Consider the following 230686-nt stretch of genomic DNA (forward strand, 5'->3'; position numbering starts at 1 on the left):
CGACGGCCCCCTCCGCGTGGGAGAGGGCCGTCGGTCGGGGTGGATGACGGGACTCGAACCCGCGACAGCCAGGATCACAACCTGGTGCTCTACCAACTGAACTACATCCACCATCGGTCCCGGTCGCCCGGAACCAGGGTCACACTCTATCCGCACCGGCCGCACCAAGACCAATCGGTTCTCGGTGCGTCCGCCTCAGGCCTCGCCGAGGCCGCGGACGACCTGCTCGATCTGCGACGTGTCGGGTCCGGGAGGGGCGACGAACACCGTCTCCCGGTAGTACTTGAGCTCCCTGATCGACTCGCGGATGTCCGCCAGAGCGCGGTGGGCGAGGCCCTTCTCGGGCTGACCGAAATAGATCTTCGGGTACCAGCGCCGCGACAACTCCTTGATGGAGCTGACATCGATCATCCGGTAATGCAGGTAGCCGTCGAGCGTCGGCATGTCGCGGGCGATGAACCCGCGGTCGGTCGCGATCGAGTTGCCGGCGAGCGGCGCGGACCCCGAGGACGTCACGTGCTCCTTGATGTAGTCGAGGACCATCTTCTCTGCCTCGGCGAGCGTGATGGTCGACTGCCGGACCTCGGTGGTGAGTCCGGAATGGGAGTGCATCTTCTTGACGACGTCGGGCATCGCGTCCAGGTCGGCGTCGTCGGCGTGGATCACGACGTCCACGCCCTCACCGAGGATGGTGAGGTCGCTGTCGGTGACCAGCGCGGCGATCTCGATGAGTTTGTCCGAGTCGAGCCGCAGACCGGTCATCTCGCAGTCGATCCACACCAGTTTGTCCTGCACCCGACAACCTTAGCGGGCCGTTAGGGTTGGCCCCGGCCCAGTAGGCCGCACCAGCAGCGACGGGGGACGACGGGATGACGCAGGCAGACGGCTCGCAGCGTAGCGCGGCGCAGGAGATCGCGGCGGGCTACGCCGTCGACGGGGCGGCGCTGGAACTCGGCGCGGTGAGCGTCGACGGCGTCGTCGACGCCGGGGCGCAGGTGCGGATCCCGCTCGCGATGATGAACCGGCACGGTCTCGTCGCAGGGGCGACCGGCACCGGCAAGACCAAGACGTTGCAGGTCATCGCCGAGCAGCTCTCGACCGCAGGCGTGCCCGTCGTCATGGCCGACATCAAGGGCGACCTGTCGGGCCTGAGCCGCCCCGGCGAGCCGTCGGACCGGATCAGCAAGCGCGTCGCGGAGATCGGCGACGACTGGGCGCCGGCCGGCCATCCATGCGAGTTCGTGTCGCTCGGCACCGGTGGAGTCGGTGTGCCCATCCGCGCGACGGTGACGTCGTTCGGTCCGATCCTGCTCAGCAAGGTGTTGGGGCTCAACGACACCCAGGAGTCGACGCTGCGCCTGATCTTCCACTGGGCCGACACGCGAGGCCTCGCGCTGCTGGATCTCAAGGACCTCCGCGCGGTCATCGCCCACCTCACCGGCGACGAGGGCAAGGCCGACCTCGCGGAACTCGGCGGGGTCTCGAAGGCGACGGCCGGTGTCATCCTGCGGTCGCTGACGACGCTGGAGGCCGACGGCGGCGACACGTTCTTCGGCGAGACCGAGATCGAGCCCGCCGACCTGCTGCGGACCACACCCGACGGTGCAGGGATCATCACGCTGTTCGAACTCGGCGATCAGGCCGCGCGTCCGGCCCTGTTCTCGACCTTCCTGATGTGGATCCTCGCCGACCTCTTCGAGTTCCTCCCCGAGGTCGGCGACACCGACAAGCCGAAGCTGGTCTTCATCTTCGACGAGGCGCACCTGCTCTTCAGCGACTCGTCGAAGGCGTTCGTCGAGCAGGTCGAGCAGACGGTGAAGTTGATCCGCTCGAAGGGCGTCGGGGTGTTCTTCTGCTCGCAGCTGCCCACCGACATCCCCAACCAGGTGCTGTCGCAGCTGGGCGCACGCATCCAGCACGCCCTGCGGGCGTTCACCCCGGACGACCAGAAGGCGCTGTCGAAGACGGTCAAGACCTATCCGACGTCGACCGCCTACGACCTGGAGAAGGCGTTGACGTCGTTGGGGATCGGCGAGGCGATCGTGACCGTGCTGTCGGAGCGGGGCGCACCGACCCCGGTCGCCTGGACCGTCGTCCGTCCGCCGCGGTCGCTGATGGCGGGCATCGGGGCCGAGGCGATGACCGCTGCGGCGACGGCGAGTCCGCTGCACGCGAAGTACGCCGAGACCATCGACCGCGAATCGGCCTACGAGAAGCTGAACGCGAAAGTCCTCGCTCCCGCCGACACATCAGCCGCCCCGGAGGCGCCTCCCGTCCCGGCACCCGCATCGGAGGCCCCGAAGCCCGCCGGCAAGCCCGAACCCGGTGTGGTGCAGGAGATCCTGGGCAACCCCGCGGTGAAGAGCTTCATGCGTTCCGCCGGCAGTGCGCTGGGGCGCGAGATCACCCGGTCGCTGTTCGGCACCGGCCGCCGACGGTAGGCCTCAGCCGCCGAGTTTGCGGTAGAACCCGCCGACGATCGGCGCGACGATCGCGCGCGGGGTGTACCCGCCCGCCACCGACATCGCCTTCGACAGGGCTCCCGGCACGACGCGCATCTTGTTGCGGGCCAACGCGTCCAGGCTCAGTCGCGCGACGCCGGCACTGTCGTCCCAGAGGAAGCCGGGCACCATCTTGTCGACGATGCTGGCGTCCTCCGGCGACGGCTCCTCGGTGCGGACCGGCCCCGGCGCCAGCAGTGTGACGTTGACGCCGGCACCGGCGACCTCGCCGCGTACCGACTCGCTGAAGGTGTTCACGAACGCTTTCGACGCGGCGTAGGTCGCATTGTTCGGGATGGGCATGTTTCCCGCCGCGGACCCCACCATGAGGATGCCGCCGGACCCGCGCTTCACCATCTGCGGCAGGACGGCGAGCGTCAGATCGTGGACGGCGGTGACGTTGAGACGGACCTGCGCGCGTTCGTAGTCCGCGTCGAGGTCGACGAGGGCGCCGAATGTCGCGATGCCGGCGTTGTTGCAGAGCAGCGCGATCTCCCGGTCGGCGAACTCGGCGCACAGCACCTCGACGGCCGCGGGATCGGAGAGGTCACTCGGGCGGACCTCCACGTCGACGCCGTGCGCGGCACGGAGCTCACCCGCGGTCTTCTCGAGGATCTCGCCCCGGCGGGCGACGAGGATCAGCGAGTAACCGCGGCGCGCGAGTTCGCGGGCGAGTGCGTCGCCGATTCCGGACGACGCGCCCGTGACGACGGCGCGGTTGGACTGCGACGGTGCGGTCAGTGCCATGGCGCCGATCGTAACGGGGGCCTACAGCGCCGCGGCGACCTCGGTGCCCTGACGGATCGCGCGCTTCGCGTCGAGCTCGGCCGCGACGTCCGCCCCACCGATGACGTGCGTGGCGACACCCGCGACGGTCAACGGGTCGACGAGGTCGCGGACCGACTCCTGGCCGGCGCACACGACGACGGTGTCGACCTCGAGGACGCGGGGCCCCTTCTCGGAGTCGGGGAAGCTCAGGTGCACACCGTCGTCGTCGATGCGGTCGTAGCGGGCGCCGGAGATCTGCTCGACTCCCTTCATCTTGACCGTCGCGCGGTGCACCCAGCCGGTGGTCTTGCCCAGCGACTTGCCCTGCGATCCGGGCTTGCGTTGCACCAGGTACACCGTGCGGGCCGCCGCGGTGGGCCGGGGCTTCGTCACGAATCCGGGGGTGTCGAGGTCGTCGGTCACACCCCACTCCTGGTCCCATTCCTTCGCGTCGAGCGTGGGGGAGTCGGTGACGGTGAGGAACTCGGTCAGGTCGAATCCGATGCCACCGGCACCGATCACGGCGACGCGGTCGCCGATCTCACGGTCGCCGAGCACGGCCTCGGCGTAGGTCATCACCGACGGGTGGTCGATGCCGGGGATCTGCGGCACGCGCGGGGTCACACCGGTCGCGATGACCACGTCGTCGAACTTCTCCGAGACCAGGCGCTCCGCGTCGGCACGGGTGTCGAGATGCACGGCGACACCGAGGACCTCGAGACGGCGCGTGAAGTAGCGGATGGTCTCGGAGAACTCCTCCTTGCCGGGGATCCGCGCGGCGATGGCGAACTGGCCGCCGATGGCGGGGCCCGCGTCGAACAGTGTGACGCGGTGGCCGCGCTCGGCGGCGGAGACGGCCGCGGACAGACCCGCGGGTCCGGCACCGATCACCGCGACCCGACGAGCGGAACGCGTCGGGGAGAGGACCAGAGTGGTCTCGCGGCCGGCCTGCGGGTTGACCAGGCACGAGACCTTCTTGCCGACGAAGGCGTGGTCGAGGCAGGCCTGGTTGCAGCCGATGCATGTGTTGATCTCGTCGGCGCGCCCGGCCTGCGCCTTGGCCGGCAGGTGCGGGTCGGCCAGGAGCGGGCGGGCCATCGACACCGCATCCACACGACCGCGGCTCAGGACCTCCTCCGCCACCTCGGGGGTGTTGATGCGGTTGGACGCGATCAGCGGGATGGTCACCTCCTCGCGCAGACGCTCGGTGAAGCGCACGAACGCCGCCCGCGGCACCGACGTCGCGATGGTGGGCACCTTCGCCTCGTGCCACCCGATGTCGGAGTTGATGGCGCTCACGCCGTGCGCCTCGAGAGTTCTTGCGAGCAGGTCGATCTCGTCCCAGGTCTGCCCGCCCTCGACGAGGTCGGCGATCGACTGCCGCATGATGATCGGGTAGTCGGCGCCGACACGCGAGCGGATCTCGTCGACGATCGCGACGACGATGCGCTGCCGGTTCTCCGTCGAGCCGCCCCAGCGGTCGGTGCGTCGGTTGGTGCGCGGGCACAGGAAGGTGTTGAGCAGGTAGCCCTCGCCACCCATGATCTCGACGGCGTCGTAGCCGGCGTCACGGGCGAGGACCGCGGTGCGCCCGTAGGAGCGGATGACGTGGCGGATCATCGCGTCGGTCATCTTGATGGGGCGGAACGGGTGGATCGGCGACTTCTCCCATTCGACCGACCACTTGAACGGTGTGTACCCGTAGCGGCCCGCGTGCAGGATCTGCATCGCGATGTGTCCGCCCTCGGCGTGCACGGCCGCGGTGGCGCGACGGTGGCGGCGCGCGTCGAACCGGTTGGTGAGCTTGGCGCCGAACGGGAGCAGCAGACCGGTCCGTGTGGGCGCGATGCCGCCGGTGATGATGAGCCCGACACCGCCCCGGGCCCGCTCCGCGTAGTAGGCCGCGAGGCGCTTGCCGTCGAAGAACCGTTCCTCGAGCCCCGTGTGCATCGACCCCATGACGATGCGGTTGCGGATGGTCATCCCACCGATCGTCAACGGCTGGAACAGGTTCGGGTACGTGTCGGTCACGGTCATGCCTTCGCTGTCGTGGTGATGGGCTCGGGGGCGTCGGAGGAGATCTCGGCGTCGAGTGCGGTGATGACCTCGTCGCACCAGTCGACGAGCCCCTCCTCGACGCGGATGCCGCCCTGGAGGACGAGCCGCTGGTGCAGGCGGCGCCCCCGGGTGGCGGTCGAGGGGGTCAGATCGGTGTCGGCGAACCGGCGATACAGCGACAGCCGCTCCATGTGGGCGTCGCGGTGACGACGGAACTCGGCGACGAGATCGCGCAGATCGCCGTGTTCGGCCGCGCGGAGGCGGACGCTGAGTTCGTCACGCAGACGGGGGACCGGCGCGGGGTCGGAGACCCACGCGCGCAACGCGTCTCGACCCGCCGCGGACAGTGTGTAGACCTTCTTGTCCGGGCGGCCCTCCTGCGCCACGTCTTGCATGTCGACGAGTCCGTCGGTGTGCAGCTTCTTGAGGGTGCGATAGATCTGCTGGTGCGTCGCGGACCAGAAGTAGCCGATGGAGCGCTCGAACTGGCGGCTGATCTCGTAGCCCGTCCCGGGCCGCTCGGCGAGCGACACCATGATCGCGTGCTCGAGTGCCATGCCGGAAGGCTAATACGCACTCACGCACAGTGCAACTAGGTGCATATGCCCGCTCGCGGTCGGCTGCCTAGGCTGCCGGGCATGACGGATCCCGAGGTGCCCGGTCGCGACGAACCGCCCGTCGCCGCCGGCGAGGTGGAGACGCTGCGATCGTTCCTGGCCTTCCAACGCGCCACCTTCGCCTGGAAGTGCGAGGGACTCGACGCGCGTGGTCTCGCGACCACCGTGGCCGCGTCGTCCATGACGCTCGCCGGCATGCTCAAACACCTCGCCTTCGTCGAGACGCAGTGGGTGCTGTTCCGCCTCGTCGGCGAGCCGTGGCCGCAGCCGTGGGCCGATGTCGACTGGTCGGCCGATCCGGACTGGGACTGGGAGTCGGCCGCACAGGACAGTCCGGAGGAGCTCTGGGCCCTGTGGCGTCGATCGGTGGACGCCGCCGAGGCCGCGATCACCACCGCGCTGGCGGACGGCGGTCCCGAGCGGATCGCCCTCCGGCCGCGGGGTGACGGTGCTCTGGTCAGTGTGCGATGGCTGCTGGTGCACCTGATCGAGGAGTATGCGAGACACAACGGCCACGCCGACCTCATCCGCGAGGCGATCGACGGTCGCGTGGGGGAGTGACCATCGTTCGGCCGATGCCCGATATGCCCGTTGGCTCTAGGCTGGCCGTCATGCCGGAACTGCCCGACGATGCGGTCCGGGTCGGGAACCCGGAACGCGAACGCGCCATCGCGCACCTGAACGACGCGTTCTCGACCGGCTACCTCGACATCGCCGAGTTCGAGGAACGTTCCGAGCGGGTCTACTCCGCCCGCACCCGTTCCGATCTGCGTGCGGTTCTGGAGAACCTGCCGATCACGGGCGCGTTGTTCCCTGATGCGCCGGCCTCCGGCGTCGTCTCCGCGACACCTGCCCCCACGAGGCCGGTGGAGTGGGAGGCCAACTGGGACACGGTGCGGCGCAAAGGAGTCTGGGACGCGCCGTCGACTGTGCTCGTCACCGGGACCATGGGCACCGTCGACCTCGACTTCACCAATGCCGTCTTCCCCGGGCCGGTTGTCACCGTGCAGTTCCAGGTGTCGACCTCGACGCTGAAGGTCCGCGTCGGCCCCGACCACGAGGTGCGAACCGGCGGTCTCGTGCGCAGCGGCTGGTCGACCCTGAAGGACAAGGCGGGGGAGCCGACGCGCCCCGGAGGACCGGTCGTCGAGCTCGTCGGGTCGATGTCGGCGATGTCAGGCCTGACCCTCCGCAGGTCCCCTGCGTGAGGGTGGTGTGCCCCCGGCAGGACTCGAACCTGCGACCTAGGGATTAGAAGGCCCTTGCTCTATCCACCTGAGCTACGGAGGCGCGCGGCAAGTGTATCGGTGCGCTGTGGCGGTCCCGCTGTCGCGACACCGGTCGACTCCCGCGACCGCGATCGCAGTCGCGTGCGTCGATCGCCGTCGCGGGAGGGCCCGACGGGCGCGGATAAACTCGACGTCATGAGCGTTCTGGCACCTGACTCCCTCGACCTGCGCCGCAGCGCGGCCGGGGCCGTGGCGTGGGCAGTCGGGTGGGGGACCGTCGCCGTCGCGGTCATCGTGACCGCGGTGTCGGCCTCGACGGCCGTCGAGCTGCTGGGCATCCCCGACCCGGGATGGATCACGACGTACGGGATCGCGGCCGTGCAGGGCATCGGGGAGATCGCGGCCGCGATCGCCGTCGGGTCCGCGCTGTTCGCGGCGTTCTTCGTACCGCCGCAACGTGACGGTGTCCTCGACGTCGGCGGCTACCGCGCGATGCGGTGGACCGCTGTCTCGGCGCTCGTCTGGGCCGTCGCGTCCGTGGTGATGATCCCGCTCTCGCTCTCCAACGTGTCGGGACTCCCGCTGTCGGAGACGCTGTCGCCCGGCCGGTGGGCCGACGCCCTCGACCAGGTCGCCGACGCACGGTCGTGGATGTGGACGGCGATCTTCGCGGTCGTCGCGGCGATCGTGGCCCGGGTCGGGCTGCGCTGGTGGACCACGCTGGTCGCGCTGGCGATCGCGGTCCTGAGCCTCATGCCCCTCGCGCTGAGCGGGCACTCGTCGGCCGGCGGCGACCACGATCTCGCGACGAACAGCCTGATCCTGCACATCGTCGGCGCGTCGGTGTGGATGGGCGGGCTGTTCGCCGTGCTCGCCTACGCCCGGGGGAGCGGCGGGTACGCCGCCCTCGCGGTGCAACGTTTCTCGCGTGTCGCGCTGTGGTGCATCGTCGTCGTCGGCGTCAGCGGGGTCGTCAACGCGCTGATCCGTGTGCACCTCGACGAGCTGTTCAGCACCACCTACGGGCAGGTGATCGTGCTCAAGGTGCTCGCGTTGGTGGTCCTCGGTGGCCTCGGCGCGGTCCACCGACGACGGACCGTGTCGGCGCTGAGCGCCGACCCCGACGACCGCGGTGCCTTCATCCGCTTCGCGCTGGTGGAGCTGGGCGTGTTCGCCGCGACGTTCGGCCTCGCCGTCGGCCTCGCTCGGACGCCGCCGCCGGCCCGCGACACGTCGTCGATCTCGGTGCAGGCCGTCGAACTCGGCTACGACCTGCCGGGCAAGCCCACCCTCGAGACCATCGCCACGTTCTGGCGGCCGGATCTGATCCTCGGACTGGCCGCGATCGTCCTGGGCGTCACCTATCTGCGCGGGGTGGTCCGCCTCCGCCGACGCGGCGACGACTGGCCGGTCGGACGGACCATCTCGTTCACCCTGGGTGCGGTGTTGCTGCTGCTCACGACGTCATCCGGGCTCGGCGCATACTCCGCGGCCATGTTCAGCGTCCACATGATCGCCCACATGATGATGTCGATGCTGATCCCGGTGCTGATGGTGCTGGGCGGCCCGGTGACGCTGGCCCTGCGTGCCCTGTCCCCGGCGGGCGCGGACGCGCCGCCCGGACCGCGCGAGTGGATCCTGGCCGCGGTCCACAGCCCGGTGTCGCGGTTCCTGACGCACCCGATGGTCGCGTTCCTGCAGTTCGTCGGCAGCTTCTACGTCCTCTACTTCAGCGGGTTGCTCGACGCCGTCGCGACGTACCACGCGGCGCACATCCTGATGAACATCCACTTCCTGCTCAGCGGATACCTCTTCTATTGGGTGGTCATCGGCATCGACCCGTCCCCGCGGCAGGTGCAGCCCCTGATCAAGGTGGCCATGGTGTTCGCCGCGCTGCCGTTCCACGCGTTCTTCGGCGTGATCCTGATGTCGCAGAACACGGTGATCGCCCAGCAGTGGTTCCGTAGCCTGGCGCTGCCGTGGAACACCGACCTGCTGGCCGACCAGCGCACCGGCGGGGCCATCGCCTGGGCGGCCGGCGAGGTGCCGCTGGTGATCGTGCTAATCGCGCTGTTCATCCAGTGGACGCGTCACGACCAGCGCATCGCCCGACGCATCGACCGTCGTGCGGACCGCGACCACGACGCCGAACTGACCGAGTACAACGCCATGCTGGCCGGGCTTGCCGGACCGCCCAGGGCCGCCGGCGACACCCGCTCCGACGCCGAGCGCTGAGGTACCCGCGGCCCGTCCGGCGGGCGTGGCCCGACCGCTAAGGTTGGAGACGACCTCTGCCGCGTCGGCACCCCGCGTCGCCGACGGCACCGCGCCGGTCGCACCGACGACGGCAGACACTCGACCAACCGCGCGAGCACGACCACCGCGCACGGAAGGACACAGTCATGGCCGAATTCATCTACACCATGAAGAAGGTGCGGAAGGCGCACGGCGACAAGGTCATCCTCGACGACGTCACCATGTCGTTCTACCCCGGCGCCAAGATCGGCGTCGTCGGCCCCAACGGTGCCGGCAAGTCGTCGATCCTGAAGATCATGGCCGGCATCGACCAGCCGTCGAACGGTGAGGCATTCCTCGACCCGAACGCCACCGTGGGCATCCTCATGCAGGAGCCGGAGCTCGACGAGGCCAAGACGGTGCGCCAGAACGTCGAGGACGGCCTGGGCCAGGTCAAGAAGGATCTCGACCGCTTCAACGAGATCGCCGAGCAGCTCGCCACCGACTACTCCGACGAGCTCATGGAAGAGATGGGGCAGCTCCAGGAGAAGCTCGACCACGCCGACGCCTGGGACCTCGACTCCCAACTCGAACAGGCGATGGACGCGCTCCGCTGCCCGCCCGCCGACGAGCCGGTCACCCACCTGTCCGGTGGTGAGAAGCGTCGCGTCGCGCTGTGCCGCCTGCTGCTGTCGAGCCCCGATCTGCTGCTGCTCGACGAGCCGACCAACCACCTCGACGCCGAGAGCGTCCTGTGGCTCGAGCAGTTCCTCGCGAGCTACCCCGGCGCCGTCCTGGCCGTCACGCACGACCGGTACTTCCTCGACCACGTCGCCGGATGGATCTGTGAGGTCGACCGCGGCAAGCTGCACCCCTACGAGGGCAACTACTCGACCTACCTCGAGAAGAAGGCCGAGCGCCTGGAGGTGCAGGGCAAGAAGGACCAGAAGCTGCAGCGTCGCCTCAAGCAGGAGCTGGAGTGGGTGCGGTCGGGCTCGAAGGCACGGCAGACGAAGAACAAGGCGCGTCTGGCCCGCTACGACGAGATGGCGGCCGAGGCCGACAAGATGCGCAAGCTCGACTTCGAGGAGATCCAGATCCCGACGCCGCCGCGCCTGGGCGACGTCGTGGTCGACGTGAAGAACCTCGACAAGGGCTTCGACGGCCGCGTCCTCATCAAGGACCTGTCGTTCACGTTGCCGCGCAACGGGATCGTCGGTGTGATCGGCCCCAACGGTGTCGGCAAGACCACGCTGTTCAAGACCATCGTCGGTCTCGAGGAGCCGGATTCGGGCACGGTGCGCGTCGGCGACACGGTCAAGCTGAGCTACGTCGACCAGAACCGCGCGAACATCGACCCGAAGAAGAACGTGTGGGAGGTCGTCTCCGACGGTCTCGACTACATCGAGGTCGGCCAGAACGAGATGCCGTCGCGCGCGTACGTGAGCGCATTCGGTTTCAAGGGGCCCGACCAGCAGAAGAAGGCCGAGGTCCTCTCCGGTGGTGAGCGCAACCGCCTGAACCTCGCGCTGACCCTCAAGGAGGGCGGCAACCTGATCCTGCTCGACGAGCCCACCAACGACCTCGACGTCGAGACCCTCGGGTCGCTGGAGAACGCGCTCGACTCGTTCCCCGGCTGCGCCGTGGTGATCTCGCACGACCGCTGGTTCCTCGACCGGACCTGCACCCACATCCTTGCGTGGGAGGGCAACGTGTCCGAAGGACAGTGGTTCTGGTTCGAGGGCAACTTCGAGGGCTACGAGAAGAACAAGGTCGAGCGTCTCGGACCCGACGCGGCCCGTCCGCACGCCGTCACCCACCGCAAGCTGACGCGGGACTGATCGCGTGAGCCGCGCGGCGGGGTCGTCGGTGGTCTCACCCGCGGACGTCGCGCGCAGCTACGACGCGCGCGCACCGCGGCGGGCGGAGTCGTCGACCCGGTTCGACGCGGACCGCGTCCGTGTCCACCTCGCGGTGGCGCAGACGCGGTCGCCCGGACAGGTCGTGGTCGACACGGCCGAGATCCCCGGAGGGGGACTCGCCGTGCTCGCGGTCGTCGACGACCAGCCGCTGCTCGTCGAGGCCGCGGTCGGCGCCGTCGAACGTGCCGGGTTCACCGTCGACCGCGTCGATCACCCCATCCTGCGGGTGGACCGCGACGACTCCGGCGTCGTCACCGGCGTGGCCACGGACGACGGATCGATCGAGGCCCCCGGGATGCGGGAGTCGTGGATCTGCCTCGAGGTCCACGGCGCCGGTCCGGACGACGCCGACGACCTGCGCAGCGCGGTCGACGCGGTGATCGCCCGCGTGGTCGCCGTGCACGCGGACTCCGCCGCGATGGGTGCGGCGATCGACGAGGCGGCGACCGCGCTCGAGGGCGAACATCGCGAGTTGCTGAGGTGGCTGCGCGACAGGAACTTCCAGCCGATCGGGATCGTGACGGCGGGACGCGACGACCAGGACTGGATGCGCGGCCTGGGCGTCTTCACCGACGACGCGCTGCCACGCCCGCCGTTCGTCGACGACGTCGGCGTCTCCGTCGGGCGCATGCACCTGCCCGCCGGCGTGCACCGCACCGCGTACCCGACGGTCGTGGACATCGTCGCGCCGGCAGCGAGGGTGGCCGTCGTCGGGGTGTTCTCCACCGCAGGTGTCACCGCGGACGTGACCACCGTCCCCGTCGTGCGAGAGGTGGTGGCCGCCACCCTGCGCCACGCCGGGACCGACGCCGACTCCTACTCCGGCGCGACGATGATCGAGCTGCTGCAGAACCACCCCCGCACCGACCTGTTCTCCGCGGATCCCGAGATCCTCGCGCATGAGCTCGACGACGCACTGGAGGCGGTGACCGCCCGCGAGGTGCGGGTGTTCCTGCGGGCCGACCCGCGATCGGCGATCGTGTCCGCCCAGATCCACCTGCCGCGCGACCGCTACACGACCCGCCTACGCGCGACGATGCAGGAGCACCTCGCGCAGCGGATCGGTGGTCACGACGCCGAGTACTCGGCCCGCATCACCGACGCACCGCTCGCAGCGATCCATGTGCTCATGCGGACCGAGGTCGTCGCGGGCGTCGAACCCGCCCCACCGGGGACCGTCACCGATCTCGACGGCGACCTGCGGTCCGCGATTCAGTCCGACCTCGCGGACGCCGCTCGCAGCTGGGACGAACAACTGTGCGCGACAGCCACATCCGGCGACGCCGAGCTCGACGAGTCCACCGCCGCGGCCTACGCGGCCGTCCTGTCACAGGCGTACAAGGACCAGCGCGACCCGTACACGGCGCTGGCCGACGCCGCGGTGCTCTCGTCGCTCGAGCCGGGTGGGTTCGACGTCCGACTGGCCCGCCACGCCGACATCGCACACCGCTGGACCTTCGACCTGTACCTGTGCGGTCGGTCGGCGTCGTTGACCGCGGTACTGCCCATGATCCAGAGCCTGGGCGTCGAGGTGCTCGACGAACAGCCGCTTGCGGTGACCCGCCCGGACGGGATCGACTGCTGGATCTACGAGTTCACGCTGCAGCCCGCCGGCGGGATCACCGTGTCGGCGAACGTCGCGGACGACCTCGGTCACCGGTTCACCGACGCGTTCTCCCACCTGTGGTCGGGGATCGCCGAGGTCGACGAGTTCAACGAGCTGGTGATCCGGACGCGCCTGGACTGGCGGTCGATCGTCATGCTGCGCGCGTACGCGAACTACCTCCGTCAGTGCGGATTCGCCTACAGCACACGACGGATCGCGTCGGTCCTCGGCGACCACGCGCAGCTGGCCGAGGCGCTCATCGACGTCGTCGAGACGTCGTTCCATCCCGTTCGCGCCGACGAGCAGGCACGGGACGCCGCGCTGGAGCTGGTGGAACGGCTGTCGGGTGACGTGATGAGCCTCGACTCCGACCGGATCGTGTCCGCCTTCGTCGACCTCGTCCGCGCGACCGTGCGCACCAACTTCTTCACCGAGGGCGTGCTGCGACGCTCGTTGGCGATCAAGCTGCTCCCGGACCAGATCCCGCAGGCGCCGCAGCCACGCCCACACCGTGAGATCTACGTCTACTCACCGCGGGTCGAAGGCGTGCACCTGCGATTCGGCGCCGTGGCCCGCGGCGGGATCCGGTGGTCGGACCGTAGCGAGGACTTCCGAACCGAGATCCTCGGGCTGGTGAAGGCGCAGGCGGTGAAGAACGCCGTCATCGTCCCGGTCGGCGCCAAGGGCGGGTTCGTCGTCCGCCGGCCGCCCGTCCCGACCGGTGACGCAGGCACCGAACGCGAGGCGACCCGTGCCGCCGGCGTGGCCTGCTACCGCGAGTTCATCTCCGCGCTGCTCGACCTCACCGACGACGTCGCACCCGACGGGAGTGTCCGGCCCGCACCGGGACTCGTCCGTCGCGACGGGGACGACACCTACCTCGTGGTCGCGGCCGACAAGGGGACCGCCGCGTTCTCCGACATCGCGAACGAGGTGGCCGCCGACCACGGGTTCTGGTTGGGCGACGCGTTCGCCTCCGGTGGGTCGGTGGGCTACGACCACAAGGCGATGGGCATCACCGCTCGCGGCGCGTGGGAGTCGGTCCGACGGCACTTCCTCGAACTCGACCTCGACGTCGACACCGACGACTTCACCGTCGTCGGTGTCGGGGACATGAGCGGTGACGTGTTCGGCAACGGCATGCTGCTCTCTGAACACATCGGGCTCGTCGCCGCCTTCGACCACCGCCACGTCTTCGTCGACCCGACACCCGACCGGGCGGCGGCCACGGAGCAGCGGCGACGGCTGTTCGCGATGCCGCGCTCGTCCTGGGCCGACTACGACACCGACACCATCTCCGAGGGCGGGGGCGTGTGGTCGCGCGAGACGAAGTCCATCCCGGTGAGTCCGCAGATGCGTGCCGCGCTCGGCATCGACGACGGCGTGACCGCGCTCAGCCCGCCCGAGCTCATCACCGCGATCCTCTGTGCCCCGGTTGATCTGCTGTGGAACGGGGGCATCGGGACGTACGTGAAGGCGTCGACCGAGAGCCACGCCGACGTCGGCGACAAGGCGAACGACGCGATCCGTGTCGATGCGCCGCAGGTGCGGGCGCGGGTGATCGGGGAGGGCGGCAACCTCGGCGTCACCGAGCGCGGTCGCGTCGAGTTCGACCTGCACGGCGGACGGATCAACAGCGACGCCCTGGACAACTCCGCGGGTGTCGACTGCTCCGACCACGAGGTCAACATCAAGATCCTGCTCGACGCCGCCGTCGCCGCGGGCGACCTCGACGGGTCCGAACGGAACACGCTGCTCGCGTCGATGACCGACGAGGTCGCGCGACTGGTGTTGAGCGACAACATCGCCCAGAACACCGCGCTGGGCATCGCACGGTCGCAGAGTGCGGCCATGGCCGAGGTACACGTCCGGCTGCTGCGGCACCTGGCACGTGACCACGGCGTCGACCTCGAACTCGAGGTGCTCCCGACCGCACGCAGCCTGGCCCGTCGCGGGCCCGACCGTGACCGCGTCGGGCTGACCTCACCGGAGCTCGCCACCACGATGGCGCACGTGAAGCTCGCGGTGAAGTCCGAACTGCTGCAGGGCGATCTGCCCGACAACGACGTGTTCGAGCAGCGACTCGTCCGCTACTTCCCGATGCCGCTGCGGGATCGGTTCGCCGACGGGATCCGTCGGCATCGACTGCGTCGGGAGATCGTCTCCACCACGCTCGTCAACGACGTCGTCGACTGCGCGGGGCCCGAGCACGTCTTCTCTCTGACGGAGGGTTCGGGGGCGTCGGAGACCGACGCCGTGCGGGCGTTCGTGGTGGCGTCGGAGATCTTCCGCCTCGACGAGCTCTGGGAGGACATCGTCGGTGCCCAGGCACCCGCCGTGGCCGTCGACGCGATGGTGATCCGCTGGCGTCGTCTGCTGTTCCGGGCGTCGCGGTGGCTGCTGGCGACGCGTCCGCAGCCGTTGGCGGTGTCCGCGGAGGTCACCCGCTACGCGCAGCGCGTGACGGACCTCCTCCCGCTGGTCGACGGGTGGCTCGAGGACCGGTCGCGACGCGAGGTCGACACCGTGCGGGCCGAACTCGCCGATGCCGGCGTCACCGGCAGCGTCCTCGAGGCGGCCGCGGGGTGCCTGCACCGGTTCTGCCTGCTCGACATCGTCGACGCCGCCGAGATCGCCGACCGCGACGAGCGGGAGGTCGGCGAACTGTACTTCGCGGTGATGGAGTACCTCGGCGTGGAGCAACTGCTCACGGCCGTGTCCGGTCTCGACTCGGGCGACCGCTGGCAGTCGTTGGCGCGCCTCGCCCTGCGCGACGACCTCTTCGCCGTGATGCGGTCCATCACGCTCACCGTGCTGGAGCTCGGCGAGCCCGACGAGAGCGCGACCGAGAAGATCGAAGAGTGGCGGATGCACACCGCCACCCGGTTGACGCGAGCGCAGGCGACGCTGGAGGAGATCGACGCCTCCGGCCACCACGACCTCGCGACGCTGTCGGTGGCGGCGCGGGCGCTACGGAGCATGATCCGATGAGCGCGCCGGGGTTCACCGCCGCGGTTCCGGTCCGCTGGTCGGACATGGACGTGTTCGCCCACGTCAACCACGCGCGGATGGTGACGCTGCTCGAGGAGGCGCGTATCCCGTGGCTGTTCGAGCCGGGTCGGCCGACGCGGGAGATGCGTCTGGGGTGTCTCGTGGCCGATCTACACGTCCGCTACCAGGGACAGATCCGTCACGAGGACACGCCGCTTCAGGTCACGATGTTCACCACCGCGGTCCGTGCGGTGGACTTCACCGTCGGCTACGAGGTCCGACGCCGCGACGAGGAGTCGACCGTCAAGCCCGCCGTCGTCGCCGCGACACAGTTGGTCGCGTTCGATGTCGACGCTCAGGCGCCTCGCCGCATGGACGACGCGGAGAAGGAGTACCTGCGGGGATTCCTCCGGCCCGACGCGAAGGTCCCCGGAGGTCGGGGTCGATGATCGACCTGCCCGACCTCGCCGACCGATATGACCTGTCGGCGTTCGTGTCTCGCGCCCGAGTGCTCGACGACACGGCCGTCATCCGCATCCGCCGACGACCCGACGGGGCTGTCGGGGTGTGGGTGCGCACCCCGTTCGACGTCCTCGCGACCCGATCTGTGCGGATCGGTGTCGACGACCCGGACATCGTCGTCGACGTGTCGACACTGCAGACCGCGCTGCGCACGCCGTCGGCGCCGCAGTCACCGCTCGACGGCCCGGCGGGACCCGCCCGGATCGATCCCGGGTTCTCGATCCCGAGCGCCTGGGAGGGCGGGGCACTGCCGCCCGACACCGGGTTCGTCCACGTCGACGACGTCCCCGCGCGGACCGTCGTCGGGCTGTCACGCGACGGCGCCGAGGTGGCCCGCACCGAGGGCGGGCCGCAGGGTCCGCCGCCGTCGCTCCTGGATCAGACCGTGCTCGACGTGAGCGGCGCGGGGTCGGGGTCCGGCGGCGTCGAGGTGCCGATGCGGGCGGTGTTCGCGGTGACCGCCATGGGGTTCGTCATCGACGGTGCGGGCCGGATGGTGACCGCGACGACCCCCCTTCACGCGATCGACGCCGACGAGCCCGTCCGAGTTCGGGCCACGTCGACGTGGGCACGTCTGGACGCGCGCTTCGGATCGGTCTGCTTCCGCCGCGCGCCGTCGATCGCGCTCACCCCGATCTGACCCCGCCGACCGGGCCGAAACTCCCCGCCGACCGGGCCGAAACACCCCGCCGAGCGTGCAGAAGATCCCGCCGAGCGTGCGGAAGATCCCGCCCATCGTGCGGCTGATCGTGTCGCCTGTGCGGGCGACACCCACCCGCCGTCAGTACTGCACGTTCGACGGGATCGACTGCACGGTCGGCGTCGTCTGTGTGCACGGTCGAGGGCGAGTTGTGGCCCACTCGGCGAGCTGTATCGGCCCACTCGGCGAGCAGTTTCTGCCCGGTCGGCGGGATCTGCTGCACGGTCGGCGGTGTGAGGCGGTTGCCTTCGGGGTCAGGTCGGACGCGGGTGTCCTCAGACGAGCCAGGCAGCGGCGTTGGCGGGCAGGCGGCCGTCGACGAGCGGCGCGCTGGAGAGCAGCACCTCGCCGCCGGGCAGCCCGACGGGGCCGTCGGTGGTGTTCAGCGCGCAGACCAGCCGACCTTCCGCTCGACGGAAGGCCAGGCATCCGGGAGGCGCGCCGTACCACTCGACCTCCTCGCCGGCGAACTCCGGCCGGGTGCGCCGCAGTTCGATGGCGAGACGGTGCAGCGACAACGTCGAGTCGACGTCCTCGAGCTGGGCCTCCGCGGTGAGCCCGCCCCACCCCTCGGGCATGGGCAGCCAGGTGTCAGGCGATTCGCTGAACCCGTACGGCGGCGTGTCACCGCTCCACGGCACGGGGATCCGGCAGCCGTCACGGCCCCGGTTGGTGTGTCCCGACCGCTCCCAGACGGGATCCTGCAGCGCCGAGTCGGGCAGGTCGACGTTGGGCATCCCCAGCTCGGAGCCGTTGTAGAGGAACACCGCGCCCGGCAGTGCGAGCTCGACGAGCACCATCGCCCGCGCGCGATCCCGCCCGACCGCCTCGGTCGTCCCCTCGGCGTAGCGGCTGACCTCGCGCTCGACGTCGTGGTTGGACAGCGTCCAGGTGGGCACGCCCCGCACGGAGTCGACCGCCTCGAGTGAGTTCTCGATCGCGTCGCGCACCGAGTCGGCCGTGAACTCGGCCTCGGCGAGACGGAAGTTGAAACCGAGATGCAGCTCGTCGGGACGGACGTACTCGGCGAACCGCGTGTTGTCGCGCACCCAGATCTCGCCGACGGTGACGGCGTCGGGGTACTCGTCCATTACGGCACGGATACGCCGGTGGATCGAGTGGACCCCCGGGTTGTTGAACCGCGGGTCGTCGTCGTCGTTGATGAGCAGGCCGGTCTGGAGTTCCTCCGGCATGTCGGGCAGACCCGGCGGCTTGGCCATCCCGTGCGCGACGTCGATGCGGAACCCGTCGACGCCGCGGTCCAGCCAGAACCGCAGCGTGGTGGCGAGATCCTCGAAGACCTCGTCGTTCTCCCAGTTCAGGTCGGGTTGTTCGGCGGCGAAGATGTGCAGGTACCACTGGCCGGGGGTGCCGTCGGGTTCGGTGACCCGCGTCCAGGCCGGCCCACCGAAGATGCTCGGCCAGTTGTTGGGCGGCTCGTCGCCGTTCTCCCCGCGCCCGTCGCGGAAGATGTAGCGCTCCCGTTCGCGACTGCCGGGGGCGGCTGCGAGCGCCTCGACGAACCAGGGGTGTCGGTCGCTGGTGTGGTTGGGCACCAGGTCCATCGTGACCTTGATGTCGCGCGCGTGGGCCTCCTCGATCAGGGCGTCGAGGGCAGCGATCCCACCGAACAGCGGGTCGATGTCGCGGGGGTCGGAGACGTCGTAGCCGTGGTCTGCCATGGGGGAGCGCATGACCGGGCTGATCCACAGGGCGTCGACGCCCAGCAGTTCGAGGTAACCGAGCTTGTCCACCACGCCCGGCAGATCGCCGACACCGTCACCGTCGCTGTCGGAGAAGGAACGCGGATAGATCTGATAGAAGACCGCATCCGACCACCACGCGGCGGTCGTGTCGGGGCTGTCCGGGGATCCGCCGGTGGCGGAGGCATCCGGTGACTGGTCGTTCACGACGCCCATCTTGCCTCACCTGTCGCAATCGGCCGGGTGTCCGCACCTGTTCGGCGTGGTGTCACTCACAGCATGCCCCGCGGGATGTCGTGCGCCTCATCGTCTGTGCGCGTTACGTTTTGGCGCCCTTCGTGGACGCCCGAGATCAGAGTGGGCTGTTCACCATCGACTGTGCCGCCATCTCCATGTAGTCGACGAGGGCTCGGCGGTGCTCGGCGTCGAGGCGGTCGTCCCCGATCGACGCGATCGCGGTGTGCATGCAGCGCAGCCAGGCGTCCCGTTCCATCACGCCGATGCGGAACGGCTGGTGCCGCATCCGCAGGCGCGGGTGGCCGCGTTCGTCGGAGTAGGTGCGCGGACCTCCCCAGTACTGCTCGAGGAACATCCGCAGCCGCCGCTCGGCTCCCTCCAGGTCGTTCTCGGGGTACAGCGGGCGGAGGATCTCGTCGCGGGACACCTCGGCGTAGAAGCGCCGGGTGAGGTCGGCGAAGGTGTCGGCCCCGCCGACCGCGTCGTAGAACGTCTCGCTGGCCTCTGTCACCCCACCAGTGTCCCGCATCGGCTCCCCGGCGCGGTCGTCGGCCACGTCGCCCGACGGCCACCGGTAGGTCACCGGACGGACACCCGCCGTCACCGTCCCGACAGCGTGTCCCCGCACATAAAGCGATGCGCAGGGGCGTCGAACGTGGTGCACTGGTGCGGGCGAGGGCATCGTCACCCTCGGACGCTCGGAGGACGGATGGCGCGCACGCGGTCGCAGCAGTCGGAGGTCGTGACCCCCCTCGTCGGCCCCGCACGCCATCAGACCGAGACCGTCTCCACCCCCGACGCCCCGCAGCGGGCCGACGTCGGTCGCGGGGGCGCGGTCTGGGGGAAGCACCGGGTCCTGCTGCTCAACGCCACCTACGAGCCGTTGACCGCGATATCCATCCGTCGCGCCGTCGTCCTGGTGCTGCGTGAACGGGCCGACGTCGTCCACACCGACGAGCGCGGCCCGCACATCCACTCCGCCGACGTCTCGATGCCGGTGCCGTCGGTGATCCGCCTGCGGACCTACGTCCGGGTGCCGTACCGCGCCAAGATCCCGATGACCCGCGCCGCGCTCATGCACCGCGACCGATTCCGCTGCGGGTACTGCGGCGCCAAGGCCGACACGATCGACCATGTCGTCCCCCGCAGCCGGGGCGGTGCCCACAACTGGGAGAACTGCGTCGCGTGCTGCGCCTCGTGCAACCACAAGAAGGCCGACCGGCTGCTCTCGGAACTGGGCTGGACCCTCCGCACCGCGCTCACGCCACCCAAGGGACGCCATTGGCGCCTGCTGGCGACGGTCAAGGAGATCGACCCGTCGTGGTCGCAGTACATCGACGCCGGCGCCGCCTGACCGGACCGTCGGTGGCGTCCGGCTCGGCCAACGACACGGCGTCGTACCCGGCTGGGCCACGGGGTCGCGGTTCGGATAAGTTCTCTCCGAACACTCCCGGAGAAGGGTCTCGAGGCTGATGGAAGATCTCATCATCGCAATCGGGCTGCCCGTGACGATCATCTGCATCATCGCGGTCATCCTGTGCGTCCTGTCCATGGCGTGGGCCTTCGGGTCGGGGCACAAGCCCGCCGTCCGCTACACCCTGGACAAGGAGTGGGACCGCGAGCCGCTGCTGTTCAGCGCGGTCGACGTCGCGCCGGTCGCCCCGCCGGCGCATCACGAGCCGTCCACCGACGAGCTGACCGGAGGTTCCGCACATGGCAAGTGGTGACATCAAGCCGGTCGTGACCGATCCCGACGCGCTGCCGCTGGGCCACGTCGTCACCACCAGCGGTCGCATCTCGGCGGCCCGCACCCCCGGGTCCGTCGCGGAGACGCCGCCGTTCGCGCGTGACGAACTCGTCGCGCTCGACGAGGCCCTGTCGAACGCCACGGAACTCGCGAACGTGCGGTTCTCGATCTACATCGGCGACCTCGGCGGCGACCCGGTGAACAAGGCGGGGGAGATCCTGCCGCAGGTGCCCGAGCCCGAGCACGCCGCCCTGGTCGCGGTCTCACCCAACACCAAGGACGTCGTCGTCCTGTCGGGCCGCGAGGTCTCGGACCGCATCAACGACCGTGTCGCCCAGCTCGGTGTCACCGCCGCGATCGCCGGGTTCCGCGAGAACGACCTCATCGACGGGCTGATCGCCGCCCTGCGTGTCATGGCGACGGCGGTCGCCCGGTCCTGACTCATCTCTGACACGCCACCGGCGCCCGACCACATGGTCGGGCGCCGGTCGCGTTCACGTCTGTCTCACCGGTCGGCGCGACGGATCCGCAGTGACCGCGCGACGGTGTCGCGGCCCTCGAGGACGAGCCGGCGCAGCGCGGGCGGGTGATCACCCGCGAGGAACTCGTCGGCCCGTGCCAGTGCGTCGTCGTCGATGGCCCACTGCGGGTAGAGCCCGACGACCACGCTCTGCGCGACCTCGCTGGAACGGCGTCGCCACACGTCGCCGACCGCCGCGAAGTACTTCTCGACGTAAGGCTCCAGCAGGTGCTCCTGGCCGGGTCGGGCGAAGCCCGCGATGACCGCGCGGCCCACCGTGTTCGACAGGGAGTCGTCCTCGACGACCCGCTGCCACGCGTGCTCCTTCGCCTCGGCGAGAGGCCGTGCCGCACGGGCGGTCTCCGCCTTCCGGGCGCCGGCCGCGGTGTTGTCCCGACGGGCCTCCTCGTCGATGACGGGGGTGCTCGCGGGATCGCTGTCCACCGCGCCCGCAGTGGAGAGCGCAGTGACGATCGACCAGCGCAGGTCGGTGTCGACGACGAGGCCCGGCAGCCCCACCGTCTGCGGGTCGTCGCCGTCGAGCAGTGCGCGCAGCACCTCGACGACGTCGTCGGTGACGAGGCCGCCCAGAAGAGCGCCGACGAAGGCCAACTGGTGGTCCGAGGCGGGCTCGGCCGCGCGGGCGAGTTCGAGCATGCGTCCGGCGAACGACGGCCACCCCGTCTGCACCGCCCACTCCGGGTCCGCGTAGCGGTCGACGGCTGTCTGCGCCTGCATCAGCACGCGCTGCAGCACCGCGATCTCCGTCTCGGCCCCGACTCCGCGCAGCACCAGGTCCACGAAGTCGCGCGGTCGCATCTGGGCGTCACGGGTGCGCTCCCACGCGGCGGACCACACCAGGGTGCGTGGCAGCGACTCGGTGATGTCGGCGATCCGATCGGTGGCGACCCGCCAGGAGTCGTCGTCGAAACCGATGGTGCAGTAGGTCAGGTCGTCGTCGTTGAGCAGGACCATCGCGCCGCGGGCGACGCCGACGAGGGCGGGCACATCCGTGCGTTCGCCCTCGACGTCGAGCTCGACACGGTGGGTGCGGACCAGCTTCCCGTCCTCGTCGTCGTAGACGCCGATCGCGAAGCGGTGCATCCGCGTCTCGCCCGCGCCCGGCTCGGCACCTGTCTGCACCACGGTGAACGATTTGAACGCGCCGTCGTCGTCGACGGTGAACTCCGGTCGCAGACCGTTGATCCCGGTGGTGCGCAGCCACTGGTCGCCCCAGTCCGACAGGTCGCGGCCCGACGACCGCTCCAACGCGCCGACGAGGTCGGTGAACGTGGCGTTGCCGAACCGGTGCGCGGTGAAGTAGTCACGCAGCCCGGCCAGGAAGTCCTCGAGCCCGACGTAGGCGACGAGCTGCTTGAGGACGGAAGCGCCCTTGGCGTAGGTGATCCCGTCGAAGTTGACCTCCACCGCGGCGATGTCGGGGATGTCGGCCGCGACCGGATGGGTGGAGGGGAGCTGGTCCTGGCGGTACGCCCACGACTTGTCGACGGTGGCGAACGTGGTCCACGCGCTGGCGTACTCGGTCGCCTCGGCCTGGCAGAGCACCGACGCGAACGTGGCGAAGGACTCGTTGAGCCACAGGTCATCCCACCACCGCATGGTGACCAGGTCGCCGAACCACATGTGGGCCATCTCGTGCAGCACGGTCTCGGCGCGGCGCTCGTAGAGGGCCTTGGTCACCTTCGACCGGAACACGTAGTCCTCGAGATAGGTGACGGCGCCGGCGTTCTCCATCGCGCCGGCGTTGAACTCCGGGACGAACAGCTGGTCGTACTTGCCGAACGGGTAGGGCGTCCCGAAGTTGCGGTGGTAGAACGCGAATCCCTGCTTGGTCTCGGTGAACAGGCGCTCGGGGTCCATGTGGTCGGCGAGGGAGGCGCGGCAGTAGACGCCGAGCGGGATGGTGACGTCGTCGTCGGAGTAGACGTCCTCCCACCGCGCGTACGGGCCGGCGACGAGTGCGACGAGGTACGTGCTGAGGGGCTCGGTCGGTCGGAAGCGGTGCACACCGGGTTCCGCGGCGAGGGTCTCGTCCTCGGCCGCGTTCGAGATCACCTGCCAGTCCTGCGGCGCGGTGACGGTGAGGGCGAAGGTGGACTTGAGATCCGGCTGGTCGAAGCAGGCGAACATGCGCTTGGCGTCGGCGGTCTCGAACTGCGAGTACAGGTACACCGCGTCGTCGGACGGGTCGACGAACCGGTGCAGGCCCTCACCGGTGTTCGAGTAGAGGCACTGCGCGACCACGGTGAGCTCGTTCTGCTCGGCGAGGTCGGGGAGCGTGATCCCATCCTCGGCCGAGTAGTCGGAGACGTCGAGCGACGACCCGTTGAGGGTCGCCGAGGTGATGCTGTCCGCGACTATGTCGACGAAGGTCGACGCCCCGGCGGTGGCGTCGAACGTGATCGTCGAGGTCGACGTGAACGTCCGCTCACCCGGTGCGCCGGAGCCGTCGGTGAGGTCGAGATCGACGGTGTAGCCGGTCACGGTGACCGTCTGGGCGCGCTCGACGGCGGCGTCGCGGGTGAGATTGGGTGCGGTCACGTCAGATCCCCTTCGAGCGGTCGGTGGTGGTTCACACTTACCCCATCACCGGCGTCGACGAGCGGGGGGCACCGTGGGGAATGCCGACGGCCGACTCCGGTTGTATCCCCATGGACCTGTAGGACCCGCGACGGCGCACCCGGTGCGCAGACGAGGAGACACCATGACCGCCACCGACACCGCCCCGTCCACGACGGGCGAGTCGACGCGTGACCGCGTCGACTTCTGGCTCGACCCGCTGTGCCCCTGGTGCTGGATCACCTCGCGCTGGATCCTCGAGGTCGAGAAGGTCCGCGACATCGACGTCGCCTTCCACATCATGAGCCTGGCCGTCCTCAACGAGGGCAAGGACATCCCCGCCGAGTACGCCGAGAAGCTCAAGGACGCGTGGCGGCCCGTGCGTGTACTGCAGGCCGCGGTGGAGGCGCACGGCCACGAGGTGCTCGACCCGCTGTACACCGCGATGGGCACCCAGATCCACAACCGCGGTGTCTCCGATTTCGACGCCGCCATCGCGGCGTCGCTCGCCGACGCCGGACTGCCCACGGACCTCGCGTCGGCCGCGGACTCCGACCAGTACGACGAGGCGATCCGCACGAGCCACCACGAGGGCATGGACAAGGTCGGCGACGACGTCGGCACACCGACCATCCACATCAACGGCCTGGCCTTCTTCGGGCCGGTGCTCTCGCGGATCCCGCGCGGCGAGGACGCCGGGAAGGTGTGGGACGGGGCTGTGGCCCTGGCGAGCTACCCGCACTTCTTCGAGCTCAAGCGCAGCCGCGACGAGGACCCGCAGTTCGACTGAGCCGGTGCCGCCCGGCGGGCCGCTGACCAGGCGGTCGCGGTCCGCGGGGCACCTGTCATGCTGGTCGCCATGCGCGTCTACCTGGGTGCCGACCACGCCGGCTTCGACCTGAAGAACACCATCGCCGACCACCTGCGCTCGAACGGCCACGACGTGGTCGACTGCGGCGCACACGTGTTCGACGCGGCCGACGACTACCCGGCCTTCTGCATCGCCGCCGCGCAGCGCACCGTCGCCGACCCGGGCAGCCTCGGGATCGTCCTCGGTGGCAGCGGCAACGGTGAGCAGATCGCCGCGAACAAGGTCCCCGGCGCCCGGTGCGCGCTGGCGTGGAGCGTCGAGACGGCGCAGCTCGCCCGGCAGCACAACAACGCTCAGCTCATGGGGATCGGCGGTCGGATGCACACGAGCGAGGAGGCGCTGGCCATCGTCGACGCGTTCCTCGCCACGCCGTGGTCGGAGGAGCCGCGTCACCAGCGCCGCATCGACATCCTGGCCGAGTACGAGACCACCCACGAAGCCCCCGCGATCCCCGAGAGCTGATCGGCGGCGGGGGAGAGGAGGACCGATGCCCGAGGGGCACACCGTCCACCGTCTCGCCCGCCTGCACACCCGGCGATTCCGCAACACGCCTGTGCGGGTGTCGAGCCCGCAGGGCCGGTTCGTCGCCGAGGCGGAACGTCTCGACGGTCAGACATTCGCCCGCGCGCAGGCGTGGGGCAAACACCTGATCCACGAATACGCCTCCGGCGACATGGTGCACGTCCACCTCGGCCTCTACGGGAAGTTCAGCGACGTGCCCGCGCCGATGGACCCACCCGTCGGGCAGGTCCGGATGCGTATCGAGAGCGACACGCGCGGAGTCGATCTGCGCGGACCCACCGCCTGCGAGTACTTCACCCCGGCCGATCTGGACGCCCTCGTCGCGCGCCTGGGTCCCGACCCGCTGCGGTCGGATGCCGACCCGGACCGCGCCTACGCGCGCATCCACCGATCCAAGCGCGCCCTGGGGTCCATGCTCATGGACCAGAAGGTGATCGCGGGCGTCGGCAACGTCTACCGCGCAGAGGTGCTGTTCCGGCACAGCGTGCATCCGATGCGTCCCGGCACCGACGTCGACGAATCCGTCTGGCAGGACATGTGGGACGACATCGTCGACCTCATGGCCGTCGGGGTCCGCAAGGGCAAGATCATCACCATCCGCCCGCAGGACGACCACGGCCCCCGCGGTCTCCGGGGCCGGCCGCGCAGCTACGTCTACCGGCGTCGCGGCGAACCGTGCCGCATCTGCGGGACCACCATCCTCGCCGAGGTGATGGAGGGCCGGAACCTGTTCTGGTGCCCCACCTGCCAGCCCGACTGACGCAGCGCTCACCGGTTCGCCAGGGTGTTCTTGACGTTCTCTCACGTTCGGCGCGCACCATGGTGGTCATGAAGAGGATCACGCTCCTCGTGGTGGGCGGCACAGGCGAGGCGACACCCGCCGACCCGACGGTGCCGGTGCGCGGCCTGCTGCGGTGTGTCGTCGACGACCTCGATCCGCGCTTCGACGCCCGATGGGTCGCGTACCCCGCGAGTTATGGACCCGTGCCCGTGCCCGACGGGCCGAGTTTCGCCGACAGCGTCGCCGCCGGCGTCGCGTCGTTGCGGGGTGCAGTCGAGGACATCGACGGTCCATGGGCGGTCATCGGCTACTCGCAGGGGTGCGTCGTGATCCGAGAGATGCTCGCCGACAATCCTTCTCGGATCCCTGAGGCGATCGGTCTGGTGGCCGATCCCCACCAGCCGGCGGGATGCGTCCGCGGATGCGACGGCTACGGTGTCGCGGGACCGGGCAGACCGCTGCCCGACGTCCCGACCATGTGGATCGGCGACCGTGACGACGTCATCTGCAACGCCAGTCCGGACTCCCTCGTCCGCGACATCGCCGATCTCACACGCACGCTGACGACGACCCACCCCGGTGCCTGGGTGACGATGATGCTGCGCGCGGTTCGGACCGGCGCCCTCCAGAACGCCCGCGCGACGTCGTTCCGACCGACCCAGTGGCGTCGCGACGTCAGGCGACTCGCGGTCGCGGCCCGCGAGATCCGCGGCTACCTGCCCGGCACGCTGCGGATCGGGCCGGTCGCGATGCGCAACCCGACGGGGGGCCGGCACGTCGCCTACGCCACCGACCGCAGCGACGACGACGCCGCCCTCACCGGCTGCGCCGCCCTCGCCGCCTGGCTGCAGGTCGTCGCGACCGCGCACCTCGGCCCGGTCGCCGTCGACACGGCCCCCACGTTTCCGCCGATGTCATCTGCCCGACACGCGGATCCGGCCGTGCTGGGCGACACTGGGTAGGTCGCCGACCGGCGGCGATCCCCACCCAGCAGTGGAGCGTGCCGGTGGAGCACTACGACCTCGTCGTCATCGGATCTGGCCCGGCGGGCCAGAAGGCGGCCATCGCGGCGGCCAAACTCGGCAAGCGTGCGGCGGTGGTGGAGCGCCGCGACATGGTCGGTGGCGTGTGCACCAACACGGGCACCGTTCCGTCGAAGACAATGCGCGAGGCCGTGATGTACCTGACCGGCCTCAACCAGCGGGAGCTCTACGGCCAGTCCTACCGACTGAAGTCCGACATCACCGTCTCGGACCTCTCCGCCCGGACACATCACGTCATCGGCAAGGAGATCGACGTCGTCCAGAGCCAGCTCGCGCGCAACCGCGTCGCGCTGCTCATCGGGAGCGCGTCGTTCGTCGACGACCACCAGATCGCGGTCGCCGGACCCGACGGTGACCTGAAGACGGTGACCGCCGACCACGTCGTGATCGCCGTCGGCACCCGCCCCGCACGCCCCTCGACGGTCGACTTCGACGGCGCGACCATCGTCGACTCGGACCAGATCCTGGGGATGGACCATGTGCCGCAGTCGATGGTGGTGGTCGGTGCCGGTGTCATCGGCATCGAGTACGCCTCGATGTTCGCCGCGCTCGGCACCAAGGTGACGGTCGTCGAGAAGCGCCACACGATGCTCGACTTCTGTGACCGGGAGATCATCGAGGCGCTGCAGTACCAACTCCGCGAGCGGGGTGTCACGTTCCGGTTCTCCGAGTCGGTGCAGACCGTCGAGAGGCACGCCGCCGGGACGCTGACCATCCTCGAGTCGGGCAAGAAGATCCCCGCCGACACCGTCCTCTACTCCGCCGGGCGGCAGGGGGTCACCGACGAGTTGAACGTCGTCGCAGCGGGTCTCGAGTCCGACCCGCGTGGCCGACTGGCGGTCGACGAGCACTACCGCACGTCGGTCGACCACATCTACGCCGTCGGCGACGTCATCGGGTTCCCGGCCCTGGCCGCCACGTCGATGGAGCAGGGCCGCCGCGCGGCGTACCACGCGTTCGGCGAGCCCGTCGGGAACGGGACGTCGATTCAACCGATCGGCATCTACTCGATCCCCGAGGTGTCCTACGTCGGCCGGACCGAGGAGGAGCTGACCGAGGACACGGTGCCGTTCGAGGTCGGGGTGGCGCGGTATCGCGAGCTCGCGCGAGGAGCGATCATGGGCGACTCGTACGGCATGCTGAAACTCCTCGTCCACGCCCACGACCGCACGTTGCTCGGCGTCCACGTGTTCGGCAGCAACGCAGCGGAACTCGTCCACATCGGCCAGACCGTCATGGGGTGCGGCGGCACGGTCGACTACCTCGTCGACGCGGTGTTCAACTACCCGACATTGGCCGAGGGCTACAAGGTCGCGGCGCTCGACGCGGTGAACAAGATGCGCGCCATCTCCCGGGTGACCGGCTCCGCCGAGACGCACGAACTGGGCGTCTGACGACACATCCCCCGCCGGCCGGTGGCCGACGGGGGATGTGGGAGTACTCGCGCCTGGGTCAGCTGCCCTGCACGTACTGTCCACCGACGGTGCCGCGGACCACGATCGGCGTCCCCTCGGGGAAGTTCTCGTAGGCCCACTTGCCGTTCTCGGTGCTCACGTTGATGCAGCCGTGGCTGACGTTGGTCTTGCCCTGCTGGGCCACCGACCACGGGGCGGCGTGCAGGAAGATGCCGTCCCAGCTCATGCGGATCGCGTACTCGACGTAGGTGCGGTAGCCACCGGGGGAGTCGACCGGGACGCCGTACGTGGACGAGTCCATGTACATGTCGCGGTACTTCTCCTTCGTGTAGTACACGCCGTTAGGGGTCGGGTGCGCGTTGGAGCCCATCGAGATCGGGATGTCCTTGCGCGCGATCTTGCCGTTGTGCCACACGGTCAACGTGTGCGTGGCGTCGTCGGCGAGCGCGACCCAACCGGTCTTCGTCGCGACGGGCGGAGCCGGGTCGGCCGGGGCCGGTGCGGGCTCGGTGCTCGGCGGCGCAGCCGGGGCGGGTGCCGGCGCCGTCGACGACGGCGGCAGGAAGGGCTTGAGGAAGTCGGGCGCGGGCACACCGGGCAGGCCCGGGATGGTCGGCGGCGGCGACGCGGGAACGGCCCCGGCTGTCGCGGGGATCGCGAACAGCGCGATGGCGGCACCGGCGACGACCGTCACGAGACGGGTGCGGGCGGTACCCCGGCGGGAGTTCGAGGGAGTCGGCACGAGTTCGGACCTGACCTTCGGTGTCGGTGCCCTGTGGGCATGAACGGTGGCGGCTGGTGAGTGCGATTTCTGCGCGAGACCCCCGCCGCGCATCGCCATCGTCGCATGAGTGATCCCTCTGTCCAAGACGGACACCCGTCCCGTTGTGACCTGTGCCAACTCGTGTGACTGGTGAGACGCGTGGGGTCTCGTGACACGTGCCGAGCAGCGCGAGTGGCGGTGCAGGACGCAGATTCGGTCCACGGTGACGCGCACGGTAGAGTCGCCGCTGCACGCGACGCCGGACGGCGATCCCGCCCGTCGTGGTGTGCGCGCGGGTGTAGCTCAATGGTAGAGCCCCAGTCTTCCAAACTGGCCACGCGGGTTCGATTCCCGTCACCCGCTCCACCGCTCCCGTCGCGGAGTGGCGGTGGCGTCGTCACCGAGACCGGGATGTGGCGCAGCTTGGTAGCGCATCCGCTTTGGGAGCGGAGGGTCGCAGGTTCAAATCCTGTCATCCCGACAGGGCCGCCGGCGGCCGCCTGCATGGAGGCTGCCCGCAGCCGCTGACAGAGGGTCGCCCCGACAACCGCCGGCGTACGACCCACCACCGACCCGGTCCCACAGCAAGGAGTCACAGTCGTGAAGAGCACCGTCGAGCAGCTGAGCCCGACGCGGGTGAAACTCAACGTCGAGGTCCCGTTCGAAGAACTCGAGGGTGACTTCGCCCGCGCCTACAAGTCGCTCGCGCAGCAGATCCGTATCCCCGGCTTCCGCCCGGGCAAGGCCCCGGCCAAGCTCATCGAGGCCCGCGTCGGCCGCGACTCGGTGCTCGCCCAGGTCGTGAACGACGCCCTGCCGGCCAAGTACTCGCAGGCCGTCGCCGAGACCGAGACCAACCCGATCGGCCAGCCGGAGATCGACCTCGCCGAGCTCGAGTACGGCAAGTCGATCACCTTCACCGCCGAGGTCGACGTCCGCCCGGAGATCACCCTCCCTGACTATTCGACGATCACCGTCGAGGTCGAGCCGACCGAGGTCGACGACGCCGCCGTCGACGAGCAGTTCGAGGCCCTGCGCGCCCGCTTCGGCACCCTCATCGGTGTCGAGCGTCCGGCGAAGGACGGCGATTTCGTCTCCATCGACCTCGCGGCCACCGTGAACGGCGAGCCGGTCGAGGAGGCGTCCACCACGGGCCTGTCCCACGAGGTGGGGTCCGGTCAGCTCATCGACGGTCTCGACGAGGCCCTCGCCGGCATGTCCGCAGGCGAGGACAAGACCTTCACCACCACGCTCGTCGCGGGCGAGCACAACGGTGAGGAGGCCGACGTCACCGTCACCCTGAACTCGGTCAAGGAGCGCGAGCTGCCCGAGGCCGACGACGAGTTCGCCCAGATGGCCAGCGAGTTCGACACCGTCGACGAACTGCGCGCCGACCTGCGGGAGCGCGTGGGCCGGTCGAAGCGGGCCGAGCAGGCGACCACCGTGCGCGACAAGGTGCTGGAGAAGCTGCTCGAGTCGGTCGACATCCCCGTGCCGGAGAAGGTCGTCGAGGCCGAGGCCGACGGACAGATGCACCAGGTGATCCACGCCTTCGACCACGACGACGCGAAGGTCGACGAGTTCCTCTCCGCGCAGGGCACCTCCCGCGAGGAGTGGGAAGCCGAGGCGCGTTCGGCGGCCGAGACGTCGGTGAAGACCCAGCTCCTGCTCGACGCGATCGCCGAGCAGCAGGAGACCACCGTCGGCCAGGACGAGCTCACGCAGCAGATCATCTTCCAGGCGCAGCGCTACGGCATGCAGCCGCAGGAGTTCATCCAGCAGCTGCAGCAGGCCGATCAGCTCGGCGCCATCTACGCCGACATCCGTCGCAGCAAGGCCCTCGCCGGGATCGTCGGCGAGGCGACCGTCACCGACACCACCGGTGCCGCGGTCGACACGTCCGAGTTCTTCGGCACGGGCGACGCCGAGGACGCGGCCGAGACGTCGGGTGACGACGACTGAGTCGTCCTCCACGCGGAGATCGCTCCGCTGTCAGCGAATGCGGGTGGCACCGGGGACCGGTGGCCACCCGCATTCGTTAGTGTCGGTGGAGCACCCGAGCAGCGGACCCGACACGTGGTCCGCGCACCAGTCCCGGAGAAAGTAGGAAGCGTGACCGACCCGAAGAACCTCCTCACCGCGACGGGTTCGCCGATCACCGCGAGCTCCGGCGTCGCGGGCCTGAACCTCAGCGACTCGGTTTTCGAGCGCCTGCTGCGCGAGCGGATCATCTTCCTCGGCACCCAGGTCGACGACGACATCGCCAACCGCCTCTGCGCCCAGATCCTCCTGCTCTCGGCGGAGGACAGCACCAAGGACATCAGCCTCTACATCAACTCGCCGGGCGGGTCGGTCACCGCCGGCATGGCCATCTTCGACACGATGCAGCTCGCGCAGTGCGACGTGGCGACCTACGCGATGGGCATGGCCGCGTCGATGGGCCAGTTCCTGCTCGCCGCCGGCGCGAAGGGCAAGCGTCACGCGCTGCCGCACGCGCGGATCATGATGCACCAGCCGTCGGCCGGCATCGGTGGCACCGCGGCCGACATCGCGATCCAGGCCGAGCAGTTCGCCCTGACCAAGAAGGAGATGAACCGGCTCAACGCCGAGTTCACCGGTCAGCCGTTGGAGAAGATCGAGGCCGACGCCGACCGCGACAAGTGGTTCACCGCGGATGCGGCCAAGGAGTACGGGTTCGTCGATCACGTCATCACCCGCCCCTGACCGTCCGCCACGTAGGCCCATCGACACGCCGCGTCGCGGCACCACGAGCTTTTCGGAGAGAGAGCCCATGACCATGTTCGGTTCGTCCAGCCAGACCCCGTCGGGTCTCGCGCCCGCGGGCGCGCAGAGCCGGTACATCCTGCCGTCGTTCATCGAGCACACGCCCAACGGTGTGCGGGAGTACAACCCGTACGCCAAGCTCTTCGAGGAGCGCATCGTGTTCCTCGGGACCCCGATCGACGAGACCGTCGCGAACGACATCATGGCGCAGCTGCTGGTGCTGGAGTCACAGGATCCCGACCGCGACATCATCATGTACGTGAACTCGCCCGGCGGCAGCGTGCCGGCGATGCTCGCCATCTACGACACGATGCAGTACGTCCACTGCGACATCGCGACGGTGTGCCTGGGTGAGGCCGCGTCGGCCGCCGCGATCCTCCTGGCCGGAGGCACTCCGGGCAAGCGCGCCGCGCTGCCCAACGCGACCGTGCTGATCCACCAGCCGCGGACCGGTGGCGCCTACCAGGGTCAGGTCTCCGACCTCGAGATCCAGGCCGCCGAGATCGAGCGCATCCGCCGTCGACTCGACGACATCCTCGCCGGTCACACCGGACAGGACTCGGACAAGATCCGCCGCGACACCGACCGCGACAACATCCTGACCGCGGCTCAGGCCAAGGAGTACGGGATCATCGACGAGGTCTTCGAGTACCGGAAGAAGTCGGCTCGCTCGAGCTGACGTGACGGCGACACGCCCGGGGGCAGGGATGCGCCGGGCGTGCTCGCACAGGGGCGATCCTGTACGTCCGGGCCCGCGGGTCCGAACGCACTGGTCGTGACACCACGGACGGCGCACCGCGGCACCACCGCACCAGGCGCGCCGCGGGTCGGGACACAGGTCCCGACATCGTGGTTATCGGTCGAAGTTCGGAGCACCCACGGGTACGGTCGGGAATACTGACCACCGGGTCGGTCCGCCCGTCGTGAGGCTCTCGCGGCGGTGCACGAGGAAGAGGTACAGCACACGATGGCGCGAATCGGTGACGGCGGCGACCTGCTGAAGTGCTCGTTCTGCGGGAAGAGTCAGAAGCAGGTCAAGAAGCTCATCGCGGGTCCGGGTGTGTACATCTGCGACGAGTGCATCGACCTGTGCAACGAGATCATCGAGGAAGAACTCGCGGAGTCGAGCGAGGTGAAGCTCGACGAGCTGCCGAAGCCCTCGGAGATCCGCGACTTCCTCGAGAACTACGTCATCGGCCAGGACACCGCCAAGCGGACCCTCGCGGTGGCCGTCTACAACCACTACAAGCGGATCCAAGCGGGCGACCGCAAGGACGTCCGCGGCGGTGAGGCCGTCGAGCTGGCGAAGTCCAACATCCTCATGTTGGGGCCCACCGGGTGCGGCAAGACCTATCTCGCGCAGACGCTGGCCAAGATGCTCAACGTCCCGTTCGCGATCGCCGACGCCACCGCTCTCACCGAGGCCGGGTACGTGGGCGAGGACGTGGAGAACATCCTTCTCAAGCTCATCCAGGCCGCGGACTACGACGTGAAGCGCGCCGAGACCGGGATCATCTACATCGACGAGGTCGACAAGATCGCCCGCAAGAGCGAGAACCCGTCGATCACGCGCGACGTCAGCGGCGAGGGTGTCCAGCAGGCGCTGCTGAAGATCCTCGAGGGCACGCAGGCGTCGGTGCCGCCGCAGGGCGGTCGCAAGCACCCGCACCAGGAGTTCATCCAGATCGATACGACCAACGTGTTGTTCATCGTCGCGGGCGCGTTCGCCGGCCTCGAGCGCATCGTGTCCGATCGGATCGGCAAGCGTGGCATCGGGTTCGGCACCGAGGTCGCGAAGAAGAACGACGAGGAGATGACCGACGCCTTCGCCGAGGTCATGCCCGAGGACCTGATCAAGTTCGGTCTGATCCCGGAGTTCATCGGCCGTCTGCCGGTGGTCGCGTCGGTGACGAACCTCGACAAGGAGTCGCTGGTCTCGATCCTGTCGACCCCGAAGAACGCACTCGTCAAGCAGTACGTGCGTCTCTTCGAGATGGACGGCGTGGAGCTCGAGTTCAGCAGCGACGCTCTCGAGGCCGTCGCCGACCAGGCCATCCACCGTGGGACCGGCGCCCGTGGTCTGCGCGCCATCATGGAGGAGGTCCTCCTCCCGGTGATGTACGACATCCCCAGCCGCGACGACGTCGCCAAGGTGGTCGTGACCGGGGAGACGGTGCGGGACAACGTCCTCCCGACGATCGTCCCGCGCAAGCCGCGCCGCGACGAGCGTCGTGACAAGACCGCCTGACCCTCAGACCACGCGGTCCCCACCGGCGTAGACGTTCATCGACTCGCCGCGCAGGAAACCGACCACGGTCATGCCGAGCTCCTGGCCGAGCGACACCGCCAACGACGACGGCGCCGACACGGCCGCGATGATCGGGACGCCGGCCATGCCGGCCTTCTGCACCAGCTCGAACGAGACCCGACTCGACACCATCAGCACCGTGTCGCGCAGCGGCAGCAGGTTCTCGCGCACCGCCCACCCGATCACCTTGTCGACGGCGTTGTGTCGGCCGACGTCCTCCCGGGCGACGAGCATGGTGCCATCGGTGCGGAAGAGGGCGGCTCCGTGGATGCCGCCGGTCGTCGCGAACGTGGTCTGCGCGGCGCGCAACGCGTCCGGCAGCGCGGCCAGGACATCGATGCCGACGCGGCAGTCGTCGGTGCTCAGGTCCCACGGGATCGCGGTGCGGATGCGGTCGATCTCACCGGTACCGCACACCCCACACGCCGACGTCGTCGCGAACGACCGGGGGGTCACCGGGCGCGCGTCGGTCGTCGCGATGTCGAGCACGTTGTAGGTGTTGCGACCCTGGTCGTCGACGCCGTCGCAGTAGCGCACCGACGCGATCTCGTCAGCGCCCGAGATGAGGCCCTCGGCGAGCAGGAAACCGTGGACCAGGTCGACGTCGGCGCCCGGCGTCCGCATCGTGACGGTCAACGGCGTCCCACCGACCCGCATCTCGAGCGGTTCCTCGACGGCGAGGGTGTCGGCCCGTGTCGACTCGCCCGTCGGGCGGATACGCCTCACGCGGGCGCGGGTGGTGACGCGCCCCATCAGGCCGCGACGAGCCGCACGGTGATGCCCTTCGACACCGGGGTGTTCGACTTCGCGGCGACGAAGTCCAGCGGGACCAGCGGGTTGGTCTCCGGGTAGTACGCGGCGGCGTTGCCGGGTGGGGTGGGGTAGGAGACGACGACGAAGTCGTCGACCCGTCGCTCCTCGACTCCGTTGTCCGTCTCGAACTCGGAGATGATCGAGACCCGTTGTCCGGCAGCCAGACCCATGGCCTCGATGTCCGACGGGTTGACCATGACCACGCGCCGGTTGCCCTTGATCCCGCGATAACGGTCGTCGTGGCCGTAGATCGTGGTGTTGTACTGGTCGTGACTGCGCAGCGTCTGCATGATCAGCCGTCCGGGCGGCGTCGGCAACCACACCAGCTCGTTGGTCGTGATCTGCGCCCGACCGGACTCGGTGGGGAACTCGCGCGCGTCGCGCGGCGGGTGCGGCAGCAGGAAACCGTCGGGCTGGCGTACGCGGGTGTTGAAGTCCTCGCACCCCGGGACGATCCGCGACACGTGGTCGCGGATGCGGTCGTAGTCGTCGGCGAGGCCGAGCCAGTCGACGGCGTGGTCGGCGCCGAACATGACGTGCGCCAGTTCGCAGACGATGCCGACCTCACTGCGCATCTGATCGCTCGACGGACGCAGCGACCCGCGGGACAGGTGCACCGACCCCATGGAGTCCTCGACCGACACCTGCTGCTTCCTCCCGCCGCGGATGTCGCGATCGGTACGGCCGAGTGTCGGCAGGATCAGATGTGTGGTGCCACCGGTCAGATGTGAGGCGTTCAGCTTGGTGCTCACCTGCACCGTGAGGCGACACTTCTCCAGCGCCGCGCGCGTCGCGGCGGTGTCCGGTGTGGCGGAGAGGAAGTTGCCCCCCATCGACATGAAGACGTCGACCTTGCCGTCCCGCATGGCGCGGATGGAGTCCACGACGTCCCAGCCGTGGTCGCGGGGGCTGACGATGCCCATCTCGGCGTCGAGGGCGGACAGGAACGACTCGGGCATCTGCTCCCAGATGCCCATCGTGCGGTCGCCCTGCACGTTCGAGTGGCCGCGCACCGGGCAGACGCCGGCGCCGGGCTTGCCGATCATCCCGCGCAGCAGCAGCGCGTTCGACACCTCCTCGATGGTCGCCACCGCGTGCTTGTGCTGTGTGAGACCCATCGCCCAGCAGACGATGGTGCGCTCGGAGCGCTCCCACAGCTCGGCGAGCTTCTCCAGCTGCGCCATCGTGAGACCGGTCGCCTCGAGCACCTCGTCGAGGTCGGTCAGCTCGACAGCGGCGAGGTACTCGTCCAGGCCGTCGCAGTACTCGGTGAGGAAGTCGTGATCGAACACCGTTCCCGGCGAACGCTTCTCGTCGCGGAGCAGCAGGGCGGCCAGTCCACGGAACAGGGCCATGTCCCCGCCGAGGCGGACCTGGAGGAACTCGTCGGCGATGTCGGTGCCGTCGGACAGGATGTCGCCGACGCGCTGCGGGTCGCGGAAGCGCATGAGCCCGGCCTCGGGCATCGGGTTGACCGCGACGATCGTCGCGCCGTTGCGCTTGGCGTCACCCAGGATCGACAGCATCCGGGGATGGTTCGTCCCCGGGTTCTGCCCGGCGATGACGATGAGGTCGGCGTTCTCGATGTCGAGGACGGTGACCGACCCCTTGCCGATGCCGATCGTGGTCGACAGGGCGTGACCGGACGACTCGTGGCACATGTTCGAGCAGTCGGGCAGGTTGTTGGTGCCCATCGACCGCGCGAACAGCTGGTAGACGAACGCGGCCTCGTTGCTGGTCCGGCCCGAGGTGTAGAACACGGCGCGGTCGGGATCGTCGAGACCGGAGAGTTCGTCGGCGATCACGCGGTAGGCGGAGTCCCAGTCGATGGGCTCGTAGTGCGTCGCGCCCTCGCGCAGTATCACCGGGTGCGTGATGCGTCCCTGCTGCGACAGCCAGTACTCGCTGCGCTCGCGCAGCGCCTCGACGGGGTGCGCGGCGAAGAACTCCGGCGTGACGGTGCGTCGCGTCGCCTCCTCCGCCACCGCCTTGGCGCCGTTCTCGCAGAACTCCGCCGGCTTGCGCCCGCCGGGCTTCTCCGGCCACGCGCAACCGGGGCAGTCGAAACCGTGGCGCTGGTTGAGCTCCAGGAACGTCTTGGCCGTCCGGAACGGGCCCATCTGGGTGAAGCCGCGCTGCATGGAGACGGCGACCGCGGGGATGCCGGCGGCGTAGGTCTTGACGTCGTGGACCGACGTCTCCTCCGGTTCGGCGACCGTGGTCTCGGGGGCGGCGGGGCGGGGCGGGGTGGCCGGGGGGTAGCCGTCCCCGGGGATGTCCTGCCGGGAACCGGTTGTCGTCATGTTCCCCATAGTGGCCCCGCGGGCGGGCCCCGTCACGCGATACTCGACCGATGTCGCAACCACTGGCCGGGATCGTGCTCGCGGGAGGCGCCTCGCGCCGGATGGGGGAGGACAAGGCGGCCCTCGACCTGGGCGGACAACCGATGCTCACGCGCATCGTGACCGAACTGCGACGACGATGCGATCCGATCACGGTTGTCGCGGCGACGGCCTCGCCCGCGTACGCCGCCTTCGGCGACGAGCCCGGACTGCGCTGGGTCACCGACGAGGACCCGGGCACCGGACCCCTCGGGGCTCTCGCCGCGGGACTCACCGACGCGGCGGGCAACGGTGTGCCCGTCGTCTTCGTCTGCGCCACCGACATGCCGCTGCTGCGGGCGGAACTCGTCGACGAGCTCGTCGCCGGACTCGGTCCCGACGACGAGGCGGTGATCGCCGAGGACGCCACCCGCCAGCACCCGCTCGCCGCGGTCTACCGGTCATCCTGCGCCGCGCGCCTCGCCGAACTGGTCGCCGGAGGCGAACGCCGCCTGCTCGCCGCACTCGACGGGATGACCGTGCACCGGGTCGGCGTCAGCGACCCGACGTGGCTGACGAACGTCAACGCTCCCGAGGACGTGCACCGGCTGCGCAGGGACAAGATCGCCATTCCCTAGACTCGAACGGTGAGTTCGAGCCCCGAGACCGCCCCGAGGACCCCCGACGGATCCACGCTGCCCGCGAGCTGGGAGCCCGGTGCGCACGAGGCGCGCATCTACGACGGCTGGGTGGACAGCGGCGCCTTCACCGCCGACCCCGACAGCGGCAAGCCTCCGTTCTCCATCGTCATCCCCCCGCCGAACGTCAACGGGTCGCTGCACATGGGCCATGCGTTCGAACACGTCCTCATGGACGCGCTGAGCCGTCGCCGTCGCATGCAGGGCTACGAGGTGCTGTGGCTGCCCGGCATGGACCACGCCGCGATCGCCATGCAGGCGATGGTCGAGAAGCGGCTGTCCGCCGAGGGCACCGACCGCCACACGTTGGGACGTGAACGCTTCCTGGCCCGCGTGTGGGAGGCCAAGGAGGAGATCAGCGGCGACATCGGCGCGCAGATGCGCCGTCTCGGCGACGGTGTCGACTGGTCGCGCGAGCGCTTCACCATGGACGACGGGCTGTCGCGCGCGGTGCACACCGTGTTCAAGCGCATGTACGACGACGGCCTCATCTATCGCGCGGAACGACTCGTCAACTGGTCGCCGGTGTTGCAGACGGCCATCAGCGACATCGAGGTGTCCTACAGCGACATCGAGGGTGAGCTCGTCAGCTTCCGGTACGGGTCGACCGGCGACGCACAGCCGCACATCGTCGTCGCCACGACACGTCTGGAGACGATGCTCGGCGACACCGCCATCGCGGTGCACCCCGACGACGACCGCTACCGCGACCTCGTCGGCACCGAGCTGCCGCACCCCTTCCTCGAGCGCACCGTGCCGGTGATCGCCGACGAACACGTCGACCCCGAGTTCGGCACGGGCGCAGTGAAGATCACGCCCGCCCACGACCCGAACGACTTCGCGATCGGTCAGCGTCACGGGCTGCCGATGCCGACGATCATGGATGCCACGGGCCGGATCGCCGACACCGGAACACGTTTCGACGGTCTCGACCGGTTCGAGGCACGGGTCGCGGTGCGCGAGGCGCTCGCCGAGCAGGGCCGGATCGTCAAGGAGGTCCGCCCCTACGTCCACAGCGTCGGTCACTCCGAGCGCAGCGGAGAGCCCATCGAGCCGCGCCTGAGCATGCAGTGGTGGGTGCGGGTCGAGTCGCTGGCGAAGGCGGCCGGCGACGCGGTGCGCGACGGTTCGACGCAGATCCATCCGGCGTCGATGGAGTCCCGCTGGTTCGCCTGGGTCGACGACATGCACGACTGGTGCATCTCCCGGCAGCTGTGGTGGGGCCACCGCATCCCCATCTGGTACGGCCCCGACGGCGACGTGGTGTGCGTCGGCCCCGACGAGCAACCGCCGGTCGGCTACGAGCAGGATCCCGACGTCCTCGACACGTGGTTCTCCTCGGGCCTGTGGCCGTTCTCCACCCTCGGCTGGCCCGACGACTCCACCGACCTGCGGACGTTCTATCCGACCAGTGTCCTGGTCACCGGCTACGACATCCTGTTCTTCTGGGTGGCCCGGATGATGATGTTCGGCACCTACGTCGGGAAGTCACTGGACTTCGACGCCCCCGTCCCGTTCCATCACCTGTTCCTCCACGGACTCGTCCGCGACGAGCACGGCCGCAAGATGTCGAAGTCGAAGGGCAACGGCATCGACCCGCTCGACTGGGTGGACCGCTACGGTGCCGACGCGCTGCGGTTCACGCTGGCGCGCGGCGCACGCCCCGGGGCGGACCTCTCGGTGGGTGAGACCAACGCCCAGGACAGCCGCAACTTCGCGACGAAGCTGTTCAACGCGACCCGCTTCGCGCTCATGAACGGCGCTCGCGTGGGCGAGATCCCGTCCGACGCCGACCTCACCGACGCCGACCGGTGGATCCTCCGTCGCCTCGACGAGGTGCTCGCCGAGGCGGACGCCGGGTTCGAGTCCTACGAGTTCTCCCGGGCCTGCGAGGCGCTCTACCACTTCGCCTGGGACGAGTTCTGCGACTGGTACCTCGAGCTGTCGAAGGTGCAGGTGTCCGGCGACGCCGCGCAGACCACCGCGCTGGTCCTCGGCCGTGTCCTGGACTCCCTGCTGCGTGCCCTGCACCCGGTGATGCCGTTCGTCACCGAGGTGCTGTGGACCGCGCTGACCGGGCACGAGACGGTGACCCTCGCGGCCTGGCCGCAGCCCACCGGTGCCCGCGACGACGCCGATTCGGCTGCCACCGAACGCATCTCGGCGGTCCAGCACCTGATCACGGAGATCCGACGGTTCCGCAGCGACCAGGGTCTGCCGCCGGGCAAGCGCGTCCCGGCCGACATCGACGGACTCGACGCGGCGGGGCTCGCGACGCTCGCGCCCTATGTCGACACCCTCGCCCGACTCGACGCCAAGGGTGACGACTTCTCGGCGACGGCGACCCTCGAGGTGCGTGTCGGCGCGCAGACCGTCCGCGTCGCGGTCGACACCTCCGGCACCGTGGACGTCGAGGCCGAGAAGCGTCGTCTGGCCAAGGATCTCGCGGCCGCGGAGAAGGAGCGGGACCAGACGAGCGGGAAGCTCGGCAACGAACAGTTCCTCGCCAAGGCGCCCGATCACGTCGTCGCCCGCATCCGCGAACGCAACGAGCTGGCGCTCGCCGAGATCGACCGTCTCGGTGCGGCGTTGGCGGCGATGGGCGGCTCGTGACCGAGCCGTCGGGCGTCCCGGGCGTGCCGACCCCCGAGGACCTGGCCGAGTTCGCCGAGGTCGAGAACGAACTCGACACGCGGTGGCCGGAATCCCGTATCGAGCCGTCGCTCGACCGGATCGCCGCGTTGATGGACCTGCTGGGCTCCCCGCAGCGCGGCTATGCGTCGATCCACATCGCCGGGACGAACGGCAAGACGTCGGTCACGCGGATGATCGATGCGCTGCTGACCGCGCTGCACCGGCGGACTGGCCGGATCACCAGCCCGCATCTGCAGCTGGCGACCGAGCGCATCGCGGTCGACGGACGACCCATCACCCCGCGGCAGTACGTCGACGCGTTCCGTGACCTCGAGCCCTACGTGACGATGGTCGACGACTCGTCGGTGGGTGCGGGCGGTCCCCGGATGAGCAAGTTCGAGGTGCTGACCGCCATGGCCTACGCCGTGTTCGCGGAGGCGCCCGTCGACGTCGCGGTGGTCGAGACCGGGATGGGCGGCACCTGGGACGCCACCAACGTCATCGAGCCGTCGGTCGCGGTGATCACGCCGATCGCGATGGACCACGCCGACTACCTCGGCGACACGCTCACGAAGGTCGCGGGGGAGAAGGCGGGCATCATCAAACCCGCCGTCGACGACATCGTCCCGGTCGACCCGATCGCCGTCCTCGCCACCCAGGAACCGGAGGCGGCCGCCGTGCTCATGGCGCGCGTCGCCGAGACCGACGTGGTGGTCGCCCGACAGGACTCGGAGTTCCGGGTGCTCGAGCGGCGGACCGCGGTCGGCGGGCAGATGGTCACGCTGCAGGGTCTCGGCGGCGTGTACGACGAGGTGTTCCTCCCGCTGCACGGTGCGCACCAGGCCGCGAACGCGGTGCTCGCGCTCGCGGCGGTCGAGGCGTTCTTCGGCGCCGGCGCCGACCGGCAGCTCGACATCGACGCCGTGCGTGCGGGTTTCGCTGCCGTCACCGTCCCCGGTCGGCTCGAGCGTGTGCGCAGCGCGCCGGCGGTGTTCCTCGACGCGGCCCACAATCCGCACGGCGCGGCGGCCCTCGCGCGCGGCCTCACCGAGGAGTTCGACTTCCGCCGTCTCGTCGGCGTCGTCGGCGTGATGGGCGACAAGGACGTCCTCGGGATGCTGACCGCCCTGGAGCCCGTTCTCGACGAGGTGATCGTCACGAACAACGGCTCACCGCGCGCGCTCGACGCCGACACCCTGGGTGATCTCGCGGCGACCGTCTTCGGTGAGGATCGCGTCCAGGTGCGCGAGTTCCTCCCCGACGCCGTCGAGGCCGCGGTCATCGCCGCCGAGGAGGTCGACGACGACTCCGACGCGGGGCTGTCGGGGGTCGGCGTGGTGATCACCGGTTCGGTGGTCACAGCGGGCGCAGCCCGCACCCTTTTCGGGAAGGACCCGGCATGAGCGAGCCGACTCCCCGCTTCTCGCCGCCCGCCAACGATCCCTGGCGCGGCCTGCGCGGTGTCATGGCGGGGACGCTGATCCTCGAGGCGATCGTCGTGTTGCTCGCCCTGCCGATCGTCGCCAAGGTGGGCGGCGGTCTCACCGCCGTGTCCACCACCTATCTGCTCGTCGTGACCGTCGCGATGATCCTCGGCTCCGGACTGCAGGGCCGCTCGTGGGCACTCGGCTACGACCTCCTGCTGCAGGTGGTGCTCGTCGCGGGGTTCGCAGTGCACTGGTCGATCGGGGCCGTCGGGATCGTCTTCGGCCTGGTGTGGCTCTACATCCTCTACATCAAGCGCGACGTCGCGAAGCGGATGGCGCAGGGGCGACTGTTCGGCCAGGAGCCTCTCGACGGCGACGGACCGGTGGCGCGGCCAGACGTGTCCGATTCGTGACCTCCCGGACCGCTCGCGGGAGATGACGGCACCGTCCCCGCCTGACACGATCACGGACGACCCCGCACACCCGAGCACCCGGGGTCGTCGGACGACCGAGAGGACACCCCACCCCATGCAGTCGGCGCGCACCATCACCGCCCTCGTCCGCACCGCCGGAGTCGCCGCGGCAGTCTCCGGGATCATCGCGGCCGGACTCGGATCCGGGGTGGCCGGCGCTCAGGACGAGGTGGTCGTCGTCCCGCCGGGCCCGCCGGTGCCCGTGTCGTCGCAGGAGTACTCCTACCTCGCCACGCACGACCTCACGGTGCGTGCGAACTCGATCGACCTCGCCCGCTTCATCGCCGACATCCCGGTCCCCGCTCAGTACCGCGCGGCGAACCTCGCCCTGGCGGCGCGGTTCGACGCGACCGTCGACGAGGCTCTGACATCGCCCGGCGGCTGCGTGCAGGTCGTGGTCGACCCACGGGCTAAGGACGGGAACCTGTTCAACTACGGGTTCTTCCCCGTCGAAGGGCAGTACTGCGACTGAGTCGCGGCGCGTGCACCTCTGCCCGCTAGGGTGTCGCCGTGACTGAACGGACTCTGGTTCTCATCAAGCCCGACGGCGTCGCCCGCGGACTCGTCGGCGAGATCATCTCCCGCATCGAGCGCAAGGGCCTGCGCATCGTGGCCCTCGACCTGCGCACCGCGACCGACGAGGTCGCCCGCGGCCACTACGCCGAACACGAGGACAAGCCGTTCTTCGGCTCACTGCTCGAGTTCATCACCTCCGGCCCGCTGGTGGCCGCAGTGGTGGAGGGCCCCCGGGCCATCGCGGCGTTCCGTCAGCTCGCCGGCGGCACCGATCCCGTCGAGAAGGCGGCCACCGGCAGCATCCGCGCCGACCTCGCCCTCGAGACGCAGAACAACCTGGTCCACGGTTCCGATTCGCCGGAGTCCGCACAGCGCGAGATCGCGCTCTGGTTCCCCGGCCTGAGCTGACACCACCCGTCCGCCGCACGCGGCCCGCCCGGAGATGTCTCCCGGCGGGCCGTGTCGTATCTCGGGCATGCGTCGAGGCGTGTGACGCGTGTGGGATACTCGCAGTGTCGCCGACGACACATCGTCGACCGACGCACGGTGATCAGCCCAGTTCACCGCGGACCATCGGGCACCGCGGCATCCGCCGCTCACACCGCAGGTGTGGCACCGAGGGTCGGCAGGTCTGGCTTCGCCACACCAGGTGTCGCACGGAGACCGGAGAAACCCCCGGCCGCCTGCGACGCGAGACCATACAAACTCGGGCGCCCCCGCGGCGCACCGACACACAGGAGAACCCTCGCGCGGCCGCGTCCGACGATGCGCCCGAGGGTCGAGGAGAACACGTGGCCGACACAGGCACGCCGGACGATCGCAACGACGCGTCACCGGCGCAGGACTTCCCGCACAAGATGAGGGTGCACGCCCTCGCCCGCATGATCGGACTGACCAGTCGCGAGGTGCTCGCGCACCTCGCCGACCTGGGCATCAGCGCCCGCAGCCCGCAGTCGAGCATCGACCGCAGCGCCGCCGTCGCGGTCCGCGACGCCCATGCCGCGTCGTCGGACAGCCCGGCTGCCGACGCCGCGACAGACACCCCGGCGACCGCCGCGGTGGAGGACTCCCCCCAGGCCGACGGCCCGTCCGGATCGGATGCGCCGACCGCGACAGCCGACCCCGCGCCGTCCTTGTTCTCCGCGGTCGCCTCCGAGGAGACCGCGCCCGCGGCACCGGCCGCCGACCCCGGTGTGTCACCGCTCTTCCTCCCGCCACCCGACCCCGACGAGGTGCGTCGCACCCGTCGCCGTCGGCCCGCCAAGGCGGAGTCGACGGAGGCCGACACCGGCGATGCCGCGCCCGCCGCGGACGACGCGCCGAGCGCCGGTGACGCCGGGGACGACCAGCCGAAGCGTGGCGGATCGACTGAGGACGCCACCGCCGACGAGTCGTCGACTGCCGGCGACTCGACCGACGCCGACAGCGACGACGACACCGGCTCGGGCGGGAACCGGCGTCGCCGCCGCGGCCGCCGGGGACGGGGTCGCGGACGCGGCGACCAGAACGACGGTGACGGCTCGACCGACTCGTCGGACGACACCGAGGGCGACGCCACCCGGGGCGGCGACCGGCCGTCGAAGGACGCCGAATCGACCTCGGCGGGCACCGATCGGCCGTCGACCGGGGACGAGGAGTCGACGAAGGACGCCTCGGCCGACAAGGACTCCGACGAGTCGTCGGATGCGGGTTCGGACGACGACACCGACGACGACAACGGCTCGGGCACCCGCAGGCGGCGCCGTCGCCGTCGCCGTAAGGGCGGAGCGGACTCCGACGACAGCGCGGGCGACGACGATCCGCCGAACACCGTCGTCCACGAGCGCGAGCCGCGGAACAAGTCCCGCGCCCGCGATCGCGACGAGGTGCAGGGCATCTCCGGTTCGACACGACTGGAGGCCAAGCGGCAGCGCCGTCGCGACGGGCGCGACGCCGGTCGTCGTCGGCCCCCGATCCTCACCGAGTCCGAGTTCCTGGCCCGCCGCGAAGCGGTGGACCGCGTCATGGTGGTACGGGAACGCTCGGCGAACACGACGCTCACCGGCGACGGGGCCGACGGCGCCGCCGCGACCGAGGACTACACGCAGGTCGCGGTCCTCGAGGACGGCGTCCTCGTGGAGCACTTCGTCACCACCTCGACCTCGTCGTCGATGGTCGGCAACATCTTCCTGGGTCGCGTGCAGAACGTGCTGCCCGGCATGGAGGCGGCGTTCGTCGACATCGGTCGGGGACGCAACGGCGTGCTGTACGCCGGCGAGGTCAACTGGGACGCCGCGGGCCTCGACGGCGGCAGCCGCAAGATCGAGCAGGCGCTCAAGCCCGGCGACCCCGTCGTCGTCCAGGTCAGCAAGGACCCCGTCGGGCACAAGGGCGCCCGCCTGACCACACAGATCTCGCTGGCCGGCCGGTACCTGGTCTACGTCCCCGGTGGGTCGTCGACCGGGATCTCACGCAAGCTGCCCGACACCGAACGCAAGCGACTCAAGCAGATCCTGAGCAAGGTCGTCCCCGCGGACGCCGGCGTCATCATCCGCACCGCGTCCGAGGGTGTCAGCGAGGAGGATCTCGCGGGCGACATCGAACGGCTCAAGGCGCAGTGGGAGAGCATCGAGGCCGCCGCGGACTCCGCGACCGGCAAGGGCGGCAAGGGCTCCGGCTCGTCGGCGCCGAAGGTGCTGTACTCCGAGCCGGACCTGCTCGTGAAGGTCGTGCGCGACCTGTTCAACGAGGACTTCTCCCGACTCGTCATCGACGGTGACGGCGCGTGGGATCAGGTCCACGGATACGTGCAGTCGGTCGCGCCGGACCTGCTCGACCGGGTGGCCCGGTTCGAGAAACCGCACGCCGACGCCCCCGACGCGTTCACCGTGCACCGCATCGACGAGCAGCTCACCAAGGCACTAGAGCGCAAGGTGTGGCTGCCCTCGGGCGGCACGCTCATCATCGAGCACACCGAGGCGATGACCGTCGTCGACGTGAACACCGGCAAGTTCACAGGATCCGGGGGCAACCTCGAGGAGACGGTGACCCGCAACAACCTCGAGGCGGCCGAGGAGATCGTCCGGCAGATGCGTCTGCGGGACATCGGCGGCATGATCGTCGTCGACTTCATCGACATGGTGCTCGAGTCCAACCGCGACCTCGTGCTGCGCCGCCTCACCGAGGCACTGTCCCGGGACCGCACCCGCCACCAGGTGTCCGAGGTGACGTCGCTGGGCCTGGTGCAGATGACCCGCAAGCGCCTGGGAACCGGGTTGTTGGAGGCCTTCTCCTCGACGTGTACCTGCTGCAACGGGCGCGGGATCGTCGTCCACGCGAACCCGGTCGAGGTGTCCGGCGCCGGCGGTGGCGGGGGCGACGACTCCGGCAAGGAGTCCGGCGGCAAGCGCTCACGCCGCTCGGGACGCAAGAAGTCCGACGGCGGGTCCTCCGACCAGGGCGAGGCGAAGAAGGTCAACCCGGCCGAGCACCCGCTCTTCCGCGCGATGGCCGGTCAGGGGACCGACGAGTCCCCGGCCGACGAGATTGGGCCCGACGCTCCCGCGGCGGACGTGACGGTGGAGGACCCTGCGTCGCAGGTCTCCGACGCCGCGGCGGCCACCGTCGTCGAGACGCCGGCGGAGTCGACAGCCTCCGAGGTCACCACCTCCGAGCCGGTCGTCGAGGCCACCGCCGCTGCGTCCGTCGACGACGGCACTGCCGCGGTGGAGACCTCCGCGTCGGACACCGCCACCGAGGCCCCTCGGCGGCGCCGTCGGGCCGCACGCCGTCCGGCGGCCGCGCCCGTCGGGGGATCGGAGCCGGTGTCGGGCACCGCGGACACCCTCGCTGTGGAGACCTCGCACACGCCGACCACCACGGTGGCCGCGCAGCAGGCCGACGCGCCCGTCGTGGCGGTCCGTCGGACCGCCCGCCGCCGGGCCGCGGGCCGTCCCGCCGGGCCGCCCGTGGAGGAGTGAGCGGGGTCCGCGGGAACGGGTCCGACCGCGGTTTGACCCGGTCGTCGCCACTCCCGTAACCTCGACAGGTCGCCTCGACGCGAGTCGGACAGTGCTGTGCGGATCCTGCCGCCGTCGCACGCCGCGCGCCCGAGGCATCACCGACTCGTCGGCGTCGCGCGGGAACGCGCACCACCCGGCGAGGACGTACCCCGACATGCACGAATGCCGGCGCGCACCCGCGCGGGCGCACGACAACGACAGTGAGAAGGTGTTCGCGATGGCAACGTACGCGATCGTCAAGACCGGCGGTAAGCAGTACAAGGTCGCCGAGGGTGATCTGGTCAAGGTCGAGAAGATCGACGGCGCCGTCGGCGACACCGTCTCTCTCCCCGTGGCCCTCCTCGTCGACGGCGCGTCGCTCACCACCGACGCCGCTGCGCTCGCGAAGGCGTCGGTCACCGGCGAGGTCGTCGAGCACGTCAAGGGCCCGAAGATCCGGATCCACAAGTTCAAGAACAAGACCGGCTACCACAAGCGCCAGGGCCACCGTCAGCGTCTGACGGTGCTCAAGGTCACCGGCGTCAAGTAAGCCACCCGAACCCCGACGTCTCGAGAGGACCGACGACATGGCACACAAGAAGGGCGCGTCCAGCTCGCGCAACGGTCGTGATTCCAACGCCCAGCGCCTCGGCGTGAAGCGGTTCGGCGGCCAGCAGGTCAACGCCGGCGAGATCCTGGTCCGCCAGCGCGGCACCCACTTCCACCCGGGCGTCAACGTCGGTCGCGGCGGCGACGACACCCTGTTCGCCCTGGAGACCGGTGAGGTGGCCTTCGGCACCAAGCGCGGTCGCAAGACCGTCAACATCGTCCCGGCGCCCGCGCAGGTCTGACCGCGCGGCGTCACACGGCGCACGTCCACCAGGGGCGGGCAGGTCATCGAGACCCTGCCCGCCCCTGGTTTTTTCCCGAACACCTCAACCCTCGACACCACCGACCGGACAGGACCACCCAGCATGTCGCGATTCGTCGACCGCGTGACCATCCACGCCGCGGCGGGCAACGGCGGCCACGGGTGCTCGTCGGTCCACCGCGAGAAGTTCAAACCGCTCGGCGGGCCCGACGGCGGCAACGGGGGCAACGGCGGTGACGTCGTCCTCCGGGTCGACGCGCAGGTGCACACGCTGCTCGACTTCCACTTCCGGCCCCACGCGCGGGGACAGAACGGCAGACCCGGTGCCGGGTCGAACCGCGACGGCGGCCACGGCGAGTCGCTGGTCCTGCCCGTCCCGGACGGCACCGTCGTCCTCGACGAGCACGGCCGGATCCTCGCCGACCTCGTCGGCGCGGGCGCGGAGTTCGTGGCGGCGCAGGGCGGCCGCGGCGGGCTGGGCAACGCTGCGCTGGCGTCGAAGGCGCGCAAGGCCCCGGGCTTCGCGCTGCTGGGCGAGGAGGGGGAGACCCGCGAACTCGTCCTCGAACTCAAGTCCGTCGCCGACGTCGGTCTGGTCGGCTTCCCCTCGGCCGGCAAGTCGTCGCTCGTCTCCGTGCTGTCGGCCGCCAAGCCCAAGATCGCCGACTACCCCTTCACCACCCTCGCGCCGAACCTCGGTGTCGTCACCGCCGGCGCCCGCGTGTTCACCATCGCCGACGTGCCCGGTCTGATCCCCGGTGCGTCCCAGGGACGTGGGCTCGGCCTCGACTTCCTGCGCCACCTCGAGCGGTGCGCGGTGCTCGCCCACGTGGTGGACTGCGCGACCCTCGAACCCGGCCGGGACCCCATCTCCGACATCGACGCGCTGGAGGCGGAACTCGCGGCCTACACGCCCGCCCTGTCGGCCGACCACGGGTTGCAGGACCTCGCCGACCGTCCGCGCGTCGTCATCCTCAACAAGATCGACGTCCCGGAGGCGGCCGAACTGGCCGAGCTGGTGACACCCGACCTCGAGGAGCGGGGCTGGCCGGTGATCACGATCTCCGCGGTGGGCCATGTCGGCCTCGACCGCCTGCGATTCTCGTTGGCGGAGAAGGTCGCCGAGCACCGTGCGGCCACGCCGGCGGCCGTGGCCCGACGGCCCGTCATCCGGCCGGTCGCCGTCGACGAGGCCGGGTTCTCCGTCGTCCCCGACCCGGCGACGCCGGGCGGCTTCATCGTCCGCGGCACCCGCCCGGAGCGGTGGATCAAGCAGACCGCCTTCGACAACGACGAGGCCGTCGGATACCTGGCCGATCGTCTCAACGGGCTCGGTGTGGAGGACGAACTGGTCCGCCGGGGCGCGGAGCCCGGTGCGCCGGTCACCATCGGCGACGTGACCTTCGACTGGGAGCCCACGCTGCCCAGCGGTGACGCCGTCCCGATCACCGGGCGCGGCACCGACATCCGCCTCGACCGCACCGACCGCGTCGGGGCCGCCGACCGCAAGGTCGCGCGCAAGGCGCGCCGTCACCACAACGACGACGTGTTCGACGACGTCGGGGACATCGATGGAGACGACTGACGCCCGCACACACGGTGATCCGGTGACCTCGGCCGTCCGGCGCGAGATCGCCGGGGCCCGCAGCATCGTCGTCAAGATCGGGTCGTCGGCGCTCACGGACCTGCACGCCGGGCTCGCCCTCGACCGCCTCGACCGTCTCGCCGACGCCCTCGAGGCACGGATGGCCGCCGGCACCCATGTCATCGTCGTGTCCTCCGGGGCCATCGGTGCCGGGCTAGCGCCGCTGGGTCTGCGGCGCCGCCCGACGGATCTGGCGACCAAGCAGGCAGCGGCCAGTGTGGGGCAGCTCGCCCTGGCCCACGCCTGGGGGACCTCGTTCGCGCGACACGGGCGCACCGTCGGGCAGGTCCTGCTGACCGCACACGACATCTCGCGCCGGTCGCATCACGCGAACGCGCAGCGCACCCTGGACCGATTGCGCTCCCTCGGTGCGGTCGCGGTGGTCAACGAGAACGACACCGTCGCCACCGACGAGATCCGGTTCGGCGACAACGACCGTCTCGCCGCGTTGGTCGCCCACCTCGCGGGCGCGCAGGCGCTGCTGCTGCTCTCCGACGTCGACGGTCTCTACGACGGCGATCCCCGCAAGGGCGGTGCGACGCTCATCCGGGAGGTCGGTGGTCCGGAGGATCTCGACGGCGTCGTCGCGGGGTCCGGGGGAGCACTCGGCACCGGGGGCATGGCCTCCAAGCTGTCCGCGGCCCGGCTCGCCGCCGACGCGGGTGTCCCGGTGTTGCTCGCCGCGGCCGAGAACGCCTCGGCCGCACTGGGTCCCGCAGACGTGGGGACGGCCTTCGCCGCCCGACCGGCACGGATGAGCGCGCGGCGCTTCTGGGTGCGGCACGCCGCCGAGACCCGTGGGCGCCTCACCGTCGACGACGGTGCCGCCGCCGCGATCGCGCGCCGGGCCTCGCTCCTGCCGGCCGGCGTCGTGGCCGTCGGGGGGACGTTCGCGGCCGGTGACGTGGTGGAGATCGTCGACGCCGCCGGAGCGCTGCGAGCCCGTGGTGTGACGGCGTACGACGCGGACGAGGTCCAGCAGATGGTCGGTCGGTCGACCTCGTCGCTGCCCGAGGGGTTACGACGCGCGGTGGTGCACGCCGACGACCTCGTCGCCGCGCGCTGACGCAGTCGGTGCGCCGTCAGCCGCCACACGGGCGACGAGACGCTCCAGCACGTCGGCGCAGCGGTGGTCGATCTTGAGCGTGGCGCAGTCGTCGCCGCGGGTGGCCCCGCGGTTGACGATGACCACGGGGATGCCGCGTCGTCGCGCGTGGCGGACGAACCGCAGCCCGGACATCACCGTGAGACTCGACCCGAGCACGAGCAGCGCGTCGGCCGCGTCGACCATGGCGTAGGCCTGGGTGACGACCGGCCGCGGCACGCTCTCCCCGAAGTAGACGATCGCCGGCTTGAGGGCTCCACCGCAGGCGGGGCAGTCGATCATCTGGAAATCGCGCGTGTCGTCGACGGCGACGTCGGCGTCGGGGGCGACGTCGAGCGCTCCGCGGGACCGCACGCGAGCGGTGAAGTCGACGTTGAGGGGGTCGAGGACGCCCGCGAGCCGGTGTCGGGAGATCTGCCAGCCGCAGTCCAGGCAGCAGACGCGTCCGTAGCAGCCGTGGAGTTCGAGCACGGGGCGGGATCCGGCCTTGGTGTGCAGCATGTCGATGTTCTGCGTGATGACCCCGCGCACCAGACCGTGATGCTGCAGCGCGGCGACGGCACGGTGACCGGCGTTCGGGGTCGCGGCGTCGAGATGGCGCCACCCGAGGTGGTTGCGCGCCCAGTAGTGGCGACGGAACTCGGCCGAGGCGAGGAACGCGTCGATCGTCATCGGCGTGCGGGGAGCCGCGCCGGGGCTGCGGTAGTCCGGGATGCCGGAGTCGGTGGAGATCCCGGCACCGGTCAGCACCACGGTCGACCGTCCTGCGAGGAGGTCGTGGGCCTGCGCGACGCGGGCGTCGAGGTCCTCGTCGACCGGTGTCGGGTCACCCGGGGTCCAGGCGACCTGCAGGCGTGTACGCATCGTCACCCAGCGTACCGACGGGCCCCGTCGCGATCCGCCGTTGCGATCATGTAAGCCGAACAGAGGGTTTGTTATCGAAAATGATCTGTTCGACCGTCCGGGATGGTGTGCTGTGGGTGGGACGGGGAAAGTTCCACGAGAAGAGTTCTGTGCGCAAGACGAGGTGTGCGACCGTGGCCGCGTATCGATCCGGTGATCGGACGTGGTGGGTCGGGCGGGTGGACCCCGCTGTACTGGGCGATGCGGCCCGCGAGAACGAGGCACTCGACGAGGACTGGCGGCGACGAGGTGTGCCCGTCTCGGTCGCGGACACGCGCCCCCCGCTGGTCGTGATCGACGACCCGCGCGGCATGTTCCGCCGCGGATGTTCGACGAACTCCCACTTCGACGAGCATGACCGGACCCACACCGACCCACACGCGGACTGCGCGCACGGGCGGGCGGCGGATCACATCGTGGCCGTGATGCGGACCGGTCCGGACGTCACCAGCGACTCCCCGGACGAACCGTCGACAGGAGTTCGTCGCCGGCGCGGAATCGGCGCAGGTTCTCGGCGATCCACGGCGCCAGGGTTCGCGTCAGCCCCGACGACGGGTTCGCGACGTGCGGGGTCACGATGATCCCGGGTTCGTGCAGGATCGGGTCGTCGGGTGTCGGGGGTTCGGGATCGGTCACGTCGAGCGCGGCTCCGGCGATCGCCCCGGACCGCACCGCGTCGAGCAGGGCGGCCTGATCGACGAGCGTCCCGCGGGCCACGTTGACCACCCAGGCATGCGACGGCAGGGCGGCGAGCGCGTCGGCGTCGACGATGTGCCGCGTCTGCGCCGTCGACGGTGCCGCGATCACGACGTGGTCCACCTGTGACCACACCTCGGCGACTCGGTCGGCGGGTACTGTCCGCTCCGCCCCGTCGACCGGACGTCCGGAGTGGTTCACCGCGATGACCTGGGCGCCACAGGCACGCAATCGGGGGATGAGTGAGCGACCGATCCCACCGGCACCCACGATGCCGACGGTTGATCCGTGCACCGAGCGCACCGCGGGGTCGATGGCGCCCTTGTCCCACCCGTCGCGTACGGCGACGGGGATGCGGCGCAGCCCGGCCAGCAGCAGTGCCAGCGCGTGTTCGGCCACGTTCTCCGCGTAGAAGCCGGACGCGTTGGTCCACTGCCGGCGGTCGTCGATGATCCCGGCGTCGATGAACGCCTCGATCCCCGCGAGTCGTAGAGCCACCCAGCGGACCGCGTCGGGCAGCGTAGGGAAGTCGTCGTTCCCACCCAGCCACACGAGCACTTCGGCGTCGTCGAGATCGACGAGCCGGCCACCGGCAGCGGTCACCGCGGCCGCGATGTGCTCGTCGACCTCGGGCGCGATCGCGACGGGGGTGTCGGTGCTCACGCCTGTGCCGCGATCAGTCGTCGACTGTCACCAGGGGGTAGACGCCGTTCTCGTCGTGCGTCTCGTTGCCGACGACCGGCGGGTTGAAGACGCAGTACATGCGCAGCTCGGTGTCCGCGAACACGGTGTGGCGGTCGTGCTTGTCCAGCAGGTACATCGTGCCCGGGGCGAGCGGGTACTCCTCGCCGGTCTCGCGGTCGAGCAGTCGCCCGGTGCCCGAGATCAACCACACGGCCTCGATGTGGTTCGCGTAGTGGAACTCGTTCTCCGTTCCCGGCTTGATCACGGTCTCGTGGTAGGAGAAGCCGACCTTGTCACCGCCGAGGATGATCCGCTTGGACCGCCAGTTGCCGTTCTCGGCGACGATGTCGCGGTCGGTGTCGGTGATCTCGTCGATGGTCCGGACGATCACGGGTGCTCCTGTCGTGTCGGGGATGGGGCGGGCGGGTCGTGCGGGTCGTGCGGGTCGCTCAGGAGACGACCTGTGCGGTCGCCTCGGCGAGGATCTCGAGGCCCTGGTCGAGCTCGTCGTCGGTGATGGTCAGCGGCGGGAGCAACTTGACGACTTGGTCCTGCGGGCCGGACGTCTCGGCGAGCAGGTGGCGGTCGAAGGCGAGCTGGCAGACCTTCCCGGCGTGCTCGGGGGTCTCGAAGACGAGTCCCTGCGCCATGCCGCGGCCACGGGTGGAGACACCCTCGTGCTCGTCGGCGAGACGGGCGAACACGTCGTGGATCTTCTGGCCGTTGCGCAGGACGTCCTTCTCCAGGGTGTCGTCGCTCCAGAAGTGGTCGACGGCGGTCTTGGCGGTGACGAACGCCGGGTTGTTGCCGCGGAACGTGCCGTTGTGCTCGGCAGGGCCCCAGATGTCGTGCTCGCGCTTGAACAGGGTGAGCGCCATGGGCAGGCCGTAGCCACCGATCGACTTCGACAGGGTCACGATGTCCGGGGTGATGCCGGCGATCTCGAACGAGAAGAACGGTCCGGTGCGGCCGACGCCCATCTGGACGTCGTCGACGATGAGCAGGATCCCGTGACGCTGACACAGGTCGGCCAGGCCGCGCAGCCACTCGGCACGGGCGACGTTCACGCCGCCCTCGCCCTGCACGGTCTCGACGATGACGCCGGCGGGCTTGTTGAAGCCGCTGCCCGAGTCGGTGAGGATCCGTTCCATCCAGCTGAAGTCCTCGACCGACCCGTCGAAGTAGTCGTCGAACGGCATCGGGGTGGTGTGCACCAGCGGGATGCCTGCGCCGGCGCGCTTCATCGAGTTGCCGGTCACCGACAGGGCGCCGAGCGTCATGCCGTGGAACCCGTTGGTGAAGTTCATGATCGCTTCACGGCCGGTCACCTTGCGGGCCAGTTTGAGCGCGGCCTCGACGGTGTTCGTACCGGTCGGGCCGGGGAACATGACCTTGTAGTCGAGACCGCGCGGCGTGAGGATCTTGTCGCTGAAGGTCTGCAGGAACTCGCCCTTGGCCACGGTCATCATGTCCAGGCCGTGGGTGATCCCGTCGCGCGACATGTACTCGAGGAGGGCCTCCTTGAGTACGGGGTGGTTGTGCCCGTAGTTGAGAGCGCCCGCGCCGGCGAAGAAGTCGAGGTATCGCGTCCCGTCGCGGTCGGTCAGCCACGATCCGGAGGCGGTGTCGAAGACGGCGGGCCAGCCGCGGCTGTAGCTGCGGACCTCGGACTCACGGTCGGCGAAGATGTCGTCGGGAAAGCTCATCGGGGTTCCTCACTCGGGGTTCGGGACTCGGGCATCTGAACTGATCGCGCATCCGCGGCATTCCCGGCGTCCCGCGGTACGGACCGGCGGCGGCTGCCGGCGCACGCGTGACGCGACGCGCGACGGTCGGCACGTCCGCGACGGCAGGAGCGGACGCGATCACCGGTGACGCCTCAGACGCGGGGCGCGATGGTGTAAAGGTCCTCGGGCTCGTGGGAGTCCGGGAAGTCCTCCGGCGCGAAGTAGTCGCGGCTGGTGATCGTCATGCCGCGCTTCTCGGCGAACGACGTGAACAACCGCTGGGATGCCTCGTTGTCGGGGCTGATGGTGGTCTGCATCCGCGAGATCGCATCCTCTTCGACACGATCCATCAGGGCGTTCAGCATGCGGCCGGCCAGGCCGAGACCGCGCTGGTCGGAGTCGACGGCGACCTGCCACACCATGACGGTGTCCGGGGCCTGCGGCCGGACGTAGCCGGTGACGAAACCGACCACGCGACCGTCCACCTCGGCGACGACGGACGTCCGTGCATAGTCCTGGCACCACAGCACATAGGCGTAGCTGGAGTTGAGATCGAGCACCTGGGAGTCGCGGGCGATCTCCCAGAGCCGCACCCCGTCGGAGACGTCGGGGAGGCGAAACGTGACTTCCGGTGTCGTGGTCAGTGTCGCGCCCATCTGTGCGGTGTGCATGGCATCAGCCAAGTTAACAACGGGTCACAGCGATGTCACCCGAGCCGACCGAGGCAGCGGCTGCGGACTCGGTAAAGGGGCAGTATATCGGGTCCGTGTGAAGCCTGTCACGATGCGCACCCGACGCCACCTGCGACGACGTGCCGACGACCGGCCACAATCGGGGCATGAGGATCATCGCGGGTGTCGCGGGCGGGCGGCCGGTGACCGCGCCACCGGCGGGCACGCGGCCCACCACCGACCGTGTTCGCGAGTCGGTGTTCGCGATGCTCGAGACCCGCCTGGACCTCGACGGCGCCCGGGTGTTGGACCTGTACGCGGGATCGGGTGCGCTGGCCCTGGAGGCGGTCTCCCGAGGGGCCGGACACGCGACCCTGGTCGACTCCGACGCGCGGGCGGTGGCAGTCATCCGCGCCAACGCGCGATCGGTGGGTGTCGGGACCGGCGTCGTGACGGTCGTGCGACGCCGCGTCGACGCCTTCCTCCAGTCCGCGCCGGCAGCGGCGTTCGACCTCGTCTTCTGCGACCCGCCCTACGACTTTCCCGCGGACGTGGTCGACGAGCACGCGGCGCGACTCGTCGCGAACGGATGGCTCGCCCCCCGCGCGACCGTCGTCGTCGAACGCTCCGCGCGATCGCCGGCGACCACCTGGCCCGACGGCCTCGAACCCGACGGCGACCGCCGTTACGGGGACACCCGCGTGGAGTTCGCGCTGCTAGCGTGATCGGCCATGACGACAGCGGTGTGTCCCGGTTCGTTCGATCCGATCACCAGCGGTCACCTGTTCGTCGTCGAACGGTGCGCCGAGCGGTTCGACGAGGTCGTCGTCCTGGTCACGGTCAACCCGTCGAAGAAGGGCATGTTCGGCGTCGACCGTCGGGTGTCGCTGATCGAGGAGTGCACCGCGCACCTGCCGGGCGTCCGTGTCGACTCGTGCGAGGGCCTGCTCGTCGACTACCTCGCCCAGCGTGGACTGTCCACCATGGTGAAGGGTCTCCGCGGGCCCGTCGACTTCCAGTACGAGACCCCGATGGCGCAGATGAACCGCGAGCTGGCCGGTGTGGAGACGTTGTTCCTCCTCGGCGACCCGCGCCACGCCCACGTGTCGAGTTCGCTGGTGAAGGAGATCGCCCGCCTGGGCGGTGACGTGTCGCCGTATGTCCCCGGACCCGTGGCCGAGGCCATCGCCGACGCGGTGCGCTGACACCCGACACGCCCCGCCGCCTCCCACGGAACTCCAGTCACAGACGGCACACTGTTCACACAGACACCACCCCTCCCATCGCGGGTGGTGCGTCGACAGCCCGGACGAAGTGAGGTAGCCGTGTACCGCGTGTTCGAAGCTCTGGACGAACTGGGCGCCATCGTCGAGGAGGCGCGCGGCGTCCCCATGACCGCCGGCTGCGTCGTCCCCCGGGGAGACGTGCTCGAGCTCCTCGACGACGTCAAGGACGCCATCCCGGCCGAACTCGACGACGCGCAGGACGTTCTCGACCAGCGCGACAAGCTCGTCGGCGACGCCCGCGAGCACGCCGACACCACCGTCGCCGAGGCCACGTCGCAGGCCGACGCGATGGTCTCGCACGCCCGTGCCGAGGCCGACCGCATCCTCTCCGAGGCCAAGTCGCACGCCGACCGCATGGTCGCCGAGGCGCAGGCGCACGCCACCGACCTGATGGCCGACGCGACCGAGGAGGCGAAGCGGACCGCCGCCGGCGCCGCCCGCGAGTTCGAGGCCGTCACCGGTCGCGCCCGCGCCGAGGCCGCACGCATGGTCGAGTCCGGCAACGCCTCGTACGAGAAGTCCGTTGCCGACGGCATCGCCGAGCAGCAGCGCCTGGTGTCCGAGACCGAGGTCGTGGCCGCCGCGAAGTCGGAGGCCGACCGCATCATCGACGCCGCCCACGCCGAGTCCGATCGTCTGCGCGGCGAGTGCGACGTCTACGTCGACAACAAGCTCGCCGACTTCGAGGAGGTCCTCACGACCACGATGCGGTCGGTGAGCCGCGGTCGTCAGCAGTTGCGCACCGGGGCCGGTGTCCACGACTACACCGACCACGCCGTCGACCTGCACGATCGCGAGTACCCGCACGGCGTCGCCGTCTGAGATGACCCCTCCCGTCGCGCCCGTGATGCCGGGCGTGTGACGGGTGGGATGACCTCGCGAATTCACGTATCGTTTCGCGCGTGTCCGACCAGCGAACCAGTTCGACGATGTCCCCCTTCGTCCTCGACATCCGGTCCCTCGGACGGCGCGCCGGGACGATGACCCAGGTGCACCGCACGGTGTCCTCCGACCACCCCATCGGGCTGGACCTCATCGGGATCCCGGCCGAGAGCGACATCGATCTCGACCTGAAGCTCGAGGCCGTCACCGAGGGAGTGCTCGTCACCGGGACGGTGAGCGGTGAGACCGCGGGACAGTGTGCGCGGTGCCTGGAGCCGCTCGGTGACACCGTCACCGTGTTCCTCACCGAGCTGTACGCCTACCCCGACAGCACGACCGACCAGACGTCGGACGCCGACGACGTCCACCGCATCGACGACGACCACATCGACCTCGAGCAGGCCGTGATCGACGCCATCGCGCTGGACCTGCCCATGACGCCGCTCTGCCGACCCGACTGCGCCGGCCTGTGTTCCGAGTGCGGTGTCCGGCTCGACGCCGCCGGGCCCGACCACGGCCACGAGGTGATCGACCCGCGCTGGGCGGCGCTCAAGGACATCGCGACGACGGCCGACGACGGCCCGTCGGACGACGGCTCGACGACGGCGGGGGACGGCTCCGGGAGTCCGCGATGACCGACGACGTGTCCGTCGTCGGCCGCTCCGCGACCAGGCCGGCGCTCCTCTCGGATCCCGCGCCGCTGCTCGACGCCCTCGGCGTCACCATCTCCCTCGACCTGTTGACGCTCGCTCTGACCCATCGCTCGTTCGCCTACGAGAACGGTGGCCTGCCCACCAACGAGCGTCTGGAGTTCCTCGGCGACTCGGTGCTCGGTGTCGTCGTCACCGAGCAGCTGTACCTCGACCACCCCGACCGCCCGGAGGGCGAACTCGCCAAGATCCGGGCGAGCGTGGTGAACATGTACGCCCTCGCCGACATCGCCCGCGGCCTGGGGGAGGGTGGCCTCGGTCGGCACATCCTCCTCGGACGCGGTGAGGAGATGACCGGCGGTCGGGACAAGGCGAGCATCCTCGCCGACGGCACGGAATCCGTCCTCGGCGCGGTCTACCTCGACCACGGCTTCGCCGTGGCGCGCACGGTGATCCGCGCGTTGTTCGCCGAGTCGCTGAGCCGTGCGGCGGTCGCCGGCGCGGGACTCGACTGGAAGACGTCCTTGCAGGAGCTGACGGCGGCGCGCGGTCTCGGTGTCCCGCAGTACCGCATCACCTCCACCGGACCCGATCACGACAAGGTCTTCTCGGCGGTCGCCGTCGTCGGCGGCGAGGGTCACGGGGAGGGGTCGGGGCGCACCAAGAAAGAGGCCGAGCAGAAGGCTGCCGCAGCGGCGTACGCCGCGCTCACCGCGAACGCGGGTGCGGCGTCGCAGGGCGCCGTGACGGGCGATTTCGCGACGCCTCCCGCCTGAGGTGCCCGAACTCCCCGAGGTCGAGGTCGTCCGGCGCGGTCTCGACGCGCACGTCGTCGGTCACGTCATCGAGTCGGTGGCGGTGGGCAACCCGCGATCGGTGCGGCGGCACGTCGGGGGCGCAACCGATCTCGCCGACGCGCTGTCCGGCACGCGCGTCGTCGCCGCGCGTCGTCGGGGCAAGTACCTGTGGCTCGACGTCGCGGACGCCTCGACCCCGACCGACGCGCCCGGTGACATGGCGGTGGTGGTCCATCTCGGGATGAGCGGGCAGATGCTCGTCACCGATCCCGACACCCCCGACCCGAAACATCTCCACATCCGCGTCGGTCTAGACGACGGTCGCGAACTGCGCTTCGTCGACCAGCGGACGTTCGGCGGCTGGTTCCTCGACGAGTTGGTCGCGCCGGCGGACGGCGGCACGGACACCGTCCCGGCCTCGATCGCGCACATCGCGCGCGACCCGTTCGACCCCGCCTTCGACCGCAAGCAGGTCGTCACGACGTGGCGTGGGAAGCACACCGAGATCAAACGGGCCCTGCTCGACCAGACCGTCGTCAGCGGCGTCGGCAACATCTACGCCGACGAGTCTCTGTGGCGCAGCAGGATCCACGGCGCCCGGATGACCGATGCGCTCGGCCCCCGGGTCCTCGGCCGTCTGCTCGACTCCGCGCGCGAGGTGATGGAACAGGCCCTCGCCGTGGGCGGTACGTCGTTCGACGCGTTGTACGTCAACGTCAACGGTGCCTCGGGCTACTTCGACCGGTCCCTGGACGCCTATGGCCGCGAGGGGCAGCCGTGTCACCGCTGCGGCACCCCGATCCGCCGCGAACAGTTCATGAACCGCAGTTCCTTCAGCTGCCCGCGCTGCCAGACGCGGCCCCGTGGGGCCTGACCCCGCTCACCCAGCTCGTTCGCTCTGCGAAGGATAGCGTGCGCGCCGTCTCACCGGCCGTGAAGATCTCGTCAAGACCCCAGGTCAGCGCGTCGAAAGGCCGTTAACGCGGGCGATCGGGCCACCCGGGCGCGGCAGCATCGCCGATGCGAGCCGCCCGACCCGGGTGGCGCTGTCTCCAGGAGTGACCGACGTGGCGGACCTCGCCTTCGTGGCAACGATCCTCGTGCTGTTCGCGCTGTGCGCACTGACGCTGCGGGCCGTGGCGTCCCGGGTGTCGCGATGACGCTCACCGGCACCATCACCGTCGCGGTGCTCGTCATCGCCGCGGCCCTGGTGCTCTATCTGGTCGCCGCCCTCGTGTTCCCGGAGAGGTTCTGACGCCGCCGTGAATCCCGCACTCGCCGCCACCCTCCAGATCGGGGTGGTGGTCCTGGTCCTCGCCCTGGCCTACGTGCCGCTGGGCGACTACATGGCCCGTGTCCTCACCTCACCCCGCCACCTCCGCGTGGAGCAGGCGCTGTATCGCGTCGTCCGCGTCGACGCATCGCGGCCGCAGACCTGGGTCGGTTACACCGCGGCCGTGCTCGGCTTCTCGCTCGTCGGCGTGCTGTTCCTCTACGCGCTGCAACGACTGCAGGCCGTCCTGCCGATGTCGGGCGGTCGCCCAGACGTGCCGAGTGCGATGGCCTTCAACACCGCCGTCTCCTTCGTCACCAACACCAACTGGCAGTCGTACAGCCCCGAGGCCGTGATGGGTAACCTCGTGCAGGCCGGCGGCCTCGCCGTGCAGAACTTCCTCTCCGCAGCCGTCGGCATCGCGGTCGCCGTCGCGCTCATCCGGGGGATCGTCGCGAAGACCGGTGGCGACGACATCGGGAACTTCTGGGTCGACCTCGTCCGCGCGACCCTGCGGATCCTGTTGCCGCTCTCCGTGCTGTTCGCGATCCTGTTCCTCACCCAGGGTGTGGTGCAGTCGTTCCACTCCGGCTTCGACTTCACCAACCTCGACGGGTCGCAGGGCCATGCTATGGTCGGGCCGTTCGCCTCCCAGGAGGCCATCAAGGAGCTCGGCACCAACGGCGGTGGCTCGCTGGCGACGAACTCCGCCCACCCGTTCGAGAACCCCACCCCGCTGAGCAACATCGCCCAGGTCATCGCGATCCTGCTCATCCCGATCTGCCTGACGCGTACCTACTCGACACTGGTGCGCGACCGCCGCCAGGGCCTCACGATCCTCGGCGTGATGGCGTCGCTGCTCGCCGTGATCTTCGCGATCACCGCGTATTTCGAGCAGCACACCACCGGTGTGGCAGCACGGGCAGCCGGCGCGATGATGGAGGGCAAGGAGCAGCGCTTCGGCATCCCCGGATCGGTGCTCTACGCCGTCGCCACCACCGGGACGTCGACCGGCGCGGTGAACTCCCAGCACGACAGCTTCTCCGCCGCCGGTGGTGGGGCACTGATCTGGAACATGCTGCTCGGCGAGGTCGCGCCCGGCGGCGTCGGAACCGGTCTCTACGGGATCCTCGTGCTCGCGGTGATCGCGGTGTTCGTCGGCGGACTGCTCGTGGGCCGCACACCCACGTTCCTGGGCAAGAAGATCGGGCAGCGCGAGATCACGATGGCCGCGCTCTCGATCCTGGTGATGCCGGCGCTCGTCCTCGTCGGCACGGGCATCACGATGACGCTGTCGTCGACGACCGGGTTCCAGGGCAACAGCGGTGACCCCGGGTCGCCGCAGTCGGTGCACGGCTACTCGGAGGTGTTGTACGCCTTCGCGTCCGCCGCGAACAACAACGGCAGCGCGTTCGGTGGCCTCACCGTCACCAGCGACTGGTTCCAGACGTCCCTGGCCGTCGCGATGCTGCTGGGCCGGTTCCTGCCCATCGTCTTCACCCTGGCGCTCGCCGGACTGCTCGCCCGGCAACGCCCCTCGCCGTCGTCGACGGCGACCCTGCCCACCCATGGACTCCTGTTCGGCGGACTGCTCTTCGGCACCGTGGTGCTCGTCGCCGGACTCACCTTCTTCCCGGCCCTCGCGCTGGGGCCGATCGCGGAGGCGATGCAGTGACCGTCACCGACATGCCCGAGACCGATTCGGCCCCGGCCGAACTGGTCGGTCGCGGGTCCTTCTCGCCGCGGTCGCTGGTGACCGCGCTCCCGGACGCCGTCCGGGCGCTGACCCCGCGCAAGCAGATCCGCAACCCGGTCATGTTCGTGGTGTTCGTCGGGTCGATCGTCACGACGATCCTGGCGATCGTGCGCCCGTCGGTGTTCGCGTGGGCCATCGCGTTCTGGCTGTGGTTCACCGTCGTGTTCGCCAACCTGGCGACCGCGGTGGCCGAGGGACGCGGCAAGGCGCAGGCCGAGAGCCTGCGGAAGGTCAAGCGCGACACGGTCGCCCGACGCCTCGAGTCCGACGGGTCGATCGTCGAGGTGTCCGGGTCGGACCTGACGATCGGCGATCGCATCGTCGTCGAGGCGGGGGAGACCATCGCCGGCGACGGCGACGTGATCGAAGGCATCGCGACCGTCGACGAGTCGGCCATCACCGGTGAGTCCGCACCGGTCGTCCGTGAATCCGGCGGCGACCGCTGCGCGGTGACCGGAGGCACCGTCGTGCTGTCCGACCGCATCGTCGTGCAGATCACCACCCGGCCGGGGGAGTCGTTCGTCGACCGCATGATCGCGCTCGTCGAGGGCGCGTCGCGGAAGAAGACGCCCAACGAGATCGCACTCGACATCCTGCTCGCCAGCCTGACGATCATCTTCCTGCTCGCCGTCGTGGCCATCGGTCCGGTGCAGCAGTACGGCGGGCAGACGCCGGATCCGATCAAGCTCATCGCCCTGCTGGTCTGCCTCATCCCGACCACCATCGGTGCGTTGCTGTCGTCCATCGGCATCGCCGGCATGGACCGCCTCGTCCAGCGCAACGTGCTGGCGATGTCGGGACGTGCCGTCGAGGCCGCGGGTGACATCGACACCCTGCTCATGGACAAGACCGGCACCATCACGTTCGGCAACCGCCGGGCCACGGCCGTCGCCCCGGCACCGGCGGTCACCGTGGACGAGATCGCGCTGGCCGCATGTCGATCGAGCCTCGGTGACGACACACCGGAGGGGCGCAGCATCGTCGATTTCTGCGCCGAGACGCACGGCGTCGACGTCGAGGCGATCCGTCCCGCGCCCGGTTCGGCGACGCTGGTGCCGTTCACCGCGCAGACACGCATGAGCGGGCTGGATCTCGCCGACGGCCTGGCGCTGCGCAAGGGCGCGGCCGACGCGGTGATCTCCTGGGCCCGGTCCACCGGGGCCACCGTCCCCGACGCGGTGTCCGAGCAGGTCGACGCGATCGCCACCGGCGGTGGGACACCGCTGGTGGTCGGCGAGCGTCGCGGTGAGGACCCGGTTCGGGTGCTCGGCGTGATCGCGCTGTCGGACGTCGTCAAACCCGGTATGGCGCAGCGGTTCGCGCAGTTGCGGGCGATGGGGATCCGTACGGTGATGGTCACCGGTGACAACCCCCGGACCGCGGCGGCGATCGCCGCGGAGGCCGGTGTCGACGACGTCATCTCCGAGGCGACGCCGGAGGACAAGCTCGAGGTCATCCGTGCCGAGCAGGCCTACGGCAAGCTCGTCGCGATGACCGGCGACGGCACCAACGACGCCCCGGCGCTGGCACAGGCCGACGTGGGTCTCGCGATGAACACCGGGACGTCGGCCGCGAAGGAGGCCGGCAACATGGTCGACCTCGACTCCGACCCCACCAAGCTCATCGACGTGGTGGCGATCGGCAAGCAGCTGCTCATCACCCGCGGTGCGTTGACGACGTTCTCGCTCGCCAACGACCTGGCCAAGTACTTCGCGATCCTGCCCGCCCTGTTCAGCGGCATCTACCCGCAGCTCGACGGGCTGAACATCATGCGGCTGCACTCGGCGCAGTCGGCGATCACCTCGGCGGTGGTGTTCAACGCGCTCATCATCATCGCGCTGATCCCGCTGTCGCTGCGGGGTGTGGCGTACCGGCCGTCGTCGGCCTCACGCCTGCTCGGTCGCAACCTGCTCGTGTACGGCGTCGGCGGTGTCATCTCGCCGTTCGTGGGGATCTGGCTCATCGATCTCGTCGTCCGATTCATCCCGGGAATGGGGTAGTGGTGCTCGTCCTCAAGCAGGTGCTCCGTCAGGCCCTGGTGGGCCTCGCGGTCCTCGTCGCACTCACCGTGGTCGTCGGGATCGCGTATCCCGCCGTCGTGTGGGGTGTCTCGCGCATCGCGCCCGGCGGTCCCGAGGGGTCCCGGGTGACCGACCGTGCCGGCTGCGAGGTCGGTTCCGCGCTGCTCGGCATCGACCCCCGCCCCGCGACGGGCGCTCCGGACCCGTACCTGCACGCCCGCGTCGTCGGCTCCGACGACGACCCGTTCGCGCCCGGCGACCCGTCGGCGTCGGCGGCGAGCCAGCAGGGACCGTCGAGTGCGAAGCTGGCCCGGTGGATCACCGAACGCCGGGCGACCATCGCCGCCCGCGAGGGTGTCGCCCCGAACCGTGTCCCGGTCGACGCGGTCACCGGGTCGGGCTCGGGCCTCGACCCCGACATCAGCCCGGCGTACGCCGCCATCCAGGTGCCGCGCATCGCACGGGTCACCGGGAAGTCGCAGGACCAGGTGCGCGCGGTGATCGCGGCCAACACCTCTGGCCGCCAGCTGGGCTTCCTCGGGCAACCGACCGTGAACGTGCTCGGCGTGAACCGGGGTCTCGGCCTCACCGCGGGCAGGTGCGGGTAGCGCGGCATGAGTGACACGGCGGAAGATCAGGCGGTGTCCGCACCGACCGCACCGCCCCGGGACGCCGAGCGTCGCGGGACGCTGCAGATCTTCCTCGGCTGCGCACCCGGCGTCGGGAAGACCTACGAGATGCTCGCCCAGGCCAAGACGCTGCTCGTCGAGGGCTCCGACGTCGTCGCGGCCATAGTCGAGACCCACGGGCGCAGCGCCACCGCGCAGATGGCCGACGGGATCGAGACGGTCCCCACCCGGCCGGTCGAGCACCGCGGCACCGTCCTGCACGAACTCGACGTCGACGCCGTCCTCGCGCGCCGACCCGACGTGGTGCTCGTCGACGAGTTGGCCCACAGCAACGCCCCGGGGATGCGGAACCCCAAGCGATGGGAGGACATCCGCGACCTCCTCGACGCCGGGATCGACGTGCTCTCGACGGTGAACATCCAGCACCTCGAGAGCCTCAACGACGTCGTCGCCGAGATCACCGGAGTGACGCAGCGCGAGACCGTGCCCGACGAGGTGGTCCGCGCGGCCGACTCGATAGAGCTCGTCGACATCGCCCCGGAGGCGCTGCGACGACGCCTCGCCGCGGGCAAGGTCTACAAGGGCGATCGCATCCAGGGTGCCCTGGTCAACTACTTTCGGCAGGGCAACCTCACCGCGCTGCGCGAGCTCGCGTTGCTCTGGCTCGCCGACCGCGTCGACGACTCGCTGGCCGACTATCGCGCCCAGAACGCCATCACCGCGACCTGGGAGACCCGGGAGCGCGTCGTGGTCGCCGTCACCGGCGGTGCTGAGTCGGCGACGCTGCTCAGACGCGCGAGCCGCATCGCGTCGCGGTCGAGCGCGGAGCTCATCGCGGTGCACGTCGTGCGGGGTGACGGACTCCTCGACCGCCTGTCGGGCGAGCTGCCCTCGCTGAAGGACCTCGCCGAGGGTGTCGGGGCGCGCATCCACACCGCCGTCGGCGACGACATCGCCGAGACACTGCTCGACTTCGCCCGCGGCGTGAACGCGACCCAGCTGGTGCTCGGGACCTCGCGCCGGTCGCGGTGGCAGCGGCTGGTCTCCGAGGGCACCGGCGCGGCCGTGGTGCGGATGTCGGGGAAGATCGACGTGCACATGGTCACCCACGATCAGGCGCCCCGCCGCAACCTGCTCGACATCCGGCAGAGCCGATTCCGTCGACCGCTGACGTGGGTGTTCGCGGTCCTCGTGCCGTCCGCGGCGGCGGTGGTCATGTACTTCGCCGACAAGTGGATGGGGTTCGCGACCGAGACGGCGGTCTTCTTCCTGGTGGTGCTGGCGATCTCGCTGCTCGGCGGCGTCGCCCCGGCGGCGCTCACCGCCATCGTCTCCGGCCTGCTGCTCAACTACTTCTTCACCGACCCCCGCTACAGCTTCACCATCGACAACACCGAGAACGCCTCGACGATCCTCGTGATGCTGGTGGTCGCGATCGCGGTGGCGGCTCTCGTGGACTCCGCCTCCCGGCGCCGCCGCGAGGCGTCCCGGGCGGCCGCGGAGGCGGAACTGCTGACGACCTTCGCCGGGGCCGTGCTCTCCGGGACCAGCCCGACCACCCTGTTGGAACTCGTGCGCGACACCTTCGGCCAGACGGCGGTCTCGGTGGTGCGTCTGGGTGGCTCGCTCCCGGTGGTCGAGAACGCGGTGGGGACCGATCCCGCGGCGCGGCCCGGGGACGCCGACACCGTGTGCACCGTCGCGTCGGGGGAGTACGCCATGCTACTGCGCGGACCCGCACCGACCGGCCGTGACCGTCGGGTGCTGACGGCGGTCGCCACGCAGGCGGCCGGCGTCGTCGAACGTCGTCGGCTCGCCGAGGCTGCGTCGGAGGCACGCGCGCTCGCCGAGACCGACAAGCTCCGGCGCGCGCTGCTCTCGGCCGTCAGCCACGACCTGCGGACCCCGCTCGCGGCGGTGAAGGCCGCGGCGTCGAGCCTGCGCAGCACCGACGTGTCGTTCTCGCCGGAGGACACCGCCGAACTCCTCGCCACCATCGAGGAGTCGACCGACCACCTCACCGCCATCGTGGGCAACCTCCTCGACTCGTCGCGTCTGGCCGCCGGCGTCGTGCGCCCGCAGATGCGGCACGTCTACCTCGGCGAGGTGGTCGGTCGTGTGCTCGTCGGGATGGCCAGCTACGCGACCACCGCCACCGAGCGGGTCCGGGTCGACGGCGGACACGTCCTGGTGTGGGCCGATCCCGTGCTGCTGGAACGGGTCCTGGCGAATCTCATCGACAACGCGCTGCGGCACTCCGGCGACGCGACGGTGACGGTGCGGGCCGAACCGGACGAGCCGATCGGCGACGTCGACGACACGACGACGAGCGCGTCGCGGCGGGTCCGGGTCCTCGTGGTCGACCACGGCATCGGCATCGACGAGGGTGACCGTGCGGCGGTGCTGGCGGCGTTCCACCGCCTCGGCGACCAGAACTCCAGTTCCGGTGTGGGGCTCGGGCTCTCGGTGGCGTCGGGGTTCACCGAGGCCATGGGCGGGCAGCTCGAGGTGGTCGAGACGCCGGGCGGTGGGTCGACGATGGTGGTGGACCTGCCCGCCGACGCGACCACAGACGTGACCGACGGGACCGCCGCGTCCCGCGAGCGAGAGGAAGCCCACGGTGTCGCAGCCTCCGGCACCTGAGCCCGTGCGCGTGCTCGTCGTCGACGACGAGCCGCAGATCCTGCGTGCCCTGCGGATCAATCTGCGGGCGAGGGGATTCGAGGTCACCACCGCGTCCACCGGCGCGGGTGCACTGCGCGCGGCGGCGCAGACCGACCCGCAGGTGGTGATCCTCGACCTCGGCCTGCCCGACATGGACGGCATGGCCGTGCTCTCCGGGCTGCGTGGCTGGACGACGGTGCCGGTGATCGTGCTCTCGGCGCGGGTGGACTCCGCCGACAAGGTCGACGCCCTCGACGCCGGCGCCGACGACTACGTCACGAAGCCGTTCGGCATGGAGGAGTTGCTGGCCCGGCTCCGGGCGGCGGTCCGTCGTGCCGAGGCACCCGCACCCGGGGTGGAGGTGCCCGTCGTCGACGCCGGGTCGTTCGTGGTGGATCTCACCGCGAAGATCGTCACGCGCGGCGGCGAACCCGTGCACCTGACGCCCACCGAGTGGGGTGTCCTGGAGATGCTGGTGCGCAACGAGGGGAAGCTCGTCGGACAGCGGGAGCTGTTGCACGAGGTGTGGGGTCCGTCCTACCACTCCCAGACCCACTATCTCCGTGTGTATCTCGCCGGCCTGCGGCGCAAGCTCGAACCCGATCCCACCCACCCGCGCCACCTGTTGACCGAGGCGGGCATGGGCTATCGGTTCGTCCGCTGACAGCGCAGCCGAGCGGTGTGAGTGGAATCCGCGCCGCGCGGGCCGTGTTGACTGCTGGCATGACCGCTGAGAACACCGCACCCGCCACCACCGAGCTCTGGGTGGAGCGGACCGGCACCCGCCGGTACGTCGGACACAGCTCGCGCGGGGCCTCCGTCGAGGTCGGTTCGGTCGACGTCGACGGCGTCTTCACCCCCGGCGAACTCCTGAAGATCGCCCTCGCCGCCTGCACCGGGATGAGCTCGGACGCCACGCTGGCCCGACGCCTCGGCGACGACTACGCCGCCACCGTCCGTGTGTCCGGCGACGCCGACCGAGACAACGAGGTCTACCCACGCCTGCACGAGTCGCTCGAACTCGACCTCTCCGACCTCGACGCCGCCGCCCTGGACCGGCTGCTGACCGTCGTGCGCCGGTCGGTCGACGCCAGCTGTACCGTCGGCCGGACGCTGAAGGCAGGCACCGCGGTCGACCTCGACATCCCCACACCGTGAGCGCCCCCGCAGGCGCGGTCCGGCTGACCGCCTGGGTCCACGGGCACGTCCAGGGCGTCGGGTTCCGGTGGTGGACACGCTCGCGGGCGTTGGAGCTCGGCCTCACCGGATACGCGGCCAACCAGGCGGACGGACGGGTGCTCGTCGCCGCGGAGGGCACGCCCGAGGCGACCGCACGGCTCCTCGAACTGCTGCGCGGCGGCGATACGCCCGGGCACGTCGACCTCGTCGTCGACGACACCGCCCCCGCGACGGGCGAGTTCAGCGGGTTCGTCGAGCGCTGACGAGAGCGGCCCGAGGCCGCGTCGCGTTCACCCGGTGGTCACCGAGGCGATTACCCTCTACCCCCGTGCACCTCAAGAGCCTGACGTTGAAGGGATTCAAGTCCTTCGCGTCGGCCACCACCCTGCGCTTCGAGCCGGGGATCACTTGTGTCGTCGGGCCGAACGGATCCGGCAAGTCGAACGTCGTCGACGCGCTCAGCTGGGTGATGGGGGAGCAGGGCGCGAAGGCGCTGCGCGGCGGGAAGATGGAGGACGTCATCTTCGCCGGCACGTCCGGCCGCGCACCCCTGGGCCGCGCCGAGGTCACCCTCACGATCGACAACGCCGACGGCGCGCTGCCCATCGACTACTCCGAGGTGTCGGTGACGCGGCGCATGTTCCGCGACGGCGCCGGCGAGTACGAGATCAACGGCAGCACCTGTCGTCTCATGGACGTGCAAGAGCTGCTCAGCGACTCCGGTATCGGCCGCGAGATGCACGTCATCGTCGGGCAGGGACGGCTCTCGGCGATCCTCGAGTCCCGCCCCGAGGACCGGCGCGCGTTCATCGAGGAGGCAGCCGGGGTCCTCAAGCACCGCAAGCGCAAAGAGAAGGCCGTCCGCAAGCTCGAGTCCATGCAGGCCAACCTGGCCCGGCTCACCGACCTCACCGACGAACTCCGCCGCCAGCTCAAACCGCTGGGTCGCCAGGCCGAGGTGGCGCGCCGCGCCGCCACCGTCCAGGCCGACCTGCGTGACGCGCGACTGCGCCTCGCCGCCGACGACCTCGTCACGCTGCGGGCATCCCGTGCCGACCGCGACGCCGTCGAGGCGCAGATCCGCGAACGCTCCGACGCCGTCGCCGCCGCGCTCGACGCCGCGACGGCCGAGATGACCGGCCACGAGGAGCAGGTCGCCGCGATCGCACCCGCCGCGCAGGCGGCCGCGTCGAGCTGGTTCCGTCTGTCGGCGCTCGCCGAACGCATCGACGCGACGCGACGGGTGGCCGCGGAGCGCTCGAGGCACCTCGCCGAGCCGGTCGTCGTCGAGGCGGGACGCGACCCCGACGAACTCGACGCCGCGGCCGAGGCTGCCGCGGAGGACGAGGCCATCCGCACCGAGGCCGTCGAGGAGGCGCAGACCACGCTGGAGTCCGCGCGCGCCGCGCTGCAGGCCGCGGAGTCCGTCGCGAGCGAGGCCGAGCGCGCCCACATGGCCGCCGTTCGCGCCGTCGCCGACCGCCGCGAGGGACTCGTGCGGCTGGAGGGTCAGGTGACGACCCTGGCCGCGCGCGTGGAGTCGGCCGAGGCCGAGGACACGCGCCTGTCGGAGGCGATCGTGGAGGCCGCGCAGCGCGCCGATGAGGCGCAGCGTGAGTTCGACGCCGTGCAGGCGCGGGTCCCCGAACTCGACGCGACGGAGAAGGGCCTCGACGAGCACCACGAGCGGACCGTCGCCGCACTCGACGCGGCGAACGCCCGTGTCACCGAACTGCAGGCCGCCGAACGCGCCGCCGAACAGCAGGTCGCGTCGCTGACCGCGCGCATCGACGCGCTGTCGACCGGTCTGAGCCGGCGCGACGGTGGCGCGTGGCTGCTGTCGGAGTCCGACGACGGGCTCCGGGGCGCCCTCGCCGACGTGCTGCGGATCGAGCCCGGCTACGAGACGGCTGTCGCCGCCGCGCTCGGACCCGCCGAGGACGCCGTCGCCGCGACCGATCACCGTGCGGCCCACACCGCGCTGCGTCGACTGAAGGATGCCGACGCGGGCCGGGCGGCGCTCGTCGTCGGCGGGCTCCCGCGGCACACGCCCGCCCGCACGATCACGCTGCCGGTCGGGGCGAGGTGGATCGCCGACCTCGTGCGCGCCCCCGACGACCTGCAAGGGGCGATGGACCTCGTCCTCGCCGCGACGGTGGTGGCCGACGACCTCGACGTCGCCACCCGGATCTCCCGCGACGCGGTCGACACCGGCGACCGTCTGCTCGTCGTCACCCGGGACGGCGACGTCGTGGGGCCCGGCTGGCTCAGCGGCGGCTCGGACCGGCGACCGTCGGCCCTGGAGCTGCAGGCCGAGATCGACTCCGCCGAGGCCGATCTCGTCATCTCCCGGCACCGGTGTGAGGAACTGTCCGCCGCGTTGTCGGGGGCTCTGGCCGAGCAGGAGGCCCGGCGGCGTGCCGCCGACGACGCGGTCACCGCGTTGCACGAGTCCGACGCCGCCGTCGGTGCGGTGTACGAGCAACTGGCCCGCCTCGGACAGGCCGTGCGTGCCGCACACGGCGAGGCCGAGCGCCTCTCGGTGCGACGCGCGGCGGTCGAGTCGAACCGCGCGACCGCCGTCGCCGAACTCGCCGAGATGGAGCGCCGTCTGCAGGCCGCGCGCGTCGACCCCGACGACCACGTCAGCGACACCGGTGCCGACGCCGAACGTGCGGCAGCGGCGGCCGCGGTCGCCGACGCCCGGGCGGAGGAGACCGACGCGCGACTGTCCCTGCGCACGGCCGAGGAGCGTCTCGCGTCGATCCGCGGCCGGGCCGACCAACTGCGCCGCTCGGCGGCCGCGGAACGCGAGTCCCGCGCCCGCGCCGAACGTCAGAACGCCGCGCGAGCGCGCGCCGCGGAGGTGGCCGCCGCGGTGGTCGCGGCCTGCGACGCGATCGACGGGCGGCTGCGCGGATCGGTGGCGACCGCCCAGGACATCCGCGACCGTCTCGAGTCGGCGCGCACGCAGCGGTCGACGCAGCTCGACGTCGCCCGGCGCCGCGTCGCGGAGCTCACCGCGGAGCTGGCCGGACTCCGCGAGGAACTCCACGCCGACGAGGTCGCCGGCGCGCAGCTGGCGCTGCGGGTGGAACAGCTCGAGGCGCAGATCATGGAGACGTGGTCCATCGGACCCGACGACCTCGTTGCCGAGTACGGGCCCGACGTGCCGCTGCCGCCCACCGCGCTCGAGATGGCCGAGTACGAGCAGGCGAAGGAGCGCGGCGAGATCGTCGTCGCCCCGTCACCCATGCCGTACGACCGGGCGTCGCAGGAACGACGGGCGAAGACCGCGCAGAAGGACCTGACCGCGCTGGGCAAGGTGAACCCGCTCGCGCTCGAGGAGTTCGCCGCGCTCGAGGAGCGCTACACCTTCCTCTCCACGCAGCTCGAGGACGTGCGCAGCGCCCGACGTGACCTCCTCGACGTCGTCGCCGACGTCGACGAGACGATCCTGCGCGTCTTCACCGAGGCCTACGCCGACGTGGAGCGCGAGTTCGTCGAGGTGTTCGCGACGCTGTTCCCCGGCGGCGAGGGCCGGTTGATCCTCACCGACCCGGGCGACATGCTCACCACCGGCATCGAGGTGGAGGCGCGGCCCCCGGGCAAGAAGGTCAAGCGCCTGTCGCTGCTGTCCGGTGGCGAGAAGTCGCTCACCGCGATCGCGATGCTGGTGGCGATCTTCCGGGCGCGCCCGTCGCCGTTCTACGTCATGGACGAGGTCGAGGCCGCACTCGACGACACGAACCTGCGGCGCCTGATCCGGTTGTTCGAGCAGCTCCGCGAACGGTCGCAGCTGATCGTCATCACCCATCAGAAGCCGACGATGGAGATCGCCGACGCGCTCTACGGCGTCAGCATGCAGGGCGACGGCATCACCACGGTGATCTCCCAGCGCCTGCGCGGCGTCGAGACGGGCGCCGCGGCCCGCTGACGCCGCCCACCCGTCGCGGTTGACACAATGATCCGGTGAGCACCGAACTGATCGTCGTCATCGCCGTCGCGGTCGTCGCGGTCCTGCTGATCGCCCTCGTCGTCGGTCTGGTGATCGGCCGTCGACGCCGTGTGTCGCTGCGCGAACCCGACACCGACACCACGCCGCGCGAGGTCGACCGGTCGGGCTCGTACCAGGCCGGCGGCGGGTTCTCGTTCACCCAGGGCGGCGACACGGCGACCGCCGACCCGCCCGTCCTGCCCGAACGCACCGACACCGACGGTCAGCCCCGCGTCGGGGACGACGCGTCGGTCCCGCGGGACGCGCCGAAGCGATCGTTCACCGAACTGTCCCTGCCGGACGTCGACGTCCCCGTCGACGACACCCCGCCCGTCACGCAACCGGTGCCGGAGACACCGCCGGTGGTGGAGCGTCCGTCGGCCCCCGACGAGGTCGTCGTCCCCGACGACGCGGCGACGCTCGACGAGCGGATCCCGCAGCGCGACGTCATCGAGCCGGTCGAGGGCCGCCTCACCCGCCTGCGCGGACGGCTCGCGCGGTCGCAGTCGACGCTCGGCAAGGGCGTCCTCGGGCTGCTCGGCGGTGGTGACCTCGACGAGGAGTCGTGGGAGGAGGTCGAGGACCTCCTGCTCTCGGCCGACCTCGGCTCGGCGACCACCACGGCCATCGTGGAGCGCCTGCGCACCGGGCTCGCCGAGTCGTCGGTGCGGACCGCAGCCGGGGCGCGTGAGGTGTTGCGCACCGTCCTCGTCGACGAGCTCCTGCCCGACATGGACCGGTCCATCCGCGCGCTGCCGCACGCCGGGACCCCGGCCGTGCTGCTCGTCGTCGGCGTGAACGGCACCGGCAAGACCACGACGGTCGGCAAGCTGGCGCGTGTGCTCGTCGCCGACGGCCGGCGGGTCCTGCTCGGCGCCGCGGACACGTTCCGCGCGGCCGCCGCCGACCAGTTGCAGACCTGGGGGGAGCGCGTCGGCGCGACCACCGTGCGCGGCAAGGAGGGCGCCGACCCGGCGTCGGTCGCCTTCGAGGCCGTCGCGAGCGGCGTCGCCGACGGCGTCGACGTGGTCGTCGTCGACACCGCCGGCCGATTGCACACCAAGACCGGACTCATGGACGAGCTCGGCAAGGTCAAGCGCGTGGTGGAGAAGAAGGCCACCGTCGACGAGGTGCTGCTGGTCCTCGACGCCACCACCGGTCAGAACGGACTCACCCAGGCCAAGGTGTTCGGAGACGTCGTCGACATCAGCGGCGTGGTGCTGACCAAGCTCGACGGCACCGCGAAGGGCGGCATCGTGTTCCGGGTGCAGCGCGAGCTCGGCGTGCCGGTGAAACTGGTCGGACTGGGGGAGGGCGCCGACGATCTGGCGCCGTTCGAGCCCGCCGCGTTCGTCGACGCGCTGCTCGGCTGACGTCGGCCGACCACAGCGTGCTTAGCCGCACAAACGTGTTCGTGACCTGCGGCGATACACGGACGAAATCTGCGCGGCCGTTCCGTTCACACTCGCGAAACATGGCATAGCCACCACCGAAACATGCGGATAGCAACCTCCATGCAGATCGAAGCCGGATGACCCGCCTCGGGACACCCGGTGTGACACGAGGAGGAATTGGTGGCTTACCCCGCAATGGGTGTCCCGGATGCCGGAGACACCGCCTGGATGCTCGCGAGCTCAGCGCTCGTGTTGCTGATGACCCCAGGTCTGGCGTTCTTCTACGGCGGCATGGTGCGCGCCAAGAACGTCCTCAACATGATCATGATGAGTGTCTCGTCCATGGGCATCGTCACCGTGTTGTGGGCGCTGTACGGCTTCTCCTTCGCCTTCGGTGAGGACAAGGGCGGCGTCATCGGTGACCCGGGCCAGTACCTCGGCCTCAAGGGCGTCATCAGCGGCAACGGCGCGGCGGCCGTCGCGGCGGACGCCGCGACCGGCACCGAGGCGTCCGACGCGGTGAACATCCCGCTGTTCGGCACCCTTCCGCTGTCGGTGTTCGTCATGTTCCAGCTGATGTTCGCCATCATCACCGTCGCGCTGGTCTCCGGTGCCGTCGCCGACCGCATGAAGTTCAGCGCGTGGGCGGCCTTCACCGTGCTGTGGTCGACGATCGTGTACTTCCCCGTCGCGCACTGGGTCTTCGCCTTCGACGGCTACACCGGTGAGCACGGTGGCTGGATCGCCAACAAGCTCAAGGCGATCGACTTCGCCGGCGGTACCGCGGTCCACATCAACGCCGGTGTCGCGGGCCTGGTGCTCGCGATCCTGCTCGGCAAGCGTCGCGGCTGGCCGACGACGCCGATGCGTCCGCACAACCTCCCGTTCGTCATGCTCGGCGCGGGTCTGCTGTGGTTCGGGTGGTACGGCTTCAACGCCGGCTCGGCGACCTCGTCGAACGGCACCGCCGGCACGACGTTCCTCACGACAACGGTCGCCACGGCCGCGGCGATGCTCGCCTGGCTCGTGGTCGAGGTCATCCGTGACGGCCACGCGACGTCGCTCGGTGGCGCTTCGGGTGTGGTCGCCGGTCTGGTCGCGATCACGCCGTCCTGTTCGTCGGTCAACGTGCTCGGTGCGCTCGTCATCGGCGTGGTCGCCGGCGCGATCTGTGCCCTCGCGGTCGGCCTGAAGTTCAAGCTCGGCTTCGACGACTCGCTCGACGTCGTGGGTGTCCACCTCGTCGGCGGTCTCATCGGCACCCTGCTGGTCGGCCTGGTCGCCACGCACCAGGCCCCGGCGGCGGTCGACGGCCTGTTCTACGGCGGCGGGTTCGACCAGCTGTGGCGTCAGGCGGTGGGTGCGTTCTCCGTGCTCGCCTACTCGGCGATCGGAACTGCCATAATCGGGCTGATCATCAAGTTCACCATCGGCCTGCGGATCGATCCCGAAGCGGAGGCCGAGGGAGCCGACGAGTCGCAGCACGCGGAGTCCGCGTACGACTTCGCGGCACTCGGTGGGAGCTCGGGAACCAGCGCGTTGAGCCAGAGCGGTCTCGCTCTCGGCAAGGAGGGATGAGCACGTGAAACTCGTCACAGCAATCGTCAAGCCGTTCACACTCGAGGACGTCAAGACCGGACTCGAGCAGGCCGGTGTGCTCGGCATGACCGTCAGCGAGGTCCAGGGCTACGGCCGACAGAAGGGCCACACCGAGGTCTACCGCGGCGCGGAGTACTCGGTCGACTTCGTCCCCAAGGTGCGGGTCGAGGTGGTCGTGGACGAGGCGGCGGTCGACAAGGTCGTCGACGTCATCGTCGAGGCCGCCCGTACCGGCAAGATCGGTGACGGCAAGGTGTGGGTCTCCCCGGTGGACTCGGTCGTGCGGGTCCGCACGGGCGAGCGCGGCGCAGACGCGCTGTAAGCGGCACAGACACCTGTGCCGTTCGTCACCTCCGGTGGCGCCGGATCCCACGGCGACGACACGACCGGCCCCGGCCCCGGCTCCACGCCGGGATCGGGGCCGGTCCCGTCCTCGGCCGCCGCGGATCTCGTCGCCGCCCGCCGACAACTCCTCGCCCACAGCGACGCCGCGCACCGCGACGACGCCGCCGGGCTCCGACAGGTGCTCGTCGACCTGCACGACTTCTGGCTCACCACGAAGGGCGCCGAACTCGGGATCCGCCCCGACAGCGGTTTCGCGATCGTCGCCGTCGGCGGACTGGGCCGCCAGGAGATGCTGCCGCACTCCGACCTCGACCTGATCCTGCTGCACGACGACATGGACCCCGCGCGGGTCGCCGAGGTCGCCGACGGCCTCTGGTACCCGCTGTGGGACGCCCACATCAAGCTCGACCACAGCGTGCGCACGGTCCCGCAGGCGCTGCAGGTCGCGTCGCAGGACATGAGTGCCGCACTGGGCCTGCTCGAGGCCCGGCACATCGCCGGCGACGAAGCGCTGTCGACGTTGTTGATCTCCGGCGTCCGACGACAGTGGCGCGCCGACATCCGCACCCGCTTCCCCCAGTTCGTCGAGGCCGCCCGCGACCGGTGGCGACGCAGCGGCGACATCGCGCATCGCGCCGAACCCGACCTGAAGAACGGGCGCGGCGGCCTGCGCGACGTGCAGATGCTGGGCGCGCTGGCTACCGCGCAGCTCACCGACGGGATGGGCACCCTCCGGCCCGACTCACCCGGCGCCGGCCTGCAGATCGCCTACGGGCGACTCCTCGACATCCGCACCGAACTCCACCGCATCGCCGGTCGACCGCGCGAACAGCTGCGGGCGCAGGACGCCGACGAGATCGGCGCCGCGCTGCGCATCGGCGACCGTTTCGACCTCGCCCGCGTCATCAGCGACAGCGCGCGCACCATCAGCTACTCCGTCGACGTCGGGTTGCGGACCGCGGGCAACGCCCTGCCGCGCCGCGGACTGGCGAAACTGCGCCGCTCCCCGGTGCGCCGTCCGCTCGACGAGGGCGTCGTCGAGCACGCCGGCGAGGTGGTGTTGGCGCGCAACGCGATCCCCAGCAAGGACCCGGGGCTGATCCTGCGGGTCGCGGCCGCCTCGGCCCGCACCGGTCTGCCGATCAGTGCCTCGACGCTCAACCGACTCGCCGACCACGCCCCCGAACTGCGGGAACCGTGGCCTTCCGAGGCTCTCAGCGACCTGCTGGTGCTGCTCGGTACGGGGCGGCACATGGTCGCTCCCATCGAGGCGCTGGACCGCACCGGCCTGTGGGGGAGGCTGCTGCCCGAATGGGGTGCGGTGCGCGACCTCCCGCCGCGGGACCCGATCCACACGTGGACGGTCGACCGGCATCTCGTCGAGACCGCGTCCTACGCGTCGTCGATGACCACCCGCGTGTCCCGGCCCGACCTGCTGGTGCTCGGCGCGCTGCTGCACGATCTCGGCAAGGGACGCGGCTCCGACCACTCGATCGTCGGCGCCGAGCTCGCCACCCAGATCGGCAACCGCTTCGGACTGTGGCCGCAGGACGTCGCGACGCTGTCGGAGATGGTGCGTCACCACCTCCTGCTGCCGGTGACGGCGACACGACGCGACCCCGACGACCCGGCCACGACGCAGTTCGTCGTCGACACCCTCGGTGGCGACCGCGTGCTGCTCGAGTTGCTCGCCGCGCTGGCCGAGGCCGATTCCCTCGCGACCGGACCCGGTGTCTGGGGTGACTGGAAGGCCTCGTTGATCTCCGAACTGGTCCGGCGCTGCCTGCGGGTCATGGACGGCGAGGAGCTGCATCGGCCGGAGCCGCTCACCGACGACCAGCGGGCCCGTGCCGAGGCCGGGGGAGTGCACGTCGACATCGCGGCGGTCCCCGGGTCGCACACGAGGGTCGTCACGGTCATCGCGCCCGACGGTCCGGGCCTGCTCTCGACGACCTCGGGGGTGTTGGCGCTCAACGGGTTGCGATGCCACACCGCGACGGTGCAGTCGCACGCGGGAAGTGTGGTCAACACGTTCCGGGTCATCCCCGCGTTCGGTGACCCACCGGATCCCGGTCTCCTCCGGCAGCAGGTGCTGCAGGCGACGGCGGGCACGCTCGACGTGATCCGCCGCCTCGACGCGCGGGAGGTCGAGTCGCCGATACCGGTCGCCTCGCCCCCCGAGGACGGCACCCCGGTGGCCGTCCCTGCGCTGTTCGCCATGGCCCCGCCCCGGGTGCTGTGGGTCGAACCGGACGCCGCGGTCGGGAGCGGCCCGGTCCTCGAACTGCGCGCCGCCGACCGCATCGGCCTGCTGTCACGGGTGTCTGCAGTGCTCGAGCGGCACGGCGTCGACATCGTCTGGGCGACGGTGGAGACCCTCGGCGGGACCGTCGTCGACACCTTCTGTGTGCGCCTGCCCGACGACTCGCCGCAGCGGCGGTCGGAGCTCGCGGCCGCGGTGATCGCGGTGGTGCCCCCGCCCGAACCACCCCGCGAGACCGAGGCCGGCCCGCCCACCGCCGAGAGTTCCCGCGGCGGGGTGCCCGGCGCCTGACGCCGCCACCGTCGGTCCGTCGAATACGCTGGTGGTCATGTTCGATTCCCTGTCCGACCGGTTGACCGGTGCCCTCAAGGACCTGCGCGGCAAGGGCAAGCTCTCCGACGCCGACATCGACCGGACCTGCCGGGAGATCCGGCTCGCCCTGCTCGACGCCGACGTCTCGCTGCAGGTGGTCCGCGGGTTCATCGCGCGGGTCAAGGAACGCGCCAAGGGGGCCGAGGTCTCGGGGGCGCTGAACCCGGCCCAGCAGATCGTCAAGATCGTCAACGAGGAACTCGTCGGGATCCTGGGCGGTGAGACCCGTCGCATCGCGTTCGCCAAGACCCCGCCCACGGTCATCATGCTCGCGGGTCTGCAGGGTGCCGGTAAGACGACCCTGGCGGGCAAGCTCTCGGCGTGGCTGATCAAGCAGGGGCACACCCCGCTCCTGGTCGCGTGTGACCTCCAGCGCCCCGGCGCGGTGAGCCAGCTGCAGATCGTCGGCGAGCGCGCGGGCACCCCGGTGTTCGCGCCGCATCCCGGGACCTCTGTCGGTGGCGAGGGTGAGCTCGGGGTCAGCGCCGCCGATCCGGTGGAGGTCGCGCGCGCCGGTGTCGCCGAGGCCCGCTCCAAGCAGCACGACATCGTCATCGTCGACACCGCCGGTCGTCTCGGCATCGACGAGGAACTGATGGCGCAGGCCAAGGGCATCCGCGACGCCGTCCAGCCCGACGAGGTGCTGTTCGTCGTCGACGCGATGATCGGTCAGGACGCGGTCACCACCGCCGAGGCGTTCGCCGAGGGTGTCGGTTTCACCGGTGTCGTCCTCACCAAACTCGACGGCGACGCCCGCGGCGGTGCCGCCCTGTCGATCCGCGAGATGACCGGTGCGCCGATCATGTTCGCGTCGTCGGGCGAGAAGCTCGAGGAGTTCGACACCTTCCACCCCGACCGCATGGCCAGCCGCATCCTGGGCATGGGCGACGTGCTCAGCCTCATCGAGCAGGCCGAGGAGCACTGGGACGCCACCCAGGCCGAGGCGGCCGCGGCGAAGATCACCCAGGGCGAGCTCACCCTCGAGGACTTCCTCGAGCAGATGCTCATGATCCGGAAGATGGGTCCGATCGGGAACCTGCTCGGCATGCTCCCCGGTGCGGGTCAGATGAAGGACGCGCTGAGCCAGGTCGACGACAAGCAGCTCGACCGTGTGCAGGCGATCATCCGCGGCATGACACCCGCCGAGCGGGACAACCCCAAGATCATCAACGCCTCCCGACGGCTGCGGATCGCCAACGGGTCCGGCGTCAGCGTCAGCGAGGTCAACCAGCTCGTCGACCGCTTCTACGACGCACGCAAGATGATGGCCCAGATGTCGGGACGCATGGGCATGCCCGGCGGCAACCGCCGCACCAACCGCAAGAAGGGCGGCAAGAAGGGGAAGAAGGGCGGCCGCGGTCCGACGCCGCCGAAGGTGCGCGGCGGCATGCCCGGCATGCCGGCGGGGTTCCCCGACCTGTCGAACATGCCGCCCGGTCTCGATCAGCTGCCCCCGGGTCTCGAGGGCATCGACCTGTCGAGCCTGCAGCCCAAGAAGCGCTGACGCCCCCGACATGACGCGTCCGTCCGCGCCTCCGCTGCACGTCCGCGGCCACGACGCGCTGACCGGTGAGCCGATCGAGCTGTGGACCGACGGCGAGGTGATACGCCACGATCCCGTGCCGGACGCGGTCACGATCGCCGACGACGCCTGGGTCCTGGCGGGCCTGGTCGACGCCCACAACCACGTCGGGATCGCCCCGGGTCTCGGGGTGACGATGAGTCAGGCGCGGGAGTTCGCGCTCGCCGACGCGCGCTCGGGGGCGCTGCTGATCCGCGAGGTCGGGTCCCCGGTCGACACCCACCCGCTCGATGCCGACCCGCGCTGCCCTCGGTTCCTGCGGGCGGGCAAGCACATCGCGCGCCCGAAGCGGTACCTGCGGGACTACGGCGTCGAACTCGACGACCCCGACAGCCTCGCCGACGAGGTCCGTCGCCAGGCCCGTGCCGGGGACGGGTGGGTCAAGCTCGTCGGTGACTGGATCGACCGCGAGGTGGGTGACCTCGCCCCGCTCTGGACCGACGACCAGGTCGCCGCGGCGGTCGCCGCCGCGCACGACGAGGGTGCGCGGATCACCGCCCACGTGTTCGGCACCGACGCCCTGCACGGCCTGATCGCCGCGGGCGTCGACTGCATCGAACACGGCACGGGCCTCACCGACGACCTCATCGCCGAGATGGCCCGCCGGCAGATCGCCCTCGTGCCGACCCTCATCCAGGTCGACAACTTCCCCGGCATCGCCGACTCCGCCGACCGATTCCCGACCTACGCGGCACACATGCGGGCGCTGCACGCCGACGCGCCCGGCGTGGTCGCCGCCGCGGTCGAGGCCGGCGTCCCGGTCTTCACCGGAACCGACGCCGGCGGGTTCGTCGAGCACGGCCGCATCGTCGACGAGATCGCCGCGCTCACCGGCGTCGGACTGTCGACCGAGCAGGTCCTCGCGGCGGCGACCGTCGAGGCACGCACCTGGCTGTCGGCGGGCGCTCTCGGCGACGGTGACCGCGCCGACCTGCTCGTCCTGCGGGCCGATCCCCGCGCCGAGCTCGACACCCTGCGCGCCCCCGCCGCGGTCGTCGTCGGCGGCGCCGTCCTGTAGCGGCCGGCCGCGCGCGATTTCGGGCGCGGGTGCGCCCTCTGGCACAATGGCGCGCTGGTACGTCGGATCCGGTCATGCGCCGCCCGACGGTCACGCCACATCAACCGCGAAACCGGGCCCACCACACCGGGTGGGTCGCTGAATCGCGCTGTGACCCACAGAAGAGAGACCTCACATGGCAGTCAAGATCAAGCTCACGCGCCTCGGCAAGATCCGCAACCCGCAGTACCGCGTCATCGTCGCCGACGCCCGCACCCGCCGCGACGGTCGCGCCATCGAGACGATCGGCAAGTACCACCCGAAGGAAGAGCCGAGCCTGATCGAGATCGACTCCGAGCGCGCGCAGTACTGGCTCGGCGTCGGCGCCCAGCCCACCGAGCCGGTGCAGGCGCTGCTGAAGATCACCGGTGACTGGCAGAAGTTCAAGGGCCTGCCGGGCGCCGAGGGCACCCTCAAGGTGAAGGAGCCCAAGCAGAGCAAGCTCGACCTGTTCAACGCCGCGCTCGCCTCCGCCGACAGCGAGCCCGCCGGCGAGGCCACGACACCGAAGAAGCGCGCACCGAAGAAGGCCGACACCGACGCCACCGCCGAGGAGACCCCGGCCACCGAGGCCGCCGAGTGAGTGCTGTCGTCGCCGACGCCGTCGAGCACCTGGTGCGCGGTATCGTCGCCAACCCCGACGACGTCCGGGTGGAGTACATCACCGGCCGTCGCGGTCGGATGGTCGAGGTGCACGTCAACCCCGAGGACCTCGGCAAGGTGATCGGGCGGGGTGGTCGCACCGCGACCGCCCTGCGGACCCTGGTCGGCGGGATCGGCGGTCGCGGCGTCCGCCTGGACATCGTCGACACCGACCGCTGACGCCCGCACCGTCGATGGATCTCGCGGTCGGGCGGATCGTGAAGTCGCACGGGGTGCGCGGTGAGGTCGTCGTCGACGTCCGCACCGACGACCCCGACGCCCGCTTCGCCCCCGACACCGTCCTGCGTGGCCGCTTGCCGCGCGGGGCGGGGGAGCGGACGTTCACCGTTGTGTCCGCCCGCGAGCACGGCGACCGTCTGCTCCTCCGTCTCGACGGCGTCGTGGACCGCAGCGGCGCGGACGACCTCCGCGGGGTGGTCCTCGTCGTGGACGCCGACTCCGTCACCTCCGGTGACGACCCCGACGAGTTCTACGACCACGAGATCATCGGTGTCCCCGTCCGCACGGTCGACGGGAACAACATCGGGACCCTCGCCGACGTGCTCCACCTGCCCGGCGGGGACACGCTGGTCGTCGCCGTGGGGGAGGGCGACGAGCGTCGCGAGGTGCTCGTGCCGTTCGTGGCCGACATCGTCCCCACCGTGAGCACCGCGCTCGTCGAGATCGACCCGCCCGACGGACTCCTCGACCTGTGACCGCGGCGACGGGGTCCACGGGGTCGGGTGACGACCCGCGTCTGCGGCTCGACGTCGTGTCGATCTTCCCCGACTACCTCGAACCGCTGCGGCTGTCGCTGCCGGGGCGCGCCGCCGAGCGCGGCATCGTCTCGCTCGCAGTCCACGACCTGCGGGACTGGACCCACGACGTCCACCGTGCCGTCGACGACGCGCCCTACGGCGGCGGTCCCGGGATGGTGATGAAACCCGAGGTGTGGGGTCCGTGCCTCGACGAGGTGTGCCCGGACGACGCGATCTTCGTCGTGCCCACGCCGGCGGGCGTCCCCTTCACCCAGGCCCTCGCCGAGGAGCTGTCCACCGCACACCACCTCGTGTTCGCCTGCGGACGCTACGAGGGCATCGACCAGCGCGTCGTCGACGACACCGCCCGCCGTGTCCGGGTTCTTGAACTGTCGATCGGCGACTACGTCCTCATCGGCGGCGAGGTGGCAACCATGGTGATGGTGGAGGCGATCGTCCGTCTCGTCGACGGCGTTCTCGGCAACGCCGAGTCCCACCGCCAGGACTCGTTCTCCGACGGCCTGCTCGAGGCGCCCGCCTACACCCGGCCCCAGACCTGGCGCGGGCTGTCGGTGCCCGATGTCCTGCGCGGCGGCGACCACGCCGCCATCACCGCGTGGCGCCGGGAGCAGTCGCTCGCCCGCACCCGGGAACGCCGTCCCGACCTGCTGCCGGACGAAGCGCCCACCGCGGACGGTCCCCGGGGATAATCTCGGCGGGTGCACCACTGGTACACCCACGACATCGTGGCGGGCGGCAAGCTGCCGCTGCTGTTGTTCTTCGCCGGCTTCGTCGGCGGTTTCGTCGCGACGCGGGTCAGCGTCCGCCTGATCCGCGCCGACGTGAAGTGGTGGTTCCGCAACGTCAGTGCAGGCCAGACGCACGTCCATCACATGGTCTTCGGGGTCGTGGTGTCGCTGGTCTCGGGTGTGTGGCTCATCGCGATCTCGATGACGGCGACGCAGGCGCAGCTGTCGTGGCTGGCCTGCGCGTTCGGTGTCGGCGCAGCCCTCATCCTCGACGAGTTCGCGCTGATCTTCTACCTGCGTGACGTCTACTGGGCCGAGGAGGGTCGCGCCTCGGTGGACGCCGTATTCGCGATGGTCGGTGCGACCGGCATGGCGCTGCTCGGCTTCCGACCGCTGGAGCTGATCAGCGTGTCCGACGCGTTCGACGACAGCTGGACCGAGACGCTCATCACCGTCGCCTTCGGCCTCGTCGGACTACTCGTCGCGGCGGTGGTGGTGGCCAAGGGCAAGCCGTGGACCGCGCTGATCGGGATCTTCGTGTTCCCGGTGCTGCTCGTCGGCGCGATCCGCCTGGCCGACCCGGGGTCGCCATGGTCGCGATGGCGATACACCTCCCGCCCCAAGCGGATGGACCGTGCCGTTCGGCGGGAACGTCGGCAACGTCGCCCGCTGGTGCGCGCCAAGATCTTCCTGCAGGACCTCATGGCCGGCAGCCCCGACGTCGCCCACGCGATCGAGGCCGCCGAGACCGAACTCGACCGCGTGGTGCAGCCCGCACCCGCGCCCGCCGGCGACGGTCCGCGCCCGTCGATGCTGCTGTCCCGGCCGTCCTGATCGGATTTCTCCGTGGGCGGGGTGCTCTGGCACAATGGTGCGGTTGCCGCTCGACGGTCGCATCACGGTGTCCGCGACACCTGCGCCACGAGAGGTAGACCACCGACTGGAGCATGAACCGGCGTCGGGGCGCACCGCTCGCGGTGCGCGCGCCGGGTCCTCTGTTCACGCCCTGTACGCAGATTGGAACCGACCGATGAACACCCTGGACTCCCTCGACCAGAAGTCGCTGCGCGACGACATCCCCGATTTCCGCCCCGGTGACACGCTCGACGTGCACGTGAAGGTCATCGAGGGGTCCAAGGAGCGCGTCCAGGTGTTCAAGGGCGTCGTGATCCGTCGCCAGGGCGGCGGCATCCGCGAGACGTTCACCGTCCGCAAGGTCTCCTTCGGCGTCGGTGTCGAGCGCACCTTCCCGGTGCACAGCCCCACCATCGCCAAGATCGACGTCGTCACCCGCGGTGACGTCCGTCGCGCCAAGCTCTACTACCTGCGCGATCTGCGCGGCAAGGCCGCCAAGATCAAGGAGAAGCGCTGACGCTGTCCCGTGTCGCCGCGACGCGTGCCGTCGCGGCGACCACAGCGCGTGCTCGACTAGGCTGACGCGGTGCCCGACACACCTCGCCACGGACGGCCCGATCAGGATCCCCCGCTCGACGACGAGTCGCGGTACGACCCGCAGGACGCGTCCGTCGACCCGGACCCCGACGAGAAGCCGTGGCGCACGACGACCCCGAAGCGTGAGGGTCGCGGTCGTTCCGCGTTGCGCGAAACCGCGATCATCATCATCAGCGTCCTGGTGCTCACCTGGGTGCTGCAGACCTTCATCGGTCGCCAGTACGTGATCCCGTCGGAGTCGATGGAGAACACCCTGCACGGGTGCAGCGGGTGCACCAACGACCGCATCGTCATCGACAAGCTCACCTACCGCTTCGACGACCCGAAGCCCGGCGACGTCGTCGTGTTCAAGGCGCCGACGGCATCCTGGGACGAGGGCTGGTCGTCGCCGCGGTCGAGCAACACCGTGGTGCGAGGTCTGCAGGATGCATTGTCCTGGTTCGGGTTCGCACCCCCGGACGAGAACGATCTCGTCAAGCGCGTCATCGCCACCGGCGGGCAGACGGTCCAGTGCCGCAACGCCGACGACAAGGGTGTGACGGTCAACGGCAAGCCGCTGACCGAGCCCTACATCGACAAGGCCCTGCAGAAGCAGGACGCCGGCATCAATCCCGGCCTCGACGCCGGGGGCACGGGGACGCTGTCGAGTTGTCTCGGACCGGATTTCGGGCCGATCACCGTGCCCCAGGGCAACCTGTGGGTGATGGGCGACAACCGTGGCAACTCCGCCGACTCGCGCTACCACATCACCGACGAGCTGCAGGGCACCGTCCCCATCTCCGATGTCCGAGGCAAGGTCCGTTTCATCATCTATCCGTTCTCCCGGATCGGTGGTGTCGGCTCCTTCGATCCGCAGCGGTGACCGGACCGTCGACGGGCGCCCGTTCGCGCCGCTGGCCACCGCGACCGCCCGTGCGGCGCGCGGCGAGTCTGCGCACCTACGAGTTCGCCCTCACCAACAGCGGCCTCGGACCGGTCGCCGGCGTCGACGAGGCGGGGCGGGGTGCGTGCGCCGGCCCACTCGTCGTCGCGGCGTGCATCCTCCGGCCCACCCAACCGGTCTCGCTGGCCGAGCTCGACGACTCGAAGAAGCACACCGCGGCGATGCGCGAGACCCTGTACCGCTCGGTGATGCGGCACGCCGTCGCGAGCAGCGTCGTGGTCATCGACGCCGCCGAGGTCGACCGGATCGGGATCCACGTCGCCAACATCGAGGGGATGCGGCGCGCGATCGCGACGTTGTCCGTCCGTCCCGGATACGTTCTCTCCGACGGCTTCCGGGTCCCCGGGTTGACGGTGCCGTCACTCCCGGTGATCGGTGGTGACGGGGCGGCGGCGTGCATCGCGGCGGCGAGCATCCTCGCCAAGGTCACCCGGGACCGGATCATGGTCGAGATGGACGCGGCCCTGCCGGGATACGAGTTCGCGGTCCACAAGGGGTACAGCACGGAGCTGCACATGTCCTGCCTCGACCGTCTCGGCCCGTCGCCCCAGCACCGCATGTCCTACCGCAACGTGGCGCAGCGGGCGACGTCCGGGCCGCACCCGCGATCGGCGCAGGACCGCACTGGTTAGGCTGAGCGCATGAGTGCGGAGGATCTCGAGAAGTACGAGACCGAGATGGAGCTGTCGCTGTACCGCGAGTACAAGGACGTGGTCGGTCAGTTCACCTACGTGGTCGAGACCGAGCGCCGCTTCTACCTCGCCAACACCGTCGAGATGGTGCCCCGCAACGCCGACGGCGAGGTCTATTTCGAGGTCCGCATGTCCGACGCCTGGGTGTGGGACATGTACCGTCCCGCGCGGTTCGTCAAGCAGGTCCGCGTCATCACGTTCAAGGACGTGAACATCGAGGAACTCGAGTCATCCGAACTCAGACTGCCGGAGGACGGGGACCTGCCGGGCTGAGCGTCCCGGTGGGCGTCCGCCGCAGCGCCAGGCACGCCGCCGCGAGCGCCGCGGCGGTTCCGGCGATGGTCCACAGCGTCGTGGTGAACGCGGCCAGGAACGCCCGCGCGGCTGCCTGACGGGCCGCGTCCCGGACCGCGGGTCCCGCCGCGGCCAGGATCTCCGCGCGCGGACCGGATCCGGCGTCTCGGGTCGAACATCCCGGAGGGGACACCTCGGGTCGTGGGGACGCCAACTGCCGACGCGCGCAGTCGGTGAACGACCCGACGACGAACGGGGCCACCTGGTTCGGCACGGACGTCGTGCGCAGCGCCGCGGTCAACTCGTCCGACGACTGCGAGGCGGCGGTGGGCGCCGCCGCCGCGAGCTGGGCGAAGAAGAACACCCCGACCACCGCGAGGCCGACCGACGCGCCGATCTGCTGCACCGTCGGGACCATCCCGGACGCCGAGCCGACGGTCTGCTCGGTGGTGCCCGAGACGATCGTCGCCTGCAACGGTGCGACGAACAGGCCCACTCCCACGCCCCCGAGCACCAGCGCCGGGATCAGCGGCGGCAGGTCGAGCGCGCCGGACGACGGATCGAGAAGGGCGGCCGTCCAGGCGACGGAGACGGCGAACACGGCCATCCCCAGCGCGAGGGTGCGCGCACCCAGGCGTGGCACGATCAGCGACGACCCCACCGACCCGACGGCGGCGCCGAGCGCGAACGGCAGCGTGATGAGGCCTGTCCGCAGTGCCGAATAGCCGAGACCGAACTGCGCGGTCACGGACATCGCGAAGAAGAACGCGCCGAACACGCCGAAGAACGCGATCGACAGGACGCACCCGACGGCGAAGGCACGGCTGCGGAACAGGTCGACCCGCAGGAGCGGCTCACCGCCACGCCCCAGCAGCGCGCGCTCGTGGACCACGAACGCCACCAGCAAGATCACCGCGGCGCCCATCGACGCCCACGTCCATGCCGGCCAGCCCTTCTCGCGGCCGACGGCGAGGGGATAGATGAGGGCGAACAAACCGGCCGCCGACAACGCCACCCCGCGTAGGTCGAGGGTGACGTCGCGGGCCGCGCGCATCACCGGCAGGCACCGCCACGCGACGACGCACGCGATGAGCCCGAAGGGCAGGTTGACCAGGAAGATGGCGCGCCACCCGAGACCGGCGACGTCGGCCGAGATGAGCGCACCGCCGACGATCGGCCCGCAGATCGCCGCGATGCCCGCGGTGGCGCCGTACACGCCGAACACCAGCGGGTGCCGTGTCCGCGGGAACATGGTCGCGATCACCGCGATCGTCTGCGCCGACGCGCACGCCGCGCTCACCCCCTGCACGCCGCGCAGCACGATGAGTTCCGCGGGCCCCGTGGCCGTCCCGCAGAGCACCGAGGCCAGGGTGAACGCTGCCAGGGCCGCGACGAACATGCGGTGTCGACCGACGCGCTCACCGAGACGTGACCCCGCCATCAGGGTGCAGGCGAAGGCCAGGGTGTAGACGGTGAGCACCAACAGCTGGTCGGACGACGTCGCCCCGAGGTCACGGGCCAGGTCGGGCAGGGCGATGTTGACGATGGTGGTGTCGACCATCTGCATGAACACCGCGATGAGACACGCCGCGAACGCTGCCCACGCCGCCGCCGGCCGCGGGTGCGCCGTCACGGCATCCGGGTGAGCGAGCGACGACGGGTCGGGTGCCGCGCGTGTCGGCGAGTCCGCCACGTCGGTCAGCGCGTCAGCGAGGCCAACGACGGGGAGTGGTCACCGGCGGTGGCGACGGACCGGAACATGTCCGAGAACCGCGCGACGTAGTGATCGATCGACTCGGCCGCGGTGGCGGTGTCCGGGTAGAGCAGCGTCATGACGGTGTAGTCCGGGAATCGGTTCACCCACAGGTACACCTCCTCCGACGATCCGCGGTTGCCGAACACGCCGCCGTTGATGTGGTCGAACATCTGCGCGCCGGGGAGCTTCCGGACGTCGATGAAGCTCACCATCGGCACGACCCAGCCGTCGGGGACGACGATGCCCGAGTCCTCGGGGATCAACTCGACCACCCGGTGCAGCGACACCTCCGACAGCGACTTCCCGGCGTCGAACGACTGTTGGGTCTGACCGACCAGGGATGCGAAGGTGCTGTCGTCGGCGAAGTCGGTCGTCACCGGGATGAGATTCGTGAACCACCCGACGGAGTTGAACTCTTCCGGCGTGGAGCGGGTGTTCTTCGGCGTGAACCCGAGGTACCGCGAGGCGCCGGTGATCTCGTGCGCCACCAACCCGGCGACCGTCAGGACGCCGGCGGTGAACCCGGCACCGTTGGCCTTGCAGGCGGCGTCGAAGCGGTCGGCGCCCGCACCGTCGAGGAGCTCGACGGTGAGGATGCGGCTGCGGGTGTAGCCGTCCTCGGCGATGCCGAGATCGAGCGGGAAGCGGGGGAGTCGCCCGCCGTTGGCCGACAGCAGGGACAACCAGCGGGCGACCCGCTCGTCGGCCAGGTCGAGTTCCGCACCGGCGACGCGTTCACGAACGCAGTAGTCGAGATAGCTGCCGGCCGCGGCCAGGGCGGGTGCGGAGTCGGAGATGGCGCTGCCGTACAGACCGATCAGGTCGACACAGGACAGCGCCTGGGAGACACCGTCGGAGTTGAGGTGGTCGACCGCGAAGTACACGGTGAAGTTGTCGTCGTGCTCGATCACGCCGACGGTGAAGCAATCCCAGTGGAACGGGCCCGGCGTCGTCTCCTGGACATGGGCCAGGATCGACGCGCTGTCGGCGAAATCACCGTGGTCGGTCGGGGCGAACTCGATGGCCTCCACATCCATCACGTGGCGGGTCACGGAGTCGTGGTCGTCGATCGAGAACCAGCTGCGGAACGTGTCGTGGCGTCGGAGGAAGCCGTTGACGGTCCGGGTCATCGCGTCGACGTCCAGCCGACCACCGATGTCGAAGGAGATGAGGCAGAGTCGGGAGAAGCGGAAGCCCGCGTTCTCGTTGCGCCGGGCGGCGCGCAGATAGGACTGCTGCTGGTACGACGGCGGCGCGGGGCTCGTCGGTGCCGCCGCGGCCGCGTCGATCGCGGCGGGTGTGGCGTGCCACGTCGTGACGCGGCCCGGCGCCGGTGTCCACTCGTCGATCAGTCCGAAGTTGATCACGGTCCATCCCCTCCGACGCAGGGTTCCCCGCGCCTCTCCCCGGCATCGGCCTCGCCACCTGGCGGGTCGGGTGTGCATCACGGCGTGTGCCGCCGACCCTCCCAGCCGATAGGGACAAAACGGCGAGACCTACTGTGTCGCAACAGGTGTTGAGGCGTGACCGCCCCCACACCTACGGGACGGTAACTCGGACACGTGAGCCCGGGCAACCAGCGAGCACCCTGCCACAAGCCGTGCTGTGACCTGCACAGTGCACACTGTGACCTGTATTACCGTCGGGTAGGGTCTGCTCCGCATCGCGGGCCTCGAGCGCCCGACGCGGCGCCGGAGTCCGTGTCACACCGAGAACTGCCGGCGAGTGACGAGGGGATGGGCGGGGTGGGTCGACGCACTGCGAGGCGACGTGTCGTGACGGTCGTCGTCGCGGCCGTGGCGCTGATGCTGATCGGGACGATCGCGGGGATCGCACCCGCGTCGGCCCAGCAGGCTGCCGCCATCGCGTCCGAGAAGCCCGGGGTGCGCGGGACGCTCGCGCTGACGGTGCAGTCGCCTGCGATGCGCGCGGCGATGCGCGTCGACGTGATCCCGCCGCGGGACCCGTCCGCGCCGCATCCGACCGTCTACCTCCTCAACGGGGCACAGGGCGGTCTCAACGGCAGCAGTTGGCTCGACCAGACCGACGTCGTCGACTTCTTCGCCGACAAGAACGCGACCGTGGTGATCCCCGTGGGCGGGCAGGCGAGCTATTTCGCCGACTGGCGTGCCGACGACCCCGTGCTGGGTCACCAGAAGTGGGCGACGTTCCTCACGAAGGAACTCTCGCCGCTGATGGACGCGCGGTTCGGGAGCGACGGCCGCAACGCCCTGGCGGGGATCTCGATGGCGGGGACGTCGGTGCTCCAGCTGGCGATCGAGGCGCCGGGCCTCTATCAGGCGGTCGGGTCGTACAGCGGGTGTGCGCAGACGTCCGATCTCGTCGGCCAGGCGTACGTCCGTCTCACCGTCGCCCGCGGCGGCGGCAACGCCGACAACATGTACGGACCCGTCGACGATCCGGCATGGGTGCGCAACGACCCCTACGTGAACGCGGAGAAACTGCGCGGCACGGCCCTGTACATCTCGGCGTCGACCGGTGCGCCCGGCCCCTACGACCGCATCGACGGTCCCGGGATCGACGGCAACGTCGCGGAACTGGTGTCGCGGATCGGGGTCGGCGCGGTCATCGAGAGTTCGGTACGGCGGTGCACGGTCGCGCTGCAGGCGAAGCTCGAACGTCTCCGCATCCCGGCGACGTTCTCGCTGCCACCGGCCGGGACCCACAGCTGGCCCTACTGGCAGGACAGCCTGCACCGGTCGTGGCCGCTGTTCGCCCGTGCGCTCGGGATGCCCTGACGCTCCCCAGTTACGCCCGCCTCCACAGAGATCGGGGTCGCGTGCCGTCGTCGGGCCCACCGCGACGGTCCCGGCCCCCAGAGTGGCCGACGTGGAGGACAGCGCGCGGCCACCGAGCCGACAACTGATCGGACGCCGGGGCGAGGACGCCGCGGCGGATCACCTGCGGCACCAGGGGTACTCGGTGCTGGAGCGGAACTGGCGGTGCCGGTGGGGCGAGCTCGACATCATCGCCTGCGACGGGTCGACCCTCGTCGTGGTCGAGGTGAAGACCCGCACCGGTGACCGCTTCGGCACGCCGGCCGAGGCGGTGACCCCGGCCAAGTACCGGAGGTTGCGTCGGCTGGCGGGCCTGTGGCTCGACGAGCAGTCGCGAGGCTTCGCGGCCGTCCGGTTCGACGTCGTCGCGGTCCTGTTGGACCTGCGCACCGACGCGCTCGCGCTGACCCACATCCGGGGCATCTCGTGAGCGGCCTCGGTCGGGCGCGCTCGGCCGCGGTGGTCGGGGTGTCGGGGACCCCCGTCGAGATCGAGGCGTTCGTGAACCAGGGCCTGCCGGCCGTGGCGCTGGTCGGTCTGGCCGACGCCTCCCTGCGGGAGGCGAAAGACCGTGTTCGCGCGGCGGTCAGCAACTCCGGGTGCAAGTGGCCCGACGGTCGCGTCGTGCTGAACCTCTCGCCGGCGACGATGCCCAAGAGCGGGTCGTCCTACGACCTCGCGATCGCGGTCGCGGTCCTCGCGGCCAGCGACGCGGTGCCCACCCCTCTGCTCGACGAATGCCTCCTCCTCGGGGAACTGGCCCTCGACGGTCGCATCCGTCCGGTACACGGCGTGCTGCCGTCCGTGATGGCCGCGGTCGCCGAGGGGCTCACCCGGGTCGTCGTGCCCCGGGGGAACGCCGCCGAGGCGGCGCTCGTACCCGGGGTCGAGGTCGGCGCGGCCGGGCACCTGCGGGAGGTGGTGGCGTGGCTGGCGGGCACGGCGGTTCTGGACACCGTCGGCGACACCCCACCGGCCGCGGCTCCCGCGACCGCCGACACGGTGGACATGGCCGACGTGGTCGGGCAGGAGGAGGCCCGCCACGCACTCGAGATCGCGGCCGCCGGTGGCCATCACGTGTTCATGAGCGGCCCGCCGGGAATCGGCAAGACGATGCTCGCGCGACGTCTACCGGGGATCCTCCCGCCTCTGACGGAGTCGGAGGCGCTGGAGGCCACGGTCATCCACTCCGTCGCGGGCACGCTGCCCGCGGGAGGCCCGTTGCTCGTCGAGCCGCCCTTCATCGCACCGCACCACTCGACCTCGCACACCGCGCTCGTCGGGGGTGGCACCGGGATGGCCCGTCCGGGCGCGGTGTCCCGCGCGCACCGCGGTGTGCTGTTCCTCGACGAGTGCGCCGAGATGGGGGTCAAGGCGCTCGAGTCGTTGCGGACCCCGTTGGAGGACGGGCAGACCCGCGTGTGGCGCCGCGACGGCGTCGCGACGCTGCCCGCGCGCTTCCTGCTGGTCCTCGCGGCGAACCCGTGTCCGTGCGCGCCGGCACAGGACGTCGACTGCGTGTGCACCGCGCAGGTGCGGCGCCGCTATCTCGGCAAACTGTCGGGGCCGCTCATGGACAGGGTCGACCTGCGGGTGCAGATGGACCCACCGGGAACCGCCGCCCTCACCGGCGGGGTCGGCGAGTCGAGTGCCGACATCCGCGCCAGGGTGGTCACCGCGCGCGAGACAGCGCGGGAGCGATGGGCCGAGCACGGTTGGGCCACGAACGCGGAGGTGCCGGGATCGGCACTGCGCACGCGATATGCGTTGCCGTCCACGGTGACCCGGCCGATCGGGCTCTACCTCCGGGACGGTCGGGTGACGGCACGAGGGGCCGACAGGGCGATCAGGTTGGCATGGACCCTGTGCGACCTGCGGGGTGGCGTCACCCCCTCGCAGGACGAGGTGGCGCAGGCGCTGATGTTCCGCGACCGGGAGCGCGTGTGAGCGCGCCGCCGTCCGGGTCGGACACCCGGCGGCTGCACGCGTGGGCCTACCTGTCGCGTGTGGCCGAGCCGCCCGCGGCGGGAATCGCCCGCCTCGTCGACGACATCGGGCTCGAGGACGCCGCGTCGGCGATCCGGTCCCGGACCGTCCCTCCGGCACATCGCGCCGTCCTGACGTCGACAGCCGCACGCTACGAGACGGACTGTGCCGCCGAGGATCTGCGCACCCTCGACCGGCTGGGCGGACGCCTGGTGACCCCGGACGACGAGGAGTGGCCAGGCTGGGCTCTGCACGCGTTGCAGACGGCGGACACCGCGGCGCGTGGCGGACCGCCGTTGGCGCTGTGGGTCCGAGGTCCCGCCCGCCTCGCCGATCTGGCCGATGCCGCCGTGGCGGTGGTGGGGTCCCGAGCGTCGACGGCCTACGGGACGCGGATGGCGTCGACCGTCGCCGCGGGCGCGGTCGAGCGAGGCCGGGCGGTGGTGTCCGGTGGGGCCTACGGCATCGACGGGGCCGCACATCGGCGCGCCCTCGCCGACGCCGGGACCACGGTGGCGGTCCTGGCGTGTGGACTCGACATCGACTACCCGACCGACCACGGCGCGCTGTTCGCGGAGATCGCCCGCACCGGTGCGGTGGTCAGCGAATACGCCCCGGGCACCACCGCGGCCCGCCACCGGTTCCTGGCACGCAACCGCCTCGTGGTGGCACTGTCCGCGGCCGTGGTGGTCGTGGAGGCGGGCCGGCGCAGCGGCGCGAACAACACGGCGGCGTGGGCGCGGATCGTGGGCCGACCGCTCGGGGCCGTACCCGGTCCCGCGACCTCCGCCATGTCGGTGGGATGTCACGCGTTGATCGCCGACGGCTACGCCCACCTCGTCGACAGCGCTGCAGCCGTCGAACGCCTCGTCGCCCCCGACGGTGGCGGGGTCCCCGAGAACCCGCGGACGGTCGTCGACGACCTGGACCCGGTCGTCGCGCGGGTCCGCGAGGCGATCCCCGCATCCGGTCGCGCGACCGTCGCGGAGATCGCGTTCTCGGCAGGCGTCGACACGGCGACCACGCGGTCCGCTCTGGCGACGCTCGACATGCACGGACTCGTCGACGGCGACGGGTCAGGGTGGGCCCTGGCCCGAGCGCGCCCCACACGCACCTCCGACGGTGGTGATCGTCGGCCTCGACTCTTCTGACACGTCGACCGCCCGACTTGCACGGTTAGCCTTACCTAACTTGCGGGTGTACTCTCTCGCCATGGCGAAGCGACTCAACACCATGCAGGTCCGTCGGACCGAATGGATCACCCCTCACATGGTGCGCGTGCACCTCGGCGGACCCGGGTTCGCCGACTTCGCGGCGACGGACGACACCGACGCCTACGTCAAGATCATCTTCGGCGCGCCCGGGGTCGACTACCCGGAACCGTTCGACCTCGACCGCATCCGGGCCGAGTTCGCCCCCGACGACCAGCCGGTTCTGCGGACGTACACGGTGCGGTCCATCGATCTCGCCCGCGAGGAGATCGCTGTCGACTTCGTCGTCCACGGGGACACCGGCGTCGCCGGGCCGTGGGCCGCCGGGGCGCAGCCGGGCGAGACGGTGCGTTTCCTCGGCCCGGGCAGCGGGTACCGTCCCGACCCCGAGGCGCCCTGGCACCTGCTCGCCTCCGACGAGGCGGGCCTCCCCGCGCTCGCGGCCGCGCTCGCCGCACTTCCGGACGACGCCACCGCGCAGGCCTTCATCGAGGTCGCCGGTCCCGAGGACGAGATCGCCCTCGACGCGCCGTCACGGGCCACGATCACCTGGGTGCACCGCGGGGCCGGGTCCGATGTCGCCGACGACGGCGTCGCCGGCGACAACGCACCGCTGGTGGAGGCGGTCCGTCGCGCACCGTGGCTGCCGGGGGAGCCGCAGGTGTTCATCCACGGCGAGGCTCAAGCCGTCATGCACAACCTCCGCCCGTACGTCCGCACGGAGCGGGGCGTCAGCGCCCGGCGCGCGTCGATCTCGGGCTACTGGCGTCGCGGCCGCACCGAGGAGGGCTTCCGCCAGTGGAAGGCCGACCTGCGCCGCGCCGAGGAAGCGGTCCCGGCGAGCTGAGTCGTAGCGGTGACGCCAGGCGTCGCTTCGGTCACGACGGGCGCGTCGGACGAGCCGTGAGAGCGCGCGCAGGCGAGGCTGGTGTCATGCACGACGCCGGACGGCTGGCCGACTTCGAGGCCCATCTGCGTCACGAGAAGGGGCACAGCGAGCACACCGTGCGCGCCTACTGCGCCGACGTGCGGTCACTCGTCGCGTTCGCCGGCTCGCGGGGTGTGGCGATCGGCGACGTCGACCTCGACCTGCTGCGGGCCTGGCTCGCGCAGTCGGCACGGCGGGATGCTGCGCGGACCACGATCGCGCGCCATGTCTCCTCGGCGAAGACGTTCTGCGCGTGGGCGGTTCGCGAGGGTGTCCTCGCGCGGGACCCCTCCCTGCGCCTGCAGGCCCCGCGCGCCCACCGCACGCTGCCGCCGGTGCTCACCGCCGACCAGGCCGCCGCGGTGGCGACACGCCCTGCCCCCGACGGTTCGCCGGTCGCGCTGCGCGACGCGGCGATCGTCGAGGTCCTGTACGCCACCGGGATCCGGGTCGGCGAGCTGTGCGGTCTCGACCTCGACGACGTCGACGACGGCCGGCGCGTCCTGCGGGTCATCGGCAAGGGGGACAAGGAGCGCAGTGTCCCCTTCGGTGCCCCCGCCGCCGAGGCCCTCGCGCGGTGGCGTCGGGACGGCCGTCCCGCGCTGGCGATCGCGGCGTCCGGGCGGGCGCTGTTCCTCGGTGCGCGGGGACGCCGACTCGACCAGCGTGCCGCCCGCCGCGTGGTGCACGAGGCCGTCGCGACGGTCGACGGTGCCCCCGACATCGGCCCGCACGGGCTGCGACACTCCGCGGCCACGCACCTGCTGGAGGGCGGCGCCGACCTGCGGGTGGTGCAGGAACTCCTCGGGCACTCCTCGTTGGCGACGACGCAGCTCTACACCCACGTCGGCGTCGACCGCCTCCGCGCGGTGCACCGCCAGGCCCATCCCCGCGCCTGACGCGTCATCCGTCCCGCGCGGAGCGCGTCAACTGCCATCCGTCGGCAGCAGCCGGACCCGGACGGCGCCGACCAGAGCCCGTGGGTCGAGGTAGGTCGCCGATCGGCCGGTCCCACGCCGCGCACCCCAGTGCAGACACGTCGCCGCGCAGCCCGCGTGGCCGGGCGCCAGGATCCCGATCGGTGACCCCCGTGCGACCACCGCGCCCGCGGTGACCGTCGGCTCGACCGGTTCGTAGGTGGTGACGATGCCGTCGGCGTGCAGGATCGAGACGACCTGCCTGTCCGCGACGGCACCGGCGAAGCGGACGGTCCCCGCCCCCGCGGCCAGCACCGCGCCCGCCCCGACGAGGTCGACCCCGCGGTGCCCGGCCAGCCATCGCTGGGCCGGTGGGTCGAAGCCGCGGACCACCTCCGGCCGGGGGAGCAGGGGCCAGCCGTACCCACCGGGGATCCGCGCGTGCGCGTCGCCGCCCACCACCACCGACACCACCACCGCGACCACGGCCACCCGCACCGCCACCGACATCCCCACCTCCATGGGACGCAGGTGCCGCCCGGACGGTTCCGTACGGATTTCGTCGGCCGGGCCGGGCGTGACTACACTGGCCGATGCACTCTGCCCCCGGGCGGGGTGACTTCGCACGCCCGGACACCGGTTGCGCACCTTCGCAGGCTCGCGCTCCCGACTCCACCGGCCAGGCGGTCCCGGATCCCACGCGGAACCGGGTTCTGACCGGCCCGGGCGTCAGGGTCGGCCGCATCCCGCGTCCGACGACCAACTGCACACGAGAGAAGACACGACATGGCTGTCGTCACAATGAAGCAGCTGCTGGACAGCGGCGCCCACTTCGGCCACCAGACACGACGGTGGAACCCGAAGATGAAGCGGTTCATCTTCACCGACCGCAACGGCATCTACATCATCGATCTGCAGCAGACGCTGACCTACATCGATCGCGCCTACGAGTTCGTCAAGGAGACGGTCGCCCACGGCGGCACCATCCTGTTCGTCGGCACCAAGAAGCAGGCCCAGGAGTCCATCGCCAGCGAGGCGACGCGCGTGGGCATGCCCTACGTCAACCAGCGCTGGCTCGGCGGCATGCTGACCAACTTCTCCACCGTCCACAAGCGTCTCCAGCGCCTCAAGGAGCTCGAGACCATGGAGCAGACCGGTGGGTTCGAGGGTCGCACCAAGAAGGAAATCCTCATGCTGACGCGTGAGATGACCAAGCTGGACCGCACCCTCGGCGGCATCCGCGACATGGGCAAGGTGCCGTCGGCCATCTGGGTGGTGGACACGAACAAGGAGCACATCGCCGTCGGCGAGGCGCGCAAGCTCAACATCCCGGTCATCGCCATCCTCGACACCAACTGCGATCCCGACCTCGTCGACTACCCGATCCCGGGCAACGACGACGCGATCCGCAGCGCGGCCCTGCTGACCCGCGTGGTCGCCTCGGCCGTCGCCGAGGGTGTCCAGGCCCGGGCCGGCCAGTCGGCGAACGCCGACGCCAAGCCCGAGGCCGGAGCCGGTGAGCCCCTCGCCGAGTGGGAGCAGGAGTTGCTGACCCAGGCGTCGGCCCCGACCGACGCCGCCGCTGCCGAGGCGATCGCGGCTCCCGCGGAGGCCCCCGCCGCCGAGGCGCCGACCGCGCAGGCCTGACAGCTCGACACACCGACACCACCACGGTGCCCGCCCCACCGAAGACATTCGGTGGGGCGGTCCCCGTCACACGAGAAGGAGGCTCGCCACCGATGGCGAACTACACCGCCGCCGACGTCAAGCGGCTCCGTGAGCTGACCGGCTCGGGGATGATGGACTGCAAGAACGCCCTGGCCAACAACGACGGTGACTTCGACAAGGCGGTCGAGGAACTGCGCATCAAGGGCGCCAAGGACGTCGGCAAGCGTGCCGAGCGGTCCACCGCCGAGGGTCTCGTCGCCGCACGTGACGGCGTCATGGTCGAGATCAACAGCGAGACCGACTTCGTCGCGAAGAACGCCGAGTTCCAGGAGCTCGCCGACAAGGTCGTCGACGCCGCCGTGGCGTCGAAGGCGACCGACCTCGACTCGTTGTCCTCCGCGCAGGTCGACGGCCAGACCGTCGCCGACGCCGTCGCCGCGCTGTCGGCGAAGATCGGCGAGAAGCTCGAGCTGCGTCGCGTCGTGTCCTACGACGGCAACGTCGCGAGCTACCTGCACAAGCGTGCCTCGGACCTGCCGCCGGCCGTCGGCGTGCTCGTCGAGTACACCGGCGACGGCCCCGAGGCCGCCGAGGCCGCCCGGGGCGCCGCGATGCAGGTCGCCGCGCTCAAGGCGAAGTACGCGACGCGCGAGGAGGTGCCCGCCGACGTCGTCGAGAACGAGCGGCGCATCGCCGAGCAGACCGCCCGCGAGGAGGGCAAGCCCGAGCAGGCGCTGCCCAAGATCGTCGAGGGTCGCGTCAACGGCTTCTACAAGGACGTCGTGCTGATCGACCAGCCGTCGGTGCAGGACTCGAAGAAGACCGTCAAGGCGCTGCTCGACGAGGCCGGTGTCACCATCACCCGCTTCGAGCGCTTCGAGGTCGGACAGGCCTGACCCGCGACACCTGACGCACGGACCCCGGGACCACCACGGTCCCGGGGTCCGTTCGCGTGCGGGGCATGGCGGGCGCATGTCACCACATAGGATTGTCCCCGGCGACCACCCGGCCCGTCGCCGAGCACACCGACATCGTGAGGAGCGGCGAGTGACCGACGGTTCTGCCCCGACAGCCGACACGGCACCCACCGCGCGACCGGGTTTCTCTCGCGTGGTGCTCAAGCTCGGCGGCGAGATGTTCGGGGGTGGGAAGGTCGGCCTCGACCCCGACGTGGTGTCCACGGTCGCCGCGCAGATCGCCGAGGTCGTGCGCACCGGCGTTCAGGTGGCGGTCGTCATCGGCGGCGGAAACTTCTTCCGCGGCGCCGAACTGCAGCAGCGGGGCCTCGAACGGTCCCGGTCGGACTACATGGGCATGCTCGGCACCGTCATGAACAGCCTTGCGCTGCAGGACTTCCTGGAGAAGCAGGGGATCGTCACGCGCGTGCAGACCGCCATCACGATGGGCCAGGTCGCCGAGCCCTACATCCCGCTGCGCGCGCAGCGGCACCTGGAGAAGGGGCGTGTCGTCATCTTCGGCGCCGGGATGGGCATGCCCTACTTCTCCACCGACACCACCGCCGCGCAGCGTGCGCTCGAGATCAAGGCCGAGGTGGTGTTGATGGCCAAGGCCGTCGACGGCGTCTACAGCGCCGACCCCCGCACCGATCCCGACGCCACGCTCTACAGCGAGATCAGCCATCGCGAGGTCATCGAGAAGGGGCTCGCCGTGGCCGACTCGACCGCGTTCAGCCTCTGCATGGACAACAAGATGCCGATGCTGGTCTTCAACCTGCTGCAGGAGGGCAACATCGCCCGCGCGGTGGCGGGTGAGAAGATCGGGACACTGGTCATGTGACGGTCGTGTCCGCACGTGACCGCACGACCGACACCATCGACGACCGACGACGAGGGGCGAGACCATGATCGACGAAGCACTCTTCGACGCCGAGGAGAAGATGGAGAAGGCCGTCGGCGTCGCCCGTGACGACATGGGGTCGGTGCGGACGGGGCGAGCGAACCCGTCGATGTTCAACCGGATCGTCATCGACTACTACGGCGCCATCACGCCGATCACGCAGCTGTCGTCGATCAACACCCCCGAGGCGCGCCTCGTCGTCATCAAGCCGTACGAGGCGTCGTCGCTCGGTGCGATCGAGACGGCCATCCGCAACTCCGACCTCGGCGTGAACCCCACCAACGACGGCTCGATCATCCGCGTGGCCGTCCCGCAGCTGACCGAGGAGCGCCGGCGGGAGCTGGTCAAGCAGGTCAAGTCCAAGGGTGAGGACGCCAAGATCTCCATCCGCAACGTGCGGCGCAAGGCCCTCGACGAGCTGAAGCGGATCCAGAAGGACGGCGAGGCCGGCGAGGACGAGGTGAACCGCGCGGAGAAGGACCTCGACAAGACGACGGCCGGGTACGTCGCGCAGGTCGACGATCTCGTCAAGAACAAAGAGAACGAACTGCTGGAGGTGTGAGCACCGGCGGCGAGGGCGTGAGGATGACCGAGAAGGCGGCGCAGCAGACGTCGGCGGCGGGTGAGGAGCCCGCCCCGAAGACGTCGCGCGCGGGGCGCAACCTGCCGGCGGCCTTCGCCGTCGGCGGGTCGTTGGGCGTCGGCGTCATCCTGGTTCTCGTCTTCGTCCCGCTGGTGTGGATCCCGGTCGTCGCGGTCTCGCTGGCCGTCGCGACCTGGGAGGTCGTCAAGCGGGTCCGGGACGGCGGATACGACGTCGGCCTCGTGCCGCTGCTGGTCGGTGGGCAGGCGATCATGTGGTCGGCCTGGCCCTGGGGCCCCACCGGCGCGCTCGTCGCGTTCGTGGCCACCGTCCTGGTCGCGATGGTGTGGAAGCTGCTGAGCGGCGGACGGACCCGGGCACCGGAGAACTACCTCCGTGACCTCGCGGTCACCGTTCTCGTGCTCGCGTGGCTGCCGCTGTTCGCCTCGTTCGCGATCGTGATGGTCACCCAGGACCACGGGTGGGCCCGCGTCCTCACCCTGATGATCGTGGTGGTCTGCTCCGACGTCGGCGGCTACACCGCCGGAGTGCTGGTCGGTCGGCACCCGATGGTCCCCGCGATCAGCCCGAAGAAGTCGTGGGAGGGGATGGTCGGATCCCTCGTCTTCGGCACCGTGGGGTCGGTGCTGCTCGCCGCGTTCCTGCTGGACGCGCACTGGTGGATCGGGCTCGCGCTCGGACCGGTGCTGGTGATCTGCGCGACCCTCGGTGACCTCGTCGAGTCCCAGGTCAAACGCGACCTGGGCATCAAGGACATGGGCACCCTGCTGCCCGGACACGGCGGCATCATGGACCGTCTCGACTCGATCCTGCCGTGCGCCTTCGTCGTGTGGGCGGTGCTGAGCGCCCTGCTGTAGGCCGCCCCGGCGAGGGGTCCCGCGCGGGGCGGCCCGGGGCGTCAGACCTTGCGGACCGCGCGGCGCACCTGGAACATCCGCGCACCGCCGACGACGGCGGTGATCAGAGCCCCGGCGATCGCCGCGATGAGCAGGCTCACACCCTGCGGCAGGTTCACCTGCCAGAAGAAGAGCTGGATCTCCTGCTTGTCGAGGTTCTGCACGATGAACACGAGCAGCAGGATCAGCACGATCGCCCCGACGATGATGCCGACCCACGCCGACTTCGTCCGGGTGTGCCGCACCTCGGCGAGTGCGTCTTTCACGGGGTCGCCGTGCTTGCCCGTGTCGCCGTGGGGTGGTGGGGGACCGTCGGTCGAGGAGAGCGGTTCGGGCTCCGAGGCGGAGGACTTCGGGTTCGTCATGGCAGACATCATCCCCCGCGTCCGGCCGCAGGGAGCGCCGTCGCGCCGGGACAGTGCCGAGATCGTGACCGGCGCCTGGGGAGGTGACGATTGGATTTCCGGGCGTGGGTGCGGGACCGTTGTGGACGTGTCCGGTCCTGTCCTGCCCCTGGTGTTCGACGCGCCGAAGCGTGGACGGCCGCCCCGACACCTGGCCGACCTCGACCGTGCGGGTCGGCGTGCGGCGGTGGAGGAGTTGGGACTGCCCGGTTTCCGCGCCGACCAACTCGCGCGGCAGTACTACGGACGGTTGTGCGCCGACCCCGCGGAGATGACCGACCTCCCGGCCGGCGTCCGGGACACCGTGGCGCAGTCGCTGTTCCCGACCCTCATGACGACGGTCCGCCACATCGCCTGTGACGACGGCACCACCCGCAAGACGCTGTGGCGGCTGCACGACGGGACGATGCTCGAGTCGGTCCTCATGGGCTATTCCGACCGCACCACGGTGTGTGTGTCGAGCCAGGCCGGCTGCGGTATGGCGTGTCCGTTCTGCGCGACCGGTCAGGGTGGTCTCGACCGCAACCTGTCCACGGCCGAGATCGTCGACCAGGTGCGCGCCGCGGCCCGCGCCGTGGCGGACGGCGAGCTCGCCGGTGCCCGCCGGCTGTCGAACGTGGTCTTCATGGGCATGGGCGAGCCGCTGGCGAACTACGCCCGTGTGCGCGACGCGGTCCACCGCATCACCGCGCCCGCGCCGGAGGGTCTCGGCATCTCCCAGCGGTCGGTGACGGTGTCCACCGTCGGTCTCGCCCCCGCCATCCGCCGGCTCGCCGACGAGAAGATGCAGGTCCGGCTGGCCGTGTCCCTGCACACCCCCGACGACGAGCTCCGCGACACCCTCGTCCCGGTGAACAACCGCTGGTCGGTCGAGGAGGTCCTCTCGGCGGCCCGCTACTACGCGGACGTCTCCGGGCGCCGGGTGTCGATCGAGTACGCCCTCATCCGCGACGTCAACGACCAGCCGTGGCGGGCGGATCTGCTCGCCAAGCGGCTCCGCCAGCACCTGGGCCACCTCGCGCACGTCAACGTGATCCCGCTGAACCCCACCCCGGGCAGCGAGTGGGATGCGGCGCCGAAAGCCGTCGAGCGCGAGTTCGTCCGCCGCGTCAACGACGGTGGCGTCGCCTGCACGGTCCGGGACACCCGCGGACAGGAGATCGCCGCCGCCTGCGGGCAGCTCGCCGCCGAGGGCTGACCCGTGCCGCCCGCCGATCCGCGCGCGCACGGCGTCGTCCCGCGCGTGCGCGACGTCGTCGTCGTGGGCGCGGGGTTCTCCGGGCTGATCGCCGCGCGCGACCTGTACCGGGCCGGTGTCGACGTGGTGGTGCTCGAGGCGTCCGACCGCTGCGGAGGGCGGACGCTGACGGTCACGACGACGCTGGGGTCGGCCGTCGACCTCGGCGGTCAGTGGATCGGTCACGACCACCACCGACTGCGCGCGCTCGCCGACGCCGTCGGCGCCCGACGGTTCACCATGCGCACCGGCGCCGTCCCCGCGATCGTCGCGGACGGTCGGCGACGGTCCGCCGCCGCACCCACGACGATCCTCGCGGTGCTGCTGATGGGGGCGGCGGAGATCGCCCGTCGACGTCGCCCGACCCCGCGATGGTCGGAAACCACGGTGCACGACCTGCTCGCGAGGGTGCCCGGCCGCACCCGTCGGCTGCTCGAGGTGACAGCCCTCGTGGCGTGGACCGCCGACCTGCGGCGGATGTCGGTGGCCACGGGGGCTCAGCTGATCGCGGGGCAGGGTGGCCTGCGGACGATGCTCGCCACCACCGGTGGAGCACAGGAGGAACTGCTCGTCGACGGGACGCGTGCACTCGTCGACGCCATCACCACCGAACTCGACACGGCGGTGCGGTTGGGTGCCGCGGTCACCGCCCTGCACCGTGACGACGACGGCGTCACCGTCGACGTCGGCGGTGATGTGCTGAGGGCTCGACACGTGGTCGTCGCGGTCCCGCCGCCGGTCGCCGCGCGCATCGCACACCGACCCGCGATGCCGACCGCCTGGCGAGCGGTGGCCGACGGCACGGAGATGGGAGCCGTCTACAAGGCGATCGCGGTGTACCCGACCCCGTTCTGGCGGAGGCAGGCGTCGGGGGAGGTGCTGGTCCTCGACCGGCCGGGGTGCGCCGTGTACGACACCTCGACACCGGAGGGCCCGGGCCACCTGTGTCTGCTGGTCGGCGGGCCGGAGGCCCGCGCCCTCGATGCGATGTCACCGTCCGGTCGGCGGGACCTGCTGCTGGGGCGCCTGGCAACCGTCCTCGGACCTGAGGTCGTCGACCCGGCCGACTGGCACGAGAAGTCGTGGCACACCGACCCGACCGTGGGTGGGGGATACAGCGCGGTGCCGGTCCTGGGCTCGGGCGCCGACCTGCCGCTGGACGCGGACCCGATCGGTCGCGTGCACCTCGCGGCCACGGAGACGGCCGCCGAGCACCCCGGCTACATCGAGGGTGCGATCGAGGCCGGGGAGCGGGCCGCGCGGGAGGTGCTGGCCGCGCTCAGGAGTTGAGGGTCAGTTCTTCCACTTGCCGCGCGACAGCACCAGGTCGCGGATGAGGATGAACCACATCACGGCGGTGATCGCGATGAGCCAGATGTCCTCGACGTGACCCTTGTGGTTGCCGATGATCATGGCGAGCAGGGCGAGACCGGAGATCCAGCCGCCGACCCGCATCGCCGTCTTCGACTCGCCGTGCCATCCGAAGCGGGCCGAGGGGGCGTCGGTCGGTTCCCGCCGCCAGCCGGTGTCGACGACCTCCAGCTCGTGCGAGTGCTTCTCGGTCTGGGCGATCTCGGTGTCGGCCACGGATCCTCCTGGCTGGGCGCACCGGCACGGGGCGCGGCGTCAACGATGGCGTGTAGTAGCGACCAGCATATCGGGGGGCACAATGACCGTCGTGGCATCACCCCCGCGCCCCGCGCCGCAGCAGGATCCCGACACCCGCACCCGGGTGGTGATCCTCGGGTCGACCGGGTCGATCGGGGTGCAGGCACTCGAGGTGGTGGCCGAGCACCCGGACCGCTTCGAGGTCGTCGCGCTGGCCGCCGGCGGTGCCGACCCGGGGGCGGTGGCCGACCAGATGGCGGCCGCGGGTGTGGCGTCGGACCGGGTCGCCATCGCCGACCCCGGCGCGGCCCGACGACTCGACGACCTGCTCGCCGACGGTCCGCTGGCCGCGGGCCCGGTGCGCTCCGGTGAGGACGCGCTCGTCGACCTCGTCGGGTCGGTCGACGCCGACGTCGTGCTCAACGGCGTCGTCGGGTCGCGGGGACTGCGTCCGACGCTGGCGGCGCTCGCGACCGGCGCCCGGCTCGCCCTGGCCAACAAGGAGTCCCTCGTCGCCGGGGGATCGCTGGTGCTCGCGGCGGCCTCGCCCGGGCAGATCGTCCCGGTCGACTCCGAGCACTCGGCCATCGCGCAGTGTCTGCGGGGCGGCTCCGCCGACGAGGTGGACCGGCTGGTGCTCACCGCGTCCGGTGGGCCCTTCCGCGGATGGGGTGCCGACGACGTCGCGACGGTGACCCCGGAACAGGCGGGCAAGCACCCGACCTGGTCGATGGGCCCGATGATCACGCTGAACTCGGCGACGCTGGTGAACAAGGCGCTCGAGGTCATCGAGGCGCACCTGCTGTTCGGCGTCCCCTACGACCGCATCGACGTGACCGTCCATCCGCAGTCGATCGTCCACTCGATGGTCACCTTCGTCGACGGCGCGACCATCGCCAAGGCGTCGCCACCGTCGATGAAACTCCCCATCGCGCTGGCCCTCGGCTGGCCCGATCGCGTCCCGGGGTCGTCGACGGCGTGTGACTTCTCCCTCGCCGCGCAGTGGACCTTCGAGCCGGTGGACTCCGCCGTGTTCCCGGCGATCGACGTCGCGCGTGCCGCCGGTACCCGCGGAGGGTCGCTGACCTGCGTGTTCAACGCGGCGAACGAGGTGGCCGCGCAGGCGTTCCTCGACGGCGCGATCGCCTTCCCACGGATCGTCGGCATCGTGTCCGACGTGCTCGATCGCGCCGACGAGTGGTCACGCGAACCGGGTACCGTGGACGACGTCCTCGCCGCCGACGCCTGGGCGCGTCGCAGCGCGGAGGACCTGGTGGCAGCGTCGTCACGCTGACCACGCCGCACACGGCGGCACATCGAGACGAGGAGGGCACGGGCAGGTGGGCTTCGTCATCGGCGTGATCGTGTTCGCGCTGGGGCTGCTGTTGTCCATCGCGTGGCACGAGTGCGGACACATGTGGGCCGCGCAGCGCACCGGGATGGTCGTGCGGCGGTACTTCATCGGGTTTGGTCCCACACTGTGGTCGACCCGTCGGAACGGTACCGAGTACGGCGTGAAGGCGATCCCGCTCGGCGGGTTCTGCGACATCGCCGGCATGACCACCTACGACGAGATCGCCCCTGAACACGCCGACCGCGCCATGTTCCGGCAGAAGGCGTGGAAGCGGCTGGTGGTGCTGGTCGCCGGGCCGGCGCAGAACTTCATCCTGGGCTTCGTGCTCATCGTGATCCTCGCCGTCGGGTGGGGGCTGCCGAACCTGAACCCGCCGCCCGCGCCCGCGAAGGTCGCCGAGACGTCGTGTGTCGCCCCCACCGTCGCCGGCGACGGGACCAGCGCCCCGTGCACCGGCACCGGCCCCGCGGCCTCCGCGGGACTCCTCCCGGGTGACCAGATCGTGTCGGTCAACGGCGCGAACGTCACGACGGCCGCTCAGATGACGCCGCTGGTGCGCTACTCGACAGGTCCGTTGGACCTGCAGGTGCGTCGTGACGGTGTGGTGCGCTCCGTCCAGGTGACGCCGCAGACGGTCACCTACGAGCCCGGCAAGGGCACCGGACTCGACCAGCCCCTGACGTTCCGCCAGATCGGCATCGCGTATCCGCAGCAGAACCACAAGGACTTCACGCTCGCGGGTGCCGTGCCCGGCGCGGTGGTCTTCACCGGCCAACTCGCCCACGCCACCTGGGACGCGTTGATCTCGTTGCCGCAGAAGGTCGGCGCCCTGTGGACGGCGGTGACCGGAGGCGAGCGCGCTCTCGACACCCCGGTCAGCGTCTACGGCGCCACCGTGCTCGGCGGCGACGCCGCGGAGGCCGGGCAGTGGCAGTCGTTGGTCCTGCTGCTGGTGAGCATCAACTTCTTCCTCGGCCTGTTCAACCTGGTGCCGCTGCTCCCGCTCGACGGCGGCCACATGGCCATCGTGGGATACGAGAAGCTGCGCAACGCGATCCGGCGTCGACTCGGCCTGTCACGCGCCGGGCCCGTCGACTACCTCAAGCTCATGCCCGCCACGTATGCGGTGCTCGCAGTGATGGGGTGCTACATGGTGCTCACCCTCACCGCCGACATCGTCAACCCCCTGAAAGTCTTCTAGAAGGTGACCAGATGAGTTCCGAATCCTCCGCTGTCCCGGTCGGTCTCGGGATGCCCGCACCGCCCCCGCCTGTCCTCGCCCCGCGACGGAAGACCCGCCAGATCATGGTCGGGTCGGTCGGGGTCGGCAGCGACCACCCCATCTCGGTGCAGTCGATGACGACCACCAAGACGCACGACATCAACGCGACGCTGCAGCAGATCGCGCAGCTCACCGCCTCGGGTTGTGACATCGTCCGCGTCGCCTGCCCTCGTCAGGAGGATGCCGACGCCCTCGCGACGATCGCGAAGAAGAGTCAGATCCCGGTCATCGCCGACATCCACTTCCAGCCGCGGTACATCTTCGCGGCGATCGAGGCCGGGTGCGCCGCGGTGCGTGTGAACCCCGGCAACATCAAGGAGTTCGACGGCCGGGTGAAGGACGTGGCGCTGGCGGCGAAGGACGCGGGCATCCCGATCCGGATCGGCGTGAACGCCGGATCCCTCGACCCGCGACTGCTCGCCAAGTACGGCCGTGCGACCCCCGAGGCGCTCGTCGAGTCGGCGCTGTGGGAGGCGAGCCTCTTCGAGGAGCACGGGTACGGCGACATCAAGATCTCGGTGAAGCACAACGACCCCGTCATCATGGTCGAGGCCTACCGGCAGCTGGCGGCCCAGAGCGACTACCCACTGCACCTCGGCGTCACCGAGGCCGGCCCGGCCTTCCAGGGCACGATCAAGTCCGCCGTGGCGTTCGGGTCGCTGCTGGCCGACGGCATCGGGGACACCATCCGCGTGTCCCTGTCGGCGCCGCCGGCCGAGGAGGTGAAGGTCGGCGACCAGATCCTGCAGTCGCTGAACCTGCGCCCCCGCAAGCTCGAGATCGTCTCGTGCCCGTCGTGCGGTCGCGCCCAGGTGGACGTCTACTCGCTCGCCGATCAGGTCACCGCCGGGCTCGAGGGGATGGACGTGCCGCTGCGCGTGGCGGTCATGGGATGCGTCGTGAACGGCCCCGGCGAGGCCCGAGACGCCGACCTCGGCGTCGCCTCCGGCAACGGCAAGGGGCAGATCTTCGTCAAGGGTGAGGTCATCAAGACCGTGCCCGAGGCACAGATCGTCGAGACCCTGATCGAGGAAGCGCTTCGCATCGCGGAGGAAACAGGGGACACTGGCGAAGGGACCACCAGCGGGTCGCCGGTCGTCAGCATCGGATAGGCGTCGGCAGCGGATCGCCGGGTCCCGTTCCCGCCCCGCCGTCCGGTGAGGACGGTCCCGCCGAACCCCGGGCAGGAGTGACGGTGCTGAAGCTCGTGGGCGACAAGCCACTGAATGCGCGTGACGCGCAGGCTGTCTCCCGCGCCCTCGAGACGGACCCGGTGGCGATGTGTATGGTCGCCGCCCGCGTCGAGGAACACGGGGTCGCGCCCCGGATGCTCGGCGGCGAACTGTGGACCGCGGGCGACCCCGAGACCTCACTGTGTTTCTCCGGCGCCAACCTCATCCCGTTGCTGGGCGAGGCCGCCGACATCGCGGGTTTCGCGGCGCGTGCGACGCGCTCACCCCGGCACTGTTCGTCCATCGTCGGCCGCGCCGAGTACGTGATGCCGTTCTGGGAGCACGCCCAGGAGCATTGGGGGCCGGCGCGTGAGATCCGCCGGCACCAACCGCTGCTGGCGATGTCGGGCCCTCCTTCGATCGCCCCGGATCCCCGCGTGCGCCGGGTACGCCTCGCCGAGATCGACGCCTACCTGCCCGCCGCGGTCGAGATGTTCCGCGGAGAGGTCGGCGTCGACCCGTGTGCCGGGGACGGCGGCCGGTCGTACCGTCGCCGGATCGCCGCCCTCATCTCCGCGGGCCGGGCGTTCGCCCGGTTCGAGGACGGCGAGGTGGTGTTCAAGGCGGAGATCGGGTCGATGTCGTCGCGGGTCGGGCAGATCCAAGGCGTGTGGGTCGCCGAGCACAAGCGCGGTCGCGGGCTCGGTGCCGCAGGGACCGCCGCGGTCGTCGCTGCGATCGCGGCGCAGGGCCGGGTGTCGAGCCTGTACGTCAACGACTTCAACTCGCCCGCCCGGCAGGTCTACCAGCGTGTGGGTCTCGCCGAGGTCGGCACTTTCGCGACGATCCTCGTCGACTGACCTGCTCTCATCCATTTCACAGGTCACCGCCCTGCGTGGCACCCGTGTACGCCGCCGCGGGCGCCCTAGCATCGCTCTCGCGATGGACAGACGAGGACACGGACCCCGGCGACGACGACTTCTCGTCGTGCTGGTGGCAGCCCTCGCCGCGATTCCGGTGGTCGTCGCGTGCGGTTCGGCCGACGACGGGCCGCGCGCCGCGGCGTCGTCGTTCCTGGCCGTCGTGGCCGCCCGCCAACTCGACGACGCCGCCGGCCGCACGGACTCGCCGGACACCGCACGCACCGACCTCGACGCCGCATGGAGCGGACTGCAGGCGACGGGCCTGCGGACCGAGGTCGGCCGCAGTCGCGTCGACGCGGACACCGCCACCGTCGACGTCCGCTGGTCGTGGGCCCTGCCGCGAGACCAGACCTGGTCCTACGACGCGCGCCTGGACATGGCCCGCGGGGACCGCGGCTGGCGCGTGCGATGGACCTCGACCGACCTGCACCCCGATCTCGGCGCGACGCAACGCATGGCGCTGCAGACGATCCAGGCCCCGGTCGGGTCGGTGAACGAGTCCGACGGGTCGTCGGTCCTCGTCCCCGGGTCGGTCTTCCGCGTCGGGCTCGACGCACAGCAGGCGGCGCAGACCGGCTCCGCCGCGGACTCCGCGTCGCAACTGGCCGACGTCCTCCGCCGGTTCGACCCGACCCTCGACCCGCAGGCGATCGCCGAGGAGTCCACCGCGACACCGGGTGTCTACGCCGTGTCGACGCTGCGTCGCGACCAGTACGACCAGGTGAGCGACCTGCTCGCGGCGATCCCCGGGGTGAGCGCCGCCGACCAGGCCGACCTCGTGCCCACCGACCCGACCTTCGCTCCCGCCCTCATGACCCAGATCAAGAAGCAGGTCGCGTCCGACCTCGACGGCAAGGCCGGCTGGCGGGTGGTGTCGCTCAACCCCAACGGCGCGACCGCCGGCGTCCTCGCCGAGGTCGACCCCGCGCCGGCGCCGTCCGTGGCGATCAGCCTGTCGCGGGAGGTGCAGACCGCCGCGCAGCGTGCCGTCGACGCCGCGTCGCGCTTCCAGACGATGATGGTCGTCGTCCAGCCGTCGACCGGACGTATCCTCGCCATCGCGCAGAACCCGTTGGCGGACAAGAACGGACCGCTGGCCACCATCGGCCAGTACCCGCCCGGCTCGACCTTCAAGATGGTGACCTCCGCCGCCGCGATCGGGACGGGACTGGCGAAGCCGTCGACGATGGTCGGGTGCCCCGGGACGGTGACGATCGGCCCACGCACCATCCCGAACTACGACGAGTTCGCGCTCGGAACCGTGCCCATGCAGACGGCGTTCGCCAAGTCCTGCAACACCACCTTCGCCAAGCTCGCCAGCGAGATGGGGCCGTCGGACCTCGCCGCGGCTGCCGCGAAGATGGGCATCGGACCGGACTACGACATCCCCGGGATCCCCGTCGACTCCGGCTCGGTGCCCATCGCGCCGGACCTGATCCAGCGCACCGAGGACGGGTTCGGACAGGGCAAGGTGCTCACCAGCCCGTTCGGCCTCGCCATGGTCGCGGCGACGGTCGCGCACGGGTCCACCCCGGTCCCGCAGCTGATCCTCGACCGCGCCACCACCGTCAGCGGACCGCACCCCGTGATCGACCCTGCCGTCATCGCGCAGTTGCGCCCGATGATGCGGCAGGTCGTCGTCGACGGCACCGCCGACCGGATCAAGGACCAGGGCGAGGTGTTCGGCAAGACCGGTGAGGCCGAGGTGACCGGCGGGTCGCACGCCTGGTTCGCCGGCTACCGCGGGGACCTGGCCTTCGCCACGCTCGTGGTGCTCGGCGCCAGCTCCGACAACGCCGTCGGCGTCACCCGGGACTTCTTCGAGGACCTCCCGTCGGACTTCCTCGCCGACCCCCGCTGAGCCCCGCCCACACCTCCCGAGCGCGCAAAACCGGCGCCGAGCGGGCGCGATAGGCTGGGCGACATGTCCGTCCGCACCGCCCTGGCGCCCGGCGAGATCTCGCCGACCCTGCCGGTCCCGTCGTCGATCCCGCGCCCCGAGTACGCCTGGCGCCCCACCGCGAACGAGGGCCACGAGCCCTGGGTGCAGACACCGGAGACCATCGAGAAGATGCGGGTGGCCGGCCGGATCGCCGCCGACGCGCTCGCCGAGGCCGGCAAGGCCGTCGCCCCGGGCGTGACGACCGATCAGCTCGACCGGATCGCCCACGAGTACATGGTCGACCACGGCGCGTACCCGTCGACCCTGGGTTACCGCGGGTTCCCGAAGTCGTGCTGCACGTCGCTGAACGAGGTGATCTGCCACGGGATCCCGGACTCGACGGTCATCCAGGACGGCGACATCGTCAACATCGACGTCACCGCCTACATCGACGGGGTCCACGGCGACACCAACGCCACGTTCCTCGCCGGCGACGTGAGCCAGGAGCATCGCGACCTCGTCGAGCGCACGTACACCGCGACCATGCGCGCCATCAAGGCGGTCCGCGCGGGGCGTGAGCTCAACGTGGTCGGCCGTGTCATCGAGTCCTACGCGAACCGCTTCGGCTACAGCGTCGTCCGTGACTTCACCGGTCACGGGATCGGGGAGACGTTCCACAACGGACTCGTGGTGCTGCACTACGACCAGCCCAACGTCGACACCGTGCTGGAACCGGGGATGGTCTTCACGATCGAGCCGATGATCAACCTCGGTGGGTTGCCGTACGAGATCTGGGACGACGGCTGGACCGTCGTCACGGGCGACCGGAAGTGGACCGCGCAGTTCGAGCACACGCTCGTGGTCACCGAGGACGGGGCGGAGATCCTCACCCTGCCGTCGGAGTAGGGCGGGTGCGGGGCGCGATCCTCGTCGGCGGCACCACCTCCGACGCGGGCAAGAGTCTCGTGGTCGCCGGCCTGTGTCGATCGTTCGCGCGGCGCGGGGTGTCGGTCGCGCCGTTCAAGGCGCAGAACATGTCGAACAACTCCGTCGTCACCGCCGACGGCGGCGAGATCGGCCGCGCGCAGGGGATGCAGGCGCAGGCGTGTGGTCTGGCCCCGTCGACCCGGTTCAACCCGGTGCTGCTCAAACCCGGCAGTGACCGACGGTCGGCGGTGGTCGTTCGCGGGCGGCCCGACGGGTGGATCGGTGCCGCCGACTACCACGAGCGTCGCGCCGCACTCGCCGACATCGTGCAGGACGAGTTGGCCTCTCTCCGTGATGATTTCGACGTCGTCGTCTGTGAGGGCGCCGGTTCGGTGGCCGAGATCAACCTGCGCGACACCGACATCGCCAACATGGGCCTCGCCCAGGCCGCCGACATCGGCGCGCTCGTCGTCGGTGACATCGACCGCGGGGGAGTGCTGGCGCATCTCCTCGGCACGATGGCCGCCCTCTCCGACGACGACCAGCGCCGCGTCGCGGGTTTCGTCGTCAACAAGTTCCGCGGCGCGCGATCGATCCTGCAACCCGGACTCGACTCCCTCGCCGAGCGCACCGGGCGACCGACTCTTGGTGTGCTGCCGTATCTCGACGACCTGTGGCTCGACGCCGAGGACTCGCTGTCGTCGCCGATCGGCCGCCCGGTCGGGCCGTCGACGCCCTCGCTGGGCCGCGACCGCCTGTCGGTCGCCGCGATCCGCCTGCCCCGGCTGTCGAACTCCACCGATCTCGAGGCGCTCGCGTGCGAGCCGGGTGTCGACGTCCGGTGGGTCGACGACATCGCCAGTGTCACCACCGCCGACCTGGCGTTGTTGCCCGGCACTCGCGCCACCGTCGACGACCTGGCCTGGCTGCGCTCCCGCGGGCTCGACCACGCGCTGCGGGAGCGCGCACGGACGCGACGACCGATCGTCGGGATCTGCGGCGGGTATCAGATGCTGGGCGAGACGATCGTCGACGGCGTCGAGTCCCGACAGGCCGGGGGTGGCGCGCGCGTCGTCGACGGTCTCGGCATCCTCGACCTCACGGTGCGGTTCGAGGCCGAGAAGACCGTCCGCCCGGTGACCGGCACCTGGGGCGACCACCGGGTGCAGGGCTATGAGATCCACCACGGTCGGGTGGTCGACAACGGCCACCGACCGCTGCTCGTCGACGACGACCACGGACCGGAGGGCAGCGTCGGCGACGCCGTGTGGGGCACCCACTGGCACGGACTGCTCGCCAACGACGCCGCACGACGCGCCCTGCTCGTCGAGGTCGCGACGGCGGCGGAGCGCGCCGACTTCCGTGTCGCGCCCGACACCGACGTCGAGGCGGCGCGGGTGTCGCAGCTCGACCGGCTCGCCGACGCCGTGGACGAACACCTCGACATGGCCGCGGTCGAGGCGATCATCACCGACGGCCCACCGGCGACGGCGTCCGTGGTCCGCACCACCGTCGGACCGTCACCGACGTAGGCTCGTCGCGATGGACGTCCAGACGCAGACCGTCGCCGTCGGCGACCTCGAGTTCACCGTCCGTGTCGGCGGTCCGGCGACCGGACCGGCGGTGTTGCTGCTGCACGGATTCCCCAACGACGGAACGTGTTACGACGCCGTCGTCGCCCGCCTGCACGAATCCGGACTGCGGACGATCGTGCCCGATCAGCGCGGCTACTCGCCCGGCGCGCGACCGGCCGAGGTGGACGCCTACAGGATCGGTGAACTCGTCTCCGACGCGGTGGGGATCCTCGACGCGGTCGGTGTGCACTACGCGCTCGCCGTCGGCCACGACTGGGGTGCGTTGGTCGCCTGGCACCTGGCCGGCAAGCACCCTGACCGGCTCACCGGCCTCGTTGTCGCGAGCGTCGGCCACCCGTCGGCGATCGCCGCGTCGCTCGCCGAGGACGACGACCAGCGGCAGCGGTCCTCCTACATCCCCGGCTTCATCGACCCCTCCGCCGAGGACCGGCTCCTCGCCGACGACGGCGCGACCCTGCGCGGTCTGGTACCCGACGACTCGGTGCTGCCGCTGCTCGAGCGCTCCGCGCTGACCGGTGCGTTGAACTGGTACCGCGCGAACTTCACCGGCGACATCGCCGGCAACCTCGCGTGCCCGCCGATCGAGGTGCCCACCACGATGGTGTGGAGCGACGGAGACCCCGCACTCGGGCGTGGCCAGGCCGAGGCGAGCGGCCGCTACGTGTACTCCGACTACCGCTTCTCCGAACTGCATGGCGTCGACCACTGGGTTCCGCAGAACGCGGCCCCATCCCTGGCCAGCGAGATCGCCCTGCGGTCGTCCACATGGTGAGTCGCCCGGAGCCGCGGTGACTGCCTCGGACACCCGCGTCGTCGCGACCCCGGCCGGGAGGTTCCGCGCGGGTGTCGCCGACGGCGTCGTGCACGCCGCGGGGATCCGCTACGCGCACGCGCGACGGTTCGCGCCGTCCGAACCGGTGTCCGTGCCCGACGAGGTCGTCGACGCGACCCGGCCGGGACCCGCCTGCCCGCAGATCGTCTCCCGGCTCGAGTCGGTCACCGGGCCGGTCGCCGACGAGCTCGAGCAGTCAGAGGACTGCCTCGTGCTGTCGGTGTTCGCGCCCGACGGCGCGCCGGAGGGATCGCTGCCGGTGCTGGTGTGGATCCACGGCGGTGCGTACGTGTCGGGCGGTGGGGAAGCGGCCGTGCACGACTTCTCCGCGATGGTCGCCGAGCAGGGGGTGGTGGTCGTCAGCGTCACCTACCGGCTCGGGATCCTCGGCTGGCTGCCCATCGAGGGCGTGGCGCCCGCGAACCTCGGCCTCGGTGACATGCTCGCGGCACTGCGATGGGTGCGGGCGTCCGTCGCGGGGTTCGGGGGCGACCCGGGGCGGATCGTCGCGATGGGTCATTCGGCCGGCGCCGACGCCATCCACGCACTGATGGCCGTCGCCGAGACCGCCGACCTGCTGGCGGGTGTCGTGCTGCAGAGCGGGCCGTTCGAGATGCGGTCCGAGGTCGAGGCGATGACCACCGACATGTCGCGTGCGGCGGCCGCGGCGCTCGGCGAGGACCCTGGATCGCTGTCGGTCGACGACGTGCTGCAGGCCCACGTCGCCGCGCTGGCCGCGGCGCAGGGGTACCGCGGTGCCGGGGTGGCCTACGGGCCCCTGTACGGCCACGATCCCCTGCCGGGGATCGACGAGGCCGCCCGACAACGGGCGGCGGTGGCGCCGACGATCCCGCTGCTCGTCGGGTGGGCCGCCGACGACGGCTCGCCGTACGTCGATCTGGTCCCGCCACTCGCCCGCCTCGCCGGCCTGCCCGTGGTGGGGCGAGCGGCGCGGGCGGTCATCGTCCGCGGGATCACGCGCCGCGTCTTCTCTGCTCCGGCCCGTCGCGTCGCCGCTGCGCAGCGACGCGCCGGCGGCCGGGCCCAGACCTACCGGTTCGCCTGGCGCGCCGAGGGATTCGTCGAGGGCGCGTGCCACAGCGTCGAGTTGCCGTTCCTGATGGGGTCACCCGACGCGTGGTCGCGCGCGCCCATGCTGGGAGCAGGCGGAGGCGCGGCACTGGCCGAGCACGGGCCGCCGATGCGTCGGCGCTGGGCCGAGTTCGCCCGTGAGGGACTGTCACCCGACGCGCCGGACCACGTCGAACTGCCCTGACGTCCCGGACACCCGCGGGCCGCCGTGGATCGCGGCGGTCTCAGATGTCGAGGCCGAGCAGGGCGTTCTCGAGCACCTCGGGCATGGCCGGGTGGATCCAGTACTGGCCACGCGCCATCGTGTGCGCGTCGAGTCCGAACGACATCGCCTGGATGACCGGCTGGATCACCGTCGGGGCCTGCGGTCCGAGGATGTGACATCCGACGATGCGACCGGTCCCACGTTCGGCGATCACCTTGCACAGGCCGGTGGTGTCCTCCATGGCCCAGCCGTAGGCGACGTCGCCGTAGGCCTGCACCTTCACGGTGATGTCGAGTCCCTGATCGCGCGCCTGCGATTCGGTGAGCCCCACCGCGGCGATCTGTGGGTGGGTGAACACCGCCGACGGCACCACGTCGTGGGGGAAGGTGCCGAGGTCGTCGGCATCCCAACCGCGGTGCAGGTTGGCCTGCACCACCCGTGCCTCGGCGTTCGCGACGTGCTTGAGCTGATACGGCGAACTGACGTCGCCGAGGGTCCACACGTTCTCGGCGGCGGTGCGGCCGTGACTGTCGCACTCGACGCGTCCCGCGTCGTCCAGACCGACGCCGATGGTGTCGAGCGCGAGGCGGTCGCCGTTGGGTTTCCGGCCGGTCGCCACCAGGACCGCGTCACCGGTGACCGAGGACCCGTCGGAGAGTTCGAGGATCACCGCGCCCTCGTCACCGAGCCGGGCACGGGTGACCTCGACGCCGGTCCGCACGTCGTGGCGGTCGCGGGCGATCTCGGTGAACCTCTCCGCGACGTCCTGATCGTGGGCGCGCAGCAGGTGGTCGCCGCGGACGATCATGGTGACCTTCGTGCCGAGCGATCCGAAGACATGCGCCATCTCGGCGGCGATGTACCCGCCCCCGATCACCATGAGGTGCCGCGGGAGGTTCGCCAGGCGCATGACGTCGTCGTTGGTGTGGTACGGCACACCGGATTCCGCGATGGCGGGCGGGATGACCGGCCGCGACCCCGCCGCGATGACGACGTGACGCGCGACGACCTCGGTGCCGTCGTCGGCGACCAGGCGGTAGCCCTCGTCGGTGCGTCCGGCGAACCGGACGTGCGACCGCACGACGGTCACGTTGTCGCAGCGCTCCTCGCGGTACTCGAGGCCGCCCTGCGAGATCGGGTCGATCCGACCGAAGACACGGGTGACGATGTCGCGCCACCGGACGTCGTCGACGTGGGCGTCGATGCCGTACTGCGCCGCCTCGGCGACGGTGGTGGCCACCTCGCCGGCGTAGACGAACATCTTCGACGGGATGCACCCGACGTTGAGGCACGTGCCACCGAACACGCCCTGGTCGGCGATGACCACCGACCAGTCGTCGAAGGACTCGTCGACGATGGAGTTGCCACTGCCGGAACCGATCACGGCGAGGTCGACGACGGTCATGGATGCGCTCCTGAGGGGGTGGGGGACTGCGACCCGGCGTCCGGTGCGTGCACCGACCGCCGTTCCGAGAGGGTGGGTGTGGCCGAGGTGAGCCACCGTGAGAGCTCGGCGTACGCGGTGTCGCGGGCGGGGACCCGCGACAGGAAGACGTCGTGGCGCGCCCCGGGGATGGGTACGACGGTGACCCGGTTGCCCAGACACCCGCTCCACCGCGCGATCTGCTCGACGTCGAGGACGGCGTCGGCGGAGTCGATCTCCGTGCGGTACGGGCCGCCGAGGGCCGACCGGTCGGACCGCAGGACGAGCGAGGGCACCCCGACGTCGATGCCGCGGTGCAGCTCGGCGTGCCCGCGGCGGACGGCGGAGAGGAACCCGAACGTCACCGGGAAGCCACCGAGGGGCTTGAGGTCGAGGTCGTACTCCCACTCACCGTGCGCCGACGCGTGCAGGCTCTCGCCGTATCCACCCGGGAGCCGTTGCGGGACGGCCCGTGCCGGGGCGACACGGGCGACGGCGTGCGCGAGAACCGTTCCGTACGACCGCAGCCCGGGCGGGCCCTGCAGGTCGAACCAGGGACTGTTGAGGACCAGCCCGGTGACGCGGTCGTGCCGGACCGGGTCGGCACGACGCAGCCGGTCGAGCCACAGCGGGACGATGATGCCGCCCGTCGAGTGGGCCGCGAGGACGACGGCCGCACCGTCGGTCACCTCGTCGACGACGTCGAGCGCGGCGTTCAGCTCCGCGTCGTATGCGGCGAGATCGGTGATGTGGTGCGGGGTGTGACCCGGTCGCCGGGACCGACCGCACTTGCGCAGGTCGAGGGCGAAGAAGTCGAAACCGGCCGCGGCGAACGCCTCGGCGAGCGGGGCCTGGAAGAAGTAGTCGGTGAACCCGTGGACGTAGAGCACCGCGGCACGGGGGCCGCCGGTGTCGACGTCGCGACGGTGGCGGACGAGGGTCGCCACGATCGCGGCCTCTCCGTCCGGGTCGTCACCGAGGTCGACGGTGGTGCAGGTGAAGCCGTCGCCGAGGATGTCCGGGGACCACTCGAGGGGCGACGCGGCGGTCGGGGTGCGGTCGCTGCGGGGCACGTCGCCGACTGTAGACGCCGCCGGTCGAGGCCTCGTCGCAGGCGAGGTGCGTGACCCATCCCACCTGCGGGATGGGCCACACCGTCTTTGATCTGTGACGGGTCTCAGGTGGACAATGGGTTCACAACCGTCCCCGACCCGGGGGCGGGAGACGACCGGCATCGCCTGACGCGGGAAGAGCGCACGCGACGCAGCGGTTGGACTCGAGGACGCAGGGCGGCACGCTGAGGTGTCGCCCGCACACGGCGACAGGGGTATCCCATGGCTGGAGACACCGCAGACACGACGACCGACGTCGTCCTCATCGGGGCGGGCATCATGAGCGCGACCCTGGGTTCGCTCATCCGGCAGTTGCAGCCCGACTGGTCGATCGCCGTCTACGAGCGTCTCGACGCGGCCGCCGCCGAGAGCAGCGACCCCTGGAACAACGCGGGCACCGGCCACTCCGCCCTGTGCGAGCTGAACTACACGCCGCAGAACGCCGACGGTGAGGTGGACATCGCCAAGGCGCTGACCATCAACGAGCAGTTCCAGGTGTCGCGGCAGTTCTGGGCGCACTCCGTCGAGAAGGGCCTGCTGGACACCCCCGCGGAGTTCATCAACCCCATCCCGCACGTGAGCTTCTGCCACGGCGAGGACGGCGTCGACTACCTGCGCAAGCGGTACGACGCATTGGCCTCACAGCCGCTCTTCGCCGACATGGAGTACGTCGGCGACGACGCCGAGTTCGAGCGGCGCCTCCCGCTGATGTCGGCCGGTCGTGACTTCTCCGACCCGGTCGCGCTGAACTGGTACACCAACGGCACCGACGTCGACTTCGGTGCGCTCACCCAGAAGCTGCTCAACATCGTCGCCGAGGGCGGCACGGTGAACTTCGGTCACCAGGTCACGAACCTGTCGCAGCAGTCCGACAAGAGCTGGGTGGTGAAGGTGCAGAACCTGCGCACCAAGCGCAAGACGACCGTCCGCGCGAAGTTCGTCTTCGTCGGCGCGGGTGGCGGCGCGCTGCACCTGCTGCAGAAGTCGGGCATCCCCGAGGCACGCCAGTTCGGCGGGTTCCCCGTCTCCGGTGCGTTCTTCCGGTGCACCAACCCCGATCTCGTCGACGAGCACAAGGCCAAGGTGTACGGCCGGGCCGCGGTCGGCGCACCGCCGATGTCGGTGCCGCACCTCGACACCCGTGTCATCAACCACAAGCCGGGCCTGCTGTTCGGCCCGTACGCCGGGTGGTCGCCGAAGTTCCTCAAGGAGGGCAGCAACACCGACCTGCTCACCTCGGTGACGCCGTTCAACGCCTTTCCGATGGCCAGCATCGCGCCGAAGGAGTTCGGGCTGCTGAAGTACCTCATCAGCGAGCTCGCCGCCGGTCCCGCCGACCGCGTCGAGACCCTGCGCGAGTTCGTGCCGCGCGCCGTCGGTTCCGACTGGGAGCTGATCACGGCCGGCCAGCGCGTGCAGGTCATCCGCAAGAAGAGCGCGTTCAACGGTGCGCTGGAGTTCGGCACGGCGGTGGTCAACTCGGCCGACGGCACGATCGCCGGTCTGCTCGGCGCGTCGCCGGGCGCGTCGACGGCCGTCCCCGCGATGCTGGACGTGCTCGAGAAGTGCTTCCCGTCGCAGTTCGACGCGTGGAAGCCTCGTCTGACCGACATGATCCCGTCGTTCGGACGGAAGTTGAACTCCGAGCCGGACCTGTTCCGGGAGGTGTTCGACTGGAGTGGGCGCGTCCTGGGCCTCACCGACACCCCGGCCGACGACTCCGTGCGCCACGGTGATCGCGAGATGGCGGCGCCCACGGCCGTGTGACAGCCTTGGCACCCATGACCGCCACCGCGTCACTGCACCGCAGTTGGGCCCTCGACCTCGACACGACCACGCTGTACAAGATCCTGAAGTTGCGGGTCGACGTGTTCGTCGTCGAGCAGTCGTGCCCGTACGCGGAACTCGACGGTCGTGATCTGGCGCAGGAGACGCGTCACCTGTGGCTGGAGGAGGACGGACAGGTGGTCTGCACCCTGCGCCTGCTCGAGGAGCACGACGACGGCAAGTCGTTCCGCATCGGTCGGCTCTGCACCGAGCGCGCGCACCGCGGCCAGGGCCACACGACCCGTCTGCTGCGGACGGCGTTGGCCGAGGTCGGGTCCCACGCCTGTCGGATCGACGCGCAGACCTACCTCGTCGACATGTACGCGAAGCACGGCTTCGCCCCCGAGGGGCCGGAATACCTGCTCGACGGCATCCCGCACGTTCCCATGCGGCGCGGGGGCGGGAAGCCCTGGCAGCCGGCGTGAGTGCAGCCGACACGACTTCCCCCGCCCCCCATGACCGCGCGACCGGTTTCCCGTTCAGCGCTGTCGTCGGTCAAGACCGACTGAAACTCGCGCTGATCCTGTGCGCCGTGGCACCCGAGATCGGTGGCGTGCTGATCCGCGGCGAGAAGGGTACGGCGAAGTCGACCGTCGTCCGCGCGCTCGCGCCGCTGCTCCCGCCCGACGCGACCACCGGCCGCCCGGGACGCATGGTCGAGCTGCCGATCGGCGCCACCGACGACCGGGTCGTGGGATCGCTCGACGTCCAGCGGATCCTCAGCGAGGGCGAGACCGCGTTCACGCCGGGCCTCCTCGCCGACGCCGACGGCGGCGTGCTCTACATCGACGAGGTGAACCTGCTCGCCGACCACCTCGTCGACCTCCTCCTCGACGCCGCCGCGATGGGGCGGGTCACCGTCGAGCGCGACGCCGTGTCGCGGTCGTACGCGTCCCGCTTCGTGCTCGTCGGCACGATGAACCCCGAGGAGGGCGAGCTGCGCCCTCAACTGCTCGACCGGTTCGGGCTCGCGGTCGCCGTGGCGGCGTCCCGCGACGTGGACGACCGCGTCGAGGTGATCACCCGCCGGATGGACTTCGACGCCGACCCGGGCGCCTTCGCCGACCGGTGGCGCGCCGCGGACGAGACCGTCGCCGAGGCGATCTCCCGCGCCCGTCGCACGATCGGGGATGTGACGACGCCCCGCGCGGAGCTGCGACGCATCGCCGGCGCGTGCACCGCGCTCGGTGTCGACGGGCTCCGGGCCGACATCGTCGTCGCCCGCACCGCCCGTGCCCACGCCGCGTTGCGCGGGGCCGACGAGGTGGGCGCCGACGACGTCCGGGTCGCCCTCGAGCTCGCCGCCCCGCACCGTCGCCGCCGCGACCCCTTCGACGACGCCGACCTCTCCGACGACGACCTCGACGCGGCCCTGCAGGCCGGGGACGACGCGGCAGGGTCGACGCCACCGGATGTGACGCCGCCCGGCGGCGACACCGACGACGGCGGCACCGAGACGGTGTCGGGCGGCTCCGGCGCGGCGGGATCGTCGGCCGCGGCAGCCGAGGATCTGCCTCGGGACGACGGCCCCGACGACGACGGCCCCGACGACGACGGCCCACCGGAGGGACCCGGCAGCGGTGGCGACCCGGACGGACCCGGATCCCCGGGTCCCGGTCCGACCGCGGCGACCTCCGACACCGCATCGCCGCAGTCGCCGCAGCGGCCGGTGCGCTCCGGTGCGCTGCCCGTCGACACGGCGTCGGCGCCCCTCCGGCCGTCGGTGTCGCGATCCGTGCGGGCCCGAGGCGTGGGCGACGGTGATCCCGGGCGGCGATCGGCCGCATGGAGTCGTCGCGGCGCGACGGTCGGCCACCGCGTCTACGACGGCACCGGGGTGCACGTCACCGCCAGCGTTCTCACTGCCGTCGGCGACCCGGCGACGCGGTCCGCCCGCGCCCCCGGCGACCGGCTGCGGATCGCGCCCACGCATCTGCGATCGCCCGTGCGGATCGGACGCGAGGGGAACCTCGTGGTCTTCTGCGTCGACCTCTCCGGGTCCATGACGGCGCGACGCCGCCTCGACGCCGTCGGCACCGCATGTGCGTCGCTGCTGCGGGACACCTATCAACGCCGCGACCGTGTGGCGGTGGTCGCCGCGCGTGGTTCCGACGCCGAGGTGGTCGTTCCGCCCACACGCTCCGCCCACATCGCGGGCCGACGGCTCTCCGGTGCCCGCACGGGTGGTCGCACCCCGCTCGCCGAGGGGTTGCTGACGTCCCTGGCCGTCGTCGACCGGGCACGCCACACCGACCTGCGACGCCGCCCGCTGTTGGTCGTCGTCACCGACGGACGTGCCACCTCCGGCGCCGACGCACCCCGTCGCGCGTTCGACGCCGCGGGACGCGTCCGCGCCCGCGGCATCGACGCCGTCGTCGTCGACTGCGAGTCCGGTGTCGTCCGACTGGGGCTCGCCCGCACCCTGGCGGCCCACCTCGACGCGACATGGATGCCCCTGGCCGACATCACGGGCGACGCCGTCACCGGTATCGTCCGCTCGGCCGCCTGAGCGGCGAGAGGAGATCAGATGCCGCAGGGAGTCCCCGCGACCGTCCCCGACGACGGGCTCACCACCCGACAGCGCCGCAACACCGCGGTGCTGGCCGTCCACACCGGCGACGGCAAGGGCAAGTCGACAGCGGCGTTCGGGATGGCGATGCGCGCCTGGAACGCGGAGATGGACATCGGCGTCTTCCAGTTCGTCAAGAACGCGAAATGGAAGGTCGGCGAGGAGACCGCGATGCGCGCCCTGGGTGACCTGCACACCGCCACCGGCGCGGGTGGCGCGGTGGAGTGGCAGAAGATGGGGTCGGGCTGGTCGTGGATCCGCCGCGACGAGGGCGCCGAGGCCGACCACGCCGAGCAGGCGCGCGCCGGATGGACCGAGATCGCGCGCCGCATCGCCGAGGAGCGCCACGACTTCTACGTCCTCGACGAGTTCACCTACCCGCTCGGCTGGGGATGGATCGACGTCGACGAGGTGCTCGACGTCCTCACGACCCGCCCGGGCAAGCAGCACGTCGTTATCACCGGCCGCCGTGCGCCGGCCGCGCTCGTCGAGGCCGCCGACCTGGTCACCGAGATGGTCAAGACCAAGCACCCCATGGACACCGGCCGCAAGGGACAGAGGGGGATCGAGTGGTGAGCGCGCCCGGGGGAGCGGGGACACCCGCTGTCGTCATCGCCGCACCCGCGTCGGGCAGCGGGAAGACCACGGTCGCAACCGGTCTCATCGGCGCGCTCGCCGCGGCCGGACACCGGGTGGCCCCGTTCAAGGTCGGACCCGACTTCATCGACCCCGGATACCACGCCGTGGCGGCGAACCGTCCCGGACGCAACCTCGACCCGAACCTCGTCGGCGCCGAGCGGGTGCCCGCCCTGTTCGCCGCCGGGTGCGCCGACGCCGACATCGCGGTCGTCGAGGGCGTCATGGGCCTGTTCGACGGGCGCATCACCGACGAGCCCGAGGGGCCCGACGAGATCGCCCACGGGTCCACCGCACACGTCGCCGCCCTGCTCGGCGCGCCCGTCGTCGTCGTCGTCGACGCGGCCGGACACGGCCAGACGCTCGCCGCGATCCTGCACGGCCTGCGCGGTTTCGACCCGCGCGTCGACATCTGTGGGGTGGTCCTCAACCGCGTCGGCTCCGCGCGCCACGAGCAGGTGCTGCGAGCGGCGTGTGACCACGTCGGGCTCCCCGTCCTCGCGGTGCTGCGTCGTGCGCCCGAACTCGCCGTCCCTTCCCGGCATCTCGGCCTCATCCCGGCCGTCGAGCACGGCCACGCGGCCCGGCTCGCCGTCGAGGCGATGGCCGGACTGCTGACCGCGTCGGCCGACCTTCCCGCCATCGTCGCCGCCGCGCGCAGCCGGCGGATGCCGGACGCGGCGCCCTGGTCGGCGGCCGACGAGATCGCCGACGCCCGTGCGCGATCCGGGATCGTCGCACCCGAGCGTCCGATCACCGTCGCGGTGGCCGGGGGAGCGGCGTTCACCTTCGGCTACGCCGAGCACGCCGAGCTCCTCGCCGCCGCGGGCGCCGAGGTGTGCACCGTCGACCCCCTGCGCGACACCGATCTCCCGGTCGGGACGTCGGCGCTCGTGGTCGGCGGCGGGTTCCCCGAGGAACACGTCCACGAACTCGCCGCGAACCACGGACTGCTCGACGCGGTGCGCGCCCACGCCCGGGCCGGGCGACCGATCGCGGCGGAGTGCGCGGGCCTGCTGTACCTCGCTCGCGACCTCGACGGTCACCGCATGGCCGACGTCGTCGAGGTGTCCGGGCACTTCGGGCCGTCGTTGACCCTCGGCTACCGCGACGCCGTCGCACCGACCGACTCGGTGCTCCACGCCGCGGGTGACCGCGTCACCGGCCACGAGTTCCACCGCAGCACCGTCACGGCGATCGGCGACGTGGGCCCCGCATGGCGGTGGCGCCGCGGCGACGTCGCCGTCGCCGACGGGGTCGTGTCCGGTTCGGTGCACGCGTCGTACCTGCACACCCACCCCGCCGGCGTCCCCGGGTCGATCGCCCGGCTCGTCGCGCACGCGGCCGCCGTCGTCGACGCGCCGACGACGATCGCCCGATGACACCCCGCGACCCCGTCACCGGACCGCAGGGCGGTGACTCGCACTACCTCGTCGGCCTCGACCTCCGTGGACGCAAGGTCGTCCTCGTCGGCGGTGGTTCCGTGGTGTCGCGGCGACTGGGCACGCTCGCGGCCGCCGGTGCCGACATCCACGTGGTCGCGCTCGAGACGACGCCGACCGTCGAGTCGTTCCCCGGGATCACGGTCGAGACCCGCGCCTATCGTCACGGCGACCTCGAGGGCGCCTGGTACGCACTCGCCTGCACCGACGACGCCGAGGTGAACGCCTCGGTGGTGGCCGAGGCGGAGGAGCGTCGCATCTTCTGCGTCCGCGCCGACGACGCCAGCCAGGGCTCTGCGGCGACGCCCGCGACCGTGCACCATGCGCAGCTCTCCGTCGGGGTGTTGGCCTCCGGCGACCACCGGCGCTCGGCCCGCATCCGCGGCGAGATCGCCGACGGTCTGCTCGACGGCACCCTCGGCACCCCCAGTCGGGGATCGCACCCCGCCGGGGTGGCCCTCGTCGGCGGCGGACCCGGCGACCCGGATCTCATCACCGTGCGCGGTCGTCGCCTGTTGGCCGCGGCCGACGTCGTCGTCGCCGACCGCCTCGCGCCCCCGGCCCTGCTGGCCGAACTCGCCCCGTGGGTGCAGGTCATCGACGCGGCCAAGGTGCCCTACGGCCGCGCGATGAAGCAGGAGGCGATCAACGCCGCCCTCGTGGAGCACGCCTCGGCCGGCAAGTTCGTCGTGCGCCTCAAGGGCGGTGACCCGTACGTCTACGGGCGCGGCTACGAGGAGGTGGTCGCCTGTGTCGAGGCCGGCGTGCCGGTCACCGTCGTACCGGGGATCTCGAGCCCCATCGCCGCACCCGCCGCGGCCGGGATCCCCGTCACACACCGCGGGGTCGCCCACGAGATCGTCATCGTGTCCGGCCACATCCCGCCCGACCACCCCGACTCCCTCGTCGACTGGGACGCCCTCGGCAGGCTGAAGGGGACGATCGTGCTGATGATGGCCGTCGAACGCCTCGACGTGTTCGCCGACGCCCTCGTCGCCGGCGGTCGTGACCGTGCCACCCCGGTGTCGGTCATCGAGAACGGGTCCATGCCCGGACAACGCCGCCTCACCAGCGACCTCGGGTCGGTCGGAGCGGACGCGCGCGACGCCGGCGTGCGACCGCCGGCGATCGTCGTGATCGGCGAGGTCGCGGCGTTCGACGCGCTCACCGGCTCGCTCGGCCGCGTCTCGTCGTGAGGCGTGAGTCGGCCCACGCCGGCGGTCGGGGATTACGCCCGCGCGTGCCCGTTCGGTAGCGTCGAGAACCGTGTCCACCCTTTCCCCGACGTCAGCGGCCGCCGGCGGTGCGACCCGCGTCTTCGGGTGGCCCATCGTGGTCCTCGGCGGGATGCAGTTGCTGGTCGTGCTCGACGGCACCGTCGCAGCGCTCGCACTGCCCCGCATCCGTGACGCCCTCGACCTCACCGAGGGCGGCGCAAACTGGATCATCACCGCCTACGTCATCGCGTTCGGTGGACTCATGCTCCTCGGCGGTCGTCTCGGCGACACCTTCGGACGCAAGCGCATGTTCATCGCCGGCGTCGCCGCGTTCACGCTGACGTCGCTGCTCTGTGGACTCGCCTGGGACGAACCCAGCCTCGTGATAGGTCGCGCCCTGCAGGGGGCCGCCGCCGCGGTCGCCGCGCCGACGGCGATGGCGCTGGTCACCACCACCTACGCGCCCGGTCAGCCGCGCAGCAGGGCGTTCGCCGTCTGGGCCGCGATGAGTGCCGTCGGCTCCGTCGCCGGTCTCATCGCCGGCGGCGCGCTCACCGAGATCTCCTGGCGACTGGTGTTCCTCATCAACGTGCCGATCGGCGTGCTGATCGTCATCGGCGCGATCGCGGTGCTCGCGGAGTCGCAGGGCGACCGCCTGCCCCTCGACGTCCCCGGCGCCGTCTCGGCCACCCTCGGCGCGTCGCTGCTGGTGTTCGCGGTCAACGAGGGTCCGAACGGATGGGGTCGCCCGGTGGTGTGGATCCCGGCGCTGCTCGCCGTGATCGCGTGGGTGACGTTCGTCGTCGTCGAACGCCGCGCCGAACACCCGATCGTCCCGTTCAGCCTGTTCCGCAGTCTCAGCCGCGTCGCGGCGCTGGTGTCGATCCTGTTGGCGGGCGCGATCCTCATGTGCATGGCGGTCTACATCGCGCTGTTCCTGCAGGGCATCATCCGATACTCGCCGCTGCAGAGCGGAATGGCCGTCGTGCCGTTCGCCTTCGGGCTCGGGTTCGCCGCGCTGGTCGCGTCGAAGGCGGCGCAGTGGGTCCAGTGCCGGTGGCTCGTCATGGTGGGCGGGGTGTGCATCATCGGCGGCTGCCTGTGGGCTGCACACATCGCGACCGCGTCCCCCTCCTACTTCCCGGCGATCTTCCTGCCGGTGGTCGTCATCGGGTTCGGTGTCGGCGCGGCATCGGTGCCGCTGACGCTCGGCGCGGTCGCCGGCGTCGGTCCCAACGAGGTGGGTCCGATCACCGCGATGGTGCAGGTCGCGCAGAACCTCGGCGGTGGGATCGGCCTGGTCATCGTGGGTGCGTTCGTCACGTCACGCACCCTCGCGGAGGGCGGTGTGACCGGCCCCGTCGAGGACATGAACGCGCCGCAGCTCGACGCACTCGCGAGCGGCTACGGGCTGGCGTTCCTGTGCGCGGCGGGCATCGCCGTCGTCACCGGCATCGTGGTGTTCTTCATGCGGTTCACCCCGCAGGAGGTCGCCGAGGGCCAGCTCGCGCAGAAGGCCGCGAACGAGGGCGACCCGGTCGACGAGGTCGACGAGCCCGTCAGTCGGTGACCACCGTCAGCGCGGTCGGGGAGTCGATCTCCACGCGCTGACCGCCGTCGGTGATCACCGCCGCGAGCCCCTCGACGTCGCGGACGCTCCGTCGCGTCGTGACCAGGCTGCGGGCCACCAGCCCCTTGTGGTGCTTGTTGAAGTGGCTCACCACCGAGCGTGATCCGTCTGTCGCCTCGTGCACCACGTCGACGCGGACCGCGTCGGGGATCGGCCCGAGCGCACGGTAGCCACCCGACCGCAGGTCCACGACGACGTCCTCGTCGAGCGCGGTGAGTGCCGGCGCGAGCACCGGCTTCCATCGCGACGCCAGCGTGCTTATGCCGGGCAACTTCGATCCCGCCGACAGCCGGTACGCCGGGATCGGGTCGTCGGCGCGGACCACCCCGAACAGCGCCGACCCGACGGCCAGCCGTTCCGACGCCTTGCGCCGTCCAGCCCGGGTCAGACCGCGGTGGTCGAGGGCGTCGTAGAGGACACCGGTGTAGCGCTGGATCGCCGGACGCGTCGGGGAGGCGAAGAGCGCCGCGTTGCGGTCGATCTCGTCGAGTTGTGACCTGCCTATCCCGAGCGCGGCGACGCTCGCTTCGGTGTCGGCGGCCAGGGCGACGAGCGCGTCGGCGATCTCCCGCCGGACCGCGGTCAACTCGGGGAACGACAGCGCGTCGAGGTCGAGGGGTGCGCCGGACCCGCCGTCGGATTTGGTCTCGGAGGGCGGCAGCACGATGAGCACGAGGGCACACGCTAACAACCCCGCACGCGCGGGTGATCGGCGACGGCGGAGCCGTCCGTCGATGCGCTGCCCACTAGGCTTCCAGCGTGATCACCCGCATGTCGAGCCTGTTCCTGCGCACCCTCCGCGACGACCCGGCCGACGCCGAGGTCCCCAGCCACAAGCTCCTCGTGCGCGCCGGGTACGTCCGTCGGGTGGCGCCGGGCGTCTACAGCTGGCTGCCCCTGGGCCTGCGGGTGCTGCGACGCGTCGAGCAGATCGTCCGCGAGGAGATGGACGCCATCGGCGGCCAGGAGATCCTGCTGCCGGCACTCCTGCCCAAGGAGGCGTACGAGGCGACCGGACGCTGGACCGACTACGGCCCGAACATGTTCCGGCTCACCGACCGCAAGGGCGTGCAGATGGGTCTGGGACCCACGCACGAGGAGTTCTTCGCCCAGCTGGTGAAGAGCGAGTACTCGTCGTACAAGGACCTGCCGGTCACGCTGTACCAGATCCAGACCAAGTACCGCGACGAGGAACGGCCTCGCGCCGGGATCCTGCGCGGCCGCGAGTTCGTCATGAAGGACTCCTACAGCTTCGACCTCGACGACGCCGGCGCGAAGGCGTCCTACGCTGCGCACCGCGAGGCCTACCAGCGGATCTTCGCCCGGCTCGGCGTGCGCTACGTCATCGTCGCCGCGACGTCGGGGGCCATGGGAGGCAGTGCATCCGAGGAGTTCCTCGCCGAGAGCGAGGTGGGCGAGGACACCTTCGTGCGCTGCACGGAGTCCGGGTACGCCGCGAACGTCGAAGCCGTCGTCACACCGGCACCGCCCGCGCGGCCGATCGACGGCCTGCCCGAGGCGGTCGTGCACGACACGGCGAACACACCCACCATCGCGACTCTCGTCGACTGGGCGAACGGTGCCCTCGACCGCACCGTGACCGCCGCCGACACCCTCAAGAACGTCATGGTGAAGGTCACCGCACCGGGCGGCAGCCCCGAGATCGTGGGGATCGGTGTGCCCGGCGACCGCGAGGTCGACATGAAGCGTCTCGAGGCGTCGTTCGAGCCCGGCACGGTCGAGTTGCTCGAGGAGTCCGACTTCGCCGCGAACCCGTTCCTGGTGAAGGGCTATATCGGCCCGCGTGGCCTGCAGGCGAACGACGTGCGCTACCTCGTCGACCCCCGTGTCGTCGACGGCACCGCCTGGATCACCGGCGCCGACGAACCCGGCCGCCACGTCGTCGACCTCGTCGCCGGACGGGACTTCACCCCCGACGGCACGGTGGAGGCCGCCGAGGTCCGCGATGGCGACGCCTCGCCCGACGGGATGGGCACGCTCGTCAGTGCCCGCGGCATCGAGATCGGCCACATCTTCGCGCTGGGGCAGAAGTACACCGACGCGTTCGAGGTCGACGTCCTCGGCGAGAACGGCGCGCCCGTGCGGCTCATCCAGGGGTCCTACGGGATCGGCGTGTCCCGGATGGTCGCGGTCGTGGCCGAGCAGACCCACGACGACAAGGGCCTGAGCTGGCCCGCCGCGATCGCCCCGTTCGACGTGCACGTGGTCATCGCCAACGCGAAGGACACCACCCTCGTCGACGGCGCGCAGCAGGTGGCCGCGGCATTGGAGGCGTCGGGCCGCAGCGTGCTCCTCGACGACCGCAAGGCCTCACCGGGTGTGAAGTTCAAGGACGCGGAGCTGCTCGGGATGCCCGCGATCGTCGTCGTGGGACGCGGCTACGCGAACGGTCTGGTCGAGGTGCGCGACCGAGCATCCGGTGAGGTCTCCGAGGTCCCCGTCGGCGATCTCGTCGCGACCCTCGACGTCCGCCGCGGCTGATCGACCGGGGTCGTCAGGTCGCGGCCCCGGGGAGGGCGACGGTGGACGGCGACACCTGTAGCACGAGACGCCAGCGCGCGGCCCGCAGAGCCGCCGCCGACAACGCGTCCACCCCGACCCGACGGACCGCGTCGGCGTCGGCCTTCTCCAGCAGCACGCGGTAGGCGCGGGTGCAGTCCTCTTCCGCGGCGAGCATGGCGCGGACCGCGGAGACCGGGTCGGTGACGGCCACCGGCAGCACGTACCCGACCGCCGCCTCGGGCGCGGTGCCGCCCGCGCCGGTGATCAGCGAAGCGAGCTCGTCGCGCCGGGCCCGGTGGTCGGCGGTGTACTCGGCGACCGTGTCGCGGCGCGTGCTCGCCGCGTAGGCGACGGCGATCCCGTAGGCGAAGATCGCGGCGTTCTCCGTGTCGACGGCGGTGCCGAGGGCGTCGGTGGTGGCACTCATCCGAGCTGCACCTCCACGAGCGTCGTGAGCGACGCGGCGATCGAGCCGAGGAGTCCCGCCCGGTAACCGTCCGAGGTGACGGCGAGGTCGGCGGTGGCGGTGCGGGCGCCGGACAGTCGACCCCGCAGCGCGTCGACCGTCGTCACCACCGGTGTCGACGGCGCCGAGGGCGCCGCCGACGAGGTCGGTGACGCGCTCGGGACGAGGTCCGCGGACAGTCGGCTCACCTCGTCGGTGAGGGACCGCGCGTGCACGTCCCGGTCGTCGGCGATCACCCGCAGCGCGGCGGCGCGGTCGGGGGTCTGCGCGGCCAGCGCGCGGGCGGCGACGGCGTCCTCCCCGGCGGCGCGGGCCAGCGGTGCCAGCTGCTGCGCGGTCCGGGTCGCCGCGTCCGGTCCCGACGACGTCGAGCATCCCGCGAGTGCCGCGCCGGCCCCGAGGACCCCGACGACGGCCACACCGCGGACGAGGGCGTCGCGCCGGGTCAGCACCGGCGACACGGGCGTGGTCAGGGAGAGGGACGTCACGTCGGACGTCGAGCGCGGGGCCACGGTCGACCATCGTGCCAGGTGCGTCGCCCCGCCCGCGCGCCCCCGCGGGCGTGTCCGGGTCCCGCGCGGCGAGGAGCGGTCGCGGGCGGTCCGAGCACCCTCGCCGAGCAGGTAAACTCCCTCGGGCGCATCCCCTCCCGACACCGGACGTCCGGATCGGCGTGGGGGCGGCACGGCGAGGCGACAACTGCACACGAGGAGGCACCGGTCATGTCAGGCGACGGTCGGACGGAACGCGGCGCGCAGTCCCCGCCGACGGCGCGGGATCCCCGGTCGCAGGACGTCGGTGACGCCGTCGCCGTGGTCGTCGGGCCCGTCCTCGAGGCACACGGGCTCGATCTCGAGGGTGTCGAACTGTCCGGCAGCGGTGACGCCACCGTCGTCCGCGTGGTGGTCGACTCCGACACCGGCACCGACCTCGACGACCTCGCCGACGTGAGTCGGGAACTCTCCACCGCACTCGACGACACGGACCCCGACCCGCTCGGCGACCTGCACTACACCCTCGAGGTGACCTCCCGCGGCGTCGACCGTCCGCTCACCGCGCCCCGGCACTGGCGTCGCGCGCAGGGGCGCAAGGTCACCGCGACGGTGCGCACCGACGGCGGGGCGGACGAGCACGTCGCCGGTCGCGTCGGCCGGCTCGACGAGTCCGCGGGCTCCGTCGAACTCGTCGTCCCCGCCCGCCGGGGCACCTGGGACGTGCGCGCGCTGCCCCTCGCCGACATCACCTCGGCCGTCGTCGGCGTCGACTTCTCGTCACCCGGCCCGACCGAACTCGCACTCTGTGGACTCGACGGCGCGGATGCGCGCCGGGAAGGCAACCGATGAACATCGACATCGCCGCTCTGCGCATGATCGAGGCCGACAAGGGCATCCCGATCGACACCGTCATCACCGCGATCGAGACGGCCCTGATCACGGCCTACCGCCACACCGACGGGTTCGCGCCGCACGCGCGGATAGACGTCGACCGCAAGAGCGGCGAGGTCCGCGTCATGGCGCAGACGCTCGACGAGGACGGCACCGTGATCAGCGAGTGGGACGACACCCCCGAGGGGTTCGGTCGCATCGCCGCCACCACCGCCCGACAGGTCATCCTGCAGCGCCTGCGCGACGCCGAGAACGAGAAGAGCTTCGGCGAGTACGTCACCCACGAGGGCCAGATCGTCGGCGGCGTCGTGCAGCAGGACTCCCGGGCGAACGCTCGCGGCCTCGTCATCGTCCGCATCGGCAGCGAGGCCACCGGCGCCGAGGGAGTACTGCCACCCGCCGAGCAGGTGCCGGGTGAGACCTATCGCCACGGCGATCGCATCAAGTGCTACGTCGTCGGCGTCACCCGCGGCACCCGCGGCCCGCAGATCACGCTCAGCCGCACCCACCCGAACCTGGTCCGCAAGCTGTTCTCCCTGGAGGTGCCGGAGATCGGGGACGGGTCGGTCGAGATCGTCGCCGTCGCCCGCGAGGCGGGTCACCGCTCCAAGATCGCCGTGCACACCGGTGTCGCCGGACTGAACGCGAAGGGTGCCTGCATCGGTCCGATGGGCCAGCGCGTCCGCAACGTGATGAGCGAGCTGGCGGGGGAGAAGATCGACATCATCGACTACTCCACCGACCCGGCCGTCTTCGTCGGCAACGCCCTGTCGCCCTCCAAGGTGGTCTCGGTGACGGTCGTCGACCTCGCCGCCAAGGCGGCCCGCGTCGTCGTGCCCGACTACCAGTTGTCGCTCGCGATCGGCAAGGAGGGGCAGAACGCCCGCCTCGCCGCACGACTGACCGGCTGGCGCATCGACATCCGCTCGGATGCCGAGGATCGGCCTGTGGCCGCCGCGGACCAGCGCCCCGCGGAGGGCGCCGGCGCGAACGCGCCCTCGGTCGAGGGGTGACGACACGCGGGGAGCTGAGGTCGGTCGGACACATCGGATTTGCGACGGGCGGTAGACTGCTCGATGGTTGACAGAGCGCTGACGACCTCCGGCCCCGTGCGAACGTGTGTCGGCTGCCGTGAGCGCGCCGCGGTCACCGAACTCATTCGGTTCGCTGCGGTGGTGTCCGCTGATCCGACGACCGAGTCCGTCTCCCCGACGGTGACACTCGACCACGCGTCGGATCTCGCGGGACGAGGTGCCTGGCTCCATCCCGATCGCGGGTGTCTGCGGTCGGCGGTGCGGCGCAGGGTCTTCGCCCACGCACTGCGGACGCCCGACGTGCAGGTGGACGAGTCGGCTCTCGGAGACGGGATCGACGCGCTGCTGGCAGACCGCGAGGGACGACCGGCCACCGACGGTGGTCGGGGAGGGTCGAGGGCAACCAGCCCACGACAGGACAGGTAGCAGAAGACATGAGCACACCGTGAAGTTCCCACGATGAGCACGTTTCGGACGTAATCCGAGGCCGTAGCGGGCAGCCCGCTCGGCCTCACCAGTGAGGAGAGCAGTGGCAGGCAAGGCCCGCGTGCACGAGTTGGCCAAAGAACTCGGTGTCACCAGCAAGGAAGTACTCGCTCGCCTGAGCGATCAGGGCGAGTTCGTCAAATCGGCGTCGTCGACGGTGGAGGCCCCCGTCGCGCGTCGTCTCCGGGAGTCGTTCCCGTCCGCCGGCGGCAAGTCCGACGGTGCGGCCGCCAAGAACGGCGGCGGTTCCGCCGCGAGCGCACCGGCATCCGGCGCGCCCAAGCCCGGCGCGACCCCCGGCCCCAAGCCCGGTGCCCCCAAGCCGGCGGCACCGGCTCCGGCCGCACCCGCCGCACCGGCCCCGGCTGCGGCACAGGCCCCGGCTCCCGCCGCCCCGGCACCGTCGGCACCCGCCGCACCGCAGCCGAGCGCCCCGGCGCCGGCAGCGCAGGCACCGGCGGCCACCCCGCCGGCCGCCGGAGGCGCGTCCGCGCCCCCGCAGGCACCCGGCCCGCGACCGGCACGTCCCGGTCCCAAGCCCGGCCCGCGGACCCCGCGCGTCGGCAACAACCCGTTCTCGTCGACCCCGGCACCGCGTCCCGCGGCCCGTCCGGCGCCGGGCCAGCAGCCCGGCGGCGGTGCGCCCCGTCCGGGTGCCCGGCCCGCGGCCGGCCCCGGTGGACCGCGTCCCGCCCCCGGCCAGGGCGGACCCCGTCCGAGCCCCGGCAGCATGCCTCCCCGCCCGAACCCCGGCGCCATGCCGGCGCGCGCGGCACGTCCCGGCCCCGGCGGCGCCGCCGGTCGCGGACGTCCCGGTGGACCCGGTGGCGGGCGTCCCGGTGGCGGTGGCGGCGGTTACCGCGGTGGCGGTGCCCCGACGGCGTCGCCCGGCGGTCCCCCCGGTGGCTTCCGCGGTCGCGGAGGCGGCGGTGGCCGTGGTCGCGGCGGTGCCGCGGGCGCGTTCGGTCGTCCCGGTGGCGCCCCGCGTCGTGGTCGCAAGTCGAAGCGGGCGAAGCGCGCCGAATACGAATCGATGCAGGCACCCGCCGTCGGTGGCGTCCGTCTGCCCCGGGGCAACGGTGAGACGATCCGTCTCGCCCGCGGTGCGTCCCTGGTCGACTTCGCCGACAAGATCGACGCCAACCCGGCAGCCCTGGTGCAGGCGTTGTTCAACCTCGGCGAGATGGTCACCGCGACCGAGTCGGTCAACGACGAGACGCTGGAGCTGCTCGGCGGCGAGATGAACTACGTCGTCCAGGTCGTCAGCCCGGAGGACGAGGACCGCGAGCTGCTCGACAGCTTCGACCTCACCTACGGCGAGGACGAGGGCGGCGAGGAGGACCTCGAGCAGCGTCCGCCGGTGGTCACCGTCATGGGTCACGTCGACCACGGCAAGACCCGACTGCTGGACACGATCCGCAAGGCCAACGTCCGCGAGGCGGAGGCCGGTGGCATCACCCAGCACATCGGCGCCTACCAGGTCGACACCGATCTCAACGGTGAGCACCGCCTGATCACGTTCATCGACACCCCGGGTCACGAGGCGTTCACCGCCATGCGTGCCCGCGGTGCGAAGGCGACCGACATCGCGATCCTCGTGGTCGCAGCCGACGACGGCGTCATGCCGCAGACGGTGGAGGCGCTCAACCACGCGCAGGCGGCCGACGTGCCGATCGTCGTGGCGGTCAACAAGATCGACAAGGAGGGCGCCGACCCGGCCAAGATCCGCGGTCAGCTCACCGAGTACGGCCTGATCCCCGAGGAGTACGGCGGCGAGAGCATGTTCGTCGACATCTCGGCACGGGAGGGCACGAACATCGACGCCCTGCTCGAGGCCGTCCTGCTCACCGCGGACGCGTCGCTCGACCTGCGCGCCAACCCGGACATGGACGCCCAGGGTGTCGCCATCGAGGCGCATCTCGACCGCGGTCGCGGTCCGGTGGCGACCGTGCTGGTCCAGCGCGGCACGCTCAAGGTCGGCGACTCGATCGTCGCCGGTGACGCCTACGGTCGTGTCCGTCGCATGGTCGACGAGCACGGCGACGACGTCGCCGAGGCCACCCCGTCGCGCCCGGTGCAGGTCATCGGTTTCACGTCGGTGCCCGGCGCCGGCGACAACCTGCTCGTCGTCGACGAGGACCGCATCGCCCGGCAGATCGCGGACCGCCGCAACGCGCGCAAGCGCAACGCGATGGCCGCGCGCAGCCGCAAGCGCATCAGCCTCGACGACCTCGACGCCGCGCTGAAGGAGACGTCGCAGCTGAACCTGATCCTCAAGGGCGACAACTCCGGCACGGTGGAGGCCCTCGAGGAGGCGCTGCTCAACATCGACATCGGCGACGAGGTGCAGCTGCGCGTCATCGACCGCGGTGTCGGTGGCGTCACCGAGACCAACGTCAACCTGGCGACGGCCTCGGACGCGATCATCGTCGGGTTCAACGTCCGCGCGGAGGGCAAGGCCACCGAGCTGGCCAACCGCGAGGGTGTCGACATCCGGTACTACACGGTGATCTACCAGGCGATCGAGGAGATCGAGAACGCCCTCAAGGGCATGCTCAAGCCGATCTACGAAGAGGTCGAGCTCGGGCGTGCGGAGATCCGCGCGATCTTCCGGTCGTCGAAGGTCGGCAACATCGCCGGCTGCCTCGTCCAGTCGGGCATCATGCGGCGCAACGCCAAGGCCCGGCTCCTGCGCGACAACGTGGTGGTGGCCGACAACCTCACCATCTCGTCGCTCAAGCGGGAGAAGGACGACGCGACCGAGGTCCGCGAGGGGTACGAATGCGGTCTCACCCTGACGTACGGCGACATCAAGGTCGACGACGTCATCGAGACCTACGAGTTGCAGGAGAAGGCCCGCACGTAGCGGACCCGGGACACCCACGTCCCGACTGCGACAGAGGTTCACGCACCCGGCGCCCGGGCACCCGAGAGATCAGGTGTCCGGGCGTCGGGCTCCCCGGGCAGGGGTGAGGAAGGAGTGCCACCATGGCCGATCCGGCTCGCGCGCAGCGACTCGCCAAGCGCATCTCGTCGATCGTCGCGTCGGCGATCAGCGGGGAGATCAAGGACCCGCGGCTCGCGTACGTGACGATCACCGACACGACCGTCACCGCCGACCTGCACGACGCGACCGTCTACTACACGGTGATGGGCGCGTCGATCGACGCCGAACCCGACTACGACGCCGCGGCGGCCGGGCTGGCGCGCGCCACCGGCGTGCTGCGGTCCAAGGTGGGTGCGGGCACGGGCGTCCGGTTCACCCCGACCCTGCGGTTCGTGCTCGACACCGTGCCCGACACCGCTCGCGAGATGGAGGAGCTCGTCGCCCGTGCGCGGGCGCAGGACGAACTGGTGGCGCGACGCGCCGCCGAGGCGGTGCCCGCGGGCGATGCCGATCCCTATCGCAGCGATGACGACCGTTCGGATCACGACGACGATGACCCCGATGCGGGCGGGTCCCGGGTCTAGGATGGGCACCGGTCGTCGCCCCGTGATCGACGGACGGCGAGCGCGGCAGGGAGTGGAGGTGACGGTGGCGGAGGGCACCTCGGCATGCGGTCGCGTCGTGGACGCACTGCGAGGCGCGTCGGCGGTCACCCTCATCACCCACGTCCGTCCCGATGCCGACACCCTCGGCTCGGCACTGGCGCTTGCCGTGGCCCTCGACCGGACCGGCGTCGACGTCGAGGTCGGCGTCCCCGGGAGCCTGCCGGTGCCGGACGTGCTCACCCGACTGCCCGGCGCGAAACTGATCGCACCCACCTCGCAGATCGCGGGGCACCGGACCGCGGTCGCCCTCGACTGCGCGAGCGCCGGTCGCCTCGACGATCTCCGGGACGTCTTCACCGGGGCCGAGACCCGCATCGTCATCGACCACCACGCGTCGAACACCGGTTTCGGCGACGTGGACCTCATCGATCCCGAGGCCGACTGCACGGCCGAACTGGTGTTGGCCGTGGTCGACGAGCTCGGGGTCGACCTCGACGCCGACATCGCGACGTGTCTCTACGCCGGACTCGTCACCGACACCGGATCGTTCCGATGGGCCCGACCGGGATCGCACGCCATCGCCGCACGGCTCCTCGCGACCGGTGTGGACGGACCCTCGTGGACCCGCGCCCTGCTCGACACGCACCGGTTCGGGTGGCTGGCGATGGTCGCCGACGCGCTGCGATCGGCCGTGCTCGTCCCCGAGGCGTTCGGGGGCAGCGGGCTGGTCTATGCCTGCGTCGACCACACCTGGCGCGAGGCGATCGCCTGGGACGAGGCGGAGAGCGTCATCGACCTCGTCCGCACCGTCGGTGACGCGGACGTCGCCGTGGTGTTCAAGGAGTCCGATCCGGGCACCTGGACCGTGTCGATGCGGTCGCGGTCGGCGACAGACCTGGTCCCGATCGCCCGCGCCCACGGCGGCGGCGGGCACCCGCACGCGGCGGGATTCGGGTTCACCGGTCCCGTGGAGGACGTCGTCGCGTCCTTCCTCACCGCGTGAGCGGGTCGGACACCTCCTTCTCCTCCATCGGACGGCTGGCCCTCTCGGCGCTGGTCGTCCTCATCGCCGAACCGCTGTATCTCATGGAGGATCTCGCCGTCGTCGGGCGACTCGGGACAGAACCCCTGGCGGCACTCGGGGTCGGCACGGTGATCCTCGGCGTCGTCAGCACCCAGCTCACCTTCCTGTCCTACGGGACGACGGCACGCTCGGCCCGCTGGTTCGGCCGTGGTGACCGCGCCGCCGCCGTCGGTGAGGGCGTGTCGGCCTCGTGGCTCGCGGTGGCCGTGGGGCTGGTGATCGTCGCCGTGGTGGCGTCACTCGCCGGACCGATCGTGCGTCTCATCGCCTCCGACGGTGCCGTCGCCGACGAGGCGGCGGGGTGGGTGCGGATCGCCGTGTGCGGTGTGCCGCTGATCCTGCTGAGCATGGCCGGGAACGGCTGGATGCGCGGGGTCCGCGACACCCGCCGCCCGGTGGTCTACGTCGCGACCGGCCTCGGCCTGAGCGCCGTGCTCTGTCCGCTGCTGGTGCACGGACTGCTCGGCGCACCGCACCTCGGCCTGCACGGGAGCGCGGTGTCCAACGTCGTCGGGCAGTCGGTCGCCGGGCTGCTGTTCGCGGTGCGGCTGGTGCGGGAGACCCGCGCCGGGGGGTCGTCGATCTCCCCGTGGCCGGTCGGGTCCGTCATCCGTGCACAGCTGACCCTCGCGCGCGACCTCGTCGTGCGCAGCCTCTCGTTCCAGGTGTGCTTCCTGTCCGCGGCGGCGGTCGCCGCCCGGTTCGGCGTGGCGTCGCTGGCCGCCCACCAGGTGGTGCTGCAGCTGTGGAACTTCCTGTCGTTGCTGCTCGACGCGCTCGCCATCGCGGCGCAGGCGCTCGTCGGCGCGGCGCTCGGCGCCGGGACGGCCGTCGCCGCCCGCCTCGTCGCACGGCGCGTCACCGTCGTGTCGGTGGCGGTCGCCGTCGTCGCACTGTTGGTGCTGTCGGCTGCGCGGACCCCGATCGCGAACATCTTCACCGGCGATCCGGACGTCCTCGACGCGTCGGCCACCCCGTGGTGGTTCCTCGTCGGGATGCTGCCCGTCGCCGGCGTCGTCTTCGCCCTGGACGGGGTGCTCCTCGGATCGGGCGACGCCGCGTACCTGCGCACCACCACCGTCGGCAGCGCGCTCGTCGGGTTCCTGCCGTTGATCTGGGCGTCCCTGGCGTTCGACTGGGGGCTCGCCGGCATCTGGACGGGCCTGGCCGCGTTCATGGTCCTGCGCCTGGTCGCGGTCACCGCGCGCCTCGCCTCGGGCCGGTGGACGCGGATCGAGCTGTCCGGCGTCGGCCGATAACATCGATCGAATGGCCACTCTCTGGGCGATCAGCGATCTGCACGTCAGCCACCGCGGCAACGGCGAGATCCTCGACCGCATCGCGCCGGAGTCCTCCGACGACTGGCTCATCGTCGCCGGTGACGTCGCCGAACGCACCGACGACATCGCCGACACGCTGCGTCGCCTGACGATGCGCTTCCCCACCGTCGTCTGGGTACCCGGCAACCACGAGCTGTACACGACGGCGAAGGATCCGCTGCAGATCCACGGCGTCGCCCGCTACGACTACCTCGTGCAGGTGTGTCGCGACATGGGTGTGGTGACCCCGGAGGACATCTACCCGCTGTTCGACCCCGGTGACGGGACGCCACCCGTCCGTGTCGTGCCGATGTTCCTGTTGTACGACTACACCTTTCGGCCCCCCGGGACCACCACGGCGCTGGCGGCGTTGGCCGTCGCGCGGGAGAACAACGTGGTGGCGACCGACGAGTTCCTGCTCTCGCCGGAGCCCTACGGCACCCGCGACGCGTGGGGGCGTGCCCGGATCGCGGCCACCCGGACGCGCCTCGACGCGCTCGACCCGAGTGAGCGCACGATCCTGATCAACCACTGGCCGCTGCGGCGCGAACCCACCGATGCACTGATGTACCCCGAGTTCGCGCTGTGGTGCGGCAGCGAACTCACCGACGACTGGCACACGCGCTACAACGCGGCGTGCTGCGTCTACGGGCACCTGCACATACCGCGGACAACCTGGTACGACGACATCCGCTTCGAGGAGGTGTCGGTCGGCTACCCCCGGGAGTGGAAGCGTCGTGGGCTGCCCGAACCGCTCCTCCGGCGGATCGCGCCCGACGACGGCACCCGCCCCGAGGACCTCCCGGAGCACGGGGCTCGCTTCGACCTCCCGCCCGACTACGCCGAGCGGGCGAAGGAGTTCACCGACCGCGTCGCGCGGCAGCGGGAACTGCGGGCGCAGGCGCGCGCGGAGCGCGGGGAGGGGAGCCGATGATCGAGGACGTGGTCGGGCCCGGCGTCGTGGCCGCCGAGGCGTTCGAGGACCCTGCCGACGCCGCGCTGCTGCCGGGCGAGGAGTCGATCGTCGCCCGGGCGGTGGACAAGCGGCGCGCGGAGTTCACGACAGTCCGCACCCTCGCGCGGCGCGCGCTGTCGCATCTCGGGGAGGACCCGGTGCCCATCCTGCGCGGCGACAAGGGTGAGCCGTTGTGGCCGCGGGGGATCGTCGGCAGCCTCACCCACTGCGACGGCTACCGGGCCGCGGTCGTCGCGCACAAGCTGCGGGTCCGGTCGGTCGGCATCGACGCCGAGCCGCACGGGCCGCTGCCCGAGGGTGTCCTGGACCACGTGAGCATCGCCGAGGAGCGCGCCGTCCTGGCCGATCGCGACGACAGCCTGCACTGGGACCGGATCCTGTTCTGCGCCAAGGAGGCAACCTACAAGGCGTGGTTCCCGCTGACCGGCCGCTGGCTCGGTTTCGAGGACGCCTACATCACCGTCGAACGCTCCGACGAGTCGTCCGGGAGGTTCTCGTCGCGCCTGCTCGTCGACGGGTCGACCACCGACGGCGGTCCGCCGCTGGCGGGGTTCGAGGGCTCGTGGCGGGTCGCCGACGGCATCATCGTCACCTCGATCACGCTGTGAGCGGCACCGACAGGCGCGCGGACGCCGGGGCGGTCACCGCGGCCGGGCTCGTCCTCGTCGACAAGCCGTCGGGGATGACGAGCCACGACGTCGTCGCGCGGTGCCGAAAAGCGTTCTCCACCCGCAAGGTCGGGCACGCGGGCACCCTCGACCCGATGGCCACCGGTGTCCTCGTGATCGGCATCGAGCGGGCGACGAAGCTCCTGGGGCTGCTGTCGCTGACGACGAAGTCCTACACCGCGACCGTCCGGCTCGGTGCCGGGAGCGACACCGACGACGCCGACGGGACGCTCGGTGACCGCAGCGACGTCGCACACCTCGACCGCGACACGGTGACCGCGGCGACGCGAGACTTCGTCGGCGAGATCGACCAGGTCCCGGCGAGCGTCAGCGCGATCAAGGTCGACGGCCGGCGCGCGCATGCCCTCATGCGTGAGGGCGTCGAGGTCGAGCTCCCCTCACGACGGGTCACGGTGTCGCGGTTCGACGTCGTCGACACCCGTGTCGTCGACGGCTGGTTCGATGTCGACGTCGAGGTCGACTGCTCGTCGGGCACCTACATCCGTTCGCTCGCACGTGATCTCGGGTCGTCGCTCGACGTCGGTGGACACCTGACCGTCCTGCGCCGTACCGCGGTGGGACCCTTCACCATCGACCGTTCCGTCGCACTCGACGACCTGGAGGCGGACCCGCGGATGTCGCTGGCCATCGACGACGCGATCGCACTGGCCTTCCCGCACCGGACCATCGACGACGCCCAGGCCGAGTCGATCAGTCAGGGCCGCTGGCTCGAACCGGTCGGCATGTCGGGCGTGTACGCCGCGGTCACCGCGGACGGGCGGGTGATCGCCCTGCTGCAGGAGAAGGGCCGTCGCGCGGCGTCGGTGATGGTGGTGCGGCCTGCGACGCTGCGCTAACCGGCGTCGGTCTCCAGCCAGATCGCGCGGGTGGCTATGTCCCCGAGGTCGATCGGGTCGCCGTCGTCGACGCGCACCGCGACGGTGCCGGCGAACGGTCGCTGCTCGACGACCGCGATGTGCCGGTCGAGGGCGATGCCGACGGAGTCGAAGTAGCGCAGCATGGCCGGATCGGTGTCGGCGATACGGGCGACGTGACCGCCCGAGTCCGGTCCGAACTCGGCCAGCTGTCGCGCGGTGCTCTGGGGGACCTCCCCGTCGGCGGCGGGGATGGGGTCGCCGTGGGGGTCGCGTGTCGGGTGACCGAGTTTGGCGTCGAGGCGATCGATCATCCGGTCGGACATGGCGTGCTCGAGGACCTCGGCCTCGTCGTGCACCTCGTCCCAGCCGTACCCGAGCATGCGGACCAGGAACGCCTCGATGAGGCGGTGGCGTCGGACCATGAGCACCGCCGCGGCGCGGCCGCGGTCGGTGAGGGTGACCGCGCCGTAGCGGGCGTGGGACACCAGGTCCTGGTCGGCAAGCTTGCGCACCGCCTCCGACACCGTCGACGGGGACACGGCGAGCTTCTCGGCGAGGAGTTTGGTCGTCACCTTCGCCTCCGACCACTCCTGGGCCGTCCAGATGATCTTCAGGTAGTCCTGGGCGACGGTGGACAGCTCGGTGACGGGCACGGCGTCAGCCGGGCGGACTGCTGCGCCGCCGGAGTCTGTGCGGCCGTCGGTCGAGGACACGTCCTCGAGCCTATGACACGAGATGGACACACCTGGTGCACGCGACACGCTCGGAGTTCCCCGGCCCGGGGTCGGGCCGTAGGGTTGAGGTGTGCTGCGTTGGCGAGGGTTGGAGGACATCCCTGCGGGATGGGGCCGCTGCGTCGTCACCATCGGTGTGTTCGACGGGGTGCACCGCGGACACGCTCAGTTGATCGCCACGGCGACGGCGGCCGCGAAGAAGCGGGGTGTCCCGGCCGTGCTCATGACGTTCGACCCACACCCGGCCGAGGTCGTGCGTCCCGGCACGCATCCGCCGCAGCTGTCCACCCTGACCCGTCGGGCCGAGCTGGCCGAGGAACTCGGCATCGACGTCTTCTGCGTCATGCCGTTCACCCCGGTGCTGGCGGCCCAGTCGCCGAAGGACTTCGCCCACGAGGTCCTGGTGGAGGGCTTGCACGCGGCCGACGTGGTGGTCGGCTCCAACTTCACCTTCGGCCGGAAGGCCGCAGGGACAGTCGAGGTCCTCGCCGACCTCGGCCGCACGTTCGGCTTCGAGGTGCAGGCCGTCTCGTTGCTCGGGGAGGGGCCGGACGGCTCCTCGCGGCCGGCGGTGACGTTCTCCTCGACCTACATCCGCTCGTGCGTGGCCGCCGGTGACGTCGAGGCCGCCGCCGAGGCGCTCGGTCGGCCACACCGCGTCGAGGGCGTCGTCGTCCGCGGTGACGGCCGCGGCCGGGAGATGGGGTACCCGACGGCCAACGTCGCGCCGCCCATGTACTCCGCCATCCCCGCCGACGGCGTCTACGCCGCGTGGTTCACCGTCCTCGGCGCCGGTCCGGTGGTGGGTCAGGTGGAACCGGGGGAGAGCTACCAGTCCGCGGTGTCCGTCGGGTCGAACCCGACCTTCTCCGGTCGCACCCGGACCGTCGAGGCGTTCGTCCTCGACACCCACGCCGACCTGTACGGCCAGCACGTCGCGGTCGACTTCGTCCGCCGGATCCGCGGCATGGAGAAGTTCGACTCGATGGAGTCGCTCATCGTGCAGATGGACCGTGACGTCGAGGTCGCCCGCACCGCCCTCGCCCCCTGACGGGCCATGGTCGGTCGACGACCGGCGATTTGGGTGGCGGGTCCGCCCGCGGGTAGCGTGGTCCGTCGGTGTTGCTGCGGTCCGCGGCGGCGCACCGCCGACGCCGCCCCGGTGGGCGCGGTCGGGAGTTCACCCGCGCGGTACCGAATGGAAGAGGAACACCCATGGCTCTGACGACCGAGCAGAAGAAGAGCATCCTGGCCGAGTACGGCCTGCACGAGACCGACACCGGCTCACCCGAGGCCCAGATCGCGATGCTGACCAAGCGCATCAGCGACCTCACCGAGCACCTCAAGTTCCACAAGCACGACCACCACAGCCGCCGCGGCCTGCTGCTGCTGGTCGGCCGCCGTCGTCGCCTGCTCAAGTACATCGCCCAGGTCGACGTGCAGCGCTACCGTTCGCTCATCGAGCGCCTCGGCCTGCGCCGCTGACCTCACCGCCCCGCACGTCGCGGGGTGACGATGCACGGATCCTCGGGTCCCCGGTGGTAGTCTCGCCGGGGACCCGATCTCGTGAGGGGTTCGTCCGCGCGGTACACGTTCGGGCGATCGGTCTTCGGTAGTGGCTGCCGGAACGTCCGCGTTCCGGCTGCTTCGATCGACGGCCGTCGCCACGTGACCCACCCGGCCGCCGTCCGGTGCACGCGCACCGCGGCCACGGACATGACGTCCGCAGTGTCGCCGGGTTCTCCGCACCGCCGTCTCCTCGCACCCATCGGACCACGTCGTCTGCCGTCACGGCAGCGACGTCACCGCTGCGCGCCGCGCATCACGCCGCCGCGCGCACCTCGATCGAGAGGACCTCCTCCACCCATGACAGATGTGACCAGCGCCCCGGCCGACGACCTCGAGTACGACGACGAGATCACCGAGGCCACCGCCGTCATCGACAACGGCGAGTTCGGCACCCGCACCGTGCGCTTCGAGACCGGTCGTCTCGCCCAGCAGGCCGCCGGCGCGGTCGTCGCGTACCTCGACGACGAGAACATGCTGCTCTCGGCCACCAGCGCCGGGAAGCACCCCAAGGACCAGTTCGACTTCTTCCCCCTGACGATCGACGTCGAGGAGCGGATGTACGCCGCCGGGCGCATCCCCGGATCGTTCTTCCGCCGCGAGGGTCGCCCCTCGACCGACGCGATCCTGACCTGCCGTCTCATCGACCGGCCGCTGCGCCCGTCCTTCGTCGACGGTCTGCGCAACGAGATCCAGGTCGTCATCACCGTCCTGAGCCTGAACCCGAACGACCTCTACGACGTCGTCGCGATCAACGCCGCCTCGGCGTCGACGCAGCTCGCCGGTCTGCCGTTCTCCGGCCCCGTCGGCGGTGTGCGTGTCGCGCTCATCCCGACCGAGTCCAACCGCGCCGGCCAGTGGGTCGCGTTCCCGACCGTCGAGCAGCTCGAGGGCGCCGTGTTCGACATGGTCGTCGCCGGTCGGATCGTCGGTGACGACGTCGCGATCATGATGGTCGAGGCCGAGGCCACCGACAACGTCATCGAGCTCATCGAGGGCGGGGCCCAGGCCCCCACCGAGGCCATCGTGGCCGAGGGCCTCGAGGCCGCGAAGCCGTTCATCCGCTCGCTGTGCGAGGCGCAGAAGCAGCTCGCCGCGCAGGCCGCGAAGGCCACCGGCGAGTTCCCGCTGTTCCCCGCCTACCAGTCCGACGTCTACGACGCCGTCGAGGCCGCGGGCAAGGATCGTCTGTCCGAGATCCTGACCATCGCGGGCAAGACCGAGCGTGACGACAAGACCGACGAGCTCAAGGGCGACATCCTCACCTCGCTCGGCGAGCAGTTCGCCGGGCGCGAGAAGGAGATCGGCGCGGCGTACCGCTCGCTGACCAAGAAGCTCGTGCGTCAGCGCATCCTCACCGACCACTTCCGCATCGACGGCCGTGGCATCACCGACATCCGGTCGCTCTCGGCCGAGGTCGCACTCATCCCGCGTGCCCACGGCAGCGCGCTGTTCGAGCGTGGCGAGACCCAGATCATGGGCGTCACCACCCTCGACATGGTCAAGATGGCCCAGCAGATCGACTCGCTCGGGCCCGAGACGTCGAAGCGCTACATGCACCACTACAACTTCCCGCCGTACTCGACCGGTGAGACCGGTCGCGTCGGGTCGCCGAAGCGTCGCGAGATCGGCCACGGAGCGCTCGCCGAGCGTGCCCTCATGCCGGTGCTCCCCAGCGTCGACGAGTTCCCGTACGCCATCCGTCAGGTGTCCGAGGCACTGTCCTCGAACGGTTCGACCTCCATGGGGTCGGTCTGTGCGTCGACCATGTCGCTGCTCAACGCCGGTGTGCCGCTCAAGGCCCCGGTCGCCGGCATCGCCATGGGTCTCGTCTCCGACGAGGTCGACGGGGAGACCCGCTACGTCGCCCTCACCGACATCCTCGGTGCGGAGGACGCGTTCGGCGACATGGACTTCAAGGTCGCCGGGACCAAGGATTTCGTGACCGCCCTGCAGCTCGACACCAAGCTCGACGGCATCCCGTCGGCTGTGTTGGCCGGTGCGCTGAGCCAGGCCAAGGACGCCCGCACCACCATCCTCGAGGTGATGGCCGAGGCGATCGACGAGCCCGACGAGATGAGCCCCTTCGCTCCTCGCGTCACCACCGTGAAGGTCCCGGTCGACAAGATCGGCGAGCTGATCGGGCCCAAGGGCAAGAACATCAACGCCATCACCGAGGAGACCGGCGCCAACATCTCCATCGAGGACGACGGCACCGTCTTCGTCGGCGCCACCGACGGCCTCAAGGCGCAGGCGGCCATCGATCGCATCAACGCGATCGCCAACCCGCAGCTGCCCAAGGTCGGCGAGCGGTTCCTCGGAACCGTCGTCAAGACAACGGCTTTCGGCGCCTTCGTGTCGTTGCTGCCGGGTCGCGACGGCCTGGTCCACATCTCCAAGCTGGGCCAGGGCAAGCGCGTCAACAAGGTCGAGGACGTCGTGAACGTCGGCTCCAAGCTCCGCGTGGAGATCGCCGACATCGACGACCGCGGCAAGATCAGCCTGGTCCCCGTCGCCGACACCCCCGCCGAGGGCGTCGACACGACCGTGGCCGCCGGCTGACCCTGACCGCCACACATACCCCGCAGCCCACCGGCGGCGCTGTCTCGCGCAGCGTCCTCCCCGGTGGGCTGCGGGTCGTCACGGAGCAGGTGTCGGGTGTCCGATCGGTGTCGGTCGGTGTCTGGGTCGGGGTCGGATCCCGCGACGAGACACCGAATCTCGCCGGAGCCGCCCATTTCCTGGAACACCTCCTGTTCAAGCGGACCCCGACGAGGACCGCGGCGTCCATCGCGCGCGACCTCGACGCCGTCGGGGGAGAGCTGAACGCCTTCACCAGCAAGGAGCACACCTGCTTCTACGCGCACGTCCTCGACGAGCACGCGGCGCTGGCCGTGGACACGCTCGCCGACGTCGTCATCCGTGGTGAGTGCGCCGCAGCCGACGTCGAGGTGGAGCGCGAGGTGGTCCTCGAGGAGATGGCCATGCGCGACGACGACCACGAGGACCTGCTCGCCGACGCCTTCATGACCGCGGTCTTCGGGGACGCCCCGATCGGCCGTCCCGTGATCGGCACGCCGGAGGTCGTCGGATCGCTGTCCGCACCGCGTATCCGGGGTTTCCACACCCGTCGCTACACGCCCGACCGCATGGTGGTCGCGGTGGCGGGCAACATCACCCACCGTGAGGTGGTGTCGCTGGTCCGTCGCGCGTTCGGTCCGCATCTCGTCCCCGACACACCGACCGCGCCACCGCGCCGACGCGCCCGGCCCGCCCGGGTCGTCGGGACCACCCAGGTCGTCGACCGGGACAGCGAGCAGACCCATCTCATGATCGGCATGCCCACCGGCGGCGTGGACGATCCCGATCTGCCGGCGTTGTCGGTGCTCAACTCCGCGGTCGGGGGCGGGCTCAGTTCCCGTCTGTTCCAACAGATCCGGGAGGAGCGGGGTCTCGCGTACTCCGTGTACTCGGCCCTCGACACCTTCAGCGACGTCGGGACGTTCTCGGTGTACGCGGGTTGCAACCCCGACCGTGCCGGGGAGGTTGCCGACGTGATCACGCAGATCATCGGTGACATCGCCGTGAACGGCGTCGATCGTGACGAGGTCGCGCGTGCTCGAGGGTCGCTGCGGGGGTCGATGCTGCTCGGTCTCGAGGACACCGGCTCCCGGATGCACCGCCTCGGTCTCGGCGAGATCGACCACGGGAAGTACCGCACGGTCGCGTCGTCGTTGCGCCGCATCGAGGGTGTCCGGCCGGCTCATGTGTCCGCCGTCGCGCAGAAGGTGCTGTCACAGCGTCCGTCGGTCGCCGTCGTCGGCCCCTACCGCCGGGAACGGGACCTGCCGGCCTCGCTGCGCGCCCTCACCGCCTGAGCATCACCGGCCGGTCGCGCGGAGACGCCGACCGAGCTGGGCGAGCGCGATGGCGACGTACTCGCGGCTCGAGAAGACCTCTGTGGGCGCATCGCCGATGCGCCCACGTCGGTGCGTCGTCGACGTGGACGCGAAAGCGGCACCGACAGCGGGGAAGTGGGTGCTGTTGTCGGCGGCCACGTCCCTTGCCTCCACCCACACGCGCTCCCCGTCGACGCGATGGGGGAATCGGCGAACCCAGTGACGCCGGACGTCGGGGGGCAGCAGCGATTCGACGTGGTGCAGCATCGAGCTCCGGTTGTGGCCCACGCCGAGGAGCACGATCGTCGCGTCCAGCTCGACCAGCCGCGAGAACGGCGAGTTCTCGCCGAGGGCGAACGAGAGCGGCTGGTCCCGACAGATGGCGTCGGCGTCGGCGCCGACCGCGGCGACCGACGCCTGCGGGTGCGGACTGCGACGTCGGCCGGGCTCGGCGAGAACAGCTGTCGGGATGGCCCCGGTCTCAGTCGGTGTCGTGGCCGGGTCGTACAGGGGGACCTGATCGCGCGTTGCCCACACGTCCGGGTCGGTCGCCCCGACGATCCCGGACCGGCACGGATCGGTGATCGTGCCGCTGAAGGCCGGTGTGACGAGTGTGCCCCGGGGCCCGAGCGCAGTACGGAAAGCGTCGACCACGGTCGGCGCCCCGCCGTCCACCTGCCCGATGCTCGACAGCGAGCAGTGCACCAGCACCACGCCGCCGGACGTGACACCGAGTTCCGTCAGATCCTCGATGAGTGATGTGCGCGAGATGAGAGCCACGCAGCAAGGTTAGCCACGCTAACCGTAGACGGATGGTGTCAGGTGGTCGCGCGCGTCTTGTGTTCGGCCTCGGCCTCGGCCCATGCGGATCGGAGGCGACCGCCGGTGTGTTCGACGACGTTGCCGCGGATGGCGAACCAGCCGATGGCGAGTGCGGCGGCGATGATCGGGATGCCGACCACGACCACGTAGAAGTCGACGCGTCCGCCCGACGTGTCCAGCCATCCCGAGATGCCCAGTGCGACGATCACGCCCACGAGGAACACCAGTCCGAAGATCGACGTGTATGGGTATCCGGGTGCTTGGAAATTGCCCTTCGGGATGATGCCCTTGTTCACCAGGGATCTCAGTTTGAGCTGGCAGGCGAAGATCGTTCCCCAGGTGAACACGATGCCGATCGACGACGCCTCGAGCGCGATGTCGAAGGCACGTCCCGGCACCAGCAGGTTCAGGACGATGCCGAGCAGGTACACCACGGTGGTCATGGCGATCCCGGCCCACGGGACGCCGCCCTTGCTCATCTTGGTCGCGAAACCCGGCGCCTGCTTGCTCATGCCCAGGCTGCGCAGCACGCGGCCGGTCGAGAAGAGACCGGAGTTCAGGCTCGACATCGCCGCGACGATGAGGACCGCCTGGATGACGTCACCCATCCACCCGAACCCGAGCTTCTCGAAGACAGTCACGAACGGACTGGTGCCCGACGTGTACGACGTCGTCGGCAGCATCGCGCACAGGAGCAGGATCGAGCCGATGTAGAAGACGGCGATCCGGAAGATGACCGCGTTGACTGCGCGCGGCACCTCTTTGTCCGAGTCCTCCATCTCACCGGCGGCGACACCGACCATCTCGATGGACGCGTAGGCGAACACGACGCCGGACATCACCAGGATCGGTCCGTACCAGTTGTAGGCACCGCTGGTGGGCCAGAACCCGCCGGGGTTGTCCCAGAGGTTCGAGAAGCCCGCCTGGTGGTCGCCGACGTGCACCGCACCCAGAACCACCACGAGCCCGACGATGAGAAACAGCACGATCGCGCCGACCTTGAGGATGGACGCCCAGAACTCGAACTCACCGAACGCCTTGGCGCTCAGCAGGTTCACGCCCAACACCACCACGAGCGCGATCGTCGCCGACAGCCAGTTCGGGACCGATTCGAAGTTGTTGTGGACGTACACCCCGACGGCGGACAGTTCGGCGACACCGGTCAGCGCCCAGTTCAGCCAGTACATCCAACCGGTCACGTATGCGGCCTTCTCACCGAAGAACTCGCGCATGTACGAGACGAACGCGCCGCTGGTCGACCGGTGCAACACGAGCTCGCCGAGTGCTCGCATGAGGAAGTACGCCACGAGACCGGCGAACGCATAGCTGAACAGGAGGGCCGGACCGTTGGCGTTGAGGCGCGATGCGGACCCGAGGAAGAGTCCGGTGCCGATCGCACCGCCGATGGCGATCATCTGGACCTGACGTCGACCCAGCGACTGCTTGTAGCCCACCTGCTCCGCATCGAGATGCGCGGTGGGTGAGGACGTGTCCGAGGTCATGAGGTGTGAGTATGCGCACATCGCGTTTCGCCGGTGTTGCCGGGGCGAGCCTGCGATGTTGCCCTGACGGACATTTCGGCCAAGTCGGACAGTCGATCTCGGCGCGTCACGCAGGGCTGTGTGCCACGATCTGCGCATGACCGACTTCGCGGAGTTCCTCGGGCGCCATCCGCCGTTCGACGCGGTCCCGGCGGATCAGCTCGAGCGGCTCGCCGGGGCTGTCGAGCGACGGCGGTTCGCGGCGGGCGAGGTCATCGTCGACGGGTTCGCCGAACGGGTCACCGTGCTGACCGTCGTGGTGTCGGGCGAGGTGGGCCTGTGGAACCGTCGCGTCGACGCGCCGCACGGTCTGCCCGACGAGGATCCCGACGAGGTGCTCGGGGTGGGCGGGGTCTTCGGGTACCTGTCCCTGCTGACCCAGGAGCTGTCGGGACCGCGCGCGGTGGCCTTGCGTGACAGCACCGTCGCCACGCTCCCGAGCGACTCTGTGCAGGCCGTGTTCTCGACGATGGCCGGCGCGCGCTTCCTCGCCGGGCAGCTCCACACCCCTCGCAAGGTGGTCTCGACGCCGGTGCGCGGTGGCACCGTCGACGAGTTGATCCGCACGGCACCGGTCGTCGGGACACCCGAGATGTCCGTCGCCGACGCCGCGCGGACGATGACCGAGCGGGGTCGCGACCACATCGTGATCCCGGGCGTCGACGGCACGCTCGGCATCCTCACCGACGCCGACATCCGCTCCCGGCTGGTCGCGCACGGGCTGGCCGCGACCACCCCGGTCGCCCGGGTGATGACGCCCCGGGCGCGCAGCGTGGTCACCGGGACCCCCGCGACCGAGGGGTTGCTGCAGATCCTCGAGCACGACCTGAGCTGCCTGCCGGTCGTCGACCCGGCCGGTCGACTGCTCGGGGTCGTCGGTCCCGGTGATTTCGTCGCCGCACCCGGCGGCGCGACGGTCGCTCTCCGGACCCAGATCTCCCGCTCGGGGTCGGTGGCCGAGCTGTCCGAGCAGGCGCAGCGGGCACCGTGGGTGCTCGCCGACCTCGTGCGGCGCGGACAGCCCTCGCACGAGGTGACGGCGGTCCTGTCGCTGATCCACGACGCGACCGTGCGTCGCGCGCTCGAACTCGCGCTCGCGGAGGCGCCGGCCGTCGACGGGGATCGGCTGACGTGGCTGTCGTTGGGCTCCAACGCCCGTCGCGAGGCGGTGCTGAGTTCCGACGTCGACAGTGCGGTCGCCTTCGACGACGCTCTGGTCGACCCGGACGAGAACGCCGCCTATCGCAGGGTGTTCCGGCGCGTGGACGACATCCTGCGCGACTGCGGGCTCACCATCGACGACAACGGCGCCATCGCGTCGTCGGTGCTGTTCGCGCGGACCCACGCCCAGTGGCGGTCGGCGGCGGGCGAGTGGCTGCGGGCGCCGCTGGAGAACAAGGGCATGATCATGACCTCGCTGATGCTCGACGGTCGCCCGATCTGGGGCGACCGCGGGCTGTCGGAGGTGACGCGGGTCTTCTCCGACCTGCGGTCACACCCGTCGACGCTGCGCCTGCTGCTCGCGGAGTCGTTGTCGCACAAGGCGCGGATCCGGTCGACCAAGGACGTGCTCGCACGCCGCGGCGGGACGTTCGACATCAAGACCCATGCGCTGACGCCGCTGGTCAACATCGCGCGGTGGGCGGCGCTGTCGGTGGAGTCGACGGAACTCGACACCCGATCGCGGCTTCGGGCGGCCGCGGGCAGCCTGATGCTCACCGAGGACAACGCCCGCGTCCTCGTCGAGGTCTTCGACGTGCTGCAGAAGGTCCGGATCTCCTACCAGGTCGCGCAACTCGACCGCGCGGAACGCGTCGGCGACGTCATCACCATGCGCCGACTGTCACCGCTCGACCGCGGTCTCGTCGGACAGGCGGTGCGAGAGATCGCGGGCATCCAGCGGCGCATGACGAACGTGGCGCACTATGCGCCGCTGGTGCCTGAGGACTGAGCTCTCAGACGGTGGCGACCGGGAGGTCGAGTGCTTGGCCGACCGACGCCGCGTACAGCTTCCCCTCGTGCGTCGACAGGCCGTTCGCGAGACCGGGGTTCGCGGAACACGCTGCCTCCCAGCCCTTGTCGGCCAGCGCGATCACGTGGGGCAGGGTCGCGCCGGTGAGTGCCCAGGTGGACGTCCGCGCCACCGATCCGGGCATGTTCGCGACGCAGTAGAAGACCGAGTCGTGGACGGTGAACACCGGGTCGTCGTGGGTGGTGGGGTGCGAGTCCTCGAAGCAGCCGCCCTGGTCGATCGCGATGTCCACGAGCACTGAGCCGGGCTTCATCTGCGCCACGAGCGAGTTCGGCACCACGACAGGCGCTTTGGCTCCGGGGACGAGGACGGCTCCGATGACGAGGTCGGCGCGGACGACGGCCTCCTGCAGAGCGAGGGCCGTGCTGTAGCGGGTGTGGATCCGACCGCCGAAGCGGGCGTCGACGGCACGGAGCTTGGTGATGTCGAGATCGAAGACGGTGACCTGTGCGCCCATGCCCATCGCGATGGTGGCGGCGTGGACGCCGCTGACGCCGCCGCCGATCACGACGACCTCCGCGGGCTCCGTCCCGGGGACACCGCCCATGAGGACGCCACGCCCGCCGGCGGACCGCATCAGGTGGTAGGCGCCGACCTGCGGGGCGAGCCGTCCGGCCACCTCGCTCATCGGGGCCAGCAACGGCAGGCTGCCGTCGGGCGCGGTCACCGTCTCGTAGGCGATCGAGGTGATGCCCGACGACAGCAGGGCGTCGGTGCACGGACGGCTGGCCGCGAGGTGCAGGTAGGTGAACAGCGTCTGTCCCGCCCGCATCCGGTGGTACTCCTCGGCGATGGGCTCCTTGACCTTCAGGACGAGGTCGGACTGCTCCCAGACGGCGTCGGCGCCGGAGATGATCTGGGCGCCCGCCTCCTTGAAGTCGTTGTCGTGGATGGCCGAGCCCTCGCCCGCGCCGGCCTCGACGACGACCTCGTGGCCGCGGCGTGCCAACTCGGTGACGCCTGCGGGGGTGATGGCCACCCGGTACTCGTTGTTCTTCACCTCACGGGGGATACCCACGCGCATGGTCCGCCTCCTCCGACGTTGTCGTCGACCCGCACGACTCGGCGGATCCGTGTACATCAGCGTGAAGTCTGTTCGGAATGAGGGCAACAGAAGCGAAGAAGATTCTCTGTAAGGCCTCGGCAGCGCTGTTCATTCGGTATCGTGGGCGTTCGTGAGCACCTCACCGAACGATGTTCGGCCGTCCGGCCCGGTCGACCTCGACGACGTCGACCGCGCTCTGGTCCGTCTCCTACGCGCCGACGGGCGCATCGCCAACCGTGAGCTCGCCGAGCGCGTCGGCATCGCCCCCTCGACGTGTCACGGACGGGTCCGACGTCTCGTCGAACTCGGTGTCATCCGTGGCTTCTTCGCCGACATCGACCCGGCCGCCGTGGGCCGGACGTTGCGCGCGATGGTCGCCGTGAGTCTGCAGTCCGACGCACGCGGCCAGATCCGTCACTTCGTCGGGCAGATCCGCGGACGCGACGAGATCATCGACGTCTTCTTCCTGGCCGGCACCGATGACTATCTCCTGCACGTCGCCGTGCCGGACACCCAGGCGCTGCGCGACTTCGTGGAGGCCCTCAACTCGCGACCGGAGGTCGCCGGGACGACGACATCGCTGGTCTTCGAGCACGTCCGCGCCGCGGCGCCGGTGTTCTGACCGCTGACCTCAGATCCGGACCGCTCCCGCGACGCGGGCGTCCATCGCCTTGCGCAGACGGGTGAAGGGGCGAGGCATGTCGACGGCGACCACCGCGTCGGGGCGATCCGGGTCGCCGGCGACGGCGACGAACGCGTCGTCGTCGACGGACCCCTCCACCACGGTCGGATCGACGCCACGGGGCATGGTCCCGCAGATCTGGATCCGGTGGCCGTGCTGCTCGCTCCACACATACGGCGCGCGGGGGGCCGGTCGCGGATGTCCGGCGACGGCATGGGCGACCGCGCGCGCGGATTCGATGGCTGCCGACCAGTGCTGATGCGGCACAGCGTGTCCGGCGTCCGGGGCGGTGACGCGTGCGCAGTCACCCGCGGCCCACACTCCCGGCATCGAGGTGGCCCCGGCGGCGTCGGTGAGGAACCCGCCGTCGATTGCGATGGGTGAGTTCGCTGCCCAGTCGGTCTCGGCCACGGCACCGACGCCCACGACCACCACGTCGGCGGGGATCGTGGTGCCGTCGGCGAGACGTACCGCCCGGACCCGGCCGTCGACGGCCTCGAGGTCCGCGACTCCCGCGTCGACGACGACGTCGACACCGGCGCGACGATGCAGGTCGAGTGCCCACGCAGCCAGGCGCGGCCCGAGAGCGGCCGCGCCGGGATCGGCGGCGCGCTCGACGATGGTCACCCTGCGCCCCATGGCGGCCGCCGTCGACGCGATCTCCGCGCCGATGAACCCGGCTCCGATGACGACGAGGTCGCGCGCGTCATGCAGATCGTCGGCCAGTCGCCGGGCGTCGTCGAGGGTGCGCAGGGTGTGGACACCCGCGAGGACGTCACCCGGCAGTCGCCGGGCGCGAGCGCCCGTGGCGAGCACGACCGTGTCGGCGGGTATGTCGCCGTGGTCGGTGTGGATGACCGGCCCGGGGGCGAGGCCGGTCGCGGCGACGCCGAGCCGCCAGTCGAACTCGTCGGCCTCACCCGGTGTCAGGAGCGTCGCCCAACCGGGATCCGGTGCGATCGACTCGTCGCCGGCGGTGATGACCTCCTTCGACAGCGGCGGCCGGTCGTAGGGGAGCCACGGCTCGGCGCCGACGAGGATGATCGGCTCGGTCACCCCGAGTGACCGCAGGGTGCGTGCGACGGTGAGGCCGGCGAGGGACGCCCCGACGATCCCGATCACGCCGCGTCGGACGCGGCGTCGGCGCCGCCGACCCAGATGCTGACCAGGCCGTCGACCACCTGAACGGCATGGGTTGCGATCGGTCGCGTCGCCGGCGGACCCATCGCCGCACCGGTGCGCAGGTCGAAGCACGCCTCGTGCAGTGGACACTCGACCGCGCAGCCCTCGACCCACCCGGCCGAGAGCGAGGTGTCCTGGTGCGAGCAGGTGTCGTCCACGGCGAAGACGCCATCGTCGGTGCGGACGACCATGATCGGCGGCCGGTTCTCGAGATCCACCCGCACCGGGGTGTCGACGAGGAGATCGTCGAACGCGGCGACCGCGACGAAGGCGCCACACGCGTCGGTGTCCGTGGTTCGGGTGGTGAACTCGCTCAGCGTCATGCCGTCTCCCATCGTGTTGCGTTTCACGCAACGCTGCGCGTATTGCGCAACACTGTGGCAGCGGCGGACGAGCGCGTCAAGTGACGGTGGGGCGAGTCGCTCGATCTACAGTGACGAGGACATGACGAAACGCGACGTACCGCCCGCATCGGTCCAGTCGGTGGACCGGGCCCTCGAGGTCCTGGAGATCCTCGGCCGCGACGGGGAGGGCGGTGTCTCCGACATCGCCGACGCCCTCGGGGTCCACAAGTCGACCGTGTCGCGCCTGGTCTCGGTGCTCGAGTCCCGAGGCTTCGTCGAGCAGATCAGCGACCGTGGAAAGTATCGACTCGGCTTCACCGTGGTGCGGCTCGCGGGCGCCTCGATGTCCCGGCGGGACCTGGGTCGGGAGAGTCGCGACATCTGTGAACCGCTGGCCGACTCGGTCGGGGAGACCGTGAATCTCGCGGTCCTCGACTCCGATCGTGCGGTGAACGTCACCGAGGCCAACGGCGGCGCCGGGATCGCCCTGCGCACGTTCGTCGGCCAGAGCTGCCCCGCCCACGCCACCTCCAGCGGGAAGGTCCTGCTGGCGGGGTTGTCCGAGGGACGGCTGGCAGGCTTCCTCGACGGCACGCTGGAACAGTTCACCGACGCGACCATCGTGACCGGGGCCGCGTTGCGGGACGAGCTCGCGACCGTGCGCGCCCAGGGCTGGGCCGCGGCCCGCGACGAGCTCGAGGACGGCCTGACCGCGGTCGCCGCCCCCGTGCGGGATCACACCGGCGACGTCGTCGCGGCGCTGAGCATCTCCGGGCCGTCGTTCCGCATGGGTGGCGACCGCATCCCGGATCTGTCGCGACAGGCCATCACCGCGGCGGAGGCGGTCAGCATCCGCCTCGGACACACCGCCTGATCCGCGCGTCCGATTGACGTCGGGGCCCATGGGGCCCATCCTGTTGCGTGTCGAGCAACCTGTTGCGTGCTCGGCAACAGATCCAACACACACGGGCAGGTGGGTGATCCATGGGCGGCGTACAGCACGGTCCTCGCGTGGTGGTGATCGGCGCGGGCATCGTCGGCACCTCTCTCGCCGACGAACTCGTCGCGCGTGGTCTGACGCAGGTCACCGTCGTCGACCGAGGACCGCTCCCGGCCGCGGGTGGATCCAGCAGCCACGCGCCCGGGCTCGTGTTCGCCACGAACGCATCGCGGGCCCTGTCGGATCTCGCCGCGGCGACGGTCACCAAGTTCCGTGATCTCTCGACTCCGAATGCGCTGTGCTTCAACGCTGTCGGTGGACTCGAGATCGCGACCACCCCGGAGCGTCTCGCCGAACTGCACCGCAAGGCCGGGTGGGCCGCGTCGTGGGGAAGACACGCCGAAGTCGTCGACGTCACCGAGTGTGTCCGACTGCACCCGCTGCTGGACGCCGACGCCGTCCTGGGCGGTCTGCACACTCCCGACGACGGGCTCGCCGACGCGCTCACGTGTATCGCGGTACAGCGCCGGCGTGCGGAGGCCGGTGGTGCGCGGTTCCTGTCCGACACGCGTGTGGTGGACGTCCTGACCGCCGGTGACCGTGTGGTCGGGGTGCGGACCGACTCCGGGGTCCTCGACGCGGATGTGGTCGTGTCCTGCGGTGGGTTCTGGGGCGCCGAGCTCGGCGAGCTGGTCGGCCTCACCGTCCCGCTGGTGCCGATGGGGCACGAATACGTCACCACCACAGCGGTTCCCGCGTCGGCGCCCTTCGTCGACCGGCGCGACGGGCACGCCGCCGCCACGCTGCCGATCCTGCGCCACCAGGACGCCGACCTCTACTACCGCCAGCACGGCGACCGCATCGGCATCGGGTACTACGGCCACGACCCTGTCGTCGTCGACATGGACAACCTCTACGCCGACACCGCCGACGAGCCGATGCCCTCGATGCTCCCGTTCTCCGAGAACGGGTTCCGCACCGCATGGGACGAATCGCGTCGCGTGCTGCCCGGCCTGCGTGACGCGGCGATCGCCGACGGGTTCACCGGCATCTTCTCGTTCACCCCCGACGGCGGCCCCATGCTGGGTCCGCACCCCGGCCTCGACGGGTTCTGGGTCGCAGAGGCGATCTGGGTCACGCAGTCCGCCGGCGCCGCCGCGGCGATCGCCGACTGGGTGGTCACCGGCTCGCCCGGAATCGACGTGTCGGGGTGCGACGTCAACCGTTTCGCCCCCGCCGAACTGGACCGTGAGGCCGTCGTGGCGCGGTCGTCGCGGGCGTTCGTCGAGGTCTACGACGTCATCCATCCGCGTGCCCAGCCCGCCGACGCGCGGGACCTGCGCACGTCGGCCCTCCACGACGACCACGTCGGCCGTGGCGCGTCGTTCGGTGTCTCCCACGGCTGCGAACGGCCCCTGTGGTTCTCGACGAACGAGCCGCTCACGGACCGGTTCCCGGTCGGCACCCCGGACCTGCCCGAGTGGTACCGCCGCGGATGGTCGTCGATCGTCCTTGCCGAGGCGGTCGCCACCCGTGAGGTCGGCGGGATCTACGACATGAGTTCCCTGACGCGCGTGCAGATCACGGGCCCGGACGCCGTTGCGACCCTCGCGCCGCTGATCACCCGAGACCCCGATCGTCCGGTCGGGTCGGTGGTGTACGCGCTCATGCTCGACGACACCGGCGGCGTCCTCAGCGACGTCACCGTCGCGCGGGTCGCGGACGACCGACTCGTGGTCGGGGTGAATGGCCCGCTCGACGTGGCCCGGTTGACGAGCGCCGCGCGACGGGCGCGAGCAGCCGGTGCGTCTGTCGACGTCCGCGAGATCACCGACGAGACATGCTGTGTCGCCGTGTGGGGTCCGCGGGCGCTCGACATCGTCGCGCCGCTCACCGACCTGGATGTCACCCCGTCGGGCCTGCGGTACTACCGGTGCGCCGAGGCGTCGGTCGCCGGGGTGTCGGCGCTGCTCACCCGCGTGTCCTACGTCGGCGAGTTCGGCTGGGAGATCACGACGAGTGCGGCCGACGGACCGCGCCTCGCGGCCGCGCTGGGCGAGAACGCCGATCGCCACGGAGCGGTGTGGGCGGGTCGCGCCGCGATGGACTGCATGCGGATCGAGAAGGGCTACCGCTCGTGGGGGACCGACATGAGCCGCACCGACTCTCCGGACGAGGCGGGCGTGGCCTTCGCGGTGGCCAAGGACCACGAGTTCATCGGGCGCGCGGCGGTCGCCGAGCGGCCCGTCGTACGAGCACTGCACACGTTGATCGCCGACGACGCCGACACCGTGCTGCTCGGGTCGGAACCGGTGCGACACCGCGGGACGGACGTCGGGTACGTCACGTCGGCGGCGTGGTCGCCGACCGTCGGTGCCACCGTCGCCTACGCATGGGGCCCGCCCGATCTACGCCCGGGTGACGCCGTCACCGCCGAATGGTTCGGTGCGGAGCGATCGCTCCGGGTCGCTCCGTCCGTCACCGTCGACCCCGAGAACCTCCGAGTGAAAGGTGTGTACCGATGAGCCGCGAGCGTGTCGTCGTCGTCGGCCTCGGCGGTATGGGATCGGCCGCGGCCCACCATCTCGCCGCGCGCGGAGCCGACGTCGTCGGGCTGGAACGGTTTGAGCCCGCCCATGCCCGAGGATCCTCGCACGGCGGTTCCCGGATCATCCGGCAGGCCTATTTCGAGGACCCCGCCTACGTGCCGTTGCTGGTGCGCGCCTACGAGTTGTGGGAGCGGCTCGGCGCCGACAGTTCCCGTGAGGTGCACAGGATCACCGGTGGCATCTTCGCGGGTCCGGAGACGTCGACGACCGTCGCGGGGTCGCTGCGCGCCGCACAGGAGTACGGGCTGCGGCACGACGTCCTGACCGCCGACGAGATCGCCAGCCGTTTCCCGGGATTCGCACCCGCCGCCGACCAGATCGGCGTCCACGAGCACCTCGCCGGCTTCGCGCGTCCGGAAGAGACGGTCCGCGCCCACATCGACCTCGCGCAGCGTGCCGGCGCCGACCTCCGGTTCGGCGTCGAGGTGCTGGACTGGGCGGACACCGGCGACGCGGTACGGGTCACGACCGATCAGGGCCTCGTGTACGGCGATCGCCTGGTCGTCTGTCCGGGTGCCTGGGCGCCGGAGATGCTCGCGGACCTGCAGACCGGTATCCGCATCGAGCGTCAGGTCATGTACTGGTTCGACCTCGCGGCCGGCGCGCCGCCGATGGCCGACTCGCCCATCTACATCCACGAGACCGACGCCGGCGAGCAGATCTACGGCTTCCCCGCCATCGACGGTCCGGAGGGTGGCGTGAAGACCGCGTTCTTCCGCAAGGGCGTCGACTGCTCGCCGGACACGATCGACCGTGCCGTCCACCCCGAGGAGGCGCAGGCGATGCTGGATCGTGTCCGCGCGCTCATCCCCGGTGTCGGGTCGAGCGACGACGCGTCGCGGTCCATGCTGCATGCCGCCACCTGCATGTACTCGACGACGCCCGACCACGACTTCGTCATCGCCAACCATCCGCGGCACCCGCGGGTGGCGGTCGCGTGCGGATTCTCCGGACACGGGTTCAAGTTCGTCCCGGTGGTCGGGGAGATCCTCGCCGACCTGGTCCTCGAGGGGTCCACGCGCCACCCGATCGGCATCTTCGACCCGACCCGGCCCGCACTGGCCGGCCAGGCAGCAGGGGTGGGCATCGGATGACCGCGGACGTGAGCGTCACCCCCGAGACGACGGCTGCCGACACCCTGGTCCCGACTCTGCCGGGCTCGTCCTACACCGATCCCGCCGTGTTCGTGCGGGAGACCGAGCGCATCTTCGGTCGCCGATGGATGTGTGCGGTGCGCGTCGCCGACGTGGGGGCGACGGGCCGGTTCGAGACCGTCGAGATCGGCGGCGAGAGCATCCTCGTGGTCCGCGGCCGCGATCAGGTGCTGCGGGCATTTCTCAACGCGTGCCGGCACCGGGGCGCGCTGGTGTGCACCGAACCATCAGGCGCGGTGCGACGGAACCTGCAGTGCCCGTACCACGCCTGGACCTACGGCCTCGACGGCGCGTTGGTCGCGGCACCGAATCTCTCGAGTCTCGGTGACATCGACCGGACGCGGTACGGCCTGGTGCCCGTCGCCTCCCGGGAATGGCTCGGATACCTGTGGATCTGTCTCGACGAGACCCCGCCGTCGTTCGAGGACACCGTGATCGGGGCGGTCACAGACCGTCTGGGAGACCCGACGATGATCGACCGGTGGGACGTGCCGGGACTCGCACTGGCACACCGGGAGACCTACGAGGTGGCGTCCAACTGGAAGCTCATCGTCGAGAACTTCATGGAGTGCTACCACTGCGCCACCATCCACCCCGAGCTCACCGAGGTGCTGCCCGAGTTCGCCGACGGCCTCGCCGCCCAGTACTACGTCGGGCACGGAGCCGAGTTCGGTTCCGACGTCGACGGGTTCACCGTCGACGGTTCTGCGGGTGCTGACGCCCTGCCGTCTCTCGACCCCGAACACGACCGGCGGTACTACGCCATCACGATCAACCCGACGGTGTTCGTGAACCTCGTCCCGGACCACGTGATCGTCCACCGGATGTTCCCGCGCGCCGCCGACCGCACGACGGTGATCTGCGACTGGCTGTACGCCCCGGAGGTCGTCGAGTCCGGTCGTGACGTGTCCGCCGGCGTCGAACTGTTCCACCGCGTCAACCAGCAGGATTTCGACGCCTGCGAGCGGACCCAGCCCGGCATGTCGTCGCGTGCCTACCGGCACGGCGGCGTGCTGGTGCCGGCCGAGCACCACATCGCGCAATTTCACCATTGGGTGAGCGAGATGACCGACTAGGGGCAAAGATCAGTTCGTGGACGATCTGTACATCGACGGGGCATGGCGTGCAGCCGCATCGGGGCGCACACGGTCGGTGATCGACCCCGCCGACGGCAGCACCATCGTCGAGGTCGCAGAGGCGGATCCGTCCGACGTGCGCGACGCCATCGTCGCCGCCCGTCGCGCATTCGACGATTCACCGTGGCCTGCGACGCCCGTCGCCGAGCGGTCGGCGCTGTTGCGCCGCGTCGCCGACCTGCTGCAGCGCGACAAGGAGAGCCTGGCCGAGACCGAGACCCGCGACACCGGCAAGACGCTCGCCGAGAGCCGGATCGACATCGACGACGTCACCGCTGTCTTCCGCTACTACGCCGACCTCGTCTCCACCTCCGCCGACCGCGTCGTCGACGTGGGCGACCCGGCGGTGATCAGCCGGGTGGTCCACGAACCCATCGGGGTGTGCGTGCTCATCGCGCCGTGGAACTACCCGCTGCTGCAGATCTCCTGGAAGGTCGCGCCCGCCCTCGCCGCCGGGGCGACGATGGTGATGAAGCCCAGCGAGGTGACCCCGCTGACGACCATCGCGTTCACGCGGCTGCTCGTCGAGGCCGGGGTCCCGGCCGGGGTGGTCAACCTGGTGCTCGGCGCGGGGCGGGACCTGTCCGACGCGCTCAACGACGACCCCGACGTCGACCTGATCTCGTTCACCGGAGGTCTCGCGACCGGGCAGGTCATCGCGGCCACGGCGGCGAAACACGTCACCCGCGTGCTCGTCGAACTCGGCGGCAAGAACCCGCATGTCGTCTTCGCCGACGCCTGCGGCACCGACGAGCAGTTCGCCGCGACCGTCGACCAGGTGGTCACCGGTGTGTTCCTGCACTCCGGTCAGGTGTGTTCGGCCGGAACGCGACTCATCGTCGAGGAGAGCGTCGCCGACCGGCTCGTCGCCGCCGTCGCCGAGCGCGCCGAGCGGATCGTCGTCGGTCCCGGATCCGACCCGGACAGCCGCACAGGGCCGTTGGTCTCGCGACAGCAGCTCGACAAGATCGTCGACCACGTCGCGTCCGGCCGCGCCGAGGGCGCGCAGTTGGTGACCGGCGGTCGACGTCTCGACGATCCCGACCGCGACGACCCACGCCTCGCGGCGGGGTACTTCTACGCGCCCACGGTGTTCGACCACTGCGACCGCACCATGCGGATCGTCCAGGACGAGACGTTCGGGCCGATCCTCACCGTCGAACGGTTCACCACCGAGGCGGAGGCACTCGACCTCGCCAACGACACCCGATACGGCCTCGCGGGCGGTGTCCGCACGGCGGATCCCGCACGAGCGGAACGGTTCGCGCGCGGCATGCGCCACGGCACCGTGTGGATCAACGACTTCGGCTACTACACCCCGGCCGCGGAGTGGGGTGGGTACGGGCGGTCCGGCAACGGCCGCGAGCTGGGTCCGTCCGGACTGGCCGAATACCAGGAGACCAAACACATCTGGAACAACACCGCGGCACCGACGGCAGGATGGTTCGAGCCATGACACAGACCGCCCCCGACACCGGGATGGAGCATTTCGGGTACAAGGAGAGCCTCGACCGCAGCATCGGCAAGTTCGCCAGTTTCGCCGCCGGCGTCAGCTACATATCCATCCTCACCGGAACCTTCCAGCTCTTCTACTTCGGGTTCGGCACCGCTGGTGCGGCCTACCTGTGGAGCTGGCCGATCGTCTTCGTGGGGCAGCTGGCGGTGGCCCTGTGTTTCATGGAGTTGGCCGCGAAGTACCCGATCGCCGGATCGGTCTACAACTGGGCGAAGATCCTCGGCAGCAAGGTCGTCGGCTGGTTCTCGGGCTGGATGATGCTGACCGCCTCGATCGTGACGATGTCGGCGGTCGTGCTCGCGATCGACTCGACACTGCCGAAGATCTGGAGTGGGTTCCGCCTCGTCGGGTCCGACGACCTGTCCGTGGTGTCACCGTCGAACGCCGTCCTCCTCGGATCGATCCTGGTGCTCGTGACCACCGCCATCAACGCCTTCGGCGTCCGGTTGATGGCGCTCATCAACAGCACGGGCGTGTTCATCGAACTCATCGCGGCTGTGCTGATCGCGGTCATCCTCGCGTTCAACGTCCAGCGCACACCGGCGGTGTTCTTCTCGACCAACGGCTACGGCGCGGGGGAGAGCGGCGGCTGGTTGAGCGCCTTCCTCATCGCCTCGTTGGCGTCGGGATACGTGATGTACGGCTTCGACACCGCGTCGTCGCTCGGCGAGGAGACCGTCAACCCGCGCAAGACCGCGCCGTCGGCGATCCTGCGGGCGATCCTGGCGTCGTTCGTGATCGGCGGTGCGATCCTCGTGTTCGCGATCCTCGCCGCGCCCAACCTGTCCGACCCGGCGCTGGGCCAACAGGGTGGACTGCAACAGATCGTGCTCGACGTCATGTACGGGCCGGTCGGCAAGATCTTCCTCATCTGCATCGTGGTCGCCGTCTTCGTCTGCACACTCGCGGTCCACACCGCCGCCATCCGGCTCACGTTCGCCATGGCGCGTGACAACGCACTGCCGTTCGGGGAGTCGCTGGCGAAGGTGCACCCGAAGACGCAGACGCCGGTCATCCCGTCGGTGCTCATCGGGGTGCTGTCGATCCTCATCCTGGTCATCAACATCAATCAGCCGACCATCTTCCTGCTGCTGACCTCGGTGGCAATCATCATGATCTACATCGCGTACCTGTTGGTGACCGTCCCGTTGTTGCTCAAGCGTTTCGGCGGCCAGTGGCCTCCGGCGGACCTGAAGTCGGGTGGGTACTTCACCATGGGCCGCTGGGGCCTGCCGGTCAACATCCTCGCGGTGCTGTGGGGTGTCGGGATGGCGATCAACCTGGCCTGGCCGCGTACGGCCGTCTACGGCGCGCCCTGGTACAACACGTGGGCCGCGTTCATCTACATCGGCGTCATCGGCGGCGTCGGACTGATCTGGTACTTCGCCGTCGGCAGCCGCGGGATGGGGACCCTCCGGTCCCACGCGTCGGAGACGAAGGCCGATGCCGTTGCCGCCGAACCGTTCCCCGGACCCGAGGGAGTCTGACCGCATGGCCGACCCGTTGACCGACACCACCGTCACCGCAGGCGAGTTCGACTACGTCATCCTCGGCGGCGGAACCGCCGGATGCGTTCTGGCCGCCCGACTGTCCGAGGACCCGTCGGTGTCGGTGCTCCTCGTCGAGGCAGGCCCGAGCGACGTCGACGATCCCGCGGTCCTGATCCTCACCGACTGGATGCAGCTGCTGGACTCCGGCTACGACTGGGACTACCCGATCGAGCCGCAGGAGCGTGGCAACAGTTTCATGCGCCACGCCCGGGCGAAGGTGTTGGGCGGATGCTCGTCGCACAACTCGTGCATCGCGTTCTGGCCGCCCGCCGAGTACCTCGACGAGTGGGAGCAGATGGGTCTCACCGGGTGGGGTTCGGCCGCGGTGCACCCGCTGACGCGACGTCTCGAGAACAACGACGCCCCCGGCGATCACGGTCACGACGGGCCTGTTCGGCTCCGCGACGTCCCGCCGCTGGATCCCTGCGGGGCAGCCCTTCTCGAGGCCGCGGCCGCCGTCGGCCTGCCGACCGTCGGGTTCAACCGCGGCGAGACGGTCCGCAACGGCGCCGGATGGTTCCAGATCAACGCGGGGGAGGACGGCAAGCGCATGTCGACCTCACACGCGTACCTCCACCCCATCATGGGCCGTCGTCCGAACCTCGAGATCCGCACCGGCTGTTGGGTCCAGGAGATCGTGTTCGACGGCACCACCGCGACGGGCGCCCGCTACCAGCGTCCCGACCTCACCGGCTTCGACGTGGTCGGTGCACGCCGCGAGGTCATCGTGACCGCCGGCGCCATCGACACCCCGAAGCTGCTCATGCTGTCCGGTGTCGGTCCGGCGGAGCAGCTGCGCGAGTTCGGGATCGACGTGCGCGTCGACCTCCCCGGGGTCGGCGAGAACCTCGACGACCATGTCGAGGGTCTCGTGTTCTGGGAGGCGTCGCAGCCGATGGTCACCAGCTCCAGCCAGTGGTGGGAGATCGGCGTCTTCGCCACGACCGAGCCGGACCTGCCGCTGCCCGACGTGATGATGCACTACGGCAGCGTCCCGTTCGACATGAACACACTGCGGTGGGGATACCCCACCACCGACAACGGCTTCTGCCTGACGCCCAACGTCACCCAGGGCAAGTCGCGCGGGACGGTGAAGCTGCGCAGCCGAGACTTCCGCGACCGTGCGAGGGTCGACCCGCGGTACTTCACCGACCCCGACCACCACGACGAGCGGGTCATGACCGCCGGCATCCGGTTGGCGCGGGAGATCGCCGAGCAGGAAGCACTCAAGGGCTGGATCGCCAGAGAGCTGGCCCCGGGTCCTGACGCCGTGACCGACGACGACCTCGTCGACTACATGCACAAGACGCACAACACCGTCTATCACCCGGCGGCAACCGCGCGGATGGGCGTCGACGGCGACCCGATGGCCGTCCTCGACCCGCAGCTGCGGGTGCGGGGCACGCAGCGCCTGCGTGTCGTCGACGCGTCGGCCATGCCGAAGCTGCCCACGGTGAACCCGAACATCACGGTCATGACCATGGCCGAGAGGTGCGCCGACCTGATCCGCGGCGTCTGAAACGTCCCGCGTGGCCGTCGGCCGCCCGGCGTGGGGGATCATGGACCCATGAGTGAGCGGATCCGTGTCGGTGTGTTCGGCAGCGACGGCAAGGTGGGGCAGGCGATCGTCGACGCGGTCGAGGCGGCCGATGACCTCGACTTCACCGTCGGTGTCGACAAGGGTGACGACCGCTCCGCACTGGTCGAGTCGGGCACGCAGGTCGTCGTCGACTTCACCCATCCCTCGGTGGTGATGGACAACCTCGAGTTCCTCATCGGCAACGGCATCCACGCCGTCGTCGGCACCACCGGCTTCGACGACGATCGGCTCGCGCAGGTGCGGTCGTGGCTCGAGGCGTCGCCGGAGACCGGGGTGTTGATCGCGCCGAACTTCGCGATCGGCGCGGTGCTCTCGATGCGATTCGCCGCTGCGGCGGCGCGCTTCTACGACTCCGTCGAGGTGATCGAGCTCCACCATCCCCACAAGGCGGACGCGCCGTCGGGCACCGCATACCGCACCGCACGGTTGATCGCGCAGGCACGCGCGGACGCCGGCAGCAAGCCCATGCCCGACGCGACGTCGGATGAGCTCGACGGGGCCCGCGGCGCCGACGTCGAGGGTGTGCGCGTGCACTCGGTGCGCGTCGCCGGTCTCGTCGCCCACCAGGAGGTGCTGCTCGGCACACAGGGGGAGACGCTCACCATCCGCCACGACTCCATCGACCGGTCGTCGTTCGCACCCGGCGTGTTGCTGGGCGTGCGGGAGATCGGTGCGCGACCGGGTCTCACCGTCGGGCTCGACGACCTGCTGGACCTCTGACGCCCATGGCTCGCAGGGACTTCTACACACGCGACGCGCGACCGATCGTGGTCACGATCGCCCTGATCCTGGTGCTTCTCGCGGTCTACATCGTCCTGCTCGGCGTGCGTGGCGTGCAGCTGGTCGAGGACGGGGGAGTGGTCGGCGTCGGACTGGGCATCGGTGTGCTGATCCTCCCGCTGCTGGGTGTCTGGATGGCGGTCACGACGGTGCGGGCGGGCATCACGCACCAGCGGCTGGCACGCCGCGCGCGTGAGGAGGGCCGCGAGCTCGACGTGTCGGACCTCCCGCGCCGGCCGTCCGGTCGGATCGAGCGCGACGCCGCCGACGAGTTGTTCGCACAGGTGCGCACCGAGTGGGAGGCCGAGCCCGAGGACTGGCGCAACACCTACCGCATCGCCCGCGCGTACGATTTCGCCGGCGATCGCACACGCGCCCGGCAGATGATGAAACGTGCTGTGGAACAGGAGAAGACGGAGCGGCAGGGCTCGTCGTGAGTCGGCTGCTCATCGTCCACCACACCCCGTCGCCGCATTGTCAGGCGATGCTGGAGGCCGTCGTGTCCGGTGCGAGCGACCCGGAGATCGAGGGCGTCGAGGTGATCCGGCGCCCGGCACTGACCGTCTCGCCCGTGGAGATGCTCGAGGCCGACGGATATCTGCTCGGGACCCCGGCGAATCTCGGATACATCAGCGGCGCACTGAAACACGCTTTCGATGTGTCGTACTACCAGTTGCTGGACGCCACCCGCGGCCGCCCGTTCGGGCTGTACCTCCACGGCAACGAGGGGACCGAGGGCGCTGAACGCGCGGTCGAAACCATCACCACGGGCCTCGGATGGGCGCGTGTCGCCGAGACCGTGATCGTGTCCGGCGCACCGTCGAAGCCCGACACCGAGGCCTGCTGGGAGCTCGGCGCCACCGTCGCAGCGCAGCTGATGGGCTGAGCTTCCCCGCCGATTTCCACAGTTGATCGCGAGTCCACAGGCCTTGGATGGTGATCGAATCGCCGCCGGGCGTTGTCGGTGGACCTCGCTACAGTCGTACACATGTTCGACGACGTGCTCGGGGCGGCTGATCGCCTCGCTGATGCCGTGCGCGAGTGCGAGGTGCCCGCGGGTGATGACGCGTTGCTGGCGGGGGTGCGGGCGGCGGTGGCTGCGCGTAACGCCGCGGACGGGTTGCTGGCCCGGGTGACCGGGGAGATCGAATGCCGGGGCACCGCGAAGCGGCTCGGGTTCTCGGCGCGGGAACTGCTGCGGCGCAATGGGTGTGTGCCGGTGGTGACGTCGCGGGCGATCCGGCTCGGTAGAGCGATCGCGCACCTGCCCGCACTCGCCCGGCACCTACGGGACGGGTCGCTGTCAGCAGAGTTCGCCGACGCCGTCGCCCGCGGAGTACGCCACGTCGCGATACGCACACGGTCGCCGCTCGGCTCGGAGCTCGCGGTCGAGACCGAGGCGGCGTTGATCGGACACGCTCTCGCGGGCCGCTCGCCGGTCGAGATCGACGACCGGGCGCGGGCCATCGCACTCGCGCACGAACCCGCGGTCGACAACGGCGAGCCGGCGACGCCGGTCGCGGAGGACACCACGCTCAACGAGGTGTCCTGGGCGCAGCGTGACGACGGCCGACTGGCAGGGGCGTTCGACCTCGACGTTGTGACCGGGGAGCGGTTGATCTCCTGTCTCGACACCGCGTCCCGCCCGCGGCCGCTCCCCGACGGGACACCCGACCCGCGGTCGGCCGCACAGCGCCGAGCGGATGCGTTCGTGCAGGTCGTCGAGGCCGCATCCCGGGCGCTCGGAGCGGACGGTCTGGTGGGGTCGGCGAAGACCGAGATCCTGCTGACCGTGCCCGCCACCGTCGACGAGTGCTGCGGAATCACCCCGGCGGGGCCGGCGCATCTGCAGTGGATGGGCACCGTGACCGACGAGGCCGTCTCGCTGCTGTCCTGCGATGCCTCGGTCACCCGCATCGCAGTCGATGTCGACGCAGCCCCGGTCGACATCTCCCCGACGGCGCGGTTGTTCACCGGCCGCACCCGCAAGGCGATCGTGGCCCGCGATCAGTCGTGCGTCATGTGCGGCAACCCCGCCTCGTGGACCGACGTCCACCACATCGTCTTCCACTCCGACGGCGGACCCACAACATGCGACAACGGGTGCCTACTGTGCCGGACCTGTCACGTCGCGGTGCACCAGCACGGCTGGGACATCGAGATGGGCCCCGACCGCCACCCCTGGATCCGACCACCCGCCAAGGCCGACCCACGACGAGAACTGCAACCCGCCTACAACCGACGAACCTTGCGACTCGACCCGATCGCAGCCTGAGAGACAGCCACCTCCCGCACTTGACCACCGGTCAGGACCGCATCAGAACCTTGACAACTTCACAGTGTGACGGCGTGCCGCCCGGCAGCTCCCGTCGACGACGGCGACCTCTCGTAGGATGAGCGCGATGATCGCGACCCCGTACGAGGACCTGCTCCGCGACGTGCTCGAGACGGGCACGCCCAAGTCCGACCGCACCGGCACCGGGACGCGCAGCGTGTTCGGGCGCCAGCTCCGATACGACCTGTCGGAGGGCTTCCCGCTGATCACCACCAAGCGGGTGCACCTCAAATCGATCGTCTACGAACTGCTGTGGTTCCTCCGCGGTGACTCCAACGTGCAGTGGTTGCAAGACCACGGCGTAACCATCTGGGACGAGTGGGCCGACGCCAACGGCGAGCTCGGCCCGGTCTACGGCGTGCAATGGCGCAGCTGGCCGACACCGTCGGGCGACCACATCGACCAGATCTCCGCGGCGCTGGACCTCCTGCGCAGCAATCCGGACTCGCGCCGCAACATCGTCTCGGCGTGGAACGTCGGCGAGATCCCCCAGATGGCGCTCCCGCCCTGCCACGCGTTCTTCCAGTTCTACGTCGCCGACGGCAAGCTCTCCTGCCAGCTCTATCAGCGCTCGGCGGACCTGTTCCTCGGAGTGCCGTTCAACATCGCGTCCTACGCCTTGCTCACCCACATGATGGCGGCGCAGGCCGGCCTCGAGGTCGGCGACTTCGTGTGGACCGGAGGCGACTGCCACATCTACGACAACCATGTCGAGCAGGTCACCGAGCAACTGTCCCGTGACCCGTTCCCGTATCCGAGTCTGCGTCTCGCCCCCCGAGACTCGTTGTTCGACTACGGCTTCGACGACATCGAGGTCGTCGACTACAAGCACCACCCGGCCATCAAGGCGCCTGTCGCCGTATGACCGTCGCGCTGATCTGGGCGGCCGACCGCGCCGGCGCCATCGGCAGTGGCAACACCATCCCCTGGCACGTCCCCGAGGACCAGAAGCGCTTCCGCGAACTCACCACCGGCCACCCGGTGATCATGGGTCGCCGCACCTGGGACTCTCTGCCGCCGCGGTTCCGCCCCCTGCCGAACCGCCACAACATCGTCGTCACCCGCGACCACCGATGGTCGGCCGACGGAGCCACAGCGGTCACCGATCTCGAGGCCGCTCTCCGCGTGGGCCACGACGACGACGACACCGTGGTCGTGTCCGGTGGCGAGCAGATCTACGCGCTCGCCCTGCCGCACGCAGATGCCCTGTGGATCACCGACATCGACCTCACCATCGACGACCCGGACGCGTTCGCCCCGTCGGTTCCTTCCGACGACTGGGAGACCGTCACCGACCACGGCTGGCAGACCTCGACAACCGGGATCCGTTACCGCTACCGCGATCTCGCCCGCCGCCGGTGACGCCACCGGACCGCACCCTCGGTCTCGCCGCCGCGCGGCGTATCGCCCTGGGTGCACAGGGATTCGCCGACCGCCCACCCGCCGGTGACGTCACCCGACGACACCTGCGCCGTGTCGTCGACCGGCTCGGGGTGATCCAGATGGACTCGGTGAACGTCGCGGTCCGCGCCCACTACATGCCGCTGTTCAGCAGACTCGGCCCGTACGCGACCTCGGTGCTCGACGACGCGGCGTGGCGGTCGACGGCACGGCAGCCCCGCATCCTCACCGAGTACTGGGCGCACGAAGCCGCGCTGATCGACGTCGACGACTGGCCGCTCTTCGGCTGGCGCATGGCCGACTACCGCTTCGGCCGCTACTCCCGGACCACATCGGAGAGCCCGGCGCAGACGCGACTGCGCGCGGAGGTCCGCGCCGCCGTCGCCGACCTCGGACCGTCGACGGGCGGGATGCTCGAGGAGGCGCTGGGTCGCCGGCGTGAAGGTCCTCGCCGGGGCACCTGGTGGGACCGCAGCGAGGTCAAGTACACCTGCGAGGTGATGCTGGCGGCCGGCGAACTCGCCGCGGTCCGCGACGACACCTTCGCCCGCCACTACGACCTCGCCGAGCGGGTCGTGGGGGAGGAGAGGGTGGTCCGACACGTACCGCGCGACGAGGCCGTCGACACCCTGATGCGCCGCGCCGCCGGAGCGCTCGGCGTGGCCACCGAGACCGACCTGCGGGACTACTACCGGCTGCCTGTCACCGATGCCCGTCAGTCACTCGCCCGCCTGGTCGAGGCCGGGGACCTCGTGCCCGTCGGTGTCCGAGGATGGGACGCGCCCGCCTATCTCCACCCCGCGGCCCGCATGCCGCGACGCGTCACCGCGTCGGCGCTGCTCGCACCGTTCGACCCGCTCGTCTTCTTCCGGCCGCGGCTGGCCCGGCTCTTCGGGATGGACTACCGCATCGAGATCTACGTCCCTGAGCACAAGCGCGTCCACGGCTACTACGTCTTCCCCTACCTGTGGGACGAGACCATCGGCGCCCGTGTCGATCTCAAGCACGACCGCGCCGCGCGTGTGCTGCGCGTCCAGTCCGCCCACGCGGAGGAGGGCGTCGATCGCGGCGCACTCTCCGCGTCGCTCGCGGTCGACCTGCGGACGATGGCCGGGTGGCTCGGCGCGGACGACGTCGCCGTCGCCGACCGCGGTGACCTCGCGGGGGAGCTCACCCACGCCCTCCGCTGACGCTCCGTCAGATCTGTACCAGGTCGGGGCCCAGTTCCAGATGGTTCTCGCAGGCGTACCAGCTGTAACTCGCCAGGTGGGTCTTGCCCTCAGAGTCCTGATAGGTGACGCTGCCGAGCTCGCCGGGACAGCCGTGATCGAACGTGGGCTTCTGCGGAACCAGGACCGCTCCGACCGGGACGAAATGCGTGACCGCGCCCACGCTCTGCCGCAGGCGCTTTCGTAGCTCCGCCAGCGCGTCCGGATCCGGTGTCACCGGCTTTGGTGACAGCTCACCCGTGGTCGTGGTGTCTTTCTCGAGTGCCATGGCTTTGTCCTTGAGGCAGGCCGGATTCACGATGTCCGGATGGGCGACCGTACGTGGCTGGACGCCGTCGGAGCCCCGGCCTTGTGACCACTCACCCGACAAGCCATGTCGATTGTCACGGGGGAGATGCCGGTAGTTCGGCGCAGTAGTCAACGCGCGGGTGCGAGCAGCGCGGCGCGGAGCTGCGAGATCACCGTGGCGTCGAGTCCGAGCCCCCGACGGACGTATCCGTCCATCCCGCCGTAGCGGGCGTCGACGAGGTGCCAGGAGGTGTCGAGGAGTCCGCGGTTGACCCCGTCGACCGGGTCGGCCGCGGAGGTGTGGCGATAAGCGTTGCTGGCCAGGTAATCGGACTCGATGGTCGCCCGGCCCACGCCGAGGACGTCCAGCAGCACCGCGGACACCCACCCGGTCCGGTCCTTGCCGGCCGTGCAGTGCACGAGCACGCGGTGTCCCGCGGCGGTCGTGGCCGCGATGTCGCGCAGGGTGGCGGCGATCTGAGCCCGCGCCGTCGGATCCGTCACGAACGCGCGGTACGCCGACGGCAGATCGACGACGGTCGTGATCGGCGCCCGCCCCAGCACGTCGCGGACCTCGCCGGTCGCGCCCGGCACGTGCCGGTCCGGCTGCAGCGCGCGCTCGAACCCCGTCCGAAGGTCGACGACGAGGGTGACGTGACGCCGCTGCAACACCGCCACGTCGGCCGCCGTCAGTCGGGACAGGTTGTCGCTGCGGATGACCCGGTCGTCGACGACGTGGCCGTCGATGCCCGTGTAGCCCTGGAACGTCCGGGCGTTCGGCGCCCCGGCAAGGTGCAGCGACCGGTCGACGCCCTGGGTCGTCGGCGCCGCGTCGGCGGCGGCCGTCCCGAGGAGTCCCAGCATCAGCGCGAGTGTCGCGACGACGGCGGACTTCGCCGCACGAGCCGGGCGAGCGGACATGTGGCCTCCTGCCGTCGGGGTCCCGCGTCGAGTGTGCACCCGCCACCGCCTCCACCGCCCGCACAGGGCGGATGCCGGGTCTAAGGACGCGGCAGGGGACAATCGGTCCCGACAGGACGGTCGAGCGAGGAGTGTGCGGTGTCGGAGATGGTCGGGTTGCGCGTGCGGCTCGTGGCCCACAGCGCGTTCCTCCCCCCCGACGACGTGGACTGGGAGACCGACGCCGCCGACGGTGAGGCACTGGTCGAGTTCGCGGGCCGCGCCTGCTATCAGAGCTGGGACAAGCCCAACCCCCGCACCGCGACCAACGCCGGTTACCTCCGCCACATCCTGGAGGTCGGCCACCTGTCGCTGCTCGAGCACGCGACGGCGACGTTCTACATCACCGGCATCTCGCGGTCGTGCACACACGAACTCATCCGCCACCGCCACTTCTCCTACTCGCAGCTGTCGCAGCGGTTCGTCCCCGAACACGACAGCAACGTCGTCTGCCCGCCCGCGGTGGAGGGCGACCCCGAACTCGAGGCACTGTTCACCGCCGCCACCGACGCATCGCGCGCGGCCTACACCGAGCTGCTCGCTGCTCTCGAGGCGAAGTTCGCCGACGTCCCCAACGCGATCCTGCGTCGCAAGCAGGCGCGGCAGGCGGCACGGTCCGTGCTGCCGAACGCCACCGAGACGAAGATCGTCGTCACCGGCAACTACCGGGCGTGGCGGCACTTCGTCGGCATGCGCGCCACCGAGCACGCCGACGTCGAGATCCGTCACCTCGCCGTCGAGTGCCTGCGACACCTCACCGACCTCGCCCCCACCGTCTTCGGCGACTTCGAGATCGGCACCCTCGCCGACGGCACCGAGGTCGCGACCTCGCCCTACGTCGTCGACGCCTGAGGGCCCGGTCACGTCGGCGGACCCGCAGGTCGCCGCCCCCGCCGGCCGGGGTGGGCTGTTCGTGGGAGGCGGCCTGCGGGCGGTAGCCTTCTGCACCATGAACAGCGCCCCTGCCCAGCACGGGCTGCACCCGTTCGGAACGGTGGGTGTGGCGATGGTGACGCCGTTCCGGCCCGACGGGTCGCTCGACCTCCCGCGGGCCGTCGAGCTGGCCGAACACCTCGTCTCCCGCGGCGTCGACGGCCTCGTGGTGTCGGGCACGACCGGCGAGTCGCCCACCACCACCGTCGACGAGAAGCTCGACCTGCTGTCGGCGATCGTGGAGGCGGTCGGCGACCGCGCTCGCATCACCCAGGGCGCCGGCAGCTACGACACCGCCGAGAGCGTCCGCTTCGCGATCGAGGCGCACAAGCGCGGCGCCCATGGACTGCTCGTCGTGACGCCCTACTACTCGCGGCCCCCGCAGACCGGTCTGCTCGCGCACTTCACCGCCATCGCCGACTCGACCCCGCTGCCCGTGCTGCTCTACGACATCCCGCCGCGATCGGTGGTGCCCATCGAGCACCGCACGCTGCTCGAGTTGGCGCGCCACCCCAACATCGTGGGCGTCAAGGACGCCAAGGGCGACCTCAACTCCGCCGCTTCGCTCATCGCCGACGCAGGACTCGAGTACCTGTCCGGGGAGGACGCGCTGAACCTGCCGTGGCTCGCCGTCGGCGCCAGCGGATTCGTGTCCGTGATCGGCCATCTCGTGCCCGACCGTCTGCGTGACCTGCTCGACGCGGTCACCAAGGGCGACATGGTGACCGCCCGGGAGCTGAACATCTCGATGATCCCGCTCGTCAACGCGATGGGTCGCCTCGGCGGCGTCACGATGGTGAAAGCCGCCCTGCGGATCCTGGGCATCGACGTGGGGGATCCGCGCCTGCCGCAGGTGCCCGCCACCGGCCCGCAGATCGAGCAGCTCATCGCCGATCTCCGCGCGGCGCAGGTGCTGTCATGACCGACCCGACCGGCCGCGCACGCCGCAAGCGCGTCAGCCGCCCCTCCGGACCGCCCGCGCCCACCCCGGAGCCGGCTCCGGAACCGACGCCCGAGCCTGCGCGCGACGCGGAGCCCGCCGCGCGGGAGACCGCCCCGCAGGACAGCGCCCCGCAACAGTCTTCCCCGCAACAGTCTTCCCCGCAGCGGTCCGGCGGCAGGCGGGGGCAGAGGGGTGGCGGGTCGAAGGACAACGAACCGACCACATCTCGCGCACCGCGCGACACCGGCCCGCGCCGGGACCGACAGCCGCGTCCGGCGTCGGTCGAGCCCGCGAGGGACCGGTCGAAGCGTCCCGCCTCACAGCCCGTCGGCGACGCGATCGACAGGCTCGGCACGCCGCGCAAACTCCCGAAGTCGGGATTGCGGGTCGTCGCGCTGGGCGGCATCGGCGAGATCGGCCGCAACATGACCGTCTTCGAGTACGACGGCAAGCTGCTGATCGTCGACTGCGGTGTCCTCTTCCCCGAGGACCAGCAGCCCGGCGTCGACCTGATCCTCCCGGACTTCCGGTACATCGAGGACCGGATGGACGACGTCGAGGCGATCGTCCTGACTCACGGTCACGAGGACCACATCGGCGCCGTGCCGTTCCTGCTGCGGTTGCGCGGCGACATCCCGGTCGTCGGCTCGCGGTTCACCCTGGCGCTGTTGGCCGCCAAGTGTCGTGAGCACCGTCAGCGGCCGACGCTCGTGCAGATCGGCGAGGGTGACAGCACCATCCACGGCCCGTTCGAGTGCGAGTACTTCGCGGTGAACCACTCCATCCCCGACGCGATCGCTGTCGCGATCCGCACCCCCGCGGGGATGGTCCTGCACACCGGCGACATCAAGCTCGACCAGCTGCCGCTCGACGGTCGCCTCACCGACCTCGCCGGCTTCAGCCGCCTCGGCGACGAGGGTGTCGACCTGTTCCTCGTCGACTCCACCAACGCGGAGGTCCCCGGCTTCGTCACGCCCGAGCGTGAGATCGGCGGTGTCCTCGACACGGTGATCGGCAAGGCCCGCCACCGTGTCATCGTCGCGTCGTTCGCCAGCCACGTGCACCGCATCCAGCAGGTCGTCGACGTCGCCGCCGCCCACGACCGCCGCGTGTGCTTCGTGGGGCGGTCCATGGTGCGCAACATGCAGATCGCCCAGGATCTCGGGTACCTCTCCGTCCCGGAGGGTGTCGTCGTCGACATGGACACGGCCGCAACGCTTCCCGACCACCGCGTCGTCCTCGTGTCGACCGGGTCGCAGGGCGAACCGCTCTCGGCGCTGTCGCGGATGGCCCGCGGTGAACACCGCCAGATCAACATCCACGCCGACGACCTCGTCGTGCTCGCCTCGTCGCTCATCCCGGGCAACGAGAACTCGGTGTTCGCCGTCGTCAACGGGCTCGCGAAGCGCGGCGCGACGGTGGTGACCCAGGCCAGTGCCAAGGTCCACGTCTCCGGTCACGCGTCGGCGGGCGAGCTGCTCTACCTCTACAACGCCGTCCGGCCGCGCAACGCGATGCCGGTGCACGGCGAGTGGCGGCACCTGCGCGCCAACGCGGCCCTCGCCGAGGCGACGGGCGTCGACCCCGAGCGGGTCGTGCTCGCCGAGGACGGCGTCGTCGTCGACCTCGTCGACGGTGTGGCGTCGATCGTCGGACGTGTCCCGGTGGGGTACGTCTACGTCGACGGGCTCTCGGTCGGCGACGTGGGGGAGTCGACCCTGTCGGAACGACTGGTGCTCGGGGAGGGCGGTTTCATCGCCATCACCGTGGTCATCGACGCCGCCGACGGTCGCCTCGTCAGCACGCCGGAGGTGTCCGGCCGTGGCTTCTCCGACGACCCGGCCGCGCTGAAGGACGCCGCGACGCTCGTGGACTCGGCGCTGGCCGACCTCGCGGCAGAGCGGGTCACCGACACCCACCGCATCGCCCAGACCATCCGCCGCACCGTCGGTCGGTGGGTCGGCGACACCTATCGCCGTCGACCGATGATCATCCCGACGGTGCTCAGCGTCTCCGGCGGTGACCGGCGCCGCTGACCGCGGACCGGCTGACCCGATGGGTCGGGACGTGGGCCGATAGTCTCGGTCCATGAGCGCTGTCGCCGACGAACGGGCCGCCCTAGCGGCCACCTTCCGCGCTGCCGGCCCCGACGCGCCCACGCTGTGTACGGGCTGGACCACCCGGGATCTGCTGGCTCACCTCGTGATCCGCGAAGGCCGCCCCGACGCGTCGCCGGGCATCGTCGTGCCGCTGTTCGCCGGCTACACCGAACACGTCCAGAACTCGTACGCGCGCGGTGACTACTCCGCACTCGTCGACCGGTTCGCCGACGGGCCGCCGTGGTGGTCGCCCTTCCGGCTCGTCGAGGGCCTGGTCAACACCGGCGAGTTCTTCGTCCACCACGAGGACGTCCGGCGGGCGTCGCAAGGGTGGGAGCCGCGCACGCTGCCCCCGGCATTGCGCGAGGCGCTGCTGTCCGCCGTGAAGCGCGTCGGGAAACCAGCGTTGCGTGCGGTCCCGGCCCGGGTGACACTCGTCGACCCGGCGGCCGGTGAGCTCCTCGCCACCGGGAAGGGTCCGGCGGTCACCATCACCGGCGACGTCGCCGAACTGGTCTTCTTCTGCTTCGGGCGGGACGCCGTGCGCCTCGAGTTCGACGGCGCCGCCGATGTCGTCGACGCCGTGCGGGGCGCCTCGCGCGGGATCTGACGGCCGGCACATCACGAAACAGACACACCGGTCGTGTGACCGGTGAGGTGGACGGGGTCTCTGTGACGTATGCGGTTTATCCTGAGCGTCATGAGCCCCAAGTCGACGGCCCGTAGCTCCGCCGCGTCCGCGTCGCAGTCGAAGGCCGCCTCGGGACGCCGCACCACCGGCACCCGCCGATCCGGCACCGCGGCGAGTTCCACCGCCCGTGGCGGACGGTCGACGACATCGCGTTCTTCGTCCCGCGGGACCGGCACCCGGTCCACCACCCGCGCCGGCTCGAGTACGCGGGGCGGGGCCAAGACCACCTCGACCCGGTCCACCGCCTCCACACGCCGCAGTTCGACGGCCGTGGTCGACGAGCGCTTCGACGACGCGCCACCCCGGCGGTCGGCGGCCAAGGCCGTCGGTCGGGGAGTGGGCCGTGGTCTCGGCGCCGGCTGGATGGCCATGGCCCGCGGCGTCGGTTCACTGGCACGGGTGGGGTCGCACCCCACCGTCGAGGCCGACGTCGTCGACGCCGATCTGGACGTCGACGACGACCCGTTCGGTGACCCGGCAGACACGCCGAGCGCGACGGTCGCCGGCGCCGCACCGACCGACCACCGCCGTGACGGGTTCGCGCTCGGGCTGATCGCCGCCGCCATCCTGATCGGGGCGTCGGTGTGGCTCCACGCCGCGGGACCGATCGGCGCATTCGTCGACACGCTCGTCCGCGCCGTCGTCGGATCGGCCGCCGTCCTGGTCCCGCTCCTGGCGCTGGCCGCCGCGGTCGCCCTCATGCGCCGCGGACCCGCCCCGGCCGAACGGGGACGTCGGATCGGGGTCGCCCTGCTGCTCGGCCTCCCCCTGCTCGGCCTGTGGCACCTCGTCGCCGGTGCACCCATCGACTTCGACGGCCGCCTCCGTGCCGGTGGCTTCCTCGGCTTCGCCGCCGCCGGCCCGCTCACCACCGGGCTCACCGCGTGGGTGTCGGTCCCGATCCTCGTGCTGTGCATGGTGTTCGGCGTCCTGCTCGCCCTGCGGATGACGGTGCGCGAGGCCGTCACCCGCGCCGGTGATTACCTCGGCATCGGCCACGGACGTGCGTTCCACGACGACGACCTCGCGCCCGACGACTGGTACGACGACGACCTCGCGGACGCCGACGTCGACGGGTCACCGGTGTACGGGGACGATCCGTACGACAACTACCCGCCGGATCCGCCCGTCGCGCCGTACCGTCCCGTCACGGCGAGCGAGGCGCTCACCGAACCCGTCATCGACGACACCCCGGAGCCGCTGGCCGAGCAGGTCACCGAGGTGCTGCCCCGGCGTCGACGCGCCGCGCCGAAGAAGTCGGCCACGCCGCCCCCGGTGTCCCCGGCGCCCGCCGTGGCCGACACCGACGAACTCGTCGACCGGCCGGTGGAGGGCGACTACCGCCTCCCCCCGGCGTCGCTGCTCATCGACGGCGAACCGCCCCGCACGCGCAGCGCGTCGAACGACGACATGATCGACCGGATCACCGCGGTCCTCGAGCAGTTCAAGATCGACGCGGCCGTCACCGGTTTCACCCGCGGTCCGACGGTCACCCGGTACGAGGTCGAACTCGGACCCGGCGTGAAGGTGGAGAAGATCACGGCGCTGGCGCGCAACATCGCCTACGCCGCAGCCACCGACAACGTGCGGCTCCTCGCGCCGATCCCGGGCAAGTCGGCCGTGGGCATCGAGGTGCCGAACTCCGACCGCGAGATGGTGCGCCTGGCCGACGTCCTCAAGGCGCCGACGACCCGGAAGGACAAGCACCCCCTCGTCATCGGCCTCGGCAAGGACATCGAGGGCGACTTCGTCTCGGCGAACCTCGCGAAGATGCCGCACCTCCTGGTGGCGGGTTCCACCGGCTCGGGCAAGTCGAGCTTCGTGAACTCGATGCTCGTGTCGCTGCTCACGCGCGCCACGCCGGACGACGTCCGCATGATCCTCATCGACCCGAAGATGGTGGAACTCACGCCGTACGAGGGCATCCCGCACCTCATCACCCCGATCATCACGCAGCCGAAGAAGGCCGCGGCCGCGTTGGCGTGGCTCGTCGAGGAGATGGAACAGCGCTACCAGGACATGAAGGCGTCGCGGGTGCGCCACATCGACGACTTCAACAGCAAGGTGCGGTCGGGGGAGATCACCACGCCGCTCGGATCGCAGCGCGTCTACCGTCCCTACCCGTACATCCTCGCCATCGTCGACGAGCTCGCCGACCTGATGATGACCGCGCCGAAGGACGTCGAGGACGCGATCGTCCGCATCACCCAGAAGGCGCGTGCCGCGGGGATCCACCTCGTCCTCGCCACGCAGCGGCCGTCGGTCGACGTCGTCACCGGTCTGATCAAGACGAACGTGCCGTCCCGCCTGGCGTTCGCGACGTCGTCGCTGACCGACTCGCGCGTCATCCTGGATCAGCCCGGAGCGGAGAAGCTCATCGGCATGGGCGACGGCCTCTTCATCCCGATGGGCGCCAACCGACCCATCCGCATGCAGGGCGCGTTCATCACCGACGAGGAGATCGCCGCCGTCGTCGACTTCGCGAAGGAGCAGGCGGACCCCCAGTACGACGAGGGTGTCACCACCCAGAAGGCGAGCGACAGCAAGGACATCGACGCCGACATCGGCGGCGATCTGGACGACCTGCTGCAGGCGATCGAGCTCGTCGTGTCGAGTCAGTTCGGGTCGACGTCGATGCTGCAGCGCAAGCTGCGCGTCGGTTTCGCCAAGGCGGGTCGCCTGATGGACCTGATGGAGACCCGCGGCGTCGTGGGTCCCAGCGAGGGATCCAAGGCCCGGGAGGTGCTCGTCAAACCCGAGGACCTCGCGGGCGTGATGGCGTCGATCCAGGGCGGTGTCGCCGGGTCCGGCGACGACGAATGACCGGTTCGTCCGAAAGTCCCGTCCGCTGACCTGCGACGATGCACGCGTGACAAACCAAAGGTAAAGTAGTCTTTGCTTTCGAGGGGAGTATCCCTGTCGCGGCAGTCTCGTCAATACGTTCAGCGGTGTCACCGGTGCCGATCACCGGTGACCATCTCTGTTCCGGGATGTCGGCCCGATCGATGATCGGGTGGGAGAGACCTCTGGCGCCCATGCATGGAGAGCTGGAGGAATCCTGTCGTGAACGTGTCCCTGACCGTCTGGTTGGTCACCATCGTGGTGATCATCGGACTGTTCGTCTTCGACTTCTACGCCCACGTCCGCACACCACACGCACCGTCGCTCAAGGAGTCCGGTTCGTGGTCGGCGGTCTACATAGCGATCGCCCTGATCTTCGGCGGTTTCATCTGGTGGCAGTACGGCGGCACCTATGGCGGTGAGTACTACGCCGGCTTCATCACCGAGAAGGCGTTGTCCGTCGACAACCTGTTCGTCTTCGTCATCATCATGGCCAAGTTCGCGGTGCCCCGGGAGTACCAGCAGAAGGTGCTGCTGCTCGGCATCGTCATGGCGCTCGTGATGCGCGGCGCGTTCATCGCGGTCGGTGCTGCGGCGATCAACGCCTACAGCTGGGTCTTCTACCTGTTCGGCGCGTTCCTCATCTACACGGCGGTCAAGCTCGTCCGCGAGGCGGCGTCGCACGAGGAGGAGGACGACGAGGGCGACAGCGCCATCATGAAGTTCGTCAAGAAGTACCTGCGCACCACCGACGAGTACAACCGCGACAAGCTGTTCACCAAGGTCAACGGCAAGCGGCTGGCCACCCCGATGCTCATGGTGCTCATCGTCATCGGATTCACCGACGTGCTGTTCGCGCTCGACTCGATCCCCGCCATCTACGGGCTGACCACCGAGCCGTACATCGTGTTCACCGCGAACGCGTTCGCCCTGATGGGTCTGCGTCAGCTGTTCTTCCTCCTCGACGGACTGCTCGACAAGCTCGTGTACCTCTCGTGGGGCCTGTCGATCATCCTCGGCTTCATCGGCGTCAAGCTGGTGCTGCACGCGCTGCACGAAAACACCCTGCCGTTCATCAACGGCGGCGAGATGATCAAGGTCCCCGAGATCTCGACCGGCCTGTCGCTGAGCATCATCGTCGGCACCCTCGTGATCACCACCGTGGCGAGCCTGCTCAAGTCGCGCTCGGACGCCCGCAAGGGCGACGGGCCGAAGGACCCGCCGGTGACGAGTTCGCCCGCCCCGTCGGTGCGCGACGCCTGATCGGTTCCTGACCGCGGATGCTCGCGGCCCTCAGTCGAGGGTCGCGAGCATCCGCGTGTTGCCGAGCGTGTTCGGCTTGACGTAGCTGAGGTCGAGGAACTCCGCGACGCCCGCGTCGTAGGAGCGGCACATCTCCTCGTAGACCTCGGCGGTGACGGGGGTGCCGTCGATCTCGGTGAACCCGTGGCGGCCGAAGAAGTCGGTCTCGAACGTCAGCACGAACAACCGGGTCAACTGCAGGTCGCGTGCGCACGCCACCAAGCGCGCCACGATGCGATGACCGACACCGCGGCCGACGCAGCCGGTGTCCACGGCGACCGTGCGGATCTCGCCCAGGTCGGCCCACAGGACGTGCAACGCACCGCATCCGACGACGACGCCGTCGATCTCGGCCACCCAGAACTCCTGCACGGCCTCGTACAACGTCACGAGGTTCTTCTCCAGCAGGATCCGCCCCGCGTACATGTCGACGATCTCCTTGATCCGGGAGACATCGGAGGTGCGGGCGCGTCGGACGACGATGTCGCCGGCAGCGGGCGTGTGCGGACGCGGCTCGTCGTCTGCCATGCGCGACACAGTAATCGGTGACCTGCACGGTGACCGCGCCCGACCGGCCGATAGTCTCGTCGGCGTGGGTGACGCGCGACACGGGACCGTCTCGCGGTGGCGCCGTGTCCGGGTCGCATCGCACGCGGCCGGGTGGACGCGATGACCGAGCGCATGCGCAACTCGCTGCGTGCGAGGCCCGACGACCCGATCACCGACCCCGTCAGCGACGTCCCGGTCGTGAACCTGGCCAACGCATTGACCGTCTTCCGCATCGTCCTGGTGCCGGTGTTCCTGGTGACGCTCTTCGTCGACGGCGGTCACGACACCGTGTGGCGGATCGCGGCGTGGGTGGTCTTCGCCGTCGCCGCGGTCACCGACCAGGTCGACGGCCGCGTCGCGCGCAGTCGCGGGCTCGTCACCGACTTCGGCAAGATGGCCGACCCGATCGCGGACAAGGCGCTGATCGGCGCCGCGTTGGTCGGTCTGTCGATCCTCGGCGACCTGGCCTGGTGGGTCACCGTCGTCATCATCGTCCGCGAGCTCGGCGTCACCGGACTCCGCTTCTGGGTGCTGCGGCACGCGGTGATCCCCGCCAGCCGTGGCGGCAAGCTCAAGACCCTGCTGCAGGCCGTGGCGATCGGCCTCTACATCCTCCCGCTTCCCGGTCCGGTGCACTGGGCCGCGGTCGTCGTCATGGCCGCCGCCATCGTGATGACCATCCTGACCGGGCTCGACTACGTGTGGCAGGCGCTGCGCGTGCGGTCCGCGGGCCGTCGTCGGGATGCCGCGGCCGCGCGTCCGGCGTCGACGCGGCGGCCGGACTAGAGTCGGCCGGACCCGGGAACGCATCGGGTCACTCAGGCGTTCCACCCGGTGAGGATCCAGGAGGACCGCACATGGCAGCGTTGTTACGCGAGGCACTCGGCGACAGTCTCCGCCGCGTCCGCATCGAACAGGGTCGGACGCTGCGTCAGGTCTCCACCGACGCCCGTGTCAGCCTCGGGTACCTGTCGGAGATCGAGCGGGGCCAGAAGGAGGCGTCGAGCGAGTTGCTGGCGTCGATCTGCGGGGCCCTGCGGGTGGATCTCGGAGACGTCGTGAGCGATGCCGGTGCCGCGATGCGCCGGGTCGGCTCCGTCGACGCCCGCATCGACCCGGACACCAAGGTCGTCATTCCGGCGCCCAGCGATTCGGGGGCACTCACCGCCGCGTGAACGGCGGGACGCGTGGGGTCTGTGTGCGTCGTCGCGACTCCCGCTAGATTGGTGGGCACGATGCGGCGCGGGCCCGCGAGGGCCTGCCGACCGCGGCTCATCGAGGACAGGGGCACCCATGCCGAACCCATTCGTGAAGGCCTGGCGGTACATGATGGCCTACGGGAACGCCACGATCGACGAGAAGGCCGACCCGAAGATCCAGATCCAGCAGGCCATCGAGGACGCCCAGCGCCAGCACCAGGCGCTGTCGCAGCAGGCGGCCAACGTGATCGGCAACCAGCGCCAGCTCGAGATGAAGCTCAACCGGCAGCTCGAGGACGTGGAGAAGCTCAACGCGAACACCCGCCAGGCGCTGACCCTGGCCGACCAGGCGAGCGCTGCGGGTGACCAGGCCAAGGCCGCCGAGTACACCAACGCCGCCGAGGCGTTCGCCGCGCAGCTCGTCACCGCCGAGCAGAGCGTGGAGGACCTCAAGACCCTGCACGATCAGTCGCTGCAGGCCGCGGCCCAGGCGAAACAGGCCGTCGAGCAGAACTCGATGATGTTGCAGCAGAAGCTCGCCGAGCGGACCAAGCTGCTCTCGCAGCTCGAACAGGCGAAGATGCAGGAGCAGGTGTCGAACTCGCTGCAGCAGATGAGCGAGCTGTCCGCACCGGGCAACACCCCGAGCCTCGAGCAGGTGCGTGACAAGATCGAACGACGCTACGCGACCGCACTCGGGTCGGCGGAGTTGTCGCGCAACACCGTCGGCGGCCGCATGATGGAGGTGCAGCAGGCCTCGGTGCAGATGGCCGGCCACTCCCGCCTCGAGCAGATCCGCGCGAACATGAAGGGCGAGTTGCCGTCCGGATCCGGAGGCACCACCACCCCCGGCATCGAGGGCAACCGCACCGATCTCACCAAGGGTCCCGAGAACGCCTGACGGGTCCTCTGGGACGCCCTCGGGGGAGTCCCTGATCTTCCCCCCGGTTCCGGCGCGGACCGGTGACAGACGCGGTGTCCACACGTGACCCTGGGTGCACGGGCCGACGACCGACGTCGGCCGTGGACCTCGGAGGACATCTGATGTGGTGGAAGATCGCGCTCGCCGTGGTGGCCGTCTGGCTGCTGTTCGGACTCGTCGTCGCGCTGGTGAAGGGTGCCGCCGCCCTGGCGGTGGTGGCTCTCGTCGTCATCGGCGGCGTCACCGTCTACCGCTGGGCCACCCGCCCCTCCGACGCCGGCGCGAAGACAGGTGACACCATCGTCTGACGTCGGCCCGGTCGGTCGGCTCCGTCGGAAGGGGAGCGGGTGCGCGTCGCCGTGGTCGCGGGACCCGATGCGGGACATGCCATCCCGGCCATCGCCCTCGCTCGACGACTCGCCGCCGCAGGTGACGACGTGGTCGTGTTCACCGGGGAACCCTGGCAGCGGCGGTGGCACCGCCGCACCGCGGGTGACGAGCGCGTCTCCCTCGTCGTGCTCCCCGGGCTCGACCGCACCGGTGGCGACGACACCGACGCCGGCGCCCGCCTCAGCGTGCGCGCAGCGCAGATGGCCACCGATCTCCTCGGCCCACTGGCTGCACAGCACGTCGACCTCGTCGTCGGGGACGTCATCACCGTGTGTGGTGGCTGGGCTGCGGAGGCCCTCGGCCTCCCATGGGTCGAGCTGTCCCCGCACCCGCTCTACGAGCCCTCGCGTGCCCTGCCGCCCATCGGCAGCGGACTGGCTCCCGGGAACGGACTGCGCGGCCGCGCACGCGACGCCATCATGCGCACGCTCACCGCGCGGTCCCGGGCGGAGGGGGAGCGCCAGCGCGGCGCCGCCCGGACCGCGATCGGGCTGCCCGCCGACGCGCCTGGCCCCGCCGCCCGCCTGATCGCGACGCTGCCGGTCCTCGAGGTGCCCCGCCCGGACTGGCCCGCACATGCCCACCTCGTGGGACCGCTCCTCTGGGAGCCCACCGACACCGTGTTCACCCCGCCCGCCGGCGACGGTCCGCTCGTGGTCGTCGCCCCGTCGACCGCGGCCACCGGCGTCCCCGATCTCGGGCAGACCGTCCTGACCGCTCTGGATCCCGCGCTCACGGGTGTGCCGCTGCGCGTGGTCGTCTCCGCGTTGGACGTCGCCGTCGACACCCTCCCGTCGTGGGCCGTCGCCGGGACCGCGCGTCAGGACCGGGTGCTGGCCGAGGCGTCGCTGGTGGTCTGTGGAGGCGGGCACGGGATGCTCGCGAAGAGTCTCGCCGCGGGCGTCCCGGTGGTGGCCGTGCCCGGCGGCGGTGACCAGTGGGAGCTCGCGAACCGGGTCCGGCGCGCCGGCGTGGGCGCCTGTGTCCGACCGCCCGACGTCACGGCGGTCCGTGCAGCCTGCCTCGACGTCCTCGGCGACGCGCGCGTGGCGGCGGCGGCGCGCCAGGCCGCGGCCGGGGTCTATGACGTCGACGACCCGGTCGCGGTGTGCCACGCCGCGGCCGGTGCCTCCCGTCGCGACTAAACTCGGCACACGATGCGCCTCACCGAGTTCACCGAGCTGATGTACACCGAGTTCGGTTCCGTCGCCGCCGAGTCCATGCTCCGCGACCACGTGTTCGTCGAGTTCGACGGACGCACCGGCGCCCGCGCACTCGACGACGGCATCGACCCCAAGACGGTCTGGCAGGCCTACTGCCGCGAGTTCGACGTCCCGCGCGACCGCTGGTGACATCGCCCCGACACGCCGAGCGTGTCGGTACGGGCGTCGAACACGTGTTCGGGATAGTCTGACGTCGTTCGATCGCGTCAGCGCCGGCGGTCATCCACAGATGCCCACCGTCCACAGCCCCCGGCATCGACGAGACGTCGTTGTCGGAGGCAGGCCCTAGCGTGACGCGCATCGAGAACCACCGGCTCGCCGACGGGCCGCACGAGACGCGAGGAGCATCATGGCAACCGCACCGCAGGACCGCGAGAAGGCCCTCGATCTGGCGCTGGCCCAGATCGACAAGAACTTCGGCAAGGGATCGGTGATGCGCCTCGGTGACGAGGTCCGTCCCCCGATCGAGGTCATCCCGACCGGTTCCATCGCCCTGGACGTGGCGCTGGGCATCGGCGGGCTGCCCCGGGGCCGTGTCGTCGAGATCTACGGCCCGGAGTCGTCGGGCAAGACCACGGTCGCCCTGCACGCGGTGGCCAACGCCCAGGCCAACGGCGGCATCGCCGCCTTCATCGACGCGGAGCACGCGCTCGACCCCGACTACGCCGCCAAGCTCGGCGTCGACACCGACGCCCTGCTGGTCTCCCAGCCGGACACCGGTGAGCAGGCGCTCGAGATCGCCGACATGCTGATCCGGTCGGGTGCGCTGGACATCCTCGTCATCGACTCCGTCGCCGCACTGGTGCCGCGCGCCGAGATCGAGGGCGAGATGGGTGACAGTCACGTCGGTCTGCAGGCACGTCTGATGAGCCAGGCGCTCCGCAAGATGACCGGTGCGATGAACAACTCCAAGACCACCGTCATCTTCATCAACCAGCTGCGCGAGAAGATCGGCGTGATGTTCGGTTCGCCGGAGACCACCACGGGCGGCAAGGCCCTGAAGTTCTACGCCTCGGTCCGCCTCGACATCCGTCGTATCGAGACGCTCAAGGACGGGACCGACGCGGTCGGCAGCCGCACCCGCGTCAAGGTCGTCAAGAACAAGGTGTCCCCGCCGTTCAAGCAGGCCGAGTTCGACATCCTCTACGGCCACGGCATCAGCCGCGAGGGCTCGCTCATCGATCTCGGTGTGGCGGAGGGCTTCATCCGCAAGTCCGGCTCGTGGTTCACCTACGAGGGTGATCAGTTGGGTCAGGGCAAGGAGAACGCTCGCAAGTTCCTCCTCGAGAACGTCGACACCCGCGAGGAGATCGAGAAGAAGATCAAGGAGAAGCTGGGCATCGGAGCCGTCCTCGACGCCGACGAGATCGCGCCGGCGCCCGTCGACTTCTGACCTCCCGCCGCCGGAGCGCCACGATGGATCCACACGCCATCGACCGCCTGCGGTCGGCGACCGAGGAGATCGTCGCCCGCCCCCGCGTCGACGTCGACCGGTCCGGGTCGGCGCGGGGGTCGCGCGACGGTGACCGCGACGGGCCGTCCCCGTGGGACAGCGCGTTGCGGTTGCTCGGGGTTCGTGCCCGGTCACGCTCGGAGATGCGGGCCCGGCTGTTGGACAAGGAGTTCCCGCCCGACGAGGTGGACCGGACACTGTCCCGGCTGACCTCGATGGGACTCCTCGACGACGCCGACTTCGCCCGTCAGTGGGTGGAGTCGCGTCACCGCAACAACGGGCGCGGACGCATCGCGCTCCGAAACGAGTTGCGCACCAAGGGCGTCGATCCGGCGGTGGCCGAGAGCGCACTGTCGCTCGTCGACGACGAGGACGAACGGGCCCGCGCCGAGGAACTCCTCGCCCGCAAGGTGGGGTCGTTGTCCGCGACGGACATCGCCGATCGCGGCGACCGGGACCGCCACACCCGGCGTCTGGTGGCGATGCTCGCCCGACGGGGATACCCGGCGAACGTCGCGTTCGATCTCGTCCGTAGCGCCCTCGACGGCCTCGACTGACGGCCGACGCCTCAGCCGGCGAGTCGGCCGGGGCGTACGCCCTTCCACGCCTCGACCGCCTCGTCCAGAGGGAGGCCGATCGCCTCGCAGACGGCCAGGACGGTGCCGAAGCCAGGGCTCGGGATGCGACCGACCTCGATCTTGCGCAACGTCTCCGGTGAGATCCCCGCCGCCGCCGCGACCGCGCCGGGATCGAGATCGCCCCGGGCCTCGCGAATCACCGCGCCGAGGCGTCGGCCGGCGTCGAGCTGTTCGGGCGTGAGGGGGACGCGGACCATGTGCCGATCGTAACCGGCATTTCTGTACCGCTGCTGGTACCGTCGGACACCGGTATTGAAATACCGGACAACGGGCGACGTGAGACGGGGTGCAGGGTGATCGAGCTGAAGACGCCGGGCGAGGTCGACGCGATGGCGCGGACCGGCGACGTGGTCGCGGGGATGCTGTCGACGCTGTCCGTCGAGGCTCGCCCCGGGGTCGACGTGATGGAGCTCGAGCACCATGCCCGCGACCTCCTCGCCGACGCCGGGGCCGAGTCCTGCTACTGGGACTACGCGCCCTCGTTCGGGCGCGGCCCGTTCCGCAACGTGATCTGTCTGTCGGTGAACGACGCCGTGCTGCACGGCCGTCCCCGGCACCACGTGCTCCGAGACGGTGACGTCCTCTCCCTCGACCTGGCCGTGTCGGTGGACGGCTGGGTGGCCGATTCCGCGGTCACCGTCGTCGTCGGGACGGCTCACGACGACGATGACATCGCGCTGATCGACTCGACCCGTCGAGCACTCGACGCCGGGATCGCCGCCGCGGTGCCCGGTAACCGGCTCGGGGACATCTCCGCGGCCATCGCCGCGGTCGCCGAAGCAGAGGGATACCGCGTCAACACCGACTTCGGTGGCCACGGACTCGGTCGGACCATGCACGAGGACCCGCACGTGTCGAACCGCGGTCGTGCCGGAAAGGGCCTGCGCCTGCGCCCGGGGATGACATTGGCGCTCGAGCCCTGGTGGTCGCGGGGTGCCCCGGACCTCGTCGTCGACGAGGACGGCTGGACGCTCCGGATGGCCGACGGGTCGATGGCCGCACACAGCGAGCACACCGTCGCCGTCACCGACGACGGGCCCCGGGTGCTGACCGTCCCCGCAGCCTGACCCCTTCTCAGGCGCCGACCGTGTCCACCTGCGACCGGGTCTCGTCCGCGGGAACCGTTGCCTCCTTGCGCCGTCCGGTCCGGATGCGCCGCTCGACCGTCGTCGCCAGTTGCGACAGACCCGTGTTGATGATGATCATCGCGATCGCGACGACGACGAGCGCGGGCAGGTAGTTGCCGTAGAACGACGCCGATTGGATGCCGGAACGCACCACCTCGATGTAGCCGATCGCGTAGCCCAGCGCACTGTCCTTGAGAGCGATGACCATCTGCGAGATCAGCGCCGGCAGCATCGCCGTCACCGCCTGCGGGAGCAGGATGAGCCGCATCATCTGACCCGGACGCAGGCCGAGCGCCTTCGCCGCCTCGGACTGTCCCGACGGGAGCGAGTTGATGCCCGACCGGATGATCTCCGCGATGACCGACCCGTTGTACAGCGTCAGCCCGGTCACCACCGCGGCGAACGACAGCTGGAGCGACGGGAAGACCGCGTACTCCGCGTACAGGTAGTAGGCGAAGATCATCAGGATCAGCACAGGGATCGCGCGGAAGGTCTCGACGACCGCGCCCGACACCATCCGTACCCATCGGTGTTCGGACAGCCGCCCCACACCGAGGACACCGCCGAGCACCAACGCGAACACGATCGACAGCGCCGCTGCTTTCAACGTGCCCCACAGACCCGGCAGCAGGTACGTGGTCCACGTCGTCGCGGTGACGAACGGCTTCCACTTCTGCGCGGTCAGCTGGTCGTTGCCGGCGAGGGTCACGAGGACGAACACCACGACCGCGACGAGGACCAGTCCGAAGACGACCGCCACGATCGCGTTGCGTCGCCGCGCCTTGGGCCCCGGGGAGTCGTAGAGGACGGTTGCGCCGCTCATCGCCGCACCGCCAGTCGTCGTGCCAGCCAGCCGAACACGTAGCCCTCCGCCAGGGTGATGATCATGAAGCCGACGGCGATGATCGCGAAGATCGCGACGATCTGGTCGGCGTAGTTCTCGATCTGCTCCTTCATGAGCAGCGATGCCTCCGCGACGCCGATCGCCGACGCGATGGTCGTGTTCTTCGTCAACGCGATGAGCACGCTTCCCATCGGTCCGATCACCGACCGCGCCGCCTGGGGCAACACGACGAGCCCGAAGACGCGACCGAAGCTGAGCCCGAGCGACCGGGCCGCCTCGGCCTGCCCGAGCGGCACGGTGTTGAAGCCCGACCGCAGCGTCTCGCACACGAACGTCGAGGTGTAGAGCACGAACCCGAGAACCGCGAGCCAGAAGTTGTTGTTCTCGACGAAGTTCTCGTTCTCGGGTGCGAGTGTCAGCCCGAGGTTCTGGTACAGCCCGATCGAGCAGAAGATGATGATCAGCGTCAGCGGGGTGTTGCGGACGATGGTCACGTATCCCGTCCCGAACGCTCGCATCACCGGCACGGGGGAGACCCGGAACGCGGCGAGGATCGTGCCCCAGATCAGCGACCCGACCGCCGAGAAGAACGTCAGCTTCAACGTCGTCCAGTACGCGGGCCACAACTGTGGGCCCATGTCCGACCACAACTCGTTCATGACAGCCCCGCCGGGCACGGCGTGGACGCCGAGTCGAGGAACGACAGGTCACCGGGCTTCGGGGTGAATGCGAACGGGGAAGCCGGCGCCTCCGCCCGCTGCATCAGCTTGTCGACCTCGGTGTCACCGATTGACGAGCGCAGCGCGCGCTCCCACGGTGACGTGCCGGAGCCGTCCGGGGTCAGCATCTTCGTCAGGGCGGCGTTCACCGCGGCGACCGACTTCGGGTAGTCCTTCGCCATCCCGATCCCGTAGCGCTCGGTCGAGAACGGGGTACCGGCCTTGCGGAGGACCTTCTTGCCCGAGGACGTGACGCAGGCGTTCTTCGGATAGGTCATGTCGACGACGCGGAAATCGCCCTTGTAGATGTCGAAGTCGGCGAAGCCGGCGAGGATCACCTCGTCGGTGGTGAGGGCGTCGACCTTGCCCTGGCGGAGCGCCTCGACACAGCCGGAGTAGGAGTCGTACTCCTGCAACTGGACTCGCGGCAGCTGCGCCTTCACGTTCTGCGCCGGGGTGGATCCCGTGACCGAGCAGAGCTTCTTGCCCTTGTCGAGGTCGGTGAGGGTGCGGATGCCCGTGTCGTCGCGACGTACCAGCAGTCCCTGATAGTTCACGAGGTACGGACCGGCGAACGCGACGCGCTTCGACCGCGCCGCGTTGATCGAGTAGGTGGCGGCGATCATGTCGACCTCGCCGTTCTCGATGAGCGTCTCGCGTTGCGCCGACGGGGTCTCGCGCCAGGTGATCTTCGGCGTTCGCACCCCGAGCTCGCGGGAGATGGAGTCGACGACGTAGCGGGAGACGAGCGTGTCGAACCCGGTGAAGTCCCGGTCGGGTTCGCGCAGGCCCAGGCCCGGCTGGTCGTACTTCGTGCCGAGGATGACCGAGCCGTCACGGATTGACCCGAGGAGATCGCGGGGATTGGTGTTGCCGCAGGCGGTGAGGCCGCCGGCGGCCACCGCGAGCGCGACCAGTGTGAGAGCGGCCGCCCGCAGGCGGGGTCGTCGGGGGGTCTGCCGCATCAGTGGCCCAGGATCTTGCCGAGGAAGTCCTTCGCGCGGTCCGACGACGGCGCGGTGAAGAAGCTCTCGGGGTCGGTGTCCTCGACGACGGCGCCGTCGGCCATGAACACCACACGGTCCGCGGCCTTGCGGGCGAAGCCCATCTCGTGGGTCACCACCACCATCGTCATGCCCTCCTTGGCGAGGGAGACCATGACGTCGAGCACCTCGTTGACCATCTCCGGGTCGAGCGCGGAGGTCGGCTCGTCGAACAACATCACCTTCGGCTCCATCGCCAGCGACCGGGCGATCGCGACACGCTGCTGCTGGCCGCCGGAGAGCTGGGCCGGGTACTTGTCCTTCTGCTCGGCGATGCCGACCCGCTCGAGGAGCTTCTCGGCGTTCGCGCGGGCCTCCGCCTTGTTCTTCCTGCGGACCTTGATCGGGGCCAGGGTCACGTTGTCGAGGATCGTCTTGTGGGCGAACAGGTTGAACGACTGGAACACCATCCCGACGTCGGTGCGCAGGCGCGCGAGTTCCTTGCCCTCCGACGGCAGCACCGTCCCGTCGACACGGATCTCGCCGGAGTCGATCGGCTCGAGCCGGTTGATGGTGCGGCACAGCGTCGACTTGCCCGACCCTGACGGCCCGAGCACCACGACAACCTGACCGCGGGGGATCTCGAGGTCGATGTGATCGAGGACATGCAGGTCGCCGAAGTACTTGTCGACACCCCGCAGGGAGATCATCGGCGGCGCCTGCCCGGTCTCCGGGGTCGCCGGGCCGGTCTGCGAAACGGTCATGGGGAAGCCAACCTCGCTGTTCGACGGTGCTGCTCAGCGGCGGGGTGTGCCGAGAGCAAAGAGGACTTTACTGTTGCGACGGCCGGTGCGCCGAGGTTCGTCGCGTCGCGGCGGCGCCCGTCACACCGGCACGGATGAGGTCCGGCGCCGGCACGGACGTACCCTGGTCTGCGATGAATGCCCCGGTCACCCACCCTGCGAGCCCCGAGTTCGACGTCCCGCGCCGCTACCAGGTGCGGACGTACGGCTGCCAGATGAACGTCCACGATTCCGAGCGGATCAGCGGCGTGTTGGAGGACGCGGGGTACCAGCGGGCGACGTCGGAGGACGACGCGGATCTCGTCGTCTTCAACACGTGCGCCGTGCGGGAGAACGCGGACAACAAGTTGTACGGGAACCTGTCGCACCTGGCCCCGGTCAAGGCGCAGCGCCCGGGTATGCAGATCGCCGTGGGCGGGTGCCTGGCCCAGAAGGACAAGTCCACCGTCGTCGACCGCGCGCCGTGGGTCGACGTCGTGTTCGGCACCCACAACCTGGGGTCGCTGCCGGCCCTGCTCGACCGTGCCCGGCACAACGAGACGGCCCAGGTCGAGATCGAGGAGTCGCTCAGCGCGTTCCCGTCGACGCTGCCCGCCCGCCGCGAGTCCGCCTATGCCGGATGGGTGTCGATCTCGGTGGGCTGCAACAACACCTGCACGTTCTGCATCGTGCCGTCGCTGCGCGGCAGAGAGGTCGACCGCCGGCCCGCCGACGTCCTCGCCGAGGTGGAGGCGCTCGTCGAGCAGGGTGTCCTCGAGGTGACGCTGCTCGGGCAGAACGTCAACGCCTACGGGATGTCGTTCGCCGACCCCGAGACCCCGCGCGATCGGTCGGCGTTCGCCGATCTCCTGCGCACGGTCGGGTCGGTCGAGGGACTCGAGCGACTGCGCTTCACCTCGCCGCACCCGGCCGAGTTCCGGTCCGACGTGATCGCCGCGATGGCCGAGACCCCCGCGGTGTGTCCTGCGTTGCACATGCCGCTGCAGTCCGGGTCCGACCGCGTCCTGCGGGCGATGCGGCGCAGCTACCGCCGCGACCGCTTCCTGCGCATCCTCGACGAGGTGCGCTCGACGATGCCGCACGCTGCGATCACCACCGACATCATCGTGGGGTTCCCCGGGGAGACCGAGGAGGATTTCGCCGCCACACTCGACCTCGTCGAGCGTGCGCGGTTCAGTTCGGCGTTCACGTTCCAGTACTCCAAGCGGCCCGGGACACCGGCCGCCGACCTGCCCGACCAGGTCCCCGCCGACGTCGTCCGCGAGCGCTACCTGCGGCTCACCGCGCTCCAGGACGACATCTGCCTGCAGGAGAACCGGCGGCTCATCGGGACCGAGGTGGAACTGCTGGTGATGGCGGAGAGCGGGCGCAAGGGTGCGATCACCGGCCGCCGTACCGGCCGGGCCCGGGACGGGCGTCTGGTCCACTTCCTGGCGCCGGACGTGGCGGGGTCGGACGGGACCGTGCGTGCCGGCGATCTCGTCGAGACCGTCGTCACCGAGGCGGCGCCCCACCATCTCGTCGCCGACGGAGCGCTGCGCGCACATCGTCGGACCCGTGCGGGCGACGCCTGGGAGGCGGGACGCACACCGTCGACACCGCCGATCGGTGTCGGCCTGGGGATGCCGGGCGTCGGCGCCCCTGCGAGGACGGCGACCGCGAGCCCCGCGGCGTCGTCGTGTTCGGAAGGATGTTCGGCATGAGCGACAGTCAGCACGGCACCGGCTCGGGTGCGCACGCAGGACTCGAACAGCTCGAGGGCGACCTCCGCAAGGCCGAGCGCCGCATCGCGGGCGAGATCGAACCCGGTGCCCGCGCCGTCGTCGTGGCGGCCGCGGTCCTGGTGGCCATCGTGGCGATGGTGCTGCCGCACACGGGCGCCGCGAACGGCATCGATGTGCTGACCTTCTCCAGTGCGGCGCGGGACGAACGCGTGACCATCACGTCGCGGGTCTTCGTCTACCTGCTCGTCGTCTTCGGGATCGGCTTCTCGATGCTGGCGCTCGTGACACGTCGGTGGACGGTCGCCTTCGTGGCGTTGTGCGGGAGCGCCGTCGGGTGCGTCGCCGGGATGCTCGCCTGGTGGTCACGCAACACCCCCGGCGTGAGCGGGGTGACACCACCGCACGGCGTGGGCCCGGGCCTGGTCCTGGGGTGGTTCGCGCTGATCGTGATCGTCTTCCACTGGTCCCGGGTCGTGTGGGCCCGCACCTCCTACCACCTGGCGCTGGAGGCGGAGCGCCGCGAGGAGGCCCGCGTGGCCGAGGAGCGCGCGCGGTCGCTGCAGAGGTCGGCCGGGGCGCGTCCGGACACCACCGAGCCCGAGGACGAGTCGACCGGCGGTCCGGAGAGCACGGCGGGCACCGCCTGACCGCCTCGCCGCCGCAGGCTGTGTGGGTGAGGGGTCAGCGACCGCCGACGGCGTTGTCCGCAGCGGTCGCCCACTCGCGCCACTGTTGCGCCTGAGCACGGAGATCCGCCGCGTCCTTGTCCTTGCCGCGCGCAGCGGCCTTCTCGGCCTGTTCCTCGAGTTGCGCGACGCGGGAACGGAACTGCTCGGCGCGGGCCGCCACCTCGGGATCGGTCCGCTGCCAGTGGGTCTCCTCGGCGTCGCGGACCCGCTTCTCGATGGCCCGGATACCGCGCTCCAGTGACTGCATGCGCTCGCGCGGGACCTTGCCGATCGCGTCCCACCGCTCCCGGACGTCCCGGAACGCACGTCGTGCCGCGTCGAGGTCGGACGTGGGGTCGACGGACTTCTCCGCCTCGTCGAGCAGGGCCTGCTTGGCGTCGGCGTTGGCCGCGAACTCCTCGTCGCGTTCGGACTGGGCGGCGTTGCGCGCCGCGAAGAACACGTCCTGCGCCGCCTTGAACCGTTCCCAGAGTGCGTCGTCGGAGTCGCGCGGGGCGCGGCCGGCGGCCTTCCAGTCGGCGAGGAGTTCCCGGAACCGTCCGGCGGTCGGACCCCAGTCGGTCGACGTCGACAGCGCCTCGGCCTCGACGATGATCTCCTCCTTGCGCGCCCGGGCGCCGGCACGCTCGCGGTCGAGTTCGGCGAAGTGCGCACCGCGGCGACGGTTGAAGGCGTCCCGCGCCTTGGCGTACCGCCGCCACAGCACGTCGTCGGTCTTGCGGTCGACACCTTTGATGGTCTTCCACTCGTCGAGGATCGCGCGCAGGCGGTCACCGGCGTGCTTCCACTGCGTGCTCTCCGCGCCGATCGTCTCCGCCTCGCCGCAGAGCTCCTCCTTGCGCGTGATCGCCGCCGTGCGGGCGGCGTCGCGGGCCCGTGTGCGCTCCTCGGCGATGCCGTCCGCTCCCTCGATCACCGCGGTCAGTCGGGCCCGCAGCGCGGAGACGTCGCCGATCACCGCGGCGTCGGCGAGGCTGTCGCGCATGGCGATCGCCGACGCCTTCGTCTTGCGTGGATCACCGGTGCCGACCGCGAGGCGCTCCTCGAGCAGTTCCACCTCGGTGGCGAGGTCGTCGAAGCGGCGACCGTAGTGTGCGAGTCCCTCCGCCGGGGTGCCGGCCTGCCAGGACCCGATGATCCGTGGGGTGCCCTCCTCGATCAGCCAGACCGTGCCGTCGTCGTCGACGCGGCCGAACAGCGACGGGTCCGAGGCGGGACGGGCATGGGGGACCTCGATGTGCGGGGTGGCGGTCGGCCGCGGACCGGGCGCCGGTCGTGGGCCGGGGCGGGGACCGGGACGGGGGCCCGGCTTCGGCGGGGCCGACGGGGTCGGTGCGACCGTCTCCGGTGCGACAGGAGGAGTGGCCACGGCGGTGTCCGCGGCGACGCCGGCGGACATCTCCGCGGGTGGGGACGCTGTCGCGTCCTCGACGGTGCCGATGTCCTGTGGGGCCGCCCGGCCCGCGTCCTCGCTCATCGCGTGATCCCTCGTCCTGCCGCGCGTCACGGCTGCCGTCGTCGTGCCGCGCGCCGCGCGGCGAGCCCGCGCTCGGCGCGCGGTGGAGACCATTCAAGCAGGTGCCGTCCGTTTTGGTGCGCACTCGTACGACAGGCGCCGACGCTCGACGACCTCCCGGCACGACGGATCGGTAGCGTGTGCAGGCGTGCTCGCCGCCGTCGCGATCGTGCCCGGGTCGCCGTCGCTCGTCCCCGCCCTCACCGGTCCTGCAGCCGACCTCGACGCGCCCCGTGTCGCCGTCCGGCGCCTGGGGGAGCGTCTCGCCAGGGTCGCGCCGACCCGGTGGATCGCGCTGTGCACGGCCGACGTGCACGATCCCGAGCCCGTCGGTGACACAGGCATCCGCCACGGTGACCTCCCCACCAACGGCACCTATCTCGGGTTCGGGGTGGACGTGCGGGTCCGGCTGGTACCCGGGACGCCGCCCGCCGCCGTCGCCGACCGTCTCCCGACGACCGTGCTCACCGCGGCCTGGCTGCGAGGCGAGACCGCGCCCGACGTGACCGTCGACCCGGTCGTCGTCGTCCCGTCCCTCGACGGCGCCGGCGTCGCGGTCGCCACCGGCCTGGTCACCGATCTCCTCGCCGACGAAGCGACACCGACCGGACTGCTCGTCGTCGCCGACGGCTCGACCGGTCTGACCGTGAAGGCACCGGGGGGGCTGATCGAGGGTGCCGAGGCGATACAGGAGACGGTCGACACCGCCGTCGCCCGCGGCGACCTCGACGCGATCACCGCCCTTGACGTCCAGGGCTGCGCCCACGCGCGGGTCGACGGTCGCGCGGTCCTGCAGATCGCCGCCGCGGTGTGGCGCGCCGCGGGCCACGGCCCGCCGGTCGCCGAATCCCTCTGGCACGGCGCGCCCTTCGGGGTCGGGGCACACGTCGCCTGGTGGGGGATCGCGTCGGCCGCCCGATGACCGTGCGGCCGATCGCGATCGTCGGGCCCACGGGGACGGGCAAATCCGACCTCGCGCTCGACGTCGCGCGGCGGTGGGACGGCGAGATCGTCAACATCGACGCGATGCAGCAGTACCGCGGCATGGACGTGGGTACCGCCAAGGTGCCCGTCGAACAGCGACGCGACATCCCGCACCACCAACTCGACGTCCTCGACGTCACCGAGATCGCTACTGTCGCGCGGTATCAGCGGGCCGCGGGCGCCGACGTCGAGGACATCCTCGCCCGCGGGCGCCGACCGGTGATCGTCGGCGGCTCGATGATGTACGTGCAGTCGCTGCTCGACGACTGGTCGTTCCCCGCCACCGACGATGCGGTCCGCACGCGTCTCGAGGGGGAACTCGCCGACCGGGGTGTCGCCGCGATGCACGCCCGGCTCACCGAGGTCGACCCCGACGCCGCGGCGTCGATCCTGGCCACCGACGGGCGACGCATCGTCCGCGCCCTGGAGGTCGTCGAGCTCACCGGCCGACCGTTCGCCGCCTCCGCCCCGCGGATCGGGGACCCGCGATGGTCCACCGACATCGTCGGGCTCGACCGCGACACCACCGCGCTCGACGACCGACTGCGGTCCCGGACGGCGGCGATGTTCGACGGGGGTCTGCTCGAGGAGGTGGCCGGTCTCGTCGACCGCGGACTGCGCGAGGGGAGGACAGCCGCGCGGGCGATCGGCTACGCCCAGGCGCTGGCGGTCCTCGACGGGACGATGTCGCTCGACGACGCGGTCGAGGCGACGTTCGTGGGGACCCGCCGCTACGTGCGGCGTCAACGGTCGTGGTTCCGCCGCGACCCGCGGGTGCACTGGCTCGACGCGGGTGCCTCCGGGCTGGTCGACGCCGTGGCGACCGTGATCGACCACGGCTGACGTCGCCCGCGTGACTACCCTGAGGGGATGGCCGACGTCGACACCGCGCTCCCGTTCGTCAAGGGACACGGCACCGAGAACGACTTCGTGCTGCTCCCGGACCACCACGCACGCCTCGACCTGACCCCCGACCTCGTCGCCGCGCTGTGTGACCGCCGGGCCGGACTGGGCGGCGACGGACTGCTGCGGGTGGCGCGGACCGACGCCCTCGTCGTCGCAGGCGTGCTCGACGAGATCCCCGCCGGGGTGGCCACGTCCGACTGGTTCATGGACTACCGCAACGCCGACGGGTCGATCGCGGAGATGTGCGGCAACGGCGTCCGCGTGTTCGCACACCACCTCGTCGTGGCCGGGCTGGTCGACACCACCGAGTTCGTCGTCGGCAGCCGTGCCGGCGGACGCCGGGTGCATGTCCGCGACGCCGACGCCGCCGCCGCCGACGTGACCGTCGAGATGGGCCCGGTCCGGATCGGGCAGCGCAGCGCGACGACCCTGGGCCGACAGCTCGAGGGCGTCGCGGTGGACGTCGGCAACCCCCATCTGGCGTGCGTCGTCGACGGCCTCACCGTCGCCGACCTCGACGCCCTCGACTTCAGCGGCGGAGCCACGGTCGACAGCACCGTCTTCCCGCACGGCGTGAACATCGAGGTGATCACCCCCGCCCGCGACGGAGCCGTCCACATGCGCGTGCTCGAGCGCGGCGTCGGCGAGACCCGGAGCTGCGGGACCGGCACCGTCGCCGCGGCCGCGGCCGCACTCGTGGCGCAGACCGGGAAGCCGCAAGGCACCCTGGACGTTCACATACCGGGAGGCACCGTGACCGTGACGATCACCCACGACGGCGCCACCCTGCGCGGGCCGTCCCGCCTCGTCGCGATCGGGACCGTGTGCCTGCGGGAGACGGTCGCGAGCCCGGTGGAAAACCGAGTGCACGTGACACCGTCGGTGTGAGTCACTGATGGCGGCACCCGATCACGACCCGACCAGCGAACCCGACCGCCGGCGGGGGACATCCCCGACGCGCCCATCTACCGAGGAGACCACCTTCTTCACCGAGAACCCCTCCGGCGTCGCCTATGCCGACATCGACGACACCCCGGACCACGCCAACGACCCCACCGACCGCTCGGACGGTGCACGACGCACACCGACCACCGGCGAACTCCAGCTCGACGAACGGTCGTCGCTACAGCGTGTGCCCGGTCTGTCCACCGAGCTCACCGACATCACCGAGGTCGAGTACCGACAGCTGCGCCTCGAGCGCGTCGTTCTGGTCGGTGTGTGGACCGAGGGTTCGCAGGCAGCCGTCCACGGACGGATGGCCGAGCTCGCCGCACTCGCCGAGACCGCGGGGTCGGAGATCCTCGACGGCGTCGTCCAACGCCGCGACCGCCCCGACCCGGCCACCTACATCGGCTCCGGCAAGGCGCACGAACTGCGCGAGGTCGTCCTCGCGACCGGCGCCGACACCGTCATCTGCGACGGTGAACTCACCCCGGCACAGCTGACCGCGCTGGAGAAGATCGTCAAGGTCAAGGTCATCGACCGCACAGCCCTCATCCTCGACATCTTCGCCCAGCACGCCACCTCCCGAGAGGGCAAGGCGCAGGTCGCGCTGGCGCAGATGGAGTACATGCTCCCGCGTCTGCGCGGCTGGGGTGAGTCCATGTCCCGCCAGGCCGGTGGTCGCGCCGGCAGCAACGGCGGCGTGGGCCTGCGTGGTCCCGGTGAGACCAAGATCGAGACCGACCGCCGTCGCATCCGTGAGCGGATGGCCAAGCTGCGCCGCGAGATCCGGGGGATGAAGACCGCCCGCACGGTCAGTCGCACCCGACGGAAGTCGTCGGTGGTGCCGACGATCACCATCGCCGGGTACACCAACGCCGGCAAGTCGAGCCTCATCAACGCCATGACCGGTTCCGGCGTGCTGGTGCAGGACGCGTTGTTCGCGACCCTGGACCCGACGACGCGCCGCGCCACCCTCGACGACGGGCGTGAGGTGACGTTCACCGACACCGTCGGGTTCGTGCGTCACCTCCCGACCCAGCTGATCGAGGCGTTCCGCTCGACCCTGGAGGAGGTCGTCGACGCCGACGTCGTCCTGCACGTCGTCGACGCGTCGGACCCGATGCCGATGGATCAGATCTCGACCGTCCGCCGGGTGATCGCCGACGTCGTCGCCGAGGAGGACGCGGTCTCGCCGCCGGAGATCCTGGTGATCAACAAGATCGACCGGGCCGATCCGCTGGTGCTCGCCGCCCTCCGCGGTGAGTTCCCCGACGCCGTGTTCGTCTCGGCCACGACCGGGACCGGGCTCGAGGAGCTCTTCACACGGGTGCGCGAGGTCGCGAGTCGTGACGACGTCGACATGACGGTCCTCGTGCCCTACTCGCGGGGAGACCTGGTGTCGCGCATCCATGCTCACGGGGACGTGCTCGACACCGAGCACGCCGAGAACGGCACACGCCTGCACGTCCGCGTCCCGCCCGCGTTGGCCGGTGAACTGGACGACCTGAGGATCTGAGCCGACCCCACGCACGACGCGGCCCCCGGTGCTCGATGGTGAGCACCGGGGGCCGCGTCGTCGTGTCGGTCAGTCCGCGTCGAGATCCTTCGCGACGAGGCCGGCGATCGAGTCGAGTGTCGGCTGGTCGTCGGCGGTGACGACGACCGGCGTCCCCTTCTCGGCGCCGAGCGTCATGATCATGAGCGCCGAGCCGGCGTCGATCGGCTCCCCGCCCTCGACGGCGAGCGTCACGGCGGAACCGGCGGCCGCGACGGCTTCGGCGATGATCGTCGCGGGCCGGGCGTGCAGACCGACGGCGGAGCCGACGGAGACGGTGGTGCTGGGCATGGGTGTGGTCCCTTCTTCGGTGACGGGTGTGGTCAGGCTGCCACGGGTGCGGCGGCCGGGGTGGCGCTGACGCTGTTCTTGGCGGTGCGGACGCGCATCTCCTTGAGTGCGACGACGATCGCCGCCGCCACCGCGGTGCCCACGGCGAGTGCGACGAGGAACCCGAGGACGTTGCTCATCGCGAAGAACACGAAGATGCCGCCGTGCGGGGCGCGCAGGCCCACGTCGAACGCCATCGTGAGCGCGCCGGTGACGGCGCCGCCCGCCATCATCGAGGGGATGACGCGCAGCGGGTCGGCCGCCGCGAACGGGATGGCACCCTCGGAGATGAACGACGCACCGAGAAGCCATGCGGCCTTGCCGTTCTCCCGCTCGGGCTCGGTGAAGAGCCGCGGGCGCACCAGGGTCGCGAGAGCCATGGCGAGCGGCGGCACCATGCCCGCGGCCATCACGGTCGCCATGATCCGCAGATCCGGCGCGGCGCCGACGGCGAGGCCCTGGACTGCGAACGCGTAGGCCGCCTTGTTGACCGGTCCGCCGAGGTCGAAGCACATCATCAGGCCGAGGATGATCCCGAGGATGATGACCGAGCTGCCCGACATGTTCGACAGCGCGTCCTGCAGCTCCCGGGTGACCCAGGCGAGCGGACGACCGAGCACCATGAACATCAGCGCACCGGTGATCAGGGTGGCGAGCAGCGGGATGATGACGACCGGCATGAGACCACGAGCCCACTGCGGCAGCGGGATCCGACCGATGTACAGCGCGACGAAGCCGGCGATCAGACCACCGACGAGGCCGCCGATGAAGCCGGCGCCCACCGTCGAGGCGATGTACCCGGCGGTGAACCCCGGTGCCAGGCCGGGACGGTCGGCGATCGCGAAGGCGATGTAGCCGGCGAGGGCGGGCACCAGGAAGAAGAACGCCAGCGACCCGATCTCGAAGAACACGCCTCCGAGATACTGGGCGAACCCACCCGAGGGCAGGTTGGTGAGGCTGTTGCTCAGCGCGATCGTCGCGCCGAGGGGATCGGTGGCGCCGTTCGGCTTGAGCGCCATCTCGTACCCGCCGAGCAGGAAGCCCAGCGCGATCAGAAGACCGCCCGCGGCGACGAACGGGATCATGTAGCTGACACCGGTCAGGAGGATCTGGCGCAGGCGGACGCCCCAGCTCAGCTCGCTGGTCGATGCGGCGGCGGCTCCGCCGGCGGCCGGCGTGCCGGAGACCCGTGCGGCCGAGGGGTTCCCGGCCGCGGCGACCGCATCGGCGATCATCGCGTCCGGCTCGTTGATGGCGCGCTTGGTGCCCGACTCGATCACGGGCTTGCCCGCGAACCGCTCGCGGCCCTTGACGCCCACGTCGGTGGCGAAGATGACCGCGTCCGCAGCGGCGATCACCGAGGCATCCATCGGGGTCGACTTGGACGAACCCTGGGTCTCGACGACGAAGTCGACACCGGCGCGCTCGGCGGCGTAGGTGAGGGAGTCCGCCGCCATGTAGGTGTGGGCGATCCCGGTGGGGCACGCGGTGATCGCGACGATCGACGTGCGCTTGCCGGAGGTCGTGTCGGCGACCGGCTCGGTGGTGGCCGGGGCGGTGGCGGCCGGGGCCGTGCTCGCCGTGGCGCCGGTGGAGCCGGTCGCGGGTGCGGGGGAGACGACGTCGCCGACGAGGTCGACGATCGTCGCGGCGTCGGGCGCAGAGCGGAGCGCCGCGACGAAGTCGGGACGGACGAGGGCCCGCGCCAGCGCGCTGAGCAGCTTCATGTGCTCGGATCCGCCGGACGCCGGTGCGGCGATGAGGAACACGATGTCGGCCGGGCCGTCGGACGCGCCGAAGTCGACCTTCGGTGCCAGGCGGGCGAACGCCAGGCTCGCCCGGGTGACGCCCTCGGTGCGGCAGTGGGGGATGGCGATACCACCGGGCAACCCGGTGGGCGACTGAGCCTCACGGGCGAGAGCGGCGTCGACGAGGCCGTCGGCGGCACTCGCACGCCCCGTGGCGACCAGGAGGTCGGCGAGGTGCCGGATGACCGCGGCGGTGTCGGACCCGGCGTTCACGTCGAGCGCGACGGTGGCCGTCTCGATGATCGTCGACGCCTGTGGGTCGGAGCCCGGGGTGGCCGGGCCGGGATGGGTGGTGGACATTCGTGCCTCTTCTGCTCAGGTGGATCGGTGGTGACGAGAACTGTTGCGGGACTTCGTCGGTCGTCGGTGGTCGGCGGCCGTGGTCGTCAGACGAATGGTGTGGACACCTCGCTCACCCGCACCGCGTGCAGCGCGAGGTCATCGGGGGAGGGTGGCTGGGTTCCCGGGAGGGCGGCGGCGGCCGAGCCGTGGGCGACCGCGGAGCGGAGCGCATCCGCGGGCCCGTGGCCCGACAGGTCGGAGAGGAGGTAGCCGGCGAGGGTCGCGTCCCCGGCGCCGACCGTGCTCACGGGGGTGATGGGCGGCGGTGCGGCCTGCCAGGCGCCGTCGGCGGTGACCAGCAGCGCGCCCGCCGCGCCGAGCGTGGCGAGGACGGCGCACCCGGCCGTCCCCACGACCGAGCGGGCGGCGTCGAGCGTCGGGGTGAAATCCCCACCGGCCGCCGCGGAGTCGAGCTCGTCGACGTCGGCACCGGTGATCTCGCACAGTTCCTCGGTGTTCGGCTTGATCAGGTCGACCGACCCGTCGGCCAGGGCCCCGATCAATGCGGCCAACGGGGCTCCCGAGGTGTCGACCGCGACCCGGCAGCCCGAGCCGGCGAGCGCGGCGGCGATGCGACCGTAGAGGTCGCTGGGCGCGCCGGGCGGCAGGGACCCGCACAGCGCCACCCAGGCCGCGGACTCGGCGACGTCGAGGACGAGGGAGAACAGCGCGTCGACCTGCTGTGCACCCAGCGTCGCGCCGGGCAGGTTGAGCTTCGTGGTGGTGCCGTCGGGTTCGGTGACGGTGATGTTCGTCCGGACCTCGTCGGCGACCTCGACGGTGCGGTGCGCCAGGCCCACCGCGTCCAGGCCGAGCAGCAGGGGGTCGCCTGTCGGCGCGGGCAGGATCGCGATGGTGGGGACGCCGGCGACCTGGGCCACGCGGGAGACGTTGATGCCCTTGCCTCCCGGCTCGCTGCGACTGCCGAGTGCCCGGGCGACCGAACCGCGCTCGAGGGGACCGGGCAGCACGACGGTGCGGTCGAGACTGGGGTTGGCGGTGACGGTGACGATCATGCGATCACGACCTCGACGCCGAGCGCGGACAGGCGGGCGGAGAAGACGGGATCGATGCCCTCGTCGGTGATGAGGACGTCGACGGCGGTGATGTCGGCGAAGCTGCGGAGGTCCTCGCGTCCGATCTTGGTGGAGTCGGCGAGGACGACGACCCGCTGTGCCGCCGCGACCATCGCCGACTTCACCGCGGCCTCCTCGATGTCGGGGGTCGATAGGCCGTGGTGTTCGGTGAGGCCGTTGGTGCCGATCATCGCGACGTCGACACGCAGGTCGCCGAGTGCCGCGAGCGGTGCCGGACCGACCGCGGCCTGGGTGATCCCGCGGATCCGTCCGCCGAGGAAGTGCAGGTCGGCGCCGGGATGGTCGGCGACCGTCGAGGCGACGGACAGGGAGTTGGTGAAGACGGTGAGGCCGCGGTCGCGGGGCAGGCGTGCGGCGGCCTGGATGGTGGTGGTGCCGGCGTCGATGACGAGGCTGCCGCCGTCGGAGGGGATGAACCGGCACGCCGCGGCGCCGATGCGTCCCTTCTCGTCGGGACGTGCGTCCGCACGCTCGGCCACGTTCAGCTCCGACGGGCGGATCGCGTCGACGGTCACCGCGCCGCCGTGGACGCGGCGCAGCGCGCCGATCCGCTCCAGCGCGGCGAGGTCGCGGCGCACCGTCTCGCTGGTGACCGCGAACTCGCGGGCGAGCGCGGTCACCGACGCCCGTCCGTGGTTCGCCACCTGGTCGGCGATGGCCTGCTGTCGCTCCTCGGCGTACACCGTGGCTCCTGTCGTCGTCGGCGGCTCGGAAACCTTGAATCAGGTCATCGATGTGGATTTCTGTGGCAGCCGGTGTTGGTTCATGTCTGTTTACGCTTGACTGTGTTGACAAGTCAAGCATTTCTTGTAATTTGAGTCACAACAGCCGGTCGAACCGGCCGCCGACACCGCCCACACACCCGGCACCGGAGTCACACACGGACCGCCGCCCCACCAGAGGTGAACCCATGACCGCTCACACCACCGCCGCGCCTGCCCCCGCATCGGGGACGGTCCTCGTCGGGACACCCGTCGTCGCCGGGGTGGCCTACGCCCCGGTGATGTGGCCGGGTGCTCGGCCGGCGCTGCCCGGCCCCGGGACCCCTCCGGCGGACACCGAGGCGGAGTGCGAGCGCTTCACCGCGGCGGCCTCCGCGGTCGCCGACCGACTCCGTTCGCGCGCCTCGGCGGCCACCGGTGTCGCGTCCGAGGTGTTGTCCGCGACGGCTGCCCTGGCGGAGGACCGCGGCTGGACCGGGGCGGTCCAGAAGGAGATCCGCGCCGGCGCGCCCGCACCCAACGCGGCCGTCGCCGCCACCGACCAGTTCGTGACCCTGTTCACCAAACTGGGTGGTCTGATGGCCGAGCGCGTCACGGACCTGAAGGACGTGCGTGACCGCGTGCTCGCCGAGCTCGCCGGCGAGCCCGAGCCGGGTATCGCGACTCCCGACCACGCCGTGGTCCTGTGCGCAGACGACCTCGCACCCGCCGACACCTCCGGCCTCGACCCCGCCGTCGTCACCGCGCTGGTCACGCGCCTCGGTGGCCCCACGAGCCACACCGCGATCATCGCCCGCCAGCTCGGCATCCCGTGTGTGGTCGCCGTGTCGGGACTCGACGAGATCCCCGCCGGCGCCGCGGTGCTCGTGGACGGTGCGATCGGTGCCATCACGGTCGACCCCGACGAGCGGGTCGCGACCACCGCGGTCCGGGACGCGCGTGCGGTGGCCGCCGAGATCGCGCAGTGGTCGGGACCCGGCCGCACCGCCGACGGCCACGACGTCGCCATCCTGGCCAACGTGCAGGACGGGGCGTCCGCCCGCGCGGCGACCGACCACCCGGTGACCGGTGTCGGCCTGTTCCGTACCGAACTCGCCTTCCTCGACCGCGCCTCCGAACCGACCGTGGACGAGCAGACCGCGCTCTACCGCGACGTCATCGAGGCCTTCGCCGGGACAGCGGATCCCGCCAAGATCGTGATCCGCACGCTCGACGCCGGGTCGGACAAGCCCCTCGCCTTCGTCGAGTCCGGTACCGAGGCGAACCCGGCTCTCGGGGTCCGCGGACTGCGGGTCGCCCACGCCCATCCCGCCCTGCTCGACCACCAGCTCGACGCGATCGCCGCCGCGGCGGAGCAGACAGGGACGACCCCGTGGGTGATGGCCCCCATGGTGGCCACGGCGGCGGAGGCCCGAGAGTTCGCTGCGCAGGTCCGTGACCGCGGACTCGTCGCCGGGGTGATGATCGAGGTCCCGTCGGCGGCGTTGCTGGCGCCCGCGATCCTGGCCGAGGTCGACTTCGCGTCCATCGGTACCAACGACCTGACGCAGTACACGATGGCCGCGGACCGGATGTCGGCCGACCTGGCCACGCTCACCGACCCGTGGCAGCCCGCCGTGCTGACGCTCATCGACCGCGTCGCCGCCGCAGGCGTCGCCGCCGGGAAGCCTGTCGGCGTGTGCGGTGAGGCCGCCGCCGACCCGGTGCTGGCGTGTGTGTTGGTGGGCATGGGGGTCACGTCCCTGTCGAGCGCACCCGCCGCCGCCGCGGCCGTCGGTGCGGCCCTGGGGCGCGTGACCCGCGATGCCTGCCGCGCGGCCGCCGACGCGGTCCTCGCCACCGCCGACCCCGCCGACGCCCGAGCCGCGGCCACCGCCGCCCTGCAGGGCTGAGTCCGCGGGTCCCCCGAGCCGGACCCCGCAGACGACACGAGGCGCCCTCCACCGGAGGGCGCCTCGTCACGTCGGAGGGGTGGGATCAGATGCGACGCATCACCGTGACGACCTTGCCCAGGATGGCGGCGTCGTCGCCCGGGATCGGGTCGAAGGCGGCGTTGTGCGGCATCAACCACACGTGGCCGTCGGTGCGTTTGAACGTCTTGACCGTCGCCTCGCCGTCGATCATCGCCGCGACGATGTCGCCGTTGTCGGCCACGTTCTGCTGACGGACGACCACCCAGTCCCCGTCGCAGATGGCGGCGTCGATCATCGACTCACCCACGACGCGCAGCAGGAACAGGGCGCCGTCGCCGACGAGTTCGCGGGGGAGCGGGAAGACGTCCTCGACGGCCTCCTCGGCCAGGATCGGGCCGCCTGCGGCGATGCGACCCAGGACGGGGACGAACGTCGGTGTGGGCAACGGGGTCGCGCCGCTGTCGCCGCCGTCACCGGGGTCGTTCTCCTGGACGTTGACCGCACGGGGCCGGTTGTGGTCTCGCTTGAGGAACCCCTTGCGCTCCAGTGTGCGCAGCTGGTGCGCGACCGACGAGGTGGAGGTCAGGCCGACGGCGTCGCCGATCTCCCGGATGCTCGGGGGATACCCGCGCTCCCGGACCGACGAACGGATGACGCGCAACACCTCGAGCTGGCGCTCGGTGAGATCGCTCTCGGCGGGGGCAGTCGTCCTGGTCCCGCCGGGGGTGATGGTCGTGTCGGACACGGCGTCCTCTCCTTCGCGATGCGGTGCTCGTGGGGCGGGTGCCCGGGACGCGAGGCGTGCATCTGTCCTGGTCGTGCCCCGACCGTAGTCCACGAGGTCACGACTTTCAAACATTTGTTCGACGGTGTGTCGACCGTGTCGGAGGCTCGTGGTAGAACTCGAACACACGTTCTTTCGAACGCCTGATCGAGAAGGAGATCGCGATGAGCCAGTCCCTCATGGCCCCCGGTGTCACCCGTGTCGACGCGGACCGTGTCGCGTCCCGCGCAGGCCGTCGTCATCCGCTCGACCCGTCGCCGCGTCGCAGCGCACGGGTCGCGTCACCCGCGCCGGCCCGTCCGCGTACCCGCCCGGCGGCGACAGCACCCCGACGGCCCACCTCGGCTACGCCCCGTCCCGTCGGCTCCGCCTGCCGCGAGGGATCGGGACGTACCGGCTCCCTCCGTCCCGCACACGTGGGATGGGGTGCAGCAGTCCTCGCCGGCCTCGCGCTCGCGGTGGCGCTGTGGGCGGTCGTCGTCGGCGGGTCGATGGTGGCCGACGACCACGCGCCTGCCGTCGTGGGCAGCAGCGTCGTCCACGTCCGCGGCGGGGAGTCGCTGAGCGCGCTGGCCGCCCGGGCCGTGCCGGACGCACCGGTCGCGCAGGTGGTCGCGGACCTGCGCGAGATGAATCATCTCGAGGGTTCGGCGCTCACCCCGGGCCAGCCGTTGCTCGCCCCGCAGTACGCACGCTGACGTAGGCGGCGGTGACGGAGGTGGTCATGTCGTATCCGCTGCTCGCGAGCGCGTCCCACCTCGTGCCCGTCGTGGTCGCACCGGCCCCGACCGCCACGACCGCACCACCGGTCCCGGTATTCTCGACAGGTAGGGATCATCTCGATCCACCCGGCTCATCCCGGGCGCATGCGCCCCACGCCGGACCTCCGACCACCGAGGACGTCGCGATGCACTGCCCGTTCTGTCGCCACGAGGACACGCGTGTCGTGGACTCCCGTGTCGCCGACGAGGGACAGGCGATCCGGCGACGCCGGTCGTGCTCCGAGTGTGGGCGTCGGTTCACCACCGTCGAGAGTGCGGTGCTCGCGGTGGTCAAGCGCAACGGGGTGACCGAGCCGTTCTCGCGGGAGAAGGTCATGCGCGGGGTACGGCGCGCCTGCCAGGGCCGGGCGGTCGACGAAGACCGTCTGGCGTTGCTCGCCCAGCAGGTGGAGGACGCGGTCCGCGCATCCGGCTCGGCCGAGATCCCCAGCAACGAGGTGGGATTGGCGATCCTCACCCCGCTCCGTGAACTCGACGAGGTCGCCTACCTGCGCTTCGCGTCGGTGTACCGGTCGTTCGAGTCCGTCGAGGACTTCCAGCGCGAGATCGACGACCTGCGCGCCGCCGGTCACGTCGGCGCCGCGTCAGCCGGCCAGGGCGTCGATCGCCCGTAGCACCCGCTTCTCCGACACGGGGAACGCCGTACCCACCCGCTCCGCGAAGAGACCCACGCGCAACTCCTCGACGAGCCAGTGCGCCTGCTCGTTCACCGCGTCACGGCGTGCGGGCGCGCACCGCGCGGCGACCTGTGCCCAGTGCTCGACCACACGGTCCACCGCGTCCATCCCCCGGGCGTCGGTCGACGCCGCTGCCGGGAGTCGTTCGAGTCGCACCACGATCGCGTCGAGGTAGGCGGGCAGGCGTGGTCGCTGCGCCGCAGGCGTGTCGGCGACGAACCCTGGATGGACGAGGTCCGCCAGCTGGTCGCGGACGTCCCCGGTCGCTCGGCTGTCGCCGAGACGGGTCAGTTCCGCGTGGATCGCCGGGAGGCGGGTCATCGCGTCGGCGACCACCGCGAGGATCTCGCGCGCGCGCTGGCCGGCGACGCCCGCGACCCGAGCACGCAGCGCCGCGAAGGTCTCCGGATCGCGGATGTCGCCGACGGCGCCGGCAGATTCGACGATCGCGGCGAGCGTGCAGTCGGCCAGCAGCGCCTCCACCGAGGCGTACGGGCTTTGCGACAGCGCGAGCCTCTGCGCCATCGGGAGTGCCGCCGCGGCCGAGGGTTTGAGCGGCGGGATCGAGAGCTGCAGCAGACGGAGCACCGCGCGATGTGTCGACGCGCGGGCGGCCGCAGCGGTGGTCTCGAGGACGACGCTGACGCCGCCGTCGACCACGCGGAGTGCGGGGTGACTCGTCACCGTCTGTCCGGCAACCACCTCGGTCACCTCCGCGTCGAGGGTCCCGATGGTCGCCGCCGTCCACGTCGTCACCACCGGGGCGGCAGGTCGCGCGGAGCGGGTGGGCGCGCGCCGTGCCGAGGTGGCGGCCGGTCGGTCGAGGGCGGCGGTGAGCGCGGCCAGCGACTCGGCCTCCGCGACCACCTCGCCGGTGTCGTCGACCGCGGCGAACCGCACCGCGAGATGCGCCGGCAGGGCCGACGGATCGAAGTCGTCGGCGACGACGGACACCCCGGTGAGTCGGGTGATCTCGCGGGCCAGGCCGCTCACGACGGGCTCGGACCGGGGTGTCAGCGCCGCCATGGCCTGTGGGCCGACGTCCGCGGCAGGCCCGAGGCGTCGTCGTGTCGATTTGGGCAGCGTGCGGACCAGGGCGACGGCGAGGTCGTCGCGCAGACCCGGGACGAGCCAGTCGAACCCGGCCGGCCGGATCCGAGGCAGCAATGCGGTCGGGATGAGGACGGTGATCCCGTCGTGTGTGCTGCCGGGGGAGAACCGGTACTGCAGTTGCAGTCGCGCCTCGCCCTGCTGCCACACGTCGGGGAATTGGCCGGCCGAGACGGTGGTGGTGTCGGCGACGTCCTCGGGGGTGAGGTCCAGCAGATCGGGCTGTGTGCGCCGAGCCTTCTTCCACCATGCGTCGAAGTGCGCGCCCGACACGACGTCGGCGGGGATGCGGGCGTCGTAGAAGTCGTAGAGCTGGTCGTCGGAGATGACGAGGTCGCCGCGACGGGCGCGGTCCTCGAGTTCGCGTGCCTCCTCGAGGAGCGCGCGGTTGCGGGCGAAGAACGTGTGCTGCGTACGCCATTCGCCCTCGACCAGGGCCCGCCGGAGGAACAGGTCGCGGGAGGCCTCGGGGTCGATACGGCCGTAGGGGACCGCGCGACGCGCCACCAGGGGGACGCCGTAGAGCGTGACCCGCTCCCACGCCATCGCCGATCCCCGCTTGATCGACCAGTGCGGCTCGCTGTACTGCCGTTTCGCGAGGTCGCCCGCCAGACGCTCCGCCCACTCGGGCTCGATGCCGGCGACGGTGCGGGCGAACAGCCGTGAGGTCTCGACGATCTCGGCCGCCATCACGAACCGCGGTGGCTTCTTCGCCAGGCCCGACCCGGGGAACACGACGAACTTGGTCCCGCGGGCCCCCAGGAATTCGCGGGTGTCGCCCTCACGGACACCGATCTGACCGAGGAGGCCGGCGAGCACCGACTGGTGCACCGCGGCCGCGGACGGTTCAGGGCTGTCGTCGGTCGGGTGTGTGACCGTCCATCCCTTGTCGACGACGATCCGCTCCAACTGGCCGACGAGGTCACGCCACTCGCGGATCCGCAGCCAGTGCAAGAACTCGCGGGCACACTGCCGACGGAACTGGTTGCCGGACAGAGTCCGTCGCTGCTCTTCGAGGTGGCGCCACAGGGCCAGGATCGAGAGGAAGTCCGAGCCGGCGACGGCGAAGCGGGCGTGCATCTCGTCGGCGGCTTGCCGGTGTTCGCCGGGCCGCTCCCGGACGTCGGGCAGGGAGAGTGCCGCCACGATGACGAGGACCTCGTAAAGCACGCCCTGCTCCTGCGCGGCGACCACCATCCGCGCCCACCGGGGCTCGATCGGCAGGCTCGCGATGTCGCGCCCGACGGAGGTGAGTTCGCGGTCGTCACCCCGGCCGCGCAACGCGCCGAGTTCCTCGAGGAGCGCGACGCCGTCACGGATCGCCCGCGGGTCGGGTGGGTCGACGAAGGGGAAGCGCGCGACGTCACCCAGGTCGAGCGCCGCCATGGTGAGGATGACCGAGGCGAGGTTGGTGCGCAGGATCTCGGGGTCGGTGAACGCCGGCCGGGTCTCGAAGTCCTCCTCGGAGTACAGGCGGATGGCGATGCCGTCGGCGACGCGCCCGCAGCGGCCGGACCGTTGGCGGGCCGACGCCTGCGAGATCGGCTCGACGGGCAGTCGCTGCACCTTGGTCCGTGTGGAGTACCGGGAGATGCGGGCGGTGCCGGCGTCCACGACGTACCGGATGCCGGGGACGGTGAGCGAGGTCTCGGCGACGTTCGTGGACAACACGATCCGCCGGCCCGAGCTGCGGGAGAACACCCGATTCTGCTCTGCCGTCGACAGCCGCGAGTAGAGCGGGAGGATCTCCTCGTCGGGGTGCGATCGGCGGAGGCTGTCGGCGGTGTCGCGGATGTCCCGTTCGGTGGCGAGGAACACGAGGATGTCGCCGGGTCCCTCGCGGCGCAGCTCGGAGACCGCCGCGGTGATGCCCTGGATCTGGTCGAGGTCGACGTGGTCGCCCTCCGGGTCCTCGGACTCGACGGCGAGCGGCCGGTACCGGACCTCCACCGGATAGGTGCGTCCCGAGACCGAGATCACCGGCACCGGTGCGTCCTCGGTGGCGAAGTGGTCGGCGAAGCGTCCGGGGTCGATGGTCGCCGAGGTGATGATGACCTTCAGGTCGGGTCGACGGGGGAGCAGCTGCTTGAGGTAGCCGAGGATGAAGTCGATGTTGAGGCTCCGCTCGTGCGCCTCGTCGACGATGATCGTGTCGTAGGCCCGCAGCAGCCGATCCCGGGTCAGCTCCGCGAGCAGGATGCCGTCGGTCATCACCTTGACGAGCGTGTCGGCGGTCGAGCGGTCGTCGAAGCGGACCGAGAATCCCACCGCGGCACCGAGATCGGTGTGTGTCTCCTCGGCGATGCGGGCCGCCACCGACCGTGCGGCGATCCGACGAGGCTGGGTGTGCCCGATGGTGCCGCGGATGCCGCGTCCGAGTTCGAGGCAGATCTTGGGCAGCTGTGTCGTCTTGCCGGACCCGGTCTCGCCGGCGATCACCACGACCTGGTGGGCGGCGATGGCCTCGCGTATCTCGTCTCGGGCCGCCGACACGGGGAGCTCGGCGGGGTAGTCGAGACGGGGGACGAGCGCACGCCGACGGTCCAGCCGCTGCGTCGCGCGGGCGACGGTGCTCTCGAAGGCCGTGCGGTCCTCGTCGGACCGGACGCGGCGGGCCCGCTGGTGCAGCCGGTGGGCGTCGGCGATCGTCACGTCGTCCTCGGGGACTGCGATCGTCGCGACAGGTGGGCCGGACGGTGCGTCGGGCGACCGGCGCCGGGATCCGCCCCGGTGTCGTCGCGGACGGCGCGCCGGGCGCGGGGACTCGTCGGACATGGTGTCCCCAGGATATTCGCCGGATGTCGCCGCACCCACCGCGGCGGGCATGATGGGCGCCATGACGTCGACGCTGTGGCACGGGTTCGCCGACATGGGTGCGGTGAGCGAGAGCGGTCCGTTCGCGATCGCGAGTGGATCGGGCACTCGCATCACCGACACCCATGGGGCCGAGTACATCGACGCCACCGCGGGGCTGTGGTTCACCAACGTCGGGCACGGGCGGGCGCCCATCGCCGACGCCGTCGCGCAGCAACTGCGGACCGTCGCGCACGTCTCCGGGTTCGGCGACGTGATGCCCGCGGTGACCGTCGAACTGGCCGATCGACTCGGTGCGCTCGCCCCGGTTCCCGGCAGCAAGGTGTTCTTCACCTCGGGCGGGAGCGATTCCGTCGACTCGGCCGCGAAGCTCGCCCGGCGGTACTGGCACGAGATGGGGCGGCCGGAGAAGAAGATCGTCGTCGGTCGCACCAAGGCGTATCACGGGATGCACGTCGCGGGGACGGCGCTGTCGGGCCTGCCGCCGAACCGCGACGGCTACGGGACCCTCATGGCCGACGCCGCGACCGTCGACTTCGACGACGCCAAGAGCCTGCTCGGTCTGATCGAGCGGGTCGGGGCCGACTCGATCGCGGCGTTCTTCTGTGAGCCGGTGATCGGTGCCGGCGGCGTGTACCCGCCGCCCGAGGGCTATCTGCGCGAGGTCCGCGACATCTGCCGCGAGCACGACGTTCTGTTCGTCGCCGACGAGGTCGTCACCGGGTTCGGCCGGATCGGCGGCGCGTGGTTCGCGTCGGCACGCTTCGACCTGCAGCCCGACATGATGACGACCGCGAAGGGACTGACGTCGGGGTATGTGCCGATGGGGGCGCTGTTCGTTGCCCCGCACATCGCGGAGCCGTTCTTCGCCGGCGGCGTGTGGTGGCGCCACGGCTACACCTACGGCGGACACGCCGGCGCTGCGGCCGCGGCCATGGCCAACCTCGACATCGTGGAGGCCGAGGGCCTGCTCGACGAGGCGTTGCGGCTCCAGGACGACCTGCACACCGCCCTCGCCCCGCTCGCGGACCTGCCCGCGGTGTCGGAGGTCCGCAGCGGGGTGGGAGCGGTCGCGGGCGTCCAGCTCGCGGACCCGGCCGTCGGACCGCATGCCGTGGCGGCGCTGCGTCGTCACGGGGTGTCCACGCGGGTCGCCGGTGCCGGGGCCCTGCAGGTCTCACCGGCGCTGGTCATGACGACCGACGAGGTCGGCGAGATGGCCTCGCGATTCCACGCCGCGCTCGACGGACTCTGACCCGGACCGTCAGCCGGAGGTGACCGCCACGTCGACCACGCGCGGCATGGCGTCGGGATCGTCCGGCAGCTCGACGGCACCGGTGATCGCCCATCCGTGGTCGCCGGACGGGTCGTCGAGGGTCTGCCGCACCGTCCACCGCTCGCCCGACTCGTCGAGGGTGAAGAGTCGCGGGCTGCGCGCGTCCGGACCCATCCCGATGTCGTCGTACTCGTCGAAGTAGTCGTCGAGGGTCGCGGGCCAGTCGACGTCCGGGTGCATGCGGCGCAGTGCGTCCTCGTCCTCGCGGGCGAACGCGTCCACGATCGCGAACATGTGGTTGCGGAGGTGGACCCGCCAGGCGCGACGATCGGGACCGGACGGTGCGCTCGGTGCCACCGGTCGCGTGGGGTCGGGGGAGGTGAGCTGCTCCCACTCGTCGATCAGGCTCGAGTCGGTGGACCGGACCAGGTGCCCGAGCCAGGCGACGACGTCGTCGAAGTCGTCTGTGTGACGGTCGGGCGGCACGCCGTGGCGGGCGATGCGGTAGACGTCGGTGAGGTAGCGCAGCAGCACGCCCTCGCTGCGGGCGAGGGACAGGCGCGCCACGATGTCACCGAACCCGTCTGCGTGCTCGAGCATCTCGCGCACCACCGACTTCGGGGACGGTCGCGTGTCGGCCACCCACGGATGGCCGCGGAGGTACATCTCGTAGGCGGCGTCGAGGAGCTCGTCGAGAGGTCGGGGGTAGGTGATCTCCTCTACCCGCGCGACCCGCTCCTCGTAGTCCAACCCGTCTGCCTTCATCTGTGCGACGGCCGCCGCCCGCGCGACGTTCTGCTGTGCGCGCACCACGGGTCGGGGATCCTCGACGATCGACTCGATCACCGACAACGCGTCGCGGGCGTAGTCGGGGTCGTCGACGTCGAGCAGCTCCAGCGCCGCGATCGCGAACGACGACAACGGGTTCGACAGGGCGAAGTCGGGTGGGAGCTCCGCGGTCAGCCGCACTGTGGCGCCGGTCGCGTCAGGGTCGGTGGTCTCGACGAGTCCCGCGTTCCGCAGTCCGCGATAGATGTCGATCGCCCGCAGGATGTGCCTGCGCTGGCGGGCACGTGGCTCGTGGTTGTCCTCGAGGAGATGGCGCATGGCCGGGAAACACGGCCCGGGCCGGGCGATCACGTCGACGAGCATCGCCGTGCTCACCCGGAAGTGGGACCGCAACGGCTCGGGATCGGCGCCGACGAGGCGGTCGAACGTCGGCTTCCCCCACGAGACGAACCCGTCCGGAGGCTTCTTGCGCTGGATCTTCTTGAGCTTTTTCGGGTCGTCACCGGCCTTGGCGAGCAGTCGCGAGTTCTCGATCTCGTGGTCGGGGGCCTCCACGACCACGTATCCGCGGTCGTCGAACCCGGCACGGCCTGCGCGCCCGGCGATCTGGTGGAACTCCCGGGCCTGCAGGTGGCGGGTGCGCGTCCCGTCGTACTTGGTGAGCCCGGTGAACAGCACCGTGCGGATCGGGACGTTGATGCCCACGCCGAGGGTGTCGGTGCCGGCGACGACCCGCAGGAGGCCCTGTTGGGCGAGTCGTTCCACGAGGCGGCGGTAGCGGGGGAGCATCCCCGCGTGGTGCACCCCGATGCCTGCGCGCAACAGCTTCGACAGGGTCGACCCGAACCCCGATGCGAACCGGAAGTCGCCCAGTGCATCCGCGATCGCGTCCTTGCCCGCGCGGTCGAGCAGGGTCGCCGACAGCAGCGCCTGCGCGCGTTCGACTGCCGACGCCTGCGTGAAGTGCACGACGTAGATCGGCGCCCGGCCCTGGTCGACGAGGAGCTCGATCGTGTCGTGGACCGGGGTGAGGACGTAGGAGAACTCCAGCGGCACAGGGCGTTGCGTACCGGTCACCGATGCGGTGGGTCGACCCGTGCGGCGGGTGAGATCCTCGACGAAGAAGTCGATCTCGCCGAGCGTGGCCGACATGAGCAGGAACTGCGTGCGCGGCAGCTCGATCAGCGGGACCTGCCACGCCCAGCCGCGTTCGGGGTCGCCGTAGTAGTGGAACTCGTCCATGACGACGAGTCCGATGTCGGCGTCCGCACCGTGCCGGAGGGCGAGGTTGGCGACGATCTCGGCGGTCGCGCACACGATCGGCGCGCCCGCGTTGACCGTCGCGTCGCCGGTCATCATGCCGACGTTCTCGGCACCGAAGACCGCACACAGGTCGAAGAACTTCTCGCTGACGAGGGCCTTGATCGGCGCGGTGTAGAAGGTCCGTTCCCCGCGCGTGCGGGCGAACTGTGCCGCGCCGGTCGCCACCAGCGACTTCCCCGACCCTGTCGGCGTCGACAGGATGACGTGCGACCCGCCGACGAGCTCGAGCAGTGCCTCCTCCTGCGCCGGATACAACGACAGGCCCCGCGATGCCACCCACTCCGTGACGGAGTCGAAGGCATCGTCGGGGCCGTCGGGCAGGCGCGACAGCGGCGCCGGTACGGACTCGGCGGGGGCGGTCACCTAGGGCCGGTCGTCACCGGGTGGGGTGGGCCCGCCGTCGGCGTCGGTGTCGGGGGCGTCGTCGCCGTCCTCGGACGACGCGTCGTCGGCGGCGGCCTGGGCGAGGAACTTCTCCACCTCGGCACCGAGTTCGTCACCGCTCGGCAGGGACTCGTCGGACGCCAGCAACGACGGCGCCTCCTCGGCCCGGCCCGTCACGGCGTCGTACTGGGTCTCCAGTGCGGCGACGACCGCCTCGACCTCGCCGTTGCCCGACACCTCGGCGTCGATCTGCGTGCGGACCGTCGCCGCGGCGTTCTCCAACGCCCCGACCGGGAGATCGAGACCGGTGACGGTCGACAGGCTGTCGATCAGGGTCGCCGAGGCCGCGGGGTATTTGGCCTGGGAGAGGTAGTGCGGCACGTGCACCGAGAGGCCGGCGGTCTTGTACCCGTGCTGGGCCATCCGGAGCTCGATCAGCATCGACGCGCTGCCGGGGATCTTCAGGGGACTGCCCCAGCGCGGCAGATCACCCAGCATCTCCGGCGCCGAGCCATGCGCGGTGACCGTCGAGGGCCGCGTGTGCGGGATGGCCATGGGGATGGCGTTGAGTCCGACGACCGACGAGACCTGGAAGTGGTCCGACAGCCGTCGCACCGCCTCGACGAAACGGTCCCAGCGCAGATCGGGCTCCGCGCCGGCCAGCAGCAGGAATGGCCGACCGGCGTTGTCGCGGACCGCGTGGACGGTCAGCGCGGGCATCTCGACGCCGGTGAACTCCTGACCCGAGAACACCATCGTCGGGCGCCGGGAGCGGTAGTCGATCAGTTCGTCGGCGGAGAACGTGGCCACCAGTTCCGAGTCGAGGCTGTCGCGCAGGTGCTCGGCGGCCAGGGCCACTGCATGCCCGGCGTCGGCGAACCCCTCCAACGCGTGCACCAGCACCGGCCCGTCGCCCTCGTCGCCAGTGACGTGGGGTACGGGGAACTCCAACTCGTAGAGCGTGGATTCCTCGTCCATCACCACTCCTCGTTCGTCGTCGGCCCCGGGGCGCGTGCGGCCCGACGGGGGATCACCGCTGTACAACGATCCCACCCGTCCCGTGTGTTCCGGGCGGCGAGGGTCCCCGACGCGACGGCGGCGCGATGATCGTCACGTCGGTGGACACGTGTCCACCTCGCGGACGTGGTGCTGGTCACGCATGGAAGGATCGTCGTGTGCGCACGTGCGCACATCCCCGCGATCGAGAGGACGCCGCAGAGCATGTCGCAGCAGGTACGAGGTGTCGTGTCACTGTCCACGAAGGAACCCACCCAGGTGGTGACCGTGGTGATCCCGGACCCGGGGCCGCGCGACGTCGTCGTGCGGGTGCAGGCCTGCGGTGTCTGCCACACCGACCTGGCCTATCGCGACGGCGGCATCAACGACGAGTACCCGTTCCTGCTGGGTCACGAGGCGGCCGGCGTGGTCGAGCAGATCGGTGACGAGGTCACCCACGTCGAGGTCGGGGACTTCGTCGTCCTCAACTGGCGCGCGGTGTGCGGGCAGTGTCGCGCCTGCAAGCGCGGTCGCCCCTGGTACTGCTTCGACACCCACAACGCGAGCGTCCCGATGACGCTGGAGGACGGCACCGAGCTCACCCCGGCGCTGGGCATCGGTGCGTTCGCGGAGAAGACCCTCGTGCACGAGGGTCAGTGCACCAAGGTCGCCCCGGACGCCGACCCCGCCGTCGCCGGTCTCCTCGGCTGTGGCGTGATGGCCGGTCTCGGTGCGGCGATGAACACCGGCAACGTCGGCCGTGGTGACAGCGTCGCCGTCATCGGTTGCGGTGGTGTCGGCGACGCGGCGATCGCCGGCGCACGCCTGGCGGGTGCGTCGACGATCATCGCCGTCGACCGCGACCCACGGAAGCTGCGCTGGGCCACCGACCTCGGCGCGACCCACACCATCGACGGCTCGGCGGTCGACGACGTCGTCACCGCCATCCAGGACCTCACCGACGGAAACGGTGCCGACGTCGTCATCGACGCCGTCGGTCGCCCCGAGACCTACGAGACCGCCTTCTACGCCCGCGATCTCGCCGGGACCGTGGTCCTCGTGGGTGTCCCGACGCCGCAGATGCGCCTCGAACTGCCCCTCGTCGACTTCTTCTCGCGCGGCGGCTCGCTGAAGTCGTCCTGGTACGGCGACTGCCTGCCCGAACGCGACTTCCCGATGCTCGTCGACCTGCACCAGCAGGGACGGCTGCCGCTGGAGAAGTTCGTCTCCGAGCGCATCTCCCTCGACGACGTCGAGGCGGCGTTCCACAAGATGGAGGCCGGCGAGGTCCTGCGTTCGGTGGTGATCCTGTGACCGTCCGCGTCGATCACGTCGTCACCTCCGGCACCTTCGAGCTCGACGGGGGGAGCTGGGACGTCGACAACAACATCTGGATCGTCGGGGACGACGACGAGGTGGTGATCATCGACGCAGCCCATTCCGCCGACCCGATCGTGGAGAAGGTCGGCGGTCGTCGGGTGCGCGCGATCGTCGCGACCCACGGCCACAACGACCACGTCACCGTCGCGCCCGAACTCTCGCAGCGTCTCGACGCCCCGGTCTTCCTGCATCCCGGCGACGACATGCTCTGGCGCGACACCCATCCCGACGCCGATCACCAGGACCTGGAGGACGGTCAGCGCGTGTCCGTCGCGGGTACCGATCTCGTCGTGATCAACACCCCCGGACACTCACCCGGGTCGTGCTGCCTGTACCTGCCCGAGGCCGGGATCCTGTTCAGCGGCGACACGTTGTTCTCGGGTGGGCCGGGGGCCACCGGGCGCTCGTTCTCGAGCTTCCCCACGATCATCGAGTCGATCCGGGACAAGATCTTCACCCTGGACCCCGGGACCGAGGTCCGCACCGGACACGGGGACTCGACCTCGGTCGGCCAGGAGGCGCCGCACCTCGAGGAGTGGATCGCCCGCGGCAGCTGAGCTCGAGACGGGCTTAGGTGGGGGTGTCGGTCCCGACGGGCGGGACGCGATGGTGGCAGGGTGACGCGTGTGACCGTGTTCCGTCGTGCCCGTCTGCTGGTCGCCGCCGTCCTGGTGGGCGGTGTGATCGCGGGCTGCGCGCAGAGCGTCGACGGTGAACCCGTCGCCGCGCCCAGTTCGTCGGCGACGGCCGACCTCGATCGCCTCGCGATCAGCCCGAGCGAGTTCCCGGCGGGTTATCCGGCGACGCGGCTGTCCTCGACACAGGCCGCCGACGTCCTCGCCGACCTCTCCGGTCGGCCGAACGGCGGGTCGGTCACGCCGTCGTCCTGCCTGCCGCCGCCGCTCGTCGCCGACCTGGGCTCGACCATCGTCGTCACCGGTCAGTCGACCACCGGCGGGAACCTCACGGTGGTGCTGACCCGGGCGCAGACCCCGCTCGCCGACATCGCCGACGCGATCGCGCGCTGCGGCAGCTACACCGTCGACATGGGTGCCGTCCGGTCCACGGTGCGCGCGGAGATCCTGCCGCCCGCCCCGATCGACACCCAGCAGTCGCTGGCCTTCCGCCGCACCTCCGCCTCGGGCCGGGCGCCGGTGACGGTCGCGCAGACGACCACGGTCCTCGCCGCGCAGAACGACGGCATCCGGGTCTACGCCGCGTTCGTCTCGTTCTCCGGTGCGCGGGTCGACGGCACCGCGCTCGACCAGGTCTTCACGACCGCGGTCGAGCGGTCCCGCGGCCGCTGAGGGTCTCGCCCGCACCGACACACCGGCTCCACCGCACGGCCCGCCGGCGCAGACCTATCAGCGCTGGTGCTCCTGTGCACAGACCCGTCTCCCGCGTCGCCGCCGATCCGATGCGGTCGGCCCGGTGCCGGAGGGTCTGGCGCATGGACATCGACCACCACACCCTCACGCTCCACGACCCCGGCGACCTGATCGCCGCGGTCCCGCCGATGCTGGGTTTCGTCCCGGCCCGCTCCCTCGTCCTCGTCTGCTTCAGCGGGCCCGGGTCACGCCTGGGCATCACCATGCGCCACGACATGGTGCTCGACGACGACGACGCACCCGCCGCGGTCATGTGCGACGTCGTCGACCACCTCGTGACGGTCGCGGCCCGGGAACGCGCGTCGAGCGTGGCCGCGATCGTCGTCGACGACCGCGTCCCCGCCGACGACCCGCGATGGGAGGCGTTGATCGCCGACGTCGAGACCCGACTGGTGGACATCGACCTCGGGGTGGCACTCGCGGTGGACGAGATCCGCAGTGGCGCACGGTGGTACGTCGTCGGTGCCCCGTCCGGACGTGGCGCCTGGACCGGCCTGCTGCCGGACCCGTCGTCGACACCGACCGCGGTCGCCCGGGCGGTCACCTCCGGTACCACCGTGCACGCGCGACGGGAGGACATGGCGGCGGCGCTGGACCCCGCGCCGCCCTGCATCGACCTCGACTGCCGCCACCACCACACCGTCGACGCGCCGTCCCGCAACGGCACACGACGGTCCGACGCGGCGCGGCTGCGATCGGTGCTCGCGCGACTCGGCCGGCGCGCGTTGTCGTGTGGCGACGTCGAGACGATCGCCGCGGCGATCGCGGTACCACGGGTCCGCGACGCGCTCCTGGCGCTCGCCGTCTCGGTGCACGCCGAGGAGGCGGGGGCGATGTGGACCGCGCTGACCCGTCGCTGTCGCGGACGCGACCGTGCCAACGCCGCGACCCTGCTGGCGCACTGGTACTACGCCCACGGAGACGGGTCGTTCGCCGGCGTCGCATTGGACGCGGCCCTCGCCGCGTTCCCGCGTCATTCGATGGCGGGTCTTCTCGACCAGTCGTTGCGGGCCGGTCTCCCGCCGTCGCTGCTGACCGGTTTGCTGACCACGTCGCACGGTGTCGCCGCCGAACTGGGCGTGCCGATGCCGCCGTCTCTGCCTGAGCTGCTCGAACCCGGTGCCTGACGACGGGCCGGATCAGCTGTGCGACACCGCCGCGGCGGAGTGGGCGTTGTCGCCGAGCGTGCGAATGTACTCCCATGCATCGGTGACGATCGTCGGCAGCGCGGTGTTCACCGGCTGCCACCCCAATTCGTCGATCGCCTTGTCGCTCGAGGCGATCAGGACGGCGGGATCACCGGCGCGGCGGGGTGCCTCGACGACCGGGATGTCGATCCCGGTGACCTCGCGGCAGGTCTCGATCACCTGACGTACCGAGAAACCGGCGCCGCTGCCCAGGTTGTAGACGGCGTGCCGGCCCGCGATCGCCGCCTCGAGCGCGAGCGCGTGGGCCTGCGCGAGGTCGTGGACGTGGATGTAGTCGCGGACGGCCGTGCCGTCGTCTGTGTGGTAGTCGGTGCCGAAGATCTTCACCGACTCGCGGTGGCCCAGCGCGGCCTGCAGAACGATCGGGATGAGGTGGGTCTCGACGCGACGGTTCTCGCCGGCGCCCTTGTACGCACCGGCGACGTTGAAGTACCGAAGGCTGATCGCGGCGAGTCCGTGCGCGACCGTGTAGGAGCTGATCGCGTGGTCGATCGCGAGCTTGGTGGCGCCATAGGGATTCGTCGGCCGCGTCGGCGCCGACTCCACGATCGGCACGGCGTCGGGCTCGCCATAGGTGGCCGCGGTCGAGGAGAAGACGAGTCGGGGAGTCCGTGTGCGACGCATCGCCTCCAACAGCGCGAGCGACTCGACGACGTTGCCGTACCAGTACTTCTCGGGCGCCTCGACCGACTCACCCACCAGAGACTGGGCGGCGAAGTGCAGGACGCCGTCGACGTCACCGTCGCCGAGCACGTCTTCGACGACCGCGCTCACGTCGCCCTCGACGAACCGGGCGCCGTCGGGGACCGCGTCCCGGTTGCCCGTGCTGAGGTTGTCGACGACGGTCACGTCGTGTCCGGCGTCGACCATGACGCGCGCGCAGACGCTCCCGACATACCCGGCTCCACCGGTGACGAGCAGCTTCACCCGGTCAGACCTTCTCGACCTGGACCGAGTGGGCCATCTCCGCCGACAGTCGCAGACCTTCGTGGCCGGGGGTGTTGATGGTGACCGCGCCGTGCTCGTTGGTGACCGTGACGCGCGCGTTCGGCACGACGCCGGCCTCGCGGAGCCGACTGATCAGCTCGGGGTCCTCCTGGGCGTGCTCGGACAGTCGACGCACGATGACGGCGACGGGCTCGCCCTCGGGGAGGTCCGACAGCCGTGTGGCCGAGGCGGCCTCACCGTCGACCTCGACGCCCAGCAGATCGAGGCCGGGGATGGGGTTGCCGTACGGCGAGGTGGTCGGGTGGTCGAGCACCTCCAGCAGGCGTCGCTCGACGTTCTCGCTCATGACGTGCTCCCAGCGGCACGCCTCCGCGTGGACGTCCTCCCAGGGCATCCCGATGACGTCGACGAGGAGCCGCTCGGCCAGGCGGTGCTTGCGCATCACCGCGACGGCGAGTGACCGGCCACGGTCGGTGAGCTCCAGCTGACGGTCACCGGCGACGCGCAGCAAACCGTCACGCTCCATCCGGGCGACGGTCTGCGACACCGTGGGTCCGCTCTGCTCGAGGCGCTCGGCGATGCGCGCCCGCAGCGGCACGATCCCTTCCTCCTCGAGGTCGTAGATCGTGCGCAGGTACATCTCGGTGGTGTCCACCAGGTCGTTCACGATGCGATTTCCTCCGTCGCCGTCCCGGCGCCGCACGTCGTGGCGCGACACGTTCTCGCACCACAGGCTACCTTCTCGACCTCGGCCCACGGGGGTCCGCGGGCCGTCCTGCGCGCCGTACGCTGACCCCATGACCACCCCTGCCGACGCCACGGGCGCGGCGGCCGGACCACAGGACGACACCCTCGTCGTGTGGGGGGAAGACCTGCTGGCCTACCGCTGGACACCCACGCACCCGATGAATCCGATCCGCCTGGCGTTGACCATCGGTCTCGCACGGGGACTCGGCGTGCTGGACGGCGTCACCACCCATGCCCCCTCCGCCGCCGACGACGACCTGTTGCGGACGGTGCACCGCAGCGAGTACATCGCCGCGGTGCGAGAGGCGGGGCAGGCCGCGGCAGGGCACCCGCCGCCCGGCTGGTCGTCGACGGTCGCCGAACGCATCTTCGGCCTCGGCACCACCGACAACCCGATCTTCGGGTCCATGCACGACGCGGCCTCGTTGATCGTCGGCGGCACCGTGGCGGCCGCGGACGCGATCGCCCGCGGGACGGCCCGGCGTGCGGTGAACATCGGCGGTGGCATGCATCACGCGTTCGCCGGCCGGGCGTCGGGGTTCTGCATCTACAACGACTGCTCGGTCGCGATCGGCCGACTGCTCGACGCCGGGTTCGACCGGATCGCCTACATCGACATCGACGCCCACCACGGTGATGGAGTACAGCGACGGTTCGCCGCGGACCCTCGGGTGCTCACCGTCTCGGTGCACCAACACCCGTCGACTCTCTTCCCGGGTACCGGGTACCCCGATGAGGTCGGTGACGGCGACGCCGGTGGCACCTCGGTCAACCTGGCACTCCCGCCGTCGACGCCGGACCGGTTGTGGCTGAGGGCGTTATACGCCGTCGTCCCGTCGGTCGTCGCCGACTTCGGCCCGCAGGTGATCGTGTCGCAGTGCGGTGTCGACAGCCATCGCGCCGACCCGCTGACAGACATGCACCTCACGGTCGACGGCCAGCGGGCGGCCATGCGCGCCATGCGGGACCTCGCCGACGAGCACTGCGACGGTCGGTGGCTGGCCGTCGGCGGTGGCGGGTACGGCGTCGTCGACGTGGTGCCGCGGAGCTGGACGCATCTGCTCGCCGTCGCCCTCGACCGCGACGTCGACCCGGCGACGCCGACGCCGGTCGACTGGCAGGAGTCGGCGGCGCAGGCCGCGCAGACCGTCGCGGCCGACTTCGCCACCGACGTGAGGGTCGACACGATGGGCGACGGCGGATGCGTCGACTTCGACCGCTGGGAGGGCAACTGGGGGCAGCAGGCCCCCGAGGGTGTCCCGGCGCACCTGCAGCAGGCGACCGACGCCGCGATCATGGCGACCCGCTCGGCGGTGTTCCCCCTGCGCGGGCTCGACCCGGGGGATCCGCGTGACTGACGCGAGCGCGTCGCGCACGTCCGACGGCGACGACGCGTCGTCCCGTCGGCCGGACACCGGCGCCCCGTTCCCGCGGCACTGGAGCGCCGACGTCCTCGCCTCCGACGGCGGCACGGTGCACCTGCGGCCCATCTCGCCGTCCGACGGCGACCGTGTGGTCGCCTTCCACTCCGGGCTGTCCGAACGGACGCGGTACATGCGGTGGTTCGGTCCCTACCCGGAGATGTCCGCGCGTGACGTCGCGCACATGACCGGCGTCGACCACCACGACCGGGTCGCGCTGGTGGCGGTCCTCGGCGGCCGGATCATCGCGGTCGGCATCTACGAGAGTCTCGCCGCCTCGGGTCGTCCCGAGGCCGCGGAGGTCGCGTTCGTCGTCGCCGACGACCACCAGGGGCGGGGGCTGGGCACGGTGTTGCTCGAGCACCTCGCCGGTGCCGCCGCCGAGAACGGCTTCACTCTCTTCGAGGCGGAGGTGCTGGCCGAGAACCGCGCGATGCTGTCGGTCTTCCGCGACGCCGGCTACCAACTGAGCCGGAGCTTCGACGGGTCGACGGTGCACGTCGAGTTCGCGATCGACCCGACCGATGCGCTGCTCGCGGTCCGCAACGCCCGCGAGCTCGGTTCGGAGGCCCGCAGCGTCGCCAACCTGCTCCGACCCGACTCGGTCGCGATCATCGGCGCGTCCACCGACCCCGGCAAGGTCGGAAACGCCCTGCTGGCCAACGTGATCGCCGGCGGCTTCCGCGGTCCGGTGTTCCCCGTGAACGCCGAGGCCCGTGCCGTGCGCGGTATCCGCAGCTACCCGTCGGTGCGCGACATCCCCGACCCGGTCGACCTCGCGATCGTCGCCGTCCCCGCCGAGAACGTCGGCGACGTGCTGCAGGACTGTCTGGCCAAGAACGTGAAGACGATGGTCGTCGTGTCGGCGGGCTTCGCGGAGTCCGGTGCGGCCGGGGCGCTCGCCCAGCGCACGCTGGTGCACGAGATCCGCGCGCACGGGATGCGACTGGTCGGGCCGAACGCGTTGGGGGTCATAAACACCGATCCCGAGATCGCCCTCAACGCGACGCTCGCGCCGCGCGTCCCCGGACGCGGCCGGGTGGGGTTCTTCTGCCAGTCCGGGGCCCTGGGCATCGCGATCCTCGACACCGCGGCCCGACGTCAGCTGGGGTTGTCGACGTTCGTATCCGCGGGCAACCGGGCCGATCTGTCCGGCAACGACCTGCTGCAGTACTGGGACGCCGACGACGCGACCGACGTGATCCTGTTGTACCTCGAGAGCTTCGGCAACCCGCGCAAGTTCTCCCGGCTCGCGCGGCGGGTGTCGCGCAACAAGCCGATCATCGCTGTGAAGGCCGGACGGACCGCGGTCGCGCCCTCCCAGATCCGCAGCGACTCGGGCATCGACGACGAGAGCGCGCGCGCCGTGCTCGAACAGTCCGGTGTCATCCAGGTCGACACCATCGCCGACCTCTTCGACTGCGCGACCGTGCTCGCGCATCAGCCGCTGCCGACCGGACCGCGCGTGGCGGTGGTGGGCAACTCGACGGTGCTCGGCGTGCTCGCGGCGAGCGCGGGGGAGCCGTTCGGGCTCACGGTCGTCGCACAGACCGACCTCGGTCCCGGCGCCGGCGTCGACGAGTTCGGCGCAGCCGTGCGCGCCGCGACCGGCGACGAGGGTGTCGACGCGGTCATCGCCGTGTTCGTGCCACCCGTGGCGGTCGGGGCCGAGGCCTACGCGCGGGCACTGGTCGCCGCCACGCGCGACTGCGGGAAGACCGTGGTGTCGACGTTCCTCGGCGTCGAGGGCATCCCGGACGCGCTGACCGTCCACGACGAGGACGGGGTGACCGGTCGCGGGTCGGTGCCGTCCTACCCGGGACCCGAGCGGGCCGCCGCCGCGGTCGGCCGGGCATGGCGCTACGCGCGGTGGCGGGCCCGTCCCGAGTCCGACGTCGAACGTCCCGACGGTCTCGACGTCGACCGCGCGCGGGCACTGGTCGCCGCGGAGTGGGGTGCGTCCGTCGGGCACGGCGACGACACCCGCGTCCTCGACGAGGTCACCTCGGCGGAGCTGCTGCGGTGCTACGGCATCGAGGTCGCACCGTTCCGCACCGTCACGTCGGCCGACGAGGCGGTGGCCGCCGCAGACGAACTCGGCTACCCGGTGGTGGTGAAGGCCGTCACCGCGGCATGGCGCGGTCGGCTCGACGGCGAGGGTGCCCGGCTGGACCTGCCCGGCCCCGACGCGGTCCGCGCCGCGTTCCACGACCTGTCCCAGTTGACCGGGGAGCGCTCGCTGCACGTGCAGCAGATGGCCCCCCGCGGCGTGCCCGTCGTCATCCGCGTCCGCGACGACGCGTCGCTGGGCTCGCTGATCTCGTTCGGCCTCGCCGGACCCACCTTCGAGCTCCTCGGCGACCACGCGCACCGCGCGGTCCCGCTCACCGCGGTCGACGCCGACGAACTCCTCATCGCACCGCGCGCGGCGCCGCTGCTGACCGGCTTCCGCGGTCAACTGGCGGCGGACCGCCCGGCGATCCGCGGCCTGCTCGTGCGCGTGTCCGCACTCGCCGACGACCTGCCCGAGGTGCGCGAACTCGCACTGGACCCGGTGCTCGCGGCACACGACGGCGCCACCGTCCTCTCGGGACGGATACGCCTCGGCCCGGTGCCGTCGAGGACGGACACCGGGCCGAGACGACTGAGCTGATCGCTCCGCGATCGGACGACTCAGCTGATCGGTCAGCTGGCGTAGGCGCGCAGACGATCCGCGCGATCGCCCTGACGCAGCTTCACCATGACCTCGCGCTCGATCTGACGCACCCGCTCGCGCGACAGGCCGAACAGGCGGCCGATCTGGTCGAGGGTGCGGGGCTGTCCGTCGTCGAGACCGAACCGCAGGCGGATCACCTGCTGCTCGCGCTCGTCGAGGGTCGACAGCACCGACCGGACGTCGGTGTGCAGGAGCCCGGCGATGACCGCGCTCTCCGCCGACGTGGCCTCGGCGTCCTCGATGAAGTCGCCGAGCGGCGCCTCCTCGTCGGACCCGACCGGCATGTCCAGGCTCACCGGGTCGCGGCTGTGGTCGAGCAGATCGGCGATCTTCTCGGCCGGGATGCCGGACTCGGCGGCCAGCTCGTCGTCGGTCGCCTCACGTCCGAGCTGCTGGTGGAGCTCACGCTTGATGCGGGCCAGCTTGTTCACCTGCTCGACGAGGTGGACGGGCAGACGGATGGTGCGGCTCTGATCGGCCATGCCGCGGGTGATCGCCTGACGGATCCACCAGGTGGCGTAGGTCGAGAACTTGAAGCCCTTGGCGTAGTCGAACTTCTCCATCGCACGGATCAGCCCGAGGTTGCCCTCCTGGATGAGGTCCAGGAGCGGCATGCCGCGGCCGGTGTAGCGCTTCGCCAGCGACACGACGAGGCGCAGGTTCGCCTCGAGCAGATGCGCCCGGGCCGACTCACCCTCCCGCACCAGCTGCGCCAGATCGCGCTTCTTCGTGGCGGACAGACGCTTCTTGGTCGCCAGGACGTGCTTGGCGTAGAGGCCGACCTCGATGGCCTTGGCCAGCTCGACCTCCTGCTCGGCGTTCAACAGGGCCGTGCGGCCGATCCCGTTCAGGTAGACACGGACCAGGTCGGCGGCGGGGCTCTGCGCGTCGAGGTCGGCGTCGGTCATCTGCGGGCGCGGCGTGTCCGACGGGCGGGTCGGAGCGGTGGTGCTGGGCATTGCGGCCTCCTCGCGAGCGTGGCGTCTTCACCCGGTACAACGGCATGCGGGTCGCAAATAGTTCCCGGAAAGGTTGTTCACTTTCCCGATCGGCGAGGCTCTGACCAGCGCGGATTCCGAGCCCGATCTGAGAAGTTCCTAAGAGACCGTTCCCGCCCCGGACCGGGACGGCAGGAGCACGCCGTGACGGACGAGACCGGCGATCACGTCGCTCACCGACGCGGGGTCGATCTCCTCGCCGCGCGCGGCGCCGAGCAGGTCGACGACGTCGGCGACGGGGAGCCCGTCGTGTCGCAGCCCGGCGACCAGCGCGGCCACGCGGTCGTCGACGTCGTGGGACCACCGCGGCCCGCCGGTGCGGACCAGTCGGGTCGCCACCTCGACCCACGGGTCGAGTGGGTCCGACATCGAGGGCGTCCAGACGCGGTCGAGCGCGACGTCGGGTGCGGCGGCCAGCCGGGCGTCGAGGACGTCGTGATCGCGCAACCAGGCGGCCCGGTCGAGATAGGCGAGCGCCTCGTCACCGAGCGGGTCGTCGAGGGCGTGGGACAGCTCCTCCGCCAGCAGGTCGGTCGGCGCACCCGTGGTGCGGAGGAACACGAAGCCGAAGCCGATGCCCTCGACACCGGAGCGGTCGAGGTGGTCGAGCCACTCGTCGGCCAGCCGGGCACCCCGGCCGGTCCGCGGGTCGTGGCCGGCGTCGCGCAGCCAGGTGCCCACATAGAGGGCGGGGTCGGCCACGTCGCGCTGGACGACCCACGCGTCGACGCCGTGATCGGGGATCCACGACGCGACGCGGTCGCGCCAGTCGTCGCCGGTGATGACCCACGACGCCAACATGCAGGCGATGCCGCCGTCGACGAGGTGGTCGGCCACACCGGAGACCATCACCTCGCTCGCCCCGTCGAGGTCGAGTCCGGAGTCCCGATAGCTGTGCGTGACCGTCGGCGGACCGACCACGAACGGTGGGTTCGCCACCACGCGGTCGAAGCGACGACCCTCCACCGGCCCGAACCAGGGTCCCCGGACGAGGTCGACGCGGTCGTCGCCGATGCCGTTGAGTGCCATGGTGGCTCGCGCCAGGGACAGTGCGCGGTCGGTGATGTCGGTGGCCGTGACGTGGTCGGCGGTCTCGAGTGCGTGCACCGCCTGGACGCCGCAGCCCGTGCCGACGTCGAGCACGGAGCCGCGGGCGGGGATCGTGGCCCGCAGCAGCGAGAGCGACGCGTGTCCGACGCCCAGCACGTGGTCGGCGGCGATGTCGACGGGCCGCATGGACCCGTCG

The 230686-nt window shown here is 70.9% G+C and carries 203 protein-coding genes, 4 tRNA genes and 1 pseudogene (1 of these 208 running past the window's edge); 154 read left to right on the forward strand and 54 right to left on the reverse strand.

Features of this window, described 5'->3' with window-relative positions; all coding sequences use genetic code 11:
- Positions 1 to 38 precede the first annotated feature (38 nt).
- Together Q1A98_RS12625 and orn are read right to left on the reverse strand one after the other, a co-directional pair.
- Positions 39 to 111 (reverse strand) — tRNA-His (locus Q1A98_RS12625).
- Between the two features lie 84 nt (positions 112 to 195).
- A complete protein-coding gene (gene orn, locus Q1A98_RS12630) occupies positions 196 to 795 on the reverse strand; it encodes an oligoribonuclease (protein WP_299573975.1) in 600 nt (199 codons plus the stop codon).
- 74 nt (positions 796 to 869) lie between these two features.
- Here orn and Q1A98_RS12635 point away from each other — a divergent pair, with 74 nt between their 5' ends.
- Positions 870 to 2441: a helicase HerA-like domain-containing protein gene (locus tag Q1A98_RS12635; protein ID WP_299573978.1), complete on the forward strand. Its 1572-nt coding sequence runs from the start codon at positions 870 to 872 to the stop codon at positions 2439 to 2441.
- Positions 2442 to 2444: 3 nt separating this feature from the next.
- Here the strand turns inward: Q1A98_RS12635 and cmrA are convergent, their stop codons facing one another.
- Genes cmrA through Q1A98_RS12650 form a run of 3 tightly spaced genes read right to left on the reverse strand, consistent with a single transcriptional unit; the run spans position 2445 to position 5884 of the window.
- Positions 2445 to 3248 (reverse strand): mycolate reductase, encoded by an 804-nt coding sequence (gene cmrA / locus Q1A98_RS12640; protein WP_299573981.1) that lies wholly within the window; start codon positions 3246 to 3248, stop codon positions 2445 to 2447.
- A 21-nt stretch (positions 3249 to 3269) separates the two neighbouring features.
- Positions 3270 to 5306 (reverse strand): NADPH-dependent 2,4-dienoyl-CoA reductase, encoded by a 2037-nt coding sequence (locus tag Q1A98_RS12645; RefSeq protein WP_299573984.1) that lies wholly within the window; start codon positions 5304 to 5306, stop codon positions 3270 to 3272.
- Positions 5303 to 5884 (reverse strand): PadR family transcriptional regulator, encoded by a 582-nt coding sequence (locus Q1A98_RS12650; RefSeq protein WP_299573987.1) that lies wholly within the window; start codon positions 5882 to 5884, stop codon positions 5303 to 5305. Before Q1A98_RS12650 ends, Q1A98_RS12645 begins: the two co-directional genes overlap by 4 nt.
- 81 nt (positions 5885 to 5965) lie before the next feature.
- Here Q1A98_RS12650 and Q1A98_RS12655 point away from each other — a divergent pair, with 81 nt between their 5' ends.
- Together Q1A98_RS12655 and Q1A98_RS12660 are read left to right on the forward strand one after the other, a co-directional pair.
- Positions 5966 to 6505 (forward strand): DinB family protein, encoded by a 540-nt coding sequence (locus Q1A98_RS12655; RefSeq protein ID WP_299573989.1) that lies wholly within the window; start codon positions 5966 to 5968, stop codon positions 6503 to 6505.
- A 50-nt stretch (positions 6506 to 6555) separates the two neighbouring features.
- Positions 6556 to 7152 carry a DUF1707 domain-containing protein gene (locus Q1A98_RS12660; protein WP_299573991.1) on the forward strand — a complete coding sequence of 199 codons (597 nt, stop codon included), beginning with the start codon at positions 6556 to 6558 and terminating at the stop codon, positions 7150 to 7152.
- A gap of 8 nt (positions 7153 to 7160) precedes the next feature.
- On the opposite strand, the gene Q1A98_RS12665 is transcribed toward Q1A98_RS12660, so the two are convergent.
- Positions 7161 to 7234: transfer RNA gene (locus tag Q1A98_RS12665), tRNA-Arg, on the reverse strand.
- 134 nt (positions 7235 to 7368) lie between these two features.
- On the opposite strand from Q1A98_RS12665, the gene Q1A98_RS12670 reads away from it, so the two are divergent.
- The 5 genes from Q1A98_RS12670 to Q1A98_RS12690 all read left to right on the forward strand — a co-directional run bounded on the left by Q1A98_RS12670 (position 7369) and on the right by Q1A98_RS12690 (position 17089).
- Positions 7369 to 9408: a cytochrome c oxidase assembly protein gene (locus Q1A98_RS12670; protein WP_299573993.1), complete on the forward strand. Its 2040-nt coding sequence runs from the start codon at positions 7369 to 7371 to the stop codon at positions 9406 to 9408.
- 167 nt (positions 9409 to 9575) lie between these two features.
- Positions 9576 to 11249: an energy-dependent translational throttle protein EttA gene (ettA, locus tag Q1A98_RS12675; RefSeq protein ID WP_299573996.1), complete on the forward strand. Its 1674-nt coding sequence runs from the start codon at positions 9576 to 9578 to the stop codon at positions 11247 to 11249.
- A gap of 4 nt (positions 11250 to 11253) precedes the next feature.
- Positions 11254 to 15927, forward strand: coding sequence for an NAD-glutamate dehydrogenase domain-containing protein (locus tag Q1A98_RS12680; RefSeq protein ID WP_299573998.1), 4674 nt, complete (start codon positions 11254 to 11256; stop codon positions 15925 to 15927).
- Positions 15924 to 16376 carry a thioesterase family protein gene (locus Q1A98_RS12685; protein WP_299574000.1) on the forward strand — a complete coding sequence of 151 codons (453 nt, stop codon included), beginning with the start codon at positions 15924 to 15926 and terminating at the stop codon, positions 16374 to 16376. Before Q1A98_RS12680 ends, Q1A98_RS12685 begins: the two co-directional genes overlap by 4 nt.
- On the forward strand, positions 16373 to 17089 hold the full coding sequence (locus Q1A98_RS12690; RefSeq protein ID WP_299574002.1) for a hypothetical protein: 717 nt from the start codon (positions 16373 to 16375) through the stop codon (positions 17087 to 17089). Before Q1A98_RS12685 ends, Q1A98_RS12690 begins: the two co-directional genes overlap by 4 nt.
- A 335-nt stretch (positions 17090 to 17424) precedes the next feature.
- Here the strand turns inward: Q1A98_RS12690 and Q1A98_RS12695 are convergent, their stop codons facing one another.
- Together Q1A98_RS12695 and Q1A98_RS12700 are read right to left on the reverse strand one after the other, a co-directional pair.
- The gene (locus tag Q1A98_RS12695; RefSeq protein ID WP_299574004.1) at positions 17425 to 19068 is read right to left on the reverse strand and encodes a glycoside hydrolase family 13 protein; all 1644 of its coding nucleotides are present in this window, start codon (positions 19066 to 19068) and stop codon (positions 17425 to 17427) included.
- Positions 19069 to 19204: 136 nt separating this feature from the next.
- Positions 19205 to 19600: a globin gene (locus tag Q1A98_RS12700; protein WP_299574005.1), complete on the reverse strand. Its 396-nt coding sequence runs from the start codon at positions 19598 to 19600 to the stop codon at positions 19205 to 19207.
- A gap of 198 nt (positions 19601 to 19798) precedes the next feature.
- On the opposite strand from Q1A98_RS12700, the gene Q1A98_RS12705 reads away from it, so the two are divergent.
- From Q1A98_RS12705 to Q1A98_RS12715, 3 genes are all read left to right on the forward strand, one after another.
- Positions 19799 to 20443 carry an HNH endonuclease gene (locus Q1A98_RS12705; protein WP_299574007.1) on the forward strand — a complete coding sequence of 215 codons (645 nt, stop codon included), beginning with the start codon at positions 19799 to 19801 and terminating at the stop codon, positions 20441 to 20443.
- 118 nt (positions 20444 to 20561) lie between these two features.
- A complete protein-coding gene (locus tag Q1A98_RS12710; RefSeq protein ID WP_299574009.1) occupies positions 20562 to 20816 on the forward strand; it encodes a hypothetical protein in 255 nt (84 codons plus the stop codon).
- Positions 20803 to 21276 (forward strand): DUF5130 family protein, encoded by a 474-nt coding sequence (locus Q1A98_RS12715; protein ID WP_299574011.1) that lies wholly within the window; start codon positions 20803 to 20805, stop codon positions 21274 to 21276. The genes Q1A98_RS12710 and Q1A98_RS12715 overlap by 14 nt, the downstream gene beginning before the upstream one ends.
- 65 nt (positions 21277 to 21341) lie before the next feature.
- Here Q1A98_RS12715 and pepN read toward each other — a convergent pair whose 3' ends face one another.
- Positions 21342 to 23918 carry an aminopeptidase N gene (gene pepN / locus Q1A98_RS12720; protein WP_299574013.1) on the reverse strand — a complete coding sequence of 859 codons (2577 nt, stop codon included), beginning with the start codon at positions 23916 to 23918 and terminating at the stop codon, positions 21342 to 21344.
- Positions 23919 to 24081: 163 nt separating this feature from the next.
- Here pepN and Q1A98_RS12725 point away from each other — a divergent pair, with 163 nt between their 5' ends.
- From Q1A98_RS12725 to sthA, 5 genes are all read left to right on the forward strand, one after another.
- On the forward strand, positions 24082 to 24726 hold the full coding sequence (locus Q1A98_RS12725) for a DsbA family protein (RefSeq protein WP_299574016.1): 645 nt from the start codon (positions 24082 to 24084) through the stop codon (positions 24724 to 24726).
- Between the two features lie 69 nt (positions 24727 to 24795).
- Positions 24796 to 25269, forward strand: coding sequence for a ribose-5-phosphate isomerase (locus Q1A98_RS12730; protein ID WP_299574018.1), 474 nt, complete (start codon positions 24796 to 24798; stop codon positions 25267 to 25269).
- Between the two features lie 25 nt (positions 25270 to 25294).
- On the forward strand, positions 25295 to 26089 hold the full coding sequence (locus Q1A98_RS12735) for a DNA-formamidopyrimidine glycosylase family protein (protein ID WP_299574020.1): 795 nt from the start codon (positions 25295 to 25297) through the stop codon (positions 26087 to 26089).
- 68 nt (positions 26090 to 26157) lie between these two features.
- The gene (locus tag Q1A98_RS12740; RefSeq protein WP_299574023.1) at positions 26158 to 27072 is read left to right on the forward strand and encodes a PE-PPE domain-containing protein; all 915 of its coding nucleotides are present in this window, start codon (positions 26158 to 26160) and stop codon (positions 27070 to 27072) included.
- A gap of 44 nt (positions 27073 to 27116) precedes the next feature.
- Positions 27117 to 28547, forward strand: a complete 1431-nt coding sequence (sthA, locus tag Q1A98_RS12745) for a Si-specific NAD(P)(+) transhydrogenase (protein ID WP_299574653.1) — start codon at positions 27117 to 27119, stop codon at positions 28545 to 28547.
- 58 nt (positions 28548 to 28605) lie between these two features.
- Here sthA and Q1A98_RS12750 read toward each other — a convergent pair whose 3' ends face one another.
- Positions 28606 to 29310: a L,D-transpeptidase gene (locus tag Q1A98_RS12750; RefSeq protein WP_299574025.1), complete on the reverse strand. Its 705-nt coding sequence runs from the start codon at positions 29308 to 29310 to the stop codon at positions 28606 to 28608.
- A 313-nt stretch (positions 29311 to 29623) separates the two neighbouring features.
- Here Q1A98_RS12750 and Q1A98_RS12755 point away from each other — a divergent pair.
- The 6 genes from Q1A98_RS12755 to clpX all read left to right on the forward strand — a co-directional run bounded on the left by Q1A98_RS12755 (position 29624) and on the right by clpX (position 34363).
- A tRNA-Gly gene (locus Q1A98_RS12755) sits at positions 29624 to 29697 on the forward strand.
- A gap of 41 nt (positions 29698 to 29738) precedes the next feature.
- Positions 29739 to 29812 (forward strand) — tRNA-Pro (locus Q1A98_RS12760).
- A 119-nt stretch (positions 29813 to 29931) separates the two neighbouring features.
- The gene (tig, locus tag Q1A98_RS12765) at positions 29932 to 31293 is read left to right on the forward strand and encodes a trigger factor (protein WP_299574027.1); all 1362 of its coding nucleotides are present in this window, start codon (positions 29932 to 29934) and stop codon (positions 31291 to 31293) included.
- 192 nt (positions 31294 to 31485) lie between these two features.
- On the forward strand, positions 31486 to 32055 hold the full coding sequence (locus tag Q1A98_RS12770) for an ATP-dependent Clp protease proteolytic subunit (RefSeq protein WP_299574656.1): 570 nt from the start codon (positions 31486 to 31488) through the stop codon (positions 32053 to 32055).
- Positions 32056 to 32128: 73 nt separating this feature from the next.
- Positions 32129 to 32794 (forward strand): ATP-dependent Clp protease proteolytic subunit, encoded by a 666-nt coding sequence (locus Q1A98_RS12775; protein WP_299574658.1) that lies wholly within the window; start codon positions 32129 to 32131, stop codon positions 32792 to 32794.
- A gap of 288 nt (positions 32795 to 33082) precedes the next feature.
- Positions 33083 to 34363, forward strand: a complete 1281-nt coding sequence (gene clpX / locus Q1A98_RS12780) for an ATP-dependent Clp protease ATP-binding subunit ClpX (RefSeq protein WP_299574029.1) — start codon at positions 33083 to 33085, stop codon at positions 34361 to 34363.
- 3 nt (positions 34364 to 34366) lie between these two features.
- On the opposite strand, the gene fdhD is transcribed toward clpX, so the two are convergent.
- Positions 34367 to 35176, reverse strand: coding sequence for a formate dehydrogenase accessory sulfurtransferase FdhD (gene fdhD / locus Q1A98_RS12785; RefSeq protein WP_299574032.1), 810 nt, complete (start codon positions 35174 to 35176; stop codon positions 34367 to 34369).
- Positions 35176 to 37539: an FdhF/YdeP family oxidoreductase gene (locus Q1A98_RS12790; protein ID WP_299574035.1), complete on the reverse strand. Its 2364-nt coding sequence runs from the start codon at positions 37537 to 37539 to the stop codon at positions 35176 to 35178. The genes fdhD and Q1A98_RS12790 overlap by 1 nt, the downstream gene beginning before the upstream one ends.
- A 50-nt stretch (positions 37540 to 37589) precedes the next feature.
- Between Q1A98_RS12790 and Q1A98_RS12795 the strand changes: the two genes are divergently transcribed.
- The 11 genes from Q1A98_RS12795 to proB all read left to right on the forward strand — a co-directional run bounded on the left by Q1A98_RS12795 (position 37590) and on the right by proB (position 50867).
- Positions 37590 to 38195, forward strand: a complete 606-nt coding sequence (locus Q1A98_RS12795) for a molybdenum cofactor guanylyltransferase (RefSeq protein ID WP_299574037.1) — start codon at positions 37590 to 37592, stop codon at positions 38193 to 38195.
- A 9-nt stretch (positions 38196 to 38204) separates the two neighbouring features.
- Positions 38205 to 40868, forward strand: a complete 2664-nt coding sequence (locus Q1A98_RS12800) for a valine--tRNA ligase (protein ID WP_299574039.1) — start codon at positions 38205 to 38207, stop codon at positions 40866 to 40868.
- Positions 40865 to 42292, forward strand: a complete 1428-nt coding sequence (locus Q1A98_RS12805) for a folylpolyglutamate synthase/dihydrofolate synthase family protein (RefSeq protein ID WP_299574042.1) — start codon at positions 40865 to 40867, stop codon at positions 42290 to 42292. The genes Q1A98_RS12800 and Q1A98_RS12805 overlap by 4 nt, the downstream gene beginning before the upstream one ends.
- Entirely contained in the window at positions 42289 to 42729 is a 441-nt protein-coding gene (locus Q1A98_RS12810; RefSeq protein WP_299574046.1) for a DUF4233 domain-containing protein, read from the forward strand. The genes Q1A98_RS12805 and Q1A98_RS12810 overlap by 4 nt, the downstream gene beginning before the upstream one ends.
- A 115-nt stretch (positions 42730 to 42844) precedes the next feature.
- The gene (locus Q1A98_RS12815) at positions 42845 to 43261 is read left to right on the forward strand and encodes a hypothetical protein (protein ID WP_299574048.1); all 417 of its coding nucleotides are present in this window, start codon (positions 42845 to 42847) and stop codon (positions 43259 to 43261) included.
- A gap of 38 nt (positions 43262 to 43299) precedes the next feature.
- Positions 43300 to 43713 (forward strand): nucleoside-diphosphate kinase, encoded by a 414-nt coding sequence (gene ndk, locus Q1A98_RS12820; RefSeq protein ID WP_299574050.1) that lies wholly within the window; start codon positions 43300 to 43302, stop codon positions 43711 to 43713.
- 383 nt (positions 43714 to 44096) lie between these two features.
- Positions 44097 to 47264 (forward strand): translation initiation factor IF-2 N-terminal domain-containing protein, encoded by a 3168-nt coding sequence (locus tag Q1A98_RS12825; protein WP_299574052.1) that lies wholly within the window; start codon positions 44097 to 44099, stop codon positions 47262 to 47264.
- 259 nt (positions 47265 to 47523) lie between these two features.
- Positions 47524 to 47835, forward strand: a complete 312-nt coding sequence (gene rplU / locus Q1A98_RS12830; protein ID WP_299574054.1) for a 50S ribosomal protein L21 — start codon at positions 47524 to 47526, stop codon at positions 47833 to 47835.
- 37 nt (positions 47836 to 47872) lie between these two features.
- On the forward strand, positions 47873 to 48136 hold the full coding sequence (gene rpmA, locus Q1A98_RS12835; protein ID WP_299574056.1) for a 50S ribosomal protein L27: 264 nt from the start codon (positions 47873 to 47875) through the stop codon (positions 48134 to 48136).
- 123 nt (positions 48137 to 48259) lie between these two features.
- Positions 48260 to 49741 (forward strand): GTPase ObgE, encoded by a 1482-nt coding sequence (gene obgE / locus Q1A98_RS12840; protein WP_299574058.1) that lies wholly within the window; start codon positions 48260 to 48262, stop codon positions 49739 to 49741.
- A 22-nt stretch (positions 49742 to 49763) separates the two neighbouring features.
- The gene (gene proB, locus Q1A98_RS12845) at positions 49764 to 50867 is read left to right on the forward strand and encodes a glutamate 5-kinase (protein ID WP_299574059.1); all 1104 of its coding nucleotides are present in this window, start codon (positions 49764 to 49766) and stop codon (positions 50865 to 50867) included.
- Here proB and Q1A98_RS12850 read toward each other — a convergent pair.
- The 5 genes from Q1A98_RS12850 to ectA form a co-directional block, all read right to left on the reverse strand.
- A complete protein-coding gene (locus Q1A98_RS12850) occupies positions 50820 to 51770 on the reverse strand; it encodes a Sir2 family NAD-dependent protein deacetylase (protein ID WP_299574060.1) in 951 nt (316 codons plus the stop codon). The two genes, proB and Q1A98_RS12850, sit on opposite strands and share 48 nt — an antisense overlap.
- A 483-nt stretch (positions 51771 to 52253) precedes the next feature.
- A complete protein-coding gene (locus Q1A98_RS12855) occupies positions 52254 to 53168 on the reverse strand; it encodes an NAD(P)-dependent oxidoreductase (protein ID WP_299574061.1) in 915 nt (304 codons plus the stop codon).
- Between the two features lie 13 nt (positions 53169 to 53181).
- Positions 53182 to 53580 (reverse strand): ectoine synthase, encoded by a 399-nt coding sequence (locus tag Q1A98_RS12860; RefSeq protein ID WP_299574063.1) that lies wholly within the window; start codon positions 53578 to 53580, stop codon positions 53182 to 53184.
- Between the two features lie 58 nt (positions 53581 to 53638).
- Positions 53639 to 54895 (reverse strand): diaminobutyrate--2-oxoglutarate transaminase, encoded by a 1257-nt coding sequence (gene ectB / locus Q1A98_RS12865; RefSeq protein WP_299574066.1) that lies wholly within the window; start codon positions 54893 to 54895, stop codon positions 53639 to 53641.
- Positions 54896 to 55068: 173 nt separating this feature from the next.
- On the reverse strand, positions 55069 to 55587 hold the full coding sequence (ectA, locus tag Q1A98_RS12870; RefSeq protein WP_299574069.1) for a diaminobutyrate acetyltransferase: 519 nt from the start codon (positions 55585 to 55587) through the stop codon (positions 55069 to 55071).
- A 167-nt stretch (positions 55588 to 55754) separates the two neighbouring features.
- On the opposite strand from ectA, the gene rsmD reads away from it, so the two are divergent.
- From rsmD to Q1A98_RS13020, 30 genes are all read left to right on the forward strand, one after another.
- On the forward strand, positions 55755 to 56312 hold the full coding sequence (gene rsmD / locus Q1A98_RS12875; protein ID WP_299574071.1) for a 16S rRNA (guanine(966)-N(2))-methyltransferase RsmD: 558 nt from the start codon (positions 55755 to 55757) through the stop codon (positions 56310 to 56312).
- Positions 56313 to 56318: 6 nt separating this feature from the next.
- On the forward strand, positions 56319 to 56792 hold the full coding sequence (gene coaD / locus Q1A98_RS12880; RefSeq protein WP_299574073.1) for a pantetheine-phosphate adenylyltransferase: 474 nt from the start codon (positions 56319 to 56321) through the stop codon (positions 56790 to 56792).
- A gap of 120 nt (positions 56793 to 56912) precedes the next feature.
- A complete protein-coding gene (locus tag Q1A98_RS12885; RefSeq protein WP_299574076.1) occupies positions 56913 to 57695 on the forward strand; it encodes a DivIVA domain-containing protein in 783 nt (260 codons plus the stop codon).
- A gap of 107 nt (positions 57696 to 57802) precedes the next feature.
- A complete protein-coding gene (locus Q1A98_RS12890) occupies positions 57803 to 58390 on the forward strand; it encodes a DUF177 domain-containing protein (RefSeq protein ID WP_299574660.1) in 588 nt (195 codons plus the stop codon).
- Positions 58387 to 59181 (forward strand): ribonuclease III, encoded by a 795-nt coding sequence (rnc, locus tag Q1A98_RS12895; protein ID WP_299574078.1) that lies wholly within the window; start codon positions 58387 to 58389, stop codon positions 59179 to 59181. Before Q1A98_RS12890 ends, rnc begins: the two co-directional genes overlap by 4 nt.
- 1 nt (position 59182) lies before the next feature.
- Positions 59183 to 60076 carry a bifunctional DNA-formamidopyrimidine glycosylase/DNA-(apurinic or apyrimidinic site) lyase gene (gene mutM / locus Q1A98_RS12900; RefSeq protein ID WP_299574081.1) on the forward strand — a complete coding sequence of 298 codons (894 nt, stop codon included), beginning with the start codon at positions 59183 to 59185 and terminating at the stop codon, positions 60074 to 60076.
- Positions 60077 to 60358: 282 nt separating this feature from the next.
- Positions 60359 to 60457 (forward strand): potassium-transporting ATPase subunit F, encoded by a 99-nt coding sequence (locus Q1A98_RS12905; RefSeq protein WP_299574083.1) that lies wholly within the window; start codon positions 60359 to 60361, stop codon positions 60455 to 60457.
- A 7-nt stretch (positions 60458 to 60464) separates the two neighbouring features.
- A complete protein-coding gene (kdpA, locus tag Q1A98_RS12910; protein ID WP_299574086.1) occupies positions 60465 to 62150 on the forward strand; it encodes a potassium-transporting ATPase subunit KdpA in 1686 nt (561 codons plus the stop codon).
- 11 nt (positions 62151 to 62161) lie between these two features.
- Positions 62162 to 64231: a potassium-transporting ATPase subunit KdpB gene (kdpB, locus tag Q1A98_RS12915; RefSeq protein ID WP_299574088.1), complete on the forward strand. Its 2070-nt coding sequence runs from the start codon at positions 62162 to 62164 to the stop codon at positions 64229 to 64231.
- A 2-nt stretch (positions 64232 to 64233) separates the two neighbouring features.
- Positions 64234 to 64860, forward strand: a complete 627-nt coding sequence (locus Q1A98_RS12920) for a potassium-transporting ATPase subunit C (protein ID WP_299574090.1) — start codon at positions 64234 to 64236, stop codon at positions 64858 to 64860.
- Between the two features lie 33 nt (positions 64861 to 64893).
- Complete coding sequence (locus tag Q1A98_RS12925; protein ID WP_299574093.1) at positions 64894 to 67524, forward strand: sensor histidine kinase KdpD; 2631 nt, start codon at positions 64894 to 64896, stop codon at positions 67522 to 67524.
- Positions 67502 to 68209: a response regulator gene (locus Q1A98_RS12930; RefSeq protein ID WP_299574096.1), complete on the forward strand. Its 708-nt coding sequence runs from the start codon at positions 67502 to 67504 to the stop codon at positions 68207 to 68209. Before Q1A98_RS12925 ends, Q1A98_RS12930 begins: the two co-directional genes overlap by 23 nt.
- A gap of 59 nt (positions 68210 to 68268) precedes the next feature.
- Positions 68269 to 68703: an OsmC family protein gene (locus Q1A98_RS12935; protein WP_299574098.1), complete on the forward strand. Its 435-nt coding sequence runs from the start codon at positions 68269 to 68271 to the stop codon at positions 68701 to 68703.
- Positions 68700 to 68987 (forward strand): acylphosphatase, encoded by a 288-nt coding sequence (locus Q1A98_RS12940; protein ID WP_299574100.1) that lies wholly within the window; start codon positions 68700 to 68702, stop codon positions 68985 to 68987. The genes Q1A98_RS12935 and Q1A98_RS12940 overlap by 4 nt, the downstream gene beginning before the upstream one ends.
- A gap of 65 nt (positions 68988 to 69052) precedes the next feature.
- Positions 69053 to 72661 (forward strand): chromosome segregation protein SMC, encoded by a 3609-nt coding sequence (gene smc / locus Q1A98_RS12945; protein WP_299574101.1) that lies wholly within the window; start codon positions 69053 to 69055, stop codon positions 72659 to 72661.
- A 35-nt stretch (positions 72662 to 72696) separates the two neighbouring features.
- A complete protein-coding gene (ftsY, locus tag Q1A98_RS12950) occupies positions 72697 to 74094 on the forward strand; it encodes a signal recognition particle-docking protein FtsY (RefSeq protein WP_299574102.1) in 1398 nt (465 codons plus the stop codon).
- Positions 74095 to 74310: 216 nt separating this feature from the next.
- Positions 74311 to 75693 (forward strand): ammonium transporter, encoded by a 1383-nt coding sequence (locus Q1A98_RS12955; protein ID WP_299574662.1) that lies wholly within the window; start codon positions 74311 to 74313, stop codon positions 75691 to 75693.
- A 4-nt stretch (positions 75694 to 75697) separates the two neighbouring features.
- Positions 75698 to 76036, forward strand: coding sequence for a P-II family nitrogen regulator (locus Q1A98_RS12960; protein ID WP_299574104.1), 339 nt, complete (start codon positions 75698 to 75700; stop codon positions 76034 to 76036).
- A gap of 15 nt (positions 76037 to 76051) precedes the next feature.
- Positions 76052 to 78613, forward strand: a complete 2562-nt coding sequence (locus Q1A98_RS12965; protein WP_299574106.1) for a [protein-PII] uridylyltransferase — start codon at positions 76052 to 76054, stop codon at positions 78611 to 78613.
- Between the two features lie 37 nt (positions 78614 to 78650).
- On the forward strand, positions 78651 to 80198 hold the full coding sequence (gene ffh, locus Q1A98_RS12970; RefSeq protein WP_299574109.1) for a signal recognition particle protein: 1548 nt from the start codon (positions 78651 to 78653) through the stop codon (positions 80196 to 80198).
- Positions 80199 to 80208: 10 nt separating this feature from the next.
- Positions 80209 to 81294 carry an amidohydrolase family protein gene (locus Q1A98_RS12975; protein ID WP_299574112.1) on the forward strand — a complete coding sequence of 362 codons (1086 nt, stop codon included), beginning with the start codon at positions 80209 to 80211 and terminating at the stop codon, positions 81292 to 81294.
- A gap of 175 nt (positions 81295 to 81469) precedes the next feature.
- A complete protein-coding gene (gene rpsP, locus Q1A98_RS12980; protein WP_299574115.1) occupies positions 81470 to 81916 on the forward strand; it encodes a 30S ribosomal protein S16 in 447 nt (148 codons plus the stop codon).
- Positions 81913 to 82155: an RNA-binding protein gene (locus Q1A98_RS12985; RefSeq protein ID WP_253652578.1), complete on the forward strand. Its 243-nt coding sequence runs from the start codon at positions 81913 to 81915 to the stop codon at positions 82153 to 82155. Before rpsP ends, Q1A98_RS12985 begins: the two co-directional genes overlap by 4 nt.
- Positions 82156 to 82169: 14 nt before the next feature.
- Positions 82170 to 82691, forward strand: a complete 522-nt coding sequence (rimM, locus tag Q1A98_RS12990; RefSeq protein WP_299574118.1) for a ribosome maturation factor RimM — start codon at positions 82170 to 82172, stop codon at positions 82689 to 82691.
- Positions 82692 to 82732: 41 nt separating this feature from the next.
- Positions 82733 to 83443 (forward strand): tRNA (guanosine(37)-N1)-methyltransferase TrmD, encoded by a 711-nt coding sequence (trmD, locus tag Q1A98_RS12995; RefSeq protein WP_299574665.1) that lies wholly within the window; start codon positions 82733 to 82735, stop codon positions 83441 to 83443.
- Positions 83444 to 83452: 9 nt separating this feature from the next.
- Positions 83453 to 84316: a hypothetical protein gene (locus Q1A98_RS13000; RefSeq protein ID WP_299574121.1), complete on the forward strand. Its 864-nt coding sequence runs from the start codon at positions 83453 to 83455 to the stop codon at positions 84314 to 84316.
- 196 nt (positions 84317 to 84512) lie between these two features.
- Positions 84513 to 84854, forward strand: coding sequence for a 50S ribosomal protein L19 (gene rplS / locus Q1A98_RS13005; protein ID WP_253652581.1), 342 nt, complete (start codon positions 84513 to 84515; stop codon positions 84852 to 84854).
- Between the two features lie 69 nt (positions 84855 to 84923).
- Positions 84924 to 85796, forward strand: coding sequence for a signal peptidase I (lepB, locus tag Q1A98_RS13010; protein WP_299574124.1), 873 nt, complete (start codon positions 84924 to 84926; stop codon positions 85794 to 85796).
- Positions 85793 to 86509 (forward strand): ribonuclease HII, encoded by a 717-nt coding sequence (locus tag Q1A98_RS13015; RefSeq protein ID WP_299574126.1) that lies wholly within the window; start codon positions 85793 to 85795, stop codon positions 86507 to 86509. Before lepB ends, Q1A98_RS13015 begins: the two co-directional genes overlap by 4 nt.
- Before the next feature lie 9 nt (positions 86510 to 86518).
- Positions 86519 to 86842 carry a DUF2469 domain-containing protein gene (locus Q1A98_RS13020; RefSeq protein WP_299574128.1) on the forward strand — a complete coding sequence of 108 codons (324 nt, stop codon included), beginning with the start codon at positions 86519 to 86521 and terminating at the stop codon, positions 86840 to 86842.
- On the opposite strand, the gene Q1A98_RS13025 is transcribed toward Q1A98_RS13020, so the two are convergent.
- Both Q1A98_RS13025 and Q1A98_RS13030 read right to left on the reverse strand, forming a co-directional pair.
- On the reverse strand, positions 86808 to 88556 hold the full coding sequence (locus Q1A98_RS13025; protein ID WP_299574130.1) for an MFS transporter: 1749 nt from the start codon (positions 88554 to 88556) through the stop codon (positions 86808 to 86810). The genes Q1A98_RS13020 and Q1A98_RS13025 overlap by 35 nt on opposite strands.
- A 5-nt stretch (positions 88557 to 88561) precedes the next feature.
- Entirely contained in the window at positions 88562 to 89986 is a 1425-nt protein-coding gene (locus Q1A98_RS13030) for a condensation domain-containing protein (RefSeq protein ID WP_299574133.1), read from the reverse strand.
- Between the two features lie 408 nt (positions 89987 to 90394).
- Here Q1A98_RS13030 and Q1A98_RS13035 point away from each other — a divergent pair, with 408 nt between their 5' ends.
- From Q1A98_RS13035 to Q1A98_RS13060, 6 genes are all read left to right on the forward strand, one after another.
- Positions 90395 to 91378: an alpha/beta hydrolase family protein gene (locus Q1A98_RS13035; RefSeq protein WP_299574135.1), complete on the forward strand. Its 984-nt coding sequence runs from the start codon at positions 90395 to 90397 to the stop codon at positions 91376 to 91378.
- A 91-nt stretch (positions 91379 to 91469) separates the two neighbouring features.
- Positions 91470 to 91847 carry a YraN family protein gene (locus Q1A98_RS13040; protein ID WP_299574137.1) on the forward strand — a complete coding sequence of 126 codons (378 nt, stop codon included), beginning with the start codon at positions 91470 to 91472 and terminating at the stop codon, positions 91845 to 91847.
- A complete protein-coding gene (locus tag Q1A98_RS13045; RefSeq protein WP_299574140.1) occupies positions 91844 to 93364 on the forward strand; it encodes a YifB family Mg chelatase-like AAA ATPase in 1521 nt (506 codons plus the stop codon). Before Q1A98_RS13040 ends, Q1A98_RS13045 begins: the two co-directional genes overlap by 4 nt.
- Complete coding sequence (gene dprA / locus Q1A98_RS13050) at positions 93361 to 94554, forward strand: DNA-processing protein DprA (protein WP_299574143.1); 1194 nt, start codon at positions 93361 to 93363, stop codon at positions 94552 to 94554. Before Q1A98_RS13045 ends, dprA begins: the two co-directional genes overlap by 4 nt.
- A 61-nt stretch (positions 94555 to 94615) precedes the next feature.
- Positions 94616 to 95461: a siderophore-interacting protein gene (locus Q1A98_RS13055; protein WP_299574146.1), complete on the forward strand. Its 846-nt coding sequence runs from the start codon at positions 94616 to 94618 to the stop codon at positions 95459 to 95461.
- Between the two features lie 86 nt (positions 95462 to 95547).
- On the forward strand, positions 95548 to 96441 hold the full coding sequence (locus Q1A98_RS13060) for a tyrosine recombinase XerC (RefSeq protein ID WP_299574149.1): 894 nt from the start codon (positions 95548 to 95550) through the stop codon (positions 96439 to 96441).
- Positions 96442 to 96468: 27 nt separating this feature from the next.
- Here the strand turns inward: Q1A98_RS13060 and Q1A98_RS13065 are convergent, their stop codons facing one another.
- Complete coding sequence (locus Q1A98_RS13065) at positions 96469 to 96969, reverse strand: peptidoglycan DD-metalloendopeptidase family protein (RefSeq protein ID WP_299574152.1); 501 nt, start codon at positions 96967 to 96969, stop codon at positions 96469 to 96471.
- Between the two features lie 276 nt (positions 96970 to 97245).
- On the opposite strand from Q1A98_RS13065, the gene rpsB reads away from it, so the two are divergent.
- The 5 genes from rpsB (at position 97246) to Q1A98_RS13090 (ending at position 101445) form a co-directional block, all read left to right on the forward strand.
- Positions 97246 to 98106: a 30S ribosomal protein S2 gene (gene rpsB, locus Q1A98_RS13070; RefSeq protein ID WP_299574154.1), complete on the forward strand. Its 861-nt coding sequence runs from the start codon at positions 97246 to 97248 to the stop codon at positions 98104 to 98106.
- Between the two features lie 92 nt (positions 98107 to 98198).
- Positions 98199 to 99023, forward strand: coding sequence for a translation elongation factor Ts (tsf, locus tag Q1A98_RS13075; protein ID WP_299574157.1), 825 nt, complete (start codon positions 98199 to 98201; stop codon positions 99021 to 99023).
- A 151-nt stretch (positions 99024 to 99174) separates the two neighbouring features.
- Positions 99175 to 99924 (forward strand): UMP kinase, encoded by a 750-nt coding sequence (gene pyrH, locus Q1A98_RS13080; RefSeq protein WP_299574160.1) that lies wholly within the window; start codon positions 99175 to 99177, stop codon positions 99922 to 99924.
- Between the two features lie 64 nt (positions 99925 to 99988).
- Positions 99989 to 100546 (forward strand): ribosome recycling factor, encoded by a 558-nt coding sequence (gene frr / locus Q1A98_RS13085; RefSeq protein WP_299574162.1) that lies wholly within the window; start codon positions 99989 to 99991, stop codon positions 100544 to 100546.
- Between the two features lie 23 nt (positions 100547 to 100569).
- Positions 100570 to 101445 carry a phosphatidate cytidylyltransferase gene (locus Q1A98_RS13090; protein ID WP_299574165.1) on the forward strand — a complete coding sequence of 292 codons (876 nt, stop codon included), beginning with the start codon at positions 100570 to 100572 and terminating at the stop codon, positions 101443 to 101445.
- 41 nt (positions 101446 to 101486) lie between these two features.
- Here the strand turns inward: Q1A98_RS13090 and Q1A98_RS13095 are convergent, their stop codons facing one another.
- Positions 101487 to 101849 (reverse strand): lipopolysaccharide assembly LapA domain-containing protein, encoded by a 363-nt coding sequence (locus Q1A98_RS13095; protein ID WP_299574168.1) that lies wholly within the window; start codon positions 101847 to 101849, stop codon positions 101487 to 101489.
- A 127-nt stretch (positions 101850 to 101976) separates the two neighbouring features.
- Between Q1A98_RS13095 and rlmN the strand changes: the two genes are divergently transcribed.
- Complete coding sequence (gene rlmN / locus Q1A98_RS13100; protein WP_299574171.1) at positions 101977 to 103086, forward strand: 23S rRNA (adenine(2503)-C(2))-methyltransferase RlmN; 1110 nt, start codon at positions 101977 to 101979, stop codon at positions 103084 to 103086.
- A gap of 3 nt (positions 103087 to 103089) precedes the next feature.
- Complete coding sequence (locus Q1A98_RS13105) at positions 103090 to 104415, forward strand: FAD-dependent oxidoreductase (protein WP_299574173.1); 1326 nt, start codon at positions 103090 to 103092, stop codon at positions 104413 to 104415.
- Between the two features lie 3 nt (positions 104416 to 104418).
- On the opposite strand, the gene Q1A98_RS13110 is transcribed toward Q1A98_RS13105, so the two are convergent.
- Positions 104419 to 104712: a DUF2631 domain-containing protein gene (locus Q1A98_RS13110; RefSeq protein ID WP_299574176.1), complete on the reverse strand. Its 294-nt coding sequence runs from the start codon at positions 104710 to 104712 to the stop codon at positions 104419 to 104421.
- A 91-nt stretch (positions 104713 to 104803) separates the two neighbouring features.
- Between Q1A98_RS13110 and dxr the strand changes: the two genes are divergently transcribed.
- The 9 genes from dxr (at position 104804) to Q1A98_RS13155 (ending at position 115976) form a co-directional block, all read left to right on the forward strand.
- The gene (gene dxr / locus Q1A98_RS13115; protein WP_299574178.1) at positions 104804 to 106027 is read left to right on the forward strand and encodes a 1-deoxy-D-xylulose-5-phosphate reductoisomerase; all 1224 of its coding nucleotides are present in this window, start codon (positions 104804 to 104806) and stop codon (positions 106025 to 106027) included.
- Positions 106028 to 106073: 46 nt separating this feature from the next.
- Positions 106074 to 107288, forward strand: a complete 1215-nt coding sequence (locus Q1A98_RS13120) for an RIP metalloprotease (RefSeq protein WP_299574181.1) — start codon at positions 106074 to 106076, stop codon at positions 107286 to 107288.
- A gap of 11 nt (positions 107289 to 107299) precedes the next feature.
- Positions 107300 to 108481 carry a flavodoxin-dependent (E)-4-hydroxy-3-methylbut-2-enyl-diphosphate synthase gene (ispG, locus tag Q1A98_RS13125; protein ID WP_299574184.1) on the forward strand — a complete coding sequence of 394 codons (1182 nt, stop codon included), beginning with the start codon at positions 107300 to 107302 and terminating at the stop codon, positions 108479 to 108481.
- An 83-nt stretch (positions 108482 to 108564) separates the two neighbouring features.
- Positions 108565 to 109401: a GNAT family N-acetyltransferase gene (locus Q1A98_RS13130; protein ID WP_299574186.1), complete on the forward strand. Its 837-nt coding sequence runs from the start codon at positions 108565 to 108567 to the stop codon at positions 109399 to 109401.
- 82 nt (positions 109402 to 109483) lie between these two features.
- Positions 109484 to 111325, forward strand: coding sequence for a penicillin-binding transpeptidase domain-containing protein (locus Q1A98_RS13135; protein ID WP_299574189.1), 1842 nt, complete (start codon positions 109484 to 109486; stop codon positions 111323 to 111325).
- A 63-nt stretch (positions 111326 to 111388) separates the two neighbouring features.
- Entirely contained in the window at positions 111389 to 112252 is an 864-nt protein-coding gene (gene map, locus Q1A98_RS13140; RefSeq protein WP_299574192.1) for a type I methionyl aminopeptidase, read from the forward strand.
- Positions 112253 to 112257: 5 nt separating this feature from the next.
- Entirely contained in the window at positions 112258 to 113805 is a 1548-nt protein-coding gene (locus Q1A98_RS13145; protein ID WP_299574195.1) for a cobyric acid synthase, read from the forward strand.
- Between the two features lie 10 nt (positions 113806 to 113815).
- Positions 113816 to 114640, forward strand: coding sequence for an alpha/beta hydrolase (locus Q1A98_RS13150; RefSeq protein ID WP_299574198.1), 825 nt, complete (start codon positions 113816 to 113818; stop codon positions 114638 to 114640).
- 16 nt (positions 114641 to 114656) lie between these two features.
- Positions 114657 to 115976, forward strand: a complete 1320-nt coding sequence (locus Q1A98_RS13155) for a carboxylesterase family protein (RefSeq protein ID WP_299574201.1) — start codon at positions 114657 to 114659, stop codon at positions 115974 to 115976.
- 40 nt (positions 115977 to 116016) lie between these two features.
- Here the strand turns inward: Q1A98_RS13155 and Q1A98_RS13160 are convergent, their stop codons facing one another.
- Together Q1A98_RS13160 and Q1A98_RS13165 are read right to left on the reverse strand one after the other, a co-directional pair.
- Positions 116017 to 117402 (reverse strand): mycothione reductase, encoded by a 1386-nt coding sequence (locus Q1A98_RS13160; protein ID WP_299574204.1) that lies wholly within the window; start codon positions 117400 to 117402, stop codon positions 116017 to 116019.
- Positions 117399 to 118436, reverse strand: a complete 1038-nt coding sequence (locus tag Q1A98_RS13165; protein WP_299574667.1) for an alpha/beta hydrolase — start codon at positions 118434 to 118436, stop codon at positions 117399 to 117401. Before Q1A98_RS13165 ends, Q1A98_RS13160 begins: the two co-directional genes overlap by 4 nt.
- Before the next feature lie 318 nt (positions 118437 to 118754).
- Between Q1A98_RS13165 and mqo the strand changes: the two genes are divergently transcribed.
- The 7 genes from mqo (at position 118755) to Q1A98_RS13200 (ending at position 127793) form a co-directional block, all read left to right on the forward strand.
- On the forward strand, positions 118755 to 120299 hold the full coding sequence (mqo, locus tag Q1A98_RS13170; protein WP_299574207.1) for a malate dehydrogenase (quinone): 1545 nt from the start codon (positions 118755 to 118757) through the stop codon (positions 120297 to 120299).
- A gap of 14 nt (positions 120300 to 120313) precedes the next feature.
- Positions 120314 to 120784 (forward strand): GNAT family N-acetyltransferase, encoded by a 471-nt coding sequence (locus tag Q1A98_RS13175; RefSeq protein WP_299574209.1) that lies wholly within the window; start codon positions 120314 to 120316, stop codon positions 120782 to 120784.
- 107 nt (positions 120785 to 120891) lie between these two features.
- Positions 120892 to 122868, forward strand: a complete 1977-nt coding sequence (locus tag Q1A98_RS13180) for a VWA domain-containing protein (RefSeq protein WP_299574211.1) — start codon at positions 120892 to 120894, stop codon at positions 122866 to 122868.
- 18 nt (positions 122869 to 122886) lie between these two features.
- On the forward strand, positions 122887 to 123504 hold the full coding sequence (gene cobO / locus Q1A98_RS13185; RefSeq protein ID WP_299574212.1) for a cob(I)yrinic acid a,c-diamide adenosyltransferase: 618 nt from the start codon (positions 122887 to 122889) through the stop codon (positions 123502 to 123504).
- Positions 123498 to 124946: a cobyrinate a,c-diamide synthase gene (locus Q1A98_RS13190; protein WP_299574214.1), complete on the forward strand. Its 1449-nt coding sequence runs from the start codon at positions 123498 to 123500 to the stop codon at positions 124944 to 124946. The genes cobO and Q1A98_RS13190 overlap by 7 nt, the downstream gene beginning before the upstream one ends.
- Positions 124943 to 126202 (forward strand): uroporphyrinogen-III C-methyltransferase, encoded by a 1260-nt coding sequence (gene cobA, locus Q1A98_RS13195; protein WP_299574217.1) that lies wholly within the window; start codon positions 124943 to 124945, stop codon positions 126200 to 126202. Before Q1A98_RS13190 ends, cobA begins: the two co-directional genes overlap by 4 nt.
- A gap of 151 nt (positions 126203 to 126353) precedes the next feature.
- Positions 126354 to 127793 (forward strand): MFS transporter, encoded by a 1440-nt coding sequence (locus Q1A98_RS13200; protein ID WP_299574670.1) that lies wholly within the window; start codon positions 126354 to 126356, stop codon positions 127791 to 127793.
- Here the strand turns inward: Q1A98_RS13200 and yaaA are convergent.
- Positions 127783 to 128526: a peroxide stress protein YaaA gene (yaaA, locus tag Q1A98_RS13205; protein WP_299574220.1), complete on the reverse strand. Its 744-nt coding sequence runs from the start codon at positions 128524 to 128526 to the stop codon at positions 127783 to 127785. The two genes, Q1A98_RS13200 and yaaA, sit on opposite strands and share 11 nt — an antisense overlap.
- Positions 128527 to 128624: 98 nt before the next feature.
- On the opposite strand from yaaA, the gene Q1A98_RS13210 reads away from it, so the two are divergent.
- The gene (locus Q1A98_RS13210; RefSeq protein ID WP_299574672.1) at positions 128625 to 130355 is read left to right on the forward strand and encodes a proline--tRNA ligase; all 1731 of its coding nucleotides are present in this window, start codon (positions 128625 to 128627) and stop codon (positions 130353 to 130355) included.
- Between the two features lie 13 nt (positions 130356 to 130368).
- Here the strand turns inward: Q1A98_RS13210 and Q1A98_RS13215 are convergent, their stop codons facing one another.
- Both Q1A98_RS13215 and Q1A98_RS13220 read right to left on the reverse strand, forming a co-directional pair.
- Positions 130369 to 130803 (reverse strand): ferritin-like domain-containing protein, encoded by a 435-nt coding sequence (locus tag Q1A98_RS13215; RefSeq protein WP_299574221.1) that lies wholly within the window; start codon positions 130801 to 130803, stop codon positions 130369 to 130371.
- Entirely contained in the window at positions 130800 to 131330 is a 531-nt protein-coding gene (locus Q1A98_RS13220) for a hypothetical protein (protein ID WP_299574223.1), read from the reverse strand. Before Q1A98_RS13220 ends, Q1A98_RS13215 begins: the two co-directional genes overlap by 4 nt.
- A gap of 234 nt (positions 131331 to 131564) precedes the next feature.
- Here Q1A98_RS13220 and rimP point away from each other — a divergent pair, with 234 nt between their 5' ends.
- From rimP to truB, 10 genes are all read left to right on the forward strand, one after another.
- A complete protein-coding gene (gene rimP, locus Q1A98_RS13225; protein WP_299574225.1) occupies positions 131565 to 132185 on the forward strand; it encodes a ribosome maturation factor RimP in 621 nt (206 codons plus the stop codon).
- A complete protein-coding gene (nusA, locus tag Q1A98_RS13230; protein ID WP_299574228.1) occupies positions 132182 to 133240 on the forward strand; it encodes a transcription termination factor NusA in 1059 nt (352 codons plus the stop codon). The genes rimP and nusA overlap by 4 nt, the downstream gene beginning before the upstream one ends.
- 63 nt (positions 133241 to 133303) lie before the next feature.
- Positions 133304 to 133687, forward strand: a complete 384-nt coding sequence (locus tag Q1A98_RS13235) for a YlxR family protein (RefSeq protein WP_299574231.1) — start codon at positions 133304 to 133306, stop codon at positions 133685 to 133687.
- Between the two features lie 103 nt (positions 133688 to 133790).
- Entirely contained in the window at positions 133791 to 136613 is a 2823-nt protein-coding gene (gene infB, locus Q1A98_RS13240) for a translation initiation factor IF-2 (protein ID WP_299574233.1), read from the forward strand.
- Between the two features lie 122 nt (positions 136614 to 136735).
- Positions 136736 to 137218 (forward strand): 30S ribosome-binding factor RbfA, encoded by a 483-nt coding sequence (gene rbfA / locus Q1A98_RS13245; RefSeq protein ID WP_299574235.1) that lies wholly within the window; start codon positions 136736 to 136738, stop codon positions 137216 to 137218.
- Between the two features lie 64 nt (positions 137219 to 137282).
- Positions 137283 to 138242 carry a DHH family phosphoesterase gene (locus Q1A98_RS13250; RefSeq protein ID WP_299574674.1) on the forward strand — a complete coding sequence of 320 codons (960 nt, stop codon included), beginning with the start codon at positions 137283 to 137285 and terminating at the stop codon, positions 138240 to 138242.
- Complete coding sequence (locus tag Q1A98_RS13255) at positions 138239 to 139582, forward strand: MATE family efflux transporter (RefSeq protein WP_299574237.1); 1344 nt, start codon at positions 138239 to 138241, stop codon at positions 139580 to 139582. Before Q1A98_RS13250 ends, Q1A98_RS13255 begins: the two co-directional genes overlap by 4 nt.
- A gap of 10 nt (positions 139583 to 139592) precedes the next feature.
- The gene (locus Q1A98_RS13260) at positions 139593 to 140576 is read left to right on the forward strand and encodes a metallophosphoesterase (RefSeq protein ID WP_299574239.1); all 984 of its coding nucleotides are present in this window, start codon (positions 139593 to 139595) and stop codon (positions 140574 to 140576) included.
- On the forward strand, positions 140573 to 141226 hold the full coding sequence (locus Q1A98_RS13265) for a 4'-phosphopantetheinyl transferase (RefSeq protein ID WP_299574242.1): 654 nt from the start codon (positions 140573 to 140575) through the stop codon (positions 141224 to 141226). Before Q1A98_RS13260 ends, Q1A98_RS13265 begins: the two co-directional genes overlap by 4 nt.
- A complete protein-coding gene (gene truB, locus Q1A98_RS13270; protein WP_299574244.1) occupies positions 141223 to 142143 on the forward strand; it encodes a tRNA pseudouridine(55) synthase TruB in 921 nt (306 codons plus the stop codon). The genes Q1A98_RS13265 and truB overlap by 4 nt, the downstream gene beginning before the upstream one ends.
- Here the strand turns inward: truB and Q1A98_RS13275 are convergent.
- Entirely contained in the window at positions 142140 to 142817 is a 678-nt protein-coding gene (locus Q1A98_RS13275) for a metal-dependent transcriptional regulator (protein WP_299574677.1), read from the reverse strand. The two genes, truB and Q1A98_RS13275, sit on opposite strands and share 4 nt — an antisense overlap.
- A 151-nt stretch (positions 142818 to 142968) precedes the next feature.
- Between Q1A98_RS13275 and Q1A98_RS13280 the strand changes: the two genes are divergently transcribed.
- From Q1A98_RS13280 to Q1A98_RS13295, 4 genes are all read left to right on the forward strand, one after another.
- Entirely contained in the window at positions 142969 to 143949 is a 981-nt protein-coding gene (locus tag Q1A98_RS13280; RefSeq protein WP_299574246.1) for a bifunctional riboflavin kinase/FAD synthetase, read from the forward strand.
- Between the two features lie 164 nt (positions 143950 to 144113).
- The gene (gene rpsO / locus Q1A98_RS13285) at positions 144114 to 144383 is read left to right on the forward strand and encodes a 30S ribosomal protein S15 (protein WP_299574247.1); all 270 of its coding nucleotides are present in this window, start codon (positions 144114 to 144116) and stop codon (positions 144381 to 144383) included.
- A 381-nt stretch (positions 144384 to 144764) separates the two neighbouring features.
- Positions 144765 to 147026: a polyribonucleotide nucleotidyltransferase gene (locus Q1A98_RS13290; RefSeq protein WP_299574249.1), complete on the forward strand. Its 2262-nt coding sequence runs from the start codon at positions 144765 to 144767 to the stop codon at positions 147024 to 147026.
- On the forward strand, positions 147023 to 148342 hold the full coding sequence (locus Q1A98_RS13295; protein ID WP_299574680.1) for a pitrilysin family protein: 1320 nt from the start codon (positions 147023 to 147025) through the stop codon (positions 148340 to 148342). The genes Q1A98_RS13290 and Q1A98_RS13295 overlap by 4 nt, the downstream gene beginning before the upstream one ends.
- A gap of 3 nt (positions 148343 to 148345) precedes the next feature.
- Here Q1A98_RS13295 and Q1A98_RS13300 read toward each other — a convergent pair whose 3' ends face one another.
- Together Q1A98_RS13300 and Q1A98_RS13305 are read right to left on the reverse strand one after the other, a co-directional pair.
- Positions 148346 to 149143, reverse strand: a complete 798-nt coding sequence (locus tag Q1A98_RS13300; RefSeq protein ID WP_299574252.1) for an aminoglycoside N(3)-acetyltransferase — start codon at positions 149141 to 149143, stop codon at positions 148346 to 148348.
- Between the two features lie 38 nt (positions 149144 to 149181).
- The gene (locus tag Q1A98_RS13305) at positions 149182 to 150687 is read right to left on the reverse strand and encodes an amino acid permease (protein WP_299574254.1); all 1506 of its coding nucleotides are present in this window, start codon (positions 150685 to 150687) and stop codon (positions 149182 to 149184) included.
- Between the two features lie 136 nt (positions 150688 to 150823).
- On the opposite strand from Q1A98_RS13305, the gene Q1A98_RS13310 reads away from it, so the two are divergent.
- On the forward strand, positions 150824 to 152677 hold the full coding sequence (locus Q1A98_RS13310) for a putative nucleotidyltransferase substrate binding domain-containing protein (RefSeq protein WP_299574256.1): 1854 nt from the start codon (positions 150824 to 150826) through the stop codon (positions 152675 to 152677).
- Positions 152678 to 152681: 4 nt separating this feature from the next.
- Here Q1A98_RS13310 and ald read toward each other — a convergent pair whose 3' ends face one another.
- Positions 152682 to 153782, reverse strand: a complete 1101-nt coding sequence (ald, locus tag Q1A98_RS13315; RefSeq protein ID WP_299574258.1) for an alanine dehydrogenase — start codon at positions 153780 to 153782, stop codon at positions 152682 to 152684.
- A gap of 151 nt (positions 153783 to 153933) precedes the next feature.
- Here ald and Q1A98_RS13320 point away from each other — a divergent pair, with 151 nt between their 5' ends.
- Positions 153934 to 154425, forward strand: a complete 492-nt coding sequence (locus tag Q1A98_RS13320) for an Lrp/AsnC family transcriptional regulator (RefSeq protein ID WP_299574260.1) — start codon at positions 153934 to 153936, stop codon at positions 154423 to 154425.
- 9 nt (positions 154426 to 154434) lie between these two features.
- Here Q1A98_RS13320 and Q1A98_RS13325 read toward each other — a convergent pair whose 3' ends face one another.
- Together Q1A98_RS13325 and Q1A98_RS13330 are read right to left on the reverse strand one after the other, a co-directional pair.
- A complete protein-coding gene (locus tag Q1A98_RS13325; protein WP_299574262.1) occupies positions 154435 to 155607 on the reverse strand; it encodes an FAD-dependent oxidoreductase in 1173 nt (390 codons plus the stop codon).
- Complete coding sequence (locus Q1A98_RS13330; RefSeq protein WP_299574264.1) at positions 155604 to 155990, reverse strand: bifunctional 3-phenylpropionate/cinnamic acid dioxygenase ferredoxin subunit; 387 nt, start codon at positions 155988 to 155990, stop codon at positions 155604 to 155606. The genes Q1A98_RS13325 and Q1A98_RS13330 overlap by 4 nt, the downstream gene beginning before the upstream one ends.
- A gap of 121 nt (positions 155991 to 156111) precedes the next feature.
- Between Q1A98_RS13330 and Q1A98_RS13335 the strand changes: the two genes are divergently transcribed.
- From Q1A98_RS13335 to Q1A98_RS13400, 14 genes are all read left to right on the forward strand, one after another.
- Positions 156112 to 156885: an IclR family transcriptional regulator gene (locus Q1A98_RS13335; protein WP_299574266.1), complete on the forward strand. Its 774-nt coding sequence runs from the start codon at positions 156112 to 156114 to the stop codon at positions 156883 to 156885.
- A gap of 110 nt (positions 156886 to 156995) precedes the next feature.
- Positions 156996 to 159476, forward strand: coding sequence for an FAD-dependent oxidoreductase (locus Q1A98_RS13340; RefSeq protein ID WP_299574269.1), 2481 nt, complete (start codon positions 156996 to 156998; stop codon positions 159474 to 159476).
- Positions 159473 to 160654, forward strand: a complete 1182-nt coding sequence (gene solA / locus Q1A98_RS13345) for an N-methyl-L-tryptophan oxidase (RefSeq protein ID WP_299574272.1) — start codon at positions 159473 to 159475, stop codon at positions 160652 to 160654. The genes Q1A98_RS13340 and solA overlap by 4 nt, the downstream gene beginning before the upstream one ends.
- The gene (locus tag Q1A98_RS13350) at positions 160651 to 161790 is read left to right on the forward strand and encodes an aromatic ring-hydroxylating dioxygenase subunit alpha (RefSeq protein WP_299574275.1); all 1140 of its coding nucleotides are present in this window, start codon (positions 160651 to 160653) and stop codon (positions 161788 to 161790) included. The genes solA and Q1A98_RS13350 overlap by 4 nt, the downstream gene beginning before the upstream one ends.
- Before the next feature lie 16 nt (positions 161791 to 161806).
- On the forward strand, positions 161807 to 163306 hold the full coding sequence (locus Q1A98_RS13355) for an aldehyde dehydrogenase family protein (protein ID WP_299574278.1): 1500 nt from the start codon (positions 161807 to 161809) through the stop codon (positions 163304 to 163306).
- Complete coding sequence (locus Q1A98_RS13360; RefSeq protein ID WP_299574281.1) at positions 163303 to 164853, forward strand: amino acid permease; 1551 nt, start codon at positions 163303 to 163305, stop codon at positions 164851 to 164853. Before Q1A98_RS13355 ends, Q1A98_RS13360 begins: the two co-directional genes overlap by 4 nt.
- 4 nt (positions 164854 to 164857) lie before the next feature.
- Positions 164858 to 166435 carry a GMC oxidoreductase gene (locus Q1A98_RS13365; protein WP_299574283.1) on the forward strand — a complete coding sequence of 526 codons (1578 nt, stop codon included), beginning with the start codon at positions 164858 to 164860 and terminating at the stop codon, positions 166433 to 166435.
- 48 nt (positions 166436 to 166483) lie between these two features.
- The gene (dapB, locus tag Q1A98_RS13370) at positions 166484 to 167236 is read left to right on the forward strand and encodes a 4-hydroxy-tetrahydrodipicolinate reductase (RefSeq protein WP_299574286.1); all 753 of its coding nucleotides are present in this window, start codon (positions 166484 to 166486) and stop codon (positions 167234 to 167236) included.
- 5 nt (positions 167237 to 167241) lie between these two features.
- Positions 167242 to 167733, forward strand: coding sequence for a hypothetical protein (locus Q1A98_RS13375; protein ID WP_299574287.1), 492 nt, complete (start codon positions 167242 to 167244; stop codon positions 167731 to 167733).
- Positions 167730 to 168182: an NAD(P)H-dependent oxidoreductase gene (locus tag Q1A98_RS13380; protein WP_299574290.1), complete on the forward strand. Its 453-nt coding sequence runs from the start codon at positions 167730 to 167732 to the stop codon at positions 168180 to 168182. The genes Q1A98_RS13375 and Q1A98_RS13380 overlap by 4 nt, the downstream gene beginning before the upstream one ends.
- Positions 168183 to 168284: 102 nt before the next feature.
- Complete coding sequence (locus Q1A98_RS13385) at positions 168285 to 169571, forward strand: DUF222 domain-containing protein (protein ID WP_299574292.1); 1287 nt, start codon at positions 168285 to 168287, stop codon at positions 169569 to 169571.
- A 118-nt stretch (positions 169572 to 169689) separates the two neighbouring features.
- Entirely contained in the window at positions 169690 to 170496 is an 807-nt protein-coding gene (locus tag Q1A98_RS13390; RefSeq protein ID WP_299574295.1) for a thymidylate synthase, read from the forward strand.
- A complete protein-coding gene (locus tag Q1A98_RS13395) occupies positions 170493 to 170993 on the forward strand; it encodes a dihydrofolate reductase (protein WP_299574298.1) in 501 nt (166 codons plus the stop codon). The genes Q1A98_RS13390 and Q1A98_RS13395 overlap by 4 nt, the downstream gene beginning before the upstream one ends.
- Complete coding sequence (locus Q1A98_RS13400) at positions 170990 to 172222, forward strand: crosslink repair DNA glycosylase YcaQ family protein (protein ID WP_299574301.1); 1233 nt, start codon at positions 170990 to 170992, stop codon at positions 172220 to 172222. Before Q1A98_RS13395 ends, Q1A98_RS13400 begins: the two co-directional genes overlap by 4 nt.
- A gap of 7 nt (positions 172223 to 172229) precedes the next feature.
- Here Q1A98_RS13400 and Q1A98_RS13405 read toward each other — a convergent pair whose 3' ends face one another.
- Positions 172230 to 172529 carry a hypothetical protein gene (locus tag Q1A98_RS13405; RefSeq protein ID WP_299574304.1) on the reverse strand — a complete coding sequence of 100 codons (300 nt, stop codon included), beginning with the start codon at positions 172527 to 172529 and terminating at the stop codon, positions 172230 to 172232.
- A gap of 149 nt (positions 172530 to 172678) precedes the next feature.
- Positions 172679 to 173470, reverse strand: coding sequence for a tyrosine-protein phosphatase (locus Q1A98_RS13410; RefSeq protein ID WP_299574307.1), 792 nt, complete (start codon positions 173468 to 173470; stop codon positions 172679 to 172681).
- A 138-nt stretch (positions 173471 to 173608) separates the two neighbouring features.
- On the opposite strand from Q1A98_RS13410, the gene thyX reads away from it, so the two are divergent.
- The 6 genes from thyX (at position 173609) to Q1A98_RS13440 (ending at position 182279) form a co-directional block, all read left to right on the forward strand.
- On the forward strand, positions 173609 to 174361 hold the full coding sequence (gene thyX, locus Q1A98_RS13415) for an FAD-dependent thymidylate synthase (RefSeq protein ID WP_299574310.1): 753 nt from the start codon (positions 173609 to 173611) through the stop codon (positions 174359 to 174361).
- Between the two features lie 97 nt (positions 174362 to 174458).
- Complete coding sequence (gene dapA / locus Q1A98_RS13420; protein WP_299574313.1) at positions 174459 to 175364, forward strand: 4-hydroxy-tetrahydrodipicolinate synthase; 906 nt, start codon at positions 174459 to 174461, stop codon at positions 175362 to 175364.
- Positions 175361 to 177421, forward strand: coding sequence for a ribonuclease J (locus Q1A98_RS13425; protein ID WP_299574316.1), 2061 nt, complete (start codon positions 175361 to 175363; stop codon positions 177419 to 177421). Before dapA ends, Q1A98_RS13425 begins: the two co-directional genes overlap by 4 nt.
- Positions 177422 to 177473: 52 nt before the next feature.
- The gene (locus Q1A98_RS13430; protein ID WP_299574319.1) at positions 177474 to 178094 is read left to right on the forward strand and encodes a TIGR03085 family metal-binding protein; all 621 of its coding nucleotides are present in this window, start codon (positions 177474 to 177476) and stop codon (positions 178092 to 178094) included.
- A gap of 90 nt (positions 178095 to 178184) precedes the next feature.
- Positions 178185 to 180998 (forward strand): DNA translocase FtsK, encoded by a 2814-nt coding sequence (locus tag Q1A98_RS13435; RefSeq protein WP_299574320.1) that lies wholly within the window; start codon positions 178185 to 178187, stop codon positions 180996 to 180998.
- A gap of 240 nt (positions 180999 to 181238) precedes the next feature.
- Positions 181239 to 182279 (forward strand): TerC family protein, encoded by a 1041-nt coding sequence (locus Q1A98_RS13440; protein WP_299574323.1) that lies wholly within the window; start codon positions 181239 to 181241, stop codon positions 182277 to 182279.
- 30 nt (positions 182280 to 182309) lie between these two features.
- On the opposite strand, the gene Q1A98_RS13445 is transcribed toward Q1A98_RS13440, so the two are convergent.
- A complete protein-coding gene (locus tag Q1A98_RS13445) occupies positions 182310 to 182846 on the reverse strand; it encodes an amino-acid N-acetyltransferase (RefSeq protein ID WP_299574325.1) in 537 nt (178 codons plus the stop codon).
- 141 nt (positions 182847 to 182987) lie between these two features.
- On the opposite strand from Q1A98_RS13445, the gene pgsA reads away from it, so the two are divergent.
- From pgsA to Q1A98_RS13485, 8 genes and pseudogenes are all read left to right on the forward strand, one after another.
- Complete coding sequence (gene pgsA / locus Q1A98_RS13450) at positions 182988 to 183653, forward strand: CDP-diacylglycerol--glycerol-3-phosphate 3-phosphatidyltransferase (RefSeq protein ID WP_299574328.1); 666 nt, start codon at positions 182988 to 182990, stop codon at positions 183651 to 183653.
- A 71-nt stretch (positions 183654 to 183724) separates the two neighbouring features.
- On the forward strand, positions 183725 to 184042 hold the full coding sequence (locus tag Q1A98_RS13455; protein ID WP_299574329.1) for a helix-turn-helix transcriptional regulator: 318 nt from the start codon (positions 183725 to 183727) through the stop codon (positions 184040 to 184042).
- Between the two features lie 118 nt (positions 184043 to 184160).
- Positions 184161 to 184892, forward strand: a pseudogene (locus tag Q1A98_RS13460) (PspA/IM30 family protein); the annotation flags it as partial.
- Between the two features lie 218 nt (positions 184893 to 185110).
- Entirely contained in the window at positions 185111 to 185296 is a 186-nt protein-coding gene (locus Q1A98_RS13465; RefSeq protein WP_299574334.1) for a hypothetical protein, read from the forward strand.
- A gap of 39 nt (positions 185297 to 185335) precedes the next feature.
- On the forward strand, positions 185336 to 186523 hold the full coding sequence (locus Q1A98_RS13470; RefSeq protein ID WP_299574337.1) for a glycosyltransferase: 1188 nt from the start codon (positions 185336 to 185338) through the stop codon (positions 186521 to 186523).
- 12 nt (positions 186524 to 186535) lie between these two features.
- Positions 186536 to 186730: a DUF3046 domain-containing protein gene (locus Q1A98_RS13475; protein WP_299574339.1), complete on the forward strand. Its 195-nt coding sequence runs from the start codon at positions 186536 to 186538 to the stop codon at positions 186728 to 186730.
- A 220-nt stretch (positions 186731 to 186950) separates the two neighbouring features.
- On the forward strand, positions 186951 to 187994 hold the full coding sequence (recA, locus tag Q1A98_RS13480; protein ID WP_299574342.1) for a recombinase RecA: 1044 nt from the start codon (positions 186951 to 186953) through the stop codon (positions 187992 to 187994).
- Between the two features lie 23 nt (positions 187995 to 188017).
- Positions 188018 to 188611: a regulatory protein RecX gene (locus tag Q1A98_RS13485; protein WP_299574345.1), complete on the forward strand. Its 594-nt coding sequence runs from the start codon at positions 188018 to 188020 to the stop codon at positions 188609 to 188611.
- 11 nt (positions 188612 to 188622) lie between these two features.
- On the opposite strand, the gene Q1A98_RS13490 is transcribed toward Q1A98_RS13485, so the two are convergent.
- Positions 188623 to 188889 (reverse strand): helix-turn-helix transcriptional regulator, encoded by a 267-nt coding sequence (locus Q1A98_RS13490; protein ID WP_299574347.1) that lies wholly within the window; start codon positions 188887 to 188889, stop codon positions 188623 to 188625.
- A gap of 96 nt (positions 188890 to 188985) precedes the next feature.
- Here Q1A98_RS13490 and map (Q1A98_RS13495) point away from each other — a divergent pair, with 96 nt between their 5' ends.
- Positions 188986 to 189759: a type I methionyl aminopeptidase gene (gene map / locus Q1A98_RS13495; RefSeq protein ID WP_299574349.1), complete on the forward strand. Its 774-nt coding sequence runs from the start codon at positions 188986 to 188988 to the stop codon at positions 189757 to 189759.
- Positions 189760 to 189766: 7 nt separating this feature from the next.
- Here map (Q1A98_RS13495) and Q1A98_RS13500 read toward each other — a convergent pair whose 3' ends face one another.
- The 4 genes from Q1A98_RS13500 to gluA are packed head-to-tail and all read right to left on the reverse strand — an operon-like array spanning position 189767 to position 193075.
- The gene (locus tag Q1A98_RS13500; RefSeq protein WP_299574351.1) at positions 189767 to 190642 is read right to left on the reverse strand and encodes an amino acid ABC transporter permease; all 876 of its coding nucleotides are present in this window, start codon (positions 190640 to 190642) and stop codon (positions 189767 to 189769) included.
- Positions 190639 to 191322, reverse strand: coding sequence for an amino acid ABC transporter permease (locus Q1A98_RS13505; protein WP_299574352.1), 684 nt, complete (start codon positions 191320 to 191322; stop codon positions 190639 to 190641). The genes Q1A98_RS13500 and Q1A98_RS13505 overlap by 4 nt, the downstream gene beginning before the upstream one ends.
- On the reverse strand, positions 191319 to 192347 hold the full coding sequence (locus Q1A98_RS13510; protein ID WP_299574354.1) for a glutamate ABC transporter substrate-binding protein: 1029 nt from the start codon (positions 192345 to 192347) through the stop codon (positions 191319 to 191321). Before Q1A98_RS13510 ends, Q1A98_RS13505 begins: the two co-directional genes overlap by 4 nt.
- Positions 192347 to 193075, reverse strand: a complete 729-nt coding sequence (gluA, locus tag Q1A98_RS13515) for a glutamate ABC transporter ATP-binding protein GluA (RefSeq protein ID WP_299574683.1) — start codon at positions 193073 to 193075, stop codon at positions 192347 to 192349. The genes Q1A98_RS13510 and gluA overlap by 1 nt, the downstream gene beginning before the upstream one ends.
- 227 nt (positions 193076 to 193302) lie before the next feature.
- Here gluA and miaB point away from each other — a divergent pair, with 227 nt between their 5' ends.
- Both miaB and Q1A98_RS13525 read left to right on the forward strand, forming a co-directional pair.
- Positions 193303 to 194871 carry a tRNA (N6-isopentenyl adenosine(37)-C2)-methylthiotransferase MiaB gene (gene miaB, locus Q1A98_RS13520; RefSeq protein ID WP_299574356.1) on the forward strand — a complete coding sequence of 523 codons (1569 nt, stop codon included), beginning with the start codon at positions 193303 to 193305 and terminating at the stop codon, positions 194869 to 194871.
- On the forward strand, positions 194868 to 195539 hold the full coding sequence (locus Q1A98_RS13525; RefSeq protein WP_299574359.1) for a hypothetical protein: 672 nt from the start codon (positions 194868 to 194870) through the stop codon (positions 195537 to 195539). Before miaB ends, Q1A98_RS13525 begins: the two co-directional genes overlap by 4 nt.
- A gap of 34 nt (positions 195540 to 195573) precedes the next feature.
- Here the strand turns inward: Q1A98_RS13525 and Q1A98_RS13530 are convergent, their stop codons facing one another.
- A complete protein-coding gene (locus Q1A98_RS13530; protein WP_299574361.1) occupies positions 195574 to 197058 on the reverse strand; it encodes a DUF349 domain-containing protein in 1485 nt (494 codons plus the stop codon).
- 187 nt (positions 197059 to 197245) lie between these two features.
- On the opposite strand from Q1A98_RS13530, the gene Q1A98_RS13535 reads away from it, so the two are divergent.
- The 4 genes from Q1A98_RS13535 to hflX are packed head-to-tail and all read left to right on the forward strand — an operon-like array spanning position 197246 to position 201448.
- Positions 197246 to 198019 (forward strand): hypothetical protein, encoded by a 774-nt coding sequence (locus tag Q1A98_RS13535; RefSeq protein WP_299574362.1) that lies wholly within the window; start codon positions 197246 to 197248, stop codon positions 198017 to 198019.
- Positions 198016 to 198924, forward strand: coding sequence for a tRNA (adenosine(37)-N6)-dimethylallyltransferase MiaA (gene miaA, locus Q1A98_RS13540; RefSeq protein WP_299574363.1), 909 nt, complete (start codon positions 198016 to 198018; stop codon positions 198922 to 198924). The genes Q1A98_RS13535 and miaA overlap by 4 nt, the downstream gene beginning before the upstream one ends.
- 27 nt (positions 198925 to 198951) lie before the next feature.
- A complete protein-coding gene (gene dapF, locus Q1A98_RS13545; RefSeq protein ID WP_299574364.1) occupies positions 198952 to 199875 on the forward strand; it encodes a diaminopimelate epimerase in 924 nt (307 codons plus the stop codon).
- Positions 199876 to 199882: 7 nt separating this feature from the next.
- Positions 199883 to 201448, forward strand: coding sequence for a GTPase HflX (gene hflX, locus Q1A98_RS13550; RefSeq protein ID WP_299574366.1), 1566 nt, complete (start codon positions 199883 to 199885; stop codon positions 201446 to 201448).
- A 69-nt stretch (positions 201449 to 201517) separates the two neighbouring features.
- On the opposite strand, the gene Q1A98_RS13555 is transcribed toward hflX, so the two are convergent.
- The 4 genes from Q1A98_RS13555 to Q1A98_RS13570 all read right to left on the reverse strand — a co-directional run bounded on the left by Q1A98_RS13555 (position 201518) and on the right by Q1A98_RS13570 (position 205747).
- The gene (locus Q1A98_RS13555) at positions 201518 to 201778 is read right to left on the reverse strand and encodes an HPr family phosphocarrier protein (protein ID WP_299574367.1); all 261 of its coding nucleotides are present in this window, start codon (positions 201776 to 201778) and stop codon (positions 201518 to 201520) included.
- A 32-nt stretch (positions 201779 to 201810) separates the two neighbouring features.
- Positions 201811 to 203925, reverse strand: coding sequence for a fructose-specific PTS transporter subunit EIIC (locus Q1A98_RS13560; RefSeq protein WP_299574370.1), 2115 nt, complete (start codon positions 203923 to 203925; stop codon positions 201811 to 201813).
- Positions 203926 to 204011: 86 nt separating this feature from the next.
- The gene (locus Q1A98_RS13565) at positions 204012 to 204983 is read right to left on the reverse strand and encodes a 1-phosphofructokinase family hexose kinase (protein WP_299574372.1); all 972 of its coding nucleotides are present in this window, start codon (positions 204981 to 204983) and stop codon (positions 204012 to 204014) included.
- Positions 204980 to 205747: a DeoR/GlpR family DNA-binding transcription regulator gene (locus Q1A98_RS13570; RefSeq protein WP_299574374.1), complete on the reverse strand. Its 768-nt coding sequence runs from the start codon at positions 205745 to 205747 to the stop codon at positions 204980 to 204982. The genes Q1A98_RS13565 and Q1A98_RS13570 overlap by 4 nt, the downstream gene beginning before the upstream one ends.
- Positions 205748 to 205974: 227 nt before the next feature.
- On the opposite strand from Q1A98_RS13570, the gene Q1A98_RS13575 reads away from it, so the two are divergent.
- On the forward strand, positions 205975 to 207678 hold the full coding sequence (locus tag Q1A98_RS13575) for a putative PEP-binding protein (protein WP_299574376.1): 1704 nt from the start codon (positions 205975 to 205977) through the stop codon (positions 207676 to 207678).
- An 85-nt stretch (positions 207679 to 207763) separates the two neighbouring features.
- Here the strand turns inward: Q1A98_RS13575 and lexA are convergent, their stop codons facing one another.
- The gene (lexA, locus tag Q1A98_RS13580; protein ID WP_299574378.1) at positions 207764 to 208444 is read right to left on the reverse strand and encodes a transcriptional repressor LexA; all 681 of its coding nucleotides are present in this window, start codon (positions 208442 to 208444) and stop codon (positions 207764 to 207766) included.
- Positions 208445 to 208647: 203 nt separating this feature from the next.
- Between lexA and Q1A98_RS13585 the strand changes: the two genes are divergently transcribed.
- Together Q1A98_RS13585 and nrdR are read left to right on the forward strand one after the other, a co-directional pair.
- Complete coding sequence (locus tag Q1A98_RS13585) at positions 208648 to 209181, forward strand: hypothetical protein (protein ID WP_299574381.1); 534 nt, start codon at positions 208648 to 208650, stop codon at positions 209179 to 209181.
- Positions 209182 to 209390: 209 nt separating this feature from the next.
- Positions 209391 to 209879 carry a transcriptional regulator NrdR gene (gene nrdR, locus Q1A98_RS13590; RefSeq protein WP_299574383.1) on the forward strand — a complete coding sequence of 163 codons (489 nt, stop codon included), beginning with the start codon at positions 209391 to 209393 and terminating at the stop codon, positions 209877 to 209879.
- Here nrdR and hrpA read toward each other — a convergent pair.
- Complete coding sequence (gene hrpA / locus Q1A98_RS13595; protein WP_299574386.1) at positions 209850 to 213827, reverse strand: ATP-dependent RNA helicase HrpA; 3978 nt, start codon at positions 213825 to 213827, stop codon at positions 209850 to 209852. The two genes, nrdR and hrpA, sit on opposite strands and share 30 nt — an antisense overlap.
- Positions 213828 to 213888: 61 nt before the next feature.
- On the opposite strand from hrpA, the gene Q1A98_RS13600 reads away from it, so the two are divergent.
- A complete protein-coding gene (locus Q1A98_RS13600; protein WP_299574685.1) occupies positions 213889 to 215121 on the forward strand; it encodes an aminotransferase class III-fold pyridoxal phosphate-dependent enzyme in 1233 nt (410 codons plus the stop codon).
- A 9-nt stretch (positions 215122 to 215130) separates the two neighbouring features.
- Here the strand turns inward: Q1A98_RS13600 and Q1A98_RS13605 are convergent, their stop codons facing one another.
- Both Q1A98_RS13605 and Q1A98_RS13610 read right to left on the reverse strand, forming a co-directional pair.
- Positions 215131 to 217584, reverse strand: a complete 2454-nt coding sequence (locus Q1A98_RS13605; RefSeq protein WP_299574688.1) for an RNA helicase — start codon at positions 217582 to 217584, stop codon at positions 215131 to 215133.
- 33 nt (positions 217585 to 217617) lie between these two features.
- Positions 217618 to 218616 carry a proteasome assembly chaperone family protein gene (locus Q1A98_RS13610; protein WP_299574389.1) on the reverse strand — a complete coding sequence of 333 codons (999 nt, stop codon included), beginning with the start codon at positions 218614 to 218616 and terminating at the stop codon, positions 217618 to 217620.
- 243 nt (positions 218617 to 218859) lie between these two features.
- On the opposite strand from Q1A98_RS13610, the gene Q1A98_RS13615 reads away from it, so the two are divergent.
- From Q1A98_RS13615 to Q1A98_RS13630, 4 genes are all read left to right on the forward strand, one after another.
- Positions 218860 to 219948, forward strand: a complete 1089-nt coding sequence (locus Q1A98_RS13615) for an S-(hydroxymethyl)mycothiol dehydrogenase (RefSeq protein ID WP_299574392.1) — start codon at positions 218860 to 218862, stop codon at positions 219946 to 219948.
- Positions 219945 to 220571 carry an MBL fold metallo-hydrolase gene (locus Q1A98_RS13620; RefSeq protein ID WP_299574395.1) on the forward strand — a complete coding sequence of 209 codons (627 nt, stop codon included), beginning with the start codon at positions 219945 to 219947 and terminating at the stop codon, positions 220569 to 220571. The genes Q1A98_RS13615 and Q1A98_RS13620 overlap by 4 nt, the downstream gene beginning before the upstream one ends.
- A gap of 60 nt (positions 220572 to 220631) precedes the next feature.
- Positions 220632 to 221321, forward strand: a complete 690-nt coding sequence (locus Q1A98_RS13625; protein WP_299574397.1) for a hypothetical protein — start codon at positions 220632 to 220634, stop codon at positions 221319 to 221321.
- 143 nt (positions 221322 to 221464) lie between these two features.
- On the forward strand, positions 221465 to 222529 hold the full coding sequence (locus Q1A98_RS13630) for a DUF4192 domain-containing protein (protein ID WP_299574399.1): 1065 nt from the start codon (positions 221465 to 221467) through the stop codon (positions 222527 to 222529).
- Between the two features lie 12 nt (positions 222530 to 222541).
- Here the strand turns inward: Q1A98_RS13630 and galE are convergent, their stop codons facing one another.
- Together galE and Q1A98_RS13640 are read right to left on the reverse strand one after the other, a co-directional pair.
- On the reverse strand, positions 222542 to 223537 hold the full coding sequence (galE, locus tag Q1A98_RS13635; protein WP_299574402.1) for a UDP-glucose 4-epimerase GalE: 996 nt from the start codon (positions 223535 to 223537) through the stop codon (positions 222542 to 222544).
- Between the two features lie 4 nt (positions 223538 to 223541).
- A complete protein-coding gene (locus tag Q1A98_RS13640) occupies positions 223542 to 224225 on the reverse strand; it encodes a metal-dependent transcriptional regulator (RefSeq protein ID WP_299574404.1) in 684 nt (227 codons plus the stop codon).
- 130 nt (positions 224226 to 224355) lie between these two features.
- On the opposite strand from Q1A98_RS13640, the gene Q1A98_RS13645 reads away from it, so the two are divergent.
- Both Q1A98_RS13645 and Q1A98_RS13650 read left to right on the forward strand, forming a co-directional pair.
- Positions 224356 to 225663, forward strand: a complete 1308-nt coding sequence (locus Q1A98_RS13645) for an acetoin utilization protein AcuC (protein WP_299574406.1) — start codon at positions 224356 to 224358, stop codon at positions 225661 to 225663.
- Positions 225656 to 228379 (forward strand): bifunctional GNAT family N-acetyltransferase/acetate--CoA ligase family protein, encoded by a 2724-nt coding sequence (locus Q1A98_RS13650; RefSeq protein ID WP_299574409.1) that lies wholly within the window; start codon positions 225656 to 225658, stop codon positions 228377 to 228379. The genes Q1A98_RS13645 and Q1A98_RS13650 overlap by 8 nt, the downstream gene beginning before the upstream one ends.
- A 32-nt stretch (positions 228380 to 228411) precedes the next feature.
- Here Q1A98_RS13650 and Q1A98_RS13655 read toward each other — a convergent pair whose 3' ends face one another.
- Together Q1A98_RS13655 and Q1A98_RS13660 are read right to left on the reverse strand one after the other, a co-directional pair.
- Positions 228412 to 229401 carry a sigma-70 family RNA polymerase sigma factor gene (locus Q1A98_RS13655; protein ID WP_299574411.1) on the reverse strand — a complete coding sequence of 330 codons (990 nt, stop codon included), beginning with the start codon at positions 229399 to 229401 and terminating at the stop codon, positions 228412 to 228414.
- A gap of 138 nt (positions 229402 to 229539) precedes the next feature.
- Positions 229540 to 230686 carry the 3' portion of a methyltransferase gene (locus Q1A98_RS13660; RefSeq protein ID WP_299574691.1) on the reverse strand. The gene runs 350 nt beyond the window's last position, so 1147 of the gene's 1497 nt are visible here — the last part of the coding sequence; the start codon falls outside the window, past its right edge; its stop codon occupies positions 229540 to 229542.

It is taken from the genome of uncultured Williamsia sp. (assembly GCF_947494875.1).
Taxonomy (GTDB): Bacteria; Actinomycetota; Actinomycetes; order Mycobacteriales; family Mycobacteriaceae; genus Williamsia_A.

Bases quoted from the DNA above. Each gene is read 5' to 3' on its own strand.
- Q1A98_RS13560 (WP_299574370.1), bottom strand. From the start codon at position 203,925: ATGTCCACCACCCATCCCGGCCCGGCCACCCCGGGCTCCGACCCACAG.
- dapA (WP_299574313.1), top strand. From the start codon at position 174,459: ATGAACAGCGCCCCTGCCCAGCACGGGCTGCACCCGTTCGGAACGGTG.
- miaA (WP_299574363.1), top strand. From the start codon at position 198,016: ATGACCGTGCGGCCGATCGCGATCGTCGGGCCCACGGGGACGGGCAAA.
- Q1A98_RS13465 (WP_299574334.1), top strand. From the start codon at position 185,111: ATGTGGTGGAAGATCGCGCTCGCCGTGGTGGCCGTCTGGCTGCTGTTC.
- Q1A98_RS13055 (WP_299574146.1), top strand. From the start codon at position 94,616: ATGGCGAAGCGACTCAACACCATGCAGGTCCGTCGGACCGAATGGATC.
- Q1A98_RS12685 (WP_299574000.1), top strand. From the start codon at position 15,924: ATGAGCGCGCCGGGGTTCACCGCCGCGGTTCCGGTCCGCTGGTCGGAC.
- Q1A98_RS13365 (WP_299574283.1), top strand. From the start codon at position 164,858: ATGGCCGACCCGTTGACCGACACCACCGTCACCGCAGGCGAGTTCGAC.
- cobA (WP_299574217.1), top strand. From the start codon at position 124,943: ATGACACCCCGCGACCCCGTCACCGGACCGCAGGGCGGTGACTCGCAC.
- Q1A98_RS13160 (WP_299574204.1), bottom strand. From the start codon at position 117,402: ATGACCGTCGTCGACCTCGCCGTGATCGGTTCCGGCAGTGGCAACTCC.
- Q1A98_RS12955 (WP_299574662.1), top strand. From the start codon at position 74,311: ATGGGTGTCCCGGATGCCGGAGACACCGCCTGGATGCTCGCGAGCTCA.
- Q1A98_RS13360 (WP_299574281.1), top strand. From the start codon at position 163,303: ATGACACAGACCGCCCCCGACACCGGGATGGAGCATTTCGGGTACAAG.
- rpmA (WP_299574056.1), top strand. From the start codon at position 47,873: ATGGCACACAAGAAGGGCGCGTCCAGCTCGCGCAACGGTCGTGATTCC.
- map (WP_299574192.1), top strand. From the start codon at position 111,389: ATGTCCGTCCGCACCGCCCTGGCGCCCGGCGAGATCTCGCCGACCCTG.
- Q1A98_RS12735 (WP_299574020.1), top strand. From the start codon at position 25,295: ATGCCCGAGGGGCACACCGTCCACCGTCTCGCCCGCCTGCACACCCGG.
- miaB (WP_299574356.1), top strand. From the start codon at position 193,303: ATGAATGCCCCGGTCACCCACCCTGCGAGCCCCGAGTTCGACGTCCCG.
- rsmD (WP_299574071.1), top strand. From the start codon at position 55,755: ATGAGGATCATCGCGGGTGTCGCGGGCGGGCGGCCGGTGACCGCGCCA.
- rimM (WP_299574118.1), top strand. From the start codon at position 82,170: ATGGATCTCGCGGTCGGGCGGATCGTGAAGTCGCACGGGGTGCGCGGT.
- Q1A98_RS13435 (WP_299574320.1), top strand. From the start codon at position 178,185: ATGAGCCCCAAGTCGACGGCCCGTAGCTCCGCCGCGTCCGCGTCGCAG.
- Q1A98_RS12650 (WP_299573987.1), bottom strand. From the start codon at position 5,884: ATGGCACTCGAGCACGCGATCATGGTGTCGCTCGCCGAGCGGCCCGGG.
- Q1A98_RS13425 (WP_299574316.1), top strand. From the start codon at position 175,361: ATGACCGACCCGACCGGCCGCGCACGCCGCAAGCGCGTCAGCCGCCCC.
- hflX (WP_299574366.1), top strand. From the start codon at position 199,883: ATGGCGGCACCCGATCACGACCCGACCAGCGAACCCGACCGCCGGCGG.
- rbfA (WP_299574235.1), top strand. From the start codon at position 136,736: ATGGCCGATCCGGCTCGCGCGCAGCGACTCGCCAAGCGCATCTCGTCG.
- Q1A98_RS13395 (WP_299574298.1), top strand. From the start codon at position 170,493: ATGACCGTCGCGCTGATCTGGGCGGCCGACCGCGCCGGCGCCATCGGC.
- Q1A98_RS13265 (WP_299574242.1), top strand. From the start codon at position 140,573: ATGATCGAGGACGTGGTCGGGCCCGGCGTCGTGGCCGCCGAGGCGTTC.
- Q1A98_RS13430 (WP_299574319.1), top strand. From the start codon at position 177,474: ATGAGCGCTGTCGCCGACGAACGGGCCGCCCTAGCGGCCACCTTCCGC.
- Q1A98_RS12690 (WP_299574002.1), top strand. From the start codon at position 16,373: ATGATCGACCTGCCCGACCTCGCCGACCGATATGACCTGTCGGCGTTC.
- kdpB (WP_299574088.1), top strand. From the start codon at position 62,162: ATGCCCGAGACCGATTCGGCCCCGGCCGAACTGGTCGGTCGCGGGTCC.
- Q1A98_RS13585 (WP_299574381.1), top strand. From the start codon at position 208,648: ATGAGCCAGTCCCTCATGGCCCCCGGTGTCACCCGTGTCGACGCGGAC.
- rplS (WP_253652581.1), top strand. From the start codon at position 84,513: ATGAACACCCTGGACTCCCTCGACCAGAAGTCGCTGCGCGACGACATC.
- Q1A98_RS13500 (WP_299574351.1), bottom strand. From the start codon at position 190,642: ATGAGCGGCGCAACCGTCCTCTACGACTCCCCGGGGCCCAAGGCGCGG.
- dapF (WP_299574364.1), top strand. From the start codon at position 198,952: ATGGCCGACGTCGACACCGCGCTCCCGTTCGTCAAGGGACACGGCACC.
- Q1A98_RS12775 (WP_299574658.1), top strand. From the start codon at position 32,129: ATGTTCGGTTCGTCCAGCCAGACCCCGTCGGGTCTCGCGCCCGCGGGC.
- Q1A98_RS13530 (WP_299574361.1), bottom strand. From the start codon at position 197,058: ATGAGCGAGGACGCGGGCCGGGCGGCCCCACAGGACATCGGCACCGTC.
- Q1A98_RS13260 (WP_299574239.1), top strand. From the start codon at position 139,593: ATGGCCACTCTCTGGGCGATCAGCGATCTGCACGTCAGCCACCGCGGC.
- Q1A98_RS13310 (WP_299574256.1), top strand. From the start codon at position 150,824: ATGACCGACTTCGCGGAGTTCCTCGGGCGCCATCCGCCGTTCGACGCG.
- Q1A98_RS13505 (WP_299574352.1), bottom strand. From the start codon at position 191,322: ATGAACGAGTTGTGGTCGGACATGGGCCCACAGTTGTGGCCCGCGTAC.
- ectA (WP_299574069.1), bottom strand. From the start codon at position 55,587: ATGCACACCGCACAGATGGGCGCGACACTGACCACGACACCGGAAGTC.
- nrdR (WP_299574383.1), top strand. From the start codon at position 209,391: ATGCACTGCCCGTTCTGTCGCCACGAGGACACGCGTGTCGTGGACTCC.
- Q1A98_RS13135 (WP_299574189.1), top strand. From the start codon at position 109,484: ATGGACAGACGAGGACACGGACCCCGGCGACGACGACTTCTCGTCGTG.
- Q1A98_RS12660 (WP_299573991.1), top strand. From the start codon at position 6,556: ATGCCGGAACTGCCCGACGATGCGGTCCGGGTCGGGAACCCGGAACGC.
- Q1A98_RS13565 (WP_299574372.1), bottom strand. From the start codon at position 204,983: ATGATCGTCACCGTCACCGCCAACCCCAGTCTCGACCGCACCGTCGTG.
- Q1A98_RS12725 (WP_299574016.1), top strand. From the start codon at position 24,082: ATGACCGCCACCGACACCGCCCCGTCCACGACGGGCGAGTCGACGCGT.
- Q1A98_RS13645 (WP_299574406.1), top strand. From the start codon at position 224,356: ATGACCACCCCTGCCGACGCCACGGGCGCGGCGGCCGGACCACAGGAC.
- Q1A98_RS12655 (WP_299573989.1), top strand. From the start codon at position 5,966: ATGACGGATCCCGAGGTGCCCGGTCGCGACGAACCGCCCGTCGCCGCC.
- Q1A98_RS13390 (WP_299574295.1), top strand. From the start codon at position 169,690: ATGAGCGCGATGATCGCGACCCCGTACGAGGACCTGCTCCGCGACGTG.
- Q1A98_RS12710 (WP_299574009.1), top strand. From the start codon at position 20,562: ATGGAAGATCTCATCATCGCAATCGGGCTGCCCGTGACGATCATCTGC.
- Q1A98_RS13610 (WP_299574389.1), bottom strand. From the start codon at position 218,616: ATGGACGAGGAATCCACGCTCTACGAGTTGGAGTTCCCCGTACCCCAC.
- rpsB (WP_299574154.1), top strand. From the start codon at position 97,246: ATGGCTGTCGTCACAATGAAGCAGCTGCTGGACAGCGGCGCCCACTTC.
- Q1A98_RS13210 (WP_299574672.1), top strand. From the start codon at position 128,625: ATGTCGAGCCTGTTCCTGCGCACCCTCCGCGACGACCCGGCCGACGCC.
- gluA (WP_299574683.1), bottom strand. From the start codon at position 193,075: ATGATCTCCCTGCGGGGTGTCGACAAGTACTTCGGCGACCTGCATGTC.
- dapB (WP_299574286.1), top strand. From the start codon at position 166,484: ATGAGTGAGCGGATCCGTGTCGGTGTGTTCGGCAGCGACGGCAAGGTG.
- Q1A98_RS13200 (WP_299574670.1), top strand. From the start codon at position 126,354: ATGCAGTTGCTGGTCGTGCTCGACGGCACCGTCGCAGCGCTCGCACTG.
- Q1A98_RS12670 (WP_299573993.1), top strand. From the start codon at position 7,369: ATGAGCGTTCTGGCACCTGACTCCCTCGACCTGCGCCGCAGCGCGGCC.
- Q1A98_RS13445 (WP_299574325.1), bottom strand. From the start codon at position 182,846: ATGGCAGACGACGAGCCGCGTCCGCACACGCCCGCTGCCGGCGACATC.
- solA (WP_299574272.1), top strand. From the start codon at position 159,473: ATGAGCCGCGAGCGTGTCGTCGTCGTCGGCCTCGGCGGTATGGGATCG.
- frr (WP_299574162.1), top strand. From the start codon at position 99,989: ATGATCGACGAAGCACTCTTCGACGCCGAGGAGAAGATGGAGAAGGCC.
- Q1A98_RS13375 (WP_299574287.1), top strand. From the start codon at position 167,242: ATGGCTCGCAGGGACTTCTACACACGCGACGCGCGACCGATCGTGGTC.
- Q1A98_RS13340 (WP_299574269.1), top strand. From the start codon at position 156,996: ATGGGCGGCGTACAGCACGGTCCTCGCGTGGTGGTGATCGGCGCGGGC.
- ispG (WP_299574184.1), top strand. From the start codon at position 107,300: ATGAGTTCCGAATCCTCCGCTGTCCCGGTCGGTCTCGGGATGCCCGCA.
- Q1A98_RS12645 (WP_299573984.1), bottom strand. From the start codon at position 5,306: ATGACCGTGACCGACACGTACCCGAACCTGTTCCAGCCGTTGACGATC.
- pgsA (WP_299574328.1), top strand. From the start codon at position 182,988: ATGACCGAGCGCATGCGCAACTCGCTGCGTGCGAGGCCCGACGACCCG.
- Q1A98_RS12790 (WP_299574035.1), bottom strand. From the start codon at position 37,539: ATGACGACAACCGGTTCCCGGCAGGACATCCCCGGGGACGGCTACCCC.
- Q1A98_RS13555 (WP_299574367.1), bottom strand. From the start codon at position 201,778: ATGCCCAGCACCACCGTCTCCGTCGGCTCCGCCGTCGGTCTGCACGCC.
- Q1A98_RS13385 (WP_299574292.1), top strand. From the start codon at position 168,285: ATGTTCGACGACGTGCTCGGGGCGGCTGATCGCCTCGCTGATGCCGTG.
- cmrA (WP_299573981.1), bottom strand. From the start codon at position 3,248: ATGGCACTGACCGCACCGTCGCAGTCCAACCGCGCCGTCGTCACGGGC.
- ectB (WP_299574066.1), bottom strand. From the start codon at position 54,895: ATGAGCTTTCCCGACGACATCTTCGCCGACCGTGAGTCCGAGGTCCGC.
- Q1A98_RS12730 (WP_299574018.1), top strand. From the start codon at position 24,796: ATGCGCGTCTACCTGGGTGCCGACCACGCCGGCTTCGACCTGAAGAAC.
- Q1A98_RS12740 (WP_299574023.1), top strand. From the start codon at position 26,158: ATGAAGAGGATCACGCTCCTCGTGGTGGGCGGCACAGGCGAGGCGACA.
- Q1A98_RS13655 (WP_299574411.1), bottom strand. From the start codon at position 229,401: ATGCCCAGCACCACCGCTCCGACCCGCCCGTCGGACACGCCGCGCCCG.
- Q1A98_RS13510 (WP_299574354.1), bottom strand. From the start codon at position 192,347: ATGCGGCAGACCCCCCGACGACCCCGCCTGCGGGCGGCCGCTCTCACA.
- rnc (WP_299574078.1), top strand. From the start codon at position 58,387: ATGACCGACGACGTGTCCGTCGTCGGCCGCTCCGCGACCAGGCCGGCG.
- Q1A98_RS12705 (WP_299574007.1), top strand. From the start codon at position 19,799: ATGGCGCGCACGCGGTCGCAGCAGTCGGAGGTCGTGACCCCCCTCGTC.
- Q1A98_RS12795 (WP_299574037.1), top strand. From the start codon at position 37,590: ATGTCGCAACCACTGGCCGGGATCGTGCTCGCGGGAGGCGCCTCGCGC.
- Q1A98_RS13630 (WP_299574399.1), top strand. From the start codon at position 221,465: ATGGACATCGACCACCACACCCTCACGCTCCACGACCCCGGCGACCTG.
- coaD (WP_299574073.1), top strand. From the start codon at position 56,319: ATGACGACAGCGGTGTGTCCCGGTTCGTTCGATCCGATCACCAGCGGT.
- Q1A98_RS13215 (WP_299574221.1), bottom strand. From the start codon at position 130,803: ATGAGTGCCACCACCGACGCCCTCGGCACCGCCGTCGACACGGAGAAC.
- Q1A98_RS12695 (WP_299574004.1), bottom strand. From the start codon at position 19,068: ATGGGCGTCGTGAACGACCAGTCACCGGATGCCTCCGCCACCGGCGGA.
- Q1A98_RS12935 (WP_299574098.1), top strand. From the start codon at position 68,269: ATGACCGCTGAGAACACCGCACCCGCCACCACCGAGCTCTGGGTGGAG.
- Q1A98_RS13335 (WP_299574266.1), top strand. From the start codon at position 156,112: ATGACGAAACGCGACGTACCGCCCGCATCGGTCCAGTCGGTGGACCGG.
- Q1A98_RS12635 (WP_299573978.1), top strand. From the start codon at position 870: ATGACGCAGGCAGACGGCTCGCAGCGTAGCGCGGCGCAGGAGATCGCG.
- cobO (WP_299574212.1), top strand. From the start codon at position 122,887: ATGCCGCAGGGAGTCCCCGCGACCGTCCCCGACGACGGGCTCACCACC.
- ald (WP_299574258.1), bottom strand. From the start codon at position 153,782: ATGCGCGTGGGTATCCCCCGTGAGGTGAAGAACAACGAGTACCGGGTG.
- nusA (WP_299574228.1), top strand. From the start codon at position 132,182: ATGAACATCGACATCGCCGCTCTGCGCATGATCGAGGCCGACAAGGGC.
- Q1A98_RS13150 (WP_299574198.1), top strand. From the start codon at position 113,816: ATGGACGTCCAGACGCAGACCGTCGCCGTCGGCGACCTCGAGTTCACC.
- Q1A98_RS12975 (WP_299574112.1), top strand. From the start codon at position 80,209: ATGACGCGTCCGTCCGCGCCTCCGCTGCACGTCCGCGGCCACGACGCG.
- fdhD (WP_299574032.1), bottom strand. From the start codon at position 35,176: ATGGGGCGCGTCACCACCCGCGCCCGCGTGAGGCGTATCCGCCCGACG.
- rpsO (WP_299574247.1), top strand. From the start codon at position 144,114: ATGGCTCTGACGACCGAGCAGAAGAAGAGCATCCTGGCCGAGTACGGC.
- Q1A98_RS13235 (WP_299574231.1), top strand. From the start codon at position 133,304: ATGGTTGACAGAGCGCTGACGACCTCCGGCCCCGTGCGAACGTGTGTC.
- Q1A98_RS13175 (WP_299574209.1), top strand. From the start codon at position 120,314: ATGACCGCCACCGCGTCACTGCACCGCAGTTGGGCCCTCGACCTCGAC.
- Q1A98_RS13290 (WP_299574249.1), top strand. From the start codon at position 144,765: ATGACAGATGTGACCAGCGCCCCGGCCGACGACCTCGAGTACGACGAC.
- ffh (WP_299574109.1), top strand. From the start codon at position 78,651: ATGTTCGATTCCCTGTCCGACCGGTTGACCGGTGCCCTCAAGGACCTG.
- Q1A98_RS12890 (WP_299574660.1), top strand. From the start codon at position 57,803: ATGTCCCCCTTCGTCCTCGACATCCGGTCCCTCGGACGGCGCGCCGGG.
- tsf (WP_299574157.1), top strand. From the start codon at position 98,199: ATGGCGAACTACACCGCCGCCGACGTCAAGCGGCTCCGTGAGCTGACC.
- Q1A98_RS13305 (WP_299574254.1), bottom strand. From the start codon at position 150,687: ATGACCTCGGACACGTCCTCACCCACCGCGCATCTCGATGCGGAGCAG.
- Q1A98_RS13600 (WP_299574685.1), top strand. From the start codon at position 213,889: ATGACGTCGACGCTGTGGCACGGGTTCGCCGACATGGGTGCGGTGAGC.
- Q1A98_RS13485 (WP_299574345.1), top strand. From the start codon at position 188,018: ATGGATCCACACGCCATCGACCGCCTGCGGTCGGCGACCGAGGAGATC.
- Q1A98_RS13490 (WP_299574347.1), bottom strand. From the start codon at position 188,889: ATGGTCCGCGTCCCCCTCACGCCCGAACAGCTCGACGCCGGCCGACGC.
- Q1A98_RS12850 (WP_299574060.1), bottom strand. From the start codon at position 51,770: ATGCGTACACGCCTGCAGGTCGCCTGGACCCCGGGTGACCCGACACCG.
- Q1A98_RS13020 (WP_299574128.1), top strand. From the start codon at position 86,519: ATGAGTGCGGAGGATCTCGAGAAGTACGAGACCGAGATGGAGCTGTCG.
- obgE (WP_299574058.1), top strand. From the start codon at position 48,260: ATGTCGCGATTCGTCGACCGCGTGACCATCCACGCCGCGGCGGGCAAC.
- rpsP (WP_299574115.1), top strand. From the start codon at position 81,470: ATGGCAGTCAAGATCAAGCTCACGCGCCTCGGCAAGATCCGCAACCCG.
- rplU (WP_299574054.1), top strand. From the start codon at position 47,524: ATGGCAACGTACGCGATCGTCAAGACCGGCGGTAAGCAGTACAAGGTC.
- Q1A98_RS13475 (WP_299574339.1), top strand. From the start codon at position 186,536: ATGCGCCTCACCGAGTTCACCGAGCTGATGTACACCGAGTTCGGTTCC.
- rimP (WP_299574225.1), top strand. From the start codon at position 131,565: ATGTCAGGCGACGGTCGGACGGAACGCGGCGCGCAGTCCCCGCCGACG.
- hrpA (WP_299574386.1), bottom strand. From the start codon at position 213,827: ATGTCCGACGAGTCCCCGCGCCCGGCGCGCCGTCCGCGACGACACCGG.
- recA (WP_299574342.1), top strand. From the start codon at position 186,951: ATGGCAACCGCACCGCAGGACCGCGAGAAGGCCCTCGATCTGGCGCTG.
- Q1A98_RS12810 (WP_299574046.1), top strand. From the start codon at position 42,289: ATGAGCGAGCCGACTCCCCGCTTCTCGCCGCCCGCCAACGATCCCTGG.
- mqo (WP_299574207.1), top strand. From the start codon at position 118,755: ATGGCTGGAGACACCGCAGACACGACGACCGACGTCGTCCTCATCGGG.
- Q1A98_RS13615 (WP_299574392.1), top strand. From the start codon at position 218,860: ATGTCGCAGCAGGTACGAGGTGTCGTGTCACTGTCCACGAAGGAACCC.
- Q1A98_RS12815 (WP_299574048.1), top strand. From the start codon at position 42,845: ATGCAGTCGGCGCGCACCATCACCGCCCTCGTCCGCACCGCCGGAGTC.
- Q1A98_RS13060 (WP_299574149.1), top strand. From the start codon at position 95,548: ATGCACGACGCCGGACGGCTGGCCGACTTCGAGGCCCATCTGCGTCAC.
- Q1A98_RS13525 (WP_299574359.1), top strand. From the start codon at position 194,868: ATGAGCGACAGTCAGCACGGCACCGGCTCGGGTGCGCACGCAGGACTC.
- Q1A98_RS13090 (WP_299574165.1), top strand. From the start codon at position 100,570: ATGACCGAGAAGGCGGCGCAGCAGACGTCGGCGGCGGGTGAGGAGCCC.
- Q1A98_RS13095 (WP_299574168.1), bottom strand. From the start codon at position 101,849: ATGACGAACCCGAAGTCCTCCGCCTCGGAGCCCGAACCGCTCTCCTCG.
- Q1A98_RS12905 (WP_299574083.1), top strand. From the start codon at position 60,359: ATGACGCTCACCGGCACCATCACCGTCGCGGTGCTCGTCATCGCCGCG.
- Q1A98_RS13455 (WP_299574329.1), top strand. From the start codon at position 183,725: ATGGCAGCGTTGTTACGCGAGGCACTCGGCGACAGTCTCCGCCGCGTC.
- Q1A98_RS13575 (WP_299574376.1), top strand. From the start codon at position 205,975: ATGACCGCTCACACCACCGCCGCGCCTGCCCCCGCATCGGGGACGGTC.
- Q1A98_RS13405 (WP_299574304.1), bottom strand. From the start codon at position 172,529: ATGGCACTCGAGAAAGACACCACGACCACGGGTGAGCTGTCACCAAAG.
- Q1A98_RS13330 (WP_299574264.1), bottom strand. From the start codon at position 155,990: ATGACGCTGAGCGAGTTCACCACCCGAACCACGGACACCGACGCGTGT.
- Q1A98_RS13410 (WP_299574307.1), bottom strand. From the start codon at position 173,470: ATGTCCGCTCGCCCGGCTCGTGCGGCGAAGTCCGCCGTCGTCGCGACA.
- ettA (WP_299573996.1), top strand. From the start codon at position 9,576: ATGGCCGAATTCATCTACACCATGAAGAAGGTGCGGAAGGCGCACGGC.
- Q1A98_RS13350 (WP_299574275.1), top strand. From the start codon at position 160,651: ATGACCGCGGACGTGAGCGTCACCCCCGAGACGACGGCTGCCGACACC.
- Q1A98_RS12715 (WP_299574011.1), top strand. From the start codon at position 20,803: ATGGCAAGTGGTGACATCAAGCCGGTCGTGACCGATCCCGACGCGCTG.
- clpX (WP_299574029.1), top strand. From the start codon at position 33,083: ATGGCGCGAATCGGTGACGGCGGCGACCTGCTGAAGTGCTCGTTCTGC.
- Q1A98_RS13065 (WP_299574152.1), bottom strand. From the start codon at position 96,969: ATGTCGGTGGCGGTGCGGGTGGCCGTGGTCGCGGTGGTGGTGTCGGTG.